This window comes from Shewanella japonica (assembly GCF_002075795.1).
Taxonomy (GTDB): domain Bacteria; phylum Pseudomonadota; class Gammaproteobacteria; order Enterobacterales; family Shewanellaceae; genus Shewanella; species Shewanella japonica.
In genome coordinates, this window is the sequence record NZ_CP020472.1 from 1775142 (window position 1) to 2005827 (window position 230686).

The 230686-nt window shown below is 40.4% G+C and carries 179 protein-coding genes, 15 tRNA genes, 1 other RNA gene and 3 pseudogenes (1 of these 198 running past the window's edge); 120 read left to right on the top strand and 78 right to left on the bottom strand.

The window, feature by feature from the left end; all coding sequences use genetic code 11:
- Positions 1-228: 228 nt before the first annotated feature.
- The 6 genes from SJ2017_RS07595 to SJ2017_RS07620 all read left to right on the top strand — a co-directional run bounded on the left by SJ2017_RS07595 (position 229) and on the right by SJ2017_RS07620 (position 5538).
- Positions 229-1107 (top strand): virulence protein, encoded by an 879-nt coding sequence (locus tag SJ2017_RS07595; protein WP_080915381.1) that lies wholly within the window; start codon positions 229-231, stop codon positions 1105-1107.
- 5 nt (positions 1108-1112) lie between these two features.
- A complete protein-coding gene (locus SJ2017_RS07600) occupies positions 1113-2027 on the top strand; it encodes an alpha/beta fold hydrolase (RefSeq protein WP_080915382.1) in 915 nt (304 codons plus the stop codon).
- On the top strand, positions 2024-3358 hold the full coding sequence (locus SJ2017_RS07605) for a DUF4056 domain-containing protein (RefSeq protein ID WP_080915383.1): 1335 nt from the start codon (positions 2024-2026) through the stop codon (positions 3356-3358). The genes SJ2017_RS07600 and SJ2017_RS07605 overlap by 4 nt, the downstream gene beginning before the upstream one ends.
- Positions 3345-4649: a BamA/TamA family outer membrane protein gene (locus SJ2017_RS07610; RefSeq protein ID WP_244899787.1), complete on the top strand. Its 1305-nt coding sequence runs from the start codon at positions 3345-3347 to the stop codon at positions 4647-4649. The genes SJ2017_RS07605 and SJ2017_RS07610 overlap by 14 nt, the downstream gene beginning before the upstream one ends.
- Positions 4650-4778: 129 nt before the next feature.
- Entirely contained in the window at positions 4779-5174 is a 396-nt protein-coding gene (locus SJ2017_RS07615; protein WP_080915384.1) for a GFA family protein, read from the top strand.
- Between the two features lie 82 nt (positions 5175-5256).
- Positions 5257-5538, top strand: a complete 282-nt coding sequence (locus tag SJ2017_RS07620; protein WP_080915385.1) for a putative quinol monooxygenase — start codon at positions 5257-5259, stop codon at positions 5536-5538.
- 3 nt (positions 5539-5541) lie between these two features.
- On the opposite strand, the gene SJ2017_RS07625 is transcribed toward SJ2017_RS07620, so the two are convergent.
- Together SJ2017_RS07625 and SJ2017_RS07630 are read right to left on the bottom strand one after the other, a co-directional pair.
- On the bottom strand, positions 5542-6102 hold the full coding sequence (locus tag SJ2017_RS07625; RefSeq protein ID WP_080915386.1) for a DUF1415 domain-containing protein: 561 nt from the start codon (positions 6100-6102) through the stop codon (positions 5542-5544).
- Positions 6103-6229: 127 nt separating this feature from the next.
- A complete protein-coding gene (locus SJ2017_RS07630) occupies positions 6230-6826 on the bottom strand; it encodes a LysE family translocator (protein ID WP_055023002.1) in 597 nt (198 codons plus the stop codon).
- Between the two features lie 292 nt (positions 6827-7118).
- On the opposite strand from SJ2017_RS07630, the gene SJ2017_RS07635 reads away from it, so the two are divergent.
- Entirely contained in the window at positions 7119-7697 is a 579-nt protein-coding gene (locus tag SJ2017_RS07635; protein ID WP_080915387.1) for a DUF4136 domain-containing protein, read from the top strand.
- Positions 7698-7796: 99 nt separating this feature from the next.
- On the opposite strand, the gene SJ2017_RS07640 is transcribed toward SJ2017_RS07635, so the two are convergent.
- Both SJ2017_RS07640 and SJ2017_RS07645 read right to left on the bottom strand, forming a co-directional pair.
- A complete protein-coding gene (locus SJ2017_RS07640; RefSeq protein WP_055023000.1) occupies positions 7797-8618 on the bottom strand; it encodes a DUF2797 domain-containing protein in 822 nt (273 codons plus the stop codon).
- 134 nt (positions 8619-8752) lie between these two features.
- Complete coding sequence (locus SJ2017_RS07645) at positions 8753-9259, bottom strand: glycine cleavage system transcriptional repressor (protein ID WP_080915388.1); 507 nt, start codon at positions 9257-9259, stop codon at positions 8753-8755.
- Positions 9260-9516: 257 nt separating this feature from the next.
- Between SJ2017_RS07645 and SJ2017_RS07650 the strand changes: the two genes are divergently transcribed.
- From SJ2017_RS07650 to SJ2017_RS07685, 8 genes are all read left to right on the top strand, one after another.
- Positions 9517-11772: an ABC transporter permease subunit gene (locus SJ2017_RS07650; RefSeq protein WP_080915389.1), complete on the top strand. Its 2256-nt coding sequence runs from the start codon at positions 9517-9519 to the stop codon at positions 11770-11772.
- Positions 11773-11830: 58 nt separating this feature from the next.
- Entirely contained in the window at positions 11831-13489 is a 1659-nt protein-coding gene (gene pstA, locus SJ2017_RS07655; RefSeq protein ID WP_080915390.1) for a phosphate ABC transporter permease PstA, read from the top strand.
- Between the two features lie 28 nt (positions 13490-13517).
- On the top strand, positions 13518-14336 hold the full coding sequence (pstB, locus tag SJ2017_RS07660) for a phosphate ABC transporter ATP-binding protein PstB (RefSeq protein ID WP_055022996.1): 819 nt from the start codon (positions 13518-13520) through the stop codon (positions 14334-14336).
- Between the two features lie 61 nt (positions 14337-14397).
- Positions 14398-15108: a phosphate signaling complex protein PhoU gene (gene phoU / locus SJ2017_RS07665; RefSeq protein WP_055022995.1), complete on the top strand. Its 711-nt coding sequence runs from the start codon at positions 14398-14400 to the stop codon at positions 15106-15108.
- 290 nt (positions 15109-15398) lie between these two features.
- Positions 15399-16541 carry a putative sulfate/molybdate transporter gene (locus tag SJ2017_RS07670; RefSeq protein ID WP_080915391.1) on the top strand — a complete coding sequence of 381 codons (1143 nt, stop codon included), beginning with the start codon at positions 15399-15401 and terminating at the stop codon, positions 16539-16541.
- Positions 16542-16716: 175 nt separating this feature from the next.
- Complete coding sequence (locus SJ2017_RS07675; RefSeq protein WP_080915392.1) at positions 16717-17388, top strand: DUF502 domain-containing protein; 672 nt, start codon at positions 16717-16719, stop codon at positions 17386-17388.
- Positions 17389-17875: 487 nt separating this feature from the next.
- Entirely contained in the window at positions 17876-19852 is a 1977-nt protein-coding gene (locus SJ2017_RS07680; protein WP_080915393.1) for a BCCT family transporter, read from the top strand.
- A gap of 154 nt (positions 19853-20006) precedes the next feature.
- Entirely contained in the window at positions 20007-20363 is a 357-nt protein-coding gene (locus SJ2017_RS07685; RefSeq protein WP_055022992.1) for a YajD family HNH nuclease, read from the top strand.
- A gap of 88 nt (positions 20364-20451) precedes the next feature.
- On the opposite strand, the gene SJ2017_RS07690 is transcribed toward SJ2017_RS07685, so the two are convergent.
- On the bottom strand, positions 20452-20676 hold the full coding sequence (locus SJ2017_RS07690; RefSeq protein ID WP_080915394.1) for a DUF1289 domain-containing protein: 225 nt from the start codon (positions 20674-20676) through the stop codon (positions 20452-20454).
- Positions 20677-20905: 229 nt separating this feature from the next.
- Here SJ2017_RS07690 and SJ2017_RS07695 point away from each other — a divergent pair, with 229 nt between their 5' ends.
- The 6 genes from SJ2017_RS07695 to oleD all read left to right on the top strand — a co-directional run bounded on the left by SJ2017_RS07695 (position 20906) and on the right by oleD (position 28577).
- Positions 20906-22093 (top strand): chemotaxis protein, encoded by a 1188-nt coding sequence (locus SJ2017_RS07695; RefSeq protein ID WP_080915395.1) that lies wholly within the window; start codon positions 20906-20908, stop codon positions 22091-22093.
- 12 nt (positions 22094-22105) lie between these two features.
- Positions 22106-23404 (top strand): methyltransferase, encoded by a 1299-nt coding sequence (locus SJ2017_RS07700; RefSeq protein ID WP_420876297.1) that lies wholly within the window; start codon positions 22106-22108, stop codon positions 23402-23404.
- A 251-nt stretch (positions 23405-23655) separates the two neighbouring features.
- Entirely contained in the window at positions 23656-24705 is a 1050-nt protein-coding gene (locus SJ2017_RS07705; RefSeq protein ID WP_055022990.1) for a 3-oxoacyl-ACP synthase III, read from the top strand.
- A 48-nt stretch (positions 24706-24753) separates the two neighbouring features.
- Positions 24754-25638: an alpha/beta fold hydrolase gene (locus SJ2017_RS07710; protein WP_055022989.1), complete on the top strand. Its 885-nt coding sequence runs from the start codon at positions 24754-24756 to the stop codon at positions 25636-25638.
- A gap of 152 nt (positions 25639-25790) precedes the next feature.
- On the top strand, positions 25791-27461 hold the full coding sequence (oleC, locus tag SJ2017_RS07715; protein WP_080915396.1) for an olefin beta-lactone synthetase: 1671 nt from the start codon (positions 25791-25793) through the stop codon (positions 27459-27461).
- Between the two features lie 48 nt (positions 27462-27509).
- On the top strand, positions 27510-28577 hold the full coding sequence (gene oleD, locus SJ2017_RS07720) for a 2-alkyl-3-oxoalkanoate reductase (RefSeq protein ID WP_080917434.1): 1068 nt from the start codon (positions 27510-27512) through the stop codon (positions 28575-28577).
- A 58-nt stretch (positions 28578-28635) separates the two neighbouring features.
- Here the strand turns inward: oleD and SJ2017_RS07725 are convergent, their stop codons facing one another.
- Complete coding sequence (locus SJ2017_RS07725) at positions 28636-29193, bottom strand: sugar O-acetyltransferase (RefSeq protein ID WP_080915397.1); 558 nt, start codon at positions 29191-29193, stop codon at positions 28636-28638.
- A gap of 182 nt (positions 29194-29375) precedes the next feature.
- On the opposite strand from SJ2017_RS07725, the gene SJ2017_RS07730 reads away from it, so the two are divergent.
- Positions 29376-29876: a hypothetical protein gene (locus SJ2017_RS07730; RefSeq protein ID WP_080915398.1), complete on the top strand. Its 501-nt coding sequence runs from the start codon at positions 29376-29378 to the stop codon at positions 29874-29876.
- 152 nt (positions 29877-30028) lie between these two features.
- A complete protein-coding gene (locus SJ2017_RS07735; protein ID WP_080915399.1) occupies positions 30029-31222 on the top strand; it encodes a trans-sulfuration enzyme family protein in 1194 nt (397 codons plus the stop codon).
- Positions 31223-31340: 118 nt separating this feature from the next.
- On the opposite strand, the gene SJ2017_RS07740 is transcribed toward SJ2017_RS07735, so the two are convergent.
- The 4 genes from SJ2017_RS07740 to SJ2017_RS07755 all read right to left on the bottom strand — a co-directional run bounded on the left by SJ2017_RS07740 (position 31341) and on the right by SJ2017_RS07755 (position 31803).
- A tRNA-Met gene (locus SJ2017_RS07740) sits at positions 31341-31417 on the bottom strand.
- 26 nt (positions 31418-31443) lie between these two features.
- Positions 31444-31520: transfer RNA gene (locus SJ2017_RS07745), tRNA-Met, on the bottom strand.
- A 29-nt stretch (positions 31521-31549) separates the two neighbouring features.
- Positions 31550-31626, bottom strand: a tRNA-Met gene (locus tag SJ2017_RS07750).
- A 100-nt stretch (positions 31627-31726) separates the two neighbouring features.
- A tRNA-Met gene (locus SJ2017_RS07755) sits at positions 31727-31803 on the bottom strand.
- Between the two features lie 355 nt (positions 31804-32158).
- Here SJ2017_RS07755 and rlmKL point away from each other — a divergent pair.
- From rlmKL to rmf, 5 genes are all read left to right on the top strand, one after another.
- Positions 32159-34306 (top strand): bifunctional 23S rRNA (guanine(2069)-N(7))-methyltransferase RlmK/23S rRNA (guanine(2445)-N(2))-methyltransferase RlmL, encoded by a 2148-nt coding sequence (rlmKL, locus tag SJ2017_RS07760; protein ID WP_080917435.1) that lies wholly within the window; start codon positions 32159-32161, stop codon positions 34304-34306.
- 21 nt (positions 34307-34327) lie between these two features.
- Positions 34328-34573 carry a glutaredoxin family protein gene (locus SJ2017_RS07765; RefSeq protein WP_055022984.1) on the top strand — a complete coding sequence of 82 codons (246 nt, stop codon included), beginning with the start codon at positions 34328-34330 and terminating at the stop codon, positions 34571-34573.
- Positions 34570-36495 (top strand): ABC transporter ATP-binding protein, encoded by a 1926-nt coding sequence (locus SJ2017_RS07770; protein WP_080915400.1) that lies wholly within the window; start codon positions 34570-34572, stop codon positions 36493-36495. Before SJ2017_RS07765 ends, SJ2017_RS07770 begins: the two co-directional genes overlap by 4 nt.
- A gap of 25 nt (positions 36496-36520) precedes the next feature.
- Positions 36521-38413: a DUF3466 family protein gene (locus SJ2017_RS07775; RefSeq protein ID WP_080915401.1), complete on the top strand. Its 1893-nt coding sequence runs from the start codon at positions 36521-36523 to the stop codon at positions 38411-38413.
- A 196-nt stretch (positions 38414-38609) separates the two neighbouring features.
- On the top strand, positions 38610-38786 hold the full coding sequence (rmf, locus tag SJ2017_RS07780; RefSeq protein ID WP_055022981.1) for a ribosome modulation factor: 177 nt from the start codon (positions 38610-38612) through the stop codon (positions 38784-38786).
- 160 nt (positions 38787-38946) lie between these two features.
- On the opposite strand, the gene fabA is transcribed toward rmf, so the two are convergent.
- Positions 38947-39462, bottom strand: a complete 516-nt coding sequence (gene fabA, locus SJ2017_RS07785; protein WP_055022980.1) for a bifunctional 3-hydroxydecanoyl-ACP dehydratase/trans-2-decenoyl-ACP isomerase — start codon at positions 39460-39462, stop codon at positions 38947-38949.
- Positions 39463-39534: 72 nt separating this feature from the next.
- On the bottom strand, positions 39535-41274 hold the full coding sequence (locus SJ2017_RS07790) for an AAA family ATPase (RefSeq protein ID WP_065109212.1): 1740 nt from the start codon (positions 41272-41274) through the stop codon (positions 39535-39537).
- Between the two features lie 255 nt (positions 41275-41529).
- Here SJ2017_RS07790 and SJ2017_RS07795 point away from each other — a divergent pair.
- The 5 genes from SJ2017_RS07795 to secF all read left to right on the top strand — a co-directional run bounded on the left by SJ2017_RS07795 (position 41530) and on the right by secF (position 46125).
- Positions 41530-41620 (top strand) — tRNA-Ser (locus tag SJ2017_RS07795).
- Between the two features lie 628 nt (positions 41621-42248).
- A complete protein-coding gene (locus SJ2017_RS07800; RefSeq protein ID WP_080915402.1) occupies positions 42249-42593 on the top strand; it encodes a cupin domain-containing protein in 345 nt (114 codons plus the stop codon).
- Positions 42594-42775: 182 nt separating this feature from the next.
- On the top strand, positions 42776-43264 hold the full coding sequence (locus SJ2017_RS07805; RefSeq protein ID WP_080915403.1) for a hypothetical protein: 489 nt from the start codon (positions 42776-42778) through the stop codon (positions 43262-43264).
- Between the two features lie 141 nt (positions 43265-43405).
- Complete coding sequence (secD, locus tag SJ2017_RS07810; RefSeq protein WP_156003434.1) at positions 43406-45196, top strand: protein translocase subunit SecD; 1791 nt, start codon at positions 43406-43408, stop codon at positions 45194-45196.
- The gene (gene secF, locus SJ2017_RS07815) at positions 45196-46125 is read left to right on the top strand and encodes a protein translocase subunit SecF (protein ID WP_080915404.1); all 930 of its coding nucleotides are present in this window, start codon (positions 45196-45198) and stop codon (positions 46123-46125) included. Before secD ends, secF begins: the two co-directional genes overlap by 1 nt.
- An 87-nt stretch (positions 46126-46212) precedes the next feature.
- Here the strand turns inward: secF and panP are convergent, their stop codons facing one another.
- The 10 genes from panP to SJ2017_RS07860 all read right to left on the bottom strand — a co-directional run bounded on the left by panP (position 46213) and on the right by SJ2017_RS07860 (position 60292).
- Positions 46213-47865, bottom strand: a complete 1653-nt coding sequence (gene panP, locus SJ2017_RS07820; RefSeq protein WP_080915405.1) for a pyridoxal-dependent aspartate 1-decarboxylase PanP — start codon at positions 47863-47865, stop codon at positions 46213-46215.
- Between the two features lie 130 nt (positions 47866-47995).
- Entirely contained in the window at positions 47996-49180 is a 1185-nt protein-coding gene (locus SJ2017_RS07825) for a glycerate kinase (RefSeq protein WP_080915406.1), read from the bottom strand.
- Positions 49181-49243: 63 nt separating this feature from the next.
- The gene (locus SJ2017_RS07830; RefSeq protein WP_080915407.1) at positions 49244-50602 is read right to left on the bottom strand and encodes a GntP family permease; all 1359 of its coding nucleotides are present in this window, start codon (positions 50600-50602) and stop codon (positions 49244-49246) included.
- Between the two features lie 201 nt (positions 50603-50803).
- Positions 50804-51235, bottom strand: coding sequence for a PucR family transcriptional regulator (locus SJ2017_RS21945; protein WP_420876298.1), 432 nt, complete (start codon positions 51233-51235; stop codon positions 50804-50806).
- On the bottom strand, positions 51226-51954 hold the full coding sequence (locus SJ2017_RS21950; RefSeq protein WP_420876299.1) for a sugar diacid recognition domain-containing protein: 729 nt from the start codon (positions 51952-51954) through the stop codon (positions 51226-51228). The genes SJ2017_RS21945 and SJ2017_RS21950 overlap by 10 nt, the downstream gene beginning before the upstream one ends.
- A 19-nt stretch (positions 51955-51973) precedes the next feature.
- Positions 51974-52552 (bottom strand): hypothetical protein, encoded by a 579-nt coding sequence (locus SJ2017_RS07840; RefSeq protein WP_080915408.1) that lies wholly within the window; start codon positions 52550-52552, stop codon positions 51974-51976.
- Between the two features lie 176 nt (positions 52553-52728).
- Positions 52729-54816 carry an MtrB/PioB family decaheme-associated outer membrane protein gene (locus tag SJ2017_RS07845; RefSeq protein WP_080915409.1) on the bottom strand — a complete coding sequence of 696 codons (2088 nt, stop codon included), beginning with the start codon at positions 54814-54816 and terminating at the stop codon, positions 52729-52731.
- 12 nt (positions 54817-54828) lie between these two features.
- Complete coding sequence (locus SJ2017_RS07850; protein WP_420876304.1) at positions 54829-55776, bottom strand: DmsE family decaheme c-type cytochrome; 948 nt, start codon at positions 55774-55776, stop codon at positions 54829-54831.
- A 124-nt stretch (positions 55777-55900) separates the two neighbouring features.
- On the bottom strand, positions 55901-57883 hold the full coding sequence (locus tag SJ2017_RS07855; protein ID WP_080915411.1) for an OmcA/MtrC family decaheme c-type cytochrome: 1983 nt from the start codon (positions 57881-57883) through the stop codon (positions 55901-55903).
- 276 nt (positions 57884-58159) lie between these two features.
- The gene (locus SJ2017_RS07860; protein ID WP_055023910.1) at positions 58160-60292 is read right to left on the bottom strand and encodes an OmcA/MtrC family decaheme c-type cytochrome; all 2133 of its coding nucleotides are present in this window, start codon (positions 60290-60292) and stop codon (positions 58160-58162) included.
- Between the two features lie 715 nt (positions 60293-61007).
- On the opposite strand from SJ2017_RS07860, the gene ffs reads away from it, so the two are divergent.
- Positions 61008-61104: signal recognition particle sRNA small type (gene ffs, locus SJ2017_RS07865), an RNA gene on the top strand.
- Positions 61105-61202: 98 nt separating this feature from the next.
- Here the strand turns inward: ffs and SJ2017_RS07870 are convergent.
- From SJ2017_RS07870 to dinG, 6 genes are read right to left on the bottom strand one after another with little or no spacing between them, the layout of a single operon-like run.
- On the bottom strand, positions 61203-61529 hold the full coding sequence (locus SJ2017_RS07870; RefSeq protein WP_065108397.1) for a late competence development ComFB family protein: 327 nt from the start codon (positions 61527-61529) through the stop codon (positions 61203-61205).
- Positions 61530-61568: 39 nt separating this feature from the next.
- On the bottom strand, positions 61569-62471 hold the full coding sequence (locus SJ2017_RS07875) for a histone deacetylase family protein (protein ID WP_080915413.1): 903 nt from the start codon (positions 62469-62471) through the stop codon (positions 61569-61571).
- Between the two features lie 36 nt (positions 62472-62507).
- Positions 62508-63239: a DUF2057 domain-containing protein gene (locus tag SJ2017_RS07880; protein WP_080915414.1), complete on the bottom strand. Its 732-nt coding sequence runs from the start codon at positions 63237-63239 to the stop codon at positions 62508-62510.
- Between the two features lie 9 nt (positions 63240-63248).
- Positions 63249-63914, bottom strand: a complete 666-nt coding sequence (locus SJ2017_RS07885) for a primosomal replication protein (RefSeq protein WP_372037887.1) — start codon at positions 63912-63914, stop codon at positions 63249-63251.
- Positions 63911-64684 (bottom strand): sulfite exporter TauE/SafE family protein, encoded by a 774-nt coding sequence (locus SJ2017_RS07890; protein WP_065108394.1) that lies wholly within the window; start codon positions 64682-64684, stop codon positions 63911-63913. The genes SJ2017_RS07885 and SJ2017_RS07890 overlap by 4 nt, the downstream gene beginning before the upstream one ends.
- An 8-nt stretch (positions 64685-64692) precedes the next feature.
- Complete coding sequence (gene dinG / locus SJ2017_RS07895; RefSeq protein WP_055023904.1) at positions 64693-66768, bottom strand: ATP-dependent DNA helicase DinG; 2076 nt, start codon at positions 66766-66768, stop codon at positions 64693-64695.
- Between the two features lie 237 nt (positions 66769-67005).
- Here dinG and SJ2017_RS07900 point away from each other — a divergent pair, with 237 nt between their 5' ends.
- The 16 genes from SJ2017_RS07900 to glnS all read left to right on the top strand — a co-directional run bounded on the left by SJ2017_RS07900 (position 67006) and on the right by glnS (position 87483).
- Positions 67006-69447 carry a DNA polymerase II gene (locus SJ2017_RS07900; protein WP_080915416.1) on the top strand — a complete coding sequence of 814 codons (2442 nt, stop codon included), beginning with the start codon at positions 67006-67008 and terminating at the stop codon, positions 69445-69447.
- 223 nt (positions 69448-69670) lie between these two features.
- Positions 69671-70858: a porin gene (locus tag SJ2017_RS07905; protein WP_080915417.1), complete on the top strand. Its 1188-nt coding sequence runs from the start codon at positions 69671-69673 to the stop codon at positions 70856-70858.
- 442 nt (positions 70859-71300) lie between these two features.
- Positions 71301-74150, top strand: a complete 2850-nt coding sequence (locus tag SJ2017_RS07910; protein WP_080915418.1) for a TonB-dependent receptor — start codon at positions 71301-71303, stop codon at positions 74148-74150.
- An 87-nt stretch (positions 74151-74237) separates the two neighbouring features.
- Entirely contained in the window at positions 74238-74483 is a 246-nt protein-coding gene (locus SJ2017_RS07915; protein WP_080915419.1) for a hypothetical protein, read from the top strand.
- 447 nt (positions 74484-74930) lie between these two features.
- A complete protein-coding gene (locus SJ2017_RS07920; protein WP_055023899.1) occupies positions 74931-75713 on the top strand; it encodes a DUF3450 domain-containing protein in 783 nt (260 codons plus the stop codon).
- Positions 75713-77068, top strand: a complete 1356-nt coding sequence (locus SJ2017_RS07925; protein WP_055023898.1) for a MotA/TolQ/ExbB proton channel family protein — start codon at positions 75713-75715, stop codon at positions 77066-77068. The genes SJ2017_RS07920 and SJ2017_RS07925 overlap by 1 nt, the downstream gene beginning before the upstream one ends.
- Positions 77068-77595 (top strand): MotA/TolQ/ExbB proton channel family protein, encoded by a 528-nt coding sequence (locus SJ2017_RS07930; RefSeq protein ID WP_080915420.1) that lies wholly within the window; start codon positions 77068-77070, stop codon positions 77593-77595. The genes SJ2017_RS07925 and SJ2017_RS07930 overlap by 1 nt, the downstream gene beginning before the upstream one ends.
- 14 nt (positions 77596-77609) lie before the next feature.
- A complete protein-coding gene (locus SJ2017_RS07935) occupies positions 77610-78014 on the top strand; it encodes an ExbD/TolR family protein (RefSeq protein WP_055023897.1) in 405 nt (134 codons plus the stop codon).
- 1 nt (position 78015) lies between these two features.
- On the top strand, positions 78016-78636 hold the full coding sequence (locus tag SJ2017_RS07940; protein WP_055023896.1) for an energy transducer TonB: 621 nt from the start codon (positions 78016-78018) through the stop codon (positions 78634-78636).
- On the top strand, positions 78636-79886 hold the full coding sequence (locus SJ2017_RS07945; RefSeq protein WP_055023895.1) for a tetratricopeptide repeat protein: 1251 nt from the start codon (positions 78636-78638) through the stop codon (positions 79884-79886). The genes SJ2017_RS07940 and SJ2017_RS07945 overlap by 1 nt, the downstream gene beginning before the upstream one ends.
- Positions 79887-80086: 200 nt before the next feature.
- On the top strand, positions 80087-81922 hold the full coding sequence (locus tag SJ2017_RS07950; protein WP_080915421.1) for a DUF885 domain-containing protein: 1836 nt from the start codon (positions 80087-80089) through the stop codon (positions 81920-81922).
- 92 nt (positions 81923-82014) lie between these two features.
- Positions 82015-82293, top strand: a complete 279-nt coding sequence (locus SJ2017_RS07955; RefSeq protein WP_080915422.1) for a peptidylprolyl isomerase — start codon at positions 82015-82017, stop codon at positions 82291-82293.
- Positions 82294-82376: 83 nt separating this feature from the next.
- Positions 82377-82913, top strand: coding sequence for a GNAT family N-acetyltransferase (locus tag SJ2017_RS07960; RefSeq protein WP_080915423.1), 537 nt, complete (start codon positions 82377-82379; stop codon positions 82911-82913).
- Positions 82914-83131: 218 nt separating this feature from the next.
- Positions 83132-83371 (top strand): FeoA family protein, encoded by a 240-nt coding sequence (locus tag SJ2017_RS07965; protein ID WP_055023891.1) that lies wholly within the window; start codon positions 83132-83134, stop codon positions 83369-83371.
- On the top strand, positions 83364-85658 hold the full coding sequence (gene feoB, locus SJ2017_RS07970) for a Fe(2+) transporter permease subunit FeoB (RefSeq protein ID WP_080915424.1): 2295 nt from the start codon (positions 83364-83366) through the stop codon (positions 85656-85658). Before SJ2017_RS07965 ends, feoB begins: the two co-directional genes overlap by 8 nt.
- A gap of 154 nt (positions 85659-85812) precedes the next feature.
- A complete protein-coding gene (gene glnS, locus SJ2017_RS07975; RefSeq protein ID WP_065108385.1) occupies positions 85813-87483 on the top strand; it encodes a glutamine--tRNA ligase in 1671 nt (556 codons plus the stop codon).
- A gap of 88 nt (positions 87484-87571) precedes the next feature.
- On the opposite strand, the gene SJ2017_RS07980 is transcribed toward glnS, so the two are convergent.
- Together SJ2017_RS07980 and SJ2017_RS07985 are read right to left on the bottom strand one after the other, a co-directional pair.
- Positions 87572-88585: a glucosaminidase domain-containing protein gene (locus SJ2017_RS07980; protein ID WP_080915425.1), complete on the bottom strand. Its 1014-nt coding sequence runs from the start codon at positions 88583-88585 to the stop codon at positions 87572-87574.
- Between the two features lie 160 nt (positions 88586-88745).
- Positions 88746-89342 (bottom strand): Yip1 family protein, encoded by a 597-nt coding sequence (locus tag SJ2017_RS07985; protein WP_055023887.1) that lies wholly within the window; start codon positions 89340-89342, stop codon positions 88746-88748.
- 336 nt (positions 89343-89678) lie between these two features.
- On the opposite strand from SJ2017_RS07985, the gene miaE reads away from it, so the two are divergent.
- Complete coding sequence (gene miaE / locus SJ2017_RS07990; RefSeq protein WP_080915426.1) at positions 89679-90446, top strand: tRNA isopentenyl-2-thiomethyl-A-37 hydroxylase MiaE; 768 nt, start codon at positions 89679-89681, stop codon at positions 90444-90446.
- Between the two features lie 50 nt (positions 90447-90496).
- On the opposite strand, the gene SJ2017_RS07995 is transcribed toward miaE, so the two are convergent.
- Together SJ2017_RS07995 and SJ2017_RS08000 are read right to left on the bottom strand one after the other, a co-directional pair.
- Entirely contained in the window at positions 90497-91219 is a 723-nt protein-coding gene (locus SJ2017_RS07995) for a UDP-2,3-diacylglucosamine diphosphatase (protein ID WP_080915427.1), read from the bottom strand.
- A 6-nt stretch (positions 91220-91225) separates the two neighbouring features.
- Positions 91226-91720: a peptidylprolyl isomerase gene (locus tag SJ2017_RS08000; protein WP_055023884.1), complete on the bottom strand. Its 495-nt coding sequence runs from the start codon at positions 91718-91720 to the stop codon at positions 91226-91228.
- Between the two features lie 142 nt (positions 91721-91862).
- Here SJ2017_RS08000 and cysS point away from each other — a divergent pair, with 142 nt between their 5' ends.
- Positions 91863-93245: a cysteine--tRNA ligase gene (gene cysS, locus SJ2017_RS08005; RefSeq protein WP_080915428.1), complete on the top strand. Its 1383-nt coding sequence runs from the start codon at positions 91863-91865 to the stop codon at positions 93243-93245.
- A gap of 120 nt (positions 93246-93365) precedes the next feature.
- Here the strand turns inward: cysS and folD are convergent, their stop codons facing one another.
- Positions 93366-94220, bottom strand: coding sequence for a bifunctional methylenetetrahydrofolate dehydrogenase/methenyltetrahydrofolate cyclohydrolase FolD (gene folD / locus SJ2017_RS08010; protein ID WP_080915429.1), 855 nt, complete (start codon positions 94218-94220; stop codon positions 93366-93368).
- 255 nt (positions 94221-94475) lie between these two features.
- Here folD and SJ2017_RS08015 point away from each other — a divergent pair.
- The 11 genes from SJ2017_RS08015 (at position 94476) to SJ2017_RS08065 (ending at position 105285) form a co-directional block, all read left to right on the top strand.
- Positions 94476-94552 (top strand) — tRNA-Pro (locus SJ2017_RS08015).
- Positions 94553-94663: 111 nt separating this feature from the next.
- Positions 94664-94740: transfer RNA gene (locus tag SJ2017_RS08020), tRNA-Arg, on the top strand.
- A 7-nt stretch (positions 94741-94747) separates the two neighbouring features.
- Positions 94748-94823: transfer RNA gene (locus tag SJ2017_RS08025), tRNA-His, on the top strand.
- Between the two features lie 284 nt (positions 94824-95107).
- On the top strand, positions 95108-96412 hold the full coding sequence (gene tig / locus SJ2017_RS08030) for a trigger factor (RefSeq protein WP_080915430.1): 1305 nt from the start codon (positions 95108-95110) through the stop codon (positions 96410-96412).
- A gap of 90 nt (positions 96413-96502) precedes the next feature.
- Complete coding sequence (gene clpP, locus SJ2017_RS08035) at positions 96503-97114, top strand: ATP-dependent Clp endopeptidase proteolytic subunit ClpP (RefSeq protein WP_055023880.1); 612 nt, start codon at positions 96503-96505, stop codon at positions 97112-97114.
- A 130-nt stretch (positions 97115-97244) separates the two neighbouring features.
- Positions 97245-98525 (top strand): ATP-dependent protease ATP-binding subunit ClpX, encoded by a 1281-nt coding sequence (gene clpX / locus SJ2017_RS08040; protein ID WP_055023879.1) that lies wholly within the window; start codon positions 97245-97247, stop codon positions 98523-98525.
- Positions 98526-98655: 130 nt separating this feature from the next.
- Entirely contained in the window at positions 98656-101007 is a 2352-nt protein-coding gene (gene lon, locus SJ2017_RS08045; RefSeq protein WP_080915431.1) for an endopeptidase La, read from the top strand.
- A gap of 266 nt (positions 101008-101273) precedes the next feature.
- Complete coding sequence (locus SJ2017_RS08050; protein WP_055023877.1) at positions 101274-101546, top strand: HU family DNA-binding protein; 273 nt, start codon at positions 101274-101276, stop codon at positions 101544-101546.
- 223 nt (positions 101547-101769) lie between these two features.
- Positions 101770-103641 (top strand): SurA N-terminal domain-containing protein, encoded by a 1872-nt coding sequence (locus tag SJ2017_RS08055; RefSeq protein WP_080915432.1) that lies wholly within the window; start codon positions 101770-101772, stop codon positions 103639-103641.
- A gap of 109 nt (positions 103642-103750) precedes the next feature.
- A complete protein-coding gene (locus SJ2017_RS08060; protein WP_167692900.1) occupies positions 103751-104344 on the top strand; it encodes an HAD-IB family hydrolase in 594 nt (197 codons plus the stop codon).
- 62 nt (positions 104345-104406) lie between these two features.
- Entirely contained in the window at positions 104407-105285 is an 879-nt protein-coding gene (locus tag SJ2017_RS08065) for an AraC family transcriptional regulator (RefSeq protein ID WP_080915434.1), read from the top strand.
- 13 nt (positions 105286-105298) lie between these two features.
- Here SJ2017_RS08065 and SJ2017_RS08070 read toward each other — a convergent pair whose 3' ends face one another.
- From SJ2017_RS08070 to SJ2017_RS08080, 3 genes are all read right to left on the bottom strand, one after another.
- Entirely contained in the window at positions 105299-106531 is a 1233-nt protein-coding gene (locus SJ2017_RS08070) for a DUF819 family protein (protein WP_080915435.1), read from the bottom strand.
- Between the two features lie 30 nt (positions 106532-106561).
- A complete protein-coding gene (locus SJ2017_RS08075; RefSeq protein ID WP_080915436.1) occupies positions 106562-107437 on the bottom strand; it encodes a LysR family transcriptional regulator in 876 nt (291 codons plus the stop codon).
- Between the two features lie 173 nt (positions 107438-107610).
- Positions 107611-108675 carry a porin gene (locus tag SJ2017_RS08080; RefSeq protein WP_080915437.1) on the bottom strand — a complete coding sequence of 355 codons (1065 nt, stop codon included), beginning with the start codon at positions 108673-108675 and terminating at the stop codon, positions 107611-107613.
- A 386-nt stretch (positions 108676-109061) separates the two neighbouring features.
- Here SJ2017_RS08080 and SJ2017_RS08085 point away from each other — a divergent pair, with 386 nt between their 5' ends.
- Both SJ2017_RS08085 and SJ2017_RS08090 read left to right on the top strand, forming a co-directional pair.
- Positions 109062-110837: a flavocytochrome c gene (locus SJ2017_RS08085; RefSeq protein WP_065108373.1), complete on the top strand. Its 1776-nt coding sequence runs from the start codon at positions 109062-109064 to the stop codon at positions 110835-110837.
- Positions 110838-111074: 237 nt separating this feature from the next.
- The gene (locus tag SJ2017_RS08090) at positions 111075-111821 is read left to right on the top strand and encodes a hypothetical protein (RefSeq protein ID WP_167692901.1); all 747 of its coding nucleotides are present in this window, start codon (positions 111075-111077) and stop codon (positions 111819-111821) included.
- An 87-nt stretch (positions 111822-111908) separates the two neighbouring features.
- On the opposite strand, the gene fabV is transcribed toward SJ2017_RS08090, so the two are convergent.
- The 7 genes from fabV to pspF form a co-directional block, all read right to left on the bottom strand.
- Positions 111909-113111: an enoyl-ACP reductase FabV gene (gene fabV / locus SJ2017_RS08095; RefSeq protein WP_065108371.1), complete on the bottom strand. Its 1203-nt coding sequence runs from the start codon at positions 113109-113111 to the stop codon at positions 111909-111911.
- 105 nt (positions 113112-113216) lie between these two features.
- Positions 113217-114002 carry a peptide ABC transporter ATP-binding protein gene (locus SJ2017_RS08100; protein WP_080915439.1) on the bottom strand — a complete coding sequence of 262 codons (786 nt, stop codon included), beginning with the start codon at positions 114000-114002 and terminating at the stop codon, positions 113217-113219.
- Positions 113983-114990 carry an oligopeptide/dipeptide ABC transporter ATP-binding protein gene (locus tag SJ2017_RS08105; RefSeq protein WP_055023866.1) on the bottom strand — a complete coding sequence of 336 codons (1008 nt, stop codon included), beginning with the start codon at positions 114988-114990 and terminating at the stop codon, positions 113983-113985. The genes SJ2017_RS08100 and SJ2017_RS08105 overlap by 20 nt, the downstream gene beginning before the upstream one ends.
- A 4-nt stretch (positions 114991-114994) precedes the next feature.
- Positions 114995-115885 (bottom strand): ABC transporter permease subunit, encoded by an 891-nt coding sequence (locus tag SJ2017_RS08110; RefSeq protein ID WP_055023865.1) that lies wholly within the window; start codon positions 115883-115885, stop codon positions 114995-114997.
- Positions 115875-116903: an ABC transporter permease gene (locus SJ2017_RS08115; protein WP_080915440.1), complete on the bottom strand. Its 1029-nt coding sequence runs from the start codon at positions 116901-116903 to the stop codon at positions 115875-115877. The genes SJ2017_RS08110 and SJ2017_RS08115 overlap by 11 nt, the downstream gene beginning before the upstream one ends.
- Positions 116903-118531 (bottom strand): ABC transporter substrate-binding protein, encoded by a 1629-nt coding sequence (locus tag SJ2017_RS08120; protein WP_080915441.1) that lies wholly within the window; start codon positions 118529-118531, stop codon positions 116903-116905. The genes SJ2017_RS08115 and SJ2017_RS08120 overlap by 1 nt, the downstream gene beginning before the upstream one ends.
- Positions 118532-118602: 71 nt before the next feature.
- Positions 118603-119703 (bottom strand): phage shock protein operon transcriptional activator, encoded by a 1101-nt coding sequence (gene pspF, locus SJ2017_RS08125; RefSeq protein ID WP_080915442.1) that lies wholly within the window; start codon positions 119701-119703, stop codon positions 118603-118605.
- 178 nt (positions 119704-119881) lie between these two features.
- Between pspF and pspA the strand changes: the two genes are divergently transcribed.
- From pspA to SJ2017_RS08155, 6 genes and pseudogenes are all read left to right on the top strand, one after another.
- A complete protein-coding gene (gene pspA, locus SJ2017_RS08130) occupies positions 119882-120577 on the top strand; it encodes a phage shock protein PspA (RefSeq protein ID WP_055023861.1) in 696 nt (231 codons plus the stop codon).
- Positions 120578-120597: 20 nt separating this feature from the next.
- A complete protein-coding gene (gene pspB / locus SJ2017_RS08135; protein ID WP_119968372.1) occupies positions 120598-120837 on the top strand; it encodes an envelope stress response membrane protein PspB in 240 nt (79 codons plus the stop codon).
- Positions 120824-121219, top strand: coding sequence for an envelope stress response membrane protein PspC (gene pspC / locus SJ2017_RS08140; protein WP_055023860.1), 396 nt, complete (start codon positions 120824-120826; stop codon positions 121217-121219). Before pspB ends, pspC begins: the two co-directional genes overlap by 14 nt.
- A 211-nt stretch (positions 121220-121430) precedes the next feature.
- Positions 121431-122873, top strand: coding sequence for a YcjX family GTP-binding protein (locus SJ2017_RS08145; RefSeq protein WP_080915443.1), 1443 nt, complete (start codon positions 121431-121433; stop codon positions 122871-122873).
- A pseudogene (locus SJ2017_RS08150) lies at positions 122873-123942 on the top strand (TIGR01620 family protein). Before SJ2017_RS08145 ends, SJ2017_RS08150 begins: the two are co-directional and overlap by 1 nt.
- A 157-nt stretch (positions 123943-124099) precedes the next feature.
- A complete protein-coding gene (locus SJ2017_RS08155; RefSeq protein ID WP_055023857.1) occupies positions 124100-124438 on the top strand; it encodes a ComEA family DNA-binding protein in 339 nt (112 codons plus the stop codon).
- Positions 124439-124540: 102 nt separating this feature from the next.
- Here the strand turns inward: SJ2017_RS08155 and SJ2017_RS08160 are convergent, their stop codons facing one another.
- Positions 124541-125278, bottom strand: a complete 738-nt coding sequence (locus SJ2017_RS08160) for a YciK family oxidoreductase (protein ID WP_080915444.1) — start codon at positions 125276-125278, stop codon at positions 124541-124543.
- A 259-nt stretch (positions 125279-125537) separates the two neighbouring features.
- Between SJ2017_RS08160 and SJ2017_RS08165 the strand changes: the two genes are divergently transcribed.
- The 3 genes from SJ2017_RS08165 (at position 125538) to SJ2017_RS08175 (ending at position 130198) form a co-directional block, all read left to right on the top strand.
- Complete coding sequence (locus tag SJ2017_RS08165; RefSeq protein WP_080915445.1) at positions 125538-128027, top strand: VolA/Pla-1 family phospholipase; 2490 nt, start codon at positions 125538-125540, stop codon at positions 128025-128027.
- A gap of 120 nt (positions 128028-128147) precedes the next feature.
- Positions 128148-129161, top strand: a complete 1014-nt coding sequence (gene sohB / locus SJ2017_RS08170) for a protease SohB (protein ID WP_080915446.1) — start codon at positions 128148-128150, stop codon at positions 129159-129161.
- Positions 129162-129172: 11 nt separating this feature from the next.
- Complete coding sequence (locus SJ2017_RS08175) at positions 129173-130198, top strand: AraC family transcriptional regulator (RefSeq protein ID WP_080915447.1); 1026 nt, start codon at positions 129173-129175, stop codon at positions 130196-130198.
- A 7-nt stretch (positions 130199-130205) separates the two neighbouring features.
- Here SJ2017_RS08175 and SJ2017_RS08180 read toward each other — a convergent pair whose 3' ends face one another.
- The 4 genes from SJ2017_RS08180 to SJ2017_RS08195 all read right to left on the bottom strand — a co-directional run bounded on the left by SJ2017_RS08180 (position 130206) and on the right by SJ2017_RS08195 (position 136302).
- Positions 130206-131375 (bottom strand): SO2930 family diheme c-type cytochrome, encoded by a 1170-nt coding sequence (locus SJ2017_RS08180; protein ID WP_244899788.1) that lies wholly within the window; start codon positions 131373-131375, stop codon positions 130206-130208.
- A gap of 181 nt (positions 131376-131556) precedes the next feature.
- Positions 131557-134202 carry a parallel beta-helix domain-containing protein gene (locus SJ2017_RS08185; RefSeq protein ID WP_080915449.1) on the bottom strand — a complete coding sequence of 882 codons (2646 nt, stop codon included), beginning with the start codon at positions 134200-134202 and terminating at the stop codon, positions 131557-131559.
- Between the two features lie 283 nt (positions 134203-134485).
- Positions 134486-135553, bottom strand: coding sequence for a DUF3083 family protein (locus SJ2017_RS08190; RefSeq protein WP_080915450.1), 1068 nt, complete (start codon positions 135551-135553; stop codon positions 134486-134488).
- A gap of 185 nt (positions 135554-135738) precedes the next feature.
- Complete coding sequence (locus SJ2017_RS08195) at positions 135739-136302, bottom strand: arylesterase (RefSeq protein ID WP_244899805.1); 564 nt, start codon at positions 136300-136302, stop codon at positions 135739-135741.
- Positions 136303-136369: 67 nt separating this feature from the next.
- Between SJ2017_RS08195 and SJ2017_RS08200 the strand changes: the two are divergent.
- The 3 genes and pseudogenes from SJ2017_RS08200 (at position 136370) to SJ2017_RS08210 (ending at position 140611) form a co-directional block, all read left to right on the top strand.
- Positions 136370-137128 (top strand): annotated as a pseudogene (locus SJ2017_RS08200) (ABC transporter ATP-binding protein).
- Entirely contained in the window at positions 137128-139611 is a 2484-nt protein-coding gene (locus SJ2017_RS08205; RefSeq protein ID WP_080915451.1) for an ABC transporter permease, read from the top strand. Before SJ2017_RS08200 ends, SJ2017_RS08205 begins: the two are co-directional and overlap by 1 nt.
- Before the next feature lie 121 nt (positions 139612-139732).
- Complete coding sequence (locus tag SJ2017_RS08210; protein ID WP_080917438.1) at positions 139733-140611, top strand: LysR family transcriptional regulator; 879 nt, start codon at positions 139733-139735, stop codon at positions 140609-140611.
- Between the two features lie 21 nt (positions 140612-140632).
- Here the strand turns inward: SJ2017_RS08210 and SJ2017_RS08215 are convergent.
- Positions 140633-141539: pseudogene (locus tag SJ2017_RS08215) on the bottom strand (TIGR01777 family oxidoreductase).
- Between the two features lie 422 nt (positions 141540-141961).
- Here SJ2017_RS08215 and SJ2017_RS08220 point away from each other — a divergent pair.
- The 9 genes from SJ2017_RS08220 to SJ2017_RS08260 all read left to right on the top strand — a co-directional run bounded on the left by SJ2017_RS08220 (position 141962) and on the right by SJ2017_RS08260 (position 151326).
- Positions 141962-143065, top strand: a complete 1104-nt coding sequence (locus SJ2017_RS08220) for an AI-2E family transporter (RefSeq protein ID WP_080915452.1) — start codon at positions 141962-141964, stop codon at positions 143063-143065.
- A 97-nt stretch (positions 143066-143162) separates the two neighbouring features.
- Positions 143163-144092 (top strand): class I SAM-dependent methyltransferase, encoded by a 930-nt coding sequence (locus SJ2017_RS08225; RefSeq protein WP_080915453.1) that lies wholly within the window; start codon positions 143163-143165, stop codon positions 144090-144092.
- 456 nt (positions 144093-144548) lie between these two features.
- On the top strand, positions 144549-144707 hold the full coding sequence (locus SJ2017_RS08230; protein WP_055023843.1) for a periplasmic nitrate reductase, NapE protein: 159 nt from the start codon (positions 144549-144551) through the stop codon (positions 144705-144707).
- A 40-nt stretch (positions 144708-144747) separates the two neighbouring features.
- On the top strand, positions 144748-145008 hold the full coding sequence (locus SJ2017_RS08235; RefSeq protein ID WP_055023842.1) for a chaperone NapD: 261 nt from the start codon (positions 144748-144750) through the stop codon (positions 145006-145008).
- Between the two features lie 2 nt (positions 145009-145010).
- Positions 145011-147500, top strand: coding sequence for a nitrate reductase catalytic subunit NapA (napA, locus tag SJ2017_RS08240; protein ID WP_055023932.1), 2490 nt, complete (start codon positions 145011-145013; stop codon positions 147498-147500).
- Between the two features lie 11 nt (positions 147501-147511).
- Entirely contained in the window at positions 147512-147988 is a 477-nt protein-coding gene (locus SJ2017_RS08245) for a nitrate reductase cytochrome c-type subunit (protein WP_055023841.1), read from the top strand.
- 8 nt (positions 147989-147996) lie between these two features.
- Entirely contained in the window at positions 147997-148596 is a 600-nt protein-coding gene (locus SJ2017_RS08250; protein ID WP_055023840.1) for a cytochrome c3 family protein, read from the top strand.
- A gap of 170 nt (positions 148597-148766) precedes the next feature.
- A complete protein-coding gene (locus SJ2017_RS08255) occupies positions 148767-150611 on the top strand; it encodes an ABC transporter substrate-binding protein (protein ID WP_156003193.1) in 1845 nt (614 codons plus the stop codon).
- On the top strand, positions 150601-151326 hold the full coding sequence (locus tag SJ2017_RS08260; protein ID WP_065108349.1) for a substrate-binding periplasmic protein: 726 nt from the start codon (positions 150601-150603) through the stop codon (positions 151324-151326). Before SJ2017_RS08255 ends, SJ2017_RS08260 begins: the two co-directional genes overlap by 11 nt.
- A 26-nt stretch (positions 151327-151352) precedes the next feature.
- Here SJ2017_RS08260 and SJ2017_RS08265 read toward each other — a convergent pair whose 3' ends face one another.
- On the bottom strand, positions 151353-151754 hold the full coding sequence (locus SJ2017_RS08265) for a hypothetical protein (RefSeq protein WP_080915454.1): 402 nt from the start codon (positions 151752-151754) through the stop codon (positions 151353-151355).
- A 444-nt stretch (positions 151755-152198) separates the two neighbouring features.
- On the opposite strand from SJ2017_RS08265, the gene SJ2017_RS08270 reads away from it, so the two are divergent.
- Positions 152199-152504 carry a hypothetical protein gene (locus SJ2017_RS08270; RefSeq protein WP_055023836.1) on the top strand — a complete coding sequence of 102 codons (306 nt, stop codon included), beginning with the start codon at positions 152199-152201 and terminating at the stop codon, positions 152502-152504.
- Positions 152505-152516: 12 nt separating this feature from the next.
- Here SJ2017_RS08270 and SJ2017_RS08275 read toward each other — a convergent pair whose 3' ends face one another.
- Together SJ2017_RS08275 and SJ2017_RS08280 are read right to left on the bottom strand one after the other, a co-directional pair.
- Positions 152517-153539 (bottom strand): D-alanine--D-alanine ligase, encoded by a 1023-nt coding sequence (locus tag SJ2017_RS08275; RefSeq protein WP_080915455.1) that lies wholly within the window; start codon positions 153537-153539, stop codon positions 152517-152519.
- A 223-nt stretch (positions 153540-153762) separates the two neighbouring features.
- The gene (locus SJ2017_RS08280; protein WP_080915456.1) at positions 153763-154848 is read right to left on the bottom strand and encodes an acyltransferase family protein; all 1086 of its coding nucleotides are present in this window, start codon (positions 154846-154848) and stop codon (positions 153763-153765) included.
- Between the two features lie 246 nt (positions 154849-155094).
- Between SJ2017_RS08280 and SJ2017_RS08285 the strand changes: the two genes are divergently transcribed.
- The 6 genes from SJ2017_RS08285 to SJ2017_RS08310 all read left to right on the top strand — a co-directional run bounded on the left by SJ2017_RS08285 (position 155095) and on the right by SJ2017_RS08310 (position 163283).
- A complete protein-coding gene (locus tag SJ2017_RS08285; protein ID WP_080915457.1) occupies positions 155095-155772 on the top strand; it encodes a GntR family transcriptional regulator in 678 nt (225 codons plus the stop codon).
- 64 nt (positions 155773-155836) lie between these two features.
- Positions 155837-156715 (top strand): methylisocitrate lyase, encoded by an 879-nt coding sequence (prpB, locus tag SJ2017_RS08290; RefSeq protein WP_080915458.1) that lies wholly within the window; start codon positions 155837-155839, stop codon positions 156713-156715.
- 161 nt (positions 156716-156876) lie between these two features.
- Positions 156877-158001 (top strand): bifunctional 2-methylcitrate synthase/citrate synthase, encoded by a 1125-nt coding sequence (gene prpC / locus SJ2017_RS08295; protein ID WP_065108344.1) that lies wholly within the window; start codon positions 156877-156879, stop codon positions 157999-158001.
- Between the two features lie 111 nt (positions 158002-158112).
- Positions 158113-160725 (top strand): Fe/S-dependent 2-methylisocitrate dehydratase AcnD, encoded by a 2613-nt coding sequence (gene acnD, locus SJ2017_RS08300; RefSeq protein WP_080915459.1) that lies wholly within the window; start codon positions 158113-158115, stop codon positions 160723-160725.
- A 112-nt stretch (positions 160726-160837) separates the two neighbouring features.
- A complete protein-coding gene (gene prpF, locus SJ2017_RS08305) occupies positions 160838-162055 on the top strand; it encodes a 2-methylaconitate cis-trans isomerase PrpF (protein WP_080915460.1) in 1218 nt (405 codons plus the stop codon).
- A gap of 337 nt (positions 162056-162392) precedes the next feature.
- Complete coding sequence (locus tag SJ2017_RS08310) at positions 162393-163283, top strand: DMT family transporter (protein ID WP_244899789.1); 891 nt, start codon at positions 162393-162395, stop codon at positions 163281-163283.
- Between the two features lie 105 nt (positions 163284-163388).
- On the opposite strand, the gene recD is transcribed toward SJ2017_RS08310, so the two are convergent.
- The 8 genes from recD to rmuC form a co-directional block, all read right to left on the bottom strand.
- Positions 163389-165482, bottom strand: coding sequence for an exodeoxyribonuclease V subunit alpha (recD, locus tag SJ2017_RS08315; RefSeq protein WP_080915461.1), 2094 nt, complete (start codon positions 165480-165482; stop codon positions 163389-163391).
- On the bottom strand, positions 165479-169312 hold the full coding sequence (gene recB, locus SJ2017_RS08320) for an exodeoxyribonuclease V subunit beta (RefSeq protein WP_080915462.1): 3834 nt from the start codon (positions 169310-169312) through the stop codon (positions 165479-165481). Before recB ends, recD begins: the two co-directional genes overlap by 4 nt.
- Positions 169312-172956 (bottom strand): exodeoxyribonuclease V subunit gamma, encoded by a 3645-nt coding sequence (gene recC, locus SJ2017_RS08325; RefSeq protein ID WP_080915463.1) that lies wholly within the window; start codon positions 172954-172956, stop codon positions 169312-169314. Before recC ends, recB begins: the two co-directional genes overlap by 1 nt.
- Positions 172957-173334: 378 nt before the next feature.
- Positions 173335-175386 (bottom strand): transglutaminase TgpA family protein, encoded by a 2052-nt coding sequence (locus SJ2017_RS08330; RefSeq protein ID WP_156003196.1) that lies wholly within the window; start codon positions 175384-175386, stop codon positions 173335-173337.
- Positions 175376-176449: a DUF58 domain-containing protein gene (locus SJ2017_RS08335; protein WP_080915464.1), complete on the bottom strand. Its 1074-nt coding sequence runs from the start codon at positions 176447-176449 to the stop codon at positions 175376-175378. The genes SJ2017_RS08330 and SJ2017_RS08335 overlap by 11 nt, the downstream gene beginning before the upstream one ends.
- A 5-nt stretch (positions 176450-176454) precedes the next feature.
- Positions 176455-177366 (bottom strand): AAA family ATPase, encoded by a 912-nt coding sequence (locus SJ2017_RS08340; protein ID WP_080915465.1) that lies wholly within the window; start codon positions 177364-177366, stop codon positions 176455-176457.
- A 129-nt stretch (positions 177367-177495) separates the two neighbouring features.
- On the bottom strand, positions 177496-179388 hold the full coding sequence (locus SJ2017_RS08345) for a transglycosylase SLT domain-containing protein (RefSeq protein ID WP_080915466.1): 1893 nt from the start codon (positions 179386-179388) through the stop codon (positions 177496-177498).
- Positions 179389-179699: 311 nt separating this feature from the next.
- Entirely contained in the window at positions 179700-181178 is a 1479-nt protein-coding gene (gene rmuC, locus SJ2017_RS08350) for a DNA recombination protein RmuC (RefSeq protein ID WP_080915467.1), read from the bottom strand.
- Positions 181179-181389: 211 nt separating this feature from the next.
- Between rmuC and msrP the strand changes: the two genes are divergently transcribed.
- Together msrP and msrQ are read left to right on the top strand one after the other, a co-directional pair.
- Entirely contained in the window at positions 181390-182424 is a 1035-nt protein-coding gene (gene msrP / locus SJ2017_RS08355) for a protein-methionine-sulfoxide reductase catalytic subunit MsrP (protein WP_080915468.1), read from the top strand.
- Positions 182421-183026 carry a protein-methionine-sulfoxide reductase heme-binding subunit MsrQ gene (gene msrQ, locus SJ2017_RS08360; protein ID WP_080915469.1) on the top strand — a complete coding sequence of 202 codons (606 nt, stop codon included), beginning with the start codon at positions 182421-182423 and terminating at the stop codon, positions 183024-183026. Before msrP ends, msrQ begins: the two co-directional genes overlap by 4 nt.
- A 208-nt stretch (positions 183027-183234) precedes the next feature.
- On the opposite strand, the gene SJ2017_RS08365 is transcribed toward msrQ, so the two are convergent.
- The 4 genes from SJ2017_RS08365 to SJ2017_RS08380 form a co-directional block, all read right to left on the bottom strand.
- Entirely contained in the window at positions 183235-183582 is a 348-nt protein-coding gene (locus SJ2017_RS08365) for a hypothetical protein (protein ID WP_055023818.1), read from the bottom strand.
- Between the two features lie 217 nt (positions 183583-183799).
- Positions 183800-183876, bottom strand: a tRNA-Pro gene (locus SJ2017_RS08370).
- Between the two features lie 157 nt (positions 183877-184033).
- On the bottom strand, positions 184034-185836 hold the full coding sequence (locus SJ2017_RS08375) for a DUF3413 domain-containing protein (protein ID WP_080915470.1): 1803 nt from the start codon (positions 185834-185836) through the stop codon (positions 184034-184036).
- An 89-nt stretch (positions 185837-185925) separates the two neighbouring features.
- Positions 185926-186144, bottom strand: a complete 219-nt coding sequence (locus tag SJ2017_RS08380; RefSeq protein ID WP_055023816.1) for a YejL family protein — start codon at positions 186142-186144, stop codon at positions 185926-185928.
- A gap of 276 nt (positions 186145-186420) precedes the next feature.
- Here SJ2017_RS08380 and yejK point away from each other — a divergent pair, with 276 nt between their 5' ends.
- Together yejK and corA are read left to right on the top strand one after the other, a co-directional pair.
- Positions 186421-187449 (top strand): nucleoid-associated protein YejK, encoded by a 1029-nt coding sequence (gene yejK / locus SJ2017_RS08385; protein ID WP_055023815.1) that lies wholly within the window; start codon positions 186421-186423, stop codon positions 187447-187449.
- Between the two features lie 201 nt (positions 187450-187650).
- On the top strand, positions 187651-188598 hold the full coding sequence (gene corA / locus SJ2017_RS08390) for a magnesium/cobalt transporter CorA (RefSeq protein ID WP_080915471.1): 948 nt from the start codon (positions 187651-187653) through the stop codon (positions 188596-188598).
- Positions 188599-188704: 106 nt separating this feature from the next.
- On the opposite strand, the gene SJ2017_RS08395 is transcribed toward corA, so the two are convergent.
- Positions 188705-189961 (bottom strand): cyclic di-GMP phosphodiesterase, encoded by a 1257-nt coding sequence (locus SJ2017_RS08395; protein WP_055023813.1) that lies wholly within the window; start codon positions 189959-189961, stop codon positions 188705-188707.
- A gap of 128 nt (positions 189962-190089) precedes the next feature.
- On the opposite strand from SJ2017_RS08395, the gene SJ2017_RS08400 reads away from it, so the two are divergent.
- A complete protein-coding gene (locus tag SJ2017_RS08400) occupies positions 190090-190791 on the top strand; it encodes a 2OG-Fe(II) oxygenase family protein (protein WP_080915472.1) in 702 nt (233 codons plus the stop codon).
- A gap of 9 nt (positions 190792-190800) precedes the next feature.
- Here the strand turns inward: SJ2017_RS08400 and SJ2017_RS08405 are convergent, their stop codons facing one another.
- The 4 genes from SJ2017_RS08405 to SJ2017_RS08420 form a co-directional block, all read right to left on the bottom strand.
- Positions 190801-192153: an ATP-binding protein gene (locus SJ2017_RS08405; RefSeq protein ID WP_065108328.1), complete on the bottom strand. Its 1353-nt coding sequence runs from the start codon at positions 192151-192153 to the stop codon at positions 190801-190803.
- Positions 192144-192818, bottom strand: coding sequence for a response regulator (locus SJ2017_RS08410; protein ID WP_055023810.1), 675 nt, complete (start codon positions 192816-192818; stop codon positions 192144-192146). The genes SJ2017_RS08405 and SJ2017_RS08410 overlap by 10 nt, the downstream gene beginning before the upstream one ends.
- Before the next feature lie 136 nt (positions 192819-192954).
- Positions 192955-193677: a LysE family translocator gene (locus SJ2017_RS08415; RefSeq protein ID WP_080915473.1), complete on the bottom strand. Its 723-nt coding sequence runs from the start codon at positions 193675-193677 to the stop codon at positions 192955-192957.
- A 271-nt stretch (positions 193678-193948) separates the two neighbouring features.
- On the bottom strand, positions 193949-195253 hold the full coding sequence (locus SJ2017_RS08420) for a dicarboxylate/amino acid:cation symporter (protein WP_282098390.1): 1305 nt from the start codon (positions 195251-195253) through the stop codon (positions 193949-193951).
- Positions 195254-195487: 234 nt separating this feature from the next.
- Here SJ2017_RS08420 and SJ2017_RS08425 point away from each other — a divergent pair, with 234 nt between their 5' ends.
- Complete coding sequence (locus SJ2017_RS08425; RefSeq protein WP_080915474.1) at positions 195488-199168, top strand: beta strand repeat-containing protein; 3681 nt, start codon at positions 195488-195490, stop codon at positions 199166-199168.
- Positions 199169-199238: 70 nt separating this feature from the next.
- Here the strand turns inward: SJ2017_RS08425 and astB are convergent, their stop codons facing one another.
- On the bottom strand, positions 199239-200573 hold the full coding sequence (gene astB / locus SJ2017_RS08430; protein WP_080915475.1) for an N-succinylarginine dihydrolase: 1335 nt from the start codon (positions 200571-200573) through the stop codon (positions 199239-199241).
- A 343-nt stretch (positions 200574-200916) separates the two neighbouring features.
- Between astB and topA the strand changes: the two genes are divergently transcribed.
- The gene (topA, locus tag SJ2017_RS08435) at positions 200917-203580 is read left to right on the top strand and encodes a type I DNA topoisomerase (RefSeq protein ID WP_055023806.1); all 2664 of its coding nucleotides are present in this window, start codon (positions 200917-200919) and stop codon (positions 203578-203580) included.
- Positions 203581-203960: 380 nt separating this feature from the next.
- On the opposite strand, the gene SJ2017_RS08440 is transcribed toward topA, so the two are convergent.
- Positions 203961-204746, bottom strand: coding sequence for a hypothetical protein (locus SJ2017_RS08440; protein ID WP_055023805.1), 786 nt, complete (start codon positions 204744-204746; stop codon positions 203961-203963).
- 302 nt (positions 204747-205048) lie between these two features.
- Between SJ2017_RS08440 and cysB the strand changes: the two genes are divergently transcribed.
- Positions 205049-206023: an HTH-type transcriptional regulator CysB gene (gene cysB, locus SJ2017_RS08445; protein ID WP_080915476.1), complete on the top strand. Its 975-nt coding sequence runs from the start codon at positions 205049-205051 to the stop codon at positions 206021-206023.
- 68 nt (positions 206024-206091) lie between these two features.
- Here cysB and purN read toward each other — a convergent pair whose 3' ends face one another.
- Positions 206092-206736 carry a phosphoribosylglycinamide formyltransferase gene (gene purN / locus SJ2017_RS08450; RefSeq protein WP_080915477.1) on the bottom strand — a complete coding sequence of 215 codons (645 nt, stop codon included), beginning with the start codon at positions 206734-206736 and terminating at the stop codon, positions 206092-206094.
- Positions 206737-207774 carry a phosphoribosylformylglycinamidine cyclo-ligase gene (gene purM, locus SJ2017_RS08455; RefSeq protein WP_080915478.1) on the bottom strand — a complete coding sequence of 346 codons (1038 nt, stop codon included), beginning with the start codon at positions 207772-207774 and terminating at the stop codon, positions 206737-206739.
- A gap of 240 nt (positions 207775-208014) precedes the next feature.
- On the opposite strand from purM, the gene upp reads away from it, so the two are divergent.
- Positions 208015-208641: a uracil phosphoribosyltransferase gene (gene upp / locus SJ2017_RS08460; RefSeq protein WP_055023801.1), complete on the top strand. Its 627-nt coding sequence runs from the start codon at positions 208015-208017 to the stop codon at positions 208639-208641.
- A 70-nt stretch (positions 208642-208711) separates the two neighbouring features.
- Here the strand turns inward: upp and SJ2017_RS08465 are convergent, their stop codons facing one another.
- Positions 208712-210031 (bottom strand): Na+/H+ antiporter family protein, encoded by a 1320-nt coding sequence (locus SJ2017_RS08465; RefSeq protein ID WP_080915479.1) that lies wholly within the window; start codon positions 210029-210031, stop codon positions 208712-208714.
- A gap of 409 nt (positions 210032-210440) precedes the next feature.
- Between SJ2017_RS08465 and SJ2017_RS08470 the strand changes: the two genes are divergently transcribed.
- The gene (locus SJ2017_RS08470; RefSeq protein ID WP_055023799.1) at positions 210441-211046 is read left to right on the top strand and encodes a peroxiredoxin; all 606 of its coding nucleotides are present in this window, start codon (positions 210441-210443) and stop codon (positions 211044-211046) included.
- 56 nt (positions 211047-211102) lie between these two features.
- On the opposite strand, the gene rnt is transcribed toward SJ2017_RS08470, so the two are convergent.
- Positions 211103-211780 (bottom strand): ribonuclease T, encoded by a 678-nt coding sequence (gene rnt, locus SJ2017_RS08475; RefSeq protein ID WP_080915480.1) that lies wholly within the window; start codon positions 211778-211780, stop codon positions 211103-211105.
- A 139-nt stretch (positions 211781-211919) separates the two neighbouring features.
- Here rnt and SJ2017_RS08480 point away from each other — a divergent pair, with 139 nt between their 5' ends.
- The 15 genes from SJ2017_RS08480 to SJ2017_RS08550 all read left to right on the top strand — a co-directional run bounded on the left by SJ2017_RS08480 (position 211920) and on the right by SJ2017_RS08550 (position 222183).
- On the top strand, positions 211920-212789 hold the full coding sequence (locus SJ2017_RS08480) for a flagellar protein MotY (RefSeq protein ID WP_055023797.1): 870 nt from the start codon (positions 211920-211922) through the stop codon (positions 212787-212789).
- 1401 nt (positions 212790-214190) lie between these two features.
- The gene (gene ybgC, locus SJ2017_RS08485) at positions 214191-214592 is read left to right on the top strand and encodes a tol-pal system-associated acyl-CoA thioesterase (RefSeq protein ID WP_119968336.1); all 402 of its coding nucleotides are present in this window, start codon (positions 214191-214193) and stop codon (positions 214590-214592) included.
- On the top strand, positions 214582-215271 hold the full coding sequence (gene tolQ / locus SJ2017_RS08490) for a protein TolQ (protein ID WP_055023795.1): 690 nt from the start codon (positions 214582-214584) through the stop codon (positions 215269-215271). Before ybgC ends, tolQ begins: the two co-directional genes overlap by 11 nt.
- Positions 215271-215696, top strand: a complete 426-nt coding sequence (gene tolR / locus SJ2017_RS08495; protein ID WP_080915481.1) for a protein TolR — start codon at positions 215271-215273, stop codon at positions 215694-215696. The genes tolQ and tolR overlap by 1 nt, the downstream gene beginning before the upstream one ends.
- A 4-nt stretch (positions 215697-215700) precedes the next feature.
- Entirely contained in the window at positions 215701-216636 is a 936-nt protein-coding gene (gene tolA / locus SJ2017_RS08500) for a cell envelope integrity protein TolA (RefSeq protein ID WP_055023793.1), read from the top strand.
- A gap of 9 nt (positions 216637-216645) precedes the next feature.
- The gene (gene tolB / locus SJ2017_RS08505; RefSeq protein WP_080915482.1) at positions 216646-217974 is read left to right on the top strand and encodes a Tol-Pal system beta propeller repeat protein TolB; all 1329 of its coding nucleotides are present in this window, start codon (positions 216646-216648) and stop codon (positions 217972-217974) included.
- Positions 217975-217994: 20 nt separating this feature from the next.
- Positions 217995-218546 carry a peptidoglycan-associated lipoprotein Pal gene (pal, locus tag SJ2017_RS08510; protein WP_055023791.1) on the top strand — a complete coding sequence of 184 codons (552 nt, stop codon included), beginning with the start codon at positions 217995-217997 and terminating at the stop codon, positions 218544-218546.
- 61 nt (positions 218547-218607) lie between these two features.
- A complete protein-coding gene (gene ybgF / locus SJ2017_RS08515) occupies positions 218608-219333 on the top strand; it encodes a tol-pal system protein YbgF (RefSeq protein ID WP_055023790.1) in 726 nt (241 codons plus the stop codon).
- A 217-nt stretch (positions 219334-219550) separates the two neighbouring features.
- A tRNA-Lys gene (locus SJ2017_RS08520) sits at positions 219551-219626 on the top strand.
- Between the two features lie 146 nt (positions 219627-219772).
- Positions 219773-219848: transfer RNA gene (locus tag SJ2017_RS08525), tRNA-Lys, on the top strand.
- A gap of 148 nt (positions 219849-219996) precedes the next feature.
- Positions 219997-220072 (top strand) — tRNA-Lys (locus SJ2017_RS08530).
- 145 nt (positions 220073-220217) lie between these two features.
- Positions 220218-220293 (top strand) — tRNA-Lys (locus SJ2017_RS08535).
- A gap of 134 nt (positions 220294-220427) precedes the next feature.
- A tRNA-Lys gene (locus tag SJ2017_RS08540) sits at positions 220428-220503 on the top strand.
- Positions 220504-220572: 69 nt separating this feature from the next.
- Positions 220573-220648: transfer RNA gene (locus tag SJ2017_RS08545), tRNA-Lys, on the top strand.
- Between the two features lie 383 nt (positions 220649-221031).
- On the top strand, positions 221032-222183 hold the full coding sequence (locus SJ2017_RS08550; protein WP_080915483.1) for a DcaP family trimeric outer membrane transporter: 1152 nt from the start codon (positions 221032-221034) through the stop codon (positions 222181-222183).
- Between the two features lie 100 nt (positions 222184-222283).
- Here the strand turns inward: SJ2017_RS08550 and SJ2017_RS08555 are convergent, their stop codons facing one another.
- The 3 genes from SJ2017_RS08555 to acs form a co-directional block, all read right to left on the bottom strand.
- Positions 222284-222544, bottom strand: a complete 261-nt coding sequence (locus SJ2017_RS08555) for a GrxA family glutaredoxin (RefSeq protein ID WP_055026330.1) — start codon at positions 222542-222544, stop codon at positions 222284-222286.
- A 67-nt stretch (positions 222545-222611) separates the two neighbouring features.
- Positions 222612-224369 (bottom strand): DNA repair helicase RadD, encoded by a 1758-nt coding sequence (gene radD, locus SJ2017_RS08560; protein ID WP_080915484.1) that lies wholly within the window; start codon positions 224367-224369, stop codon positions 222612-222614.
- A 245-nt stretch (positions 224370-224614) separates the two neighbouring features.
- Positions 224615-226567, bottom strand: coding sequence for an acetate--CoA ligase (acs, locus tag SJ2017_RS08565; protein WP_055026328.1), 1953 nt, complete (start codon positions 226565-226567; stop codon positions 224615-224617).
- 187 nt (positions 226568-226754) lie between these two features.
- On the opposite strand from acs, the gene SJ2017_RS08570 reads away from it, so the two are divergent.
- On the top strand, positions 226755-230180 hold the full coding sequence (locus SJ2017_RS08570) for a hybrid sensor histidine kinase/response regulator (protein WP_055026327.1): 3426 nt from the start codon (positions 226755-226757) through the stop codon (positions 230178-230180).
- A gap of 41 nt (positions 230181-230221) precedes the next feature.
- A protein-coding gene (locus tag SJ2017_RS08575) for a glutathione S-transferase family protein (protein WP_080915485.1) crosses the window boundary here: on the top strand, positions 230222-230686 show its 5' portion. It continues 138 nt past the right edge of the window; only the first 465 of its 603 coding nucleotides appear in the window; the start codon lies at positions 230222-230224; its stop codon lies off the right edge, out of view.

Sequence of the window (230686 nt, forward strand, 5' to 3'; positions counted from 1 at the left end):
TGTCAAGATATTGGATTTCTTAAACATCCATATTCCTTTTAGCTCAATTTTAATTTTAAATTAATATTTCATCTCTATCATCCTCGCTCCCAAATTTATCTGTCTATTTTATCATCAATGCTGAGATTAATTTTACCAGTACAGAAGCATTGAATGAGTCACTTATTTATTTATCTCAATGTTTTTAATGTTGATTAACATTGAAGCTGTTAAGGATTTTTCGCTCTAATGCTACGAACTTTTACTCTTGTTATTGCTCTTTCAACGCTTTTTATTAGTCATATCGTTTTTGCTGAAGATTCGATAGAAGTCACTCCAAAATACCAACGTGCTTTCCCTATTTGGGCCCAGGAAGCGATTGATTTAGGTTACGAACTCCCAAAACCTTATGGCTTTAGCATCAATTATATGACGATGGAACAGCCTTTAGTGGTTGATAGTGTTGCCTTTACAGGATTAGGGGACTTTATTGATGACAAGATTTCGATTAATGGCAGCGAAGCACTACAAGACTCTGAAACATTAACGTTTCGGGCAGACATGTGGGTGCTTCCATTTTTGAACTTGTATGGTGTTATTGGTCATACAAAAGGCAGTAGCGTTGCCAATGTTCAAGTGGATGTTGATTTGCCTTTTTTCCCTGAGTTAGATCCTTTTGATTTTGAATTAAATTTTAAAGGAACAACCTATGGCGTTGGCGGCACCATTGTTGGCGGTATTGATAACTGGTTTGCGTTATTGGATGTGAATTATACCAATACAGATCTGGATATTCTCGATGGTGAAATCAGCACGATAGTTGTGTCGCCACGAGTGGGGTATCGCACCAAAGTATATGGTAATGATCTGCAGGTATGGGTCGGTGGTATGTACCAAAACGTTGAACAGACATTCAGTGGCTATCTTAAAGATATTCTTCCTATCGGTGACTCGAGTATTGGTGATTTGATAGGTGATGGTAAATTTGAAGTTAACCAACATCTAGCTGATAAATGGAACACCTTGGTGGGGGCTCAATTACACCTTGGCGCTGGCTTTGACTTGTTGCTTGAGGGTGGTTTTGGTAATCGTACAAGCTTTATGGCCTCCATTGGATATCGGTTTTAATACTGATGCGATTATTGATTACCAGTATCGTTATTTGGCTCATTTCCGGTTGCTCGACCGTCTCTATGGTGGATAGTTATCAGCAAAAACAGCTAATTAATGCTGGTTTTGAGCGAAACCATCTAACGCTAGCGCAGGACGGGGAATTACATTATTGGCAAGGCGGCAATGAACAGGCTCCAGTAATCATTTTACTCCATGGTTTTGGTGGTACAGGCATGACAAGTTGGTATGAAACCATGCAAGATCTTGTCGTCGATTACCATATTATTGTTCCTGATTTATTGTGGTTTGGCGATTCATATAGCCATGCTCCAGCAACCATTGAAAGCGAAACTTCGGCGATTCAACAGCTCATAAGTGAACTTAGGCTTAAACAAGTAAACCTTGTTGGTATTTCGTTCGGTGGCTTTGTGACGTTTGACTTAATGATTAAAGCGCCAGAAGTAAAAAAAGCGATGATGCTTGCCAGTCCGGGGATTGTCTTTAGTGATGCTGATATGGATGCGATGAGTGAGCGATTAGGCCAAACAACCCCTGAAGCGGTGTTTGTGCCTCAAGATAAAGAAGGTGTAAGGCATCTTTTGGAACATACCTTTGTCGCACACCCTTGGTACCCAAGCTTTATCGATGAACAAATCTATCAAACATACTTTGCGAATTACCTCGAAGAAAAACGCTCGTTGATTACCACATTACCTGCGTATCGAAATCAATTGGAACCTGCTGAATTCAGGGATAACTTGCCTCCATCTTTATTGATATGGGGTGAAAACGATCAGGTGTTTCCATTAGAGAAAGGGCATGAGTTTTCAGTTTTTCTAGATGCGCCGCTTATCATTATTCCTGACGCTTCCCACGGGTTAACGAATGACTTTCCGGAGCTCATCAATCAAATGATCCGAGATTTTATAAAATGATGCAGTTTCTGAACAAAAACCTATTACTCCTTTCAATAATCACTATCGCTAGTGGCTGCTCAAGCAGTGAATGGCAAGTCAGTGCGACGCCATCTGATGTGGCAGTGGAAGCAGCGCTTGATAATGAGCCTGACAACGCATTACTTAAGGATATCAAATTACCAGAGCAAGCAGCTTTACCTTTACCGACAAGTGTTAGACCTTGTTGTGCATTTGGTAGTGGCCAGAAAGTTAAACTTGGACCGATTCCGGTGCCATTTTTTAGACATGCCAATACGATTGAGCTGGATGATATTGGTGCTCATGCGTTTGAAGCGGGAAGCTTTAGCCATCAAAAGTCGGCGCCGAATGCTGGCCGAAGTGGTGAGAATAACGGTTTGGTGTACACCCTAAAAGGTGGCTTTATTGACCTCGCTCATGTGCGTGATACTGCAGATAACGCTGTGGCTTTGTTTTACCGCATTCAGCCTTATTTAGGTGAGGCGCAAACTATTGAGCTGCCGTTTGAAATCGGTCCAAGAACCATTGAGTTAGCGGCGTTTGACGTCAGCGAGTTAACCGCTACTGAGCGTTGGGAGCTGGCGGCAAGTATAGCGGTTCGTTTGGCTTACTCTATGGCAGAAGCCCATGAAATAGCTCAATACCATGGTTATCGTAGCTTTAGTCCCTGGACCGAAGATGTGTCGGCGTATTCACCTGAAGATCTTTACTCGAATATGTTAGGGGCGAAAATCGCTCTTGCAGTGCTCACCAATAATTTAGCCATGACACGTCAGCAATATAATTTTCATATGACAGCGTGGATTTTTGCAACCATCGCTTGGTTAGACCCCGTTTCTGCCCAACAAACTGATGCCATGTTTGAAGCCATTGATGGTTATTGGTGGGATTCAAACGAACCGTTACCGAATAAATTCATGCTGCTTAAACGTCACTATGAATTAGGAGATGAACAATCACCTTACATCGTGCCTAAGGGCTTGGCATTTATCAGTAAATCATGGCCAGCGATCAGCGCTCTTTATGAGCAAACGGTTGAGCCGCATGAGTTACAGCTTGCCAATCTTGTTCACGGGATTGTCATTGATGATGTCGCAAAGCAATGGCTATTCGTAGACCCTAAATTTTCAGCCTCATTTGATCATGTGCCTGCATCGCTTTGGCAGCAAGGCTTTACACAAGAGCAGTTTCTTGAGTTATCTCGTTATAACCAAACTCGAGATCAAGCCATGTTAACTGAACATTTAGCTAAGTACCCTAAGTTGCCATTAGCGAAACAACTGAAACAAGCTGATAGCTCAAACCAAGGACACGTTAATGAAGCTAATTAATTCTGTGGCACGCACATTGGCTGTTACAGTGAGCTCAAAGCGCAATCATGCTTGCAGGCGTTCAGCGTTACTTTTGCCGATTTTACCTCTGTCAATTTCACTCATGCTGAGTTTTAGTGTGTCAGCAGCACAGTCTCAATCAGTGAATGGCGCGACTAAACAGATCACAGAACAAGAGCTGCATAAGGCTAACGGTGCTGATGAAGTGCCATTTCAAGACGACAATGAAGCGCTCGGCTGGGTAGAAAATTTTTTACAAAAGCTAGGGGCTGATGGCGAATTTGACCCGAGTAAACCTATTGATTTTAGCTTTTTACCAGGGCCATTTTACAATCCTGAAATGGATTTAGGTGTTGGCATTTCTGCTGTAGGCTTGTATCAAGTTGATCCTGACGATGAGGTAAGTCAATTATCTTCGTTGGTCATTAATGGTTTAGCCTCTATTAATGGCGCATTAGGTGTGTCCATTGAAAATAAAACCTTTCTGAATGAAGATAGGCAGCGCCTATATCTCAACGCCGAATTGTCAGATATTCCCGATGTGTTTTATGGCATTGGGTATGATGAAAATTATCAAGATGAGAATCGTACTGATTTTAGTGGCAGAGTGATTAGTGCAAATCCAATGTTCCTTCAGCGGGTGTCGTCAAATGTGTTTGTCGGAGCAGGCTTTGACTTCAGTTATGCCAAAGCCAGTAGTATTGATATCTTAGAATCTGAAGTTGATATCACGCCATTAGAAGCGTCATCACGTAGCGTAGGTATTAACTTATTGGCCAATTATGATAGCCGAGATAATGTACTCAATCCTGAACAGGGAAAAATTGCTCAGATAGATGTCGGTGTATATCGTAAAGACTTAGGTAGCAAAACAGACTTTGAAGTCGTTAATGCTCTCTACAGCACTTATTATCCTGTTGCAGATAGTGACGTTCTGGCATGGCAAATACGTGGTCGATTTACCCATGGTGATGTACCTTGGGATCAGCTATCTAAAGCTGGTGGCGGAGATTTACTACGAGGTTACACCTCAGGTCGTTATCGCGATAAGCAAATGCTCCTTGCTCAAGTAGAATATCGTCAAAACTTATCTGGTCGTCATGGCATGGTATATTGGGTAGGTGCTGGGGTTATTTCTGATAAATTTAATGAATTAGCGTCATCTGATGTGCTACCCAACACTGGCATTGGTTATCGTTTTGAAGTGAAACCGCGAGTTAACCTTAGATTAGACTTGGCCTTTGGTGATGGTGACAGTGGGTTTTATTTCAATGTAAATGAAGCTTTTTAGGTTTCAATTTTGTTTTTCAAACATGTATTTTCAATCTTCTATTTTAAAAATTGGCATCTGGTTTGAGTGATGTGCATGCTTTAACGTTACTCTGGATAAGTATATTTAAAAGCATGGAGGCTTGTATTAATGTTACAAAAAGTTGGTGCAACCCTTATTAAGCTGCGGCATATTGCTCGTTGCCATTGCGGCGAAGTGAACATTGAATTGTTTCTCCCTAATGGAATAGAAAATCCCAGACGTTGTGATTGTTCTATTTGTCGCCGTAAAGGTGCCATTGTGGCTTCTGTTCCTTTAGCAAATTTAACGATTATTGCAGGCGAGCAGCATTTAACTTGCTATCAATTTAATACTCATACCGCTAAACATTACTTTTGCTCTAAATGTGGCATCTATACACATCACCAACGGCGCTCAAATCCCAATGAATATGGCTATAACATTGGGTGTCTGGTTGGAGTGAACCCATATGAATTAGGCGATGTAGTGATAAATGATGGTGTAAATCATCCTGCTGACAAGTAGGATTACAATAAGCGCAAAAACAAAGCTAAGCATTAGTGCTATCGTTTAGTTTTAGCTATCACCTAACTTCAAGGAAGATGAATTGAGTAAAGTCAGATTAACAGGCTATATTTTAGTGGCTGATGAGGATTTATCCGCAGTAAAACAAGCCTTACCTTTGCACCGCAAGCTGACGCTAGCAGAGCCTGGCTGCGTTAGTTTTGAAGTGCTTCCTGATAACAAAAATCCAAATAAGTATAATGTCGATGAAGTGTTTACAGATCAAATGGCATTCGAAGTGCATCAAGCACGAGTGAAGCAGTCAGCTTGGGGGCGGCTTACTGTCAATGTAACTCGACATTACCAAATGAGTGATACCGAGTAATGTTTACTTAATCTTGTTTCCTACCTTGCATTGTTTTAATAATGCAGTAAAAAATTCAGTGCCTTTACGTTCAGCAAAAGCAATATTCCTTTCAGGGATAGACTCTGGCTCATCGTATTCAGCTAAAGCGGCTTCCATATTCGCTTCACGAATGATGTGAATCGTTGGATAAGGTGAGCGGTTGGTATAATTTGTGGGACTATCTTGTGGCTCGCCATCAAAACAATAGTCCGGGTGAAAACTGGCAAGTTGATAGACACCTTCATAGTCATTTTCGAGTAATTTATCATTGGCTAAATCGACAAGATCTAGATAGTGATAAAAGCCTTCAAAACCTCGGGGTAAAACGAATAGTGTGGTTTCGGTATCGGGATGGTTATCTAGGTATTCACATTCTGACAGAAAGTCTTTTAGCACCTGTTTGACTTTAGTGTTTTCGCTGCAAATGTATCGGATGCTGTTATTTTCAACTTCTCGACGTGCAAATGGGCAAATATTGTATTTCATGATCACTTTATTGACCCAGTTTGCTGTTTCAATATGGTATTCGCTTTGCTCTTGCATGTTCTTTCCTGTCATATGTTCAATTCGTCATAGCGGGCTTACGCTAAAACTAATGTTCGTCGCTAAAACTAACGTTCGGCGTTAAAGCTAACAGCCTTACTAACAGTGTTGTTTATTCAATGTAAGACTAATCAGGTAAAGCCATCTGTATGATAGATAACACTAATAGCAGGGCCATTGAAATATTGAATATTCTTTGCTGACGCTCGTTTTTAAGCAGTTTTTTAAGGCCAATACCAAAGCTTAACCAAATTGAGGCACAAGGTAATGCCACCATAAAAAATACCACTGCAATGGTTAATACTTGCGGAATTAAAGCGTGTGAAATGTCAGTAAAGGTAGCGATGGCGCCGACAGCCATAATCCAGCCTTTAGGATTAACCCATTGAAATGCAGCAGCTTGAAAGAAGTTAAATGGTTTAGCTGTTTGTTTACCTTCTAAGTTGCTTGAGCTATTAGCGATGCGCCAAGAAAGGTAAAGTAGGTAGATGATACCAGCAACTTTAATGACTTGATGCGTCATTGGGTAGGCTTGAAAGACGGCACTCAGTCCTAGGCCAATAGCGACCACCATACTCGGAAAGCCAATAATAATCCCTAGTAAATGTGGCATGCTGCGTTTTATACCGAAATTAACGCCAGACGTCATTAACATGATGTTATTGGGGCCGGGTGTAATTCCTGCAGAAAAAGCGAATAGTGCAATAGTAAAAACGAGTTCCATAAATCGGTAAAATATATCAATACGGCAGTGCTAATAGGTGATCATCTTAACGGGAATATACTGGCTAACCTAGTGTTAATTACATTTTTCGTGGATGGTGCTTTTACATTTGTACTGTAATTGTTTGTAGCTTGCTAATCTTGTGTGTGGCTTTTTGCTGGTAACATGACATAACTTGTTATTGAAATTGAGTCAGGTTAGGTTAGGGTTTAAGTGTTATATTGATAACGAAATTTCAATAGCTTGATACAATAAAGATAGGCTAACTTGCTGACTACAGGACTAAATGTGAATGAATAGCAAAAAATGGTGTTTATGGATAAGTCTTTTCGCTGTATTGATTTCAGGTTGTGCAACCAAAGAAGAGGTCAACAAGCCTGCTCCTAGTCGAATCACAATGGTGACTTCAGGAGATCTTGGCTTTATTTCTTCGCAAGCAAAGAGCTTTGCTTGGCACCCAACGATGTTTACTGTTCATAGTGCAAATAAACTTGATGATGCTGAATTAGTGAGACATATGCGTCAATCGATAACAAAAATCATGGAGCAAAAGGGCTACCATTTTGCTAAAGATAATGAGAATCCAAATGTGCTTATTGGTTTTGGTATGGCGCTAGAGTCGGAAATGAGTGACGCAGAAATCATGAAAAGAGCAGGTCTCGTTGCTGGCTTATCAACATCAGGTATTGATGATGATTTTGAAAAAGGATCTGTACTGGTGGCTTTGTTTAGTCCTAATCGTATTCAACCTATTTGGAAAGTGTTAGCACAAGGGTTTACAGAGACAGGAAAACCTATCGAAGATCGTGAGATCCGCTTTGATAAATTGACTGGTATGATGCTGAACTCTATCCCTAATCATACGATGTAACGATTTTCCTGAGCGAGAAACTATTATAAAAAAGCCGCAGAGCCTATGTTCTGCGGCTTTTTATTTAGCCTAAATTCAGTTTACCGTTCAATTGAAGTGTTATTCAGTGTCAACATTCACTTCGTATGATGAGAACTTACGGATATTGATAACGCCTGTGTCAAAAATGAGGTACTGACCTTTAATACCTTGCAAAACCCCCGTTACTTCAGGTGTTTTATCAAAGTTATGAGATTTTACTTTTTTAGGGAACTCGGTAATAGGGAAGCGAATACCTTGAATTTGGTCATTGAGTCGCTCAATCACAAAGTCAGGATTTTGCTCTTTTATCTCTAACAGTTTTGCTTCAATTTCTGGGATTAATTGATTGGCCATATCGACTAAATCAACATCATCTGCATTACCTTTTAACATGGCTTGCCAATTGGTTTTATCATTAATCAGTTTTGCTAATTCTACTTCAACAAGGCCTGAAAGTTGGCGAGTAGAAACTTTAAAGATAGGTAACCCTTGTGTGGCGCCTTGATCTATCCAGCGAGTCGGTATTTGCGTGTAACGCGTAATGCCAACTTTGATCCCGGATGTATTGGATAAATAGACAAAGTGAGGAACAAAGCAATGACTTTGTGCCCATTCAGGTTCACGGCAGGTACCTTGATCAAAGTGACACGTTTCAGGCTTCATGATGCATAAGTCACAGCTAGCAAGCTTTGACATACACACGTAACAATGTCCCTGAGAGTAGCTTTTTTTGGTTTTCTTACCACAACTTGAGCATAAAATTTTACCCGTATGGGTCAAGGTGAGTGTTTTACCGATTAAAGGGTTTAACTCTAAGAGTGCATCCCCTACGGGTAATTGATAGTGCACTTCATTTTGCTCATCAAGCTGAGTGCGCATTTTTGATAACGTTCCTAACATCTCTAAACTCATTTTTGTTATGATTTGTTAGTAGTCTAACAGATGGTAGTCAGTAAATTTAAACGGTTTTTTAGATTGAATAGAAGGGATATCTGTTGCGCTAATATATTCATTAACGCAACAAACAAAAGGAGCTAGGCGCTTTTACTGAGTTTATCTAACACCACATCGTCACCGAGTTCATATAGTGATTCTGTGAGTTGTTCTTCCTGACTTGGATCTGATAACCCTAAACCCATGGTGGCTCTAAACAATGCAATACCACTGTGGCCTGCAGTTTCTTGCTGACTACTAAATTGCTCGATGTTAATACCAAGTGCATTTATTTTATTTGAAATTTCAAGCACTAAGCCTTCACGGTCGTAGGCTACTAAATTAAAACTTAATCGTTTAATCGGCTCTGCTATGTGGCCTGTTTTACTGTAAGTACAGCTTAGCCCTTCGATACACTCCAAAGACTCAAGCAAGGTATCCCATTTTAATGCCGATACTTCTAACTGTAATATTGCGGCAAAAACGCCGTCAATATGGCGCATTTCGGAGTCGAGCCAGTTGCCGTTGTGACGACTGATAACATTTGCAATCTGTCCAACTAACCCTTTTCTATCAGGGGCTTGCAAGGTAACTAGATAACGTAACATAAAAGAAACTCCCAAATGTTTAACAAATAAATCGCCTGTAACACTACTGTCATATATACGTCATATAATTCAGCCAATTAAAATAGGCATCTAAAAAATGTCATCAATTAATCACTTAAACGTACTGATTTGAACTGACAATTGTTGAGTTGTAATCACAAACGCTTAAGGTAAATAAAACAGCTATTTATTTAGTATCACAGCGGATTAAACAATCATAGCGAAATTTCGCTGACGATTAATTATAGAGGTTCTGAATGGAAAGTCAGGTCAATCAACCTGGTTCTGAGACGAAGAGTCTGCTAGTAGGCAGAAAAGCGAATCGAAGAGCATTTACGGATAAGGCAGCTGAAGTGGGTGTAACTGTGGGTGGAACCATGGTTTTTGTCGCTTTGTTGTTGATTTTCTTTTACTTATTGTATGTTATCAAGCCGATTTTTGATGGCGCTGATGTTGAACCTGTATCAACAATCAGTTATCAAAATACCGAGACTGCCACTTTAATGGTGGGAAGTGATGAGCAAAATGAAATAGCTTATCGCGTACTGGTAAATGGCCAAGTTGATTTTTATTCAGTAGCCAGTAAACAGTTAATTGAGAGTTTTCAGCCTCCGCTTCCTGAAGGGGCGACAGTGGTTAGTAGCGCCAAAGCTAAACCAAATGAGCAACGTTTTGCGCTTGGATTAAGTACGGGTGAGGCGTTAATCGTTGGGGTTGATTTTGGCGTGACTTACCCTGATAACGTGCGCACAATTACACCACGTTTACGCTACCCATTAGGTGAAACACCGATTATGGTTGATGAAGGTCAGCCATTACATCACTTAGCCTTTGACTATATCGATAGTCGCATTGGTTTTGCATACCAAGATAATCAAGGTGCATGGAAGTTAAATCGTCTTGAAGGCGAAGAAAACATGATGACCGAAGAAATTGAATGGTATTCGGATCTGACCGTTGTTGAAGATGCGCCTAAAGATGCGTTAACGGCGTTAATGACACCTGACCATCGCCAGTTGATCCTGCCTACATCAAACAAAATCTTCATTTATGATATTCGCGACACTGATGAACCGTCATTGCTGCAAGTTATTGATGTTAAAGATGGCTCAAACAAAGTTTCTAATGTGAGCTTACTTGCGGGTGCGAGTTCGATTCTTGTTAATTACCAAGACGGTACTATTGACCAGTATTTTCAGGTTAGTAGCCGAAGTGGTCGTTTATACCAAAAAATTCGTGATTTTGAGATTGATTCACCTGTACAGACAATTGCTACTGAGTTTTATCGCAAAAGTTTTGCTGTAGTGAGTCCTGAAGGTGAACTATCACTGCTTTATACAACCAGTCAGCGTAATTTATTCACTGAAACGTTTAATATTGCGCAACCTGGAGCAATGGCATTTAGCCCACGTTCGAATGCATTAATTGTTGAAGCGAATAATAGCTTGAATGTATTTGCGGTAGACAATGACCATCCAGAAGTCTCTTGGAGTGCTTTGTGGCAAAAAGTTTGGTACGAAGGTTACCCAGAGCCACAGTATGTTTGGCAGTCAACTTCAGGCTCTGATGACTTTGAAGCAAAACTAAGCTTAATGCCGTTAGCATTCGGTACCATGAAAGCGGCATTTTACGCGATGCTTTTCGCTGTGCCATTAGCGATTGCTGGTGCAATTTATACCGCTTACTTCATGTCGCCTAAAGTCCGTAGTGTTGTTAAGCCAACCATTGAAATTATGGAAGCACTTCCTACGGTTATTTTAGGTTTCTTAGCGGGCCTTTGGTTAGCGCCGTTAATTGAAGACCATCTTCCAGGCATTTTAGTATTACTGACATTGTTACCAACCAGTATTTTACTAAGTGCATTTACTTGGAGCAGGTTACCAAACTCGTGGAAGCAACGATTACCTGAAACGTACCAAGAAATCATGCTAATCCCTGTGATCTTGTTTGTGGGTTGGTTCTCATTCGAAATCAGTCCAGTGATTGAGATTGCTTTCTTTGATGGTAATACTCGCCAATTTATTACCAATGATTTAGGGATTACCTTTGACCAACGTAATGCATTTGTTGTCGGTATTGCGATGGGCTTTGCTGTTATTCCAACGATTTTCTCAATTGCTGAAGATGCTATCTTCTCAGTGCCACGTCATTTATCAAATGGCTCATTAGCGCTGGGTGCAACGAACTGGCAGACACTGACTCGCGTGGTTCTATTGACAGCCAGTCCAGGTATCTTTTCCGCTGTGATGATGGGACTTGGTCGTGCAGTGGGAGAAACCATGATTGTACTGATGGCTACAGGTAACACCGCAATCCTTGAATGGAGTGTATTTGAAGGTATGCGGACATTAGCGGCTAACATTGCGGTAGAAATGCCTGAATCTGCCATTGGTAGTTCGCACTATCGTGTATTGTTCCTTGCGGCATTCGTCTTGTTTGTATTTACCTTTGTCTTTAACACCATTGCAGAAGTGGTACGTCAACGTCTACGTGAACGTTACAGCTCACTTTAAGGAATGAAGATGAAAATAATAATGAATATTTCGCCAATCGCTTTGAGAGGTTTGAGCAATGGGTAAGTGGGTTAAATCGGGTTCTCCATGGATTTGGATGACCGGTGGTGCAGTCAGTATCAGCTTGATTGCAGTATTAGGTTTGTTGTTATTAATTGCATGGCGTGGATTAAGTTACTTTTGGCCTGCCGATATTTATCAATGGCAACTTGAAGATAATAATGGTGTTAAATCAACCTTAATTGGTGAGATTTATGACCGTGAAGAAGTGCCTACTGAACGATTGATTTCAGCAGGTCATCAGTTTAACGAACATCCTGGTGAGTTTGTCACTCGCTATCTAGTGAAAACAGGTAACCGTGAATTCGTTGGTTTGGATTTTCGCTGGATTTTGGCTACAGACATTGTTAGTCGTGAAAAGCCTACTGATATCGCTATGTTGGAGCGTACCAAAAATGGTAACTTCTACGGCTACCCGGTTGCTGTGATTGAAAATGGTGAACGTTTACCATTATCAGGCGAGCAAATCGAAATCGCGTTAGAAGAACACATTGACCGTGCTGTGACCATCGGCGAGCAGGCGTTAAAGCTTCAAAAGTCTGAGATTGGTTCAGTTAACTATGCACTTGAGCGTTTACGTTTAAAAGAACGTGGTTATGAGTTAGACGGTAAATTAACCCCAGAGCGTAAAGCAGAATTAGATGCACAAGCAGAAAAGCTCAACCAAGATTACTTAGTCATGGAAAAAGACTTGTTCGCGTTACGTGACCAAGCGGCAAGAGATTCTGTGATAATTCGAGACATGCGCGGTGAAGAAGTCACGCTCAAGTTAGATTCAGTATTAGACGTTAGCTACGTCAATCGTATGAACAGTTTCGATAAAGTAGTACATTGGTTTGTCGGTTTAGGTCGCTTTGTTAGCCATGACCCACGTGAAGCAAATACTGAGGGTGGGGTATTTCCAGCTATCTTTGGTACGGTATTTATGGTGATGCTGATGGCCGTTATTGTAACGCCATTCGGGGTTATCGCTGCTATTTACCTACACGAATATGCTAAAAAGGGTCCAATTACTAAGATGATCCGTATCGCGGTAATTAACTTAGCGGGTGTTCCGTCAATTGTTTACGGTGTGTTTGGCTTAGGCTTCTTTGTATACATGCTTGGTGGTTCATTAGACCAATTGTTTTATCCAGAAGCGCTACCTTCACCCACTTTTGGTTCGCCAGGTGTGATTTGGTCAGCATTAACGTTAGCGATTCTAACGCTTCCAGTGGTCATTGTATCGACTGAAGAAGGCTTAAGCCGAATCCCAAGTGCAGTGCGTCAAGGCAGTTTAGCGCTAGGTGCGACTAAGTTTGAAACCTTATGGCGAATTGTTATTCCAATGGCGAGTCCTGCAATTATGACAGGCCTTATTTTGGCTGTTGCGCGCGCAGCAGGTGAAGTTGCACCATTGATGTTAGTGGGTGTTGTTAAACTCGCACCGACTTTACCTATTGATATGAACTTTCCGTTTATCCATTTAGAACGTAAGTTTATGCATTTAGGTTTCCATATTTACGACGTTGGCTTCCAAAGTCCTAACGTAGAAGCGGCAAGACCATTAGTTTATGCCACTTCATTCTTATTAGTATCTGTGATTGTGACACTTAACTTAACAGTTATCAGTGTACGTAATCACTTACGTGAAAAATTCCGTTCGCTAGAACACTAATTAGCGATATCCTGAGGAAAAAAGAAAAATGATTTCTATTGATCAAAGCGCTATTAAATCTGAAGTTGTCGATTTAGCTAACCTACCTGCACAGGATACTGCGTTAGAAATTCGTAATTTAGATTTACGTTATGGTGATAAACAAGCTCTATTTGATGTGAGCATGAAAATCCCGAAAAACCAAGTGACAGCATTTATTGGTCCTAGTGGTTGTGGTAAGTCGACGCTTTTACGTTGTATTAACCGTATGAATGACTTAGTTGAAACTTGTCATATTGACGGTGAAATTTTACTTCACGGTCAAAATATTTATGACAAGAAAGTTGATGTTGCTGCACTTCGTCGTAATGTCGGTATGGTGTTCCAGCGTCCTAACCCGTTTCCAAAGTCGATTTACGAGAACGTGGTTTACGGTTTACGTCTGCAAGGGGTGAGTAACCGTCGTGAGTTAGATGAAGCCGCCGAGCGTTCATTGCGCGGTGCAGCAATTTGGGATGAAGTAAAAGACCGTTTGCACGATAACGCCTTCGGATTATCTGGTGGTCAGCAACAACGTCTTGTTATTGCCCGTGCCATTGCCATTGAGCCAGAGGTATTGCTGCTTGATGAACCAACATCGGCATTGGATCCAATTTCAACGTTAACGATTGAAGAGTTAATCACGGATCTTAAATCAAAATATACTGTGGTTATCGTAACGCATAACATGCAACAGGCTGCACGTGTATCAGATCAAACTGCATTCATGTATATGGGTGAACTGATTGAATATGCTGACACAAATACTATCTTCACTACGCCACAAAAGCGTAAAACAGAAGATTACATTACCGGTCGTTACGGCTAAATTTATTGCATTAGAGCTGATGGCTTAGGTCAATATAGTAAAGAATAAGGTTGATACAGTAATGGAAAACAAAAGTTTAAATAAGCATATCTCGGGTCAATTCAACGCCGAACTTGAAGATATTCGTAACCGTGTTTTAGCCATGGGCGGCCTAGTTGAACGCCAACTAGAAGAATCTCTAGATGCACTTGCTTCTTTAGATGCTGAGCTTGCGCAAAAAGTCATTGATGGTGATCACCGTGTTAATGGCATGGAAGTGTCTATTGATGAAGAATGTACTCGTATCATCGCTAAACGCCAACCAGCAGCCAGTGATTTACGTTTGATTATCACAATCACTAAAACCATTACCGATCTTGAACGTATCGGAGATGCCTGTGTTCGTATTGCTAAAGCTGCGTTAGATAAGCGCTTGAACAATCAACAACCATTGCTAGTAAGCATTGAAAACATGGGGCGCCATGCTACTCGTACACTGCATTCAACCTTGGACGCTTTGGCCCGTATGGATGCAGATAATGCATTTGAGTTACACAAAGAAGATGCCAAATTAGATAAAGAGTATGAAGGGATTATTCGTCAATTGATGACCTATATGATGGAAGATCCTCGCTCTATCCCTGGTGTACTAGATGTTCTTTGGGCTGCTCGTGCTGTTGAGCGAGTGGGCGACCGCTGTAAAAACATCTGTGAATACATTATTTACTTCGTTAAAGGTAAAGATGTTCGCCATACTTCATACGAAGATATGGAAAAAGATCTTAACTTATAATAAGTAAGGCAAACTAACTTTGAGTGAGTTCTAGATAACTCATTAATTAATAAGCACCTTTCGAGGTGCTTTTTTATTGCGAAAATCTGAGTTCACTAACCTCGATGTCATCATATTAAGAATGACTAATTTGGACATATTGACCTTTTAAAGAATTTTTGTGTGGGTCAATATGTCTATTGTTTTTGGCTAAACGATTAACATCACAGCATTATTTTGAACTAGTTCACATTATTTTTGTTGGCATTCAAATTGCTATATTTCAGTATCCAATCCCTACGGCAAGATATATGAGATGTAAGACCAATCGTTTTAATAATTTCAACAAAATTTCAGGTGAGTTCAGTGGTGCTTTTGCGGACTTAGGCACTTTTCTTCCTTTAGTGCTTGGGCTTATTGCCCTCAATCAATTTTCCCCCCAAGGTATATTCTTAGGCTTTGGTTGTTTTGCTATTTTTACTGCTTTTTATTATCGAAGACCTATCCCTATCCAACCGATGAAAGTGATAAGCGCGCTAGTGATTGCTGAAGGGTTAACCCCTGGAATGTTGCAAGCATCTGCCATGTTGATGGGGGGGATCCTTCTGATATTGGCTTACAGCGGTATTATTCAGTGGATGGCAAAACAATTGTCGCCTGCCATCAGTATCGGCATTCAACTCGCCATTGGTATTCAGTTGATGTGGATGGGCGGTTTCATGATGAGTGAAACATGGGGCGTAGGCTTATTGGCATTTGGTATTTTGTTTTTAAGTCGGTTTATGCCAATGCAATATTTGGTTATGCCTTTGGTGATTTTTCTAGGCATTCTATGGCAATTATTTAGCCAATCTAGCCCGAACTTTGACTTTACTCAAACCACAGGTTGGCAATTCAGTTGGCCTGAGTCTAATGAGTGGAGTTCAGCTGCATTATTGTTAGTATTACCGCAATTAGCACTCACCTTAACTAACGCTGTCATTGCGATTTCGGCAATGGCTAAAGACAAATTCCCCGAAGACAGTGACAAGTTTACTCCACAAGCTTTTGCAAAAACTTCAGGTTGGTCAAACTTACTCATGGCGCCATTTGGCGGCGCAGCAATGTGCCATGGCGCTGGAGGACTTGCTGTTCAGCATCACTTTGGCGCTAGAACATGGTTAGCACCGGCAATCTTTGGTGGAACGTGTTTATTCATAGCCATTTTTTGGGGACAGGGCATTGCGACTGTTTTATCGTTAATTCCCCTAGCGGTGTTGGGAAGCTTGCTTGCTATTGCTGGAACGCAGCTCGCTTGGTCTAAGCGATTTATCGATGGTAAGCCCTTTTGTATTTTTGTCATTTTTTCAACGGCATTAGCATGTTTGGCAATTAATACAGCTGTAGGGCTGGCAGTGGGCGTTGTACTCGAGTTAGGCCGCAATCAATGGCTGCAACTGAGTGCGTCTAAATAGCAGTATTCGCTCGCTATAACTGTATGTTGATGCAGATTAAAGATGGCTTTGCAGATCTATTCGTGATTTAGCTCACAAAGCCAGCTTTGCTCATTTAGCTATGATGAATATACAGCATGGCTTATGAGCATTGTGTGCTACCATTTTCGTCCTGATTTCTATTTGCGTGGACGTAATGAAAAACACCCTTTCTAGAGGCCTAACTAATCTGTTACCTATGGTACTCAGCCTTTGGTTATTCTGGTCTTTATTTATCTCTTTAGATGGCTTAGGTCATTTCTTGCTTGATATTGTCGAACTGGACAACGCTTTTGTTGGCACAGGTTTCATCCTGGTTGCAGTATTGGTTTTTATCTCGGGGTTATTATTCTCGTTTAGTCCGTTTGCTTGGTTATATTCATGGCTTGAACAGCAATTAATGAAGTTTCCTTTGTTTAAGTCGGTATATGGCAGTATTCGTGATATTGCAGGGTTAATGAAAAGCGATGGTAAGCCAAAAAACCAAAAGACCGTGCTGATTAAACAGGCAAACGGTGGTTATGTTGTTGGTTTTATTATGAACCAAACCGCGCCTAAACCATTAACTGACGCGCTACCAGACGGGGATTGGGTACCGGTTTTATTTCAGCTGAGTTATCAAATGGCTGGTGTTACGAGTTTAGTTAAACGAGAAGATTTAATTGAAGTTGATTGGTCGTTTGAAGATGCTATGCGCTTTAATTTAACCGCTGGAATTTCGGCAAAATCAATCACAGCCACTAACGCTAAAAAGCCCATTAAAGACAGTGCCAAAGACACATTAGTAGACAGTGAGCCTGAGGCTAAAAATAGCGACAATAAGCATTAAGCTAATCTACATGCCAGTCTTAATACGCATTTAATTGTGAGCGGCCTTCAGCAAGGATAAAGCTAATAGCCGCTATTTTCGTCGATGTTTGCATATTAAGTCGCTCAGGGATAAATGGACTGCCCCTGAGTTTGCTGAAAACTCGTCATTAATCCTGTTGCTTAAAGCACGACATCCTCATCACCAAGCACTAACATCTTACAGTCAACTCAAAATGTTAGTCTCAGGGCTTGCTGTTACATTGACTTGCAGAGCAAATTTAATGTTATGGACCTGTGTTTATCTGTATCTTAATCCTGACAGTTGTTAACTGCGGGTAAGCTTTTGCTTAAAGCGTGTGCTGTAAGACAAAAACATCCATTAGATTGTGCTATTGTGAAGGTTAGTTTATAAGTTAATCAAAGCATTAAGTTCGACAAATAGATTTTTGAACGACTTAGCGCTTAGGTTAGCTTAGATATTTTTTCACTCCAAACTAGGAGTATAAATGTTACCTAAGGCTAGTATAAATCCGCCTGTATTTTTTTCGTCTGTCACCCTTATTACTATGATGGTTCTCCTGTGTGCTTTTTGGCCACAGCAATCCGCTGCTTTTTTCCAAACGGTTCAGTCTTGGCTGCAACTTAAAGTTGGTTGGTTTTACATCGTAGGCGTCGCAATTTTTATCATCTTTATCATGTTCGTTATGATGAGCCGTTTTGGTGATATCAAGTTAGGTCCAGATCACGCCGTCCCAGACTATAGTTACAAAAGCTGGATTGCCATGCTGTTTTCTGCAGGTATGGGAATTGGCTTGATGTTCTTTGGTGTGGCTGAGCCTGTGATGCATTTTCTTGCGCCACCTGATACCAGCCCTGAAACCATAGAAGCCGCAAAAGAAGCAATGAAAATTACCTTCTTTCATTGGGGTATTCACGCTTGGGCGATTTATGCCATTGTGGCGTTAAGTTTGGCGTATTTTTCTTATCGACATAAGTTACCACTACTACCTCGCTCTGCGCTTTATCCGTTAATTGGAGAGCGCATATATGGTCCAATCGGCCACGCAGTTGATACATTTGCAGTATTAGGCACTATGTTCGGTGTCGCGACCTCATTAGGCTTTGGTGTGTTGCAAGTCAACTCAGGCTTAAGCTATTTAATTGACGGATTGCCAAACAATATCACTGTCCAAGTGATCTTAATTATTGCCATCACTGGCGTGGCGACTTTATCGGTGTTCTCAGGCTTAGATAAAGGCGTTAAAAGGCTCAGCGAGTTAAACCTAGGGTTAGCTTTGTTACTCTTGGTTGCTGTGCTTTTACTTGGCCCGACAATTGCGTTATTGCAAGCCTTTGTGCAAAACACTGGCGGCTATTTAAGTGATATTGTGGGTAAAACATTTAACTTATATGCCTACGATCAAAAAGAAGATTGGATTGGTGGTTGGACGCTACTTTATTGGGGCTGGTGGATATCATGGTCCCCATTTGTCGGTACCTTTATTGCCAGAGTAAGCCGTGGACGAACCATTCGTGAGTTTTTGATTGGGGTGTTATTTGTTCCTTCAGGGATTACTTTCCTATGGATGACGGCATTTGGTAATACCGCAATCGATGCTGTAATGAATCATGGTGCAACCTATTTGTCGGATGCTGTTTCAAGTGACGTTTCAGTAGCGCTATTTAAGTTCTTTGAACACTTACCATTTTCGAACATCTTATCGATTATTGCCGTGTTCCTAGTGGTGACATTTTTCGTGACGTCGTCAGACTCAGGTTCGTTGGTGATTGATAACCTTACATCTGGTGGCGACAATAGTGCACCAGTATGGCAACGAATTTTTTGGGCTATTTTACAAGGGGTTGTTGCATCAGTACTGCTAATTGCGGGTGGGTTACAAGCATTACAAACTGCGGCAATAGCCAGTGCAATGCCGTTTTTAATTGTCATGCTATTAATGTGTGTCGGTTTGTTTAGAGCCTTACAAGATGATTATTTGAAGATAAACAGTGTCCAATCTCATAATACCAGTGTGCAATTTGCTAAAGCGAATATGAGTTGGAAAGATCGCATTGATGTACTTGTCTCTCAGCCGAGTCATCAAGATGCACAAGAGTTTTTAGATAACATCGCCAAGCCCGGTCTTGACCAAGTGAAGCAAATATTTTTGCAAAAAAATATCGCTGCTGTAATCACCCAAGATGAACAACGTGTCAGGTTGGTTATCGGTAATGAAGATAATGATACTCTGCCATTTGCTTATGGGCTGCGGTTACGTGCGTTTAATATGAATGGTGCGGATGTTGAGTTGTTTGATAGCGAACAAGACTATTATCGTGTTGAAGTGTTTTTAGAGCACGGTGGTCAGCAGTATGATGTTATGGGGTACACCCAAGAGCAAATCATTGCAGATATTGTTAATCAATATGAACGTTATCTACACTATTTACATCTGTCGAACTCTGAATTGGTAACAGAGTAGTCATATTGGCTTTAGCAGTAATGTAAGCTGTATTAAATGCGTTTGTGATAGAAACCATTGCCCCAACGGATAACTGAGATTATCCTTGGGGTAATTTTTTGACAACGATTTAGCGTTAGTCACTCATATTTAATTATCAAAAGTTGGAAACTCGATGTCAGGTACGCAAAGTAAATTAGATAAAGTACTCGCTGAAGCAAGAGAATATAAAGCGAGTCGTGAAAAAGGCTATCGTGAGCAAGCATTGAAATTATACCCTTGGGTATGTGGTCGATGCACTCGAGAGTTCACTCATAAAAATTTGTCTGAATTAACTGTGCACCATGTTGATCATAACCATGATAACAACCCATCAGATGGCTCTAATTGGGAATTATTATGCTTATATTGCCATGATAATGAGCATTCTCGATTTGAGGAGTTAATTCGTTATGGCAGTACGACTGAAGTGAAGCAAGAAGCGGCAACATACAACCCTTTTGCAGATTTAAAATCAATGATGAAAAAGTGATGTTGCGTTAATACGTTAAGCGTCATTCATCTGAATATTAAAAGGTTACCCGTGGGGTAACCTTTTTTATTGCAAGCAGCATGTTGAACTAATCTAATTTCCCTTCGGCAGCCAGCCATTTTTCACGACTGATAGTGTGAAAATTATTGCCTCCTTTCATCACCGCTTTTCGCTCAGGTAATTGCGCCCAAATTTGTTGTTGTCTTTCTTCACTTGCTTTGCCCCAGCCAACAATTTCATTGATATGCCTAAAACATCCCATACAAAAGTCGTCATCATTGAGACCGCATTTAGCGACACAAGGAGAGTGCATATAAACATCCTATACTGAATTAATAAACCTGAATTCTACTGAGTCAAATAGCATTTAGCCCTAGACAGAAAATGTAAAAATAACTAGTCTCGATAATATTTATTTTATATATATCATATAGTTAAATTAACCCTGTAGCTGTGTCACAAGTGTTTCATTTGTAAGGCAAGCTATGGATAACTGTTGGTGTTTGTTTGTTGTTTTGCTGCTTATTTGTGTGGAGAATACCATGAATGCATGGGAAAGTTCAGCCGTTAACCGTTTGGTTCAAGTGTTATTGTTGTTAGTGAGCGTCAACGTATTAACTGGCTGCTCTTTATTAGAGGTTAAGCTTGAAAGTGGCGTAGAGCCCTTGCCTAAAGAGCAAATTAATATGCGTATGTTCAGCCGTGAATATAGCTATAACTTTTATACAGAGGTTGAATCCAGCGCAGATTTAATTGCTAATGACACGGATGATGTGGCAATAAAATCTAATACTCTGATGTGGAAAATTTATTCAGAGCAAAGCCTACAACGCGCGATTTTTCAGGCATCCCCGATTGCAGCTATGATTGATACTTGGGTGTTTACTGAGCAAATGAACCACTATTTTACAACTGGTGCAGGACGCGAGGTTTTTGGGGAGCATCAGCATATTGCTATTGAAGCGAGTCAACGTCTATCGGCTCGATTTGCTAAAACGGCAAAGGGATTTAATGTGAGTAATTTTAAACAGCATCAGAAATTTGTTGAGCAATACGTAGCTAAAAACCCAATCAGTGATTTGACGTTTAGCCGAACCTCAGCTTTTAATGATTGGCTTGAGTTTAGTAATATATCTGAGTTTGAAGCGATAACCACATTCGGCTCTATGCCTGAAGTGATGAGTGACATGTCAGATCGTATGGCGATGACAACCCAACAAATGCCGAAAATTTTGGGCTGGAAAGCCGAACTATATGCGTTACATTCTGATGTTAATGCGGCAGATGTTGAAAAGGCACTGACAGATATCAGTCAAACTACCGTTAAATTTCAAGCATTAATGGAGCAAACCCCTGAGTTAATGACACAGCTTGCCGCTGATATGCGCACGGAACTAAGCCCGCTTATTGAACAGTTAAGTCAAGTGACTGATGATAAGTTAATGCAGTTATCTAAAGAGCGTGCTTCATTGGCGTTAATCATTACTCACGAGCGGGAAGCACTCGTTCAAATGATTGCAGATGAGCGAGCTGCGGCGGTTCAAGATTTAGACGCATTGAGCCATAAAACCGTCGAATTAGTGTTTCAACAGATCACAGAAACCATTAAGAGTGTCATTGTGTATTTCATTTTGTTTTTAATTACAGTATTTTTCGCACCACTCGGTTTAGGTGTTTGGTTGGGTAAACGAATGACGACCAATAAGAACAACTCGGTAGTTAACAATTAACAAGGTGAAATATTGTCTATTGCTAAAGTAAATACATCAGCAACTCATCGTCTAACTTTCAGTGAGCAGTTATCGATTCGAAGCGATTGTTTATTGTTACTTACCCCTTTGTGGCAAGTGCAGGCTTTTGAGTGTGCCGAGTTACCTTGGAAGACACAATTCCCAGAGCTGGCGAAAGCAGTTTGGCAAATTGATGACAGTGAAATTGATACAATAGACGCAGATCAAACTGCTTTAGTTGAGTGTTTATTACCAAGTTTACAGCTTGATTTAGCATCAAATAACTTGAGCATAGATGGCTTATTTGAACTACTCACCAGTAAGGTAAAAGCTCAGGTTGAAGTTAGCGTTAATCAAATGCAAAACAAGGTTGCTGAGCAGGGACTAACTGAAAGCGAGCTTAGTCATTTTAGCGCGCATATCAAAGGGCGCAAATGGCAACAAATTACTGCGTTTGCTCACTTTATTCCTGCGGATGATTTACCCATTCTTGAATGGTGTGCGGGGAAGGGGCATTTAGGGCGGTATTTAGCGAAGAAAAAAGCGACAAAGGTAACCAGCTTAGAATGGCAGCAAAGCTTATGTGAGCAAGGGCAAGCCTTTGCTGATAAATGGCATTTACCCCAAACGTTTACTTGCACTGATGTATTTGAAATAACGAATAGCCCTTTAATTAATAAACAGCATGCGGTTGCGCTGCATGCCTGTGGTGATTTGCATGTAAGGCTGATTGATTTAGCTGTACAGGCGTCGACTCGCGCTATTTCATTCTCGCCTTGTTGTTATCATTTAATCCAAGCAAGTCACTATCAGGCACTATCTGATGTAGCCAAAGACTCGGGGTTAACGTTTTCACGTCATGACTTGCAGTTGCCTTTACAGCAAAGTGTTATTGCTAATCCAAAGCAGCAACTATTACGTCATCAAGAAATAAGCTGGCGCTTGGGGTTTGATTCTTTACAAAGAGACATCACTGGTAGCGGCCGATATTTACCCATTCCCAGCGTAAAACGCAGTCAATTATCCGCAAGCTTTGATGAGTTTTGTCGATGGGCAGCCAATCAAAAAGGCGTTGCACTTAACGGGTCAATTGATTTTGATGACTACCTTATCAAAGGTGAGCACAGACAGGCATTAACGCGTCGCATTGATCTCGTCGCGCACCTATTTCGTCTAATAATAGAGCAGTGGTTATTATTAGATAGAGTGTGCTTTTTAGAACAATATGGTTATCAGGTTGAGATGTTTGAATTCTGTGCAAACAGTATTACACCCAGAAATTGTTTAATTCAGGCTAAAAAGCAGCCATAGCAGACTTCTTTGTTCGAATGGTAGCTTAACTTACTGTTTATTAATCTAAAATTTTTATATTTCAGTATTAATTCTGATTTTTTTGGCTGTTTTTTCTGTTTTCATGTCTCAATGAAGTAGATTTAAATGGCCCGTAAAGTGGTTTTGTATTGAATATTTGGATTTTTCTTGTTCAAATGGCGGGTTAATAACAAATACCAATAAATTCGGTTGCTGATAGCGACCTTAAAGTGAGCGATTGATACGGTTTCATGAAATATTCCCGCGTTTTTATTAATAGTATGGCTTATGAACTTGCACCCCAAGTGGTGTCAAGTCTAGACCTAGAATCTCGCCTTGCGCCGCTTTATCAAAAGTTTCGTATCCCGATGGGGCAATTAGCCGCATTAACCGGTATTAAAGAACGCCGCTGGTGGCCGAAAGGTTATCGTTTATCTGATGGGGCACTTTGTGCTGCCAGAAAAGCGGTCGATGAGACAGGCATTAGTGTTAGCGACTTAGGTGCAGTGGTTTATACCGGCGTATGTCGTGACCAACATGAGCCTGCTACGGCTTGTCGAGTTGCAGCAGAGCTTGGCGTATCAAAAGATACAGCGATTTATGATATTAGTAATGCCTGCTTAGGTGTGCTGTCAGGTATCTTAGATATTGCAAACCGTATTGAGTTAGGCCAAATCAAAGCGGGTATGGTGGTATCGTGTGAATCAGCACGTGACATTGTTGAGGTGACGATTGATAACATGTTGTCAGACCCAACTATGCAAAACTTTGCCCAATCACTTGCCACGCTAACAGGTGGTTCAGGTGCCATTGCCGTCATTTTAACCGATGGAAGCCTGCCGCTTAAAAACACTCGTCAACATCAATTGTTAGGTGCAAGTCATTTATCGGCACCAGAGCATCACGAGCTATGTCAGTGGGGGCTACAGGAGACGAGCCAGAAGCTGTATCGTGAGTTTATGCGAACTGACGCTGTCACATTACTTAAAGAAGGTGTCGACTTAGCTAAACACACTTGGGAGCATTTCTTAACCCAACGTGATTGGTTAGTCGAACAAGTTGATAAAGTGATTTGTCACCAAGTCGGTGCTTCAAATCGTAAGCAAGTATTAAATGCGCTTAATATCCCGCATGAAAAAGAATTCCCTACTTATGAAACCTTAGGCAATATGGGCACCGTTTCACTGCCTGTCACTGCTGCAATTGCCCATGATCAAGGTTTTTTAAAACTTGGCGATCAAGTGAGCTTCCTAGGAATAGGTAGCGGACTCAACTGTATGATGCTTGGCATCAAGTGGTAGTTCGCTAGCTGTGTATTTAGGATTAATAAAAAAAGATTAGGAAGCATCATGTTAGAGAATTTATTACCTTTTGATAGCCATTTCTTAGACCGTAATGGCAATAAATTGCATTATGTCAACGAAGGTCAAGGTGAGCCTGTTGTTATGGTTCACGGTAATCCAAGCTGGAGTTATTATTACCGTAATTTGGTGGGTGCATTAAGCCCAACTCATCAGTGTATAGTGCCTGATCATATCGGTTGTGGTTTGTCTGATAAACCTGACGATCCAGATTATGATTATACGCTTAAAAATCGTATTGATGATTTGGAAGCTTTACTTGATCATCTAGACGTAAAAGACAACATTACCTTGGTTGTTCATGATTGGGGCGGAATGATTGGTATGGGCTATGCTGCTCGTTACCCTGACAGAATTAAGCGTTTAGTATTTTTAAATACAGCGGCTTTCCATTTGCCAGAATCAAAGCCGTTTCCTTGGGCACTTTGGGTATGTCGTGAAACTATTCTCGGTACTTTTTTAGTTCGTGGCTTTAACGCATTTTCTTCAATTGCGTCATACGTAGGTGTTAAACGTAACCCAATGCCAAAAGAAGTAAGAGAAGCCTACGTTGCACCGTTTAATAACTGGAAAAATCGTATTTCGACTTTACGGTTTGTGCAAGATATTCCATTAAAACCAGAAGACAGAAACTATGATTTGGTTTCTAGTATTGCTGATAGCTTACCGCAGTTCTCGAATGTACCGACTTTGATTTGTTGGGGTTTACAGGACTTTGTATTCGACAAGCATTTTCTTGATAAATGGCGCCAACACATGCCTCATGCCCAAGTACGTGAGTTTGATGATTGTGGCCATTATATTTTAGAAGATGCCAGTGAAGATGTGATTGGCTTAATCCAACATTTTATGGCCGAGCAACCTCAATCTTAATCCATAAAATATTGAACGTTGTAGTATCTAAGGGCATTTTAACAATGCCCTTTTTTATTAAAATGAATACTCTATAGGTTTAAGAGATAACTAATACATTAATGAGATACTTCAGTGGTTACAGGTATCCCCAATAAGATGACATCAACATTATGACTTTACCTTCGGCCAATATTTGTCAGCACCTTCAGCATGCAGCTGTTCACTCTCCAACAGAACTTGCCGTTGCCGTGCAAACGGCATCATCGACACTGTCATATCAAGAAATTGATTTTAACCAGCTAAATGCGCAATCCGATGAAATGGCTTATCGCTTAAATGCCAATGGTATTAAAGCTGGAATGAAAGCGGTATTAATGGTGACGCCCAGTATTGATTTTTTTGTACTGACGTTTGCCTTATTCAAAGCAGGAATTATTCCCATTCTGGTTGACCCTGGAATGGGCGTAAAAAACCTAAAACAATGTTTTGAAGAGTCGAAACCTGATGCTTTTATCGGTATTACGAAGGCAAATATTGCAAGGCGCATTCTTGGATGGGGTAAAGGTTCGGTTAAGCAATGCCTCAATGTGGGAGGCAGTCGGATCGCATGCTTTTTGGCAGGGGCGAAGGCGATAGATGACTTACCCCAAAATACGGCCTCTGCACCTTATCCTATTGCTGCATTGGCAAAAGATGCCATGGCGGCGATATTGTTTACCAGTGGTAGCACTGGCACCCCAAAGGGGGTGGTTTATAGTCACGAGATGTTTGAGGCTCAAATTCAAGCATTGAAACATGATTATGGCATTAAGCCTGGTGAGCGAGACCTAGCGACATTTCCGTTATTTTCATTATTTGGTCCAGCTCTTGGAATGGCATCGATTGTGCCAGCTATGGATGCCAGTAAACCGATTACCGCCAATCCTGATTACTTGTTTGCGGCAATTGAAAAATATCAATGCTCAAATATGTTTGTTAACCCAGCTTTGCTGGAGCGATTAGGTGAAGCAGGTGAGAGTAAACAGCATAAATTACCTAGCGTTAAACGCGTAATTTCAGCTGGCGCCCCAGCAACAATAGCTTCGATAAAGCGCTTCAGTCATATGCTGAGTAGCGGTGTTGAAGTGCTAAACTCTTATGGTGCTACCGAGTCGTTACCCATTAGTATGATGCCGAGTTCGGCGTTATTTGAGACCACAGAGGCAACAGATAACGGCTTAGGAATTTGTGTGGGTCACCCGATTAAAGGTGTTGATATTGCGATTATTGATATCACCGAAAACCCGCTTAAACAGTGGGATGATAACTTGATGCTCGATAGCGGTAGCATTGGTGAAATTGTGGTAAAAGGTCCCATGGTGAGTCGCAGTTATTATCATCGTGAAAGTGCAACTGCAATCGCTAAAATCTCAGATGGTGAGCATATTCGTCATAGGATGGGCGATGTTGGCTATCTTGATGAAAAAGGGCAGTTATGGATGTGTGGTCGCAAGGCGCATCGTGTTGACCAAACTGGTACAGATAAAAAACGTTATTTTTCTATTCCCTGTGAAAGAGTATTTAATACCCATCCGCAGGTTAAACGTTCTGCACTTGTTCCTGTCAGCATAAACGGTGAAACTTTGCCTTTGTTGTGTATTGAACTAGATAAAGGCCTCGCCTGTTCGGATAGTAAAATGCTCTATAGTGACCTGCTAGCAATCGCTGAAAAGCATTCTCATACTGTGGGGATCAGTCGATTCCTTATCCATCCTGATTTTCCTGTTGATGTCCGCCATAATGCAAAAATATTTCGCGAAAAGCTGGCAGTTTGGGCACAAGCACAATGGAAGGAAGCGTAAGTGACTCAAATTGAAAATAAGCCCTTAACTCATTTGGAAGCGAACTCAATGACCTCAGTAAATAGCGCTCAGCTTCAATTAACTGATTTACTGCCTCAAGAACAAACGGCATTAGCAGCACTTAAACAAACGGCAAACAAGGCATTTGTTACCGGAGCGGGCGGCTTTCTAGGTAAGAGTATTTGTAAACGTCTGCGCGCCGCGCAAATTGAGGTCGTAGGATTTGCCCGTGGTGATTACCCTGAACTCACTGCAATGGGTGTTGAGATGTTTAAAGGTGATCTTGCTGATTATGATGGGGTGGTTAACGCTATGGAAGGCTGCGATCTCGTGTTTCACGTTGCTTCAAAAGCCGGTGTTTGGGGAACTAGAGATAGTTATTTTGAACCTAACGTTAATGGCACCGCCAATATCATTAGAGCGAGTAAAGCCCATCAAATAGACCGTATTGTGTATACCAGTACCCCAAGTGTGACTTTTGCTGGTGAAGATGAAGCAGGAATTGATGAATCAGCGCCATATGCGGCTAAATTTTTAAATTATTATGGCCACTCAAAAGCGCTAGCAGAAAAGATGATTCTTGATGCAAATAGCGAAGAGCTTAAAACCACAGCATTACGACCTCATTTAATCTGGGGGCCTGAGGATCCGCACTTGGTTCCAAGGGTGATTGAGCGTGCTAAAAAAGGCAAATTAAAACTAGTAGGCAAGCAAGATAAGTTAGTTGATACGATCTTTGTCGATAATGCTGCATTTGCACATATTCTTGCCGCTGTAGAGTTAAGTCATCAAGCAAACTGTGCTGGTAAAGCCTACTTCTTGAGTAATGATGAACCAATAACAATGGCTAACATGCTCAATAAAATTTTAGCTTGTGTTGATATCCCCCCCGTTGAAAAACGAGTACCTGCAGGGGTTGCCTATGCAGCAGGAGTGGTATTAGAAGGCATATATGGCCTTTTAAAGAAACAGCAAGAACCGATAATGACACGATTCGTAGCAAGGCAATTATCAACCAGTCATTACTTTGATATTAGAGCAGCAAAAAACGATTTTGGGTATCAAGCGCTAATCAGTATTGATGAAGGCATGATAAGACTAAAGCAGTCGCTTTAGTCTTATGTAAATAGTCTCTAAATAAAAGCGAGAAGTTTAGTCACTGAGTCACGCTGTACTAAGTGATTGGTTTAATAAAACGACAAGGGTTGCCGGCATACACACCATTGCCGGCGATATCTTTAGTCACAACACTGCCTGCACCAATCACAGTGTTATCGTGAATGGTAATGCCAGGCAATACAGAAACATTTCCGCCTAACCAAACATCATTTCCTATCGTAATCGGCTTTCCGAATTCAGTATTGCGGCGTGCAATAGGATCAATCGGGTGTGTGGCCGTTGATAACATAACGTTAGGGCCAAACATAACATTGCTTCCTATTTTGACTTCACAGACGTCTAAAATAACCAAATTATGATTGGCATAAAAATTATCACCGATCGTGATATTAGTGCCATAGTCACAGAAGAAGTTTGCTTCGATATGACAGTGTCCAGTGATATTAAGTAATGTTTTTAGCATGGCTTGGCGTTTATCATTATCCAATGGACTGAGCTGATTAAACTGATGACACACTAATTTTGCCTGATTTCTTGCAGCTAGAAGCACTTCATCCCACGCATCATATGCCAGGCCTGCTAGCATTTTTTGTTTCTCAGTCTGTTTTTTCATCACGATAACCTTAAGTGCGTGAATAATTTTTCTTTAGTATGACTTAAGTTTACAAACCAAACATAGACTTATGTCTGCTATACGCCGGGTGTAACTTGATTATCATAACGGTATTACTTTAACGCATTGTTTTAGGGGACTTATCGCACCTAAATTTCATGCAATAGGATGGATACTGGCAGATGAACATTAAATTCACTGAGTTATATCGTCAATTAGGACGTCTAACCAAGGCTAAAAACCTTAAGGTTTTGGGGCTGTTTTGCATCATGCTAACAAGTATACCTTTAGCAATAGGCCAAAATCAGCCTAAGCAAGAATCCCTTCATAATCCTTTGATTGGTAGCTGGGCGCTGTTTGATGGCAAGTACCTCAATGAGAATAAACAATGGGTTGATTATAAGACACTTAATTTATCTGCTATTAAGCTTGTGTCGGCAACGCACTTTAGCTTCACGACAATGAAAAAAGAGGGCGGGAAAAAGACATTTTGGGCAAGTGCTAGTGGTCATTACGAATTAATTAATAATCAATATACCGAGTTTCCGACGTTGAGCTCATTTGGGGTGAAGCCAGGAGAGTCCTATCGCTTTTTATTTATGTTAAAAGAAAATGAGTGGCATACGCAAAGATACGATGGTGAAGATCTCGTTGAAGAGGAGGTGTGGAAAAGGCTTGATTAAAGGGCTTGCGGATTTTCGTAATCTTGGCTTTACAAGTTTGAAGGTATCAAAAAGTCGTTTTAGCATTGGCTAATTTATCAGCACATGTATCTTGAGTTTGACTTACCCACACCAATCACAATTCTAATGAATGGGTAAGAAGGGAGAAAAAGATGCATAAACCATGGAATTTAGCCACATTAGCCATCCACGCAGGGCACGAGAAAGATGCGCTTGGGGCGTTGGTATCGCCACTATATCAAAGTGCGACATTCGTTTTTGATAATGCAGAGCAAGGAGGAGCCCGCTTTGCGGGTGATGAAGCTGGATACATTTATACTCGTTTAGGAAACCCGACAACCAATGAGTTAGAGCGTAAAATGGCTTTGTTAGAGGGGGCTGAACAAGCAGCTGCCTGTGCGTCTGGGATGGCTGCAGTATCGGCATCGCTTATGACTCATTTGGAATCAGGTGATCATCTCATTGCCTCAAACGCGATTTACGGCTGTACTTTCGCTCTATTAAGTAGTCAGTTAACCCGTTTTGGGGTTGAAACAACCTTCGTCGATTTTAGGGATCTTTTAGCCATAGAAGCGGCCATTCAACCGAATACCAAATTATTATTTTGTGAAACCCCAGTGAACCCTCACTTACAAGTGTTCGATTTGAGCGCCATCGTCGATATCGCCAAAACCAATAACCTGATTACGATTGTCGATAACACCTTTATGACGCCATTGTTACAGCAGCCTATTAACATGGGAGTCGACATGGTCATCCACAGTGCCACAAAATATTTAAATGGTCACGGTGATGTTATTGCCGGAATAGTGTGCGGTTCTGAGGCGCATATCCACAAATTGAAGTATGAGATTTTAAAAGATTTTGGTGGCGTACTTTCGCCACATGACGCGTGGCTAATTTTGCGTGGAATAAAAACCTTAGATGTGCGATTACAAAGACATTGTGATAATGCAGAGATATTAGCTGAATACCTTAATCAGCATCAAGCTATAGAAAAGGTGTTCTATCCAGGGCTTAAGTCTCATCAAGGTCATGGGTTTCTTGGCTCACAAATGAAACGTGCGGGCGGGGTGATTGCATTTGAAATAAAAGGAGACATCAAACAGGCAATCAAATTTGTCGATAGTTTGTCACTATTTACTATTGCTGTCAGTTTAGGAGATGCAGAGTCGTTAATTCAGCATCCAGCTTCTATGACTCATTCGCCATATACCCCAGAAGCCAGAGCTGCTGCTGGCATTACCGATAATCTATTGCGTATCTCTGTCGGATTGGAAAACGTAGAAGACTTGATAGAAGATATTTCACGAGCATTGAATATGTGCGCAATCGATAGCAAATAGTAGAGGTAGATAAATAAACTGGGTAGATATCAAAAACTAAATTCTTTAATTGTAATAACAAACTAAGAAATAAGCAGAACAAGGGAAAATAACTGAATAAGATAGGTATTGATAAAATTGGTTGCGGGAGCTGGATTTGAACCAACGACCTTCGGGTTATGAGCCCGACGAGCTACCAAACTGCTCCATCCCGCGTCCGATTTTTATCTTTTGTTATTAAGTGGTTGCGGGAGCTGGATTTGAACCAACGACCTTCGGGTTATGAGCCCGACGAGCTACCAAACTGCTCCATCCCGCGTCCGTACTTAATAATGATAGTGGTTATATTGGTTGCGGGAGCTGGATTTGAACCAACGACCTTCGGGTTATGAGCCCGACGAGCTACCAAACTGCTCCATCCCGCGTCCGAATATAAACTATCTTGCTTAAACAGTGCGATATAGCTTAGCTATAATACCTTGTTGCCATCATTATATTGGTTATCAATTGATACCATTACAAAATTGGTTGCGGGAGCTGGATTTGAACCAACGACCTTCGGGTTATGAGCCCGACGAGCTACCAAACTGCTCCATCCCGCGTCCGTTTAAGCGGGGCGAACTATAACGACCTAAGCTGTACTTGGCAAGTCATAATGACAATTTTATGATTGTTTGCTGGGTTAATGAGCATAAATCGATATTTTAGTCACATTCAGTCGTTTTAATCGCCAAATCCGCTATCTCTATTCTGAGTCGCTTGCCTATTGACCGAGCGATACTTGGGCTAAGGGAACGACTTATTAGTGAGAATGACCCATTTGGTGAGGCAATTTGAATTAAATTGTCTTAAAAAGATGAGTATTTATCCAATTCAACCACATTTTCTCACTTGAACTCTTGATTAGGTATATAATGCCGACTTAATTATATCTGTGAGATGATGACTGCCAATTCCATGTTAAATTTTTTTGCTGCAGCCCCTAAGGGTTTTGAATATAGCTTAGCCAATGAGCTTAAAGAGTTTGGTGCTACTGATGTTAAGGAAAGCGTTGCGGGCGTATATTTTTCTGCTCCACTTGAGCTTGCCTATAGAATTACATTGTGGACAAGACTAGCGAGTCGCATTGTCGTGGTTATCTATAAAGGGGCTTGTGAGTCAGCCGAGCAACTTTATAACGCAGCTTACTGTATTGATTGGCCTTCGCATTTTTCTAATAAGAGTACATTCAGTATCGACTTCCATGGTACGGGTGGCTTTATCAATAATACGCAATTCGGTGCATTAAAAATTAAAGATGCAGTCGTAGACCGTTTTCGTGATGATGGCGAGTGCCGTCCTGACGTTGAACGGTTAAATGCTGAATTTAGAATTGACGCCCACTTTAGAAATAATCAATTAACAGTATCGATTAACTTTTCTGGGCCTTCATTGCATCAACGTGGGTATCGTGCCACAACAGGTGAAGCACCACTAAAAGAAAATCTAGCAGCGAATATGTTGGCCCGTAGTGGCTGGCAAGCCAAGCCAACGGATTTGCTCGACCCATTTTGTGGTAGTGGAACAGTCGTCATTGAAGCGGCATTAATGGCGTCAGATATCGCCCCTGGTTTGCAACGTGCACGTTTTGGGTTTGAGCATTGGCAACGTCATGATGACGCAGTTTGGCAAGCTGTACTACAGGAAGCTAAAGCACGTGCTTCTTTGGGTAAGACTCGTTGCCAAGTGAAGTTTTTTGCATCTGATATCGATTCTCGCTTAGTGGCATTAGCTAAGAAAAATGCTGAAAATGCCGGTGTCGCTGATTTGATCGAGTTTTCCGTTTCAGATGCGCTGAATGTCACCCCACCAGTTACTGAAGGTTTTTTAATTTCTAATCCGCCTTACGGGGAACGATTAGGTAGCATCACTGAGTTATTACAACTTTATTACCAACTTGGTGATAAGTTCAAAAAAGACTTTGGCGGATGGAAAATCGCCATGCTATGTAGTGACATCGAATTATTGTCAGCCTTGAAGCTTAAAGCTGATAAACAAATGAAGATGTTTAATGGTGCATTAGAGTGTGGCTTTAACTTGTACACTTTACATGCTAAAAGCACCCGTCGTGAAGCGCCTGTATTGCCAGAAGGCGTCGATATTGCTGATATTTCGCCAGCATTTGCTAATCGTATTAAAAAGAATATGAAGCAACTGACTAAATGGGCGAAAAAAGAGGGTATCGATAGTTACCGTATTTATGATGCCGATTTACCTGAATATAACGTTGCTATTGATAAATATGTCGATCACGTTGTGATTCAGGAGTATTCAGCGCCAGCCAGTATTCCTGAGGCTGTTACCAAACGTCGTCTTACTGATGTATTGCTTTCGCTTCCTGCTGCGTTAGGTATTGACCCTGATTTAGTTACCCTTAAAACCCGTGAACGTCAAAAAGGCACTAATCAATACCAAAAACTTGATGAGCAAAAGCTTGAGATTATTACCCAAGAATATAATGCGCGCTTTAAGTTAAATCTGACTGGCTATTTAGACACAGGCCTATTTTTAGACCATCGTTTAACGCGTAAATTGGTCGGCGAGAAATCTGCTGGCAAGCGTGTATTGAATTTGTTTTCTTATACGGGATCGGCGTCAGTCCATGCTGCACTTGGCGGTGCTAAGTCGGTAACGACCGTCGATATGTCTAATACCTATCTTGCTTGGGCAAAAGAGAATTTTGAGCTTAATAATCTCAATGTTAGACAATACCAATTTGAACAAGCTAACTGCATTCAATGGATTAAAGACTGCGACCAGCAATTTGATTTGATTTTCATCGACCCACCAACTTTTTCCAACTCTAAAAGAATGGAAGACAGTTGGGATGTTCAGCGTGACCACGCCGCTTTATTGGTTGATTTAATTAAGTTACTTAGCCCAGATGGTGAGATCATCTTCTCTAATAACAAGCGTAAGTTTAAGATGGACATCGATTTATTAAGCCAGTACAAAATGGATATTAAAAATATCGATAGCCAAACCTTGCCAATGGATTATAAGCGCAACCCGCATATCCATAACACGTGGTTAATTACGCATGCAAAGTCTCCTTACGCTAAATAAATAGACGCAAAGAGGTATCGTTTGCAAAGCAAAACAACAGAAAGTCATTTGATTTTATATCACACAGATGGTTGTCATCTGTGTGAAATTGCTCAGGCCCTGGTTGAGCAATTAGGTATTCATTATCAACATATTGATATCTGCGATGATGAAAATCTCGCTGCACGCTATGGCGTGTCAATTCCAGTGGTATCTGTGGGTGATAAAGAGCTGTTTTGGCCATTTGATGAGTCACAGCTAACTGATTTTATTAGGAGCGTCGTTTGAGTTTAGTTCGTATTAATAATGGTTCTTTAGCGTATGGTTACACACCATTATTGAAAAACGCAGACTTTACCATTTTACCGGGTGAGCGTGTTTGTATTGTAGGCCGAAATGGTGCAGGTAAGTCGAGTTTAATGAAAGTATTGTCTGGTGACGTATTACTCGATGATGGTGAATTCAATATTGCCTCTGATGTCAATGTTAGCCGCTTACAGCAAGACCCGCCTAAAGCAGAAACGGGTACAGTATATAAGTATATTTCAGCTGGGCTTAAAGAGATTGGTGAACAATTAGATAGATACCACCAATTGTCACATGATGTGGCAACCGCCAATCCTGATGCGATGGAAAAAATGCTTAATCAAATGACTCGTTTACAAGAGTCACTTGATCATAACAATGGCTGGCACTTAGATTCTCGTATTAAACAGAATTGTGAACTGCTAGGGCTTGACCCTGATAAGCCACTTAATGAATTATCTGGTGGCTGGCAGCGTAAGGTTGCATTAGCTCGTGCATTAGTAAGCGAGCCAGATTTATTGCTCCTTGATGAACCAACTAACCACCTTGATATTGACACCATTGAATGGCTTGAGCAGTTTTTATTAAGTTTTAAAGGCGCCATTGTATTTGTGAGTCATGACCGTGGATTTATTCACCGCATGGCAACACGGATTGTCGACCTTGACCGAGGGGTTGTCACATCTTGGCCTGGTAACTACAAAATGTACCTTGAAGGTAAGCAAGAGTGGTTACGTGTTGAAGCTGAACAAAATGCTCATTTTGATAAGAAACTGGCTGAAGAAGAAGCGTGGATTAGACAGGGCGTTAAGGCTCGTCGTACCCGTAATGAAGGCCGAGTAAGAGCGCTAAAAGCCTTACGAGTTGAGCGAAGTGAACGCTTAAATCGTCAAGGTAACGCTAAGATGAATGTCAGTGACTCAGAGCGTTCAGGTAAGTTAGTCTTCGACATTAAAAATGTAAATTACAACCTACCTGAAAAAGACTTAGTTAAAAACTTCAGTTCAACCGTGATGCGCGGCGATAGAATTGCACTGATTGGTCCTAATGGCTGTGGTAAATCAACCTTGATTAAGTTATTGATTGAGCAGTTAACGCCACAATCTGGTGAAGTTAAAGTCGGCACTAAACTTGAGGTTGCTTACTTTGACCAGTATCGTGAAGCGCTAGATCCTGAAAAAACAGTGGAAGAAAATGTTGGCGACGGTAAAAGTACTGTCACCATTAATGGCCAAGACCGCCATATTTTGAGCTATTTACAAGACTTCTTGTTTTCACCTGCCAGAGCAAGGACGCCAGTAAAAGCCTTATCTGGTGGTGAGAAAAACCGGTTATTGTTAGCGCGCTTACTGTTACGACCTGCAAACTTAATTATTCTTGATGAACCAACCAATGACCTTGATGTTGAGACACTAGAATTGTTAGAGTCTTTGCTAACGGATTTTGAAGGTACCTTACTGATTGTAAGTCATGACCGTGAATTTATTGATAATACGGTCACCAGTAGTTGGTGGTTTGCCGGTAATGGTGCATGGCACGAATATGTTGGCGGCTATAATGATGCAGTTTCTCAAGGCGCTAAATTTTATTCTGAGGAACCTGAAGCAACATCTGTTGTCATACCATCAGCACCTGCAGAAACTAAGCAAGAAAAACCGAAGAGAGTGGCTGCTGCAGCACCGAAAAAATTATCGTTCAAGCTTCAACGGGAGTTAGATCAATTACCCGCCAAAATGGAGAAGCTTGAGCAAGAGGTAGAAGAGTTACAAAATACTGTGGCTTCGGCTGATTTTTATAGCCAACCACAAGATAAAGTCAACACAGTGTTACAAGCGTTGGCAACAAAAGAACAGGAATTGGACACTTGCTTTGAACGTTGGGAAGAACTCGAGTCATTGAAGTAAGCGCATAATAACAATAGGAATTAAAATGAAGTCGAAGTTTGATAAGGCATTATCAGTCGTTGCCTTGAGTGTGCTAGGCGCTATAGGAAGTGTTCAAGCAGCACCCGTATACGAAATCGTTAATATTGAAGATTTTGATCTCAAAGGAAATGTTGACGGAACCAGCCGTGGTTATGCATTAGCTGTTAATGCAAATAATGAATTAGTTGGCGTATCAAAAGGTAAAAAGAAATTATCTGTTGATGATGAAGACGAAGATGATGTTATTGACGTTGAAGATGGTATTGCGCCAGAAGAAGCGATTGTCTATTCGGTATTTTTACCGATTGTGGCGAATAACTTCACTTTCACTGCGGAAGAAAATGACCCTGAGTCTCCATGGAATCCAAACTTTTACAGCATTAATGGTACAACACCACCAACAGAAGTTGATGATGAAGGCGAGTTAGTGGTTAACTCTGTTGATACTTATTTTTATGGTATGAACGATTCAGAAGTGAAAGTGGGTTCATACACAGCGCCTGAAAAAACCATTGATTACGAAGGCACTGACGAAGACCAAGAGTTTTGGTATTACCGAGATTTTGAACTGCGTGGCGTGGCTGTGACTGCAGACGGTACTGAAATTGAACTTGTCCCTTCATACGAAACTTATGTTCGTGAAGAAGATGACTTTGTTGTTGAGCTAGGTGGTTGGTCAGCAGCAGCTGCCGTTAACAATAATAACCTAGTCGCAGGTTATGCAAGTACTGATATCATTGAGTACAGTGCAGGTCGTATCGATGATTGTATCGACGCAAGCCAAAACGAAGATGCTGAGTTTCCAGTTCCAGTAGAAATCTGTGTTCAGGCAGATCAATACCCATCAAACGGTACACGTAATATTTCTTACCAAACACGTGCACATGTATGGCAAATTGAAGCTGATAATACGATACCTGAGGATAACATCGTAGAACTTCCATTGGGGCTAACACCTGACGAAGATTCAACACTGAACTACATTGCTCAAGGTTTAGGTATCAATAATGATGGTGTTGTCGTCGGTCGCTCTCATACATACCGTAATGGTAAAGAAGATGACTTGTACCAGGATGCTGCCTACTGGCAAAAAGATAGCAATGGTGACTACCAATATAACTGGATTGATCCAGATATTTTCAGTGATACAGTTTATAGCTCGATTGCATACGATATTAACGATAACGGTATCGTGATTGGTAGCTTACAAAAATACATCAGTGGCTACTTACGTGAAAAGTTCTTCTATTACGATATAAATGATCCAGGTGCAGAAATTGTTATTCCTGATGACTTTCAAGACGGCATCTCAGATCTAACCAGCAAGCCTAAGTCGATTAATAATGCCGGACAAGTCGTCGGTAATATTGAAGTGACTTATGATAAAGATAAGCCACGTCCGAAAGCTGCCTTCTTGTTCAACATGAATGATAATGAATTTATCAATATCAATGACAATTTGACCTGTGAGTCAAAAGGTTATGAACAAGATGAAGACGGTAATTGGTCACGTCACCCAATTGAAGTGATTGATGGTGACGGCTCTATTCTTACCTATGGTTCTGAGTTTTATGTGGTAGAAGCAAACAGTATCAATGAAGAAGGTACGATTGTTGGTACTGCTTTTGTTCGTAAACCAGTTTACCAATATGATACTGATGGTAATTTGATTTTGGGTGAGAACGGTACACCATTATTTGAGATTGATGGTAATGGCGATCCTGTTACTTCATTCTTAACTCGTATGGTCGTACTTAAGCCAGCAGCAGGAAATCAAGAAGCCTGTACTGAGTCTGACTTAGTAGAAGACGAGCCATATGAGCGTAAAGGTGCTGCATCTTGGGCTTGGTTGTTAAGTTTACCTTTGCTTTGGTTACGTCGTCGAAAAGCAAACTAGCTTGAGCATTTTTTGAACAAAAAGTCGAGGTTTTTTCCTCGATTTTTTTTTCTGTTTTTTCTCAGTACGTTAATTAAAATCCCATAAATTTGTCATAAATCGACATTGATCTTGTCTAAAAAAGCGCCTATTCCTAATGATGAAGCTTTGGTATTTATCGACCCAAAAGCTTAATTAACAAAACGAGGATGTGTTAATGAAAAGACAAAAAAGAGATCGACTAGATAGAGCTTTTTCTAAAGGATTCCAAGCAGGCATTGCTGGACGCTCGAAAGAAATTTGTCCTTATGGAACTTTAGATTCTAAATCACAATGGCTAGGCGGGTGGCGTGAAGGTGTTGACGGCAGGTTAAGTGGATTGTTTAACAAATAGTAAGGAAACACATATTAAAAAAGCCCTCAAACGATGTTGAGGGCTTTAAAGTAGTATCAACCTATATCTTTATCATATTTGCTCTGAGTAAGCAGTAATGGCAGCTAAAGTGACTTTAAACTGATTAGATACTTTTATTCACGGACAATTAAAAGTTTGCTTAAAAAGTCGATGTATCTTTGAAAATACCGACTTTTAGATCAGTAGCAGAATAAATCTCGCGGCCATCAACTTCCATTGTTGCATCAGCAATTCCCATAACCAACTTACGATGTATTTTACGTTTTAAAGTTAACTTGTAAGTGACTTTTTTGGCATCTGGTAATACTTGACCAGTAAACTTAACTTCACCAACACCCAGTGCACGGCCTTTACCTTCAGCGCCTTCCCAGCCGAGATAAAAACCAACTAATTGCCACATGGCATCTAAACCTAAGCAACCAGGCATAACGGGATCACCATTGAAGTGGCAATCAAAAAACCATAACTCAGGTGTTATATCGAGTTCAGCGACGATTTCGCCTTTGCCAAATTCACCGCCATCTTCATTAATTTTGGTAATTCTGTCGATCATCAGCATATTATCAACAGGTAAGCGAGGTGAGTTAGGCGCAAAAAGGGTACCGTTACCGCAAGCGATTAGCTCTTCTTTTGTGAAACTATTAGCTTTTACCATTTAAAAATTACCACTTATTCGAGAATAGGTAGACAAGATAGCGAACACGTGTAAGCTAAACAACTCCGATCACTAGATTATCCGTAATTTAATTAAAATTCGTTGTAAAAATGACGGCTCAATCTCTTCTTCATCTTGTCCCGCCATTTTTTCTAAGCGTTGCTGAACTAAACCATAAAGAGATTTTTCAGGAAAATCATTGTCTTCATTTCTCTGGCCTGCTTCAATGTCCATTAACAAACTGATGGCCTGATCCATATGCTCAATGGCATGAATGTGGAATTTACCATTTGCAACCGCTTCAATAATTTCAGGAGACAGGTTCAGTTGTAACACGTTTGCTTTTGGAATAATGACGCTTTGTTCGCCGGTTAATCCACGTTGTAAACATAAGCGATAGAAACCTTCAATCTTTTCATTCACCCCACCAATTGCTTGGACATTACCAAATTGATCAAGTGCGCCAGTGACTGCAATCGATTGATTAATAGGTTGCTCCGCAATTGCTGACATTAGACAGCAATATTCTGCTAGTGAGGCGCTATCACCATCAATTTCTTGATAGGATTGTTCAAATACAATATTGGCATTCAAATGTAATGGCGCATCGCGGCCGAATATACGATACAAAGAGGCTGAAAGGATCATCATGCCTTTAGTATGAATGTTACCGCCTAATTCAGATTTTCTTTCAATATCGATAACTTCGCCGTCACCATAATGAACTGTTGTGGTAATTCTGGCTGGCTCACCGTAGCTTGCATCGTCGGTATCGACCACAGTTAATCCGTTTATTTGGCCTATCATCTCACCTGATGTTTGCAAATTAATGAAATTATCTGCAAAGTTTTGAGCGGCATAAAGCTCAGAGGTTTCATGACGACGTTTAGCTTGTTTTATGGCTTTGGTAACTGACGTGCCGCTGACCGTTTTTGATGTTGTATAACTCGCTGCTTGGAGCATTAATTGTGATAATAAAATGCTTGATAGGCTTAAGCGTTGTTGGTGTTCAGTGAGCTTTGCACTATGCCAAAATAACGTCATTAGGGCTGAAGTTTCTAATGTAACGTCGACTTGCTTTGCGAGGCTATGTAACCACTGTAAATATTGGGCTTCAGAGTATTGGGTTAGATCTAATTCTGAATTGAGTTCAGCCAGCAAAGGGAAGTACTTTAAAAATACCGGATCTTCAGAGCGCAAATGACTGAATAAGTTAGCATTACCCACTAAAATGATTTTACAATTAAGTGGAATAGGGGCAAGTTCACTGTTAATTTTGTAGCAATTATCTTGGAGAATTTGCATCACAAATTCCCAAAGCCCTTCGCGCTTCCATAATGACTCTACGTCGATGAATACATAATGGTGACTGGCTAATATCCCTGCCTTATATTGGCTAGACTTGTCTGTTTTAACCATTCTTCCGATTAGTTCAGCGCGGCGAATAGAGCCACTGAGGTAATGATATGACTTATTTTGGCTTGCAATAATACCAACTGATGCTGCAGGCAATGCTGTTTGCCATCGAAAACTAAAATCCAAATCCTCAGTGGGTGTTTTGCTGGCCACTAAATAGGAGTCAGATGGCGTATCAGCTTGCTCGACAATCGCTTTTATTAATAATTGACGATCGATACCCGCATAATCAGCCAAGAATAGATGTTGATTCTCAAGCTTAGTCATTAGCTGAAAAGCTTCGACAGCTCGCTCTTGACCTAATAGCAAATGGCTTAAGTAAACGGTACTCGGTAAAGACTGAGGTAAAGTGAATTGAGGTGCAAGTTGCGACGTCGGGATCAAAGTTGTGGTCATAGCTACAAGTATTAGAAATAATTAATTGCGATTTTAGCACACTATGTCGTCATATCATCGTCATATGGCTGAAATGATTCGTATAACAATCGCTACCGATTTTAAATAAGCCTATTTATTGGCGTGGTTAACTGCGTAATGTGGGTTTGTTTTGGTTAATTATTATCTAAAAAGACGATTTGATGACCATTTGAATAATTTTTCAAAATTTACGGTTTACAATGACCGCTGATACTTATATTATTCACGGCGTTCGGAGAGATGGCAGAGTGGTCGAATGCACCGGTCTTGAAAACCGGCATGGGTTTGTAGCCCATCTAGGGTTCAAATCCCTATCTCTCCGCCATATTTAAAGAAGCCCGCTATTTTATAGCGGGCTTTTTGTTTTTTTGATTTTGAAATATTGGCAATGGGTTTGTAGCGTAATCAATGTAGGGTTCAAATCCCTACCTCTTAGCCATATTTATCGAAAAAGCCCGCTAGCAATAGCGGGCTCTTTTGTGTCTGGATTCGAACTTTTAATGAAATGGTTTGTAGCGTGTCAATGTAGGGTTCAAACCGCTATCTCTGCGCCATATTTAGAAAAGCCCGTTACTGCAAAGTAACGGGCTTTTTGCTTTCTGTATTTTGAAATATTGGCAATGGGTTTGTAGTGCATCAATATAGGGTTCAAATCCCTATCTCTTAGCCATATTTAGAGAAGCCCGCTATTTTGTAGTGGGCTTTTTGCTTTCTGTATTTTGAAATATTGGCAATGGGTTTGTAGTGCATCAATATAGGGTTCAAATCCCTATCTCTTAGCCATATTTAGAGAAGCCCGCTATTTTGTAGTGGGCTTTTTGCTTTCAAAATTTGGAATTAACGGGCTTTGCGTTTTTTATAAATGGCCACATATGTGTTGGATTTTGTATCTTGATTGATTAGGGTAACTATTCAAACCGTTAAGGAACTATCTAACTTATCTAGGAGCAAGTTTGTCAGTTATAAGTCAGCAATCAGCAGAGCATTATATATGGGGAAATAATTGTGATGGTTGGCATCTGGTGAAATCAAAGCAATTAAGTGTTATCCAAGAGCGTGTGCCACCAGGTAGCTTTGAATCTCGGCACTTTCACCAGAAATCAGAGCAGTTTTTTTTCGTTTTATCGGGTATAGCAACGATAGAAGTGGAGGGTGAAGTATTGACTGTTAATCCGTTGCAAGGGGTTCATGTCGGTGCTGGCAAAGCCCACCAATTAAGTAATCAACATAATAGAGAGTTGGTATTCACGGTGACCTCTACGCCACCAAGTCATGGGGATAAGATAGAACAAGGTTAACTTTATAAAACTATTTGTAGAATGAGTCACTTGTTATTAATTATTATTAACTTTATGTAGTTGTCTGATTTTTATGGTTTATTTTTTCTTTGTCCTGAGGGGGAGTCTTATTACTCTAAAAATTGAGTGTTAACTTGTAAGTGATTGCCTATAATCGCTCTACATCATTAAGGAATAGTATCGTGATAACCCGTGGCTTAGCATTTATAGTGTTATTTTTATCGTTGAGTTTATTCTCCACGATGATTGCTGCCGAGGGAAACCCAGCTTTACACGTTTCTGGGCCTTCAATAAGTTATCAAGTTAGCCATATTAACCCCATTGTGAATGATGTCGCTTTACACACAGAGCTTGAAACCAGCTTTAATCAAACTCACATTGAGCCTGTAAAAGATTTGCCACTTATCAGTGACATTGAGCGCTTTGATTTTCTCAATGATTTTCGCCGAGTCGTGAGTCATGATAACCGCGCAGGTATCGGCGAAAAACCCAATTACTCCCTTCTCATCGCTTTTTTTGAACCGATGATTTTTAATCGCTATATTGCTCCAATCTCAACTCCCAAGTTTGTTAATCACTGGACCAGCCAGCTGAGCTCCGCAATATCCCGTGTTTCCGGTTGGAAAGATGGCAATAGTCTGTATAGCCATAACCATCAACGTCTAGCTTAATTTCTTTGGCTTGAAATCCGATATTTATCGGAATTTTACCGTGAGCTTTTGATTATTGAACCGCGAAGCTCCTTTAAGGAATGCCATGCGTTATCAATAAGCTCGAACAGTGCCTTGTGTTTTGTATTGTCAGAGAATTTTATTGTGAACAAAAAACAACACCAACCTCTAAATCGTAATGCGATTTGGAAATATATCGTGCTGAGCGTCAGCATCGTGATTTTATTTTTAAGCGCTTTACCTTCATGGTACGGCGAACAGGCTTCAGTACATATTAAGCATCCTAACCAAACTATTGATGTTCTTGCTGTGTCGAAATATCTCACTCAGGCCGATATAGCAACAACAGCTATCCATCAAACAAATGGACAAACGATTATTGTATTACAAGATGATAATCAACAAGCTAAAGCAAAAGATGTTATGGAGCAGCACCTCATTGAGGGTGAAGTTATTGCGCTAGCGATGGAACCTTCAGCGCCTGATTGGCTAACCAACTTAGGCTTTGCGCCAATCAAGTTAGGTTTGGATTTACGTGGTGGAGTGCAATTCTTACTTGATGTGGATATGGAGCCTGTTTATCACGCCCACCGGCAGGTGGTTATGGATGAGTTTCGCGCTAAAGTCAGAGGCTCAACTGGTCGCCATGTCGATGATAGCGTTTATTTAAGTTTTAGGTCGTCAGAAAGCTTACAAGAGGCGATTTCAGTTGCTCGTGAAGAGTTTCCGCAATGGCAAAGAGCAGTCAGTAATAATCAATTAATATTGAGTCAAACCGAAGAAGAAAGAGACGCGTTACGTGCATCTACAGTGCTACAAAATTTACAAATTATGCGCAGTCGAATTGAACATTTAGGGATTACTGAAGCATCGGTACAAAGACAGGGTCAATCAAGAATAAGGATTGAATTACCTGGCGTACAAGACCCAGCTGCAGCTAAGGACGTTATTGGCGCAACGGCATCATTATCATTTCATAGCTTAGTCAGTGAACGCTCACCCGGTGCATTAGTTATTAATGATGAAAATGGAAAGCCTGTTTACCTCAATAGAAACGCTATCTTCGGTGGTGAGCATATTATTGATGCGAGGGCTAGCATTGGTGAAATGGGACTGGCAGAAGTGAATTTAGTGCTCGATTCTGCAGGGGGGAGAAAAATGTCACATCATTCTCGGGCAAACATTGGCCAGCCTATGGCAACGGTTTATAACGAGTACACACAAGGTCGAGATGGTACTAGCATTAAAAACAGTGAGGTCATTAGTGTTGCAACGATTCAAGCTCAGTTAGGTAGTCGTTTTCAGATCACTGGTAGTGGAAATCTTGCTGAGGCGCAGCAACTTGCCTTGTTGTTAAGTGCAGGCTCGCTAACTGCACCAGTCACCATTGTTGAAGAGCGTACCATAGGACCTACTCTTGGAGCTGAAAATGTTAAGAACGGCTTTGCTGCTTTAGCATTAGGCTTGGGATTAACACTGACGTTTATCGCATTATGGTATCGCCGCTTAGGTTGGGTTGCTAATTCAGCATTGTGCATTAACTTAGTCATGTTAGTGGGGTTAATTGCTTTAATTCCTGGCGCAGTACTCACTATGCCAGGTATTGCAGGGTTAGTACTTACTGTTGGTATGGCCGTTGATACCAATGTGCTTATTTTTGAGCGTGTTAGAGACAAAATGAAACAAGGTTACAGTTTTGCTCAATCTATAAACACAGGCTTTGATAGCGCTTTCTCTTCCATTTGGGATGCTAATTTAACCACTATGATTGTTGCAATCGCACTCTATTCGATTGGTAATGGTCCTATTCAAGGTTTTGCACTTACATTGGGATTAGGTCTTCTAACCAGTATGTTCACTGGGATCTTTTTATCTAGAGTCATCATTAATCTTATTTGGGGACGCGATCAGCGTCGTATGGTTAAAATATAATGAAAAAATTAATTGAGAGATTGTCTTTAACGGCACCAACATCAATATTGACCCAATTACGATGCTTTATGACAGGGGTATCTTTAATATTATTAGTCGTTTCAATGACGATTATGGGCGTTAAAGGGTTTAACTGGGGGCTCGATTTTACTGGTGGAGTAGTGGCTGAAGTCGCGATTGACCAAACCGTGGCAAGTAGTGAGTTAAAAGCGCATTTAGATAAAGTGCTTAAACAAGATGTGCAAGTGACTCAAGGCGCGCAAGCAGGTCAGTGGACAATCCGTTATAACCATGATGAATTACCCGATCTCAGTATTACGCAACAGCTGTTACCAGTCAGTGATTCCGTGCAAGTATACAGCAACAGTGTTGTTGGCCCACAAGTTGGACAAGAAATGGTTGAACAGGGCGGCTTAGCGGTCATTGCATGCTTATTATTAATTATGGTGTATTTGAGTATGCGGTTTGATTGGCGATTGGCATCAGGTGCTTTAATGGCGTTGATTACGGATATTGTTATCGTATTGGGCATGTTCTCTCTATTTCAATTGGAGTTTAACTTAACGGTATTGGCGGCCTTATTGGCGGTGCTTGGTTACTCATTGAATGACTCAATCATTATTGCTGATAGAGTGAGGGAGTTGATGAGAATGCGCCCAGAATCTAAGACGGCTCCTATTATTGATGACGCTGTTAAAGCAACTTTTTCAAGAACTTTAGTCACATCGGGGACAACATTAGTCACTGTATCAAGCCTTTGGCTTTTGGCTGGCGACAGCTTGCAAGGCTTCTCTGTTGCATTATTCGTCGGGATCGTTTGTGGAACCTGTTCATCTGTGGCACTAGGAGTAACGTTACCACAATGGTTTGGTTTAAAAGCGAGTGATTATATTGTGCGGCCAATAGAGGTTGAAGAAGGCTACACTTAAGGTATTGCGGCGTTAATGTTTAGCGTTTAAAAAACCAGCCGTTTGGCTGGTTTTTTATGAAGACCAATGGAGTGTAACCTATCTTATTTAGGTAACTTTGCACAATTCTAGCAAGCGTGGCAGATACTGCTTATCAAGCTGTGCAATATCGCTTTGTTCCGCTAACACGTCTTTTAATATGGTTTCAGTGGTAAGCGGATTAGCTAAAACAACTCTAAATACTGTGGTGTCTTTACGCAGATATTTGGCTGGTTTTATCCGAGTACGTGACACGAATGATTTACCTTGTTCACGTTGATGCTTTTGAATGAATTGGGTTAAGCCATCGAGAAGTTCATTACATGTTGTGACAAACTTAACGTCACCCCGTTCCACGGCATCATCAATAGCTTGTTGTACTGAGTGCGGTACAAATCGATAGGTTAAAATGCACAATTCAGGGTGAGTAATAAGCTCAAAGTCTCTGTGTTCGACAATACAGTCAGCAAAGTAGCGGGCTTTTTCAAGGCTGTTATTGATTAAAATTTCATAGCCGTCACCGCCAATAATTTGCAAACAGGCATGGACTAACATAGCCATACCAGGTCTTGAGCCTTCAAGGGTTTGACTCCCTAAGTCCTTAGAGCCGACACGTAAAATATATTCAGCGTGATGAGCAATGGCATTGGCAAGTTCCGGATCTTTAAATAACACCATACCCGCGCCCATAGGAACGTACATTTGTTTATGGGCATCGATTGTGACAGAGTCAGCTTGTTCTATACCATCAAGCAAATAGCGATATTTGTTTGATAATAAACTTGCGCCACCCCATGCCGCGTCCACATGAAAGTGACAATCAAGTTCTCGTGCTAACTCAGCAAGCTCAGCTAAGGGATCAATATTACCTGTTTCAGTAGTACCCGCTACGCCAACAATTGCCATGACTTTTATATTGTCACTGGCTAGCTGTTTGGCTGTTTGACGCATTTTTGTAACATCAACTTTATTGTCAGCTGTGGTTGGAATACTGATGATATTATCACGACCGATTCCTAACAAATCAGCGGTTTTTCCAATGGAGTAATGGCCGCGTTCAGATACCAGTATGGCGATGTCCTCAAAACCATAATGTTTTAAGGCCTTGGGTAAACCTTCACGGTTTATGCCTTTAAAATGTCCATCTGCTTTCAATAATTGGTTGCGTGCAATCCACAGTGCAGTGATATTGGCAACGGTTCCACCAGAACAAAAGGCGCCTAAAGAGTAGTTTGCACTATGCATCCACTGTTCATAAAACGAATCATTTTGGCCATATATAAGGTGGTGCATCATGCCCAAGACTTGACGTTCAAGCGGGGTGAAAGCTTTTGAAGTTTCAATTTTGACCAAGTTTTGATTCAGGCCAACCATCATTTTAGACAGTGGCAGTACAAAATATGGTAATGCCGAAGTCATATGACCGATAAAGCTCGGGGCAGAGGTATGTACTGAGTGAGCGACCAAGTTTTGCATGATTTCATCAGTATAATCAGAAACAAAGCGTGGGGCATCAGGGATCTGAAATGTCCTGAAGTCTTGTTCAATCAGTGATAAAGGTTTCTCTAAAGCTGCAATGCTTTTACCCAAGAATCCCGCTAAATCTTCAGAGAGCTTTTGTTCAATGATACTTAACGTTGATTCTGCATCTTCTGGTACGGTAAAAATACGTAATAGACTATCTTCAGATGCTTGGGCTTTGCGGTCGTTCTTAGTGGTCATTTAATCGTGCCATCATTTTTATTTTTCAGCCATGAATCACTCTTTTTGAAGGTGATTTCATGGCGATTATGAGGGCTAACTTTACTGCATGGATTATTTGGCAGCAAGTTTTTGCTTCAAACGGTCGTTTTTATATTGAAAGTTTCAAGCTTGCGGCGATATTTTGCGCAGTGTTTACCAAGTTATTATGGGCATTGGCTAAAATATCATCCAGTGGGGATAACGAAGGAATGATTGGAAATATCGCTGTCATGCCCTGAGCCAGAATATCCTCAGCACCTTGACCTAAACACCCAGCAATACCAATCACGGGGATATCTTGTTTTATCGCCTGTTGCATCACGCCCATAGGTGTTTTACCACTGAGGGTTTGACTATCCATTCTGCCTTCACCTGTGATAACAAGATTTGCCTTATCCATTTTTTCAGCTAATTTGACGGCTTGTACGACAATATCAACCCCAGGCTGTAATTTAGCGTCAAGTAATGCCATTACCCCAAATCCCATTCCGCCAGCTGCCCCAGCACCAGGAAATAAGTCTATATCGTTAACTAAGGATAACTGGCTGGTGTTGTTAACGATGGATGCAAAATGTCTAAGGGCATTGTCGAGTTCTGTTACCATTTGAGGCGTCGCCCCTTTTTGCGGGCCAAATATTGCCGAGGCGCCGTTAGGGCCACATAACGGGTTGTCAACATCACACGCCACATCGATTTGGCAGTTGCTCAAAAGCGGGTGAACCTCATCAGTATTAATACTTGCCAATTGGGTTAAACCTGCTGCGCCGTAAGTTATAGCATTGCCTTGGCTGGTGAGTAAGGTAAAACCAAGCGCTTGAGCCATACCTGCACCACCGTCATTGGTCGCACTGCCACCTAGTCCCAATATTATGTGGCGTATGCCACGATCAAGCGCGTCTCGGATCAATTCACCTGTGCCGTAGCTGGTGGTAAGCATCGGATTTCTGCGATCGCGTTTAATATGATGCAACCCTGAAGCTTCTGCCATTTCGATGACTGCTGTCAGTTTTTGGGGAGCGAGATTATCGCTCCCCTCTACTGAATTCTCAGCCCCTAAGATACCGTAATGCGCAGATACCGGTTGACCATCTGGCCCTGTAACCTGAAGAGTCACTAATTGCCCGTTGGTTGCGTCAACCATTGCTTGTACTGTGCCTTCGCCGCCATCGGCCATTGGTACTTTACAATATTCTGCATCAGGGAAAATTCGTTTAAATCCTTCCTCTATTGCATTAGCAACACCTAATGCACTAAGGCTCTCTTTGAATGAGTCAGGGGCAATGACTATTTTCATAACAATTCTCTTAGGTTTTAGAAAGCCCCACTCAGCAAAGAGCTGAGCGGGACGAAAGGGTATTTATAGAAGAACGAGGCTGAGTAGGTACACTAGGGTCATCGCGGTAAGACCTTGTACCAGAGTTGCCATTGTTTGTGCTCGATAAGCTTGTTTTACACTCATGCGGCTAAATTGCGTAACAACCCAGAAAAAGCTGTCGTTAGCATGTGACACTGTCATTGCACCTGCACCAATCGCCATCACTGTGAGTACTCGTCCCATATCACTCGCTAAGCCAATATCGCCTAATAACGGAGCGACAAGCGCTGAAGTAGCAACCAAGGCAACAGTCGATGAGCCTTGTGCTGATTTAAGTGCTGCAGCGACGATGAATGGCATGAAAATACCGACACCAAGTGCCGATAAGCTACTGCCAAGGTATGTACCAATTTCAGTGGCTTTAAGAACGGCTCCGAAAGCACCGCCTGCACCAGTAATTAACAAAATAGGAGCGGCTACGATTAAGCCTTGGCTAATACGCTCGCTGAACTCTTTCACTTTATCAGTGCTTTTTAGTAGCGGAATGGCTAACAACAAACCAATCATAAGTGCATTAACGGGTTGGCCCAAGAACATTAAAATATCAAATAAGTTATCTTTACCTAATGGTGCCGACGGGAAGTTGGCTATTGAACCTAAGCAAATCAGCAGTATCGGCACAAAGATTGGTGCAAAGGCTTTAGCTGGGCTTGGCAGTTCGCCATAACTGCTTTTTAGCGCTTCATAATCTTCTAATTTGTCATTAAGCTCTTCTGCACCTTCGCCATCGGGTTGCTCGTTTGCGAAGCGGTTTGCCCATAATGTTCCGGCAAGTGCGGCAATAGCGGCAATAAACACCCCGACAGCAATTACAAGCCCTAGCTGGTTTTCTAGCCCGAGGTTACCGGCTGCAGCGATAGGACCTGGTGTAGGTGGCACAAAAGTATGGGTTGCGTATAAACCTGTAGCTAAAGCTACGCTCATTGATACACTCGATACCTTCATGCGGTTTGCCATAGATTGTTTTAATGAATTTAAAATGACAAAACCTGAATCACAAAATACTGGGATCGAGACAATATAACCAATAATGGACATGGTTAATGTTGGAAAGCGTTTTCCAAGCACTTTAATGACTACGTCAGCCATGGTGATGGCAGCGCCGCTTTTTTCAAGAATAGTACCGATAATAGTACCTAACACGATAACAAGGCCAATATAGCCTAATATGCCCCCAAAGCCTGTGGTGATAGTTTTAGCAATGTCTGCACTTGGCAAACCATAAGCAAAGGCTGCTAAAAAAGAAGCTAAAATTAGTGTTAGAAAAGGGTGTAATTTAAATTTAGATGTCGCAATAACAATAAATGCAATTACGCCAATTAATATCAAGATCATGCTCATTGATAACTACTCTATTTAGGGTATTAAGGTATGTTGTTTTTGTAGGCGTATTATTGAAAAAATGATATCTATTTGCTTTGTGCTATTTCACAGAATTATTATGTATACAGGGTATTTGTTTGTGCAGGTGCGCAGGTTGTGAGTTGTGATCGGTTATTTTGATGACTTTTGATTGTTTCAGCTGAAGAAAACTATCATGGTTTAGGCCTGAAACATGATTTGCCCAAGATATAGATTAAGCAAATGCTGAAATTCTTGTAAGTTTGTTCCAGTTATTTGCTGAATTTTATCCAGTCTATATCTCAATGTGTTGCGATGAATAAACAGCACTTCAGCACAACTTTTATGATCGCCAATATGTTGAATGTAAACCGCTAAGGTTTTTTGTAATACGCCATTTTTGTCTGCATGAACGAGTTTTAAATAAGGTGCTGCTAGGGCGTCACCACGCCAATGTTGTTTCAGTCCGGTAAAGATGACTTGCAGTGCGTAATCTTCATATAAGTATTTATTTTTCTCTGGGTTAAGACTTTTGCCAATGGCAAGGGTTTCTTTCGCGGTTCGATAGGATTTTGCTATTCCTTCTACACCACCGAAGAAATGCCCTAAAGCAATGTTGAGCTTTAGCTCCATGTTGGCGGGATACGTTGCAATAACTTATCGATACGATGGCTTTCGAGCGCTGGATCCCATTGGCGTCCATCTAAAAAGGCAGGCTTCAAAATGACTAATTGATTGAGTGAAGTCATTGCAATCAAGTTATTTCTGTCGGGATACTGCAGTAAATGCACCATTTGCTTTAGTGCTTGGTTATTATGAACCTGCTGCTGGTTTACAGATTCAATTTCGATAATGGCGACAACACGCTCTTCTTTTACGTCAATACTAAGCTGATGTCCCCAGTGAGTTAACTGATCAACGTCCTTTTCTTCGGCGCGAATGAGTTGCAAAATGAATTCTTCTTTTTGTCTATTTTGCCACTGTAGTTGATCTTGTAGATTGGCTTGTTCGACAATCATTTCTGCTGTCATTTTCAGTAGTTCGCCATACTGAGCTAACTCTGATGGGTTGCCGGTAATACCTATCACGCCGACAATTTGCCCTTGATAATGTAGGGGAAGATTTAGCCCTGATTTAACCCCATGTAAACTTGGGGCAATCTCTTGGTTAATTTCTACATTACGATTCTGGCTTATAGCCAATAATGCACCTTCATGGACAGCGCCAATTCGCTCATTTGTTCCCGATCCTAGAATAACCCCTTGAGCATTCATCACATTGATATTGTGGCCAATGATTTTCATGGTTCTGTTTACAATTTTATTGGCGATAGCACTGTCAATTACATACATGAGTTACTCACAAATTGGATTAGGCTGCGATTTGATTAACGAATTGAAATAACCAGTAAATCAATAAACCGTAACCGGTAATTAATGTCAATAATGTCGCAAATTTGGCAATAGGTGGTGTTTGCGATTGTTTCAAAGCAATGTGGCAAAGCGCGATTGAAAATAGACTAATCGGCGCCACAATAATACTTAAAGGCAAAATGATGATGGCACCGCTAAGCAGAATCAATGCAGAAAAGCGTGAAGGAGGGCGTTTGTTGGTTAATGGTAAAGGTATTAAAGCAGCACCAATCGATAGTAATACAACGCCAAAGTAGAGAATAAACTGCGCAAAACTCTGATATTGATTAATAAAACCTATCAATGCAATGAGAGGAATAATAACCGAGACGGTTACATGTTTATGGCTAAAGCTGGACTGGACATATTGGCCAGAAAAGTAGCAGCAGGTTTGCACAACGGCATTAATGGTCACAAAAGCCATAAGTGCGATAAATACCAATAAGCTGTTATTGGCCATGGTTGTTGTGGATGCAAACGCTGGTTCAGACAATAACAATAATGGCAAACTCGAAATGATTAGGGACTTTTTAAGCATGGTAATGTGTCTATATGTTCTCATTCCTCAGATTTTAATCAACAATGAGTAGAATAGCTTTTGTTAATTTAGCAATCGTGAGTTATTTATCGTTAAATGAGAATGTGAGCACAAAAGTAAATAGATAAAACAAAAAAGCCTGCTAAATAGCAGGCTTTTTTTAATCGTGTTATCGCTTACAACTTGTAGTTGACGCTTAACATAATCATGTGAGCAGTGTAATCGTGACTGTTGCTTCCAAAGGTCATGACATTCCAAATGTTATCAGGAGCGATATCATTTGCTGCATCATTATCTAGGTACTTTTCAATTTTATAATCAAGACGTAAAGCCATTTTCTCAGTAGCTTGGTATTGACCATATAAATTAACGTTATGCACTTTTGCAAAGTAATCACCGTAGTCTCCAGTCACACCTTGGCGTACTTGAGTATTACTGTCTGATTCTGAGTAAGTGTAATCTAGACCTAAACGTAGACGGCTATCCATTAAGTTGTTGTAGCTTAGGTTAGCACCAACAACGTCAACGGTGTCTTCTATGTCAGCTTGCCAAGTAGGGCCAGAGAACGTGCTACTGCCAGATTGTTGTGACTCAATAACCTGATGGTTATAGAATGCATTTAGCATAACGTCTTTGTTAAACATGTAGTTTACATTAACGTCGTAACTGGTGTCTTTTGACTCAGTTAACCCAATCTCGGTATCAATGTAGTCATCTAATGCGTAACGAACACCTAAATCAATTGTTAATGCATCGATTGGTGTATGGCTAACACGAGCTTCAACCATGCTACGATCACGATCTGCTAAATAATATTTACGTAGTAAGTCGTTATTTTCTGAAGAGGTCCACTCAGAAGCTTGGTAATCAGAACCATCTCGACTTCCGAAACTACCTTTTACCCACATGTCCCAGTTTTCAAAACTGTTTAAGCGGTAACGAGCCCAAATAGTGCTTTCTTCAGTGACTTCACGCTCTGAGTAACTGCGCTCATCACGTTTATAATCAACACCACCGTCTAACTTCATACCACGGTTAATGCGATAGTCAGCACCAATTTTTGCACGGTGAGTTGTTTGATCATAAGGGGTGTTATAAGCGACTTGGCCGTTAACATCATTAATGCTGATTTGAGTCCACTCTTCAATATTCGTGTTGTTTTCACGGTCAGAGTAGTCGTAACTACCCGATACTCGAACAGAACGGTTAACGCGGCTGACTGCTTTTAATGTCATGCCAGTTAAATCAACTTTAGCATCAACAGATTCAGTTGGCACACTATAGCCATAACCAGACGTTACCACGTCTTGATCTTGGCTCATTTGACCGAACATCAAGCGACCGCTAACAGCAGTACCATTTTCAGTGTATTGACCTAGCAGCGACACGATATGTGATTCGTTATCAGGATTAAGTGCCATATAGCCACGAGTCTGAGCACCAAAAGTCGGATTAAACGCATTATCGTAGCTTAATTCAGCATTATCATTTTTAAAGATAGAGCCATCGTAGTTTAAGCTTGTGAACCAGTTTTTACCGCTAAATTTGATACCAGCATTGATGGTATCAGTTGTGTAGTCAACAGGCTCTGCAATCATCATTGACTGATTGAAGAAGCTACCTGAAGCTGTCTTAGTGCCTGTTTTTTCTTCACGTTGATAATTAACGTAAGTGGTCAACATTGATTCAGTTTGATATTCAAAACCAAGGCCTGCACGTTCGCGTTTCAGTGAAAGCTCAAATGGGTTAAGGCTACTATATAGCTCTGACATACCGTCAGTTGAACCAGCAGTGACCCAGTTATCGGGTAATGTGAGGTCTGAACCGCCAATACCTTGATACGGAGACATAACAGTGTTTGAGCTGTAAGTCGCTAATGAGCGGTAATTTAGGTTGAAGTTGTACTGGCCTAATTTACCAACATTTACATCCAAACGGCCATTATCTAAGCCAAGATCTGTAGCTTCAACTTTCGCTCTATAACCCGATTCTCCGATGTAATTAACATCAGCATCTAATTTAGGCGCGATTTCATTGTCACTACCAAAAGCATTAGCTGAGTGAATATCATCTTCACTGTTATAACCAACGCCAACGCCAACACTTCCAGTAACACCCGTTTCTACAGCACAACCTTTACAGACCCATTTATCAAATTTAACTTTATCTGTATTGGCATTGCCGACACCGTAACCATCTGCTGCCATTGCAAATCCAGCATTGGCAACTAACGCTAAGGTGATAATATTCAGTTTAAATTTCATAGTCGTACATCCTTAACGCTGAAGTAATTTGCCAGAAGGGTGGTTTGAACCATGTACTTGGCTATGACAATTTAAGCAACTGCGGCCACCAGTAAAGGCATTATCACCAACATTAGAACCCATACCTGTGTTCCCTAAATATGCATTGCTAGCATGGCCATCGCTGGCATGACATTGCTGACATAGTTGTGGAGCACGAGTTTTTAGCATTCCTTCGTTTACGCTGCCATGTGGATTATGACAAGTGACACAATTTTCTGTCACTGGAGCATGTTCCCATAGTTTAGGGCCGCGTTTTTCAGCGTGACATGAGTAACAGGTTTCGTTCACACTTGGTTTAACCAAGTCTGAATCAGTCATGCTGCCATGTGGATTATGACAATCACTACATGTCATTTGATTCCATTTCATTGGATGACTAGAGCGTTTGTTCATGTCAGTTTTTTGCTTGGTATGACAACTAGTACACACTTCCATTTCTGTCTTTTTATCCAGAATAGGGTCGTTAGCAGTGTGAACACTGTGACAAGATGCACAAGCAACATCAGCATTGTCGTGATGGCTGGTATTCCAAGACATACGTTCGTCATCTAAATGACAACCCATACAAACACTGTTTTGTTTTTCAGGAGATAACGTTGAGTCTGGGCCAAATGCAATGACAGGTTCATTACCGCCACGGTTATGTTTACCCATTGGGCCGTGACATGCTTCACATTGAAGACCTGCCATTGGGCTTTTTGAAGAGTCAATTGCACCGTGAACGCCTTTAAATAGGTCCATCACTTTTTCAGAGCGTCTATGACACATTAAGCAAGAGTCAGCCCCTTTGGGTGAGTAACTCCCTTCTTCGAACTTTTTGTCTAATACAGCTTCGACTTCTTCAGGTGTCATTTTGGCATCCCATTTCGACGCATAGGCCGAATGAGACATCCCAAGAGATAGCAGTGCAATTGCCATAAAGGTTGGGATTAAAGAGTTTAATTTCATTTTAATTTTCATAGTAAGGCTTCCCAATCTATCCATGATGTAGATGTATTTATAGTTGTAAAAGGGAGAAGCGAGCTTCTCCCTGATATTACAATTACATGTTCACCGCAGTGTGATCGAAGATAGTTGGCTTATGACATCCCATACAGAACTCAAGTTGAGCTGAAGCATTGGCATCATCGTAAGAACCATTTACAACCGCGCCTTGGCCTTCTGCGTGAGCTTTAATTTCATCGAAGCCATGACAAGAAGCACAAGTGGCTGTGATTGGCGTTGTGTATTCGCCAGCTGAAGTGGCTAATGCGCCTTTCTGTTTGAATGCATCAAGATTGAAGTCATTATGACATTGCGCACAATCACTGATGATACCTTCCTCGCCATGAACACTATGAAGTTTCATTTCAAGTGCACCTTGATTACCACCTGAAGCGTATGTGCCATCAGGAGTATGACAAGTCACACAAGCATCAACACCTACAACTACTTCACCTTCGTCATTTTCGCGACCTAATTGTTCAGTCATGACAAAACCTGCATGGTAGCCTTTGTGAATTTCAAATGTTTCACCGTGACAGTTTTCACAGGTATTAAAGGCGACTGAATCAGTATGACGCATGCTTGGAGCTTCGCCTGAGAAAGTGCCAAATACTAAGTCTGCTTTCATACTTGTTGTAGCAATATCTTCACCACAATCAACCGCCTCAGTACCGTCGTTACACATTTCTAAACCAACGAAAGTAAATGCAGTGTCAGTATCTTGGATGCCAGCAGGTGAGTACTCATCAAACGGAAGGGCTGGTAGGGTGTATTGTAATGCACCTGCTTCTACAGAAACATTTTCACCTAATTCACCATTTTTAACCAAGTCGTAAGCGACTTTTGCTTGTCCGTTTCCTGGGCTTGCGTTGTACCCCATGATTGGGAAGTTTGGACCCACATTAGTGATAGTCTCAATACGTTGGATTTTGCTTACGAGAGTTGATGCATCAATTGCAGTACCCGCAGCATCAGTAATCGTGACAGACAGTGTGGCTGTTTTGTCTGAATTAACGATTAATGAAGATGTCATGCCGTACATATCAATGAAGGCTTTTTTCTGTACGAAATCGCCAGTGTGAATCTCTTCTGTCCAGCTAGCGTTATGACATGCGATACAGTTTGAGTTATCAGACTGTTGTGAATGACCTTCACCCGCTTTGAAGTCAATGTTCGTGTGACAACTTGTACAAGTTTCCATTGTTGGAATACGTGTCCAGTTACCCCATTCAGTTAACTCTTCTGATTCAATGTGACAGCTTTGACAGTTGTCTTGAACGATAGCGTGTGCAGTTTCGGCAGTATAATCATTACGGCCCCACACTTTGTTTGAGTTATGAACGTTATGAACTAAGTGAGCGAATGCCACTTCAGGTTTACCGCGGCCATCTGCCCATTCTTGGGTATGACAAGTAATACACGTTTCAACCGTAGTGGCTTTGTGGTAAATCTTCTCGCCTTCAGCGTGACATGCTGCACACGCTTCGTGAGATACGATATTTTTAGTGTATAGCGCTTCGTAACCTTCACCGTCGAAATCAGCAACAATTTCACTGACCGGTACTTCTGTAACACCATCTAATAACGTTGATGCTTCTGCAACAACATTAAAACGTTGAGTTAATTCTGAATTGAATGTATCTGTATCGAAGCTTTCGAAAGTGAAGTCGTAGCTACCGTTTTTGTTATCAACAAAAGTAGAGGTTGAGCCAAGCTTCTGCCAGTTCGCGCTGTTTCCTGCGCCGCTAGCGCCTGCAGGGATAAGCTGAGCTGCATTTTCAATTGAAAAGTCTTTTAATCCGACTACTGCTTCATCATCTTCATTAGTCGCATAAACTTTAACTGTAGGGATATTGTCGGCATAAGTTACTGACAGCACTTCTAAATTAAGCTGTTCAATTGCTTCTGCTGGTGTTCCACCAGGAAGACCAGGGTTGCCATCTTTACCATCATCACCGTCACTGCCACAGCCTGTTAAGGCTACGCTGACTGCACTTGCTACAAGCATTAGTGCGATTTTTGAATTTTTTTTGTTCATCATTTGTCCCTGCGTATTAAGACATTGCTTAAATTTGACTTGGCTTATTTAGTGCCTAGATACATAGTCTTTTGAGTCAATTCAGCTTTTTGGGTTTTAAATTCATCATTTACAAGGTTAATCCACAACAAGATAAAAATCTTTAAATCTAGACTGATACTGTGAAGCAGATCGGTCTATTTATAAAGAGGTATAATATTTGTCGTTCTAACTCGCTTTAAATCAGTAAAAAGCAAAAAGAGCCGCACATTGGCGACTCTTTATTTTGCTAATTAACCTTTACTGTCCACCCCAATTAGAGTGTGCTTCAAGGATTTGTCCATCGTTATGACAAGTTGAACATGTTTCAACCACATTCAATGCATCATAGTCAGCTTCTGGAACTCCTAATGAATCAATCGTACCGACAACACCGCCATTAGTTTCAATGTGTTGGATAGTTGATTCGCTTAAACCATATGGAGGTACGTGACAACTAACACAAGCTGCAGTTTGTGGAGATACAACGAGCAATCCATTGTCATCTTTACCAAATGCAACTGGTGTAGATTCAGCAGTGATGTTTTGGATAGAGAATCCATCTTCACCATGACATGCCTGACATTCAGTTTTCTTGAAGAATAACGAACCACTTGAGTCATAAACGTAATGCTTCGAGTGAACTTTAAATGCTAGGTTAGAAGATTCACCACCTGATGTTGCACGGGTACCATTATGACAAGAAGCACAGCCATCGATGTCATTGGTATAACGGTGAGTGATTTCAGTTGTGTGACATTGCTGACAATCTGCCATTTCTGCATGTTGCATACGTGGTGATTCTTCAACAACTGTACCATCTAAGTTGAAGTAGTAAGTGTCAGAGGTTACGTAAGGAGCACTCTGATCACCAGCATCTAAATCTTCTTCGTTACAGTACTCGATGACGCCTCTGTGAGAACAAACATGAAGTTGACTGCTTAGGACGATAGTTGAACCTGCATCAATCAATGTTGCGATATCAAAGCTATCAGCACTGACTGTAGAGGTAATAGAACCATCCGCTTCTTCAACAAAGGTGTCGTAACCTACTTTTTGGTAGTTCACTAAGAAGTCATCAGTTAATACACCATTAATGACGATAGCACTGTTGAATCCACCATATTGGTATGGGCGAGGATCAATTTGGTTAATCGCAACTAATTCTTCACCATTTTTCACTGTGAAGTTTACTTTAATTTCTGATTCATCATCGGCAACAGTCATTGAGTTGAATTCAACTTTGAGTGTTGTTGCTAAGAAATTACTGTTTAATGCGTAATGGGCTTCATTTGCTCCACGAGCGCGTTCGCCGTCTTTATGACAAGTTAAACAGTTATTGCCTTGTTGATGTGAAGCAGGAACACCGGCAGCTTCAGCAGCAGGGCTTGGGCTATGACAGCTCCAACATGCAGTGGTATCAACATCAGCTTTCCAGCTATCAGTTAAGTTAAACTCTTCATTTGGATTATGACAAGTTAAACAGTTTGATGTCATTTGTGGGTAAACACCCGCGTCAGAGAAGTTAGCTTCAGTATGGATACTGTGAACCATACCTTTGATTGAACCATCGTATTCATACGCTTCGCCAATTGCATTACCTTCGCTATCGGTATCCTGTTTGCTATAGCTGTTGTAATCAGTGTGACAGAAAGAACATGCTTCTTCTGTGTTATGTTTACTGCCATGCATTGATAATTCACCTGCTTGATCAGCACGGTGACAGGTTTGACAATCTGAATTTGCAAGAATTTGTAGTGGTTTTTCAACTTCTACATCAGTTGCTGGTACCCAATAGAAGAAACTATTGTTAACTAACGTTTGTGATTCGTTGTTGGTTGTTTTGATAGACATGTAAACGCCGTTGGTTGCGTCTGCCATGTAGTCGTATTTATCTAAAGTGTCGATTGCTTTATCAATTGTAATTGAATAGCTACCATCTTTATTATCAACGAAGCAATCTTCACATTCACTTTTACTACCATCAAAGTAGCTAGAGCCTGTGAAGTAACCATCGCCTTTGTCTTTATTGAAGTAACTTAGCCAAATTTGTCTATCGACACTTGGATTAACAATTTCGTCTTCACCTGGCTCATTTGCAGAACCAACTCGTCCGAAAGATATCGTAGCGATATCAGCAAGTGTTAGACCTGTAAGAGCAACACCGTTTGCATCAGCTAATTTAAAATCAACAGTTAGAAATTGATTTTCATCAACGCTTGCTGTGGTAATTGTGCTCGTTAACGCTGAAACAGAACCAACTGGTTTGCCTACAACACCGTCTTCACCATCACTACCGTCGGTACCGTCACTGCCACAGCCGGATAAAGCGAAGGCTATTAAGCCAGCACTAAATACCGCTTTAGCAGTAGTATTGAAATTGAATTTTTTCATCATTGTTCCCTGCAAGAGATTTTTTATTCGTACTTGATTCTTCATCATAAAATCAAGTGTATGGATATTATCCAAGCTTTTAATAAGCCTCTTTATTTTATTCACTTAGTTCTATAATCACTGTGATTAAGATCTTAGTATGCCTAAAGAGGTATTTTGAAATCTGCAATTTGCAAGTTGGCATATTGAAAATGTTATGCCGGCGGGAGTGTTATTGCTCATCCGTTGCAATATTGTAGTTTTTCAGTGTTTTATTAAGCTGTTAGGAATATTCAATTTCAGTAAGCATAACGAATAAATCCATTATTCAATGTACCATCACATACATTACTTACGTCTAAAATTGCCATTACTAATAATAGGTCTTTTAGTTAAAAAATGTATGCATAATCAGGTGATTTTTGGCTGATTTTAATGGTCAACTACAAGCTTTTTAAGGAAATTGTGATGTAGATCTCATATTTATTGCGCGATTAATAATGAGTGGCCAAATCAATAGACTTTTGAAATGAATTTAGTATTGAAATTTAAAGTTATTGCATAAACATGCATTTACCTTAGTTGTGATAAATTATGTGCAAATTGGGCAATGATTGTGCAAACAGTCATGTTCATATCGAATGAGCCATAATTTCGCTTGATCATGGCAGGGGCTTAGGGGATAATCCTGCCGTTCACATTAAAAGAAGCGTTTAATGTGAAATCTATGGTGACCTTAGGGTCCCCTCGCAATGATAACTTGTGAACTCGGCCAGGCCCGGAAGGGAGCAACCGCAGCAGGTGACTCATGTGCCGAGGTGTGGCTCTAGGGGAACCTCCAAATCCTCTTTTTGTTATCTTCTTTATTACGTTTTATCTTTTACTAGCCAGTTTGTAATCGGTTTTTAATATTTGTATCTATTAACACCAATTATGTGTTCTCTAAGCTTGGTAATGCTGCAACTTTAGCTTTTGCTTCAGCCTCTTCTTCGGCTAAACGTCTTTTTAAGTTCGATTTTAAAAATTCTCTAGACTTCTCTAATGCGGCCTGTATTTCTTTTTTCATATTTTGAAGTTCATTATAATCTTCAAAAAAATACGTATCGACTAGATGTCTGATATAGCGAACAGGCAACTGATTTAACGTCACGCAGCATAAGTCGGCAAGGTATTCTTCTGGCAGTTCCTCCATTAACCCTTCATCTCTTAATATTTCCATTAATAAGACTTCATAATAATTGCGAATATCAACCTGCATAATTTACTCCGATGGCGCTACTTTTATATCAGTTTGCAACTAGATTGAGTTGGCTGCAATAAAAAGTTGGCTATGGCGTTGGGTTAATTCAGTTTCATCGCGGCTATAACCACCACCGATAACTGCCGCGATTGGGATTTGAGCCTTTTTTGCTGTAGATAAAATTATTGTATCTCTGGCTAAAATTCCAGCGGTTGAAATGTTGAGATAGCCTAGATCATCGTCAATGTGGATATCTACGCCTGCATCATAAAGGATTAAATCTGGTTGATGGATATTAATAAGGTAGGGAACAACTTCTGTTATTGTCTCGATAAATCGATCATCATTGGTATATTTGTGAAATTCAACATCGTGATCTGATTTTGCTTTTCGCGCTGGGAAGTTTTTAAGGCAATGAAATGAGCAAGTAACAATATTAGTATTATTACTGGCTAATGTGGCAGTGCCGTCTCCTTGGTGTACATCACAGTCAATGATTAACACTTTACTGGCTTTACCTGAATTGATCATAGTCGATGCGGCTAATATCAAATCGTTAAAAATACAGAAGCCACTACCGAAATCTTGGTGGGCATGATGGTAACCACCACTTAAGTGTAAAGCGACGCCATTTTCGATTGCCAATTTAGCGCAAAGTACAGTGCCATTAACTGCATGTAAGGTTCTGTCTACTAATGATTCACTCCAAGGGAAACCAATCCGCCTCATTTGTTTTTTATCGAGTGTGTTAGCTAAAAAGCCATCTACATAATCGGGATCATGAACTTGTTTTAGTTGGTCTATGCAAATTTTAGTAGGAGAGTGAAAGTCTTTTGTATTGGCTATGCCGCTTGAAATTAAATATTGCTGTAATAATTGATATTTCGTGGTTGGAAAGCGGTGCGCACTCGGTAACACCAGCTTAGAGTAGCTGGTGTGATAAACAAGTGGTATGCCCAAATGTAAAACCGAAAGCGCAGAGGGGATGAAGAAAAGTTATAGCTGTTTAATCGCCCAGCTCATAAATTCTTTACGAGTTTCTTCATCAGCTTGAAGCCACCAATATTGAAGCATTTGCTCAGGATGTGTCCCTGTTTGGCTATTGGCGTTAACTTTTGCACTGCTTGTTTTAGTCGTGTTAACTTCATTTGCACTAGCGGCTACAGCAGGTGCCGTTGCTGCAACAGTCGCACTGGGTGCAACTTTAGCGACAGGTAAAGATTTTGTATTACTATCTGTTGCTGAAGCAGACAAGGTATCAATATCTTCGCCTTGACTACCGTTGAACAAATTGGAAATAAAACTACTCTCTTTATATTCTGTTTGAGTTACTGTATATGATACTGCGCCGTTATCTTTTCGAGAAATTACGACTTGAGGGTCTTTGGCAAAGGCTTTAGGCTTTTTGACATAGTCGCCGTCGATAGGCTTTAACTGATACTCGTAATCGCCATCAACCTTGATATCGATAATAAATGGTGAAGATTTAATAAAACTCTGGCTATCACTGAAATCATCATCAACCATATCATGATAACGAATTGCAATTTTGTGCTGGCCGTTATCTAACTCAAGGTTAGTTTTATGCGAGAACATATTGGTATCAATTTCTTTGCCGTCTAAAGCAAGATATTCAAAAGACATAGGAATGGAGAGATTTGCTGCAATAACAGAAGTTGAAGTGACAAAAGCCAGTAATGTCGCACTCAGCGGCAGTGTAAATTTCATTGTTGCTCCTTAACGATTTGTATTTCGATTCGGTCGTTCAAACATTTGAATCCTATCTTCAATATAGCTAATTGCTTGACGGCACTTTCCTAATCTGCGGTGCAGAGAAAGGATTTCATTTTGTATCGTGATTTTGTCAGCACTGTGACAGTTTGCAAGCTTAGTTTCCATTTCTGCAATTTTTTGTTCAAAAGTTGTAGCCCAATTCAAATGTTTATTAAGCTCTTGGTAAATCTGGTGGCTATTTTTCATCACATTGTTAGCTATCCATGCAAACCCACTGTCGGCATGTTGCTGCTGTTGTTTCTTCGCATATCTAGCACGGTTGTTGGCACGTTTTTGTTCAGCTGTTTTTACATTAATATTGGTCGTCACTAAAGCTCGACGTAATGCAGTAAAGCGGTCTTGTATTCTTTGGCAACTTAACTCGATAATTTTGATGTCTAATTTTAGAGAAAGTTGCTTTTCTAATTGAACAATATCTTTTTTAAGTTGTTGGATACAGGGTGTGAGCTGAGCACCTTGCTGAATAAATAATTGCGAATTAAATCTTTCAATGTCTTGCAGCATTTTCTTCTGTTGTGAAGGCAATTGCTGGTCATGATTTAACGCATCTCGTTCAAGTGTATTGAGCTGCTGCTTTAATTGATGAATTAGTTGATTTGTATTTCTCATAACCATGCGGTCCAAGCAAGATTAGCTGCAATTGCTAGTACGACGATAATAAAGAGTGGTTTGACAAAGGGAATTCCGAATCGTATTGCTGATTTCGCGCCAATGAATGAGCCCGCCATCATACACACCCCCATCCATAGACCCAGTATCCAGTCAACTTCACCTAAAAGGGCAAAAATAATGAGTGCAGTGACATTACTGACAAACGTCATGACCCTAGCAAGGGCACAACTGTTTAATAAAGGTAGCTTGTGCAGCCTGATACTACTTACTGTCCAAAAGGCACCAATGCCAGGACCAGCAAAACCATCGTAGCAACCTAGTAAAGTCCCTTGAGCTGCTTGTTTCGTTTTACACGGCGATTGGGTGGGCGCTACAGAAATATTATCTCCCATTGCTTTTGGACTGAGTAAGGTATAAAACGCGATGCTGATGATAACCAATGGAAGAATTTTTTCGAGCCAAGCGGCGTCGATTAAATAAACTAAAATGCTGCCTAATACAGCACCTATAAAAGTGGTAATAAAGGCGGTTCGCCAAAATCTAAGTTTGATGAGTTGCTGCTTATAATAAGTATATCCAGCGGTCAATGAGCCGAAACATGCTGCCAGCTTATTTGTGCCTAAGGCTAAATGAGGCGGAATGCCCATAGTCAGTAGTGCGGGAATTGATAGCAATCCACCACCTCCTACTACGGCATCAATAAAACCAGCGACTAATCCAATAACAGCCAAAAACGCCCAATGGCTAGGATCTAACAGAAATTCCAAATAAATACCTATTCTATAACTTTACGAAATGGCGGAAGGGCATCAAGTAATGATTTACCATAACGCTTAGTAATAAGACGCCTATCTAAAATGGTGACGCGACCATAATCATCTTCTTTACGGAGTAATCTACCACAACTTTGGATCAATTTGCGTGATGCATCTGGAATGGTGAGCTGTAAAAATGGATTACCACCTTTACTCTTAATGTATTCTGCATGCGCTTGTTCAACTGGTGAAGTTGGCACTGCAAAGGGTAATTTGGTAATAATCAGATTGGTAAGGTAATCACCGGGTAAATCTAACCCTTCTGAAAAACTTCCTGTACCGAAAATAATACTGGGCTTACCTTGGTCACAGCGGAGCTTGTGTTGCTCTAAAATTTGTTGCCTTGGCATGGTTCCTTGCACAAACAGCTGGTCTTTGGCAATTTTACCATTGACCTTATCTGTCACTTTTTCCATTTGCCAATATGAGGCAAACAGTACTAATGTCGCCATTTCATCTTCTACAAGTGCGATAACTTGTTCTGCTAGTTCATCTGTAAAAGCATCTTCAGTGGGCTCATTTTCCATTTGTGGAATAAACAGTGTCGCATTATTTTGATAATCAAAGGGCGATAATAAGGCTAGAAAACGACTACCATCATTTAGGGACAACCCGACTTGGTGAGCGAAATGATTGAAATTATTTAAGGCTCTTAATGTTGCGCTACACAATATAACGCCTGCAGCTTTTTGCCAGAGCATATGCTCTAGCATAAAACCGACCTCAATTGGAGATGCACAAAATAGGTAATCTTGTTGTTTACCGGTAATGAGCTCTGCCCAGCGAGCCATTGGCGCCCCTTTTTTGGAATCCTCTTTTGCGAGCATTTTCCAGAGTTTTGCGAGATTTTCTAACCTTTGCAGTATAAAGCCGGCCTCTGATAAAGCAGCTTCTGATTGATGCTTTGGTAGTTCACCATCTTTGATTGCTTCATTCAGTACACTTTGGATCTTGGTAAATTGTTTTACTGCAAGATTTGATGTAGTTGCTAAGTTTTCTGCTTGTATTAGTAAAGATTCTGGAAGCTTGCCATTTTCGAATCGTAAACGCGTTTCTGGGTTGGCAAAAAGTTTAGGCTGTGTGTCGCAAAAATGGGCAACTTGATTAAGCTGAGTCACTAAATCGCCAATGTGATCGAGCATTGCTTGCACAGGGGCAATAATATGTGTGGTTTTAAGTTGATTTTGAAGTTTGGAGCAGGTCTTTGACGCCTTTTCAAGCCAATCACTCGCCCCCCTCAATGTTGCTTGAGCACTTGAAAAATCTCTTGCTACCGTCGGCAAGTGATGAGCCTCATCTATGACATAAAACATGTCTTCAGGTTCTGGCAAAATCACGCCACCGCCTAACTCTAGATCGGCAAACAGCAAACTGTGATTAACAATAAGTACATCCCAGGTCTCGACATCTTCACGAGCTTTATGAAAAGGGCAGTGATGATGGCTCGACATTTGCCGATGACAACTGTGCTTATCACAGCAAATTTGCTGCCATAAAAAGTCAGGAATAGGCTTTTTTAATGTATCAATCTCGCCGTTCCACTTATTGTCGTTAAAATCTTGATGTAGGGCTTTGAGGAGATCTATTTGACTTTGATCTGGTTTAGTTTGCCACATTGCCATCTGAGATGTGTCTTCAGGACCTATCATGGCAGCGAGTTTAGCTAAACATACGTAACGCTGGCGGCCTTTAACTAAACCGAATTTAAAATCAACGCCAGATTGTTGCAAAAAGAAAGGTAAATCCTTGTGCAATAACTGCTCCTGCAAGGCTACTGTTGCTGTCGCGATACAGACCTTTTTCTTACTTGCCAAAGCTAATGGAATCGTTCCGAGAATATAAGAAAGGGATTTACCAATACCGGTTCCTGCTTCACAAACCATAATGCGTCGTTGTTTATCATAGTCACCAGCTAGGGTTTTTGATATTTCTGCCACCATAAAGTTTTGCTCTCTGCGAGAACGAAAATTTGGCATCGCAGTCGCAATATCTTTATAGATAGTGCGGATCTGGGTTTTGATATGATCCGTTAGCATGTAGGGTCCATTAGCAATCTTTACTTACTAATTCTGTATTAGCTGTTATATGCTGTACATAATAACAGTGATTTTAGTTGTTCGAAATATATAATCTAGCTAAAAGCTAAGCGAAGACTTTTAGCGACAGGATTCAAATCGGATAATGAAGGGCTCGATCTTAGATGTTATGAATATCTATGGCTATGACCTTATTCAGTTAATCACACTCAATATGTAAAGTAATCTTGTTAATCCATGGACACTCAATTGCAAAAAAACACCCTAAAAGGGCTCGTACTCACCCGACACGCCATTTATCGACATGGCCGATTACTATTGCAGTATTTTATAAAAACAGCTGACGGTCCTGCAATCATTGAGGTGGAGCAGTTTGATGTTATTTGCTTTTGTAAGCAGATAGATTCTGAGTTCATTTTAAGTCATTTTAGTACTGGTATAAGAATTGAGCCGGTAAGCCTAAAAAATTTTAATTACGAAGATGTGTCTTGTGTTTATGTAAAATCAACAACGATGTTAAAACAGGTGCTGCGCATTGCTAATGACGCTGGTATTGAAATTTATGAAGCAGATATTCGACCTGAACAACGTTTTTTAATAGAAAGATTTATAGCATTACAAGCTGAATTTGCCATTAATGCTCCTTTATCACAGCCGCCGTATAACACTGATAATCATCCAAGTACTCACACTTACTTAGCAAGCAAAGCCAGAAGAACAGAAGTTAATGTGCCTGTCTCAATGGTGTCTTTAGATTTTGAATGCAGCCCAACTGGTGAACTGTATTCTGTTGGTTTATATGGTTCACATTCAGCGCTAAATGAGGAAACCGACCTTTATCAGAAAGTCATCATGGTAGGAGAGTCTGAATCAATAGATAACAAAAAGTTTGATAGCGACAAATTAAGCGATGATGACATTCACTGGGTGAGCGATGAAGTCTCATTAATTAAAGCTCTGATAACTTGGTTCAAAGAGTATGACCCTGATGTCATTATTGGTTGGGCGGTGGTGACCTTTGATTTGGCGCTACTGTATAAGCGTTGTCAAATACATCAAATAGCATTATTAATCGGTCGCGATGAACAAGCGCTGACTTGGAAGGTGGAAGATAAGTATCGTCCTGAGACACTATCGCTGCCTGGACGGGTTGTACTTGATGGTATTGATTGGATAAAAGCGGCTTTTTATCAATTCGAGCGTTATTCGCTAGAGCATGTTTCTCAGCACTTATTAAACGAAGGCAAAGCCATTGATCATGTTGAAAATCGTGGGCAAGAAATATGTCACCTTTTTGAGCACAACAAACAAGCATTAGCTTTTTATAACTTAACTGATTGTAGGTTAGTGTGGGATATCTTTAAAAAGACCCAATTACTGGCTTTTGCATTAGAAAGAGCAAAATTAACGGGTCTTGAGTTTGGGCGAGTAGGTGCCTCGGTCGCTGCATTTAATAACTTGTACTTACCGCATCTTCATAGAAGTGGATTTGTTGCACCAGCGAGAGCGGCCAGTAATGGTTTAGAATCTCCAGGTGGCTATGTCATGGACTCCATTCCAGGCTTTTATAAAGATGTATTAGTCCTCGATTTTAAAAGTCTGTACCCTTCAATAATACGTACCTTCTTAATTGACCCTAAAAGTCTTGTTGAAGCAAAATTCAACCCTTTAGAAGATGATGTTGACGGCTTTTTGGAAGCTAAGTTTAATCGTCATAATGCAATTTTACCTGGTCTTATTGCTAGTCTTTCTCTGCAAAGAGAAAAAGCTAAACAAGATAATGATAAACCTCTTTCTCAAGCAATTAAAATTATCATGAACTCTTTATATGGCGTTTTAGGCTCAAAAGGGTGCGTTTTTCATGACGCTAAACTGGCAAGTTCTATCACAATGCGTGGCCATCAAATTATGAAACAAACGAAAGTTTGGATTGAAGAGTTGGGTTATACGGTTATTTATGGTGATACAGACTCAACATTTGTGTGGTTGGGTGAAAAGCATCAAATAAAAGATATCAACAAACTAGGAGAGCAACTAGCACATGATATGACAGTTAAGTGGCAACAGCGTTGTCTGGATGAATACGCTTTAACTAGTCATTTGGAGTTAGAATTCGAAAGTCATTTTAGTCAGTTTGTTATGCCGACTTTAAGAGGGTCAGAAGCTGGCAGTAAAAAGCGTTACGTCGGCGCATCAAAGGATGCCGAAGGGCAACTCTCTCTTACATTCAAAGGAATGGAGCAAGTAAGAAGCGATTGGAGCCCGTTAGCGAGAAGGATCCAATACCATTTGTATTTTTTATTGTTTTCTAATGGTGACGTTAAATCTTATCTAAACGAGCAACTTGAGCAATTGGCTTTGGGTCAATTCGATAATGAGTTGATATTTAGAAAACGATTGAAACGTCATGTAGAAGAATATACCGCTAAATCCTCACCACACGTTAAAGCTGCCATTAGGCTTTGCCAGATCACAGGTGATAAGAATAAAGGTAGAAGAGGAGCGTTAATTGAGTACCGAATGACATTGAATGGTGCTCAGCCTATTACTGCTGTAAATGAGTCAATAGATTATGACTATTACATCGAAAAACAGATAAAGCCGATAGCGGAGCCCGTTTTAGCCTTATTAGGGGAAGGGTTTGATAGTCTTAGTAGTCATCAGATAATGTTAATTTAGTGTTATTTGATATTGCGTTTGTGGTTATTCGTTACTATTTTTGAATAGTTTGGTAGTTGATTGTACTGTTTGATGTGTGTATTTAGTATATTCATACGGAAATTGCGCTCATTTCTTTGTTTCGTGATATTTCAGCATGCTAGCCTTTGTTGAAAGGATAATACAAACAAAATGGACTGTTACCAGCAACAATGATGAATTTAAAATGGGAAGGTTTAGCTCGATGAAAAAGACTTTAATCGCTTCGACACTAGCAGCAGTGATGTTCGTACCAACAGCTTCAGCAATTGAAATCTATAAAGATGACAAGAACTCAGTAGAAATTGGTGGCTTCATTGATGCACGTGTTTATCACGGTCAAGACACTACAGAAGTAGTCAATGGTGCATCACGCATTAACTTTGGTTTTGATCGCCAAATGGGCGATGGTTGGAATGCGTTTGCTAAACTAGAGTGGGGCGTAAATCCATTTGGTGACAGTGAAATTATTTATAACAATGACCAACTTTCTTATGAGAATGGTGACTTCTTATCGAACCGTTTAGGCTATGTAGGTGTAAACCATGATACATACGGTACGCTGACGATTGGTAAGCAATGGGGTGCTTGGTACGACGTCGTTTATAACACTAACTACGGTTTTGTTTGGGATGGTGATGCTTCTGGTACTTACACATATAACAAAGGTGATGGTTCTGTAAACGGTACAGGTCGTGGTGATAAAACGGTTCAATACCGTAATGCATTTGGTGACTTCAGCTTTGCAGTTCAAGCTCAGTTAAAACAAGATGAGTTTGATGTATTAGAAGATGGAAGTATTGGTGACGAGCCAGTGGCTCCGTTGATCAGTGCTCAGCAAACTGTTGCGACAATTGAATATAACAACACTTATGGCTTAGCCCTTACTTACCAAGCTACCGATAATTTTGTTGTGACTGCCGGTGTAAACGTTGGTGAGTTCAAAGGTGAAACTGTCGAAAACGAAAAAATCGAAGAAACTGACATCATTTATGGCTTTGGTTTGACATATGGCGGTGGCTGGGATGCTGAAGGCTTATATGCTGCTGCAAACTACAGTAAACAAGAATTCCACGATACTGACAATTTAGGTCGCTTAATTTCTGAAGCATATGGTGTTGAGACGTTAGTATCATACCGCTTTGATAACAACATCCGTGCATTTCTTTCATACAACATCTTAGATGCTGGTGACGAATATAAAGCAGAATACAACGGTGATACTTTCAAACGTCAATTCACGGTTGCTGGTTTGCATTACATCTGGGATGCCAACACTGTAATTTATATTGAAGGTCGTATTGATAGTAGTGACTTCAGTGGTAGTGAAGAAGCTGCTATGAAATTATCAGATGATGATGGTATCGGTTTCGGTATCAGATATACGCTTTAGTAGTTTAATCACTGATAAAAAGCACCCGAAAGGGTGCTTTTTTTTGTTTAGAATAAAAAAGATGAAGTTAAATGTTAAAACTTTGTACCAATAAGTATGTATTTCACCATTTACAATGAAATGAGGCTGTTTAAATATCGTTCATTTGAAAACAAAATGTTAATAAGCTTGGTTCTGATTGGTAATAAATAAAACTATTATCTATCAATATCTTATGGTTTAGTGGTAGTTATATCATCTGATACTGTCCACTAAAATGGACAGATTAACTACCATTATCAAGTAAACTCTGGTTATGTTAATGAAACATATGTTGAATTAATGTTTCATTTGTGATTTTATTGCTCTTGAAATGTAGTAGCGGTGTAATTCGCACACATTCACCAGCTTGGTTTTACCGAGTTTGGAAAATAAGAAAGATATAAGTCCAGGGAGATTGACAATGCATAAGAATTTATTAGCTAAATCAGTGCGTCTAGCAATGATTAGCGGTGCGGCTGCGGCGGCATTCACCACTCCAGTAGCATTTGCTGCTGAAGAAGGTGAAAAAGTTGAACGCATCGAAGTTACCGGTTCACGAATCAAACGTGTTGACATGGAAGGTGCTAACCCTGTCCAAGTTATTACGCGTGAAGATCTTGTTGAATCAGGTATTTCTAACATCGGTGATATCTTACAAGAAATTCCTGCAGTTGCTGGTGCAGCAACTAACACTGCTATTAACAACGGTGGTTCTGGTGCAGTACGTGTTTCTTTACGTGGTTTAGGTAGCGCAAGAACATTGGTACTTGTTAACGGCCGTCGTATGGTTAACTCAGGTACTGGTGCTAACGCATCTGCTGACTTAAGTACTATTCCAGTTGCAATCATTAAACGTGTTGAAGTGTTAAAAGATGGTGCTTCAGCTGTTTATGGTTCTGATGCAATTGCTGGTGTTGTAAACATCATCACTCGTAATGATTTTGAAGGTTTCGAAGCTAACGTTTCTTATGACGGTTCTACTGAGAACTGGGATGGCGAAACTAAAACTGTAGATTTCACAGTTGGTGTAAGTAGTGACAAAGCAAATGCGGTAGTAAGTGCATATTACACAGAGCAAACAGAGCAAATGTCTGGTGACCGTGATTGGTCAGCTTTTGAATATGACTTAAACCCAGCCACTGGCGAGTTAGATAAAGGCGGTTCTTCTGCGCCACCATGGGGTCGTTATAACGGCGTAAATAATGGCATTGATGACGCAACTTGTAATTCATTTACTCATGGTGCAGCTAATGGCCCAGGTCAATCTGACCCTTCTGATTTCACAAACCCTACAGGATATGATTGCTGGGATTGGGATAAAGATACTTATAACTATGCACCTGCAAACTATCACTTAACGCCTCAAGAGCGTTACGGTATGTATGCATCTGCTGAATATCGCTTTAATGATTCTGTGCGTTTCTTCTCAGAAGTTTCATTTAACCGTCGTACACCTAAAACTAAACTTGCTCCATTACCATTAGCACCTCTTGCATTCTTCGGTTGGACAGATGCAACTTATTCTGCTGACAACTATTGGAACCAACAGTTAGGTCCTAAGAATGACAATGGCGAGACAGTTGATATTGCAGATTGGCGTCGTCGTATGGTTGAAACTGGTGGACGTGATTCAACATTCGAAGTTGATACTGTACGTGGTGTATTTGGTATCGCTGGTGAGTTTGCTGACACTTGGGGTTATGAAGTGTCTTACGTTTACGGTCAAAACTCATCTAGCACAGCCGGTGCGGGTGGTGTTAACTTTGAAAAAGTTAGCTTAGCTGTAGGTCCATCATTTATGGATGCAAATGGCGATATTGTTTGTGGTACTGCCGATGCTCCTATCGCTGATTGTGTTTCTTTAAATACATTTGGTGTTCCAGGTACAGATACTCAAGTATCTCAAGAAATGCTTGATTATATTACGTTCGAAGCACATGACTTAGGTTCTAATGAACAAACAGTGTTAAGTGCTAGTGTATTTGGTGATGCATTCGAGCTTCCTGCTGGTCCAGTAGGTATGGTATTTGGTGCTGAGCACCGTGAAGAAGAAGGCGCAGATTTACCAGATGCATTAATTGCACTTGGTATTACTAGTGGTTCAAGCCGCCAAAAAACTCAAGGTAGCTACGAAGTTGATGAGCTTTATGCAGAAATGAACTTCCCATTACTATCTGGTGTAGTTGGTGCTGAAAGCTTAGAAATTGATGGTGCTATCCGTTATTCTGATTACAGTACATTTGGTGACACAACTAACTATAAACTTGGTCTTCGTTGGCTTCCAATTGATGGATTAATGTTCCGTGGTACTGTTTCTACAGCATTCCGTGCACCATCTACGAGTGAATTGTTCGCTGGTAACTCTGATAACAGTCCTTTAGTTTCAGATAAGTGTGCTACAAACCCGACTTCTTTCTGTATCGCTGATGGCGTTCCAGCTGGCGGTTTTGAGCCTATTGGTGACCAACTATCTTCAACTCTAGGTGGTAATGAAGATTTAACACCTGAAGAGGCAGATACTGTAACTATCGGTGCTGTTTGGAGCCCAAGTTTTGTTGATAATTTATCATTTACGCTTGATTACTGGGATATCGATTTAGATAACGCAATTTCTACAATTGGTGAACAGTTAATTCTAGATAAATGTGCTGAAGAAGGTACTTATTGTGACTTAATTACTCGTTATGGACCTGAATTCCCAGGTTTATATGGTAACTCAAGTGATATTGATAATCGTAACATTAACGTGGGTGGAGTACATTCATCAGGTTATGATTTCAATGCTCAATACAGTATTGAAACTGGTATCGGTGATCTAAGCTTCGTTCTAGATACTACATACTATGACACATACGAAATCACTCAAGCTGATGGTTCAACGATTGAAAACGCTGGTTGGTTCCGTCGTACAAGTGGTGATGGTAACTTCCCTGAGTGGAAAACTAACTTCAACATTAACTTAGCACAAGATAACTGGTCAGCTAACTGGAAGATCCGTTACATTGGTGAAGCATTAGAGCCATTTGATGCTAACAATGATGGTTCTACAGATCTTGATGATTTAAGTGATTCTCGTACAGTTGATAGTCAAACGGTACATGATGCACGCTTTACTTATTACTTTGATAACGTAAGTACTACTATTGGAGTCAGCAACGTATTTGACCAAGACCCACCATATGCGGCGACTGGTTTCAATGACAATACTGACCCACGTACATATGCTACAACTGGTAGACACTTGTACTTAGGTGTTGGCGTTAAGTTCTAAAATTAGTTTTTAAATAAATTTAGTAAGTAAATCTGATAGACATGGTTTGAAAAAACCATGTCTTTTTTCAATTTAATGGAGTAAATCATGGATAAATTTACAGCTTTAATCTTGTTGATTTTATTATCTGGCTGCGCAGCACAGACTACTGATGATACCGTCAGTTACAATGATGAAGACTTAGTATGTGAATATGTAGCGAAAACAGGGAGTAATTTGAAAAGAAAAACTTGTATGACGCGCGAGTTATCAGACGAACTTAGAAAAGAGAGTGAACAAGATTTACGAGAAGCATGGAGAAAAGGGCAAACACAAGCTCATACTAATATATGATCAATCATTTTTTTGACAAAAATCCTAATACGAACTCGTATTGGGATTTTTTGTTTTTATATTTATATTAGTTTTATTCTATTTTAGATGAACTTAGTTATTTACCTTATAAATTAAATGACTTAATAATTGATAAAATTCAAGCTAGTCACCAAGATTCCAACTCTATTTCAGTCTCACTTTGCTTAAAAATACAACGTTCGACTAATCAAGAGCGTTTAACACGTCTTTCCAGTAGTTTTTGATGTTCTCAAATGTTGACACAGGTCAACATTTTGTGAAATGATGCGAGCGGGTCTATGCCTTAGCAGGTATAGAATAGGGAAGAAAAAACTAACAATCACAAGAGAAAGATAGACTTAGCAGTATCAGTCAGGATTAACAATATAATCCTAGTTGTTACTCATTAGTTAAGCTTTCTAAATCACTATAAATTGGTTGGGAACTATGTCCAAGGTAAGCAATAGAACAAAAATCGCTACTGCACTTGTTGGCGCGCTTGCATTAGCTAGCAGCAACTTCGTGATTGCAGATCCTCTAAGCGATGTACAAAAAGCTGATAGCAAAATTCATGCTGATGCAGCTGCATCTCAAAACAAAGTAGATAAATATTTTGATCAAGCACAAGACATGCTTTTCGAGTATGGCTCAGTAGCTGACGAACGTGAATCACTAAAATCTTACAACGATTACGTTGCAGGCTTAGTTGCAGACCAAGAAGCAACAATGAAACTGATCCAAGACGATATCGACGGTGTTGATGCTCTTAGACAAGGTGTTGTTCCTTTAATGTTTAAAATGGTTGAAGCATTAGAGCAATTTATTGCTTTAGACTTGCCATTCAATCAAGACGCACGTGAAGCTCGTGTTCAACGCTTAAAAGATACTCTTAACAGCGCTGAAGTAACACTAGCTGAAAAATATCGTCTAATTCTTGACGCATATAACATTGAACGTGAATACGGTTCAAAGTTAATTGCTGAAACAGGTCAATTAGAGCTAGATGGCAAAGAAGTCTTAGTAGATTTCTTAAACTTTGGCCGTGTTAGCTTATATGCGCAAAGCCAAGACCAAAAGTCGGCTTGGATGTATAACGAAGAATCTAAAAGCTGGGATAAGTTAGAAGATAGCTATCTTCGTAACTTAAGCAAAGCAATTAAACAGGCTCGTGGACAAGGTGCTCCTGATCTATTCGCCTTACCAATCCCTGCTGCGGAGGCTGCGCAATAATGAAAAAGTTTATTACTACAGCAATCGTTGCTGCAACTTTGTCTCTAACTTCGGGAATGGTTAGTGCTGCTGATGCACCAAAGACGATTGACCAATTATTAAAACAAGTACAAACAGATCGTGCTAACGCGAATAAGACTAACAAAAAGCGTGAAGCTGAATTTTTAAATGAGCGTGGCGATAAAGCCGCTCTTTTAAAGCGTGAAAAAGCGGCTTTAGCTGCTGAAGTTCAACGTGGTAAAGATTTAGCTCAAGCTTTCACTGACAACGAACGTAAAATCGCTCAGTTAGAAGAAGATCGTAAAATTGCTTCTGGTGACTTAGGTGAAATGTTCGGTGTAGTTAAAGGTGAAGCTGGTGATTTCGCAGGTAAGTTAGTTGCTTCTAACATTACTGCTCAGTTCCCAGGTCGTGACGCATTTATTGCTGAATTAGGTGCTCGTAAAGAACTTCCAAAAATTGACGAGTTAGAGCAATTCTGGGAAGCACAACTTTTTGAAATGGTTGAATCTGGCAAAGTTGTTAATTTCGACGCTGAAGTAACAGGTTTGGACGGTAACGTTCATACAACTACAGTTACTCGTGTTGGTGCATACAACTTACTTGCTGATGGCCAATATGTTGTTTACAACGCTGATTTAGGCTTGATTCAAGAACTATCTCAACAACCTGGTAGTGCACAAGTTTCTAGTGTTAAATCATTCACTAGCGCAACTTCTGGTTACGAAAAATTATTCGTTGACCCGGCTCGTGGTGTTCTACTAAGCGTGTTCACACAAAAAGCGACTATTGAAGAGCGTATTGAAGCTGGTGGACCAATTGGTTACATCATTATCGGTATTCTTGTTCTTGGTGCGTTGATTTCTATCGAACGTCTAGTAACGCTTTACATCGTAGGTTCACAAGTTAAAGCACAACGTAAGAACATTGATAATCCTGGTAACAACGCGTTAGGTCGTGTACTTAAAGTTTACCAAGAAAACAAAGATGTTGATGTTGAAACACTTGAACTTAAGCTTGACGAAGCTATTCTGAAAGAAACACCAGCTTTAGAAGCTCGTATTTCAATCATTAAAGTACTGGCAGCTATCGCTCCAATGATGGGTCTACTAGGTACAGTAACGGGTATGATCGCAACCTTCCAAACAATTCAATTGTTCGGTACAGGTGACCCACGCTTAATGGCTGGTGGTATTTCTATGGCATTGATGACAACCGTTCAAGGTCTAGTTGCTGCACTTCCATTGATGCTTATGCATGCAATCGTTGTAGCTCGTAGTAAAACAGTTGTTCAAGTTCTTGAAGAGCAAAGTGCTGGTATTATCGCAGTACATGCTGAGAAGAGGGCTGACTAATGATGCTAATCCTGATGGATGTTTGGGACTCTGTCAGGGGCTTCATGGCCACCGGAGGAGATATCCTCTGGTTGGTTGCAGGTGTTTTATTCTTAATGTGGGTATTGATGCTCGAGCGCTTTTGGTACGTCAATTGGGTAGCACCAAAAGAGCATAAAGGCATTATCGACTTATGGAATAATCGAGAGGATTCTACCTCTTGGTATGCGCACCGTATCCGTGAAGCTTGGATGTCCCAAGCAAAACAAGATATGAATGCTCGTATGCTGATGATCAAAACCTTAGTAGCAATCTGTCCTATGATAGGTCTACTAGGAACCGTAACCGGTATGATAGCAGTGTTCGATGTGATGGCAGTTCATGGTACGAGTAACGCTCGTATGATGGCGGCTGGTATTTCAATGGCAACCATGCCAACGATGGCAGGAATGGTTGCAGCATTATCTGGTGTATTTTTTAGCACTCGATTAGATGCAAAAATGAAAATCAGTCTTGAAAAGCTTAAAGATAGCTTGCCGCACCACTAGAGAGAGTATTTAAAATGGCACGTAAAAAGCATTTAAATGTAGAAGAAGAAGCACAAGTAGATATGACTCCGATGCTCGACATCGTATTCATTATGCTTATCTTCTTTATTGTGACGACTTCGTTCATTAAGCCATCAGGCCTTGATTACAAGAAACCTGAAGCTTCTACGGCGACACAACAAAAATCTGCGAACATCTTTATTGGTGTTAGTAAGACTGGCGTTATCAAAATGGAAAACCGTCAGGTTGACATTGAGCGTGTAACAGCAAACGTTGAGCGTATGTTAGCTGAAGCACCTGAAGCGGCGGTATTAATCGAAGCAGACCAAGAAGCCGAACATGGCCTTGTTGTTAAAGTAATGGACAACGTTAAGAAAGCGGGTATCGATAAAATTTCGATTTCAGCGGGGAAAGACTAATATGCTGAGAGCAATAGTATCACTCATTTTAGGTGCTGCTGTTACTTTCGCCTTGTTTATCTTCATGGCCTTCTTGGTCGGTGGCGGCGCTAAGCGCGCCGACACCAAAACTGATTCTCCTATTATTGAGATCAGTATGGAGAAGCAGGATACGAAAGTTCAGGATAAGCCAAGGGTCAAACCTAAGCCGCCAGCGCCACCTGAGCAACCGCCTAAGCCGGAAACTACTCCGCCAGATACGTCATCAGATATTGATACGAATATGGCATTTAACATGAGTGGTGTAGTGGCTGGTGGTGCGAGCACAGGCTTTAAACTCGGTAATATGATGACGCGTGACGGCGACGCAACACCAATTGTACGTATTGATCCTCAGTACCCAATTGCTGCTGCTCGTGATGGTAAAGAAGGTTATGTACAACTTTCGTTTACTATTAACGAACTAGGCGGAATCGAAGACGTTAAAGTTATAAAAGCAGAACCTAAGCGTATTTTCGACAGAGAAGCAGTTAGAGCTCTGAAGAAATGGAAATACAAGCCTAAAATCATTGATGGTAAGGCGATGAAGGTTCCTGGCATGACAGTTCAACTTGACTTCACTTTAGATAAAGGAGGTAGATAATGCGTAAAGTAAATACAATAGCTAGTGCATTAATGCTGACTTTATGTAGTACTTCTTTATTGGCTGTTTCAACCGCGCAAGCTGCTGAAAAATGTCCAATCGAAGAGCGTCAATCAAGAGCTGTTGGTGCAAGTGCTGGTAAAAAAGTTCAAAGAGCATTTGAAAGATATACAGAAGGTCAACTTGACGAAGCCATTGAGATCTTACTCGAAGTCAATACAAAAAATGATTTCGACAAAGCTTATATTGGTCGCATGATTGGCTCTTTCTATGCTGAAAAAGGTCAAATGAGTACCGCTATTAAGTACTTAAAGACTGCTGTAGATGCTGATATTCTTGGTGGTACAGATCACGCTGCAACATTACGTTTGTATGCTGATTTATTACTTCAAGAAAAACAGTTTAAGGAAGCAATTCCTTACTACTACAAGTGGATGGATTTCACTTGTAAAGTTGACCCAATAGTATACCGCCGTGTTGGTATTGCTTACAGTGAACTTAAGCAGTGGGATAAAGTACTTGAAGTGGCTGACAAAGGTCTTTCCTTGATGGAAAAACCTGATAAAGGCCTTTATCAAATGAAATTGACTTCATACTTCAACCAAAAGAAGTATAAAGAGGCTGTAAAAGTACTAGAGATTATGGTGCCTTTATTCCAAGACGATAAACGTCTATGGGTTCAGCTTGCTCAGTTCTATTTGATGACTGAAGATTATACTAAATCTTTAGCAACTTATGATTTAGCTTATAAAAATGGTTTTCTTGAGACTGATGGTAACATCACTCGTTTAGCTCAACTTATGTCGCAAAATGGTGCGCCTTATAATGCTGCTAAAATTTATGAAAAGCATATGAAGTCTGGTTTGATTAAAGAGTCTGAAAAGTCTATTAAAATCTTAGCTGGTTTCTATCATAACGCTAAAGAGTTCAAGCAAGCAGCTAAACTATATGGTCAAGCTGCTGAGTTAACAGGAGATGCTGAGTTGTACCTTAAACAAGGTAAAATCTTAGCTATCGCTGAACAGCCTAAAGCTGCAATTCCAGTGTTTGAAAAAGCACTTGCAGCTGGTTTAGATGAGCCAGGTGATGCTGAACTTGAGCTAACGTTAGCTCACTTAAGCCTAAAGCAATACAAATCTGCTTATAAACGTGCAAATCGAGCTGCTAAACACAGCAAGACAAAACGTAGCGCAAATAGCTATATTTCTTATATCAAAGAAAAAGCACGTATCAACAACATTACTTTGTAAGTTTGTTGATATCGAAAAGCCCCTTATGGGGCTTTTTTTTTACTTTTCATTTATGGTTTATGTCTTAGGTAACTTGTTATTCTAAGTTACAATTTATCGTTAGAGATATTCACTAAATTTAGATAAATTACACATAATAACTACAAAGTATCGGATCATTTTTTGGTAATACGTTTATTACCATCCATAGGGAAATTATTATGCAAAAAACGCTACTCGCCGTATCAGTTTCATCACTTATGTTGTTGCAAGCTTGCAGTGAACCCGAAGCAACCTCAGCTCCTGCTAATACTGTGACAACAGAAACTGCAGCCAAAGCGGTTAAAGAGCAATCAGCTGAAGATATTTACAAAGCAATGGCTGACAATTATTTTAATGATGTACTTGCTTTAGAGCCTATCTACGCAACCTATGTTGGTGTTAATGATTACAATGACCAATTTGGTGGCGCGTTAACAGAAGAATATTTAAAACAGCGTCATGAGCTGAATTCAAAATACTTAAAACAAGCCAAAGCAATAGATGCTGATAAGTTACCTAAAAATCTGCAACTCAGCTTCGATATGTTTATTTATGATAGGCATATGGATCTTGTTGCTGAAAGTTATCCGGAACATTTCATGCCGATGAATCAGTTCTATAGCACTGTGATTAGCATGGTGCAATTGGGTAGTGGTGAAAGTGCGCAACCTTTTAAAACGGTAGAAGATTATCAAAACTGGTTAGGTCGCTTATCTGGCTTCATCAATTGGGTTAAGTTAGCTCAAGTAAGAATGGATGAAGGTATTAAGAGCAAAGTTGTACTGCCTAAAGTGCTTGTAGAAAGAATAATTCCACAACTTGATGCTCAGTTAGTTGAAACTGCCAGCGATAGTTTATTTTACACGCCAATTTCGTCTTTACCTGAAGACTTCAGTGACCAAGATAAAGCTGCGTTAACCAAGGAATATACTGCCCTTATCCAAGATGAGCTTCTACCTTCACTGACCCAATTAAGAGATTATTTTAAAGACACCTATTTACCGCATGCTCGCGCATCTGACGGTTGGTGGGGATTACCGAATGGCAAGGAATGGTATCAGACATTAGCTAATCGTCACACAACAACGACCATGCCTGTTGACGAAATCCATCAAATTGGTCTTTCTGAGGTAAGTCGAATTTTATCTGAAATGGATAAAGTGCGAGAGCAAGTTGGTTTTGAAGGCGATTTAACAGCATTTTTTGCATCGCTATCAAGCGAACCTGAATATTTCTTTGAAGATAGACAAGGTTTAATTGATGGGTACATGGCATTAAAAGACAGTATTAATAAAGAGCTGCCTAAGTACTTTAATGTCATGCCAAAAGCTGACTACATTGTTAAACCTGTTGAAAGCTTTAGAGAAAAATCAGCAGCAGGTGCTTCATATCAGTCGCCTGCGGTTGATGGTTCTCGTCCGGGTGTGTTTTATATCAATACTTATAATTTGAAGGCTCAACCTAAATGGGGTATGACGACTTTATCACTGCATGAAGCAGCTCCCGGACATCATTTCCAAATTGCGATTAAGCAAGAGTTAACTGGAATCCCTGAATTTCAACGTTTTCAAGGCTATACGGCATTTGAAGAAGGTTGGGCGTTATACGCTGAGTACTTAGGTATAGAAATGGGGTTATTCAAAGACCCGTATCAATATTTTGGTAAATTATCTGATGAAATGCTAAGAGCGATGCGTCTTGTTGTTGATACAGGCTTACATTCAAAAGGTTGGAGTCGTGAGCAAGCTATCCAGTATATGAAAGATAACTCTCCAATGGCAGAATCAGATATTGTTGCTGAAGTTGAGCGCTATATGGCGATTCCCGGACAAGCACTTTCGTATAAGATTGGTCAGCTTACTATATTAAAATTACGAGCCGATGCAGAGTCAGAATTAGGTGACAAGTTTGATCTTAAAGGTTTTCATGATCAAATCTTAACCACTGGTTCATTGCCTATGGCTGTGATGGAGAAAAAGATTGCACGTTGGGTCGAATCTGAATTGGCAAAATAACGAATAACTGTTAGCTTGTTAGTTGAATATATATAGGGAGTTTTACTCCCTATATTTTTAGCAATTTTATCTACAATTAGTAGGAGTACATCATGGTACAGGCAACTGCACGACACCTTTTAGTTAGCTCAGAAGAGCAATGTGAGCAATTGAAACAAGAAATTCTAGCGGGTGCCGATTTCGCTGAAATTGCAAAAGCAAATTCTTCATGCCCATCTGGATCACAAGGTGGAGAGTTAGGTTCATTTGGGCCAGGAATGATGGTTCGTGAATTTGACGAGGTTGTTTTTAGTGCGCCATTAAACGAAGTTCAAGGACCAGTGAAAACACAATTTGGGTATCACCTTCTTGAAGTAACAAGCCGCGGTTAATTTAACTCTTAATCGTCGAAGGCAGCTTTGGCTGCCTTTTTTATTTTTTGTTACTCAATAAATTTAATCAATGGAATTGATAAATGATTGCATTATATACAGATAGGTTAGTCATTAGAACAATTCAGCAAAACGACTGGTCAAATGTGCTAGCAATTAATTCTGATCAAACTGTGTTAACACATATTCGGCCTGTTACCTCTACTGCGGATATTGAGTCGACTTTTAAGCAACGGTTGAAACCATGGTCATACGATTCAGGTGAGTGGTTAACCTTAATCATTGAAACAATACAAGATAAGACGTTTGTAGGCTTAACCGGTTTTTATAAAGAGTCCGACGCGATGAATCGTGCTGAAGTAGGCTACTTAATAAGTCCAAACCAACAAGGTTTAGGTTACGGCACTGAAAGTTTAAAAGCGGTTATCGATTGGGGAATACACGAATTCAATATTCAAAAGTTTATCGGTTATTGTGCTGTCGATAACATTGGATCGGCTCAGGTAATGCGCAAGTGTGGATTTATCCAAGAAGGGTTATTAAGACAGAACCATCAGATTGGTGACAGGCAAATAGATGAATACCTGTTTGGATTGCTTCAATCTGATATTAGGATTTAAACAATCAAGTTTAAATGAAATAAATTGCGAATTTTAAGCCATACATAAATAAGCCATAAAATCACTTCTTAAACTCGGGCTTTTATCACATAATTACCAATACAATTGAAAACTATTCTCGTTTCCACTTATAAAACATGATCTAGGTAAAGGTATTGCGTAAATGTCTAATATAAAATTAATTAATTATAAAATTTTGCACGCAAGGTGGATGTCTAATGAAGCTCAGTGAACTCAATCCTGGGGATACGGCTAAGATCGCTGAAATCGGTCAACTTTCTTTACCTCAAACAGTAAAGCGGAAGTTGTTATCTATGGGGATTACACCTCATACAGCGTTCACAATGTTACGCCGAGCACCAATGGGGAGTGGTGTAGAGTTAGAGTTACGCGGTAGCCGTTTATGTATGCGTCGCGATTTAGCAGATATCATTGAGGTGGTAGTAGCACATGACTAAAGAATTTCATTGCGTCACTGTAGGTAATCCAAATGCAGGTAAATCAACTTTATTTAATGCATTAACAGGAGCGAATCAGCAAGTTGGTAACTGGTCAGGTGTTACAGTTGAGAAGAAAACAGGCTATTTCACGTTAGATAATACCAATGTTCATCTTACTGACTTACCAGGTATTTATGACTTGCTGCCAGCTGGCAACAGCTGTGATTGCTCCCTTGATGAGCAAATTGCCCAACAATATTTAGCAGATCAAAGAGTTGATGGGATTATTAACCTTGTTGATGCAACTAACATTGAACGCCATTTGTATTTAACTGTGCAACTAAGAGAACTTGGTGTTCCTATGGTTGTGGTGTTAAACAAAATCGATGCAGCTAAAAAGCTTGGTATTGAAGCGGATATCGAACGAATGAGCCAAGAGTTAGGTTGCCCTGTTGTTGCCGTTTGCTCTAGAGACGAATCAGATATAAAGCAAGTTCAAGATCAAGTGCTGAGTTTATTGAAAGGTGAGGTCACTGAATCTCCGCTGGTACTAGATTACGATGAGTCCATTGAGTCCGGTGTTAAAACGTTACAACAACATGCTGAAAACTTGAGCCGTGGTCGTGCACTAGCCATGCTAGGTAATGGCAATGGCTGTGGACAATGTGATAGTACCAGCCTTAAAGATGTAGTAAACAACTGTACTCAAATCGCTGAGCAGTCAGGTACCGACATTGAGGTACTTGTTGCCACGACAAGGTTTGATTTTGTTCAAAAAGTATTTGATGCATCAGTGAGCGTCGGTGAGCATGAAAGTGCAAGCGACAAACTAGATAAAATCATTCTTCACCCAGTGCTTGGTGTGCCAGTCTTTTTGCTGGTGATGTACTTAATGTTCATGTTTAGTATCAACGTTGGTAGCGCCTTTATTGATTTCTTTGATATTACTGCTGGTGCAGTATTTGTCGACCAATTTGGCGCCTTATTAGAATCTATTGGCTCACCTTTGTGGTTAGTAACTATTTTGGCTGGCGGTATTGGTCAAGGTATACAAACTGTGGCCACCTTTATTCCAGTTATTGCCGCATTGTTCCTCGCATTGTCAGTACTTGAAGCATCTGGTTATATGTCTAGAGCTGCTTTTGTCGTTGATGGTTTAATGCGTCGTATTGGACTGCCTGGAAAAGCGTTTGTTCCAATGATTGTAGGGTTTGGTTGCTCCGTTCCTGCCATTATGGCAACACGTACACTAGGCAGCGAGCGAGAAAGAATTGTCACAGGCATGATGGCACCATTTATGTCTTGTGGTGCTCGTTTGCCTGTATACGCCTTATTTGCTGCAGCATTTTTCCCAGAGTCGGGTCAAAATCTTGTATTTTTACTTTACATCATTGGTATTTTAGCCGCAGTTGGTACCGGCTTATTACTGCGTAGTACAGTGTTGCCAGGTACCAGTAGTGCTGTGGTGATGGAATTACCAAGTTATGAAATGCCAAAGGCGAAAGCGGTTTTTTCACGTACGACCAAACGTACAAAAAGCTTTATCCTAGGCGCAGGTAAGACGATTGTTATTGTTGTCACACTACTGAACTTTGTGAATGCCATTGGTACCGATGGTAGTTTCGGTCATGAAGACAGTAAAGAATCGGTATTGAGTGTACTGAGCCAAAAAGTCACGCCGTTTTTCTCTCCTATGGGAGTAGAGCAAGATAACTGGCCGGCAACAGTAGGTATTATTACAGGTATCTTTGCTAAAGAAGCCGTTGTTGGAACGCTTAACAGTTTATATTCAGATCCAACAGAAGGTGATGAAGAGCTTGCAAGTCTATCTGAAAGCTTCTCAGAAGCATGGGATACCATTCCTGAAAACTTATTCGGCATTGCACCAGAAGATCCATTGTCGATTGATGTAGGTAATGTAGAAAATATCGATGAAGCTGCAGAAGGGCAGGGGGTTGATCGTTCAACCTTCAGTGCACTACAAGCGGGTTTTAGCACTAAGGTTGCTGCTTTTGCTTACTTGTTATTTGTTTTGCTTTACACACCATGTGTTGCAGCAATGGGAGCATTAGTCAATGAGTTCGGTTCTAAATGGGCGCGTTTTGCAGCGCTATGGACCTTTGGTTTAGCATATGGCAGTGCCACTGTTGTATATCAAGGTGCAAATATAGCCAAGCACCCTGTTCAATCAATTGGCTGGATTTCATTCTTCAGTATTGCATTGGTTGGGTTTTATTTCTGGCTTAAAAAGCAGGGTAAGAAAAATCAACAGATTATTCCTGATGTGCGAGTCATTACCGAATAAGCATAAATAATGTTCAAATCAAAACCAGCATTTTAGTAAATGCTGGTTTTTTGTTTTCTGATGATTATTTTTATCAAACAGGCATTGTAACTCACGTAAAACTGTAGGATCATCGAAGGTCTGAAAATTTAAACCGTGCACTAAGAGGAACTCTATGAGTCAAGTGGACAACGAAGTACGTCCAAGTAACTTCATTCGTAATATCATTGATGAAGACTTAAAAAGCGGAAAGCACGATAGCGTGCATACACGTTTCCCGCCGGAGCCAAATGGTTTTTTACATATTGGTCACGCAAAGTCTATTTGTTTAAATTTTGGTATTGCAAAAGATTATCAGGGTCAATGTAATTTGCGCTTTGATGATACGAACCCAGAAAAAGAAGATATCGACTACGTTCACTCAATTCAGGATGACGTACGCTGGTTAGGGTTCGATTGGGCGGGTGAAATTCGTTATTCATCTAACTATTTTGATCAACTTCATCAATATGCGTTGGAGTTAATTAATAAAGGGCTTGCCTATGTGTGTTTTTTGAATGCAGAAGAAACACGTGAGTACCGTGGTACGTTGAAAGAGCCGGGTAAAAATAGTCCTTACCGTGATACCAGTGTTGAAGAAAACTTAGCGCTGTTTGAAAAAATGCGCTTAGGTGAATTCAAAGAAGGTGAGTGCGCTTTACGTGCTAAAATCGATATGGCTTCACCATTTATGTGTATGCGTGATCCCGTTATCTATCGGATCCGTTTTGCACATCATCATCAAACTGCTGACAAATGGTGCATTTATCCAATGTACGATTTTACGCATTGTATCTCAGATGCTATCGAAAATATCACTCACTCTTTATGTACATTAGAGTTTCAAGATAACCGACGTCTATATGATTGGGTATTAGATCATTTAGATGATTTCAATCAACCAAACCGCACGCGTCAATATGAATTTTCAAGACTAAACCTTGAATATACCTTGATGTCGAAGCGTAAATTAAATGACTTGGTTGAAAGAAACTTAGTGAATGGTTGGGATGACCCTAGAATGCCAACGATTGCTGGACTTCGTCGTCGTGGCTATACTCCTGCATCTATTCGTGAGTTTTGTCAGCGTATTGGCGTAACAAAACAAGAAAACTTGATTGAAGGTGGGGTGCTTGATGCCTGTATTCGTGAAGAGTTAAATGAGCATGCACCACGAGCAATGGCTGTATTAAAGCCAATTAAAGTGATAATTGAAAATTATCCTTCGGATTCACCAGAAACAATCAATGCCCCTATGCACCCGAATAAGCCTGAGATGGGTACTCGTGAATTGGCATTTGGTAAAGAATTGTTTATTGATGCTGAAGATTTCCGTGAGTCTGCAAATAAGCATTTCAAGCGTTTAGTGTTAGGTAAGGAAGTTCGTTTACGTAACGCTTATGTGATTAAAGCTGAACGTTTCGATCAAGATGAAGACGGTAATGTGACTACTGTTTACTGTACTTACGACAATGAGACATTAGGTAAAAATCCTAGCGATGGTCGTAAAGTAAAAGGCGTGATTCATTGGGTTGAAGCTTCAACGGCTAAGCAAGCAGAGTTCCGTCTTTACAATAGATTATTTACTGAAGCAACGCCTGCAGCATTTGATACTGTAGATGAGGTGATTAACCCTGAATCTTTAGTTGTCGTAAATGGTGTTGTTGAAGCAGGTCTTGTCAATGCTGAAGTTGAGAAGGCTTATCAATTTGAGCGAGAAGGTTACTTCTGTGCAGATAACAAAGATTCAACAGCTGAGCATTTAGTTTTCAATTTAACAGTGCCTTTACGTGACTCTTTTGCATAAATTATAAAATGACATGTTGTCATATTTAAAAGCCAAGGTGTTGACCTTGGCTTTTTTGTTTTTACTCGTTAATTAAATCCAAAGGGTATTATTGATTGGATGAAATCAAGTGTAATGGTCTGTCATTGCTCAAGTAGGCTTCATCAACTTGATCTAATTTATTATAACGAATCATCTGCTGTATGCCGTCAATGTAAGCTTGCCCGCGTTCTGAATATTTATCTAGCGTAGAAGCCAATTGTATTCCCGTAATAGGTTGGTCATCGGCTCTTAAATCTCGTCTAAGCTCTCTAAGCTTAATATAGGCTGCGTTAGTGTTAATATTTAGCATATATCCTTCTACAGAAGCTTGCGGTGTATCAAACCTTGCTAGACCATAGTTTCCTAACTCTTTTCGTTGCTGCTTAGGGATCATTCCGTTACCACTAAAATCCCACTGTCCGAAAAAGGCATTACCTTCAACGGTAAACCGGGATGTTGCCCAACCACTTTCTTCTGCAGCTTGAGCTAATACAAGCGATGGCGGCATGATATCGACGCGCTTTAATAATTGCTGTCTTTGTTCTTCTGTTAGTGCACTGTCTTGGTCAGTGATTACTTTATATTTAACTGCGATATCGATGAGTGATTTATCATCAAGTGAAGCTTGTTCGACAGTTTGTCGTTCGTTAAGAATGTTCTCATTACTGATTAAAATCAGTGGCGCCATTAATCTGAAAAATACCATCTTTTTCATCTGCACTGGAATTTCATTGGACGTTTGCTGCCACTTCTCACTGACTCGCTCAAAGGTTAGGCGAGGGACTTCTCGTACACCCGCTTTCCAGCTTTCGGTATTGTAATTAAGTGAGTCAAAGAGGCTAATCAGTTCATCTAATGAATTTAAGCTAATGTCTTTGGCTGATTGATGTGATTTTGATTGCACCGATTTTGATTGAACCGATGTCGTTTCAGCAACAGGTTTTGAATTTGAAGCCGTTGGCTTAATTTCAGACTGAACCTTTCCTTCATCGGTTGAGGATTTTACCCAATAATTAATGGCGAAAAGTCCAAACAACAACAGTGCGACAAACAGAATTTTTTGGTAAGTATTTTTAGTCATGTGTTCCCTTAACGATACGGCTTATTGTGCCGCTATAGATAAAAATTGATCGTCTATTACATGGCAATTAAGAGCGACGCATTCTCAAGCGAATAAACTAATGTTTTATCCACACAATAAAAAAGGCGCCAATGCGCCTTTAATTATAGTCGATTTGTGACTATTGCATCATTGGGCCGAAACCCATGCTCCAAAGAATAACACTACTACCCATTAGACCAACTAATAATACCAAGCCCGCAGTCACTACTGAGCTTGCGTAAATAAAGCCTTTTTCTTCCGGGATATTCATTATGATCGGGACTCCGGCATATAGCAGATAAACAGAGTAAGCTAAGCCTGCTAAGCCAACGAGCATAATAAACCATAGCACTGGATAAAGTACTGAAATACCTACCATAAATAAAGGTGTCGCAGTGTAGGCGGCCAGCTCCAACGCTTGAGTAAAGGTTGGCGTGGCATCGAATGTTTTTGCCATCCAATAAGATAGGTAGGCAAGTGCAAGCACGCCACCTATTAAGCCAAAATACATACCGACAGACATGAACATTGCGCTTTGCGGTGTTAAAAATAAAGGTTCACCATTAGCTGGATGCCAGCCAATGTAGGCAGTAGCAATATAGCTACATACAGAAGGAATTAAAGCGATAAGTAAAATATGACTTAGACTGCTTTTTACAGCTTCGTGATTGCGTTCAATTGTCTTCCACTCTTCCTTTGGATGAGTGTATAGCCCCATTAAGTGATTTAATATCATTGTTATTATCCTTGTTTAGCATTCATACATAGCTCGCCAAACTTCAGACGAACTGATCATAGCCCCATATATCAATCGCCTTAATCAGTCCCACACATACCAGCTTAAATGACTCTGCTTTTTGAGTGATTTAAGCCAATAATAACTTCATCCCTATAGAAGTTTATCCATTAAAGGCAATCGAAATACAACTTTAGCAACTATTGTTACGAAGATGTATAGACTATTTATTGAACATAAGCATCCATTCGTCAAGCTCTAATACGCTTTTATCTGTAGAAATCTTGTTATTACAGGTAAAATAGCTGCAAATCCAGTCGACTACTTAAATCATTCATGCAGCAATTACTTGAGCCAATTACGGCGTTTTTAAAATGTGAGACACCACAGTCATGGGTAGATGAAGCCAAAAAGCCTGAAAACTTGTCTTTGCTTTTAAGAGACCACTTACTATGTGAATTAAAAGCCGCTCAAAGTGCTATGTTTTTAATTCGCAAATACGCCGTAGATAAAGACAGCGCAACCCAGCTTAGTGCGTGGGTCAAGCCTTATGAAGAATTTGCTTATAAAAAGCAAGGGTCCTTAGAGACACTTAAAGGTAAAAGTAATATTTCAAAGCAAGTTACGGTCAGATCTGATTGTGATTATGGCCAAGATTTAGTGGATAAAATGGTGCTGCTGATTAAGGAGGAATTACATCACTTCTATCAAGTGTTAGAACTCATGGATGCGAAAAATATTCCTTATGAATTATTAGAAGCGGGGCGATATGCGAAAGGAATGATGAAGCATGTGAAAACTTTTGAACCTGACGCGCTCGTTGATAAATTAATCATAGGGGCATTTATTGAAGCGCGTTCTTGCGAACGTTTCGCTAAAATCGCCCCCTATTTAGATGCAGATTTGGAAAGGTTTTATATTTCTTTGTTACGTTCAGAAGCCCGTCATTATCAGGACTATTTATCTTTAGCGCAAACTATAAGTAAAACTGATATCAATGAACGAGTAGCATATTTTGCAAATGTTGAAGCAGAGCTTATTCAATCGAATGATGAAGACTTCAAGTTTCATAGTGGTGTACCACATAATCTAGTCTCGAATTAACGCATTAATCTTAAATATCTTGAATTGAGCCGAATTAAGGCCTGCATTGACTATCTCTGAGTTGTAAAAGGCAGTTGTTGTAACATCGCACTGTCTTTTTTTATGATAAGAATACTGCCTTGTTCGTACCAGTCGCCGACGACGATACGCTGTTTATGATTGCCGAGTTCATGAATTGCAGGTCTGTGAGTATGGCCGTGGATCATCCGAGTTGTATTGGTTCTAGTCAATAATTCACTAACCGCTGATGGTTCAACATCCATAATCTCATAGGTTTTTTGTTGGTTACTGTTTTGACTTTTTTGTCTTATATTTGCAGCAATTTTTTGTCTAGTCGATTTAGGAAGGTGACGATAAATCCACTTTACGATAGTAGAATTACGAAAGCGTCGAAAACGTTGATAAGCTTTGTCTAATGTACATAGACTATCGCCGTGAAGAACCACGGTTTGAATACCATATAAATTAAGTATGTTAATTTCTGGCAATAAAATCATCCCAGAGCGACTGGCAAATTCATTACCTATCATAAAGTCACGATTGCCATGGATGAAGTAAACAGGCAGTTTGGTTGAGACTGATTTAATATGTGTTGCTATTTCATCGGTATACGGCTCAGCAATATCATCACTGGTCCATACTTCAAATAAATCACCGATAATATATAAAGCTTCAACCTCAGAAAGGTCTGAGTTGAGATATTCAATGAAGGCTTTGGAAATATCAGGACGATCTGCACTTAAATGCAAATCGCCCATAAATACAGTATGCACTCGCGTTTATTCAGCCACGCTTACACTGTTGATTACCACAGCTTCTAATGGCACGTCTTGATGCATGCCACGGTTACCAGTGCTGACACCTTTAATTTTTTCAACGATGTCTAAACCTTCAACAACTTCAGCAAACACACAGTAACCCCAGCCTTGGCCTGTTTCTGCTTTGAAATCTAAGAAAGTGTTGTCACTGACGTTGATAAAGAATTGCGCTGTAGCAGAATGAGGATCTGAAGTACGAGCCATAGCAAGAGTACCAATCTTGTTTGATAAACCATTATTCGCTTCGTTCTTAATCGCTGCTTTAGGAGTTTTCTGAACCATGTCTTCGGTAAATCCACCGCCTTGAACCATGAAACCATCAATTACACGGTGAAAAATCGTCCCATCATAAAAACCATCTTTAACGTACTGCATGAAGTTTTCAGAAGTTAAAGGCGCTTTTTCTGTATTTAGTGCAACTTTAATGTCGCCCATATTGGTGTGTAAAGTGATCATATTAAAATACCTTGATAAAAATTGTTGCGGGATTCTAACTTATCTAACGTGAGGCTTAAAGTGCAGTATTCAAAACAGTATTGCTCATGATAGACTTTATCCCAATTATATTGGTATCAAAACGAGTAAAAGAGAACCATCGATGTTGAAAATTTACAATAGTATGAGTCGTGATAAGCAAGAATTTAAGCCGATTAACCCTGGAAAAATTGACATGTATGTATGTGGTATCACCATCTACGATTTATGTCATATTGGCCATGGTCGTACTTTTGTTTCTTTCGATATGATCGTTCGTTATTTACGTTACCGCGGCTACGAAGTGAATTACCTGCGTAATATCACCGATGTTGATGACAAGATTATTAAGCGTGCCGCTGAAAACAATGAAAGTTGTGATTCGTTAACTGAGCGATTAATTGGTGAAATGCATAATGATTTTGATGCATTGAACATGATGCGACCTGATTTTGAGCCAAGAGCAACGTTACATATCGAAGAAATCATCGAGATGGTTCAAAAGCTGATTGCTAAAGATCATGCTTACATATCTGAAAGTGGCGATGTGCTATTTAGCGTTTCTTCATTTCCTGAGTATGGACGTTTATCTGGTCAAAATCTTGAGCAATTACAAGCTGGCGCACGAGTAGAAGTTGAAGATACAAAGCGTGATCCTATGGATTTCGTATTGTGGAAAATGTCAAAGCCTGGTGAGCCAACTTGGGAGTCGCCATGGGGACCAGGTCGTCCTGGATGGCATATCGAATGTTCTGCGATGAACAGTAAGCATTTAGGCGAGCATTTTGACATCCATGGCGGTGGCAGTGACTTGCAGTTCCCACACCATGAAAATGAGATTGCTCAGTCTTGCTGTGCCCACGGTTCACAATACGTGAATTACTGGATGCATACTGGCATGGTCATGGTTGATAAAGAAAAAATGTCCAAGTCATTAGGTAATTTTTTCACTATTCGTGATGTATTAGCCCATTATGATCCTGAAACAGTACGTTATTTCTTATTGTCAGGTCATTACCGCAGTCAATTGAACTATTCAGAAGACAATTTAAAACAAGCTAAATCGGCTCTTGAACGTATTTATACTTCACTTAAAGGGCTTGACCTTACGGTTGAGGCTGCACCAGCTACAGAATTTATTAATAAATTTATAGTCGCAATGGACGATGACTTTAATACACCAGAAGCTTACTCTGTAATTTTTGATATGGTGCGTGAAATTAACCGCTTGAAATTGGTGGATATGGCTCAGGCAAGTGCATTGGGTGTGAGTCTTAAGTCACTGACAGATGTATTGGGTATTATCAACCGTGATGTTGATGCATTCTTCCAAGGAGACGGTAGCGATGATGAAGTGGCAGAGATAGAAGCGCTGATAGTTGAGCGTAATCGTGCCCGTGCAGAGAAAGACTGGCCAGCTGCTGACGCAGCTCGCGATAGACTAAATGCATTAAACGTCGTACTTGAAGACGGTGAAGAAGGCACAACTTGGCGAAAGAAGTCGTAGTTAAGTCCTTGTGATAAAAAAGCCTGCTATTTTTAGCAGGCTTTTTTGTTTATAGGCTTATTATCAGTAGGCTTTGAGTCAAAACAAAACAAAGCAAGCATAATTATTAAGCATTTACAGTTAATCGTGGTACTGCTCGGCAGCATATAGCGTATTTTCTAGTAAACTTGCGATTGTCATTGGGCCAACACCACCAGGTACCGGTGTAATGAACGCGGCTTTTTCTGCTGCAATATCAAACTCAACGTCACCAACTAAACGACCATCTTCAAGTCGGTTAATCCCAACATCAATAACTATTGCACCAGGCTTAATCCACTCTCCTGGAATAAAGCCTGGCTTTCCTACAGCGACAACTAGTAAATCAGCTTGACGTACTTTTTGTTCTAAATTTTTTGTAAAACGATGACAAGTTGTTGTAGTGCAACCCGCTAGGAGTAATTCAAGTGTCATAGGACGGCCAACAATGTTTGAAGCGCCAACAATGGTTGCATCCAAGCCATAGGTATCTACGCCCGTAGATTTTATTAAGGTAATGATGCCTTTTGGCGTACATGAACGTAATACAGGAATACGTTGTGCTAAGCGGCCAACATTATAAGGGTGAAACCCATCAACATCTTTATCAGGTCTGATACGCTCAATCACTTTTGAATCTTCAATATGAGCGGGTAAGGGAAGTTGTACCAAAATTCCATCAATCTTAGGATCTTCATTACATTGATCGATTAAGGCTAATAGTTCAGCTTCAGTTGTACTGGTTTCAAGGTCATATGAGTAAGATTCGAAGCCAACTTCTTCACAAGCGCGGCGTTTACTACCTACATAAACTTGAGACGCTGCATCAGCGCCGACTAGGATAACCGCGAGGCCCGGAATACGCTTGCCAGCAGTTTTGCGTTCCAGCACTTTTTCTTTTAACGTGCTACGAATAGATTGTGCGATCGCTTTGCCATCAATATTTTGGGCAGTCATGGGGGTATAGTTTCCTTTATATGGCGCGATGATATATGAATTTTAACGAGGCGTATTCTATCAGTCAGCCATAGTTCTGTCATGATTATTGACTTAGTGATTTATTGAAAACAGAATTTTTTGTGTGTAAAAACAGCAGCTGAACAAGTTTGTAAAAAAAATCGTTGACGATAGTAAAGTGACTCGTTAATATGCGCTCCGTTCTCGCAGTTAAGGCATTAAGTTAATGCATAAACCTTGATTCGCAAGACTTCTCGGTGATTAGCGCAGCCCGGTAGCGCATCTGCTTTGGGAGCAGAGGGTCAGAGGTTCGAATCCTCTATCACCGACCAAATTTCTATTTGTAAAGTTAACGCTTTATGAATAAGCTGGGAAAGTTAAACTGAAAACCAAATCAGTTTACTAATTATCTAGCAGGTATACAGAATAAGTATGTAAGCCAAGCGCCACTAGCTCAGCTGGATAGAGCAACGCCCTTCTAAGGCGTGGGTCTCAGGTTCGAATCCTGAGTGGCGTACCAAATTATGGTGATTGTAGCTCAGTTGGTAGAGCCCCGGATTGTGATTCCGGTTGTCGTGGGTTCGAGCCCCATCAGTCACCCCAAATTCTGCATTAAAATTGCACGATTGTAGAGAAAGCGACCTTAGGTCGCTTTTTTTATGTCTAAAATCCCCATATAACCGCATTTTCAGGCTCGACTCTATTGTAATCGGTCGCTATAATGTCGCGTCTTGATAAATATCTAATACGAATTACTACAGGTAATAGCGCTGAAAAGCTGCTGTATCATGCTTTTATTAGTAAACATTAATAATCAAGAAACGAATATTTAATAGTTGAGCTTTCGACTATTACAAAGGACGTCAGACATATTTCGAGGTAAAACAATGCAAGTTTCTGTTGAAACAACTCAAGGCCTAGAACGTCGCCTAACAATTTCTGTTCCTGCTGAACAAATTGAGAAATTAGTTAAAGACAATTTAATACGTGAAGCGAAGCGTGCAAAGATTTCTGGTTTCCGTCCAGGTAAAGTACCAGTTTCTGTCATCAAGCAACGCTACGGCGCTGCAATTCGTCAAGATGTCACTGGTGAAGTTATGCAACGCAACTTTATCGAAGCTATCATGGCTGAAAAGTTAAACCCAGCAGGCGCGCCAGTTTTTGCTCCAGGTAAAACTGAAGGCGAAAACTTTGAGTTCGTTGCAACGTTTGAAATCTACCCAGAAGTAACATTAACGGGTCTAGACGCAATTGAAGTTGAACAACCACAAGCTGAAGTTAATGACGCTGACGTTGACACTATGATTGAAACACTTCGCAAGCAACACGCTACATTTGCTGTAGTTGAAACTGCTGCAGAAGAAGGCAATAAAGTTAAAATGAACTTTGTTGGTTCTGTTGATGGTGAAGAGTTTGAAGGCGGAAAAGCTGACGACTTCGAATTAGAACTTGGTAGCAACCGTATGATCCCTGGTTTCGAAACTGGTGTTATCGGTCATAAAGCAGGTGATGAATTCGAAATCGAAGTGACTTTCCCTGAAGACTACCATGCTGAAAACTTAAAAGGTAAAGCGGCTAAGTTCGTTATTACACTTACTGAAGTTCAGTCTGCAGAATTACCAGAAGTTAACGATGAATTCGCTTCTTTATTCGGTATCGCTGAAGGTGGTTTAGACGCACTTAAAGCTGAAATCCGTAAAAACATGACTCGTGAACTTGAGCAAGCGCTAAAAGCAAATGTGAAAGAGCAAGTTATCGAAGGCTTATTATCAGCTAACGAAATCACTATCCCTAAAGCACTAGTAGACGGTGAAGTTAACGTTCTTCGTCAACAAGCTATGCAACGCTTTGGTGGCCAAACTGAGAACATGCCTGAGCTTCCTGCTGATTTATTCACAGAGCAAGCTGAGCGTCGCGTTAAAATTGGTTTACTTCTTGGCGAAGTTATCAAAACTAACGAGCTTCAAGCTGAAGACGAACGTGTTCAAGGTCTTATTGCTTCAATGGCTTCAGCTTATGAAGATCCAAGTGAAGTGGTTGAATACTACAATGGCAACAAAGAGCTTATGCAAAACATGCGCAACGTAGCGCTTGAAGAGCAAGCTGTTGAAGTTTTACTAAAATCTGCAAAAGTGACGACTAAAGACGTCGAATTTGAAGAATTTATGAACAAGGCAACAGGTAAAGCGTAACCATCGCTTGACTTGATTGGCGGTTCGCCATTTATAATGGCTCGTATGAGGTTCCTCATACGAGCCATTTTTATTTTAGGGAAATATAAAATGCATAAAGCGCCAGAATCTGTACTCAATGCTCTTGTACCTATGGTTGTTGAACAAACTGCTAAAGGTGAGCGTTCATATGATATTTACTCTCGTTTATTAAAAGAGCGAGTAATTTTCTTGGTTGGTCAGGTTGAAGAACACATGGCTAACCTGATCGTGGCGCAGTTACTGTTCCTAGAATCAGAAAGCCCAGATAAAGATATTTCAATCTACATTAACTCGCCAGGTGGTTCTGTGACTGCTGGTATGGCAATTTACGATACAATGCAGTTCATTAAACCGAACGTAAGCACAGTATGTATTGGTCAAGCTTGCAGCATGGGCGCGTTCTTATTAGCGGGTGGCGCAAAAGGTAAGCGTCATTGTTTGCCGAATTCTCGAGTCATGATTCACCAGCCTTTGGGTGGTTTCCAAGGCCAAGCGTCTGACATTGCAATTCATGCTCAAGAAATCTTAGGCATTAAGAATAAATTAAATGAAATGTTAGCTGAACACACTGGGCAACCATTAGATGTTATCGAGCGTGATACAGACCGTGATAACTTCATGAGTGCACAAGAAGCTGCTGATTATGGTTTAGTTGATTCAGTTTTTGAAAAGCGTAGCTGATTTTTAGGCCTGAGTACGCTATTCTGTGATGAATAGCGTATAAAAAATATTTAACTGTTTCTGTGTAGTACAAATAATGCACAGAGAGTATATCTAAAGACAGTGAACAGGCTGCAACAGAGGTAGGGTAATGGGCGATAACAAAAGTACCGGTGACAGTGGCAAACTACTGTACTGCTCTTTTTGCGGAAAAAGCCAACATGAAGTAAGAAAGCTAATCGCTGGACCTTCGGTATATGTTTGTGATGAATGTGTTGAGTTATGTAATGACATCATTCGTGAAGAAATTAAAGAGATCTCGCCAAAGCGTGATCAAGACAAGTTGCCAACACCACACGAATTGCGTGAGCACTTAGATGATTACGTTATTGGTCAGAACCAAGCTAAAAAGGTACTGTCAGTTGCTGTTTATAACCATTATAAACGTTTACGCAATGGCACGCCGATTGAAGGTGTTGAACTAGGTAAAAGTAATATCTTGCTTATCGGACCAACGGGTAGTGGTAAAACATTGCTAGCTGAGACGTTAGCTCGTTCATTAGATGTGCCATTTACTATGGCTGATGCAACGACACTAACTGAAGCGGGTTACGTAGGTGAAGATGTTGAAAACATCATTCAGAAGCTACTGCAAAAGTGTGATTATGACGTTGAGAAAGCGGAGCGCGGTATCGTCTATATCGATGAAATCGATAAAATCAGCCGCAAATCTGACAACCCATCAATCACCCGTGATGTTTCTGGTGAAGGTGTTCAGCAAGCTTTGCTTAAGCTAATTGAAGGAACTGTTGCTTCTGTGCCTCCACAAGGTGGACGTAAACATCCACAGCAGGAATTCTTGCAAGTAGATACGTCTAAAATCCTATTTATTTGTGGTGGTGCATTTGCTGGGCTTGAAAAGGTTATTGAACAACGTGGGCTAACTGGAACAGGTATTGGCTTTGGCGCTGAAGTTAAGGGTGAGGCTGATAAAGTCACTATTTCTCAGACGTTAGGCAAAGTTGAGCCTGAGGACTTGATTAAGTTTGGCTTAATCCCTGAGTTTATTGGCCGTTTACCTGTTGTTGCTACGCTAACTGAATTAGATGAAGCAGCGCTAGTACAGATTCTTTCTCAACCTAAAAATGCACTAACAAAACAATATGGTGCATTGTTTGAGATGGAAGAGGTTGAACTTGAGTTCCGTGAAGATGCTTTAAAAGCCATTGCTCATAAAGCGATGACGCGTAAAACCGGTGCTCGTGGCCTTCGTTCAATCATTGAAGATATCTTACTTGATACTATGTATGATATTCCTTCAGTTGAGGGCGTAATTAAAGCTGTTGTCGATGAATCTGTCGTCAAAGGCGAGTCTGCCCCCATCTTGATTTACGAAAATGCTGACAACCAAGTTGCTGGTGGCGAGCAATAATTCGTCGCTTTTGCTAATAGTTGAAAAATAAGGAGTCCATTGGGCTCCTTTTTTCGTATTGCCCATTGAAACTCTTAGAAACATCCCAATATACTGATTATATAATCCATTCATCAAACGGAATCGAACTATGACCCAAGAGCGTGAAGCGCATATCGAACTCCCCGTGCTGCCACTTCGAGATGTAGTGGTTTATCCCCATATGGTAATTCCGCTATTCGTCGGACGAGAGAAATCTATTCGATGCCTTGAATCAGCGATGGAACAAGATAAGCAAATATTACTGGTCGCCCAGCGGGAAGCTGATTTAGACGAGCCAGCAAAAGACGATATTTTTGAAATTGGTACCGTTGCATCTATTTTACAGTTATTAAAATTACCTGACGGCACGGTTAAAGTGCTAGTTGAAGGTGGTCAGCGTGCTAAAGTCACTGAGTACACACAAGAAGATGAATTCTTTGTCGCAAACGTGACAATGTTAGCGTCTGAAGAGTTAGCTGATAAAGAAGAAGAAGTGCTGGTTCGAAGTGCTATTAGCCAATTTGAAGGCTACATCAAGCTAAATAAAAAAATTCCACCAGAAGTACTGACATCTTTAACTGGTATTGAAGAAGCTGCCCGTCTTGCTGATACTATGGCAGCTCACATGCCGCTAAAGCTTGAAGACAAACAGTCAGTGCTTGAAATGATCAATGTTGGCGAACGTCTTGAATATTTAATGGCAATGATGGAAGGCGAGATCGACTTACTTCAAGTTGAGAAACGCATTCGTGGCCGTGTTAAAAAGCAGATGGAAAAAAGCCAACGTGAGTATTACTTGAATGAGCAAATGAAAGCCATTCAAAAAGAACTTGGCGATCTTGATGAAGGTCAAGATGAGTTTGAAGTTTTAGGCCGCAAGATTGAAGAAGCCAAAATGCCGGCTGAAGCAAAAGAAAAAGCGGAAGCTGAGCTTAATAAGTTAAAAATGATGTCGCCAATGTCAGCAGAAGCGACAGTGGTAAGAAGTTACGTAGACTGGATGACGTCTGTACCTTGGAGCCAGCGTTCAAAAATCAAACGTGACTTGTCAAAAGCTGAAGCCATTTTAGATACCGATCATCACGGGTTAGAGAAAGTAAAAGAACGCATTCTTGAATACCTTGCCGTGCAAAGTCGAGTTAAACAATTAAAAGGACCAATCCTTTGCTTAGTAGGGCCTCCAGGTGTTGGTAAAACGTCATTAGGCCAATCAATTGCTAAAGCAACAGGACGTAAATATGTTCGCGTTGCCTTAGGTGGCGTACGCGATGAAGCTGAAATTCGTGGTCATCGTCGAACTTACATTGGTTCTATGCCAGGTAAAGTGATCCAAAAAATGGCCAAAGTGGGTGTTAAAAACCCATTATTCTTATTAGATGAAATCGATAAGATGAGTTCAGATATGCGCGGTGATCCATCATCAGCGCTACTTGAAGTACTAGATCCTGAGCAAAACGCAGCGTTTAATGACCATTACTTAGAAGTTGATTACGACTTATCTGACGTGATGTTTGTGGCGACATCGAATTCAATGGATATTCCAGGGCCGTTATTAGACCGTATGGAAGTGATTCGTTTATCGGGTTATACCGAAGATGAAAAATTGAATATCGCTAAAAAGCATTTATTGACTAAGCAAATCGAGCGAAACGGGTTAAAACCAAAAGAAATTAATATCGATGATAGCGCCATTATTGGCATGATCCGTTACTACACTAGAGAAGCTGGTGTCCGTTCACTAGAGCGCGAGCTATCAAAAGTGTGCCGTAAAGTAGTTAAGATGATTCTTTTAGATAAATCAGTTAAAACCGTCGAAGTGAATCAAGAGAACTTGAAATCATTCCTCGGTGTGCAGCGCTTTGATTACGGTAAAGCTGAGTCTAATAATCAAATTGGTCAAGTGACTGGTTTAGCTTGGACGCAAGTTGGTGGCGATTTACTGACTATTGAAGCGACGTCTGTGTCAGGTAAAGGCAAACTTGCTTATACTGGCTCACTTGGTGATGTCATGCAGGAGTCTATTCAGGCTGCGATGACAGTTGTTCGTGCTCGCGCTGAACAATTAGGCATTAACAGTGATTTTTACGAAAAACGTGATATTCACGTGCATGTTCCTGAAGGGGCAACGCCTAAAGATGGACCATCTGCGGGTGCTGCAATGTGTACTGCGTTGGTATCAAGCTTAACGGGTAATCCGGTTAAGAGTGATGTGGCCATGACAGGTGAAATTACCCTAAGAGGGGAGGTTCTACCTATCGGCGGTTTGAAGGAAAAGTTACTTGCGGCACATCGTGGCGGCATAAAAGTTGTACTTATTCCTAAAGAAAATGAGCGTGATTTGGAAGGCATTCCAGCCAATGTCATTGCCGATCTTAAGATTCACCCAGTTAGATGGGTCGATGAAGTACTTGAATTGGCCTTAGAAAAGCCAGTAAAAGGCTTTGAAGTGGTTAAAAAGTAGCTAATTAGCAAAAAAAGTTGCTTTGAACCTAAAAAAAATGAAAAAAGGGGCTTAACAATCTGTAAAGCTGTGGTAGCCTAGATAAGTGGAGAGTCAGTTAGCACCAAACCCTTGGCGCAACTGACTTTGAGCTGTATCCAAGTACATTTTTTTTGGTTTTCCAACTAAGTTTGGTGTGGTATCAAACTTATAACAAAAAAGCCTCCGCAGACCGCTCTAAAGACGGATTTGGTTGCGGCGCGAAAATAAACATTCAAGGGGATGACATGAACAAATCTGAACTAATCGAGAAAATCGCTTCTGGTGCTGACATTTCTAAAGCTGGCGCAGGCCGTGCATTAGATTCTTTCATTGGTGCTGTTACTGAAGCACTTAAAGAAGGCGATAAAATTTCTCTAGTTGGTTTTGGTACTTTTGAAGTACGTCAGCGTGCTGAGCGTACTGGCCGTAACCCACAAACTGGTGCAGAAATTAAGATTGCTGCGGCTAACATCCCAGCTTTCAAAGCGGGTAAAGCTCTAAAAGACGCTGTTAACTAAGAATAGTTAATATCGTTGCCTTTTGTAAGGCATAGTTAAAAAGCACTGTTTTGGCAGTGCTTTTTACGAAAAGATTATTAAGAATAACAATGTTAATTTTAATAATCGGAGGAATTGGGTCATACCCGAGGTAGCGTCTGATAACTCCATATAAATTACAAGAAGGCGCATCCCCAAGTGGTGCGCCTTTTTATTTTTTTAATCGCAACAAGCGAGAATTCAGATGTTAGAAAAAATTCGTGAAGGCTCACAAGGCGTTGTCGCTAAAAGTATTTTAGTGTTAGTGATCCTTTCGTTCGCATTTGCTGGTGTAAGTAGTTACCTAGGCACATCAACTGATGTAGCTGCTGCCGTTGTTAATGGCGACGACATTACCGCAAATGAACTAGAACAAGCTTATCAAAATGAACGTGGCCGTTTAGAGCAACAGCTTGGCGAAATGTTTGATGCATTATCTGCTGATGATACGTACATGAACGGTATCAAGCAGAACGTATTAGACCGCCTGATCGCTGATAAGTTAATGACTCAAGCTGCTGAAGATTTAGGTCTTCGTGTTTCTGATGAACAAATTAAACAAGCGATTGTTAACGAACCAGCATTCCAAACCGATGGTGTGTTTGATAACGAGCGCTATTTAGCAGTATTACGTCAGCTTGGTTATCAAACTAATAGCTTCCGTGACATGATGCGTACCGATATGACTCGTCGTCAGTTATTGACTTCGTTAGTGGGCAGTGAATTCGTGTTGGATGGTGAAGCTAAGCAACTTGCTGAAATTCAAGGTCAAACTCGTGATATTCGTTATTTAGTCGTTGATTCTTCTCCTTACTTAGTTACGGCAAGTGTGACGGATGAAGAGATCAAAACTTACTATGATAGCAACTTGATGCAGTTTATGGATCAAGAAAAAGTGAGCTTAGAATATGTTGAGTTAAACGCAGCTGAACTTGCTAAAGGGATGGATACGTCTGTCGATGAAGCACGTACATACTACGAAGAAAACAAACAACAATATCAAACAGCTGAAAAACGTTTAGCGGCGCATATTCTATTTGCTTCTGGCGATGATAGTGCTGATGAAGCAAAGGCTGAAGCAAGCTTAGCTAAATTACAAGCTGGTGAAGACTTTGCAGAAGTTGCAAAAACTGATTCAGATGATCAGTTTAGTGCGGAGCAAGGGGGTCAACTTGATTGGTTCGAGCAAGGTGTGATGGACCCAGCATTCGATGAAGCACTGTTTGCACTAACTCAAGGTGAATACTCACAGATTGTTAAAAGTGAATTCGGTTACCACATCGTTAAGCTACTTGATATTCAATCAGGTGCAGCAGCACCGTTTGAAGAAGTTCAAGATAAAATTGTTGCTGATTTACAAAACAAGAAAGCAGTTGATGAGTTCTATAGCTTACAAAGCATTCTTGCTGATACTAGCTACGAAGTGCCAGATACGTTAGATGAAACAGCTAAAGCATTAGGTACGACTGTTCAGTCGACTGGGTTGTTTTCTCGTGACAATGCTCCGGCTAACCTAAGTAGCCCTGATTTAGTTCGCACTGCATTTTCTGACGAAGTGATTACCAGTGGCATGAACAGTGAAGTGATTGAACTTGCTCCTAATCATGTGGTTGTTATCCGTTTATTGAAGCATCAAGATGCGGGCACTTTACCATTAGCGGATGTTAAGTCTGGTATTGAAGCGCGCTTGGTTCAAGATAAAGCGAACCTTCAGGCGAGTGAAAAAGCCAATGAGTATCTTGCTAAACTTAAAGCTGGCGAAGAAATCACTGATGTGACTATTGCGACTAAAGCGCAATTAGCCAGATTCAATCAAGATATCGATCAAGCTATTACGACGAAGGCTTTCCAAATGCCTGCTCCTGAAGCAAGCAGTGTATCATTTGATACAGCAGCTTTAGCGAATGGCTTTGCGGTAATTGCACTTGATAAAGTGAATGCTGCACAAGGGATTGATAGCAACGTTATTGATTCAATTAAGCAACGTTTAGCTCCGCAATACAGTGAAGCGGATTACCGCTCTGTCGTTGCTGCGCTTAAATCAAAAGCAAAAATTGAGTACCCAGTTGCTGAATAAAACCGGGTATTACCATTAAAAAGCCAAGGTTATCCTTGGCTTTTTTTTGGTTTTTATTCAATTATTTTTAGTATGTATTTTATTTTACAGCTAGATGAGAAGGATGCTCATGAACATTGCGCTATTCGATTTTGATGGCACGATCACCGAAAACGATACCTATACGCCTTTTATCCATTTAAGTGCACCCAAATGGCGTCGTATAGTATGCACAGTATTGTTGTTCCCAGTAATCTTAATGTATAAAAGTAAACTATTAGGTGGCTCGAGAACACGCTCTATCGTCAGTTTTTTTGCTTTCTGTGGGCGTAATAAGAAAGAAATTTATCAACAAGGTGCAGACTACGCACACACACTCGATAAACACGTCATGTCGCAAGCTTATGAGCGTCTGCAGTGGCATAAAGCGCAGGGAGATACCATCGTTATTGTTTCAGCTTCTCTTGATGCTTATTTACGCCCCTGGTGCGAAAAACATCAATATCATCTTATTTGTGCGACACTAAATACCAAAGGTAAACGTTTAACTGGCATGTATAAAGGTGGTGACTGCTCAGGCTCTGAAAAGGCTCGGCGTGTTAAATCTAAATTTAATCTGGATGTTTTTGATACAGTTTATGCCTATGGAGATACGATTGAAGACAAGCAGATGCTAGCGCTAGCAGATTTCGGTTTTTTAAATTGGCAACAGATTCAACAGTAAAATACGTCACTCGAGTTAAATCATTAAGATGCACAATAATCAGAAGGAATCAGTTTTAGTCAATGGAAACAATTAATCAAAGATTTGAAAAGGTGTTAGCACACATTGATGAAAACCTGTCAAAGCCGCTAGCTTTATCTGTACTGTCTGATATTGCTAAGGTGCCTGAATATCATTTTAATTTTATTTTTTTGAGTTTATTTCACACGTCATCATCTGAATATATTGCTTTACTGAGACAGCTTGAAGCTGGGCAACAATTAGGCTTTGATAAATCAATTCCAATTAAAGAGGTCGCTGTGTCTGTGGGCTATCAAAGTGAAACGGCCTTTATTACAGACTTTACACAAGCCATTGGTCAATCACCGCAAGCTTTTCAACGTCAACCTGATTGGGGGCAATTTTTTCAAAAGCAGCAACCGCTAAAAACTTTATCAGAAGGGCATCATGATTTAACTGCTGATGATGTGAATATCGACAACTGTAAACTTGATAAGATTGATCTCGCAATGATTAGCCATCAGGCTGAAGCACAGTATTTACCGCAAACTATTCAGGCGATGAGAGCATTTCGTCAAGCCAATCAACTGTCTCCTACAAGCAGTAGAACATACAATTTTGTATATCAAAGCAAACCGAAATCTACAGAGCAATTGCATATTGATATTGCAGTGAGTATCAACACACTAGAGAAGCAACGTATAGAGCCTGCTATCAATGACTCTGAGTATTTTTATTACTCTTGTATACCTGAAGGAAAGTATGCTTCTTTTATGCATCTAGGGTCTGATAAAGAGCTAGAACGTAAATTAAAGTATCTTTATGGAGCATGGTTGAGTTCAACAAATCAACGATTAAAAAATGTGCCATTGATATTTGAACAGCTTAATATCACAGAGCCTTCAAAACAGGCCACACGAGTTTATTTAGGTCTTGATTAACTGCTAGATGAATTTAATGTGCCGTGATTCTCATCATTTCGGCACAAATCCACGCCATGTATGTTGCCCAAGCATAGCCAAATACTGAAAACATGATGGCAACGGGTGCTAACGAACGATGAAATGCCATTGCAACCACAGGTGAGGAGGCTGCTCCACCGATACAGCATTGGCTTGCCATCGCCATATAAGCAACCGGTGCTTTCATCAATAACCCCGCAATAATGACCACCAGTGCATGGATGGTTAACCATATGAACCCGATAGCAAAATAGATTGGGAAGTCATCAATCATGGTTAAATCCATTTGCAGTCCCATATTGGCTATCAGAAAGTAAAGCATCACAGTGGATACTTTAGAGGCGCCCAGATCTTCAAGATGACGGATTCGAGTATTAGATAATATGACGCTCACTGTGGTGACTAAAATAACAACCCAAAAAAAGCTAGAGGTAAAACTGTATTTTTCAGTTGCAGGATAATGTTCAGCGAAAAATGGGGCGAGTATATCTGCCCCAAAATGTGCGAGTCCAGTTACACCAAAAGCAATACAAAAAATTTGCATATAGCTATGTAAACTTGGGAGTTGCAGTTTAATCTTTGAAGCGTTTTCAGTGACATTGACTAGTTGATTAAATTGACTGGCATCAGCGCCTATCATTTTATCAATGGCTTTAGCGTGATTGGCACAAATTAATAAAAATGACATCCATATTGCTGAGTAAACCACATTGACAGAAATCATAATGGCGAATAGATTATCATCGACTTCGTACACTTCTTTCATCGCCAGTTGATTAGCTGTTCCGCCTACCCAGTTTCCAGCAAGTGTTGCCATACCACGCCAAGCCGCATCTGCACCAACCCAATTAATACTCTCTGGGGCGATATAAGAAAACAACAATAAGGTTAATGGACCGCCAATAATGACGCCAAAGCTGCCTAATAAAAACAAGATAACAATCTTAGGCCCAAGCAATAAAATTGCTTTAATGTCGACACTGATTATCAACAAGGCTAAACAAGCTGGCATAAGATAATTAGATGAAATGGAGTTGAGTTGACTGTGGCTAGCATCAACAATATTGAGGGTATTAAGTAGTGAAGGGAGGACATAACACATCACCATCACAGGGATAAATCGATATACTTGACGCCATACAGGATGTGACGAAGTACTGGTAAAAAATACCAAGCCAATAATGGTTGCCAATAAGCCAAAAATAACGGGGTCTTGAGTGATCATTATCGTGCTGGCAACCTTTAAAAGTGAGGCTTATTGGTTACAGAATCTAATAAACTCTTCCAATAAAGCAGTTAGGGGTTCTTCGTTGCGGTATGTTGACCAATACTTACGTTGAAAATCCCAATTCGCTAATTGTAATTCAACAATTTCACCACGCTTTATTTCTTCTTTAACAGCCAGATATGGCAAGACGCTGACGCCAATACCTGTACCTATCGCGCGTTTTATCGCTCCCATCGTATTCATTGATAATTCGTGCTGAATGTTGATTCTAGCGCTTTTTAGTAGTTGTGTATTACGTAATCTCGATACTGACATGGTTTCATCCAGAATCCATAATTGTTCTGATAGCAACTCTGCCGTGATATTTTCATTAATAATAGGATTATCACAACTTGTTACTAGGCAAATTTTATCTTTAATCCATTGCTCATACTGAAGGTTATTAAGGCCAGGTTTGGCATCTACAAATCCTAAATCTAGCTCTTTTTCTGAGACCATTTTTTCAATCGTTAAACTGTTATTAATAACCAGTTTTATATCAACCAAAGGATGTAGCTTTTTAAACTGCGGAATTTTACGAGATAAAATATAGTTACCGGCGGTTTTACTACTGCCGACTTTAATTGTGCCACCGACTGCATTACGTTCTGCAAACATTTGCTCTAACTGCGTCCCTTTAGACAGCATCTCATTGGCATAGGGCAAAATGACCTCACCATTATCATTAATAGTCAGTCCGTTACTGCTACGCTCAAATAATCGAGTCCCAAGAGAGCTTTCAAGCTCTTTTAACGCCATGCTCACCGCAGGGACAGACATATGTAGTATTTGTGCTGCTTTCGAGATCTGTCCATTACTATGAATAGCTTTAAAAATGGTTAATTGTTTGAGGGTGATTTTCATCAATTATGCGCCGTCTTTAAATGATATAAGTGATTATAACTGAGTATTTAAAAACCATCCTAAAATCAGACATTAGCATGTCTTTTTTGTAACCTCGCTCAAGTTTTCGTAAAAACTTTTAACTTAAAACGCAGCGCTAGAAAAGAGAGAGGTTCTAGCGCTGCTAAACGTCATTAAAAGTCGTATCTAATACCGACTGTGAAAATATTGTCGTCTTCTAAATCAATAACGGGACCTGTATTTTCAACCCGATATTCACCTTCATATTTAGCGTAATGAGCAAATACTATTGTCGACTTCGCGAAGCGGTAGTCAGCACCAATCACAAACGAACTAATATCGACATCAGTAGCACGGTTATATTCACTTGAAGAAGCCGCACTATTTTTAAAGTACTTACCGAAACCAGCTTCATCTTTGCCAATTTCAGCTTTTAGATTAACGCCATTTAGATTATAAATGGCACTAAGGAAGTAAGAGTTACCTTCTTTATAACTGTAAGCTTGGCTTTGAGTATTTTGGAATAATCCACCTAATTTCACGTTGCCAAATTTAACCTGCGCCACGCCTCGATAAGCGTCTACACCGCCAATAGTGTTATATGCTGCTGCGAGGTAATAAGCCTGCTTTTTGAGTTTCTTGTCACCTGCGATAAGACTTATTGCATACTGTTGCTCGTTATAGTCAGTCCGAGCACCGTTTTCATCATATTCAGCATAATTGTCATCCATTAAATAAGTTGCATTAAAAGTAATTAAATCGGCGACTTTAGGAGAGTAATAAGTTATTCCATCAGCTTTACGAACTTGGCCTGCAATCATACGGTTATAAGCTGCGTTGGTTAGTGCAAACGCTTCTGCAGTACCTTTGGAGGTTTTCATGACAGTATCGTTTCGACCAACTAACACTGTACCTAGATTTGTTTTTAAACCTAAATAGGTATTTCTTGGTTTGAATAAGTCATCGTTACCTTCATTTGTTGCTGCGTTTACTTGTAACTCGACGCGATAAAGTACCTCAATATCGTTAGCAATTGTTTCACTTCCATGAACGCCTAATCTAGAAAAATTATTTTCAAGCACAGTGCCAGATTTTCCATTCTGCGTTGTTGCACCGTTATCCGATTCTGTCAGCGCCATTTCTAAACGGCCATAAAATTGTGGAGAATCAGCCAATGCTGCTGATGAGCTTGCAGATAACATTGTTAATAGTGCGAGTGATAATGTCGATTTTTTCATGTTCAATCCCATGTTCTATAAATAAATTTTATATAAGTCTTATTTTTTAAACGTTATGAATTAGTTAATTAGTGAATTAAATTTTTATTATGTGACTCTTGTTAAGTGCCTAATCTGTTTTTCTCTTTGTATAAATAATCAAAAAGATTTTCGGACTTTGGCTTGCTAAATTTGCTGATTAATATCGTAGAGATTTCAAATTTTATTTATTTGAACGTGGGTCACAGCTGTTTATTTTTTGTTGCGGTTTAAGGAGAACTGAACAGGTTTTCATAAAAACTTAACCAAATATTAAATTTGATGAAGATCGAAGTTTTGCTACCTCTTAGTGAGTAATCTTGCTGCAACAAAAAGCGAGATATAAAAAACTCATAAAGGAACGACACATGAAACTTAAATACTTAGCTTCGGCAGTAGCAGTGATGATGCTTACGTCTGGTAGTGCAATTGCAAAAAATGATTTAGCCTCTTTTCATACTGAAATGGGTGATTGTCAAACTTGTCACGTCACTGGAAAAATGAAAGACATTAAGAAATCAATGACGGATAGCCAGACTCATGAAAATGCACAATGTCAGGACTGCCATGGTAGCTATGCTGATTTAGTCAATGACAAGTTAGAGTTTGATCCTCATGCATCTCATCTTGGCGACATTAACTGTACGTCTTGTCACACAGGGCACGCTAAACCTGAACTAACTTGTAATAACTGCCATAACTTTGAAATGGAAATGCCATTTGCCGATGCTAAAGAGAAGAAAAAGTGGGATGGCGATTGGAACCAAGACAAAATCCAAAAAGCCATTGATAAAGGCCCAGTAGAAACGGTTGATGTGATTGTTGTTGGCGGCGGTTCTGCTGGATTTAACGCTGCAATTTCAGCCAAAATGGCAGGCGCGAATGTCGTATTGTTTGAAAAAGCACCTTATACAGGGGGGAACTCAATGTTAGCCGCTGGTGGTATCAATGCTGTCGGTACTCCTCAACAAAAAGCGAAAGGCATCGAAGATTCTGTTGATTGGTATGCAGAAGATGCAATGAAAGGTGGTCGCTATAAAAACGACCCTAAACTGGTACAAATCTTAGCTGAAGAGTCTGCTGGTGCCGTTGCTTGGCTTGAGTCTTTAGGTGCAAATATGGATGACTTAAAACGTTCTGGAGGCGCACGTGTTGAACGTACTCATCGTCCTTCAGGTGGTGCATCTGTTGGCCCACATATTATTGATACTTTACGCGTTGCAGCAAAAGAGCGTGATATTCCTGTACGTGTAAACTCTCGTATAGAAAAAATTGTGTTAAATGACGATAAATCAGTCGCTGGTGTTGTGGTGCATGGCCGTCATTCTGGTTATAACATGGTCGCTGCGGATTCTGTTGTGTTAGCAACGGGTGGTTACGGTATGAACAAACAAATGGTGGCTTATTATCGTCCAACCATGAAAGATATGACCAGCTCAAACAACGTGACCGCAACGGGTGACGGTGTATTACTGGCTAAAGAAATTGGCGCATCGATGACTGACATTGACTGGGTTCAGGCGCATCCTACCATTGGTAAAGATAGCCGTATTCTTATCTCAGAAACCGTGCGTGGTGTTGGCGCTATTATGGTGAATACAGATGGACAACGCTTTATCAGTGAATTAACAACTCGCGACCGTGCATCTGATGCGATTTTGAAGCAAAAAGATCAGTATGCTTGGTTGGTATTTGACGAGCAGTTAGTTGAGAAAAAGAAAATGGTGCGTGGTTACGAGCATTTAGGAATGCTAAGTAAAGCAAATACCATTGAAGAACTTGCGAAAATAACAGGTATGAAGGATTTACCTAAAACAGCAGCTGATTACAACAAGTATCAAGCAAGTGGTAAAGACGAGGCTTTTGGTCGTGAAGATATGCCAATTAACTTAACTAAAGCACCATTTTACGCTGTTAAAGTTGCACCTGGTATCCATCACACTATGGGTGGAGTTGCGGTCGATACCGATGCAAATGTGCTTAACTTGCAAAGCTGGAAAATGGATGGTTTATTTGCTGCTGGTGAGGTGACAGGTGGTTTACACGGCCATAACCGTTTAGGCGGAAACGCTATTGCTGAAACTGTGGTATTTGGACGTAAAGCTGGCGAAAATGCAGCTAAACACGCACTTGAAAAGAAATAGCAATTAACTAGATTCATCATCCCTAAATCCCCACAAGGCCAAGTCTCATCAGCTTGGCCTTTTTATTTAAGAGCGTAAACTTGAGTGTCAGCGGCTAATGATTTCTATTATTGTTTCAGAAAGTGTTTTGTGATTTGTTTGTTTTTAAGTTAACTGCGTTATACAAGTAGGTGTAAATGAGTATAATAATTTTAAGGTAATTGACTACCTTGATAAGATTACAATCGATAAAATGGAATGAAGTACGATATGGATATTAACTATTTAGCAATGCTATTGATGGCTTTGCAACCTTTCATTATTTATTACACTGTCTACAAACCAAGCGAAAAATCAAAGTCTGATAATGAGTTTCATCAATCCTTTATTACCATTCCTCCCAGTTTTTCATTCTTTTATTTTGAGCAATTTGGTTATGCGTTTGCCATATTAACTGTTGTGGCGCTGTTAGGTATCGCACTAAGTCAAATCATACGTAAAACGGCAGGTAACGCTGTAGAAGTAAAAAGTCTGCTTGTTTTTGGTACAGCTTGGTTTTGTAACTTTGGTATCGGCTACACAATAATAAGTTTTTTTTCTGGTGCTTCAGATACTTCAAACTCTTCGGAAGTCGCAACGCCTTTATTGTCTCTAGATAGCGTATTTAGCGCACTAGGTGTTTCGCTATGCATGTTTATCGGGGTCATCATTTGGACCTTGAGTCGAGCGTTAGAAGTGTATAAAACCAATGAAACTGAATTTTCAGATCTGTTGATCATGCCTTTTGCGGCATTAGGTGGGTTTAGCCCTGTATTCGGTGACTATTTTATTATCAGTTTACTACTCAACTTTTGTTTTATATTTGCTGTGTCTAAAGTGTCGATAGAAGCTCATAACGATCCTTCAATGGGGGGCGTTGGTTTTTTCTATATGTATTTATTTATGATGGGAGCGGGTGGGTGTGTGCTCGTAAAACTAGGGATGTTTATTAGCCAGTTATTTTAAAAAAAATCAGCCTCATTTGAGGCTGATTTTTTAATTGTCAGCATTAGGTTAAACCCTGCTGTTATTTAACATTCTCTCGACGTTAAATTATAAGCTGATGACATCAAACGTTACGTTAGGGTTTACGTCTGCATCATAATCAATACCGTCTATACCGAAGCCGAACAGTTTCAAGAACTCTTCTTTATATTCGTTATAATCTGTTAATTCAGCTAAATTTTCAGTGGTTACATCAGCCCACAAGTCGCGGCAATGTTTTTGAATCTCTTCGCGTAATTCCCAATCATCAAGACGTAAGCGATTACTGTCATCTGTTGCTGCAGCTTGCCCGTCTTCACGGAATAAGCGTTCGCTAAACATGCGATAAATTTGATCCATACAGCCTTCATGCACACCTTCTTCACGCATCTTTTTAAAGACCATGGCAATATAAAGCGGCATGACAGGAATTGCAGAACTTGCTTGAGTCACTACACTTTTAAGTACAGCAACATTAGCAGAACCGCCAGTCGCAGATAACTTTGTATTCAGTGCATGTGCAGCTCTATCTAAATCCATTTTGGCTTTACCCAATGCACCGTGCCAGTATATAGGCCATGTGATTTCAGTACCGATATAGCTGTAAGCAACTGTTTTACAATTATCGGTTAATACACCAGCTTCGCTAAGTGCATTCATCCATAATTCCCAGTCTTCTCCACCCATTACCGTAACGGTGTCGGCAATTTCTTGCTCAGTAGCTGGCTCTACAGATGTTTCAATAATGGTGTTTTTATTGGTGTCTACAGCCGTTGCTGTATAAGTTTCACCAATTGGTTTAAGGCTTGAACGGATGACTTCGCCAGTATCAGGTAGTTTACGAACTGGTGATGCCAGTGAATAAACGACCATATCAATTTGGCCTAAGTCTTGTTTGATAAGCTCAATGACTTTTTGCTTAGCTTCGTGACTGAACGCATCACAGTTAATGCTTTTTGAATACAGGCCTTCAGCTTTAGCAAATTTATCGAAATAAGCTGAATTATACCAACCAGCTGTACCTGGTTTCGTTTCGGTGCTTGGTTTTTCAAAGAATACACCGATGGTGGCTGCGTCACTACCAAAAGCTGAGGCAATACGTGATGATAAGCCATAACCACTTGAAGAACCGACAACTAATACTTTTTTAGGGCCGTTGGCAATTTTACCTTTGGCTTTGGTTAGTTCAATTTGTTCTTTGACGTTTGCTTCACATCCTAGTGGGTGAGTTGTGGTGCAAATAAAGCCGCGTGTTTTTGGTTTAATAATCATAATTTTTCTTTTTCCTTTAACATTGGCCTTAGGATAAATAGTTAGCCATCGAAATGGCACTTATTTTTAGTAAAAAAGCCAAAATAACTCAGTGGTTGGAGCAGTTTATCGCTTTGCGGTTAACTGAGCTTGCTCAGCAATGAGTCTTCGAGTGTATTCTTCTTGCGGGTTTTCAAATAATTCTGCAGTGGTATTTTTTTCAATCAATACCCCTTTATTGAGCACCATCACCTTGTCGCTAAAGTGTCGGACGACATTGAGGTTGTGGGTCACGAAAATATAAGATAACCCCATATCTTTTTGTAGCTTTAACAGCAGGTTTAAAATTTGCGAACGCACCGATAAATCGAGTGAGGTTAATGCTTCATCAGCAATAATAATTTTAGGATTAAGCATTAATGCCCTAGCAACTGCGACCCGCTGTTTTTGTCCTTCCGATACCATATGAGGGTAAAAACTGGCGTGCTCTGGCAATAAACCGACTTTTCGTAACGTATCGACGACCTGAGCGATTCGTTCTGCTCTTGGCATTGCCGTATTAAATCTAAGTGGTTCTTCAAGTAGCTCACCAATGGTCAACCTCGGGTTGAGTGATGTATTAGGGTCTTGAAAAATCATTCGAATCAATCTACAACGCTGCTTTAAGTTTTTAGCTTCTAGCGCTTCGCCTTCAAACTCTATGGTTCCGCCAGAACGTGATTCTGCTCCAACTAACATACGAGCCAAGGTGCTTTTACCTGAGCTAACCTCACCAACAATGGCGAGTGTTTGGCCTCGTTCTAATTCAAATGAGACAGGGGACAGCGCATGGTTGTACTGAGCTTTAAAGCGCTTGTAGCCCGTAAAATAGCGCTTACTTAGTTCGGTTACTTTAAGTAATGGCGTTGTCATCTTCTATCTCATTCTTGTATGGAAAGTGGCAGGCATAATAGCGGTCTTTTTCGTGAGTAAGACTCGGCTGTATTACACATTGGCGCTCAGCATCTGGACATCTAGGTCCGAGCCGACAACCGGCAGGTAAGTGCTGCAATGAAGGGGATGAACCTGGCATAGAAGGTAAATATGATTTGTGTTTTAACTTGCCAGTATGTTCAGGCAAGTTTTTGAATAAAGCCTTTGTATATGGATGATAAGGGGAGGTAACTAACTCAGCTACCGGCCCCGTTTCCATAATTTGACCACTATACAAAATACTGATGCGATCGCACCATTTAACTAGCGTTTCTAATTCATGGCTAACCAGTAGAATTGAAACGTTTTGCAATTGGTTAAGCTGGGACAATAAACGGAAGATTTGCGCTTGAGTACTAAGCTCCATTGAGTTTGTAGGTTCGTCGGCAATTAACAAACGTGGATGATTTGCGACAGCCATTGCAATCATGACTTTTTGGCATTCACCTTCCGATAGCTCCCAAGGGTAGCTTTTCATAATGCGTTTAGGGTGTTTTATACCCACTTTATGCAGCCACTTTTGCGCCGTTAATCGCGTGTCTTTAGCACGTCGCCAAAAGGGCACCGCTTTATTGGGGGTTAACGACTCGATTAATTGACTGCCAATGGTTTTCACCGGATCTAAACTACCTGATGGGTCTTGAAATATCATCGTCATATCAGAGCCCATTAGGTTGCGGCGCTGTTTTGTCGACATTTCCATGAGGTTTTGCCCATCCCACATCATACGATCTGCAATGATGTTCCAGTTCGGACCAAGTACTCCGAGTACGGCTTTTGCTAACAAGCTTCGGCCAGAGCCAGACTCTCCAACTAAACCATGAATTTCACCAGGGTTAATGGTTAAACTGACCTTTTCAAGGACTTTGACTTTGCCCTGTGGCGTATCAAGCTCAATGGTGAGATTTCTGATATCGAGTAATGGCATAAGCTTAGTTTCTTATCGGCGCTAGTGCCGAGCGTAGTCCGTCACCCACTAAGTTGATGGATAAAACGGTAAACAAAATGGCAAGGCCTGGAATGGTGATTGTCCAAGGTGCAATGAGCAAACTGCTTAACCCTTGAAATATCATTGAGCCCCATTCAGAGCTTGGGGCTTGTGCACCAAGGTTTAAAAAGCCTAAGGCAGCAATATCAAGAATCGCCACCGAGATCGCAATGGTGGTTTGTATGATTACCACTTCCCATACATTGGGCATAATGACATACCAGAAAATTTGCAGTGAACTTGCACCATCCAATCTTGCAGCAGTGACGTACTCTTTTTGCAGTTCTTCATGAACCGCTTGGTGAATAGCTCTTACAAACTGTGGTGTTAATGCGATGCCAACAGCCCAAAAAACATTGCTTAACCCTGGGCCTGTAACTGCCACCACCAAGATAGCAAGTAGGAGTGATGGGATGGACAGTAGTGCATCAAATAGATGGCCAAGGATACTGGATTTTAATCCACGCATCATGCCTGACAAAGAGCCAATAATAAAACCCACGACTAATGCGCAGACGACAACGATAAGCGACATACCAAAAGTCAGTCGAACGCCATGTAAAATTCGGCTGAATAAGTCTCTGCCTAAGTCGTCAGTGCCGAGAAAATGGGAAACATGGCCTGTTGGATCCCAAGACGGGGGTAGTAATATCGCATTTGGGTTTTGCATCTCAGGTTGAAAAGGAGCCAGCAAAGGGCCAAGGACGACGAGTATCAATAAGAAAATAACAGCCCACAAACCTGCAACAGCAAAGGGGTTACTAGCGAATGAACGCCATAACTCCCTTAAGGGGGAAGTGATCTGTTCCTCTTTATAGAGGTGATTAATTGGCATACATTTCTTTCCTATTAATTGGGTTAATAGAGGTATGCACAAGTTCGATCATAATACTTAAAAAGATAATCAATAACGAAACAGATAAAATCCCAGCTTGTATCACTGTGTAATCACGCTGGTAAATACCATTGATAAGCCAAGAACCTACACCAGGCCATGAGAATATAACTTCAACAACGATACCATAGCTGGCAAATGAACCGAGCATTAACCCAAAGGCTTTCAGAACAGGAATAAGCGCATTGGGAAGGGCGTGCTTAATTAAAATACGGTAAGTATTTAACCCACGAGCCTCAGCTGCGCGGATATACGTTTGAGTCATAACAGTCATCATTGCTTGGCGAGTAATGCGAATGACGACAGTAAAAGGTAGGACTGCTAACGTCACTGCAGGTAATATGATATGTAAAAGTGCATCTTTAAAAGCAGACATACGATAGCTTTCTTCTGACAATAAAATATCAATCAACATGATCCGAGTAACGGGTTCTATTTCATATAATAAATTTATCTGCCCAGAAATGGGTAACCACTCAAGCTGCACCCCAAACCATAGAGATAATGTCAATCCTAACCAGAACACAGGAATTGAATAGCCTGTTAGTGTTACGGCTAAAATACTACGTTGAATCGACTTACTTTTACTTAAAGATGCCAATACCCCTAAAGGGACGCCAAAGCAGATAGCAATGACTCCAGCAAACATAGACAGCTCAAACGAGGCGGGCAAAACGGCACTCAATTCGTCTGCGACACTTTGTTGAGAGTTGATAGATATACCGAAATTGCCACTTAAGCGCTGACTTAGGTAAGCAATAAATTGACTCAGTTGGTTACCATCGAGATTATAATCTTCAGTGGCCTGAATTTGTTGCTCGGCAGTCGGGGTTTGAATACCTGTTAATGCATAACTTTTGTCTACAGGGAACATACCTGTGGCAAAAAATAGCACTGCCATCATGACTAATGAAGTGGCAAAAAATAGATTAATTCGTCGGAGTAGGTAGCGCCACATTAGCGAGTTTTCTCCTCATTAATTAATTGCACATTGGAGAAAGACATTCCGCCGTATGGGTTGACATTTTTAACCGCAACGTCGGTATTCTTAAGCAGTAGCTTCTGTGCATGAGCAAGATTTACCATAGGAACATTCTTGGTGATTAACGTCTCAGCTTGTCTATAAAGCCGCTTACGCTCTGACATTACACGTGTTTCTTTTGCTTTGGCTAATATATTATCTAGTTCTGCAGAACACCAGCGAGAACGGTTATTGTTCGATTCTAATGCGCTGCAACTTAATAGAGGAGTAAAAAAGTTATCTGGATCAGTATTATCGGCATTCCAGCCAATCAGTACGGAATCATAATCACTGGAAATTAACTTCTGAGTAAATACACTCCAGTCATAGCTGACAATATTGACTTTAACACCGATATTGGCAAGGTCTGCTTGAATCAACTCGGCTGTTTTTAGTGCATTAGGATTGTAAATCCGCACCACTGGCATCGCCCAAATATCAAATGTTAAGTCCGTTACTCCTGCTTCATCCAATAAATATTTGGCTTTTTCTGGGTCAAAATCATTAGCATCTTCAATTTCTGAATAAGCCCAGGATGCTGGTGGTAAAATACCTGTCGCGGCAACAGCTGTGTCATGGTACACCACATTAAGGATATTCTGTTTATCTACAGCATGGGCTAAAGCCTGGCGAACTCTGACATCATCTAAAGGAGGCTTTTGGGTGTTAAATGCCCAAAATGCAACATTAAACCCCGGTTTTGTACTGACCTCTAGGTGCTTATGTTTGCTTATGACTTTAAGTTCATTGGCTTTAGGCAGGGCTGAGACTTGGCAGTCTTGAGTAATAATTTTGGCTAATCTTGCTTCGCTTTTAGGAGTAATATCAAATACAAGTAAATCTATTTCTGCATTTTTTCCCCAGTAATACTGATTGCGTTTAAAGCGAATGTAATCGTTTTTGACGTATTCAGCTAAATAAAACGGCCCAGTGCCAATGGCAAAATAATCTAGATTTTCAGGGGTGCCAGCCTCGAGTTGTTGCTCAGCATATTCAGCAGATAAAATTACGGCAAAGTCCGTGGCAAGATTAGATAAAAAAGAGGCATCTTTATAGGCAAGGTGAAAGATGACTTCATGGTCATTCACTTTTTCAATGTCAGTCACTAAGGTGGAAAAGTCGATACTTTGGAAAAAAGGATAACCGGTACGACTGACGAGATGGTAGGGATGTTCAATATTGATGATTCGCTCAAAAGAGAAAATGACATCATCCGCATTCATGTTGCGAGACGGGTTAAACAGTTCATTATATTGAAACTGTACGTTTTCACGTAAAGTGAAGTGATAACGTAAACCATCTTCGGATACGCGCCAGTCAGTGGCAAGAGATGGGATGTAATCAGAAGAGTCATTGTTGTATTCAATTAGGCGGTTATATAGCTGATGTGAACTTGCATCAATCGTCGTGCCTGATGTAATTAGTTGCGGGTTAAATGTTTCTGGATTTCCTTCTGAGCAATAAACTATCCCTGACGGAACATTAAGCTCACCACAAGCTGTGACTAAAAAAGATAGTACACAGAGAAATGCTAATGGATTCCAGCGTTCTGTATTTACACGCATTTTTTCATCATTTTATTTAGACTATAAGTGTCTATTTTAGCAGTGTTAATAACTTGGGAGCAAATATCATATTAAGCCTTCTCCAACAGATTATATTTTTTTAATATCCCACGTAGTTGATGATAGCTTAAGCCTAGTAACTCAGCAGTTTTCTTTTGATTAAATTGGCTTTCAGAAAGAGCACTTTTTAATAATTCAACTTCGTAGTTTTCTGTGTGTTCCTTAAAGTTAATCGGGAAGGTTACTTTATTGTTTGCAGCATTATTGTTTGAAGTACTAGGCTCCACATTAGTATCTTGTTCAGATGATGTTGGTGCATCATCAATCATATTTGGCTTAGCGACAGGTTCTAGCTGACGTTCTCGTGTTCTAACACGTTTTGTCGGGCGGTAAGGGGAAGCAAATGGATCTAAAATAATGTGGTCAATTTCATCCCCTTCTGAGCCACGACGATAAACGCTTCGCTCGACCACGTTTTTAAGCTCGCGAATATTACCTGGCCATCGGTGACTCATTAGTTGTTCAATAGCCACAGGACTAAAACCACCAAAAAAGTCTAAATCTAGTTGTCTTGCCATACTGACAGCAAAATATTCCGCTAACGGCATAATATCTTCTGTACGACAGCGAAGCGGAGGTAAGGTAATGACGTCAAACGCCAGTCTATCGAGTAAATCTGCGCGAAACTCACCATTTTCCGCCAAGGTTGGTAAATCTTCATTTGCAGCACAAATTAAACGAACATTGGTTTGTACCGTTTTACTGCCACCAACACGTTCAAATTCACCATACTCAATTACACGTAATAGTTTTTCTTGAATAAGACCAGAGGTATTAGCAAGCTCATCTAAAAATAACGTACCATCATCCGCACGTTCAAATCGGCCTTCATGTTTACCCTTAGCCCCAGTAAAAGCACCAGATTCATGGCCAAACAACTCACTTTCTAATAAAGATTCACTTAAAGAAGAACAGTTTAGTTTAATGAACTCTTGATCCCAGCGCGCAGATAGGTAATGTAATCGCTCGGCAATTAACTCTTTACCTGTACCACGTTCACCGATGATTAATACGGGTTTAGAAAGTGGGGCAACTTTAGACACGTGTTCTAAAACTTCTAACAAAGCATTAGATTGTCCGATAAGATTGTCTTGCTCAAATTGTCTAGTCACTGTAATTTTTAGTCTAATACGCTAACAAGTGGTGAAAATCATAATAGTTGGCTAACGCACTAAAATAAAGAAAAAGTTAATTTTTTGGTTATATCATTGAAATATAATGTTTTTGTGAAGTTGGCACAGGTTGTGAATAATAAACTTCGACACTAACAAAATATTTGAGGGAAACATTATGGGAATCTTCTCACGCTTTGCAGATATCATTAATTCAAACATCAGCGCTTTATTAGATAAAGCAGAAGATCCAGAAAAAATGGTACGACTGATTATTCAGGAAATGGAAGACACGCTGGTAGAGGTTCGTTCAACGTCTGCAAAAGTATTAGCAGAAAAGAAAGAATTACTCCGCCGTATTAGCCGAGTACAAGAACAAGTTATCGACTGGCAAGCAAAAGCAGAACTTGCTTTATCTAAAGATAGAGAAGACCTTGCGAAAGCGGCACTGGTTGAGAAACAAAAAACAGTGACCATGCTAGAAACACTTGAAATGGAGCTTCAAGTAGTTGAAGAGCATATTGCCCGTCTTAAGCAAGAAGTTGAACAACTTCAAGAGAAGCTTAATGATGCAAGAGCACGTCAAAAAACGATTATTATGCGCAAGCAAACTGCCTCTTCACGCCTAGAAGTGAAAAAGCAGCTTGATTCGAGCAAAATTGACGATGCGATGGCGAAGTTTGAAAACTACGAGCGCCGTGTAGAAGGCTTAGAGTCACAAGTAGAAGCTTATGACCTAGGTAAAAAAGGTAATCTGGCTGATGAATTCGCAGCATTAGAAGCTGAAGACTCTGTTAATGAAGAGCTTGAAGCGTTAAAAGCGAAAGTTAAAGCAAAGTCAGCGCCTAAATCAAAAACTAAATCAGACAAGTAAACTTTTTTCAGAGGTGAGTTATGGATATGGATCTTCTTATTGCCCCAATTATCATTTTTTTAGTAATTGTGGCACCTATCTGGTTGGTTCTTCATTATCGCAGTAAGCGACAAGTGAGCCAGGGGCTCACTGAGGCGGAGTTTACTCAACTAAATGATTTAATTGCTCAAGCAGATAAAATGGGCCAGCGAATCGAAACATTGGAAGCTATTTTAGATACAGAAGCACCAGAATGGAGGGGAAAAGATGAGCAAAGCTAACGGTCGTACTTTATACCGTATTCCCAAAACTGGTAAGGTTTCAGGTGTATGTGCAGGGATTGCCGATTACTTTAACTTTGAAACCTGGTTAGTGCGTGTGTTGGCCATCTCAATATTCTTATTGGGTGGCGGAGGTCCGGTAATCGTCATATACATAGCACTATGGATGATTTTGGACATTAAACCAGAAGATACAACACATGCGAAAAACCACAAGGATATTGGAGTGAAAAAGAAGGTTTGGCAGGCTGGAGAACCCGCTAAACGAGCTTTACATGAAGTGAATAGTCAGTTTTATGCTTTAGAAATAAGACTGCAACGACTAGAACGCCATGTGACTTCTGATAATTTTGATTTGAAAAGAGAAATCAATAACTTGTAGTTTGCTGTATCAATGTTGTTTTAGTTTAATCTAGTCGTGAGGCGTGTTTTAAAATATTGGTAATTAAGTTCATCATTATTGGCCTCGACTAATCATTCCAATGGGCGGTTTACCGCCCTTGAGTTTTTCTGCTTTTACCTTAATGTTATATTAATTCTTAACCACTTCTTGCAGCTGATGAATGCTATTTCATTGAATTTTGAGAGACAATATGAGCTTTATTGATCGTTCTATCAGTAAAATTTCTAAAAAGACCCAGCAAATTGTTCACCGAAGCACAGATAGGCATGTTCGTCTCGCTGTTACGGGATTATCTGGTGCAGGTAAAACAGCGTTTATTACTGGCTTAGTCAATCAAATGTTGCATGCGGGCAGTAATGTTAAAAATAACCCATTACCTTTATGGCAAGTGTCTCGAGAAAATAGGTTGATTGGTATTAAGCGAGCAATGCAGCCTGATCTTGCGATTGCTAGTTTTGATTATCAAGGAGCGATAAATGCGCTCACGCAATCACCAGCCCAGTGGCCTGCATCAACCAGAAATATCTCCGAGCTTAGGTTAGCGATTAAATATCGCCCAAGAAAAGGGTTACTTGCTAAGTTAACCGAAACCGCCACCTTATACGTGGATATTGTTGATTATCCTGGAGAGTGGCTGCTCGATTTACCTATGCTTAAGCAATCGTATTCGCAATGGGTAGAATCACAAATTCAAGTAAAGAGTCGTTTGCAACATTCTGAACATTTTGTAGATTTTGAAGTTGCGCTCAATGCTCTAGCGCTCACCGAGACAGCTGATGAGCATAAATTAAAGCAAATTTCTGATTTATATCAAAAACTATTACTTGATTTGGTTCATCAACATGGTTTTTATCTTGCGCAGCCTGGCCGTATGTTACTGCCAGGTGAGTTTGCTGACACTCCGCTGCTGGCATTTTTCCCATTGATTAATTTAAGCTCGGATCAATTAGCGACACTTGAATCTGCTCCGGAAAACAGCTATTTCCAAGTGTTAAAAAACCGATATCAAGAATATGTATCCGTTGTTGTAAAGCCATTTTATCGTGATTATTTTGCCAGCTTCGATCGTCAATTAGTGTTGGTGGATTGTTTTAATGGCTTAAACAGTGGTAAAGCTCAATTTAAAGATATGGGCAATGCGCTAAATAGTATTGTTGAAAGCTTTCATTTTGGTCAATCAAGCCTGCTGAAGCGGTTGTTTTCCCCTAAAATTGATAAGTTATTATTTGCTGCGAGTAAAGTGGATAGAGTGACACGTGATCAACAAGGTCATGTGCTTAACTTATTGGGTGACTTATTAAAACACAGCCAACATTTTGCCAATTATGAGGGCCGCGAAGTCGAAACTATGGCGATTAGTGCAATTAAAGCCACACAACATGGCATGGTCACAACAGCAAGTGGCGAGCAAGAAGTGGTTAGGGGATTGGATCAAGGCAATAAGCTGCTAACAATATTCCCAGGTGAAGTGCCGCAAACCCTACCAGATGATAATTTTTGGCACCAGCAAGGGTTTAACTTTGTGTCATTTAATCCACCTAAAATTACTCAGTCATCAATCTCAGACCCGCGTTTTGAGCATATTCGTTTAGATCACTTGCTGCAGTTTTTACTTGGGGACAAATTACAATAATGAACCAGTCAAACGAGACGCAATCGAACACACCATTAAAAAAACAGCAGGTTTTTAGTACTGATTCTGTTGAAGGGCAAACTGATGTTAAGCCAAGTCAATCCTTTGAAGAAGTTGAGTTTATTTGTGAAAGTGCACTGACGGAATTGGCAGAAGATATTGATATCCTTGAGGCTAAGTCATCACCCAAGCGCTGGTCGTTACTTGCAAAGCTTTCTTTAGTCGGCATGTTAGCTATGGTGATTGTTCAAACAATTTTAGGCTTGAATAATGCGCTTACACAAAGCCCATGGCTATTTGGGTTTTATATGTCTGTTACGGGCGTTATTTGCGCGTGGGCTCTGAGCATTACGCTGTCGGAATGGCGAAAACTGACAGCACTGCGAGGGGTTGCAGATGCTCAAGAAGTCGGTGAACGCCTAGGTCAAAGTATGCAAAGAGGTGAAGCTAAGGGGTTCATCGACCCCTTGATTCAGCAATACCCTGACTCTAAAGGTAAGCAACAATACCTTGCGATAAATTCTCAGGAACATAATGACGCTGAAATGGTCATGCTGTTTGATGACTTAGTGGTGATTGAGCGTGATGAGCAAGCAAAACAAGTTGTGAGCCGCTTTGCTGCTGAATCTGCACTGTTGCTAGCTGCAAGCCCACTTGCCGTTTTGGATATGGCAATTATATTGTGGCGTAATCAACGAATGATTAATGCAATCGCAGATATTTACGGTATCGAACTTGGCTACTGGAGCAGAATAAAACTTATCAGAAGTATCATCGTCAATATTGTGTATGCGGGTACAACAGAAGTCGTAACGGATTTAGGTACACAGCTACTATCCGTTGAAATGACCGGAAAACTCTCAGCAAGACTTGCACAAGGTTTAGGGGGGGCTTGCTAACCGCTAGATTAGGCTATCAGGCGATGAATCTATGTCGTCCTCTTAAATTTAAAGAGTCTAACCGACCTAAGCTTGGGCAGATACATCAGCAGCTTCTGGGTGAATTGAAGCGTTTTTCGACTTCGGTTCTCAGCTCTTCGAAAGACAAAGTCGAATCAGAGCCACGTTAACGGTACAAAAATAGGATTAAGTTGGGTGAAATTTGACCTGTTGTGATTTTTGACTACAGTTTTATGACAGTTATTTAGTTGTTACTTAAGTAGCTGCAGTGTCGATCAAGGAATTAAGGAAGCAGATCGACTTAATATAGGACTAAAGGAGTTCAACATGAAACACTCATTTTTAGTGGGCGTTGTATGCGCCTGCGCACTTTCTGTGATGTACCAATCCCCCTTACATGCAAAGCAAGTGGATAGCACTGCTAAACAGGTTGCCGCTCAACATGACACTGTTAAGCAGACTAGCTCAAAAATGGCTAAGGTTAATATTAATAAAGCCAGCGCGGCTGAATTACAGCAGTTGAAAGGGATTGGCGAATCTAAGGCAAAGGCCATTGTCGATTACCGTGCTAAAAATGGTAAGTTCAGTAATCTTAATCAATTGACTCAAGTAGCGGGTATTGGTGACAAGCTGGTGGAACAAAATGCGAAACAAATCAGTTTTTAACTCGCTTTAAAAAAGCACAAAAGTAAAAGGGAGCGTTTGCTCCCTTTTTTAACGCTAATTTATAACCAATTTAATTTGTTTGTTGTCGCTGAAAGGACTGACTTATTGAGCGTTAAGCTGCTGACCATTAACATTCTTTGCATCATCGCCCATTAAATATAAATATACTGGCATGATGTCTTGAGCTGTTTTTAAGGTTAATGGATCTTCCCCAGGATAAGCTTTTGCTCTCATTTCTGTGCGAGTTGCACCTGGGTTAATACTATTAACACGAACATTGGTGCCTTCACACTCATGTGCTAAAACTTCCATCATGCCTTCAGTAGCAAATTTTGAAAAAGCATATGGCCCCCAATAAGCTCGCCCTTTACGGCCAACACTACTAGAAGTAAACACCAATGAAGCAGAAGGGGCAGAGCGCATAATTGGCAGTAATGCTTTAGTCATAATTACTTGAGATATAACGTTAATTTTCATCACATCTTCAAGAGACGCTAAGTCAATGTGCTCAAACGGACCTAAAGCGCCCAGTAAGCTGGCATTATGTAGTACGCCATCAAGGTGACCAAATTGTTCAGCGATGGTATCAGCCATATCTTTATAGTTTTGCTCTGCGGCTCCTTTTAAGTCTAAAGGGACGATGGCAGGTTTTGGATAACCAGCTTGTTCTATTTCATCATAAACGGCTTCTAATTTTTTGACTGTTTTACCTAGTAATATGACAGTAGCACCATGTTTTGCAAAATTAATTGCTGCAACACGACCTATCCCAGCACCAGCGCCAGTAACAAGAATTGTTTTATTTTTTAGTAAATCTTTTTTAGCTTGATATTCCAACATGGTTCAATTTTTCCTTCGGCCGCAAAAGCACGTCAAATCTAGATTCGAACAAAAGATAAACGTTCGTTTTAAACAAATGACTGATAAATGTTAACGTGTAGCACTTTCGCATGTAACAAATATGTAGCTAACTCAATAATTTTACGTTAACTTGAGATGAGTTAAGGACAAAAATATGTCCTTATGGTCATGTGTTTACGCTATTGTGACCAATTTTTGGGGAAATTAAAATTATTACAACAAGATTTGGGGAAAAAAGATGAAAAGACTCATATTGGGTGTTGCTATTGCATCTGCTCTTGGGCTCAGCGGCTGTAGTGAAGATAGTACAAATGAAGCAAAAGATTCTGTCGAGCCACTCATTCCATTCTCGCAAATGGTATTTGATCCTGCAGCAGGTGAAGTGCCATTACCAAATGACCTTTTATTTAACGGTACAACAGATGGTACGTTAGCGATTCCTGGTGAAGACGGTATTGACTATGTTGACCCAACTCTTGCCTTAGGTGCATTAGATGGTTGGTCTACAACATCTCCAATTTCAATCACAGTTGATCTTGCGACTGATAATTCAGGTGAGATGTTAACAATCGATGCCGCTTCTGTTTTCCAAGCTGGCGCTGTGCGCCTATTTGAAGCAACTGTTGGTGGTGCATTATCAACTGATCCAGAGTGTTCAGATGCGTTAACACTTTCAGCATGTAAGATTGGCGCAGAACTTCAGTTTGGCGTTGACTTCATCGCGCAAGCTTCAGGTAACACAATTGCCATTGTGCCGCTTAAAGCCTTAAAACCTAATCAATCATATATTTATGCAACGACGGATCTTATTCAAGATTCTGCAGGTCGTTCTATTGAGCCATCGAGTACTTATACATTACTTAAACTCGATATTGACACTAAGCCGTTAGAAACTGATGAGCAACTTTTACTTCAAGGTTTAGTGAATAGCTACGAGAAAGGGTTAGCTGCTGAACACGGTGTAGATGCTGAAACTGTTTCTTATTCAGGTTTATTCACTACGCAGTCTGTTGCAGATGTTTACGAGACAACTAAATTGTTAATGGCTTCAAGCGATCCATACAAGCCTGCATTTGTTCAGCCTCCAATGCCAATGGATAACGGAATCGGTGGTGTGGTTACTGTGGCGCAAGCGGCAGGTTTAACGGTTGAAGATGGCCTTGCTTATGTCGTTTCTGACATAGCAGAAATTTATACTGCAGTAGTTCGTATGCCTATTTACGGTGATTGTTCTTCTGCTAGTTGTACAATTCCGATTGTTGATGGTGCACCGACAGCGCCAAATGGTCGTTGGCATGCTTATGGTGATAGTCCTGTTTCAGTATTATTAGCACTTGATTCTGGCTCAATGAGTGTTGCTAACTTTAGTTCTCAAGCTGTCGCTCAAGGCGTTGACCCAGCTGCTGCGCTGCAAAATCCTGCGCTTATGGCAGGTAAAATTTGGAAGTTAGACGACGGTACTGATGCCGATCCAACTAAACATTTAACCAAGTTTAACCCTATCCCAGCGATAATGGGCTATGAAGACGTTACAGTTCAGATCACCTTACCAAATGCGGCTAAATTGGCGGCATTTAGTGCACAAGCTGGATTACCTTTTGCTGCACCGACGAATGGTTGGCCAACGGTTATGGCTTTACATGGTCTTGGTGGAACTAAGCAAATGGCATTAGCGTACGCTGGTACTTATGCTGCAGCTGGTGTTGCGACGATTGCGATTGATATGCCACTTCATGGCGATCGCTCATACGATGCAACAGGTAATGGCGTTTATGACATCTCGGCAACGAGCGAGTTGTTTGGTCCTCAGTATGCCAACGGTAACCCATTAGTTTTTGTCAATGTGGCGAGTACGCTTACTGTGCGTGATAACTTCCGTCAAGCAACCCTTGATCATTTAAGTTTACGTCTACTGTTAACAGGTATGTATACAGAAATTGCTCAAGCGGGTGGTCAGCAAGTATTTGATATCAGTAAAATCAGTGCTCAAGGCTTAAGCTTAGGTGGCATTGTAGGTACGACGTTATCAACGTACGCTTCAACTGGTTTAGTTGACCCTACAACGGGTGCTGAATTACCTAATGCTTATGGTATTAATGCGGCATCATTAGTGGCACCAGCAGGTGGTCTAGCAGGTTCATTTGCTGGTTCAGCTACTTTTGGACCAGTATTATTTGATACTGTGACAGGTACTGAAGCATTCATGGAGTTAGTTGAAGAAGCTAATGAAGCGGGCTACGAGCCTGGTACACCTGAGTATGAAGCACTAGTTCAAGCCGTTTACTCTGCCTTCATTCCAACATTCGCTTTCGCAGTACAAACGGCGGTTGACTCAGCAGACCCATTAAACCATGCAGCAGCACTTGCTGATACACAATTACCTGTGCACCTTATTGAAGTCGCAGGAGATGGTGCGGGTAACTTACCTGATCAAGTATTACCTAATATGGTTGAAGGTTTCCCATTATCAGGTACTGAGCCGTTAATCTCTGGTTTAGGTCTAGGTTGTGTCAGTTCAACTAATGCAGGTTCTGGTGTTGTTCGTTTCGCTAAAGGTCATCACAGCTCGCTAGTGAGCCCTGATGAAATTGATGGCGTTACTGATGGCATGGCTGCACTAGCAACAGTTGAAATGCAATCTCAAGTTGCTGCTTTTGCCAAGACTGCAGGCTTAGGGGCTGCGACGATTCTTGTTGATAATCCTGATGTGCTTGTACCTTGTAGCTAATTAATGATATTTTATCGTTAATTGATTAAAAACCCAGCACTAGCTGGGTTTTTTATTGTCAACATGGTTTAAGTTCCTGCTAAGATAGCGCTAATAACGTTTTTCTTTATGGAGTGTATTTTGGAGTTTTTATCTGAGTACGGCATGTTTCTCGCTAAAGCCGTCACTATCGTTGTCGCCATCCTTGCAGTTGTCATTGTTGTTTTAGCTAGCAGCATGAAACAAAAAGCAGACAAAGGTGAGCTTAAGTTAACGAACATGACTGATGAGCTTAAACAGCTAGAAAAAGAGTTAAAGGAAGAACTGCTCTCTAAAAAACAATACAAGGCTTACGAAAAGCAATTAAAAGCTGACGAAAAAGCGGCTGAAAAAGATGAAACAACGCCGTCAAAGGTGTTTGTCATCGACTTTAAAGGCAGCATTGATGCTGGGGAAGTTGCTTCTTTACGTGAGGAAATCACTGCGATTTTAACCATAGCAGAAAAAGATGACCAAGTATTAGTGAATGTCGAAAGTGGCGGTGGCATGGTCCATGGCTATGGGTTGGCATCAAGTCAGCTAGATAGATTAAAACAAGCCAATATTCCACTGACAATTTGTATTGATAAAGTGGCTGCCAGTGGTGGTTACATGATGGCATGTGTCGCAGATAAAGTTTATGCCGCTCCTTTTGCTATCGTTGGTTCTATTGGCGTTGTTGCGCAATTACCCAACTTTAGTCGTTTACTTAAAAAACATGATATCGACTATGAGCAGCATACAGCAGGTGACTTCAAACGCACATTAACTGTGTTTGGTGAGAATACAGATGAGGGTCGCGAGAAGTTTCAAGAAGAGCTTGAAGAAACCCATGTTTTATTCAAAGAGTTTGTGAGCAAATATCGCCCCGAAATGGATATTGCTAAGGTCGCAACTGGTGAGCATTGGTATGGTCAGCAAGCTATTGAGCTAGGGTTAATTGATGCTATTTCTACCAGTGATGACGTTATTTTGAGTTTAGTTAAAGAGCATCAAGTTATTAAAATTAAATATCAAATGAAGAAAAAGCTTGCTGATAAAATCGCACATGGAGCGTCATTATCGGTTGATGGTGTTATTAATCGTTTGATGGAACGCGAAAGCACAATTAAATAACAAGGGTATAAATGCAACAAGAGTCAGGATATAAAGCCAATATGATGGTGGGTGACCAATGTTATCCCGCTTTTGAATTGAGAAATTTACTGAACTTTATTGAAACTCACCTCGGTGAGAGTGTTGCTAATGAAATATACCAGCAACTGGGCTTAGGGCCATCGGAACTCAGCGCTATGCAGTTTGTTTATGTATGGCAAGTTGAGTTTGCGATGGAGCAATTACGCACTTTAAGCCCAGATCATGAAATCGGCGCTAGACTAGGGGCAAGTTACCAAGTTTCAACGCTCGATGTATTACTTCCTTTCTTTGACCAGTTCACTACCTTGGGTGAATGCTTAACGTTTGTCATTAAAAACCCTGATCTTGCTGGCAGTTTCTCCGATACACTTATACGAGTAGAAGACTCAACACTTTGGGTACGCTGGCTTAACACGGGGAAAGTCTCTGCAGATAAATTTTCTTTTCAGTTTCAACATAGCGTATGTGCGTTACTGGGTGCTGCAAGGCAACTCGTTAAAGCGTCAGTAAATATTGACGAAATTCATTTTGCCTCTTCGCCACATGCCACAGTTTTTTTAAGCCAAATTACTGGGGCCCAAATGACGTTTGATTGTGATTTTTTTGAATGGGGGATCAATCTTGATGTGTTGAAAACGCCGCTTGATTATCAATTTGACCAACTTTCTCAAATAGCGGTACCTGATGGTATTTCTTTCATTGACGAGGTGTTAACTCATATACGAACTTGTATGCCGACCCCTCCCAAATTAGAACCCTTTGCGTCAACCATGCATATGAGTGATCGAAGCCTAAGGCGAAAGCTATCCGCTGCTGGCACGACATATCAAAAGTTAGTCGATCAAGTGAGATGCCAAGCAGCAATTAACCTTATTTTAGCTGATGAACTGCCTATTGAAGAAATTGCTGAAACCCTTGGTTATGGCGATGTTAGTCATTTTAGGCAGAGTTTTAAGCATTGGTTAGGTTATCCTCCTGGACATTTTTTAAGGCTTAACCAGTTACACATGGAGTAATCCCGTTTTACTCACAAAGACCAATGGTCGGTGACATACTGTCTATCCAACGTTTGATTAACTCTGTTCCCTCGGTATGAATGATTTCTCGCCCTATTGGTGGCATCCTATCTTTTGGCGCATTTAAGCGCTGGCGATAATGAACAATTGAGCGCTCTCCATTTCCGGGAACAATATCGTAAGCCAAACCATTTGGCCCACCATCCCAGCCTGGAGGTTGCTTACATACACCGTATTCGAATGAGGTATGGTCGACGTTATAATTCAGTCTTAAACCAGAAATACTGGCAAAGCCGCCCTCGTGATGACAATGAGCACAATTGATATCTAAATAACCTTTGGCACGATTTGTTAAAGAGGCGGAACTATCATGCAAAGGGTATGACTTATCGACTGTGGCGAGTGCCGGCATACTGCTGAGTAACTCTTTTTCAACCCATAAGATTAATTGATTTTGTATACCCGTTTGTGTTGCTATTTCTCGGTTGAGTAAGTGAGCTTTAAGACCGATAGGACGAATAATACTGGTGTCCAAATGTGTTGTTTGATGACAAATTTTACACTCAACTTTACTGGGGATAGCGTAGTCAAAGCTAATGGACTCGCCTTGATTATTAAGCGTATGTGCCACTTTAGCACCTGCAATTATTAATTCGGCTTTGTCATCTGCCTGCCATTGGTAAGCAAGGGCAGTCCAGCCTGTTTCTCGATGGATTAATAGTCTTGTTTCGATTAACTTTTCGTTATCTTCGCCTGTTGCTTGTGTATCAAAAGGCAAAGCGAATGTTTTAACTAACACGCTGCCTATTGGCAAATCAAAAACCTGCTCTGGCATGTAAGTTAATTGCTGGTTGTCAGGTAAGAATAGGAAACGGTATTTACTGGCATAATTGGAGAATAATTCCGTTGATAATTGATATGCTATTCCAGGTTCTGTCGGTGATTGAGTGGGGATACTGGGGTCGGTAAACAAGCCGTAATCACTTAATTGAGGGCAGTCTTTAGCCATTAACGCCGCCCAATTGACCTCAGTACTGGTTTGCAAACACACATCATCAGAATCATCTGGTTGAGCGGGAGTCGTTGGTGTTGAATCTGGGAGTGATGGGGTTGTTGAGCTGATATCTGTGTCACTTGAGTTTGAGCCGCCACATGCAATTAATGTGAAAGCGGTCATTATGATTAACAGCTTTATGAATAATTTTTTCTGAATGAATAAAGGACAATGCGGCATCGAGAGTATCCTAGTGTTAGCGGTGGCTTGAATTGGATGTTGCTGGTTTAATGCAGTGGGTTAATAAATTGCGGATGAAAAGAAGAGGATGAAACTCGCTCATCCTCTATAGATTACTGCTAGTCTAAGAACAAGACGCAGCAGGTAGTCGCTTGATCCATTCGCTAATAAGTGCCACACCTTCATCATGGGACAAGCTACGACCAATTTCTGGCATTCTATCACCTGGGTCATTGGTCTCCATACGGAAGTGCAAGATACTCTCTTCAGGCTTACCTGGCACAACATCATAGCCTAAACTGCCACCGCCATAGGCAACAGGAGACTTACACGTGCCGTGCGAGAAACCTGCGTCATCGTCATAACTTCTCCAATACTCTAATTTAAGACCTGTATTAGATGCATTACCTTCGGGGCGATGACAATGCGCACAGTTAATGTCTAAGTAACCTTTAGCTGCTGCCATGAGTTCAGTATCTGACATTGATGCAATATTTAATTCATCGCCATCTTGATATTCTGGAACTTTATCTACATCGGCTAAGTTAGGTACCCCTTGCAATATTCCTGCTGCTTGCCATTTAGATAGTTGGTTCATGACGCCATCACTGTAGGCATAATCACGATTTAAGTGACGAGCTTTTGGACCAATAGGCATGAATACCGCATTACTGTCGGCATCTGGTTTGAATTGGTGGCATTGCTTACATTGATTCATGCTTGGTACTACATAATCAAAGTTTAACATTTCTCCATTATGCGTGACTTGCTTACCTTGGATAGCACCAGCTTTTGCCAACATGGCATCAGATTTATCGGCTTTCCATGCATAAGGTAGGGCGCTCCAACCTGTTTCGCGATGGATAAGCAAACGGGTTTCGATCACATCTTCATTCGCAAAGCCGCGGTTATTGGTGTTTTGCGGTAAGGCAAACGTTTTACTGATGACTGTCCCTACAGGGAAGTCTAAAGACTCATTCTCTGTGTAATCGGCTTTGGTGCCATCAGGTAAATATACAAAGCGATATTTAGTGGCATGGTCAGTAAATAAAGGCGTGTTAAGATCGTACGGTAAACCGTTCGAGTTTGGCGACGCTGTTGGGTTGGTCATATCAGCAAATAAGTTGTAGTCCGATAACTTAGGGCAGTTAGCTTTTAGTAAAGCATCCCAGCTGACGTTATCACCAGATGCAGTACATAGGCTCAGATCCCCATCGCCTTCAAGACCACCTTCACCTTCGCCAATAGAGCCGCCTCCACCGATAAGATTTCCGCCATCACAGCCTTCAGTATCATCATCCACACCACAACCAAATATTTCATCGCCGAAAGTCACAGTGTGAACCGGTAGGCTGACTTGGGCACAATTCATTAAGTCAGTTTGTGTTTTTTCATATAAGACGTCAGCGATGTTCATGTCTGTATTACTATTGGCAAATAACCGTCCTAAACTTACATCACCATTTTTTTGGGCACAGACATTATCGCTTCCATCAGGGTTGAATGGCGTTTCTTGTAGCCCTAGGTATGCAGCGGTGCCATTATTTGACAACATTTCACCCAAACCATCATATAAAATACCCGGTAATGCGCCATGGGTTAGTACATAAGCTTTGATAATGTCTTCAATTAAATAACCTTTTGGTTTTTGGCCATAATCTGTGATGACATTGTCATGGATTGAAATATTTCGAGGAGTAGGGCGCCAACCATCATCAATGGCTTGGCCCGGTTGACCGTAATTTCCGACAAAGGTACTGATATCGGGCTCGGCAATGAAAAAGCTTGAAATGGTGAGACCAACAGTGTCGTGGTTAGTGATTTCGTTATTGAAAATTTCGACATCATCGGTGGACAACACAATCACCCCTGTGCCGGGTGGTACGATATGAACACCAGCTGGATTAGAGGATGCATTAGCAAAGTTTAAGGTATTGTTATCGTATACTTTGTTGTTAAAAATACGAACACTTGACCCATAGCGGTGGTTATTAATTGGTAGGTCAAATACTAAAATACCGCCTGTGTTGCCCATAGCTTCATTGTCATAAACATCAGCATATTTTGAGTTTTCAATTTCAATACCGGCAACGTTTTCTTTTGCTATGTTTCGACGGACAACGATGTACTGTGATTGCCCGACATAAATACCGGCATCGGCACTACCTCGTACATAAGTGTCTTCGATTAAAATGTTTTCACACTCTACAGGGTAAAGGCCATAAGCACCATTTCCCTCATCTAACTCACCTTCCCATACGGTTGCAAGGCGACGTAAAATAATGCCGTTGGTATTTTTGAGTTTAATACCGTTATTTTTTGCTTCATTTACTGATAAGTCTTGAATAATGATGTTGATGGCATTTTGAACGAATATGCCATCACCCGAATTGGCTTCTGAAAAATCTAAAACGGTTTCGTCTTGCCCATAGCCCATGATGGTAATGTTTTTAGCAAAACTGCCATCGCCGTCGACATCACCATCAAACAATAATGTTGATTCTATTTTAAAATTACCTTTTGGAAGGACAATGACATCGTTACTCTGGGCATTAATTAAGGCTTCTTGAATACTGATGGTGAGATTATCACCTGCTTCAACCATTATTGCCCCTTCTGGGAAAGTGGGGCCAGTTTCTGCTGGTGGCTGAACTACGGGTGGGGTTTCGGTAACGGTTGGTTCATCATCTGAACCGCAACCACTTAGGTTTAGCGTAACGGCTGTTGCTACAAGGGTAGGTACCAGCCAAGGCATTTTCTTGTTGAACATAGCATCTCCTGCTTTTTATTATGTCTTCCTACTCCTATCTGTTCCGCCGATGGAGTGGATACGATTAGATTCGTATGACTCCAACATGCCTTGTTTGTTATTTGTTAATCAATGTGAGATCTGGCCACATTTTTATAACATATGTTTTTTGGTTCTATGAATGACTTGTTGTGAAAATGGATTATTCAACAAAAACGACAGCCAATGCTGTCGTTTTAAATAATCTACTAATTAGCTTACTTTTAAGTTAGATAGAAGCAATCAGCAATTAAGGTTGCCGATATTACGCTTTATAACTTAAATGCTGATGGAAGCGAACAATCACATCAATGTGTTCTTTATCCATATCAAATTGATTGGTGAACTGACGAATCGCATCTTGAACTTGATTCATAAAGCGGCCATAGCCTTCATCTTTTTGGTCTTCTTTAGCTGCGACAATAACAAAGCGGATAGCTTCAGCAAGCTTAGTGTCATCCCAATGGCAAATAGGGTCTGGTGCTGCATTACTTGGGTCAAAGCCAACCATTTGGAATTCTGCAGTGCTGTTTAGCTGCTCGTATTTACTGTTTCTGACGAGAGGCACTTTACCATTAGCGACCATGGCAACACGGTTTAATTTATTTTCGCTGGTTGCTTTGATGAAGTGGTCAGCAACACGTTGATATTTTTCACCAAAGCTAGTCGCATTTTCTGCTGCTAATTGCTTTTTGATTCGACGTCCCATTGGTAAGCTGACCGTGACGTAGTTAAGCGCACTAACCGACTCAGGTAGGTTACACTCACGGCGTTTATAGCGACTATCTACAGCACGTAGTTTGTAAGCATAGGATTCTTTTAAGCCTTTTGCTTTGGCAAAAAAGTCATAAGAGATGTGCTGGTGGTCTCGTATTTTTGTTGGTACACCTTGAACTGGTAATAGTGGCTTGATCTCAGCTAAAAACTGCTGAACTTTAGCGTGAAACTCAGCTGAATGACTTCGTAATTCGGTACCTGTTGCAAGAAAAACCACTTTTAGCTTTTTAGCTCGGTAACCAGGCAAAGTATGAAGACGATTTGCTTCATGATGTGCAGGGTTGTAGAAAAAGCGTAATTGCTCTTCTGTTGTTAAGCAATAAGCCTCACTGTGAAAACGCACCATAGGGAGTTTATCGCTTGCAACCACATGAACATTAAACAGTTCATATTTATCAGCGACTTGAAAAACCAATTTACTAAACTCTTGATAGCAATTAGTTAAATCACTATATGACGCTAATAATTCATCAGTTAGGGTAAAGCCAACAGTAATATATTGATTTTTACGGGTGGCGGTCGGTAAATACACTTTCTTTTGACGACTGACGGACATAATGTTTCCTTTTAGCCATAGGGTGTTACCAATTTAGATGACAAGCAAAGTAAGTGCTTTGCATCATTGGTATTTATAACGTTTCAAACAAATCCATTTAACATCCAGTTTAATCATTAAAGCTTAAAATAAAATTACTTTTTTAGACTTTTTAAGTGATTTTGAATGAAATATTTTAACCTTTGTTACTTTTTCAGTGCATTAATGATCCAGGGTTGCATCCATTGCGTAATTCGAGGTTGAGCTTCAACATTTGGATGAATGCCATCACGTTGCATTAAGTTAGGGTTTGGTGCTATTTCTAACATGAAAAAAGGCACTAATTCGATATCGAATTCATCAGCTAATTGGTGATAGACATCATTGAACATGCTGGTATATCTTGGACCGTAATTAGGTGGCACCATAATCTCTGTTAATAAAACCTTTGCCCCGTTATCTTGAGACAACTCAATGATTTTTGTAAGATTTGATTTCAGCTTATTTGGAGGGAAACCTCGAAGGCCATCATTGCCTCCAAGCTCTACGACAACAAGGTCAAATGCGCTTGAGTCCAGTAAGCTTGGGAGTCTACGCAAACCGCCTGCGGTGGTTTCTCCGCTAACTGAGCCGTTAATAATGTCATGTTCAGGGTATTGATTACGTAACAATTGTACCCAACCTTGCTCTTCCGACATGCCATAACCTGCGCTTAGACTATCACCTAAGATTAAAATCGTGGCAGCATAGCTAGAAGTTGAAATAAACATTGTTGAAACAACAACCATTAACGCCGCAGAACGCAGGCGTTTAGCCGATAAAAATAAGAAGGATCGTATGTCGACTACTTTTGCAAATAATTCCAGTGCCATTAACGTTACTAACCTCAAAAAAACAGTGGTGACCCAAGAGGGAGAGCTTACTATCCTCAATGGCATTAATATGGATGTCAAGCAAGGTGACAGTATTGCGATTCTCGGCCCATCAGGTTCAGGGAAATCAACCTTATTAGGTTTGCTTGCAGCGCTTGATACACCTACATCTGGAGAAATACTCCTTGATGGACAGGCGTTGTCGGGATTAAACGAAGAATAAAAAGCGGCACTTAGAAAACAAAAAGTCAGCTTTATTTTCCAGTCTTTTATGTTAGTCGACACGCTTACAGCGTTAGAAAATGTCATGCTACCAGCAGAACTTGCTGGCGTGGCTCAAGCTCGTGAAAAAGCCGAGCAGATGCTCGAGCGGGTCGGGCTTTCTCATCGTTTGACACATTTACCAAAACAATTATCTGGCGGTGAGCAGCAACGTGTAGCGATCGCTCGTGCGTTTATTTGTGAGCCCAAAGTATTATTTGCAGATGAGCCGACAGGAAACCTGGATAGTGCTAATGGCGACAAAATCGCAGACATGTTATTTGCCTTAAACCAAGAAAGTGATACCACGCTGGTATTAGTGACTCATGATTTGGAGTTAGCCAAACGTTGTAAGCGACAATTAGTGATGGAAAGTGGTCATTTATCAGAACCAAATGCTGAGTCAGGTACCTCTGGGAGCCATGTTAATCATGCTGACGAGATTTCTGAGGAGGTTAGCTAATGGAATTACAATTAGCTTGGCGCTTATTTAAACGAGAATTGATGCAAGGGCAACTAGTACTCATTGTATTGGCTATAACCTTGGCCGTGTTATCGGTGAGCGGTTTAGCAAGAGTCAGTGAGCGTTTACAAGTCGCTATTAATGGTGAAGCGGCTAATTTTATTGCTGCAGATCGTATTATTGATTCTCCTGTGCCTCTGTCTGAGCAAGTGCTCAACATGGCTGAATCTCTGAATATTCAACATGTGACAAACATGAAATTCAACTCGATGGTGTATTCGGGTGATAATTTTCAACTGGTGACAATTAAAGCGGTGGGTGACGGGTATCCATTGCGTGGCGAAATAGAATTATCATCAGGCGTTACCCAAGGACTGCCAAAGACTGGTGAAGCATGGTATGAAAATAGATTAGGTGGCTTATTGGGCTATCCGACCACACTGGAGCTGGGTAATACTGAACTTAATTTATCTGCCGAAATCAGCCGATTACCCGATGCTGGCTTTAATCCCTTTGCCTCTTCACCAGTGCTGTTAATGCGTTTAGATGATGTTGAAGCTACTGGTATTATTCAACCTGGTAGCCGTGTCAGTTATGTATACCAATTTGCTGGTGAGGCCGCGGCGTTAACCCAATTTGAAACCCAAGCTAAACCACTACTGAATAACAGTCAGCGCTGGACTGATGTGCAATCTGGGGATTCACCTATTGCATCAGCCATTAAACGTGCTGAGCGATTTTTATTATTAGCGAGTTTATTAGGTATTGCGCTTGCCTGTGCAGCTATTGGTATTGCTGCACAGCGTTATTGCCAACGTCATTATGACGTTGTTGCGATGCTAAAAACGTTTGGCGCATCTGCAAAGCAAATTCGAATGCTGTTTGGTGCTCATCTATTGCTGGTTACTGTAGTGGGGATCGTATTAGGGTTAATTGGCGGCGTAATGTTAGATTTAGCCATCAATCAATTCTTGCCTGCTGAAATTGCTGCTTACTCTCCCCCCTATTCAAGACCCTTGTTACTTGGTGTGAGTACCGGATTGATCAGCGCATTTATGTTCTCTGCCTACCCATTAATGCGACTATTAGCCATTCCACCTTTACGGGTGCTTCAGCGTCAATTAGAAGGGTTACAGTTTGGCATGTGGCTCCACTTGCTATTGAGCCTTGGTGCGATGGCCTTACTGGGATACTTATATTCAAAAAGCATTGCGTTAACTATGACCGTAGTGCTGGCGGTATTACTTTTAGGTGTGTTACTCAGTGTGCTTGGGTTTGTGATGATCCGTTTAGGCCATAGTGTTGGTATGAAAACCACCAACCCATTTCAGTTAGCACTTGCAGGTCTTAGACGTCGAGCAAGACAAAATGCGGTTCAGTTAGTCGGTTTTAGTAGTGCGCTTGTTTTGTTATTAACAATTTTGGCTCTCAGACAAGATTTGTTAAATGAATGGCAAAAGCAGTTGCCTGAAAATGCACCTAATTACTTTTTGGTCAATATTGCTCCTGAAGACACTAAACCATTGGATGATTTTTTAACAACGCACAATATTAATGCAACTGATATCTATCCTGTGATCCGTGGCCGTTTAACCCATATCAACGATGAGGAACTGATTTCTCGTCAAGAAGAGAAAGACGGAGTTGAAGGACGTGTTGGGATTTCACGTGAACTGAACCTGACGTATCGTGAAACACTTCCGCCTAATAATGAAATCATTGAAGGGACGTTTAACCAAGCTGATGATGAGGTGTCAGTTGAGGCCGAAGTTGCTGAACGCTTAGGTTTATCCCTTGGTGACACTATGACTTATACGATTGATAATCAAGAGTTTAGTGTTAAGGTTGCCAGTTTTAGGCAAGTGCAATGGGAAACCTTACAGCCAAATTTCTTTATGATTTTCAGGCCTAAAGCATTAGAGCCGTTTTCTTATACTTCTATGGCAAGTTTCCATCTTAATGATGAAGATTTGCAAGCGAATGGCAGTGATTTAACGGCGAATGGGGTTGTGCTGCAATTAATCCAGCAATTCCCTACGATATCAGTGATTGATGTCGGGGCTATGGTGGGGCAGTTACGTCAAATCATTGAGCAAGTGTCGCTATCCTTATCTTTAGTGCTTGCGTTAGTATTATTGGCAAGTGCCTTGGTGTTAATCGCGCAAACTGAAGCGGGAATGGCCACTAGACAGCGTGAATTGGCGGTGTTAAGAACATTTGGTGCATCTGGATGGTTACTGCGCTCTGCAACCGGTTTGGAGTTTGCCTTATTGGGCGCAATAGCGGGTATATTGGCGGTGATTGTTGCTGAATTCACCCTTTATATGCTTAAAACACAAGTCTTTGAATTAGTTGTATACATGCACTGGCCTTGGTGGGCAATTGCACCTTTATCCGGTGCGGCTGTGGTTGCCACTTTAGGTATGTGGCGTTGTAGGCAGCTATTGAATCGCTCGTGCAGTGATTTACTAAAAGCGGGCTGATGTCCCTTTTATTGTATGCACGTTAATTTTAAGGAGAGCTGATGCTCTCCTTTTTTATTGATTATGGTATCTTAATAGCTTAAGGCAATAGATAATGCCGGTAATGTTTAATGGAATCATCATGATAAATCAAAAATGGTTAACAACGTTTTTAAAGTTAGCCGAAACAGGTCACTTTACACAAACTGCTGAAAAATTGTTTATGACTCAACCTGGTGTTAGTCAGCATATTCAGAAGTTAGAAAATCAACTTAATACGCAGTTGATCCAGCGTTTTGGTAAACGTTTCGAACTCACCGATGCCGGAATGCAGTTGCAGAAATATGGTGAACAGCTATTAAAGCAACAAGAGCAATTATTAAGTGATATACAGCTTGATTCAGCATTTATCGGGGAGTGCAGGTTTGCTTGTTCAGGGTCACTAGCCATGTGGCTTTATCCAGACTTTATTGATTACCAGTTATTACATCCTCAACTACATGTTTCAATTGAAGCTGCGCCGAATAAACGCATTGTTGATCAAGTGCTTAATAACGACATAGAAATTGGCATCGTTACTCAATTTGTGTCAAATCCAGAGCTTGAAGTCACGCCAGTTGGGTTTGAGAAGTTGCTCATGGTGTTACCTAAGTCTGTTGATGCCGATGACTTATCTTTTGAGACGTTATTATCATTAGGCTTGGTTTCACATCCAGATGCTAAGCATTACTTACAGCAAGTGATGAGCTGTAATTTTGATGATTATTCAGCAGATGATATACCGTTAACCAGTTACGTTAATCAGTTAAATCAAATATTGATGCCTATAACAAAAGGGCTAGGATTTACTGTATTACCTGAATTTGCAGTAAACAGTGTTTATGAGCAAGGTAATATTACCGTGGCTAATTTGCCAAAGGTCGTAAAAGAGCCTTTATTTATGATCCGCAAAAAACACCGGCCACAACCCAAAAGGTATGACTGGTTTATTAATAGAATTAAAACCTTGGTAAAAAGTTAAAGCGTAACTGTTTTACAAGGATTATGTTTTAAGGATGGAATCTAAAGCAGGGTTAATATCAGGGTACTGATAATGAAAACCACTTTCTAATGTCCTTTTGGGTATCACAAATTGGCCTTCAACAATTAAGTCTGCCATTTCACCCATGGCTAATCTTAAAGCCAAAACCGGTGTTGGGATTATTGCGGGTCTGCCTAAGCTCTGACCGATAGAGCGTGCAAATTGTTTATGGCTTATAGGATTTGGTGCAGTGGCATTAAACACCCCTTTGGCTGATTTCGTCGACATTAAATGCCATATCAGTGCGGTTAAGTCATCGATATGGATCCAGCTTACACCATGTACTCCTTTACCAATTGGCCCCCCCAGCCCAAGTTTAAATGGCGGTAGCATTTTGGCTAAGGCCCCCCCCGTTTTTGCCCAAGACGATACCTATTCTAAGTACACAAACTCGAGTTGATTCAGATTGTGCTTGTAAGGCTAAATGTTCCCATTCATTGCACACTTGGTGACTAAACTCGTCGTGAGCTTTGCTATGCTCATCAACAGCCGTTGAATCTTGCCTGCCATAATAGCCAATTGCTGATGCACTAATGAAACATTCTGGTGGCGTATCACTTTGTTTAATGAGATGACTTAGTTTAGCGGTAATATTCCAGCGACTATTACAAATTTTTTGTTTTTGCTGGTGGCTCCAACGCTTACCGACAATGGGCTCACCGGCAAGATTAATAACACAATCAAATTCATTTAGATGTTGAAGGCTGTCTAGGTTATTAAGGTATTGGTGGTTGTTGCCTAATATGTTTTTAGCATTTTGACTGTTTCGGGTAATAATGGTGAACTGATGGGATTCAGAACTTTGGCTCAATAGTTTTACTAATTGTTGCCCAACAAACCCTGTTGCTCCAGTCATTAATATGTTCATATACTCACCATTACTTGTCGTGTAGATTTACATTGATAGTTAACTAATCTGTTATTCAGGCTATAGTTAATTTAGCGCAAAAAAAGCAGACCTCATAGATATTTACGACTTTATCAAGCTCCTAGATCAAACATATTTTCATTGAATATTTAGCTTTGGTACAGCTTGAGTTTGATAATCTATTTTTATCCATTGGATTAATTAGCTTTCATTTATTCATATCCTGATAAAGCATAATGAGTATAATGCTAAGTAATTATAATTAAGCCAGTTTACTGGTTAAACCTTATTCAATTAAGCTGTGTTATTGATTTTGAACGAGATGGAACTAAGCATTATTTTCATGTTTAGTCGTTTTTGTAGCGCAGCAAACTGATGATCCAACTTCACCATCAATACTGACAATAGAAAGGATTTACATTATGAGTGGCGGTAACTCTTCATCAATGGCATTGCGCGGCTTTGCTGTTATGGCTTGCCTCGTGGTCATTTTAGCAGGCATAAAAACAGCTAGTCCTATTGTGGTTCCGTTTGTACTGTCGGCATTTTTAGCGGTAATTTGTAATCCAGCTATCAACTTTATGACGCAATATAAAGTGCCTAAATGGCTTTCGGTCATTTTATTAATGATATTTATTGTATTAATGGGGTTGTGGTTAGCCAGCTTAGTCGGCAGTTCGATAAATGAATTCTCAAATCAAATGCCAATGTACCGTCAACAACTTATTGAGCAGTTTTCATGGGTACTTGAAAAACTTAATGCGTTAAATATCAATATTTCAAAAGATAAAGTGCTGGAGTATTTTGATCCAGGTATGGCATTAAGCATGACCACGAATATGCTGTCAGGGCTTGGTAATGTTATGGCTAACTTATTCTTAATTATTTTGACTGTTATCTTTATGTTGTTTGAAGCTCAATCATTACCGAAGAAGTTTCATTTAGCAGTTGATGATCCTGATATGCGCTTAAAACAGATTGATAAGTTCCTGCATTCAGTTAATCAGTATATGGTCATCAAAACCTTAGTCAGTATTGGCACCGGTATTATTGTCGGTATTGGTTTAAGCATTATCGGCGTTGATTACGCGTTATTGTGGGCAGTGCTGGCTTTTCTATTAAATTACATTCCAAATATCGGCTCAATCATTGCTGCTATTCCTGCAGTGTTACTCGCCTTTATCCAAATCGGCCCAGGTGCTGCTGGGATGACAGCTTTATTATATTTGGGCACGAATACCGTTATGGGTAATGTGGTTGAACCTCGCTTTATGGGGCGTGGTTTAGGCTTATCAACTTTAGTGGTTTTCTTGTCATTGATATTCTGGGGGTGGCTATTAGGCTCAGTCGGTATGTTGCTGTCCGTTCCACTGACCATGATTGTAAAAATCGCACTTGAGTCGAGTGAAAGTGGCAAATGGTTTGCTATTTTATTATCCGATGTTGATTCAGACGAAGATAATCAGCCGCAAATTGATATTGACTCATCAGATAAGCTTACATCCGAGCCAATTGATAAAGCATAAAGGCTTACTTTTGAGGTAGAGACCGGACTTTAAAGGCAATGCGTATGCGAATTATACGTGTTGCATCTAAATACAGTAAAAGAAATTAATAGTGATAATGAAGATAAATTCAGTAGAAGACTTTCCGCTTACTCAAGCGTTAGCACAAGCGCAACTCAGTGATGAGTTATGCCGTATTTTTCACGGCAGAGGTGGCCGTTTTGAAGGTCTAGAGCACTTATGCTTAGATTGGTTTAATCCTGTTTTATTGTTAACTAGCTTTAAAGAGTTAAATGAAACTAACCGTAATGAGCTAATTGAATACATTACTCTGGTATGGCAGAAATACCATAGTGATCTTGCGTTTAATTTAGTATTTCAATATCGCAACGCTGGCCAAACGATAACGGAAGTTGTCGCAGGTAAAGTGCCAGAAAAACATGTTGTCACTGAAAATGGTGCTCAATTTTTAGTACATTTATTAAGAGGCCAAAATCACGGAATCTTCCTTGATATGGCTAACGGACGACGCTGGGTAAAGACACAAAGTAAAGATAAAAAAGTATTGAATTTATTTGCATATACTTGTGCTTTTTCTGTTGTGGCTTTACAGGGGGGAGCGACTGACGTTGTTAATATGGACATGAGTAAAGGTGCTTTAAGTATTGGTAAACAGAATCATTTATTGAATGGTTTTGATTCGGGGGCACGTTACTTGGGTCATGACATTTTTAGATCGTGGGGAAAACTGACTAAATTAGGCCCTTATGATTTAATTATTGCAGATCCGCCAAGTAATCAAAAAGGCAGTTTTGTAGCAACTAAAGATTATGTAAGGCTTTTACGCCGTTTACCTGAACTGCTAGCCAAAAACGGCGAAGTATTGCTTTGTTTGAATGCGCCTGAATTAGGATGCGATTTTTTAATGGAGCAAGTAACTGAAACGGCGCCTTCATTACAATTTATCGAGCGTCTAGATAACCCGACTATTTTTGCTGATATTGATGAGCAAAAATCCCTTAAAGTTTTACGCTATAAATTAGTGTAAACGGACTTTGATTAATGACAATTGAATATTCATTCAGTTGTCATTGACTCTTTTGTATTCATTTATGCTGATTAAAGCACCTTCAAATCTTTTTTACGTGATGTAAATATCATTATCTGCATGCCTTTCACCTGTCATTTTAATTACATCGAAATGCTATTAACAAGTTGATAACTTTATGTGTAGCAGCTATATATACTAAAGTGCTAAACAATGTGTAAAACGTAAACTGGCATTTAACAACGCTAACATCATCTTTCCGTTTAATTATTTTGGTCAATATAAACCTATGCAGGTCAATGTTTGGTGAATTTTATGATCTAGATCAACTTAAATTCGTTTTACCAATTTGTGAGTATATAGTTTAGTCATTGATTAAAGATAAAATTCTTCCGAATCATGATCAGTAACAACTAGGTTACATATCTTTCATTTGAAACCTCTGCTGGAGGCTCCATGAGTACAGATCCACAAAGCGAAAAAAGCTTAGAGTTGAAAATCTTTATTTTCCTAACGGTTTTTTTAGCGCCTATTTTATCGGCACTTTTAGTCAGTGCACTTGGCTTTACCATTTGGTTTAGTCAAATCCTTTCAGGCCCGCCAGGTGCCGGTTAGTCTTTAATTAATAACAAAAAATAATAGAGAATGAGTGCTAATGAGCAAAAAAGAAATCCATGTAACCAGTTTGATTGTGCAAGTTCAACCAGAGCAAATGGCTGAAGTTCGCCAAAAAATTATGGCGATGGAAAATGCTGAATTGTCAGTAAACAATGAGATGAAAATTGTCGTGGTAATTGAAGGGCCGACTCAGCGTTCTTTAATGGATGATATCTCGACCATTAACGCAATCCCTGGTGTGTTAAGTGCCACTATGGTTTATCACCAAAGCGAAGAGCTAGAAGAGGGTGAAGAATGAGTATGAACAGACGTGAGTTTATGAAAGCCAATGCCGCGATTGCCGCTGCTGGCGTTGCTGGAATGGCTTTACCTGCGACAGCAAGTAATTTAATAACGAGTTCTGAGCAAACAAAGTTAGAGTGGAATAAAGCGCCATGTCGTTTTTGTGGTACGGGCTGTTCAGTCATTGTTGCTACTAGAGACGGTAAGGTGGTTGCTACTCATGGTGATGCTAAAAGTGAAGTTAACCGTGGCTTAAACTGTATTAAAGGTTATTTCTTATCGAAAATTATGTATGGCCGCGATCGTCTGCAGACTCCAATGCTGCGTATGACAAATGGTCAATATGATAAGAATGGCGAGTTCACACCAGTAAGCTGGGATACCGCTTTCGATACCATGGCTGAAAAATGGAAAAAGACCATTAAAGCTAAAGGGCCAACCGCTGTGGGCATGTTCGGTTCCGGTCAGTGGACAGTTTGGGAAGGTTACGCAGCAGTTAAGCTTATGAAAGCTGGCTTTGGCTCAAACAATATTGACCCGAATGCGCGTCACTGTATGGCATCAGCTGTAGGTGGTTTCATGCGTACCTTTGGTATTGATGAACCAATGGGGTGTTACGATGATATGGAAGCGGCTGATGCATTCGTATTATGGGGCTCAAACATGGCTGAGATGCATCCTATTCTCTGGACTCGTGTGACAGATAGACGTCTAAGCGCTCCCCATGTGAAAGTTGCTGTTCTATCTACCTTTGAGCATAGATCATTTGATTTAGCTGATTTGCCTATTGTGTTTACTCCGCAAACCGATTTGGCCATTCTTAACTTTGTTGCTAATTACATTATTCAAAACGGCAAAGTGAACCAAGACTTTATCAATAAACACGTTAATTTCCGTAAAGGTGAAACGGATATTGGTTATGGTCTACGTGCATCTCATCCACTGCAAAAGAAAGCTAAAAACGTCGATACTGCAGGTGATTCAACTCCAATTGATTTTGCAGAGTTTGCTAAGTTTGTTGCAGATTATGATGTTGAAAGTGTCAGTAAGCTATCCGGTGTGCCCGAGCACAAGTTGATTGAGCTTGCCGAGTTGTATGCCGATCCTAAAAAGAAGGTTACATCATTCTGGACCATGGGCTTTAACCAACATACTCGTGGTGTGTGGTGTAATAACTTAATCTACAATATTCACTTACTGGTCGGAAAAATTTCAACCCCAGGTAACAGTCCTTTCTCGTTGACTGGTCAACCTTCTGCGTGTGGTACAGCACGTGAAGTAGGTACTTTCTCACATCGTTTACCTGCTGACATGGTGGTCACAAATCCTAAGCATCGTAAACTTGCTGAAGACATTTGGAATATTCCGAGCGGGATTATTCCGCCTAAACCTGGTTATCACGCAGTTGAGCAAAATCGTCGTCTTAAAGATGGTGATTTAAATTGCTACTGGGTGCAAGTGAACAACAACATGCAGGCCGCAGCCAACATGAACGAGGAAGGGCTACCAGGTTATCGTAATCCTGAAAACTTCATCGTTGTATCGGATGCTTATCCAACTGTGACAACCCAAGCTGCTGATTTGATATTGCCTTCAGCGATGTGGGTTGAAAAAGAAGGTGCTTACGGTAACGCTGAACGACGTACTCAGTTTTGGCATCAAATGGTACAAGCACCAGGTGAGTCCATGTCTGACTTATGGCAGTTAATGGAGTTCTCAAAACGCTTTACGACTGATGAAGTATGGTCAAAAGACGTGCTTGCTGCTAACCCTCAATATAAGGGTAAAACATTGTTCGAAGTCTTGTTCCAAAATGGCAATGTTGAGAAGTTCCCATTAAGCGATACCGATCCTAAATACATGAACAATGAAGCAAAACATTTTGGTTTTTATGTTCAAAAAGGCTTGTTTGAAGAATACGCTGAATTTGGTCGTGGTCATGGACATGATTTAGCTGACTTTGATCGTTATCACGAAGAGCATGGTTTACGTTGGCCTGTTGTTGACGGCAAAGAAACCAAATGGCGTTATCGTGAAGGTGCGGATCCCTATGTTAAGGCAGGTAAAGGGTTCGAGTTTTATGGTAAGCCTGATGGCAAAGCCATTATCTTTGCATTACCTTATGAGCCCGCACCAGAGATGCCAGATGAAGAGTTTGATATTTGGCTATCGACCGGTCGTGTTCTAGAGCATTGGCATTCAGGCTCTATGACTCAGCGTGTCCCTGAACTTTACAAAGCATTCCCTGATGCAGTGTGTTTTATGCACCCTGATGATGCTAAGAAGCGTGGGTTACGTCGAGGTGATGAAGTTAAAGTGATTTCTCGCCGCGGTGAGATTAAGACTCGTGTTGAAACCAGAGGTCGTAATAAGCCACCAATGGGCTTAGTGTTTGTTCCTTGGTTTGATGCTAGCCAGCTCATTAATAAAGTAACGCTTGATGCGACAGATCCATTGTCAAAGCAAACAGACTTTAAGAAATGTGCGGTTAAGATTGTCAAAGCTTAAGGAGAATGACCATGAAAACACGTAACGTTTTATCAGTAATTGTCTTGTTGGGTCTTTCTTTTAGCTCATTAGCTGAAACTGCACCAATACCAGAAGATAAAGTTGCTACTTTGCGCCTTGCCCCAATTGATGTTGAGCCAACGCCTCCTGCTATGCAGAAGGTGATTAACTCTGATGTTAAGCAGGTGCGTAATTACCCAATGCAACCTCCGATCATTCCACATCGTATTGACGGTTACCAGATTGATTTGAAGGTCAACAAATGTATGCAATGTCATGCTAGAAATAGCACAGGACATTCCCAAGCACCTATGGTGAGTGTGACGCATTACATGGATAGAGAAAATAACTTCTTGGCATCTTTATCGCCTCGTCGTTACTACTGTACCCAGTGTCATGTATCGCAATTAGATGCCAAGTTATTGGTAGAAAATGATTTCATTGATGTAAAACATTTAATGAAAAACGCTGCTAAGAACGAGCACTAGGAGCAAGTATGATTGCAAAACTACTAGAAAATCTTAAAGTGATTTGGAAGGTTATTCGCCGTCCAAGTGTACACTATAGTCTTGGTTTTCTGACTCTTGGTGGCTTCGTTGCTGGTGTTATTTTCTGGGGTGGTTTTAATACGGCGTTATCGGTATCAAATACTGAAGCTTTCTGTATTAGCTGCCATGAAATGGAGAATAACGTCTATGAAGAGTTGAAAACAACCATTCATTTCACTAACCGTAGTGGTGTACGTGCGACTTGCCCTGACTGTCACGTCCCTCATAACTGGACGGATAAAATTGCCCGTAAAATGCAGGCTTCTAAGGAAGTTTGGGGTAAAGTTTTTGGTACGATAAACACTCGGGAAAAATTTGAAGCTAAGCGCAGAGAGCTAGCTGAGCATGAATGGGACCGTTTAAAAGCTAACGATTCACTAGAGTGTCGTAACTGTCATAACTTTGATTATATGGACTTTACTCGTCAGTCTAAGCGTGCGTCAGCAATGCATTCAACGTCATTAGCCAGTGGTGAAAAAACCTGTATTGATTGTCATAAAGGGATTGCTCACCAATTGCCTGACATGGCTGGAGTTGAAGGGTTTTAATGATTATTTGATTTGAATAAATCATTAAATTCACTAATAAAGGTCAGCATATGCTGGCCTTTTTATTTGGTTAACGTATATTAAATATATTAATGATTCAGTTGTAATTGCAGTCGTAGTTGTCGTTAATCACACCTTCTATTTTTGACATCAATAACTGAAGAGGAAGCATGCAAAGAAACATTTCTCTATCCTCCTTTAAATGGTTAATTAGCCTGTTTGGTTTATTAGCTCTGATGTCAATTACCCCTTTGTATGCTGAGCCTCAAGTAAACCTATTAGCGTTAATTGAGGGGACAGAAGAAAAACCTGTTACCCCTGTTCAACTTCAGACTGACTTATCTGAGCTAACAAGCAATACTGCCAGTAGTCATGTTGCAAATGATACGCTGAACTTTAAATCTCTCACTTGGCTCGAATCTGAGTTTCAACCATCAACATTATCAATCGAACAGCAAAAACGAGAATTATTGTGGTTTAGAGATACTGCTGCGCCGTTTAAGGGCAAGACAATACGTGTCATCTCAGAACGTATTAAAACTCATCAATATGAATCTAACGTATTAGCAAAAGCGTTTTATGACATTACGGGTATTCATGTCATCCATGAGTTAACTAATGAAGATGATGTGATTAAGAAGCTATCTGCTCAGCTAATGACTGGTCAGCGTCTGTATGATGCCTATATTAGTGACAGTGATTTAATTGGTAGTCATTTCCGACAGCAAAATATTAAGTCTGTTACTGAATTAATGAACGATCACGCTGCGAAGTATACTCTGCCGACTCTTGCACTGAATGATTTCATTGGGCTGGCATTTACCACAGGCCCTGATGGTAAAATTTATCAATTACCAGATCAGCAGTTTGCCAACTTATATTGGTACCGCAGTGACTGGTTTGCAGATCCAACTTATCAAGCATTATTCGAATCCAAATACGGTTATAAATTGGGTGTTCCACAAAATTGGCAGGCCTATGAAGATATTGCTAATTTTTTTACCCATGATATTCATTCTATTGATGGAGTGAAGGTTTATGGCCACATGGATTACGGTAAATCAGATCCATCTCTAGGTTGGCGTATGTCGGATGCGTGGCTTTCTATGGCAGGGGTGGGTGATAAAGGCCTGCCTAATGGATTACCTGTGGATGAGTGGGGGATCAGAGTTGAAGATTGCCATCCAGTTGGTGCAAGTATTGAACGAGGTGGCGCCCTAAATAGCCCAGCAGCTATTTATGCGGTCGAAAAATACAAAGATTGGTTAATAGAGTATGCACCACCTGAAGCGCAGCAATTGACGTTTTCAGAATCTGGAGATTGGGCGGCAAAAGGCAATATTGCTCAACAAATATTTTGGTACACCGCATTTGTATCTGATTTCACCCAAGCTGGTTTACCTGTGATGAATCAAGATGGCACGCCCAAATGGCGAGTTGCACCATCACCGGTAGGGCAGTATTGGCAACAAGGTATGAAGTCTGGTTATCAAGATACCGGAGCTTGGACATTTTTAAATCATACACCAAAAGAGCAACAACTCGCGGCGTGGTTATATGCGCAATTTGTTGTATCTAAAACGGTATCATTAAGAAAAACAATTGTTGGGTCAACACCAATCCGTCAATCAGATATTGATTCTGATTATATGACTGATAAGGCAAAGTATTTAGGCGGGCTCGTTGAGTTTTATCGCAGTCAAGCACGCAATGTGTGGACTCCAACGGGAACCAATGTACCTGATTATCCTGGGATGGCAGGTTACTGGTGGCAAGCCGTAAGCCACATTTTGACGGGCGAAGTCAGCGTTGCCCAAGGCATGAATAACTTAGCTGAAAAAATTGATGAGCATCTTATTAAGCTCCAATCAAGCAAGATGACATGTGGTCCTAAAGTGAACCCTAAAGTTTCACCTTCTTTCTGGCTAAATCAAACAGGCTCCCCGAAACCAGTCAAGGAAACGTCAGTAAAAGGTAAAACCTTACCGTTTGAGGAGGCAATCAATGTTTGGTAGAAAAACATGGGTTTTACTTTCATTATTGTTCTGTTTTCCTAAATGGGTCGAGGCAGAAGAGATTACCATTTATACCTATCAACACTTACCTTATGCAGAGCAAACCGATACTACTCATAAAGGTATGATTATAGAAATCATTGATGAATTATTCTCTCGGGCAGATATTGACTATAAGATTATTTTTAATCCTTTGAAAAGAGGATTGACCATGACGTCACGCAGCCAAGGTGTTTGTGTGTTACCCATTGATAGAACCCAGCAAAGAGAGAGTGAGTTTCGCTGGGTAGGACCAATATTAATTTCACGTTACGGTTTGTTTAGTGCCAAGGATAAATCCTTACCATTAATTACCTTACAAGATGCAAAATCCTATTCAATTGGCACCTTTTTAGGAAGTGGGATTGGAGAATACTTAACGTCTTTTGAATATCAAGTACAGCTGACCAACGATGATAATCTCAATATTAAAAAGCTACAAAGAGATAGGATTCAACTTTGGGCATCTGAAATCATTAGTGCCAAAACCATTATGGATCAATCTAAAGTGCAATTGGGTGAGCCTGAATTGATTTTTTATACTGCACTGAGAGCTATGGCGTGTAATCGAGAGTTAGAAGAGTCAAAGCATGATGCATTAGTTGAGGCACTGAATTCAATGTATCAAGATGGTTTTATGGTGAGGATTAATGAAGCCTACGGTGCTTCCTTGTAGGTAGGCTAATACAATATTTTAAAGTTTTAGCGATTATATGTATATGTAGATTTTCCAAAGTTTGCCATTAATTGCTGATGAAGGTTAACTTTTCTAACAGGTACTAGTAATAGCTCATGGTTTTGTTCAACAACTTCCATAGGTTGTATGGATAACTTTAATTTATCTGAATTACTTTCTGGTGAAAAAGAAATCTTATTACCTATGTTTGACCAAGTTCCTTGTGAATAACTTGTAACTCCAGCCACTCCTTCTATAGTAGATTCGTAGCGACCATTATCATGTAAAATCAGGTTAGTTTGGTTGCCGAAACCATCATCGTTGAAGTATTGTCCAGCGACATTAGAAGTTGCGATATCACTGAAATGGTTATTAGAGCTGCATCCTGCTAGAGCCAACAACATAATCACACAGAGTTGTTTGAGCATTTGTTTATTCCTATTAATGTAATCTTATGTTTAATAATATGCTTTGAATGTGAAAATTTTACTACTAAAGTAGCAACCTCAATAATCTTATTACAGTACGTTTAAATCAAGTTATTTAGTCATTAATTTGACAATAATGTGATAATTGACGCAGGAGTAAGGCCAACAATTACAAAATTTGAAATTGCTAAAGGTCTATTATTAATAACTAACTATGGGATATTGGATGAATTGGTTGAACATTTCGTCATTAACCCATTAAGCGTAGTGTCACTGAACTTGTAATAATTGAGCACTAAAGTATTACTCTCATGTCCTTTTAGTCTATAAAATGTCTGCTTTCAAAACAACATTTCCATAACAAACTATACTTTGACTATTCAGCTAGCTCTCAACGGATGAGATATCCGCTGAAATATATTTGGGCTTTGTTTGGAGGTGACTATGTCGATGGTAAGTTCTAAAGACTTTGCTAATTGGCTTAAATTACAATTTGAGCAGTTGGAAACAGGGGTGAGTTTAACCCGTGAAGATATTAATCAATTAACTGGGAGACAAAATTTTTCTTTGGTGTTTGTTCACGATATACATTATGAGTTAATGCAGCATGGCATCGCCTTTGTGACTGATACCTATAGAGAACATTTTTACATGGTGAAAGTTCAAGAGAACCCATGGCGCGATGAATTGGAAAATGCTGGCCAACAGCAAACATTCTCCAATATTATTTCGATTAATATGTCCCGGTAACAGTTAATCAAATTAACGAATGGTATTAAGAGATGTTAACTGCGTTTCAATATTATCAACGAGATAGTCGGTAAAATTTTCACCATGATTTTGCATCATTTTTGGAAACATTGAGATGGGTGTAGAACCAGGGAAGGTATTAATTTCATTTAATAAAATTTCACCGTCATCAGTTAAGAAGAAGTCAATTCTCGACAAATGACGTAACTTCATACCTGTAAATGCTTTTAAGGCGTATTCTCTGATCTTATCGATATTTTGTTGTGATAAATTTCCTGCAACTACATCAGTTCGAGCTTTGCTTGAAGCATTGTATTTTTCATCGAAAGTATAAAAAGTATTGTCGGCGCAAATAATTTCGCCTGGTAACGTGGCGATGACTTTACCTAGATATTCATATACTGCGACTTCTAACTCGCGCGCTATGATGGTTTTTTCAACCACAACTGAAGGTGCAAAACTAAATGCATCTTTTAACACTTGTGCTATTTGCTCTTGGCTATCGACTTTGTAGCACCCAACAGATGAGCCTTGGGAAGCTGCTTTTACAAACACTGAGCCCCATTTAGATAGTGCTGCTTGGGTTTGCTCAATAGCTGATTGATTATAGTCATTCAAAAAAATGTAAGGCGTGTTCGGGATGCCCAGTGCACTAAACCACATTTTGGCGGTGATTTTATTAAAACAATTACTCGATGCTTCTGACTCACAACCAAAGTAAGGTAATTGAATTAAGTTAAAATAAGATTGAATATCGCCAGTTTCACCAGGGAAACCATGAATACAAGGAATGACGTAATCCACTGTCCATGGCGTTTTGACATCATTATCAAATCGTACTTCACGCCGATTAGTTAATTCACAACTATTACCTTCACTATCAAAATAATGACCGTTGCTATCTAACTCAACTCTTAGCAGATTGATTTTATTAGATTGCAATAATGACGATTCAAAAAAGTTAGCCGATAGCACAGATACATCATGTTCAGCGCTGCCACCACCGCAAATAAGGAGAACGTTAAAAGTCGTCATAATGCCTCGTGAAGAAAAAGTCGTTACCAGTTTAATAGGTTCATGATAATGAACTGGCAAGGTTCAACGCAAGAAAGGTTTGCGGTAACTGCTTATCTATTCATCAATAAGCATTATTAATTTTTAATCAAACTAATACGTTAAGCAAATTTACATAAAAAAAGCCTTATTACTGTGAATAAGGCTTTATGTTTTTAAGTGATTAGTGTTGGTTTATATAGCATTACCATCCAATTAAATAACGACTTTTTTTGCTGAGCACCTTTTTAAGGGCAACAGCAATAAAATAAGAAATGAAGATAACTCCCATGGTCACAATCAATGTTGTGAGAATGTTTCCTTGTCCATTAAAACCAAATAAGTCGGGACTTTCGTAAATCATCCACCAAGGTGTTGTGAGCCAAGGGTGAATAAAGTAAATCGCAAAACTAACTTCGGCGAGTTTTTGCAGTGGCTTAATACTGATATGTTCAAATTTATTTAAAATCGCCAAAATGACCAAAGTAAGTAGTATTTTTTGCGGCAACATTAAGTCCGGCACAGTGAACTCAAACGCAGCTTTATTTAATACCCCAGCGCCAAACCAGTAGGCTTGACCGACAGCAAGCAAGATGGCTATTACCAACATCACTAACCAGTATTTATCGATAAATGGAAATAGCTTATCTCGGTGTGCCGATCCCCAAACACCAAACAGATATACAGGTAAAAAGTAAAACAACGACTGAATTGCATTAAGGTTGGATTCGGGTCGATGAATAATCATCGCAATAATAAAGAGGGGAATCGCGACGATTAACAAATGCTGACGTTTAATCAAATGCATCACCCAAGGTGAAAGCGCAAATAGCATCATTCCCATAGGGATATACCAATAAGCAGTTAACGTTCTGCCTGTTATAACGTACCAACTTGCAGCTACGGCAGGTTTGTCTATATCGGCATATAAAACATGCAAAGCAGGATCTGTTCCTGCAGTTATGTGCCAAATAATCCAAGGTAAAGATAAAAGTAGATAAGGAACAAATACAAACTTGGTCTTGCTCTTCATGTATTTTTTATAGTCCCAGCGATGGTAAAACACGTGATGAAACAAAAAGCCTGAGATAAAGACAAAAAAGACTGTGCCATTCATCATTAAGTTGAACCATGCTTTATCCGCTAAAGTCTCTAATTGCCAACCAGCGGGGCGGTAACAATGTGCCATCACAATAAAAATAATCGCAATCCCGCGAAAATGATTAATGCTGTTTAAAAAGCCTTTTTTCTCCGCAGGGTTAACCTTAGGTGTTGCAGCATTAGTTTCCATATTAAGCCTTGATATTATTGTAATTAACTATCGCCCTCGATTGTATTCCTATTGTGCTTATATTGTTAATAAATGACAACATGCTTTCCCATTCTGTTTGAAGTGACTTTTTCTAACAACAAAATGTACTGATTAATTGACGTTAACGTTAGACCTTTGTCGACAATATATGGGTTTTATATTGAGTTTATAATCAAATGAGACTATATTGTCGACAATTGGTCGTAATTTGACAGTAGAGTAACGATGACATTTTTCAACGAACACCCCATTACCGCAGCGGACAAAACTTTTTTTGAATTAAGAAAGGATATTGTTGAAGGTGAAATTGCTGCAGGCTCAAAGCTGAGTGAAACAGAATTGTCGACAAACTATCAAGTAAGCCGAGCTGTCATTCGTGAAGCGATTAATCGCTTAGAGTCATGTCATTTGGTTGAACGAAAAGCCAATGTAGGGGCTCGAGTTGTTGCGTTGTCGCCAGAAGGATTACTTGAACTGTATCAAGTTCGTGAATCGCTTGAAGGAATGGCTGCAAGACTTGCCGCAAAAAACATGACTGACGCAGAAATTGCCGACTTGAATGGTTTACTAAATCATCATTTCGACGAAGTTCAATCAGGCGAGTCTTATTACCAAGAAGCGGGAGACGTGGATTTCCACTATCGCATCATTCTAGGTAGCAAAAACAAGCATCTTATTTCAGTACTGATTGATGGTATGTACCACCTTATTCGTATGTATCGAGTGCAATTAGGCATGGCTGGGCCACGGGTGACAACAGCATTTGATGAGCATAAACATATCGTTAAAGCCATTGGCAACCGTGATGAAGAATTAGCTGAAATGCTGATGCGCCGACACATTATGTATTCAAAAGCCAATATCGAAAATAAGCTCGATAACGACAAGCAAAACAATCGCTAGAAAGTATCAATATTTGTGGGCTAATACAGCTCAAGTACAAACAATAACAATAGAGAGGGAAATCATGAGTGCTGGTAAAAAGTTCCGTCAAGCTTTAGTTGACAATAAACCATTACAAATCGTCGGTACCATTAATGCTTATGCTGCCATGATGGCAAAACAAATTGGTCATCAGGCTATTTACCTATCTGGTGGCGGGGTTGCTAATGCATCATACGGTTTACCGGATTTAGGCATGACATCATTAAATGATGTGATAGTTGACGTACAACGAATCACCTCTGCGTGTGATTTACCTTTAATGGTCGACATCGATACGGGATGGGGTGGTGCATTTAATATTGCGAAAACTATCCGTGATATGGAGAAAGCTGGCGCTGCAGCCGTGCATATGGAAGACCAAGTGGCTCAAAAGCGCTGTGGTCATCGTCCAAATAAAGAGATTGTATCAACTGAAGAAATGGTCGACCGAATCAAGGCGGCAGTCGATGCTAGAACCGACCCAGATTTTTTCATCATGGCACGCACAGACTCGTTTGCCCAAGAGGGATTAGAGGCGGCGATTGAACGCGCAAAGGCTTATGTAGCAGCAGGCGCGGACGGTATTTTTGCTGAAGCGGTTAAGACCGAAGCGCATTATCGTGCTTTTTCTGAAGCACTAGATGTGCCTATTTTGGCCAATATTACTGAATTTGGCCAAACAGAACTGTGGAATAAAGAGCAATTAGGCGAATGGGGCGCAGACATGGTGCTTTATCCATTAAGTGCATTCAGAGCGATGAATAAAGCAGCTGAAACAGTTTATAGCGTTATTTTGACTGATGGCGATCAGAAAGCGGTTGTCGACACGATGCAGACTCGTATGGATTTATACGATTACTTGGGTTATCACGATTACGAGCAAAAGTTAGATAGCTTATTTGCTGAAGGTAAAAACAAGTAATTTTACCCGTTTATCTTGACCTGTCAGAACGCAAGGTTTGCTTGAAAAGTATACAGATCTTGTTTTGGAACAAAGTAAGTTTCTGGTAAATAGATAAATTAGACAAAGCGGCTTAGCCCCTACAGATAACAATTAAAAACATAAAAGAATAGGACATCATTATGGTAGACAAGAAATTAAGTGGCGCAGGACTTCGTGGCCAAAGCGCAGGTGAAACAGCATTATGCACCGTAGGTAAATCTGGTTCAGGGTTGACTTATTGCGGTTACGATGTTGCTGATTTATCTGAAAATGCCACTTTTGAGGAAGTCGCATATTTACTTTTTAACGGTGAATTACCTACGGTAGATCAATTAGCAAGTTACAAAGCGGCGTTAATGGAACAGCGTGATTTACCACAGGCGTTAAAAGAAGTATTGCAGCGTATTCCAGCCGATGCACACCCAATGGATGTTATGCGTACAGGCTGTTCATTCCTTGGTAATCTTGAACCGGAAGCTGACTTTAGCCAGCAAAACACTGCTGCAAATCGCTTGTTAGCAGCCTTTCCTGCAATCATGTGCTATTGGTACAAATTCAGCCATGAAGGCGTTGAGATTGACTGTGTCACTGATGAAGATTCAATTGGCGGTCACTTCTTAAAGTTATTACGTGGCGAGACACCTTCGGAGCAGCACCGTAAAGTGATGGACGTGTCGTTAATTCTTTATGCAGAGCATGAGTTTAATGCATCAACTTTCACAGCACGTGTTTGTGCGTCAACATTATCAGATATGTTCTCGTGTATCACAGGTGCAATTGGTACTTTACGTGGTCCACTGCATGGTGGAGCAAATGAAGCTGCAATGGATATGATCCAAAAGTTCACTTCGCCAGAAGATGCTAAAACACAAATGGCTGGCATGCTTGAACGTAAAGAAAAAATAATGGGCTTTGGCCATGCGATTTACCGCACGTCGGATCCACGTAATGTCATCATTAAAGCGTGGTCAGAAAAGTTAGCCCATGAATTTGGTGATACTAGCTTATATGATATTTCTGTTGCCTGTGAAGAGTTCATGTGGGACACCAAAAAGCTTTTTTGTAATGCAGATTTCTTCCACGCTTCAGCTTATCACTTCATGGGGATCCCAACGAAGTTATTCACGCCAATCTTTGTTTGTTCACGCCTAACAGGCTGGGCTGCACATGTGATGGAGCAACGTTCAAATAACCGTATTATTCGCCCAAGTGCTGATTATACTGGTTCAGAACCTCGCACTGTAACACCGATTGCACAAAGATAATGGTGGAAGGTTAACGTGTTGTCCTTTGTCAGCACTTTTGATTTATGCGACACGTTAACCTTTTTACTTTGTTCCAGCTAACGCCATAGTGCGTGGATCATGGAAGCTAACATGAATACCTTATACAGAAAAAACCTTGCAGGCACCCAACTAGATTATTTTGATACTCAAGCTGCGGTAGATGCTATTTCCCCTGGTGCTTTTGCAAAACTACCTTACTCATCACGCGTTTATGCTGAAAATTTAGTAAGACGCTGCTCTCCTGAAACCTTAACAGATTCACTTAAACAAATTATTGAACGCAAGCGCGATTTAGATTTTCCTTGGTATCCTGCGCGTGTAGTTTGTCATGATATTTTAGGTCAAACTGCATTAGTGGATTTAGCAGGACTACGCGATGCAATTGCTGAAAAGGGTGGAGACCCATCCAAATTAAACCCTGTTGTGCCAACGCAGCTTATTGTGGATCACTCTTTGGCTGTCGAGCATGCAGGTTTTGAAAAAGATGCTTTTGAGAAAAATCGTGCTATTGAAGATCGACGTAATGACGATCGATTCCACTTTATTAACTGGACCAAAACGGCCTTTGAAAATATTGATGTTATTCAGCCAGGTAACGGCATTATGCATCAAATTAACCTTGAAAAAATGTCACCAGTTGTGCAATCCCGTGAAGGCGTTGCTTTTCCGGATACACTTGTTGGGACTGATAGTCATACACCGCATGTTGATGCATTAGGTGTTATTGCTATTGGTGTCGGTGGCTTAGAAGCTGAAAGCGTGATGCTGGGGCGTCCATCTTATATGCGTCTACCTGATATTGTGGGTGTCGAGCTTATTGGCGAGCGCCAACCCGGTATTACCGCAACTGACATTGTGCTGGCAATTACTGAGTTTTTACGTGAACAAAAAGTGGTCTCTACTTACCTTGAGTTTTATGGTGAAGGCGCTGAAAATCTCACACTAGGTGATCGCGCGACTATTTCAAACATGACGCCTGAGTTTGGCGCGACAGCCGCGATGTTCTATATCGACGATAAAACGCTCGACTATCTTAGATTAACTGGTCGTGACGCAGAGCAAGTTGAACTGGTTGAAACATATGCAAAAGCCAATGGCTTATGGGCTGATTCACTTAAACATGCTGAATATGAACGGGTTCTGAAATTTGATATTTCGACAGTCGGGCGTAATATCGCTGGGCCTTCAAACCCTCACCGCCGAGTCTCAACGACAGATCTTGCTGCAAAAGGTATCAGTGGCGAAGTCGAAAATGAAGCGGGTTTAATGCCTGATGGCGCTTGTATTATTGCAGCTATTACCAGCTGTACTAATACGTCTAACCCTCGTAATGTGATTGCAGCAGGCTTACTTGCTCGCAACGCCAATGCGAAAGGGCTAACGCGTAAACCTTGGGTGAAAACATCATTAGCTCCAGGCTCGAAAGCGGTGCAACTCTACCTTGAAGATGCCAATTTGTTGCCAGAACTTGAAGCGCTTGGTTTTGGTATTGTGGGTTTTGCTTGTACAACTTGTAACGGCATGAGTGGCGCACTTGACCCTGTTATCCAGCAAGAAGTGATTGACCGAGACCTATACGCAACAGCCGTATTATCTGGTAACCGCAACTTTGATGGCCGTATTCATCCCTATGCAAAACAAGCGTTTTTGGCATCGCCGCCGCTCGTTGTTGCTTATGCTATTGCTGGGACAATCCGGTTTGATATTGAGAAAGATGTGCTAGGAAAAGACAGCGCAGGTAATGATATTCGCCTGAAAGATTTATGGCCTTCAGATGCTGAAATTGATGAGGTTATTGCTAAAAGTGTTAAACCTGAACAGTTCCGTCAAGTCTATGAGCCAATGTTTGATGTCAAAGTTGAATATGGCACAGGCTCAGCAAAAATTGATCCGCAATATGATTGGCGCCCACAAAGTACTTATATTCGTCGTCCTCCCTATTGGGAAGGGGCATTAGCAGGTGAGCGCACCATGAAAGGAATGCGGCCATTAGCAGTACTTGGGGATAACATCACAACTGACCATTTATCACCTTCAAATGCCATTATGCTCGACAGTGCTGCAGGTGCATACCTTGCTAAAATGGGCCTACCTGAAGTTGACTTTAACTCTTATGCAACGCATCGAGGGGATCACCTTACTGCACAGCGTGCCACCTTTGCTAACCCTAAATTATTTAACGAAATGGTGACGACAATAGGCAAAGATGGCAAGCCTGTGGTTAAGCAGGGCTCACTGGCTCGTATTGAACCTGAAGGACAAGAGACTCGCATGTGGGAAGCAATTGAAACCTATATGGATCGTAAACAGCCGTTGATTATTATTGCTGGCGCTGATTACGGCCAAGGGTCTAGTCGTGACTGGGCGGCAAAAGGTGTGCGCCTTGCTGGAGTTGAAGTTATTGTTGCTGAAGGGTTTGAGCGTATTCATCGCACTAACTTAGTGGGCATGGGTGTATTACCACTTGAATTCACCCAAGGTGACAATCGTCATACTTATCACATTGATGGCACTGAAACCTATGATGTTGTTGGTGAGCGAACTCCTGGCGCTGCGCTTGAACTCATCATCACACGTGCCAATGGTGAGCAAGTGACTGTTGCTGTGAAGTGTCGTTTAGATACGGCTGAAGAAGTGTCTATTTACGAGGCGGGCGGGATATTACAACGCTTTGCTAAGGACTTCTTAGAGGCAACTCATTAACGCTAACATGTCACTACCTCTTAGTGTTGACATATAGCTTAAACATTAGCTGATTAAAGCATTAACTGATTAACGTTTGCTTTATTTCAGCTAATTCATCTTAGGATAAAAGATGTCTACTATTGCACAAATTAAAATTCCGGCAACTTACATGCGCGGGGGGACCAGTAAAGGTGTTTTCTTTAACCTTACTGATTTACCCCAAGAGGCTCAAGTTGCAGGTCAAGCCCGCGATAACTTATTACTGCGAGTCATCGGCAGTCCAGATCCTTACGGCAAGCAAACTGATGGTATGGGCGGCGCAACATCCAGTACCAGTAAAACGGTTATCTTGTCTAAGAGTGAGCAAGCTGATCATGATGTTGATTACTTATTTGGCCAAGTTGCCATTGATAAACCCTTTGTTGATTGGAGCGGTAACTGCGGAAACTTAACCGCAGCCGTTGGATCATTCGCCATTTCTAATGGTTTGGTTGATAAGAGTCGTATACCTCAAAACGGTATTGCCGTGGTGAGAATATGGCAGGCTAATATCAGTAAAACCATCATCGCCCATGTACCTATGGTTAACGGTGAAGTACAAGAGACTGGCGACTTTGAGCTTGACGGTGTGACGTTTCCGGCTGCTGAAGTCTTGGTGGACTTTCTTGCCCCAGCTGATGCAGATGCAGCAATGTTTCCAACTGGGAATGTCGTTGATGAATTAGTTTTGCCACAATCAATTGCTGAGTTTAGTGCTAAAGAAATCTCATCTGCTAATTCATCCATTAAGGCAACGATGATCAATGCTGGTATTCCTACCATTTTTGTTAATGCTGCTGATATCGGTTATGTCGGCAATGAGCTACAAGATGAGATAAACAATGATGAAGGGGCGCTCGCTTTTTTCGAAATGCTTCGTGCCCATGGCGCAGTAAAAATGGGCTTGATTGACCATATAGATGAGGCTCAAGCAAGACAACATACGCCTAAAATAGCCTTTGTATCTCCACCTAGCGATTACACGTCGTCTAGCGGAAAAGCAATCAGTGCAGCGGATATTGATCTGCAGGTAAGGGCATTATCTATGGGGAAATTGCACCATGCGATGATGGGCACCGCTGCTGTTGCAATCGGTACCGCGGCGGCAGTGGAAGGTACATTGGTTAATTTAGCTGCTGGCGGGAAACCGCGAACGTCAGTGGTCTTTGGTCATCCTTCAGGTACGTTAAAAGTTGGTGCACAAGCCAGTGAAGATAATGGGAACTGGCAAGTTGATAAAGCCAGTATGAGCCGAAGTGCACGGGTGTTAATGGAAGGTTGGGTACGCATACCAGGTGATAGTTTTTAGCGCCACGCTTTTTGGCTTTATGGTGGACTTCATACTCAATAAAAGGCTTATAACGGTATCTGTTGTAAGCCTTTTTAATACCTATTTTAAGCATGGCACATTACATCGTGATGGAGAAAGCGCTTTAATCTATTAAAGTCATCTAAATAATATTTATTAGTGCTTTTACTATAGGTGAAATATAGCTAAAACTAATGCGGATAATCTTATCTATATATTCTAATTTATATGATAAGTATCTATACAAAATAACTTACGATTGAAGGTGTTTGCTATTTCTCAGTCAACTTTACGCTCATCGACGTCTAAAGCTGCCGATTCTCTTTTAAAGACTTGTTTGTTAACTGTGCTAGCAATCATTGCCTTTGCGGCTAACTCTGTTTTAAGTCGATTGGCCTTAGCTGAAGAGGCGATAGATGCAGCAAGCTTTACCGCAGTAAGACTGATTACTGGGGCTTTAGTGCTGTTAATCATTGTTAGTGTTAAATCACTCCGTCATAGGCAATCAATTAATCTGTTAAAGGTCGTTAAACCAGTTTCGGGCAGTTGGTTTGCCAGTATTATGTTATTCATTTATGCAGTGACCTTTTCGTATGCGTACATCACTGTGGATACTGGCACTGGCGCCCTAATACTTTTTGGTTCAGTGCAATTAACGATGATAGCCATATCGCTTTTATTCGGTACACGTTTATATCTTGCCGAGTGGGTTGGTATTTTGATGGCGTTTTCAGGGTTAATTTATCTTGTGTTACCTGACGTCAGCTCACCGTCATTTAATGGCTTTATTTTGATGACTCTGTCAGGTGTTGCATGGGGAGTTTACACCCTTAAAGGGCGACATTCTCAAGCGCCAATTATGGATACAGCTTATAACTTTGCTCGCACATTACCTTTGGTTTTAGTGCTAATCATCGTGGCCTTTGATAGCTTACATTTTACTTATCAGGGGATAATATTGGCTGCCATAGCTGGTGGGTTAACTTCAGCGGTAGGTTACAGTATTTGGTATATTGCGCTAAAGGGGTTAAGTGCTACCCAAGCTGCAGTGATCCAATTATCTGTGCCGATAATTGCTGCAATAGGCGGGGTGATATTTGTGGCAGAGCCGATAACTTATCGTCTAATGATTTCATCTTTAGTGGTGTTAGGTGGCATTTTGACAGTGGTAATAGGTCGATACTATTCAATAAATGCAGCAACTAAAACCACAAACGAGACAAGGTAACCACAATCTAATTAATAAGCAGCCTCTGATGCGATATAGGCTGCTAAATGGGTTTAAATGAAGCTGCTCTTAGATATTAACTATTTCGATATGAACGACTCAGTATTAATGAGTGCCCCATAACCTTATTGCTAAACCTGATGCCCTTGAAGTGACTTGTTGACATGCTTTTTCAAAAACATAAGGCGAGCCTAAACAAATAAAGTGTTCTTTAGCACGAGTGATTGCGGTGTAAACAAGTTCTTTTGTGAGCAATTGCCATTGAGCGTTGCTGGGCTTTTGCGGTAATACAAAAGCTACTTGTTCAAACTCACTGCCTTGGCTTTTATGTACGGTCATCGCAAAGCAGGTGTCGTGGTTAGGTAAGCGAGCAGGCTGTACTTTTAATAAGCTACCGTCGGCTTTAACAAAATAAGCCATTAAGCGTTCTGGTTTTTGCTCGTCTTGTAAAATAAGCCCGATATCACCGTTAAATAAGCCTAAGTTGTAATCATTACTTTGAATGATGATTGGGCGACCTAAGTAAAACTCTTGGCTTGGCTTGATCCATTGATTTTCTTTAAGCACATTGGTCATCGCAAGGTTCATCCCATCTACGCCAAACTCGCCTGAACGCATCGCGCATAAAATGCGGTATTGGTTAAAACTGTCGATAATGGCTGTTGGGCTATATAAGTTTTCCAGCGCCGCTGAGCTAGATTCAAGTTGCGTATAGGCATATTGGTTATCAAGGATCATTTGCAAGTACTGACCATAAGCTGCAACAGATACCTGTAGAAGTTGCAGACTTTGAGTGTTTGCTTGGGTTTTACTTGTGCTTGCTGCAGGAGAATGTCCTTGAGTTGTAGCTTGAGCCTGATGTTCAATCCAAGTGAGCTCTTGGTGACCATGCTGCCATTCTCGGCGAATACCCGCAATATCGACATAATTAACAGCACTCGCTAATAAACCAATACCAGCATCGCCTTTAAACCTGTGGCTGTGCATTAACATACAAAGGTTGTCACCAATCATAGGTTGGGGGTGAACGAATTGGCTGGTGGGTTGATGGGTCAGTTTTTCAAGCAACTGAGCTTGCTCGGCAGAGTAACGCATTTGCCAAGGCTGAGTTGTAGTGTTTGCATTTACTTGATGCTGTTGAAGGCCAGAACAGATATCAGCAAGGACTGCGCCAGCTTCAACAGAGGCTAATTGATCTTGATCGCCCAATAAAATTAGCCGTGCATTGAGTGGTAATGCACTGAGCAATTTATGCATCATGGGTAAGTCCACCATGGACGCTTCATCTACGACTAATAAATCTAATCGCAATGGATTGGCTTTATTATGGCGAAAGGTGTGAGAATTCGGAATCACGCCTAATAAACGGTGCAAAGTCGCTGCTTCTTCAGGGATACGTGTTAGCGCATCTTTAAGTTCCTGTTTACCAGTCTGTTCTACCTGACTTGCTAGCCTTGCTTTTGATGCTTTAATTGATTCACTTAATCTTGCGGCAGCTTTCCCTGTTGGCGCCACTAACTTGATGGTCAATGATGACTGAGTTAATAGCAATAATAATAGTTTGGTGACTGTGGTGGTTTTACCGGTTCCAGGCCCGCCAGTAATTACCGCTAAAGATTTAGTTAATGCGGTTGCTGTAGCCACTTTTTGCCAATTGATGAGAGGTTCATTCGTGTTGTTCTGTTTACTATTTACTTGCTCATCAAACAAATCATTAAGGTAGGCTGGCAGTAACTCAGTATTGGCCACTAAGTTGATAGCTGCCATTTGATTAAGCCGTTGAGCAACTTGAGCCTCGAAATGATAGTATTTGTTTAGATACAGGCGTCCATATTCAATGATTAATGGCAAATTATCTTCGGGCTCACCAACACAACTTAGTTGTTTGATTTCATCCTCTAACTGCCCATGATTAATTTTTATCTGGCATAAAGCCAATTGTTCACATAACGGGTTTTCGAGGTTGATATCACTGATCACTAAACAACTGTGTTGGCTAGACAGTTGCTGGCTTAATAAGGCGCATATAAACAGTAAAAACGCGTCATCTTGCTGTCTATGACTGGCATCAATATGGCTACGCTGCATTTTTACCATTTCTAACGCAAAATGTCGGTCAAGAGGCGTTATAAGACCCTGTTGTTGCCAGTGTTTCAGTAATTGTTGAATGGGGGCTTGTAATTGGAGTATTGAATTCATTTTAGCGACTCCAAATAGGCGTCATCACCTTGTTGAAATAACCTGTCTAATGCGTCTATAAGCGCTTGAGGAGGCTTATCAAAAAAGACGCCAGATTGAGGCTCATGTGGTGTCATTCCACGTAAAAATAGATAGAAGCAACCGCCAATATGTGTATTGTAATCATACTGCGGAAGCCTTAATGCTAAGTAACGGTGCAGCGCTAAGGTGTACAAAATATATTGCAGATTATAACGATGACTGCTGATGGCTTTTGCCATTGCATGAGTATCGTAATCACTAAAATTTTCACCTAAATGATTCGATTTGTAATCGGCAATATAAAAACGTCCTTGGTACTCGAAGGTTAAATCAATAAAGCCTTTGAGCATGCCTTGTAATTCATCAAACTCAAAGCCAGCATCGTAGCCAAATTGAGATAATATTGTATTTAACCCTTGGGCTTTAAGACGAGTAATTGGTAGATAAAACTCCATTTCAACCAATGTTTGTTTTGGCGTTAGCTCACTTAAGCTAATGATATTTCCATCTGAGTTCAGCAGTTGTTGATCATTGTCGATAAAGCCGGTGAGTAATGGAGTATGTAGTATTTGCTGATACCATTCGGTTAAGGTATTCGTCCATGTCTCTTTATCAAAACCGTATTGCTCCATGGCTTTTTCTAGCGCAGGAGCAAGTTCAATATCGGCTTGGGTGAAGTCAAATAATTCCATTACTAAATGCATAAAGCTACCCGCATTGGCGCCGCGCTCAAAGGTGAAGCGATTAATGGCATTAACTTCTGCTTCACTATCAAATGGGTTGATGTCATTACTGGGTTCAGATGCAACTTGTAGCTCTTGGCTGAAATCTTCATCGTCAGCGCCAGGTGACACTTTTTCATGAGCTAAGTGTTTTACTAAACCAGAATAACTTCCGACACGCCAAGGCGTATCGTAACCTCGATTGAGTGTATTGGCAGCTAAGGCTTCTAAAGACGTTTGGCTGTCAACAAATACGGACTCATCGATTTGATTAATTTCAGTGATACTGATTGCACAGCGGTATAGTTCATCATCCGATTCCAGATGCAGTAATTTTTGTGCTTGCTGTTCTAGCTGTTCAAAATCGCAATCTTTGCTGGTGATGCCAAGTAAATAACCGATTGCAGTCTCAAATAATTGACTACTAATGCCTGCTTTTAACATACGGCTGTGATTGGCTATATAGAGATAGCATACATACACAGGGCGGGTTAGGGCGACGTATAACAAGCGTAAATCTTCAGCGAGGTTTTCTTGTTTGTATTGCTCCCAACCATCTTTGGTGCCTTCTACATCCCAAATGAGTTGATCATCTTGGTGATACAGCATTGGTGTCGGCTTTCTGCGATTGTCACGGGCTAAACTGATAAAAGGCACAAAACAAACAGGGTACTCAAGGCCTTTACTCTTATGAATCGTGACAATTTGAACAAGATTCTGCTCACTTTCTAATCTTAACTGTTGCTCATCACTGCCTTGAGCTTCAATTAATTGTTGCTCAAACCAATTAATCAATGCGCTACTGCCATCAAGTTCAGTGGCTTTTTGCTGCAATAACTCAGAGAGATGACGAAAATCGGTTAAGCGTCGCTCACCACTCTCATGAAGTTGACTGGTATCATTCTCTGACTCAATTTTGTTGTCAATTTTTGAATGACTATGACTATGACTATGACTATGACTTTGAGACAAAAAGCGTCGAATAAGCTGAGTTTCATTAGCCAATGATAACAGTGCAGGCATGATCCCATGCCTAGACCATAATTGGTGCCATTGTGCGAAGGTGTCTAATAAGGTTTGTCGCTGCTCTTCATCTTGATTGAACTGATGAATTTGCAAGGCGTTATAACCCATGAGTTCAGTCGCCATTGCGGCTCGCAAACAGCGTTCATCTTTTGGTGTGGCAAGGGCTCGCAGAATGATGGCGAGTTCAAAAGCTTCTTGGGTTTTAAAAACACTATCACGACTTAAAAAAACTGCGCCGATATTACGCTGACTTAATGCCTGCTTCATTACGGCCGCTTCATTTCTGTCTCTCACTAATACAGCAATATCTTTAGCCACGAGTGCTTTACCATTATGGTGGCATTGTCCTGCTTGAGATTCAGTGAGCAGTCGTTTAATTTCACTGGCTGCATCACCAGCGAGTTGTTTTCTAGCGGTGGTTTTGTTTAATCCGCTTTCATTTTCAGATAACAATTTTATTCGAAGAGCTGAGCGGTCATTATTCGCTTCAGTAAGTATTTTTGTATCGGCGCTTTTTGGCGTGTTAACGACATCATAAGGAATCGCATCGCTGATAAAAGGATCATCGTGCTGGCTAAATAATTGATTCACCCCATTAACCAAAGCGGTTGATGAGCGATAATTCGTTTCAAGGTTGTAATGCGATTGAGTTTGTTTTCTTGCACTAATATAGGTATGAATATCGGCACCACGAAAAGCATAAATGGCCTGCTTAGGATCGCCAATCATGAGTAAACTCAGTTTTTCTAGTTGAGTCTGTTGCTGATAAATTGCTGAAAATATCGCAAATTGAAGCGGGTCAGTATCTTGGAATTCATCAATTAATGCCACAGGAAAGCGTGTTGAAATCGCTTTTGCTAATTGCTGTGCAGTTTGTGTATTTGATGCCATTGCCATGTCGTCAAATTCTGCGTCATTTTCTGAGTTAGCTTCTGAGTTCGCTTCTGAGTTAGTTTCGTTAGTGGCTACAGAATGAAGCGCCCCAGCTAAAGTCATCAGTAAGTCATCTGGTGTCATTAAGTTGCGCTGCGCTTTTTGCATAGCAAAACGTAACTTAATACCCTCTTTGGCTTTAACTAAAAAAGCCGGTTTAATTTGGTTAATTAAGTCGAATAAGCGCTCGATATGATCCAATAATGGTGCTTCAGATGGTGTGGGTATTTCGCCGCCTTTATTGAGTTTAAGTCCTGATAATGCCAGCATTTCAAGTTCTTTAATTGGCGGCAAACTCGCGTGCTCAGCACTAGCCCAATGAGTTAGTTTATCAAACATGGCTGCAAGCTTGGGGTAATCATCGGCTTTTTTACCAAACCTTGCGCCGTTTAAAGGCAAGCTATGTAGTAATTCAAGTTCTGCTTCACTATCTGCTTTCCAGCGCATTTTAAAACGAGATAAGCTTTGACTTAGCTCTGCGGTGAGCTTGTTAAAGTCTTTAGTAACAAGAGAAGTATTGGCTTGGGTTGCACCTAATAATTGCCGTAATTGCTTCGCTAGTTCATCAGGGTTACCAAACTCATTTGCAATGACTTGGGCTAATACTGGCGGTAGTGGGTAACAGGCTTCACGCCAGAAATCTCGAACGGCATGATGTAAAAATTCACTGTCATCCAGAGTAAATTCAGACTCAAACAGTAAAGATGACTCGAATGCCATATCCGATAGAATGCGCTGACAGAAACCATGAATGGTAAAAATGGCTGCTTCATCTAATGATTTTAAGGCTAAATCTAATCGCCTTAATGCCATTGAATGTTCGTCGACAGGCATTTGTTGATAAAGGGCATTGACGAAGGCATCGTCGGTTTCAAGACCAAGAAAGCATTTAAACGCCACTTGAATACGCTTACGAATACGGTCACGAAGTTCTTCTGTTGCCGCATTGGTAAAAGTCACCACCAAAATTTGTTCACAAGTTAATGGCGCTTTGTCTCTATCACCTAATAACAAGCGTAAGTACAAACCCGATATTGTATAGGTTTTACCTGTACCAGCACTGGCTTCGATTAAGCTACTGCCTGCAAAAGGTAAAGTGAGCGGGTCAAGCTTAGTGACGTTGGTCATTAGTGGCTACCCTCTGTGTTAACACTGGTGATCTCGCTAATGTATTCATCTAACTCTGCTAATGTTCCTTTGTGATACACACTCAGCATAGGACTCAATAATTGCATCGCTGTGTGGCCAAACTCAACTTCGGTAAAGTCATCTGGAAATTGAAATAATCGTTTGTTATGGGGATCGTTACCTTCGCCAAATTCTTTTTGCTCATCTATCCATTGGCTTTGAGCTGCTAATAACTTGTCAGCATGCTCGCCTTCGGCTTCAACGTAGGCAAGGGCTGTGCGAGGCATAAAGCATAATGGTTTGTTTTGACCATTAAGGTAACCTTGCACAAATTGCTGTAGCAGTGTGTGGGCTTGAGCCTGCTTTATGGCAGTAAAGGCATGAAAATGACCGATATCTAATAGGTAACTGTTTTTTTCAATGCCAGAAGCATTGATACAAAGATGACGTAAGTACACTCGTAAAAAGTCACGACCATGGGCTGTGCCAGGTCGATAATTAATTTGACCTTTAGGATAAATATTATCGATACGACCGACGACATTGACTTGAATGTTTTGCTGCTGATTCAACGGCATGTGGTTAAAGCACAAATCAACATCAACTTCTCGCGTGTTTTCTTGCTCCGCGGTTAAAAATTGAATTCGACCAATTAATGGAGCGATATCTCGCTGATATTGGTTAAGCAACAAGTCATCAAAAGGACGCATCGGAAGCTCGCCGCTGGCTTTTAATTGGGCGATAAATTCCATATCTGCGTGCTCTAACTGGTTGCTAATCGCACTGTCTAGCAGGGACGATTGCAGTTTATATCGCTCGAGTGAATCTAAGTTAAACGGCTCATCATTATCATCAGCTTGAATACGAAGATTGAAATCTACTTTTAAGCTGCGATTTAAAAAAAATTGTGCTGGGCTGCGATAAAACCGAAGCAAGGCTGAAAGCTCAAGTGTGTGTCGGCCAATATCTGCATTAGGTACGTCCGCTGTTGCTTGGGCGGACATTGCTTCTTCAAGTTGCCAATCAATATCGATGGTTTGTTTAGCTGTAATAAAAGGGCGTTGACTTTCTGCGCTGGGATCATGTTGTGGCGGACACCATTGATGATTATAACTTTGCATTAATGATGGCGAGCTATTTGTTGAGTGCTGTTCGCTTGGGGAAAATAACTTTGCGTCGAAAGGCTGTAATGGTTGCTGAATAATTAGATGCTCAATAATGGCGAGGTTTGCGTCATCGTTATTGATATCTCTGCGCTGTTTATTATTCGTGAGTAAACGATAATCCGCAAAATAACAAAGCTGATAATATTCAATTAACTCAGATACTAACATTGACGGAATACGCTCAGCATTATCACGCTCAGAGTGGCCAATGTAACTAATATAAAGTTGTTGTCGAGCTGATAATAAGGCTTCTAAAAATAGGTATCTGTCATCTAAACGACGAGAGCGGTCACCTTTCATTGCGCCGTTATGCGCCATTAAGTCAAAGCCAACAGGGTGTTGAACTCGTGGGTAAACCCCATCATTCATACCAAGTAAACAAACGACTTTAAATGGAATGGAGCGCATTGGCATAAGGGTGCAGAAGTTAACGCTGCCCGCTAGATAACGCTGACCCACACGGGATTCGTTAAGACGATGATTAAACCATTGTTTTAATACTTCAATATCGAGCGAACCTTGATGGCCTGCAGCTTCTAACTCATCCTTTAAAGCGGTGAGCGCTTCGCGAATGGTTTGTACTTGTTCACGTTCGTCATCATCAGCTTCAAAGAATACTTCCAGCAGTTGATAGAGTTGCTCAATACGCTCAAGCGTAGGGCAAGGGGTTGCAAGTTGAAGTTGGTATTCGTCAATGGCTTCTAAAAAGTTGAGTAAAAACCCTAACGTTTGTGCTGACTGTCCTTCAACCCCTTTAACCAGCAAAGTGTCATGATAAATAGAGGACTCATCATTAAACGCGTAGCCTTGAATTAACCGTGTAATACCAAAAGCCCAAGAGTTTTGATTAAAACCTGGTACACCCTGTTGAACGCGGGTGTGTTCATCACGCCCCCAGCGAACGTTAGCATCATCTAACCAGCGCCTAATAAGCTGTAATCCGTCATCATCGAGTTGAAATTTACGTAAAATGGCTGGCACTTCAAGAATGCTAACAATCTCAGTTAAGCCAAAGCGGCTTTGATTAATATTGAGTAAGTTTAAAAAACTATTGATTAATGGAGATTCTTGCGCAGCACCTCGGTCAGCAATGGCATAAGGAATATAGCGATTGCCATGTTGTTGCTGACTGTTTCCTGTGCCAAAAACAGCGTCGATGTAGGGGGCGTAAGCGGCCACATCTGGCATCATTATCACAATGTCTTTTGGTAATAAGTCGGCATCATTTGATAATAAATGTAAAAGGTGGTCGTGCAGCGTTTCGACTTCTCGCAATGGACTATGACAGCTGCGCAATGTGATGGAATCGTCGCTTGAATGTAATGTTCTTCGAGCTTCGGTGTTTTGATAAAAATGCGCATCTGGCCCTAATGGCTCACCTAAGGTTTCCATTTGCAAAATATCATATTGCAAACCATGTAGTAGGCTTAACTCATCGGTGGATTGGCTGGGTTCAACATAACAATCATAACTAAAATCAGTATGCTCTGCAGGTAGCGCGAGCATTAAATCCAATAGCTCACGGCCCATTTTTCCGTTGTTCGCTAAGATAGGGTTACCGACTTCAAGTTTTTCTTCCCATTGCTCGCCTAGCTGCTTTTTATTGGCATACTGAAGCGCCATGCGAGCACGGGCTTTCGGGTCAACAATATCCCCCCAGTAATGCTGGCAAGGACTGAGTGAGAACATAATAACTTCAATACGTTCTGCAAGGTGATATAGCACTTCTAACGTTTGCGGAGGCATAGATGAAATACCAAATACAAATAAACGTTCAGGTAGAGATTCGATTACCGTATTTGGGTTTTGCAGTGCTGTAATTAAATCCTGATGCAAGTTAGCTCTGTGATACAAACTGGCATTAACTTGATGTTGGTTGTATTCAATTAATGCTCGCCATAGTTTAGGTTGCCATAACTGATTATCTTCAAGAGACAAAGGATGCTCATTTTGCTCCCAGCCAAGTATCCAGTGTGGACGGTATACTAAATATTGATCGAATATATCGGCTATTCGACCACATAATTGGTATAGCTTCATCGCATCAAAATGTTGTTGATGTTGAGCATATAAAGGTGAGAGTTCGTTGCTAGTCGTAGTGGGTTCGACTAATGTACTCGCTTGCTGCTCAAGGTAAGCTTTTAATGGCGCAAAATCTTCATCCGTTAATAACTTGGGTAACAAGTCCATTAACTTCCACGTCATTGCAGCTTTAGTAAACGCATTGTCTTTTGGAACATCAGGTAAGAGTTCGTGGCATAATTGCCAAGTAAAACTTGAAGGCAATGGGAATGAAAGCGCTGCAGCAATGCCATTGTATTTAGCGACTTCAAGCCTTAACCAAGTCGACATACCTGGGCTTTGTACCAAGATATGTTCACTGGCCAGTAAATGCGTTGAATCAAGTGGAATTGCCAACATTTTAGAAAGTTGTTCCGATAACACTTCCATCTGATTTGATTGAATTAATCTAAGCATAACTGACTCGAAAGCTGATGATAAAAACCATTCTAAGTGGTTGTAATGTCGTTTTAAAGACTTTTATGTAGGACTCATTTTACTGGGTCATAAATACGCCTAATCGCGTTAAAACCACGGTTGTCTTTATGCTTACTGACGAGAGTCTGACAAGTTAGTGCAATGAACATCGCTTTGCCTCCTGAAATCTTTAGCGTCGCTTTATGAGGTTTTGTTTTCGGATGTCTGATTGTGATGACAAAAGTTCGAGGAAATATTGAGATGGATAATCTTGCTCACGCTTGAATTAACCCTAGATTCGCTTGTTTTGAGCCAATCTATAATTAGATAATCTAAATATTGGTTAATGCTAATTAAATTCGAAAGGCGCTTTAATCGCTATAAACCTTGCTTAACTTTTCTAAAATAACGTTTAAATAATGTTTGATGTTGCTGGGCTTGCTTATCATTTAATACTTGATATTGCAGTGCGATAAAGTGTTCGGTCATTTTATTAAAATCAGCGGCTAATTGTGGCTGCTCTTGATGAATAGCTTGATGAATAAAGTTTGCAAAGGCTTGTGGAGGCATTGTTTCTCTTGGGTAGCCCTTGTCAGCAAATTTTAAGCAAATATGGCTATAGCGTTTAATTAATGGATCTTGTTTTGGCTTTAATGCAAATACGCCTGCATAATACGCAATAACCAGTGCGATGATGCTAAAGCTCACAATCATTAAGATAATGATTTTACTGGTATTGACCTCACCTAATAGTTCACTTAGCACTTGCTGCTGACGTTCCTCATCGAAACCTAAAACCCAAACACTCCAGTAAAAGTCTAAGCTGGCTAACTGTAGACGAATGTCATTTAACCAAGGAATTTCTTTTACTCGTAAGCTGGTAAAAAGACTATCTTGAAGGTAACTGTCTTGACCTGTAAACATGGCATCGAACCCATCCAAGATCCGCTCAGGTGCAATCATCGCAGTCGGGTCTAACCTTATCCAACCTCGGCCTTCAATCCATACTTCAGTCCAAGCATGTGCCATATATTGATAAATACTGTAATAACCGGCTTTAGGGTTGTATTCACCACCTTGGTAACCTGCCACCATACGTGCTGGTATTCCGCTGGAGCGTGCCATAAACACTAACGCTGATGCGTAGTGAGAGCAAAATCCTGCTTTGTTTTTAAATAAAAAGTCATCCACTTGATTGTTGCCCAACGGCGGTGGACTCAAGGTATAAAAATAAGACTGTTGATTAAAATACTGCATCATAGCGTTAATGCGAGGCAGTGGCTCCGGGTAATCTTTTACGAACTGCTGAGCTAAAGCTTGAGTCTGAGGGTTGGTTTCTTTCGGCAGTGATAGATTTATCCGTTTAGTCAGTGGTGTTAGCACAGGCTCAAGCATACTCATAGGGTAAGAAGTCACGCGGTAACTGAAACGTTGGTCAATATTCCTGACGGAATATAAGCGAAAGTCATCCATTTCAACAACGTGATCCGTTTCTGAAAATGCCTGATCTAAGCCAAATAACCATTTCTGATAAGTCGGCTCAGTGATCACTTGATAATTAAGCGAATTGGATTGCTCAACTTGAGCTGGCATCGCTCTTTGGTTGCGCTCGCGATAAGCTCGCTGCTGCGCATTTTTACGCAAGTTTGCTTGTTTCCACGTTTTACCATCGTAATTCTCCATTACAAGGGCACGCCAATATAACGCCTCATTAGGGATAAGTTGGATCTTGCTGGCGTTGGATGATTCGTTGTCAAAACCCACTCTAAATGCCAAATCAGGTGAGCGCGTCAGTTTACTGATATCGCCCAATGACACTTCATCAGATAAGCCTGTTGTCGCATTTTTCATGCTGGGCGCTAACCAAAGAGGGCCAAGGCGAGGAAATACAATAAAAAGCAAGATAGCCAAAGGAAGGCTTTGGAGTAACACTTTAGCGCCAAAGCTGAAGTTTATCTTACGAGTCGCATGTTGATAAACACTGATAAGTACACAGGTATTGATTAGCGAAACAAAGAGTAAGTGCACCGTATCAAGCATGCTTTGACGCTCTAATAAGGCGAAGGCAATGAGAAAATACCCGACTAAAACAACCACTTTTACATCACGTATTTGGCGCATCTCGATGTATTTTAAGGCGTAACCAAGTATCAATAAATTAACGAGTGCATTGAGCATACCGATTTCTTTTGACACTAAACCTAATGTTATCGCTGCGCCAACAGCCAGACTGGTGACCAGCAATTTAGGCGGGGCCGCGACTTTGCCAAAATAAATGCCGATGCGCCAAACAAAGCATATACAGCAAATACCAATGCTCCACAGTGTGGCGTCTTGGTATAGTGGTGATAATACCAAGGCATTAGTTAGCAACAGCCAAAATAAGGTGTTACGGCTAATATTCTCATTAAAATCATCGCTAATTTTCATCGAGTTCACCTTGTGTTGAACGGGTAATATCTCGATAACCATAACTTGCTATCAATTGTTGGCATTGTTTTCGGTGTGACTCGCCGCTGTCTTGTTCGATGATTTGATTATCTAATACTAAACCAAATATTTGATGGGCTTGTGATAACGCGTTGACCTGCCACGCTAATTTACTGAGCTTATGTTCAAGGTCATCACCTTGTGTGTCAGCTAGGCTTAACCATACGGGTTTACCTTCTGGCTGAGCGAACTCTTTACTGAGCATGCCACGCCCTTGCGCCCATTGTTTCCATGCCACTTGCTTTAACGATTCACCTTCAACATAAGTTTTCAACCCTTTGTAATCATCAACTCCTGGTTGTAATTTACCGTGTTCAAACTCGGTATTATTGTCATCATCTAAACTGGTAAGTGAAACGGTTGTTTGCAATGGCTCAGCGAAAATGAGCTGCTCGATGTTTAAATCAACATAGGACCAAGCGCGAAATAAACCCAATGGGAAGTTAGAAGAAACTTGAATACGACCTGGATTGAATGGTCCTCTGTTTTGAGGCGAATATCCGACCGTTGCGTTGAAGGATTCACCGACATCACCAATACGAATATGGCGCTGCTGAGCAAAGTTTAAACAAATCTGCTGGTGGTTTGTGTTGCTTAAATCCTTTTTTTGTTTACTCGAAAGAACAACCGGAAATGCCAAGCTGGTATTAGCGATACTCTCTGGCGGCATAGAGGCTGTTAATGTTAAACCTGCCAGGTTTTTATAACTGTAAATGATACACGTATGCAGCACACTTGCGAGTAATAAGCTTAAGCCAATGACTAGGTTGTTTTGATAATTGGTGCCGAATAAATAAAGCACGACGATTAACATAAACCATGCGATACCAAAGGCACTCGGTAGGATAAAAATGCTTTTATGGCTTAACGTCACTTGTTGGTTGGGTGGGATTCGACGTGTTAACCAACGCGCCCAGCGCTGCTTTATCACTTTAGGAATAAAGCGAGAATACCACTTGGGCGGAGTTTGATAATGAGCAGAATTACCGATGTTCTTGTTCATTGTCACTAACTAATTGGATTAACGTTAGCCAATATTTGATCTGAGATAGCTTGGCCTTGTATAGGGTTATTATTACGAATTCGATGCTCGGCTACACAATGAAATACCGCTTGAATGTCTTCCGGTACCACGTAGTTTCTTTGATGCATAAATGCCCACGCTTTGGCTGCATCAAGTAAAGCGATGCTGGCACGGGGTGATAGGCCATTTCCGTCAGCTTGTTCTCGAGAATATTGTGCCAAATGAATTAAATATTTAAGTACAGCATCCGATGCACTGACTTTTTGCACGAGTGATTGAAGAGTAATGAGTTCATCCGGCGTAAAACATTGCGGTATAGTGGTAGCGGTGTTTTTGGCCGTATCACTTTTTAACATTTCAAGTTCAGCTTGTTCATTGGGGTAGCCAATTGAAATGCGCATCATGAAGCGATCTAATTGCGACTCTGGTAACGGGAATGTCCCTGATTGCTCAATGGGATTTTGCGTTGCGATAACAAAAAAGGGTTGGGGAAGGGCATGGGTTGCGCCATCTAAAGTAATTTGCCTTTCAGCCATTGCCTCAAGTAAAGCACTTTGTGTTTTAGGGCTTGCTCGGTTGATTTCATCAGCTAATAGCATCTGATTAAAGATCGGCCCAGGATGAAAGTGAAATTCTTGTGTTTGTTGCTGATAGATAGAAACACCAAGGATATCAGCAGGTAACATATCACTGGTAAATTGAATCCGTTGATAGCTCATACCAAGTGAGGTCGCAAGCGCTTGAGACAAACTGGTTTTTCCCATGCCTGGTAAATCTTCAATCAGTAAGTGACCTTTTGCAAGTATACAGGCGACGGCCAATTTTATTTGCTGAGGTTTTCCTAATAATACCGTTTCTAATTGCGATAATAATTGTTGTAGTTTTGACGCAGGCACGCATTACTCCATTAGTTAATTGGCAGTAACATTATACTGCCAGTAACAAATACATCGAATTGATTACGTTACCTTGTCGTTAAATATAAGGAAAGGATTTAACAAGTTTTAAGACTGAAAAAGTGTAATTTAGTATGCAAATGCCATTTCTTGTTCACTGAACATACTGGCGTTAATGTTTTTATTATGCTGATAAATCATTCGGTAACTTAAAACAGCCTGAACATACTCTCGAGTTTCTTTAAATGGAATCGTCTCAATAAAGCTCATAACATCCAGCGTCCCGTTGGATTCTTTAAGCCACCGAGTCACTCGATGTGGTCCAGCATTGTATGCGGCAGTGGCTAGTACTCGATTTTGGTCAAACTGTTTTAGTAATTGGCTGTAATAGGCACTCCCTAACTGCACATTATAATCAACTTGATAAAGCTGAATTTTGTTCTTAAAACTGAGCTTGTTTTTACGAGCGGTTTCTTTTGCAGTTGCAGGCATGAGTTGCATTAATCCTCTTGCACCTACACCGGATGTCGCATAAGGGTAAAATGCACTTTCACGCCTGGCTATGGCGCGTATCTCATCAATATCGACTTGGTACTGTTTACTGGCTTTTTCAAATGAGTCTTGTGCTGCATTAGGGAACCTAAGTTGCAAGCTGTTCCATTGTTTCGCTTGAATACTGGCCTCGACACTGTAATCAAACCAACCTTGCTGTAAGGCATATAAACCATATTCAGCTCGCATGGCATTGTCATGTCGTCGTAACATGCTTACCCATTCACCTCGAGCATCTCGGGTTTTATCAATTGCAATGAGTTCAACTATTCTGGCCATTGCTGGGTCATCATTGATTTTAGCGGCAAGCTTAGGATTGGACTGTAACTTATCATCGTTCATCGCAAGCGGTGAGTTGATTGATTGCGCCGCATGGAAACCATAAAAATTACGAGCTTTGCTGAGTTGTTCTATTGTGGTGTTTTTTTGGGGGGCGTTGTTTGTTTCAGTAGATGCCATTCTGGCAGACCAATATTGCCAACGGCTGTCATCAATCACATCATCACTGAGTAAGGCAAGGTAACGTTTTATGCTGTCATTATCTTGTTCACTGATAGCCCAACGTAAACGTATTTGGAATAGGTCATCTGAATCTAATATGGGCAAACTGGCATCAATGTGTTCAAGTAAATCAGCCTCTTTACGGATTAGTGCTCTTCTGACGATGTATCGGTTAAGTTGCTGACCCTTGATGGCAGTAAAGCGATTAGTTTTATCATATTTGTTATACAGTTTTACGGCTTGCTTGAGATCTTTTCGAGCAAGCTTTCTAAGGCCTACATTGACAATATCACCAACGATAGGTGAGCTTGATGAAAACTTTTTTGTATAGCGTAAGCTATTGGGGTCTCGATAAACCGAAATCAGTAAGTCGGCTTCTTTCTTATTCTTGGTTATTTTTCTGGCAAGGTATTGAGTTAAACCATATTGATTTTCGTTAAAGCTCAATAGCATTCTTGACCAAATTAATGCCTGAGTCCGTTTTCCTGCTTTAGTCCATTCGTTAAAGAGGACATCACATTCTTTTGGTCGTGAACGGCCATAAAGCCACATGCGCTCAGCACCATCGAAGGCGGATTTTTTATTGCCTTGAGAAAGTTGCGCTCGATAGTAATAGCATTGCAATGCAATATCGTTAGGCGTGTTTGGAGAAATGGCTAAAAAATTCTGCCATTGTTTTCGTTTCCCTGCATTTTTTAGATAACGGTAGCGTAGGGTGTTATAGAGGGGCGTTTTCTTATATTTCTCAATAGCGATATGGGCATCTTCACCGTTTAGCGACAGTATGTCACTTCCAGTTTCATGGTAGTCAAGGTAGACATTTAATGGATATTCACCAAGTTTTTTTCGCAGCGCCTGGTAGGTTTTCATTTGTTTTTTATCGAGTGCTTTACGGGCATCAAGATAAAGTTGTTGCTCAGTGGTATAAGTTGTTTTTGCAGCCGAAACCGGCAAGCTAAGCCCTGCCATTAACAGACAAATAAATACACTAACTAAAAAAACACACTGTTACGCATAATAATGAGAACCTCCGTCCCAGTACGACATTGTTGCGAAACCAATTGTTACGAACCTATTTTAATTAAACTTTTATTACTCAACGACTTCATCTACTCATCGGATATTAGAGCATGTTTGTACATGGCATTTATATCATGCTTAAAGGTTATATTAGCAACGATGATGAGCCTTTAAATACTAGCTCATCATGATAAACCTGCATGATAATATTCACTTTTGAACTGCTGTTATAAAGTGCTGCTCATTTACTCAATTACTCGCTACTCTTTTGACTCATCTAACGCTTTATTAATTAATTGCGGGTCAAGATTTTTACTGGTTTCAACACCTAATTTTTGCATTACGTGAGCTTGTCTAATTAGGTTACCTTTACCTTGTGACAACTTACTCATGGCTTGCTGATAAGTTTTATCTGCAGTGTCTAATGCGCGGCCAAGTTTATCCATGTCTTCTACATAGCCGCATAATTTGTCATATATTTTTGCGGCTTGCGAAGCGATAGCTTGGGCATTTTGATTCTGATATTCATAACGCCAAATATTGTTAATCGTTCGAAGTGCGACGAGTAAATTAGTTGGACTGACCAGCATAATATTATGATCGAGTGCAAAGCTGACTAAACTCGGATCTGACTCTAACGCCAGTAAAAACGCAGGCTCAATTGGAATAAACATCAACACATAGTCGAGACTTTTTAAGCCATGCAGCTTGTGGTAATCCTTTTGACTTAAACCTTTAATATGTTGGCGAACTGATAGCGCAAGCTCTTTAATTGCCTGTTGCTGTACTAATTCATCCTCGCTATTAAAGAAACGTTCATAGGCTATTAATGACATTTTTGCATCAATAACGACATCTTTTTGTTCAGGCAGGTGGACGATAACATCTGGTTTAAATCGCTTTCCGCCATCATCTTTTAAGTCTTGCTGAGTGTCGTATTCGTGTCCTTCACGTAAGCCACTTTCTTGCAGAACACGCTCTAGTATGACTTCACCCCAATTGCCTTGCTGCTTATTATCGCCTTTTAAAGCCTTAGTTAAATTAATCGCGTCTTGGCTCATTTTAAGATTAAGATCTTTGAGGTGATCGAGTTGGTGCTTTAACGCACTTCGCTCAGTTTGCTCTTGAGTATATGACTCTCGGATTTGCTGCCTAAATCCTTCTAACTGTTGTTTTAGCGGCCCTAAAACCCCATCAATTTGTGTCACATTCTGTTGTTTGAAGTTTTCACTTCTTTCTTCAAATATGCGGTTAGCAAGGTTTTCAAATTGTAACTTTAATCGTTCTTCTGCACTTTCTAGTAAAGCTATTTTGTCATTGAGCGCCGCTTTTTCAGTGTTAGCTTGTGATTGGATGCTTTGTTGCATCGCATTTGATTTAGACAGAGCCAGTTGAGTCTCCATAAACTTACGTTGGCCGTCGCTAAGCTGCTGCTCTAGAAGTGGTAACCTTTCAGCTTGCGCTTCAAGTTTTGAAAGCTGAGCAATTAAAAGTTCTGCTTTTTCTCTAGCACTATGCAGCGCTAGTTCTTTGTCGTCGATTTGTTGTTGAAGTAATTGCTGTTTTATCGCCATATCTGATTCAAACTGCGCCATTTCAGCTTGGAGTTTGTCTCGATGTTGCTCCCATCGTTGGCGGGTCAAACGTTGGTTAAGTAGCGCACCAATTAATAACCCTAAAAAGGCGACAGCACAGAGGGCGATGATTTCAGCAATGGATAAAGAGGTAGGAAGCGTCATGAATACGGCCAGCTTAAAAATGAATGCTTAAGATTCTCATGGCAGTGCACATGGCGCAAGCCAACATCGAGTGATTTCATACTTAAGCGCTTAATTAATAAACTCAATAGCTTAAAAACTGTAAACTATTTGAAATTAATTGCCGTATAAACATGTCTATTAGTTTAACAGTAGAATGACTTTGTAGAATAGGTTTGCTTTAGGAGGCGTTATGGTCGCAAAAAAAGGGTTTACAAAAGGCATTGCCAACACGCCAAGTTGGGCATTAAAAGAAAACCAAGTAACACCAGAGCGGGTATTTGCTGATAGACGCAACATTGTAAAAGCACTTGGTTTAGGCGCGTTAGGAGCAAGTCTACCTGGGCAGGTTCAAGCTGGGTTATTTGACTTATTCGGCAGCGAAGATAAACCTGCTTTTGCTGTTCAAGGGCTTGATTACAGCAAGCCAAACCAATTTCAAATCAGCGATATACTGACGCCAGAAGATAAAATTACTCGCCATAATAACTTTTACGAATTCGGTACCAGTAAACAGGACCCATTTGAAAATGCACAAGGTTTTCAGGTCAATCCTTGGGAGCTGCGAATTGAAGGTTTAGTGGATACACCATTAACACTTGACTTAAATGACCTGACGACCAAGTTTGATTTAGAAGAGCGCATTTACCGTCTTCGTTGTGTAGAAGCTTGGTCAATGGTGGTGCCTTGGGTTGGTTTTTCGTTAGCTGAACTATTAACCATGGCTGGAGTCTCAAATAAGGCAACGCATGTTGCATTTGAAACTTTATTCGACCCAGATCAAATGCCCGGTCAGAAAAATCGCCTAATGGGAGGTGGGATCCACTACCCATATGTAGAAGGTTTAACCATTGCAGAAGCAATGAACGAGTTACCATTCCTTGCTGTTGGTTTATATGGAAAAACTTTACCGCCACAAAATGGTGCTCCAGTTCGTTTAGTTCTACCTTGGAAATACGGGTTTAAAAGCATTAAGTCTGTGGTGAAAATTCGAGTAACAGATAAGCAGCCTCCTACCAGTTGGAACCAACTAGCACCCCATGAATATGGCTTTTATGCCAACGTGAATCCACAGGTTGATCACCCTAGATGGTCACAAGCGACAGAGCGCAGCATTGGTGAAGGCGGTTTATTCTCTGCAAAACGTATTCCGACGCAAATGTTTAATGGCTACGCAGAACAGGTGGCTGACTTATATAAAGATTTAGATTTAAGGAAGTTCTATTGAAGCGGTTAACACCTAAAGGTCTAATTTGGATAAAAGGCTTACTGCATGTGAGCTTTTTATCTCCAATAGTGTATTTAGTTTTATTAGTTATGACTGACAATGCTGGTGGCGATCCAGTGCAATACATCATCCATTTTACTGGGATGGGTGCAATTAATTCGTTAATCATTACCTTAGTGGTTTCACCATTAGCTAAATTTTTAAAGCAAGGGATGTTACTGCAAACTCGGCGATTAATTGGCTTGTATGTTTTTGTATATGCGAGCTTACATATTGCTGCTTTTATTAGCCTTGATTTACTTTTTGCATGGGGTTATTTGTTACAAGAAGTGGTTAAAAGGCCGTATATTTTAGTTGGCGCAGTGGCGTTGATTATTGTAGCGCTTCTAGCTTTGACCTCGTTTCAAGCAATAAAACGTAAAATGGGAAAAGATTGGCAGCAATTACACAATTGGGTTTATGTTGTCGCGATTTTAGCGCCAATACACTTCTATTGGTCTGTAAAATCAGAAATCATCGAGCCGAGTATTTATTTCGTTCTCTTTGCGGCTTTATTGTGGCTAAGAAGAAGTCAGATTAAAAAATGGCTGTTAAAACGTTAGTTATGTCACCGGTTTAAGAGTTGATTTATTAACTAATGTGGCCAATTGATTTTTAATGATACAACACCGGCATTGCCGGTGTTGTTTTATATAGCAAACCCTATTTGCTATTGGCGCTATAGGCGCGGTTTAGTTTAACCCTTTTGTGCCAACCTGATTGTTTAAATTATCATAGTCAGATTAAGCTTGAATTTGACTTGTTCAGACTTTAGCGAAATAAACAGTTCTTGGCTCTGGGTGGGTTAACCAGCCCATTGAAACAGTAACTTGCAAAAAGGCTAAAGGCGATAACTGAACCCATGATAATGGCGAGTGTATGCCAAGGTTCATGCATTGTTATCCGCATATCAATATACTGGTAAGTTGATACGCCCCAAACCATCACAGTCGCTACGATTAAGCCTAATTGAATGACTCGGGTAATAATATTGTTCTTAAGCAATAATAACCAAGGTAGCATGACGCAAGTGATTGCAAGTGGCATTTGTCCAAATCGAAGAAAATGCGCTGCAAGTAATACATACGCTAATGAAATGAATATAATTCGCCACCACATGGTTCTGCTCTCCTAACTATTTTGATTTTTGCTGACGCAATATATCGCAATCAATTTAGGTTGTTCTGTCGAAGTGGTCACATAATATCGCAGCTTAGGTGATACAGTTCAAAAAACAGCAATCTTCTTAGTGAGAGCTAACGAGAAAAACAGTGTGTAGGTCGTAAATATTTTATTAATATGAAGACTTACTATGAATGGTATTAAGTGTAAGAATTGGTCGGGATAACAGGATTTGAACCTGTGATCTCTTGTCCCCCAGACAAGCGCCTTACCGGACTAGGCCATATCCCGATGACTTTACTTCTGATGCGTAAATAAACTAACAACTCGTCATTTTAGGCGCAACTTATTTTTAAATAAAAAAGGTTAATTGACTGATATATAGTCAATTAACCTTTTGTTAAGTCAGCTCTTAATCACTCAATTTATAGCGTATTTTTATCACGAGTTATTGATTATATAGCCGTCGGCCTTCACGCATGACTTGAATTAACTCAGGTGCGCTCAACTTGCGCTTGAGTCGTTTGTCATAATTAATATCATATATTTGATATTTACCGTGTCGATCTAAAACGGTGATTTCAGCATCTTGATAGATGGCAAATGTACGACTATCTCCAATATAGACCCAGCTTTGCTCACTTGGCTGCAATAAGCTGTAGCCAGAACTGTAATCCGTAGATGGATTATTACAATGTAAGATTTGGCTCATAATAGTCGGCACTATGCCGTAATGACTGGTGCGGTATGTGACTGTGTCTGCAGCTGCTTTTGGCCAATGCATAACAAAAGGCACTTTTACGTTGCCAGGGGATAAATTCTGGTTAACCTCAGATGGATTACTACTAAACACTTGGCCATGGGTACCTGTAATCATCACGACTGTATCTTTATCAACGCTATCAATTAGTTGATTGAGTTGCTGGTCGATAAAATACAATGACTGTCGGTATTGGTTATAAAGTACTTTTTCTGCAGGTTTCAACATTATGTGAGGCTTAACGGTTTCGATACCTAAAAAACCAATAGGCGTGTCATAATGTTTTGGAGCCGTGAGGTTCACAATTGAAAACCAATGTGACTGCTGCGATGCTTGCCAATTGATGAACTGGGCCACATTTTTACTATCTGTTTTAGCACTGCCTTCATCGCTATGGTTGATAAACGGTGTTAGCTCATCAAAAATAGCGCGCCCGATAAACGGATTAGCATTATCTTGCGGTAAGAAAATAGCTTGCTGATAACCTGCTTTGGCAAGGGTTTGTGTCATAACAGGTGCAGTATGATAAAACTCTTTTCTGTCACCATAGTTGCCCTGAAGGCCATACAGTATTGAAAAAATTCCCGTCTTAAACTGATTCCCACCACTAAAATGGTCAATGAATTGTTTGTTATCAGTCTGATATTGCGTCAGAAACGGCATGGTTTGTTCATTCACCATATCTGCACGTAAACCATCGACAGAGACTATCAATACATTAGATTGCTGCTCTTGGATTAATGGCGTTTTACATTGTAATGGCTTAACAGGGTAACTCAGTTTACGTGACTTAGTTTGGTAGCGATTATCTTCTATATTGGTACCTTCAATACCATGGCTTTCCATGAATGACCGTGCAGTAGCTGGGTATGATAAAGGGTAAGTATCATCAAAACGGGTAATTTGTGTTACGTCAGATGCATCAGCCCAAATATGAACTAAATGGCTACTGATAAAGCAAATACCGACAAAAGCAATCGCTTTATTACCAAGCTGTTTCTTCTCCAGCTTTTCGATGCGTTTCCATATGAAGTTAGCTGCTGTTAGCTCGATTAATATAATCGAGATGGGAGTCACTATATAGGAGGTACTTTTTAATAATGCATTCAGATCTGTCCAAGCTAAATCAAATGCGAAGGGGCTTAGATGAATACCATAATCGTCATAGACAATTGTGTCATACAATAAGATACATAAGCCTAGGCTCGCGACGAGGGCGGCGTAGCCTCGTAAAATTTTAGAATAAGGTAATAGTAACGTGACAGGAAAAAGAAAGACTACATAAACAATGAAAGCTAAAAAACTGAAGTGACCAATGGTGCTAACGGCAAGATAGCCCCAACCAATAAAGGTTTCAGGGTAACCCACACTACTGAGGTAACGGGCACCGACTATCATAGCTAAAAAGCCATTAAAGAAGGCAAACCAGTGACCCCAATTAACGAGGCGCGATACTTTATCGCGAGTCATTTGTTTTTTGCGCTCAACCATGCGGAGTTGTTTTCCTAATCCTATCTTTATCAAAGATATGCTTCAAAGCTAACATATCCTTGATAAATTAAAATACCTTTTAATATGGCTTAGTCAGCCTTTACTGATTGTGCCAATGCTTTTGCAAATTGTTCAGCAACCTGTTGACGAGATTCGCTAGGTACTTTGTTCTCTAGTAAATGTGAAACACAATTACCTAATACCATCAGACTTAAATCAGTCGGTGCTTGATGCTTGTTGAGTACTGCTAATAACTCAGTAATTAACGCTTCAACTTGGGTGTTGGTATATTTAGATTGGATAGCCATAATCAGAAAAGTTCAAAAAGTAATGAATTAGCCGCCTATTATATCGGATTTCATATTATCTTGCTGTAGTTTATTGTGGTGAAAATAGCGTCGAAATTTAGCAATTTAATGGCCTTGTTAAGTACAAATTGAAATAAATATAGCGGTTGAGTTAACTAAAATTGGCACTTGAAGCTATTGGCATTTTTCGTAATATTTTTTGAGACTTTTTTAACGTGTCTGTTATGATATTCAGCGCTATTTCGCTTCCATATATTACAGATTCAGTTAGGGCTTATGAGCATCAATATCGAACAAGCAATTATCCACGAAATTTCCCAAGACAGTCAGGGTCAACTCAGTTGTCGTTTAAGACCACAACCTCTACTAAATAGCAGTGCTGTAGAAGCGATGCTAGAAGAGTTGCATCAAACCTATACGGGTAAAGCTGGTAAAGGCTTTGGCTTTTTTGGCACACACGGTGAAGATGGTGAAGCCAACCCTGCTTTTTCTGACGCATTAAATGAATATCGAAGCGGCGAACTAGGATTTGTTGAGTTTAGTAGTGCTGCAAGTAAGTTACTTCAGGAAGAACTTGCGAAATATGACTTTAGTCAAGGCGGTTTTTTGTTGATGTCTTGCTATACCAGCATGACAAGTGATTATTTATTCGTGGCATTGTTAAACGCAAAATCGTCAATGACGGTGTTAGATGATATGGAACTATCGCAAAACAACCATCTTGATTTAACGAATGTTCAGTTGGCAGCTCGAATTGATTTAACAGAATGGCAAGCAGATAAAGATTCACGTAAATATATTTCGTTTGTACGTGGTCGTGCGGGCCGTAAAGTGGCAGACTTTTTCTTGGATTTCATGGGCTGTGTTGAAGGCGTGAATACTAAGGCGCAGAATAAAACATTAATGCACGCAGTTGAAGACTTTGTCGCCAGTAGTGAATTGACTAAAGATGAGCGTCAACAATGTCGTGATAAAGTGTTTGATTACTGCAGTGAGCGTGCCGATGAAGGCGCTGATATCGAAGTAAAAGATTTGGCTGATGAATTGGCCGATTCTGGTATGGATTCGTTTTACGATTTTGCTTGTGGCGGCGCTTACGAGTTAGATGAGGAGTTTCCTGCCGATAAAGCCAGTTTACGCACCTTAAAGAAGTTTTCGGGTACTGGTGGTGGCGTTACATTGAGCTTTGATGGCGGCCATTTAGGTGAGAGAGTTATCTACGATCCTATTTCTGACACCATTCTTATTAAGGGTGTTCCTGCTAACTTGAAAGATCAGTTAGATCGCCGCCTTAAAGGTGAATAAAGAAACAATATTCAATTAAAGCGCCCATATGGGCGTTTTTTTTTGCATTTATTATATGCATTTAACGATTTCGGTACATATAAGAGCTAATTTAGGCATAAATACATTTAAAGATTTAAATTTGAATTTATTTAAGTACACTAGCCGACAAATTTAAACCTAATATTGATAGTTATGAAAATATAACTATGTGGGGGATACATGATTACTGCCTATGTTTATAAAAATCGCAAGTTAACTGTTCACGAACTGAATGTTCAAGACAGTATACCCGAACAAACATTATGGTTAGACATGTTCAAACCCAATGATGATGAAAGGGAATGGTTGAGTCGGTTTTCGGTCGAGGAAGTTCCCGACGAAGAAGACATCAACGAAATTGAAGCCTCGGCTCGTTTTTTCCAAAGTAAAGATGGATTGCATATTAATTCGTTATTCCCGCAACGTGTTGGCTCGGATGTGCGAGCGATTAACGTATCGTTTAACTTGAGAAAGGATTTCTTACTGACTATTCGTGAAGATGATGTCGGTTTGATCCGTTTATTACGCAACTATTTACGTCTTGGCCGTTTGGATGCCACCACGCCTCAAGGATTAATGCTAGAGCTATTCCATCTAAAAGTGGATTACCTGTCTGATTTAATTGAAGACGTTTACTCTGTTCTTGATGATGTAAGCGAAAAAGTGTTTGATGATGAAGAGTTAGATGAAGTATTCAAAATGATCACGCTGCAAGAAGACTCAAACGGTAAAATCCGTCTAAGTTTGCTTGATACTCAGCGCTCATTACGATATATCCAACGTTACTACCGCGATCATTTATCTGAAGAAAATATCAAGGATATTCGTGAGATGTTGTCGGATATTGAGTCGTTAATGCCTCATAGCCAATTCATCTTTGATAAGTTGAATTTTTTGCTTGATGCAGCCATGGGCTTCAGTGGCATTCAGCAAACCAAGATTATTAAAATGTTCTCGGTTGCCGCCGTGGTGTTTTTACCACCAACGGTAATTGCAAGTAGTTACGGAATGAACTTTGTTAATATGCCAGAGTTAGATTGGCGTTTTGGTTACCCAATGGCGATAGGATTGATGTTAGCTAGTGCCGGTGGTACATATTTATTCTTCAAGCGAAAAGGCTGGTTATAAAACCTATTTAAGTCCTTTGTTAATATTAAAAGCCATTAGTAACGTTAAGTTATTAATGGCTTTTTTGTATCTGTTAAATAGATTTTTATGCTTGTTTTAATAAGGATTACCCTTGGCCAATACCATAGCTTATGCGCTCTCTTGGGCTTAAATATTTTAGAATATTTTCGGGTAATGCTGATATCGGCAAACATCGTGCAATACTGATTTCTTCGCGTTCTAAGTCAATGATTGGTGCTTGTTCTTTTGGAACGAGTGCGTCGTATAGCATGATTTGAGGGTATAAAATCTTATTTATATTTACAGACATCACCATGCCAAATTGACCGCTTGAAAGCTCTACAACACTACCAGGTGGGTAAATACCAATGGTTTTGATTAAGGTGCCGACATATTCTTGATTGAGCTTATCTTTATAGTTTTTATAAATATAACCTAAAGAAGCATAAGGCGTTTTCGCTTTTGTAGTCTTAGTGCCGTTACACAAATCATCATACTCATTGACTACCGTGATAAGTTGGGAGTATTTATCTAACTCATCTCCTTTAAGTCCTTTGGGGTAGCCAGAACCGTCCAGAAATTCATGATGATTGGCTATCATGGGTTTAGCTTCTTCAGGAAAAGTATCGGCAATTTTAAGGAAGTTGAGACTCATTAAAGGGTGCTGCTTTATAAGGTTTTGTTCCGGTTTATTTAAAGGAGCTTGTTTATTCAGTACATTGCTAGGAATTTTAAGTTTGCCAATATCATGAAATAGGGCACCTAAGCCAATCTGCTCAATCTCTTCTCGTGACCAATTCAAGCTTTTTGCTAACATCATGCAAAGCACTGAGACATTCAGTGAATGGTGATATATTAAATCGCCAGGTTTGACATCACCCATAAGATGTAACACTAAATCATCAGAATTAAGCAGCATAGTGGTCATCGAGCTCACCATGTCTTTAGCATCGTTGACAGCGTTTAATGGTCGACTACCGAGTTTTGAGATACTAGAGCGCATAATTGATAATGAACGGTCAAACTGTTGCTCAGTCTTTTTAAGTCCTCTTCTAAGCTTCTTTTGCGTTTCAATTTGATCATGTTTGTACTGATCCATTTCAAGCTTGAGCTTATCGAGAGAAGCAGTATCTGTAAGTACTTCTTTTGCATCTTTAGCGGGTTTATCACGTAACTCAGTGTCGCTTTTAGTGGGCACGAATAAAACGGTTTCGATACCTAAACTTTTAATTAAATCGATTTGAGACTGACTTTTAACCTTGAAACGACTAAATAGAAATGGGTGATCCTTCCAAGATACAGGCAAGCAAATAAAATTGCCGACTTGGATTTCATCGATTGAAACTTTTACTGTGTTTTTCATAGGTTAAAACAGGTACCTAAATTTATTTTTGTTATTATGTAGCTAACCATCTGTACTCATCCCTTTTGCTAATCGACAGTTTCCATGGCAGCATATTACCAAACAGATATAAAAAGTGCTTATTTAATATGGATTTTATTGAAGTCATACCAAATGCGTTAGATGAAGATTTATGCGATCGATTGATTGCCGCTTTTGAACAGCACCCAGGAGTCATTGAAGGTAAAACTGGTCAAGGTGTTGATAAGGCTAAAAAACATAGTTTTGATTTAACCTTAGACATTCATGCTGATTTAGCGCCGCTAAGAAATGAAATTTTACAATTAACGCTTAAGCATGCGGCTTCATACTTTACTCAATATTCGATGGCGTTAATGGGAGCGGTGTCAGTAGCTGTCGCTGATGAGCATGGTCAAGCAGTGACTTTACAACCCAACAATTTCGATGCTTTAGGTGCGCCTCGAGCAGAAGCGCTAACCAAGTATTTGTATCGAAGTGGCAATGTAAATTTGCAAAAATATCCTATGGGGCTAGGGGGCTACCCTCATTGGCATTCTGAGCATTTTCCGCAATCTGGTTCACATGAAGCATTACATCGAGTACTACTTTATATGTTTTATTTAAACGATGTGGAAGAGGGGGGAGAGACGGAGTTTTTTTACCAACAGAAAAGCATTAAACCTAAAAAAGGGACCATGGTTATTGCCCCTGCGGGTTTCACTCACACCCATAAAGGTAATAAGCCAATCAGTGGTGATAAATATATCGCCACGTCTTGGATTATGTTTAACCGGGCAGAGCAGCTCTATGCACCATTAAATAGTAAATAGTGTTCATTGTTATTGAGGGGGGATTTTGATAGTAAATTTAGCCCCTTCAAGCTCACTTTCGGTGATTGATAATAGACCATGGTAACTACTGACAATTTCGTTACACACTGCTAAACCTATGCCTTGACCCGGTGATTGGGTATCGGCGCGCACTCCTCGTTGAATGATGCGTGCTTTTAATGATTCATCAACGCCAGGTCCATCATCTTCAACACAAAGGATAGAATGTCCCTCACTATCAATTGTCGCAGTTACAATAACTTCGCTAATACAAAGCCTGAATGCATTTTCCATTAGGTTGCCACACAGTTCCATTAAATCTCCTTTATTAATAGGAAAGTTAATATCAGAATCGATGTGACTGCTAAATTTGACGTTTTTTTCTTGATAAATCTTGAACAACATTTGCGACAACTGCTCAACCATAGGTTGAACCGGTGTTTGTTCTTGAACGAGCCCTTGACGACCGACTAAAGCGCGTTTTAATTGATATTTTACCAACTGATCCATCTGTCCCACTTGCTGCATGATTTTTTCACTGGCATCTGATTTTGACAACGTCGCGTCATCAGTTATTGCATGAACAGCGGCAAGGCGCGTTTTTAAACTATGGGCTAAGTCATTCATAGCATTCTGGTAACGCTCTTGTTGCGCACTCGATTGCGATAATAGTTGGTTTAATGCTTGAGTTACCCCTTCTAATTCTTGTGGGTAACCATCTGACAGTGATTTTTTGTTGCCGTCACCAATTGCTTGTAATTCACTTTTGAGCCTCGTTAGTGGGCGCATTCCCCAATAGGCCGCACTAATCAGTAATATAAACGCAAGCAACATGACGACACCAAGACGTAAATAAGTCAACTTTTTAAATCGTTTAAAGTCGTTCTCTACGGTGTCAGCTTCTTTTAATACCACCATATTGTATTGGGTTTGATTGAGTTCAACGGGCAGTAGATAGGCAAAGTAGGAACGATTATCTGACATGTTTAGAAAGTAAGGGGGATTGGAGTCGACTATAGATTCAAATCGTTCACATATATTGGTTAACCCAGCATCGGTAGCGAGTGATGAGGTCCATACGTCTGCAAAGTCTTGACTACAGCTGGCCATCATATAGCGTTTTTGCTTATTGTTTTCCATTAACCAATTATTATTGGCAGGAATAAGGTCGTGTTCACGCAGTTCAGCTGCAATTTGCGGCATTTCAGCGATAAGCTGAGCCGTTTCTTTATTATAACTGTTTTGCGCATGAAGAATGGTTACTGACCATGCAAGGCCAAAGCCTACCAGTGCGATGATAGTTAACGAGGTAATAAACATCCTCGTGAGTAGGCGTTTTTTGGGCTTAAACCTTAGCTGCATGGTAGATTAAATTTATATCCTTGACCGCGGATGGTAGCGATTGGGTTATCCATACCGCCTTTATTAAGTTTTTTTCGAATACGGCTGACCATGACTTCAATGGTATTCGGGTCGCCTTCTTTATCACCGTAAACGACATCAAGTAAACGTTGCTTGGCTACAACTTCATGGCAGTGACGCATGAGGTATTCAAGAATTAAATATTCAAATGCAGTAACTTCCATAACCTCAGCATTTAGCGTGACTTGTTTTGCTGCTAAATCTAATTGTAGTGGCCCACTACTAATGGTCGGTTTTACAAACCCAGCGCTCCGTCTTACCAAGGCGTCAAGTCGAGCAACTAACTCTTCTTTTTGGAATGGTTTGACTAAGTAATCATCTGCACCTGCATTTAATCCTTCAACCTTATCTTGCCAGTTAACTCGGGCAGTTAGAATAAGGATAGGCGCTTTTACATCGGCATTACGGATATCTGATATGAGTGTCATACCGTCTTTATCAGGTAGGCCTAAATCAACAATAGCGATATCAATAGGGTAATTGGTTGCTTGATAAAACCCTTCTTTCGCAGTCAGTGCCACTTGTACTTGATTACCTAATTCAGATAATTGCACATTTAAGTGGTGGGATAAAATTGGGTCATCTTCTATTACCAAAATTCTCATAACAAATACTCTTTGGTGAAATCGTAATATTTCTTTGCATTAAATGATCGCTTAAGAAAAGTACAAGGCGATAAGCATAGTGGCATCTTAGCCCGACGATACTTAACCTTAACTGACTGTAATCTGTAATTGTTTATCAGACAATAAGTTGATTGATTAAATTCGTTAAAATAGTGATTGAGACACCCATAAATATAATGCCTGTTATAGCATCAATGAGCAGGCTGCCTTTAGCCATTTTATGTTGTATCTGTGGTTTCGTAAGAATGATAGCAAGAAAACTAAACCAACAAAGGGAAAGCGTGAATAATAGACTTGCTGAAGCTACTTTTGTAGCTAGTGTAACCTGTGGTGTAACTAAAACAGTAAAGATTGTGATGAAAAAGATCAAAGCCTTAGGGTTAAGTAAATTTGTATAAAGCCCAATTTTGAATCCTTTAGCTGATGAAAATGTTAAATGTTCTAAATCGTTATTATTAGGTTGATTGGGGGCTTTGTCTTGGGTTTCATGCTCAAAAGATGATGGTTCACTGAAATTTTTTTCTTCGTTTTTAGTGTTTTTTTTGAATGATGATAATGCAGAAGATAAAGCACCAAATCCCATCCATGCAAGGTAACAGGCTCCAATAATTTGCACTGCAAAATAGGCAAACTCAGATTGACGTATCATTAAGCTGATACCTAATAGTGAAAGTAGACTATGTATTAGTATGGCGAGGCTAATACCAAAGGCACACATTAATGCAATCCGCCGCGGTTGCTGTGTCGCTGTTTTGACTATGATAGCAAAGTCTGGTCCAGGGCTGATAAGAGCTAGGCTGTGTACAACAGCGAGAGTCGATAGAAGAGCAAAATCCATTTAAATTCCATTTGAGTATTTGTTAAACCAGGTTTTACATGAACGCATTTTTATCTGAAAACAGTTTATATGGTCATAGATTAACGATAAAAAAGGCAAGGTGTCTATTATATGAGCCTTAAACGAGTCATATACGAGCCAAATATGAGTTATTTGGTATTGATTGTTTTGTTTCTATTTTAAATAATAAAAAGGGCACCTTTAAGGCACCCTTTTCGTATGCAAAATCAAGCTTACTTTGTATGAAGTCAAAGCAAAAGTAAATTACTCATTAAGCGTTTTTAACTTGATCTTCAAAACTAGAGCCAACTTTACCTGCTTGAGAATCATTGAAAGTTTCTTCGCTGAACTCGCCTTCAGATTTCGCTATGACTACAGTCGCTACGGAATCACCTGTTACGTTTACCGCAGTTCTTATCATGTCGAGTAAACGGTCAACACCAATAATTAACGCGATGCCTTCAACTGGTAAGCCAACTTGGTTCAGTACCATCGCAAGCATAATTAAACCAACACCAGGAACACCAGCAGTACCAATAGACGCTAAGGTTGCCGTTACAACCACAGTGACATAATCCATTAAGCTTAATTCGATACCAAATACCTGTGCAATAAACACCGTCGCGACACCTTGCATAATCGCGGTGCCATCCATGTTGATGGTAGCACCCAAAGGCAAGGTAAATGAAGCGACTTTATTATCAGCGCCTAAACGGTGTTCACAGGTTTCAATGGTAACAGGTAGCGTAGCATTGGAACTTGCAGTACTGAATGCAAATAATTGCACGTCACGCATCTTGCGTAAAAACATAAACGGATTAAGACCAGTAAATGTTTTTAATAAGGTCGGGTAAACGACTAATGCTTGAACCAGCAGTACAAATATTACTAAGAAGAAATATTGAACAACACTGCCTAAGGTTTCTAATCCTAAGGTCAGACTTAATTTCGCCATGAGGGCAAATACACCATAAGGCGCAAGCTGCATGATTAAAGTTACCACGCGCATAATCACTTCGTTTAAGTCATTAAATAACGCTGATACTCGAGCGCCACGTTCGCCAATATGTGAAATTGCGAAACCAAAGATAACGGCAAAAATAATGATTTGCAGCATGTTACCTTGGCTCATGGCTTCAATTGGGTTAGTTGGCACAATGTTGATGACAACTTCAGACAGGCTAGGTGCATCTTTTGCGCTAAATTCCATTGCTGAGGATGCAAGGGACGCATTACCTGGATGGATAATAATAGCTAACGTTATAGCGACTGTCAGCGCAATAGCGGTAGTGAACATATAAAAAGCGATAGTTTTACCACCTAAACGACCCAGTTTGGAGGGGTCGCTCAATGAACTGGTTCCGCATACTAGTGATACAAACACTAATGGGACAACTAACATTTTTAAACTGGAGATAAATATCGTACCAACGACATGTAAAATGCCTTCGGTAATATAATCCTTAACGAATAAGCTTTCAGGAAATAAATTTCTCAAAATTAATCCGAGAAGAATACCCGCACCCATACCGATAAGTATTTTGCTTGTTAAACCAAGCTTACTATTTTTATTCAAAACCACTTCCTTCAATCTTTATCATCAATTTTTTGATGATTATTATTTTTTATCTTTTAAAGCGTAGCAGGAAAATAAATCATATGAAACGGCATAAAAGTTAAAGTTTTTAAGGAAAAATGCCGAAGAAAACATTAGAGTAACAAGAAAGTTACGATATTTTTATGTAATATCGACCAGTAAGTAACTATTATAAATCATAAGTACGATTTTAATGTAACAGGGAGACTGACAATGAGGTCAGCACAAAGACTATTTTTAGCGCTTTTAAGTTCGATTTTTCTTTTTGCTTGTAGTGGTGGGGGAAGTATTTCAGATGATGGAGGCGGGGGAACAGATCCTGTTGAAGTCATCAGTGTAGAATTAACATCATCTGTGGCAGATGGAGCTGAAGTTGATGCAACAACTGGTGCAGTTTTAACTGCAACCGTGACAAGTTCAACTCAAGGCGCAGTCTCTGGGACATTGGTCAGCTTTGTATTAAACAATACAGAATTAGGGACATTTAGTAACGAAACCGCGACAGCTGTAACTAACTCTGATGGTGTTGCCACTATTTCCATTTTTTCAGCAAATATTGCAGGCTCGGGTAGTGTCGTTGCTTCTACAGCAGATGGGGGCTCTAATGCGTTAGCGATAACGATGAAAGGGGATGGGACTATGACAGGTTCCAATACGCTTACAGTAGCTTTAGTAGACACTTCTGGAAATTCTATTAGTGAGATTAGTGATGATGTACCAGGTGAGGTACATGCTACTTATTTAGATGTTGCAGGCAATGCTATTTCTGGAGAGTTAGCTACTTTTTCTACTAAATTAGGCCTAGGAATAATCAATCCAACAACTGGAACTGCCATAACAGATTCTAATGGTGTAGCTAAGATCTCTTTAACAGCCGGTACTATTGCTGGTGCAGATGAAATTACAGTTGTTATTGGTGAGACAACTGAAACAATTGGTTTTACCACGCTTGGTGATGTTTCAGTCGTTAATCCAATTGATGAATATGAAATAACTTTGACTGTTGAGGATTCAGCAAATAACGAATTAAGAGATATTAGCCAAGATTCTCCAGGAACCGTTTTAGCGACTTTAACCAAACTTGGTGCAGCAGCAGCATTTGAGCCTGTTAGTTTTTCTATAACAGGCGAAGGTATAATCAATCCAACGTCGGGTAACGCATTAACTGATGCTAATGGTATAGCAACTGTAACACTACTAACCGGTGATATTAAAGGTGCAGGCACTTTAACAGCAACTTTTGTATTGGATAATGATTCAGTTTCTGATGACTTTAGCTATAGCGTAGCTGGTGATGCAGAAGGTGGTGATGGTGAAGTAAACGATTTGGTGGTTACACTCGTTGATACATCAGGTAATCAAACAAGCTACATCAGTCAAGCCTCTCCAGGTAGAGCTCAAGTCTTTTTGAGTGATGACAGTGGTAACCCTCTGCAGAACAAAGTGATTACTTTTACAAGTACTCTTGGTAACTTTTTACCTAATTCTGGAACGGCGCTTACGGATGCTTCAGGTAAAGCTGAAATATTAATAACAGCCGGTACTGTTGAAGGTGCTGCGACTATAACCGCTTCTTTTGGTTCAACTCAAGCAACAATAGGCTTTGAAACTGCTGGTGATGATATTGATCCTGTCGCAGCAGATCCAAGCATTACATTTGATATCTATGATTGTAATGATGCATCATCTTTTGACAAAGCTCTGAAAAACTTCGAAGTTTGTACAGTAACTGATAATATTACAAATCAGCGACCAGGCATTTTAGGAGCCATTGTAACGCTTGAAGGTTCTAACCAGCCTTTAAAACAAGTTCTGGTTAGTGCAGGTACAACACTAGGTGCCATCAGCCCCGCTTCTGCTACCGCTATTACAGACTCAGACGGTAAAGCAATACTTGACTTATATTCTGACGGGGCAGTAGGTGCTGGTGAAGTCTCTCTTAGTGTAAAGCAAGTTACTTCTACTAAAGCATTTGAAATTGGACGTGTTGATATTGACCTGCAAGTTTCTACTTATATTGGTACAGGTACAATTCCTGCTGGTGGGTCAACAGTAATCGAAGTAACTGTTCTTGACCCTGATGGAGCGATTGAAACAACTCAACCATTTAATTTAGAGTTTTCTTCTCAATGTATGTCCGCAGGAAATGCTGTAATAGACTCTCCTGTAGTAACAAATGCAGGTAAAGGTTTTGCGACATACAAAAGTATAAATTGTCAAGGTACAGATACTATAACTGTATCTGCAATAACTGGTGCTTCAACTGTTACTGCTACCATAGATGTCTTGATTGAGGCTATCTCTGTTGGTGCAATTCAATTTATTGAGGCTTCTCCTACGAAATTAGCAATAAAAGGCTCAGGTGGGCTTTCTGATGCGGGTGAACGCTCAGAAACATCTCAGGTTTCTTTCAAATTGTTAAATGAGATAGGACAAGCTGCTGCAGCAAAAAGAGTATGTTTTGAATTAAGCACAGAAGTCGGAGGGATGACTTTATCACCAGCTCCTATTGCAGATGACTTTGTAAATTGTCCAAATATGCCAAAAGTCGGTGATGCAGAATACCCAGCAGACCTTACGCAAGCAAATAAGTATGCCGTTGCATATACAGATGCGAATGGCGATGTAACTGTTACGGTTCGTTCGGGTAATGTACCTACGCCGGTAAAAGTGTTTGCTGTTTGGCAAGACGAAAATGATCCTTCTAGTTTACCTGTTTCAAATATTTCAGACAGCTTAACAGTCACAACAGGTCTTGCTGATTATAATAGCTTTTCTTTATCTGCTTCAGTATTGAATGTTGAAGGTTGGAACCGCGACGGAGAAACAAGCACAGTCACTATTCGTTCTGCTGATCATTTTAATAATCCTGTTCCGGCAGGTACCGTGGTTCACTTCGTCACTGAAGGTGGGAATATCGGTCAAGGTGATTTAGATGGTAGTTGTACTACCGTTTCTAATACTGGTACCTGTTCAGTTATATGGACTAGTTCAAATCCAAGACCTTTTGATGGTACAACTGTGACCTGCCCTAATGGCGGTTTCAATGGCTCCGTTTTACCTCCTTGTACAGGTGCAACAATGGCGGGTTACACCGATGGAACAAACTCGGTGATTGCTGAGCCACGTCCTGGTCGCTCAACAATAACTGCCTATGCAATTGGTGAGGAAAGCTTTGTTGATTTAAATGGCAATGGTTTATTTGATACGGGGGAGCAATGGATAGATCTATCTGAAGCTTTCTTTGATCATAATGAGGATGGTAATTACCGTGACACTATAGTTAGCCCACTTCCTGACGGTGCTGTAAATGAAGAATATGTTGACTACAACAGTAATGGAACCTTTGATACCGCAGATGGTTTTTACACAGGTTTGCTATGTGCAACAGGCTCTGAAGCAAGTTGTACTCAAACTGGTATCAATAATACTCAAGCCCAACTAAATGTGTTTAGGAATATCCCAATTGTGATGTCTGGCTCGGTTCCTTTCGGAAGGTTAGTTGATATTGATGATGCTGGAGCTATTACACCTGTAACAGCTATTGATTTAAGATCTGTATTTGTTCCTGTTGACCCATCTGATCCAAATGGTCCTCAAGAAGATGTTGGTTTATCCTCTAAAACAATTTATCTTTTTGTTTCAGATATTAATAACAACACATTGGCAAACGGAACGACAATTACTGCTCAGTCAGGAAATGGTGACCTAGCTGAAGCTACAACGGAGTATACAATAGGTAACAATACTTCTAACAAACCTCTGCTCTATGCATTTACTGTTAGTAGAGAAAGTAGCGCCAACCAAAAAACGGAAGGTTTGCTTTCTATAACTGTCCAAACTTTGTTTGGTGACGCGGTGACATATACGGTCAATGTCTTAGATAATGGATAACTATTTTATCTAACTGCAAAAATGCCGCTCATTGAGCGGCATTTTTTTATGTCATTATTCAAACTATGTATTATCTTTGGAACTGATAAACACTGCCAAGTTTTAATATCTGTGTTAATTCATCTAATGCGGTACGAGATTCAATAATAAGCTGTGGGTCAGCTAAGTCTTTAACTTCTAGACGGTCACGATAATGTTTCTCAACCCAGTTATTTAACTTATTAAATAATGCATCGTTCATTAATGTGTTTTGATTTACAGCAGAAATTTCTAACTCACTCATTGCAACACGTAATCGAAGACAAGCTGGGCCGCCGCCATTTTGCATACTTTGCTTCACATCATAATACTGTACTTGTTTAATTGGCGTACCTAAGGTAACTAATTCATTTAGGTAAGCAAATACTGCTGGGTTTTCTTGGCAATTGGTTGGGGCAATAATTGCCATTTCGCCATTTGGTAAGGTAATAATTTGCGTGTTAAATAAATAACTTTTTACGGCATCATTTATAGATACTTGTTCAGTTGAAACTTTTACGAAATGAACATCAGTATTCATTTTTTTACGTATTTCATCAAACTTAACATCAGTATTTAAAAATGCTTGTTCATGGTAAAAAAGAACATTTTGGTTGCCTACTGAAATCACATCATTATGAAAAACACCTTGGTCAATAACGTGAGGGTTTTGCTGCATGAAGACACAACTTTCTTCATCTAGTTGATGCAGGCGAGCTACAGCTTGTGATGCTTCAAGTGTTTGTCTTGCTGGGAATTTAACCGGTTTTACCGCATTAGGGTTGGTTGACTCTTGGCCATATACAAATAACTCAACCCCTGAATGACCGTAATCATTACACAGACGAGTATGGTTTGCAGCTCCTTCGTCACCGAAGCTTGCGTGCTCAGGTAAATGTTGATGATGCTTAAAAAAACGTTCATCTTTAAAAGTTGCTTTTAGAATATTACCTGTTGTAACAGGTTCAATGCTGCGATGAAGCTTATCAACGAGATTTGCTGGAGTGAAATGCACTTTACCGTCTCGGGTATCGGCACTAGGTGAAACAGTTGCGGCGTTTGCTGTCCACATAGAAGATGCACTGCAACATGCGTTGAGTAATGCAGATGCTTGCTTAGCTGCTTGATTTAGCACTTCTGCATCAGAGCCAGAGAATCCCATGCGTCGAAGCGAATAGATATCAGGACGTTCTTGAGGTGCTAAAACACCTTGCACCATACCTAAATCAGCTAACGATTTAGCTTTTAATAAGCCTTGTTTTGCCGCTGCCTTAGGATCTGATGCTTGCGCTGCGTTACTATAAGAGGCTACATTACCAAAAGATAAACCTGCATAGTTGTGCGTTGGTCCGACTAGTCCGTCAAAGTTCGCTTCGTAGTGCTTCATTTATTATCCTTAAAATATTTATTATTGTAATTATCGCGTGATTTGCTGATCGCTACAGCAAGAATATTGCCAGTATACTGATGAAATAGGGGTTAACAAGCAGTGACAATTGTCTCAAAAAATGAAAAAGTGACTAAACATGCACAAGTTTTACTTGCTAGACCCTAAATAATGAAATATTACTTTTTATTAACGCAATATTATTTTTTCTCCTTTTTTATAATTGATTAAAAAATGGCTCGCTGGACACATATTAGAGTTATTTACTTGAAACATTCGTCTCAACACTCTATATATGGAACCAATTTATATCTATCAGAGACTTTTTGGCGCAAATAAAACTATGGGTAAATCGCTAGTTATTGTCGAATCGCCGGCCAAAGCCAAGACTATTAATAAATACCTTGGTAAAGAATTTATCGTTAAATCGAGTGTAGGTCACATCCGTGATTTGCCTACATCATCATCGCCTGACAGCAAAGTGGCAACTAAAACGCCAGCTGAAGTCAGGAAAATGTCGCCTGAAGAAAAAGCCAAATATAAGCAGCAACGTGATAAACGTGCGCTAGTGGCTCGTATGGGGATTAACCCTGAAAAAGGCTGGGACGCCAAATATCAAATTTTGCCTGGCAAAGAAAAAGTCGTTAAAGAATTAAAAGCCCTTGCAGAAAAAGCTGACCATATCTATCTCGCAACCGATTTGGATAGAGAGGGAGAGGCGATTGCATGGCACTTACAAGAAATCATTGGTGGCGATGAGTCTCGTTACCAACGTGTTGTTTTTAACGAGATTACTAAATCAGCGATTCAAGATGCATTCAGTGAACCTTCTGCTCTTGACACCAATATGGTTAATGCCCAACAAGCACGTCGTTTCCTCGATCGTGTTGTAGGCTTTATGGTCTCCCCGCTACTTTGGAAAAAAGTGGCTCGTGGTTTGTCAGCTGGTCGGGTTCAATCGGTAGCTGTTCGATTAGTCGTTGAACGTGAAGGCGAGATTAAAGCATTTGTTCCTGAAGAGTTTTGGGATGTACATGCGGATTTAGCGACATCTCAAGCTCAGAAGCTTAAAATGCAAGTGGCTAAATTCCAGTCGGCCGCTTTTAGTCCAATCAATGAAGCGCAAGCGCAAGTTGCTTTGGATGCGCTAAAAGGTGCTAAGTTTGTTGTTACTGGTCGTGATGACAAAGCCACGTCAAGCAAACCATCTGCGCCGTATATAACGTCGACATTACAGCAAGCCGCGAGTACTCGTCTTGGTTTTGGTGTTAAAAAGACCATGATGATGGCACAGCGATTATATGAAGCTGGTCATATTACTTATATGCGTACCGACTCAACGAACTTGAGTAAAGAGGCGGTTGATGGTGTACGAGATATGATTGCCAATGATTACGGCAACAAGTATTTACCTGAACAACCTATTCGTTATGGTAGTAAAGAAGGCGCTCAAGAGGCGCATGAGGCTATCAGACCGTCTAATGTGATAGTTCAGTCTGCATCCTTAACAGATATGGAAAGAGACGCTCAGCGTCTTTATGAGCTTATTTGGCGCCAATTTGTAGCATGTCAGATGACTCCAGCTAAATATGATGCAACTCGTTTAACGGTCACTGCGGGTGATTACGAGTTAAAAGCCAGTGGTCGTACATTGAGATTTGATGGTTGGACAAAAGTGCAACCGCCAATGGGTAAAAAGAACGAAGAAGATAATACGTTACCAGTAGTTGCTAAAGGGGATGTATTAGATCTTAAGGACTTATTACCTAAACAACACTTCACAAAGCCGCCTGCACGCTTTAGTGAAGCATCATTAGTAAAAGAACTTGAAAAACGTGGCATTGGTCGCCCATCGACTTATGCGACGATTATTTCTACCATTCAAGATCGTGGTTACGTTAAAGTTGAAAACCGTCGCTTCTTTGCTGAAAAAATGGGTGAAATTGTTAGCGACCGTTTAGTCGAAAGCTTCAGTGACATCATGAACTTTGATTTTACCGCCAGCATGGAGCAAACGCTCGATGATGTTGCCCAAGGTAAGTTAGAGTGGAAAAAAGTGCTTGATGGGTTTTATGCTGAATTAACTAAACAGCTTAAACAAGCTGAACTCGATCCTGAAGAAGGCGGTATGCGCCTTAATGAGATGGTACTTGCTGAAGATATTAAGTGTCCAACTTGTGGTCGCCCTATGGGAATTCGCACTGGTACAACAGGTGTATTCCTAGGTTGTTCAGGCTATGCTTTACCGCCAAAAGAGCGCTGTAAAACCACCATGAATTTAACACCTGGTGAAGAAGCCGTTAGCGATAATGAAGATGCTGAAACGGATGCATTACGCGCTAAACATCGCTGTGGTAAATGTGGCACAGCGATGGACAGCTATTTAATTGACGAAGGCCGTAAATTGCATGTTTGTGGTAATAACCCAACGTGTGACGGTTATGAAATCGAAGCGGGACAGTTCAAAATTAAAGGCTATGAAGGGCCGATCATTGAGTGCGATAAGTGCGGCAATGATATGGAACTTAAAAACGGCCGATTTGGTAAGTATTTTGGTTGTACAAATACCGAGTGTAAGAATACCCGTAAACTGCTGAAAAGTGGTGAAGCGGCGCCACCAAAAGAAGACCCTATCTTCTTACCTGATTTAAAATGTACTAAATCAGATGCGCACTTTGTTTTACGTGATGGTGCTGCTGGTATTTTCCTTGCGGCAAGTACTTTCCCTAAATCTCGGGAAACACGTGCGCCATTAGTTGAAGAGTTGGTTCGCTATCGTGAACAACTTTGGCCTAAATATCAGTTTTTGGCTGATGCGCCAGTCACTGATGATGACGGTAATAAAGCTGCCGTTAAGTTTAGCCGCAAAACGAAAGAGCAATACGTTGCTACTGAAGTGGATGGCAAAGCGACTGGGTGGACATCTAAGTTTATCGGTGGCAAGTGGGTGAGTGAATCTACCAAGAAAAAGCCAGCTAAAAAAGCAGTCAAGAAAAAAGCTTCATAGCTAAGCTAAGGCGTTAATCGCTAAGCTTGTTTCAATCGCTTTTATATAAATGGAACCTTCGGGTTCCATTTTTTATGTGAGCAGCAATCACAGCTTATGGTTAAATATAAAATGAATACCTTAGAACAAGGAGATTTGTTCCCGCTTAGGAGCATATTAAAGCCTTGAAAGTCAGTTATTCCATCGTGTTTAAGTCAACTAGGTTAGTTTTAAATGAGGGGGGGAGGTAGACTTGGTAATAGGGTATGTTGTAAGTCACTTTATATTAAACTAGTGGTTTGCATTAATAACACGCAGATATAAAAAAGCCCCTGGCGAGGCTTTGAATAGGGGTGGCGGATTTATTATCTCACCAACTGCTTTGTTATCTCACCAACTACTTACCATTTTTTCTTTGGCTGGAATAACATATCAATATCATCTTCGTCATTCTTAGGTGTATTAACCGTTTCTGGAGTGACTTGTTTTTGCTGCGAATTTATTTCTTCTAATAGCTCTTTTGCTTCATCCACTTTACGACTAATGAATGGGTCGTTTGGTGTTTTGGCTTTAATCGCTTGAAGGGTTGCCAGCGCTTTAGAAACCATTTGTTTTGAAGAGCCAAATTGCTTTAGCGAATTAGAAGCTCTTGCTCTTGATAGCATTGATTCGACATTAATGCGAAGCTGATAGCTGTCTATTCGGTTCTCTGCATCAGTAAATACCTGAGGTTCAAGTTTACCTTTGTTATTTTCAGCTCTCACAATCGCTTTTAATTTTTTCAGCATCTGCACCAATTCTAAAATTTGTTTGTCATTATCAGGCAGACGGAAATTTTCAATTGCCAGCGCTTGAGAAGGGCTAGCACTTAATGTGGTTATTTGAGCTTGAATATCAGATAGACGACGCTGATAGTCAAGTTGTTGCGGCTGATTTTCCAGATGTGTTAGCGAGACTTCTAAGGCTTCATTAATACGTTTATAGAGAACAAGGATTACACTGCTAGGAAAAGAAGCGAGCCCAGTATTTGATAATACGGTTTCTGTTTCATCAATAATGGCACGTTGGCGTTTAAGCTCCATTCTTCGTTCAGCTTCAGCGCGTTCTTTTTGTTGCTGAATGACGCTAATCCCGATAATGAGGATAAATAGTGCGCCTAGAAGGATCAATACCAAAGTAAAGGTCATATGGTTTCCGTTCAATTGTGTGAAAGCAGAGTGGCTGGTTACCACTTTTATTTAATTAATTGATTATATCTTAGCGCATGTCATCGCTTGTGTCGTACAAAAAGTCATTCAATCTGTTGATAATTGCGAGATGTGTCGACTCTGTGAGCAAGGGTAACATTACAGGCTGAGAACATGCAAAATTCTCAATCTCGTTATTACTATTTGCATTAATAAACCAGATGGACTATAACATTTAGCTATAACAGTGTGTTGGTTTGTATCAATGTTGTTTAGTCTCAGATCAGAGTGAAGGTCGTATTATGAAGTTACAGCAATTAAGATATATCGCAGAAGTGGTGAAGCATAATTTAAATGTATCAGCGACAGCTGAAGACCTTTATACCTCGCAACCTGGGATAAGCAAACAAGTTCGTATGTTAGAAGATGAACTTGGTATTCAGATATTCGGACGTAGTGGTAAACATTTAACCCACGTCACACCTGCTGGGCAGCTAGTGATTGATATATCAAATGATATCCTAGGAAAAGTCGAGAGTATCAAAAAGGTTTCTGAAGAGTACACACAACCGAATCAAGGTGAGCTCAACATTGCGACAACTGATACTCAAGCCCGTTACGCGTTGCCGCAAGTGATTAAACCTTTCATTAAGCGCTACCCAAAAGTTAATCTCCACATGCATCAAGGCACGCCATCTCAGATCAGTGAGCAGGCAGCAAGAGGTGATGCGGATTTCGCCATTGCGACCGAAGCAATGCATTTATACTCAGATTTAGTTATGTTGCCTTGCTATCATTGGAATCGTTCGATTGTAGTAACGCGTGATCATCCTTTGGCTAATCGTAAAACACTTTCAATAGAAGATTTAGCAGAGTTTCCTTTAGTCACTTATGTGTTTGGTTTCGATAAAGCCTCTGAGATTGAAAAGTCGTTTAAACGAGCTGAACTAGAGCCAAGAGTCGTATTCAGTGCCACCAGTGCTGATGTATTAAAAACCTATGTGAGGCTTGGCTTAGGCGTAGGGGTGATTGCTTCTATGGCGATTGATCCCGTGATAGATAAAGATTTAGTTGCTATTGATGCGAGACACCTATTTGCCCATAGTACGACTAAAATAGGTTTTAGACGTGGGAGTTTTTTACGAAGCTACATGTATGACTTTATGTATAACTTCGCGCCTCATTTAACCCGAGATGTTGTTGAAAAAGCTGTAGCATTGAGAGATCAGCAATTAATTGATGAGATGTTCGCAGGAATGGAGTTGCCAGTGAGGTAATGATATTTGCCATAAAAAAATCTCGCAATAGCGAGATTTTTTTATGGCATCTTGATGCAAATACAGGGTTAATCAGGCGCGTATCCATGAAGGCCAATTTTCTCACCATCAAGGAAAGCGCAGTTATCATGCATTATTAACCGCTTTAAGCTAAACCATTTAACGACTAACGGATAAATGGCATGTTCTTGTTCATGTACTCGACTAGATAATGTTTCAACAGTATCTTCATCATATACAGGTACCTTAGCTTGTAATATCACAGGGCCAGCATCAAGTTCTGGTATCACAAAGTGAACACTCGCGCCGTGCTCAGTATCTTTCGCATCAATCGCTCTTTGATGCGTATGTAAACCAGCATATTTAGGCAATAATGAAGGATGGGTATTAATCATTTTACCTAAATACTGGCTAACAAACTCATCTGATAAGATCCGCATGAAACCAGCAAGTACAATTAAGTCAGGCTGATAACGCTCAATAACAGTTTGTAAGCGCAAGTCATATTGCTGACGCGATTCATCTTTACGGGCTATAACGCAACTAGTATCAATTTCACTATGGTGAGCTCGAACTAAACCGTAAGCATCGGCTTTATTACTAATAACACCGACGACTTCAGCATTGACGTTATCATCACAACCATCAATGATGGCTTGTAAGTTACTTCCATTGCCTGAAATAAGAACAAGAACGCGACAGCATTCAGACATTTAATTAATCTCCACTTGCTCTTCGTCACCTTGACGATTAGCAATTTCACCGATTAACCAAGCATTTTCACCTTCAGCTTTAAGTAACGCTAAAGCTGATTCAACTTTTTCTGCAGGAAGAGCGATAATCATACCCACACCACAGTTAAAGGTACGGTACATTTCAAATTGTTCAATGTTGCCGTTTTCCATTAACCAGTCAAAAACGACAGGCCATTGCCATGAGTCACCTTTAACGACGGCTTTGCAGTCATCTGGCAATACGCGTGGGATATTTTCCCAGAAACCACCACCAGTAATGTGTGCCATTGCATGAACTTCAGTTTGCTCAAGCAATTTCAGTAATGGCTTAACATAGATTTTAGTTGGTTCTAATAAGTGCTCGATAAGTGGCTTACCGGCTAGATCTTGCTGCGGATCGGCTTTGCTCACTTCTAATACTTTACGTATTAACGAGTAGCCATTTGAATGAGGCCCTGTTGAACCTAGTGCAATAAGTGCATCGCCAGATTGTACTTTTGTACCATCGATGATTGCTTCTTTTTCAGCAACACCAACACAAAAACCTGCTAAGTCGTAGTCTTCGCCTTCGTACATGCCTGGCATTTCAGCCGTTTCACCACCAATTAACGCACAACCAGATTGATGACAACCTTCAGCAATACCATTGACAACAGAAGTCGCTGTTTCAACGTCGAGCTTACCTGTAGCGTAGTAATCGAGGAAGAATAAAGGCTCTGCACCAGATACGATTAAATCATTGACACACATAGCAACTAAATCAACACCAACAGTGTCATGCTTTTTATAATCAATAGCTAAACGTAATTTAGTACCAACACCATCAGTGCCGGAAACCAGTACAGGGTGCTTGTATTTAGTCGGTAGTTCGCATAATGCGCCAAAACCGCCTAAATTGCCCATGACTTCAGGACGATGAGTGCGTTTAACCGCAGTTTTAATGTTGTCTACTAATGCATTACCAGCATCGGTATCAACGCCAGCGTCTTTGTAACTAAGTGGTGTAGGAGTGCTCACGGAGGATCCTCTAGGGTACATCGTTTTATGGGATTTTATGCGGCGGTATTCTATCAGCTTGTGAATGCCGTCGAAAGTCATCATTTGGATTTATACGTTTATGAAAACAGTTTTCTGTAATGGTTTTAGTTGGTTAGCGTGAGATTGTTTGCAATTATGAAACTTTATGTTTTATATCGAGGATAAATAAACTAAGATTTGAACAATTTGCAAAAAATATCTCATCACTAGGAGTGCAAAATGAAAGTCGTTGAAGTAAAACATCCGTTAATTCGTCACAAAGTGGGTTTAATGCGCGAAGCTGACATTAGTACTAAACGTTTTCGTGAACTGGCAACGGAAGTGGGTAGTTTATTAACTTACGAAGCTACTGCGGATTTTGAAACTGAAACAGTTACGATTAATGGTTGGAATGGCCCTGTTGAGATAGAACAAATTAAAGGTAAAAAGGTCACGGTTGTGCCAATTCTAAGAGCTGGACTTGGCATGATGGACGGCGTGCTAGAGCATATGCCCAGTGCCAAAATCTCTGTGGTAGGGATTTACCGCGATGAAGAGACGTTAGAGCCGGTTCCTTACTTTGATAAACTTGTTAGTAATGTAGATGAGCGTGTTGCGATTGTTGTTGACCCGATGCTTGCAACAGGCGGCTCGATGATTGCGACTATCGATTTACTTAAGAAACGTGGTTGTGTTTCGATTAAAGCACTTGTATTGGTTGCTGCGCCAGAAGGGATTAAAGCATTAGAAGCTGCGCATCCAGATATTGAGTTATTTACTGCATCTATTGATGATTGTTTGAATGAACAAGGTTACATTTTACCTGGTTTAGGTGATGCTGGAGATAAGATTTTCGGTACTAAATAATCAAAGAGTCATTTGATGTGTTGTAAAAAGGGAGCCATTGGCTCCCTTTTTTGTATTTATATTTTATCTACTACAATACCATTGCAGCAATCCAGCCAAAGGCGATCAAGGGAATGTTGTAGTGAATAAACGTCGGAATAACACTGTCACGGATATGATCGTGCTGACCATCAGCATTCAGACCAGCGGTAGGGCCTAATGTAGAGTCTGAAGCTGGTGAGCCCGCATCGCCCAATGCGGCAGCTGTGCCTACAAGTGCAATAGTTGCAGCTACAGAAAATCCAAATGTTAATGCTAGTGGCACATAAATCGTGGCGATGATAGGGATGGTTGAGAATGAAGAACCAATACCCATAGTAATTAACAAGCCTACTATTAACATCAATAATGCAGCTAATGCTTTATTATCTCCAATAATGTCACCAAGCGAAGCAACAAGAGTGCTCACTTCACCCGTTGATTTTACGACTGCAGCAAAGCCTGCAGCTGCAATCATAATAAAACCAATGTTGGCCATCATTAGCACACCTTGATTAAACATGTCTTGTCTAACGTCAGGTTTGATAATTCCAGAGAAACGGAAAATGATAAAACCTGTTAAGGCACCGAAAATCATTGAGTCAGTTTGGAGTTGCACCACCAGTGTTGCAACTATCGCTACTAACGATATTAAAATGGTTTTCTTATTAATACTGATGTCTTCTTGCTCAACAGTAATATCTTTTGCTTCGTATATTCTTGGTTTTCGATAAGTGATGAATACCGCAGTCAATAAACCAGCAATCATTCCGAGTGCCGGTAGTAGCATAGCTGCAGGGATCTGTTCTTTTACGGCTTCTAGGCCATTATTGTTTAAATTGGCTAATAGTATGTCATTTAAAAATATGCCACCAAAACCAATTGGTAGAATCATATAAGTCGTCACTAAACCAAATGTGATAATACAAGCGACAAGGCGTCTATCAATTTGCAGTTTACTAAGCACATGAAGTAGCGGCGGGATAAGGATCGGGATAAAGGCAATATGAATCGGCAAAATATTTTGCGAGCTAATCGCCATTAATAAAATTGAGGCAAGTAACAACCAACGAACGACCAAAGTATTGGTGCTGCTAGGCTCTTTACCTACTTTTTTAATAATATTATGCGAAATAAGGGTCGTTAAACCAGAATGCGATAACGCGGCAGCAAAAGCCCCTAGCAAAGCATAACTCAAGGCGATTTGCGCTCCGCCTCCCAAGCCATCATTAAAGGCTCCTATTGTTTGGTGAATATCAAGTCCACCAACTAAACCCGCTACCAAGGCGCTAACCGTTAGTGCAATAACAACATTCACACGCATGAGACTTAATGCAAGCATTAAGGTGACAGCAATTACGACTGCATTCATATTTAAGTTTTCTTATTTAATTTTTATTTAGATAGACATAGTGCAATCATTCTTGTCTGTATAAAACCTCATGTCCAGTTTATCTCGGTTGAGTTTACGAAAACTGAATGCTTGTAAGTAGGGTTTATCATTGATGTAACAAGGCGTGTAAGGATGTTGAAATTTTTTTTAGGAATAAAAAAGGATTGATATGGAGTATTTTTCATCAAGTAAACCATATTTCATCTTAAAAGGCTTATGTCTTTATTCAATTAGCGGTAAGGTATAGCGCAATTATCCTACATTCGTCGTGTTAATCGTTAACACGTATGTGAGCTATCTCGCATATTGTATTTGTTTGGGTATAATGCTTATCAGTTTTAAACAGGTATTGTGTTAATTTTTTTCAATCCATAGATGGAGATTTAAAATGAGCGTATTAGTAGGCCGTCCGGCCCCAGATTTTACTGCCGCAGCGGTTCTTGGTACTGGTGAAATCGTTGATAGTTTCAATCTATCTACCGCGATTAAAGGTAAGCCAGCAGTTGTTTTCTTTTACCCGCTAGACTTCACTTTTGTTTGTCCTTCAGAGCTGATTGCTTTTGATCACCGCATTGAAGAGTTCACTAAACGTGGTGTTGAAGTTATCGGTGTTTCAATCGATTCTCAATTCTCTCATCACGCTTGGAGAAAAACTGCCGTTGAAAAAGGCGGTATCGGTGAAGTTAACTACACATTAGTAGCTGACGTAAAGCATGAAATCTGTAAAGCATATGACGTTGAGCATCCAGAAGCTGGTGTTGCTTTCCGTGCATCATTCCTAATTGACAAAGAAGGTCAAGTTCGTCACCAAGTGGTTAACGACTTACCACTAGGTCGTAATGTTGATGAAATGCTACGTATGATTGACGCATTACAATTCCACGAAGAGCACGGTGAAGTATGTCCTGCTGGTTGGGAAAAAGGCGACAAAGGCATGACTGCAACAACTGAAGGTGTTGCTTCTTACCTAAAAGATAACTCTGACAAGCTTTAATATTGGTTTGTTAGATATAAAAAAGCTGCCTCGGCAGCTTTTTTTATTTATATGAATCAGCTTTCTGATGTTTCTTTAATTGATTCATCTTCGTGCTCTTCGCTTACCATTGGCCAGCCGCCTAAAGTCTTCCATTTATTGACGATGTAGCAAAATAATTCAGCAGTACGCTCTGTATCGTACAAGGCTGAATGAGCCTCTTTATTGTCAAATTCAATTCCTGCCATTTTACAGGCCTTTGCCAACACTGTATGACCAATTGCAAGTCCAGCAAGCGTGGCGGTATCGAAAGTCGCAAACGGGTGGAAAGGTGAGCGTTTTAAATCGTTTCGTTCTATGGCTTTATTAACAAAGCCAATATCAAATGCAGCATTATGGGCCACAATAATACAGCGATGACAATCAGCGGCTTTCTGCGCTTTTTTGACATGCTTAAATATTTCTAGAAAAGCTTGCTTCTCTTCAACGGCCCCACGTAATGGATTTGTTGGATCAATGCCATTAAAAGCAAGTGCTTCGGGTTCTAGGTTAGCGCCTTCAAATGGTTCAATATGAAAGTGAAGTGTTTTATCTAGTTCGATAAAACCATCATCATTCATTTTAAGGGTGGTAACCGCTATTTCTAGCAACGCATCAGTGGCGGCATTAAATCCAGCTGTTTCAACATCAATAACAACAGGGAAGTAGCCTCTAAAACGGTGTTTGAATTTATTTGCGTCGCAGATATCGCTCATTAAAAACCTCTTTCTTTAATATGGTGGCTATTATGCTAAAAGAGAGAGCCAGTGTCATGTGTGAATGAGTAAATTCTACGCTAAAGAAACATAAAACGATGCCGATAGAGTATTGTGACTAGCAAACAGGGTGTTTTTTATGTGGCGTAAGGCAATTCTAGTATCAAGCTTTTGTTTAGTAAGTTCTGCACAAGCAGACTTACAGCATTATGTTGCATCATTAGATAACTCTATGTGGCGCATTAGTGAAAACAGCCCAATTGAATGCCGTTTAGAACATGATATCCCTGATTATGGCAAAGCCATTTTTACTAGCAAAGCAGGTAAAGATTTAAACCTTAATTTTACCTTAGATATGTGGAACAAGCCCGATCAAGTGACTAATGCTGAGTTAATTAGTAAAGCACCTCAGTGGCGTCCTGGCGTAAATGAAAAAGCGATCACTAAACTTAAATATCAAAAACAATTTAATGGCGAAGTCCCAAAGAAAGCGGCTTGGTCAATGTTGTCAGAATTAAGTAAAGGCATGCAACCGACTTTTTACTACGCAGATTGGTATAATCAATCTGACAAAGTCGCTGTAGGCTTATCTTCGGCAAATTTTGGTGGTGAGTACCGTCAGTTTCGTTCTTGTTTAGCGACGCTGTTACCTTACGGTTTTGATGATATAGCGTTTACCGTGCTCAATTATGAAGAGGGTGGAACTAATTTAACCCGTTTTTCAAAACAGCAGCTGAAACGTGTTCAAGAGTATTTATCCTATGATTCTGATGTAGAGTTAGTGTTTGTTGATGCTTATACTGACAGTTATGGTGGTCGTTCTGTGAATCAAAGGGTGTCACAGCGTCGTGCAGACACAGTTGCAGATCTTCTTGTTGCAAGTGGCATTGAAGAAAGTCGTATTCATAAGACAGGTCATGGTGAACGTCGTCATGTTGCATCTAACGATCTTGTTGAAGAAAGAGCACGTAACCGCCGCGTAGTGATCAAAATTTCCAAGAGCATTTAAATTTCAATTTCTGCCTATCACTACTTAGCAGCCCCAATCTCTTACAAGGCTTAACTCAGCGTTAAGCCATTTTAGTTTTCTAAGCCATTGATTGAACATCATGATGGCAGCACCACAAAGTAAGTTGCATTTTAATGAACTGAGACTATTAGAATAAAGTCGATGATAAATTTAAGGTAAAAAAAAGCCCACTTAAAATAAGTGGGCCAAACAATTTGTATTCACAAATTCAAGGAAGGAAGTCAAGCATAAGAACCAGGGATAAGTTGAGGTATTGGGGTACATCAACTAGGAGTTCTTGGTTTTCAATAACTAAATAAGCTATGTCCTGAAAACAAGATGAATTTTAGAGAGTTTACTCTAAGGTGACAAACTAGAAAAATTACAGCTTCAGATTAGTATTTCTAATCCATTACAATGTCGTTAAATTTTTACTAATCACAATAATTAAACCAGAATACCTAAAATGGCCGTTTATATTCATTCGTTATGCATATTTAATTGTTTTTGTGCTTATTTCAATTGATGTATAAATGTTAAATTTACAATTCTACTAACAATACAAAATAAATTAATAATAAGAAATACTGCTGAATTCCCTTGTTAATGGGGTTTTTAGTGCTTTAGTAAGGGATGGGGAAATCGTATCTTGAGTGACTAGCTAGAATTGATGTCTTCGTTAATCTTTTTAAAATTTTTTACTATACAGAGAACAAAGTTGAGGTCGCTCTGTATAATTAACCCGCTTTTTGTGCGGATATTAGTCACCTGTATGACTTTGTATCCTTTATCACTATATCCACAAACAACAGCATAAGTAACTTTTAGCACTATATATTCTTATCCAAATGCTCTTTTGGGAAAGTCATCGCAGAAATAACCGATTGAATGACCGATGTGTGTATAGAATTTTTAGTACTCCTTTAACTAATTACCCATCAAATTATTTACGCATCACTATCGATAAACTCTCATTACTCATTACTCATTACTCATTACTCAAGACTTTTTCTAAAAATGAAAATTAATCATTCTTGCTGTCTACTGTGACTTAACGATTTTATATGAGTGACTTATAAATTAGACTAATAAACACACTGGAAAACGTTTATGTTTGTTCTCTAGTTTACTTTGTTAAACATCCCCTTTATGTAATGAACCTCCTTCAATGGTTAACTCGAATGAGGGACGCTTAAAAGTTAAATGTTTGTAAATGAATCAATAGCTAACATTAAACATTCTTCATTTATTAGGCATATCGCTGCAAAAGCCCTAAGTTTAATGGCAAATTAATCATCGCTCTTTAAAATAAACCTTTTATAGCCGTGTCCTTTTATTCACAAGCGTGGTGGTACTCGGTATAGTAAGCCATCTTTTATTACGCAAAATTCACAATCGCTAATTATGTTTACATGGCCAATTTCAATTTATTATGAAGACACGGATGCCGGTGGCGTTGTGTATCATTCAAATTATTTAAATTTCTTTGAACGAGCAAGAACTGAATGGCTTAAATCGATGGGAGTAGTACAAAGCACACTTTTAGCTGATGATATTGCTTTTGTGGTTAAGCATGCTGAGTTAGATTTTCGAATTGCAGCTAGGTTTGAACAGAACTTATTTGTTGAATCAAAGGTCATAGAATTAAAAAAAGCCTCTTTGGTATTTAAGCAGCGTTTGCTTGACGATAACGGTGACTGTTATTGTGAAGGAACCATTATTGTTGCTTGTATCGCGCTATCTCGTATGCGCCCAAGAGCTATCCCATTAAATATTGTGCAGGAGTTTAATCGTGCAAGCTGAAATTTCTTTTATAGGTCTTTTTTTAGAGGCAAGTGTCCTCGTCAAACTGGTAATGCTGACCTTACTTTGTCTATCAATAGCATCATGGGCTGTTATTATTCAGCGCAGGAAGTTATTAAACTCAGCTCGTGCTAAATCAATTAAGTTTGAAGACACATTTTGGTCAGGTGTGGATTTAAATAAACTCTACAAAGAATTATCTGCGCGAAGTGAAGGGGTTTCGGGACTGGAAGCGTTATTCGTTGCAGGATTTAAAGAGTATTCTCGTTTAAGTCAGGCAAATAGTAAGTCACCGGAAGCCGTCATGGATGGCACATCTAGAGCGATGCGTGTGAGTTTATCTCGTGAAGTTGAAAGACTAGAAACCCATCTACCTTTATTAGCTACCATTGGCTCAACTAGCCCATATATTGGTTTATTTGGAACGGTATGGGGCATTATGAATTCGTTTATTGCATTAGGTGCAGTTGAAAACGCTACCTTAGCTATGGTCGCACCAGGTATTGCTGAAGCATTAATTGCAACTGCAATGGGTTTATTTGCAGCGATCCCTGCCGTAATTGGTTATAACCGCTTTTCGACACAAGTTGAAAAACTAGAAATGGCGCATGTAAACTTTATGGAAGAGTTCTCTAACATATTGCAACGCCAAGCCTACAGTGAGAAGGAAGCGGTGTAATGTATCAACGTAAGCGCCGTCGTCCGGTCGCCGAAATCAATGTTGTTCCTTATATTGACGTCATGCTGGTGTTGCTGATCATCTTTATGGTCACAGCGCCTATCGTGTCGCAAGGCGTAAAAGTAGAATTGCCACAAGGCGAAGCTGAACCTTTACCTGCAGAAAGTAAACCACCAATCGTTGCTTCTATCGATGAATTTGGTGAGTATTTCTTAAATGTGGGGAGTGGTTCAAGTGATGATCCGCTGTCTTTGGATGAGATCTCTATCCAAGTTGGTGCGATGATCCAGCTAGAGCCAGAAAGGCCAGTCGTTGTTAAGGCTGATAGAAGAATTCCTTATGAAAATGTGATTCAGTTAACGGTCAGTCTACAGGGCGCAGGTGTACCTGCTGTTGGCCTAATGACTGATTCACCTAAGGAGTAATTCAGTGGCTGTAAAATCAGAATTAACCTTACCTATTACTATTTCAGCTGGCATTCATATTGGTGTTATTGTTGCGTTAGCTCTTGGTATCAGCTTTGAAGACAAGCCAAAGCACCTGCCTCAAGCGCAATCATCTGAGCCAGTTGTGCAAGCTGTTGTCGTTGATCAACAACGTATTAATGAGCATGCTGAAAAACTCAAAAAACAGCGAATTGAAACGCAACGTAAAGAGCGTGAGCGTCAAGAAGAGTTAGATAGGCAAGCCCGCAAAGCGAAGGAAGAAGTTAGAAAAGAGCAGGAGCGAATAAAGCAGCTTGAGAACCAACGCAGAATAAAAGAACAAGAGACATTAAAAGCGAATAATGCAGCTAAGGCCGCAAAACTTAAAGAAGCTGAAGAAAAAGCGAAAGCTGAAAAAGCTGCGGAATTAAGAAAGCAAAAAGAAGCTGAGCGTAAAGCTGCGGAGAAAAAAGCCGCTGAAAAACGTAAAGCTGAAGAAGCTGCGGCAGCGAAAAAGCGTGAAGAAGAACGTAAACGTAAAGAAGAAGCTGAACGGAAACGCAAAGCTGAAGAAGCTGAACGTGCTCGTCAAGAACGTGAAATGGCTGAAGCAATGGCAGCTGAGCAAGTCGCTTTATCGGCAACACGTTCAAAGCAAATTACGTCAGAAGTCAATAAATATACAGCAATGATTAAATCAACGATTCAACGCAATTTGGTGGTTGATGAGTCAATGCGTGGTAAAAGTTGCCAAGTACTTATTCGACTCGCAAAAGATGGGTTTGTGACGGCAAGTCAAACGTTAAGCGGCGATCAAGTCGTTTGCCGTGCTGCGAAAGCTGCAATTAATAAAGCGGGGCGTTTACCCGTTTCTTCTGAAGAAGATGTTTACAATAAAATGAAAGAAATTAATTTAACCGTATCACCGGAATTTAATTAAAGGAGTCACATGAAGATTTTGGCAAAATGGTTAACAGTTTTTGTATTTTTAACCAGTACCACGGCAAATGCAGCGCTAGATATTGTTATTACTGAAGGTGTTGATGCCGCAAGGCCCATTGCGGTTATGCCTTTTGTATGGCAAGGAACAGGGCCAGCGCCAACACAAATTAGTGATGTTGTTACAAGTGATTTAGCTCGTAGTGGTACATTTAGTCCATTGGATGCTCGCAGTCTACCGCAAGCGAATATCAGTACTGTTAACGAATTCATTGCAACAGGTTGGGAGCAAACGGCTTCAGATGCACTCTTAGTCGGTTCGATTAAACCTTATGGTACTAATCAGTACTTAGTGAGTTTTGACTTACTCGACTTAGTCAAAGCGCAGTTGCAGTCTGACAAAGGTCCAGTACCTGCAAGTGACTTATTATTGGAAAGCCGTGAAACGGTAATAAGTGAGTCGCAATTTAGACAGTATGGTCATCGCATCAGTGACATCGTGTATGAAAAGCTAACTGGAATACGTGGTGCCTTCTTAAGTCGTATTGCTTATGTGGTTGTGAAACAGGGGGAGAAATCACCGTATCACTTGATGATCGCTGATTATGACGGATATAACGAGCAAATGTTATTGCGTTCGCCTGAACCGTTAATGTCACCGACTTGGTCTCCTGACGGACGTCGTCTCGCTTATGTGAGTTTTGAGAATCGTAAAGCAGAAATATTTGTTCAAGATATCTATACTCAAGAACGTATTAAGGTGAGCTCCCATAAAGGTATTAATGGTGCACCAAGCTTTTCGCCTGATGGTAAAAAGTTAGCTGTTACATTATCAAAAGATGGACAACCTGAAATTTACGTGATTGATATAGCGACAAAGGCACTTAAACGTGTGACAAATCACTACGCTATTGATACAGAAGCATCTTGGATGCCTGATGGAGAGTCATTGATTTTTACTTCAGAACGTGGCGGCAGACCTCAAATTTATCAAGTTAAATTGAGTACTGGAAAAATCTCACGTGTGACGTTTGAAGGTGAGTGGAACCTAGGCGGTACTATCACTCCTGATGGACGTAGTATGATTTTTGTAAATCGTACTAATGGTAAATTTAATATTGCGAGAATGGATCTTCAAACTCGCTTTATGCAAGTGCTTACTTCAACTCAACTTGATGAGTCACCAAGTATTGCACCTAATGGAACCATGGTTATCTATGGTACAACCTATCGCGGTAAGCAAGTATTAGCAGCGGTATCTATGGATGGACGTTTTAAAGCAAGACTACCAGCAGGCCAAGGTGAAGTGAAATCGCCAGCCTGGTCTCCATTTCTATAAATTTTAATTAAGGATTACCCATGAATCTGAATAAGTTGTTTAAAGCTATGTTAGTTGTTGTACCTGTAATGGCATTAGGTGCATGTAGCACAACTTCAGAATCTGAAACTGACGCAAGTGGTTCAACTAGTGGTTCTACTACTACAACCACTGGCGGTGAATATGGTTCTGGTGGTGTTGAAACTGGTGGCGCAGCGCCAATCTTAACTCCAGAAGAGCAGCAACGTATTGAGCAAGAAGAATTACGTGCTCAAAATATTATTTATTTTGATTTTGACCGTAGTGAAGTACAAAGTGAAAATGCTGCAATTATTCAAGCTCACGGAAACTATTTAGTTGAGCACCCAAATGTACGTGTATTAATTGAAGGTCATGCTGATGAGCGTGGCACTCCTGAATACAATATTGCGTTAGGTGAACGTCGTGCTAAAGCTATTGCTAAATACTTACAAGGTATGGGTGTTCAAGCTAGCCAAATGAGTGTTGTTAGTTATGGTGAAGAAAAGCCATTAGATTTTTCACGCAGTGAAAGTGGTTTTGCAAAAAACCGCCGCGGTGTTTTAGTTTATTAATCGCGAAGAGTAAAAGCGATAACGGAAGGCCGGCTATGCCGGCCAGTTTAGGAGTTTATTGATGAAACATGCTGTTTTAGTTGCTGCGATGTTTGTAGCTGCAGGTGCTAACGCTGCCCCTGCACCTGTTCAAGATATTGCAGGCGGGTCAAATGATGATCGACTATCTCGTTTAGAACGTATTATTAAAGCAAAACAACAATCTGAATTTGAAGCGCAACAACGTTTAGATGCATTACAACGTGAAGTTCTTGAGTTACGTGGTATTACTGAACAGCAAGATTATCAAATTAGTCAAATGTTGCAGCGCCAACGCCAGCTTTATGAAGAAATTGCTAATTTATCAGCGAGTGCGGCGTCGACCACTGTCTCTGTCGCTGATACAGCTACATCTGCAGGCACTCAGTCTACTCTAGGGGAAACTGCAAGCTATGAGCAAGCCGTGAACCTTGTATTGAAAGAGCGTAAGTACGATGAAGCCATTCCGGCCTTTAGTGACTTCATTAAACAATACCCAGATTCCACATATGCTGCCAATGCCAACTATTGGTTAGGCCAGTTGTTATTCAATAAAGGTACTTTTGCTGAAGCTAAAGTTGCATTTAATACCGTGGTCAATAAATATCCTAACTCTAATAAACGTGGTGATAGTTTAGTTAAGTTAGGCATGATCGCTGAAAAAGAAGGTGACAGTGCGACAGCGAAGACATTCTATAACCGAGTGTTAAAAGAATACGCTAATAGTGCCTCTGCAAGACTTGCTCAACAACAATTGTCGGCTTTGTAAGCCTAATTTAACTAAAAAACAGCCTCTTAGTTTATTTTTAGTGCAAACGGCAAAAAAACCATAAATTGCACTTGCATGCGAAGATGAAAAAGGTATTATAGGCGCCCTCAGAACGGAGCGACGTTCTGAGGTCATTAAACAGGTTAGATTAACTTAGTTAGATGACAGATTGATTGAACTCTATTTATAGTCTTCACTTAATCTAAGAAGCAGAAATGGGTCGTTAGCTCAGTTGGTAGAGCAGTTGGCTTTTAACCAATTGGTCGAAGGTTCGAATCCTTCACGACCCACCACTTTTCTAAAAGTGTTGCCAGTTAGGCATAAATTTAGACGTAATGAATCGTTACGTAAATAGATAGGTTGTTAGCTCAGTTGTTTAGTTTAATTAGGCAGTTGGCTTTCTCTCCGATTAAAACATAGGTTTTAATGAAATACAGATGGGTCGTTAGCTCAGTTGGTAGAGCAGTTGGCTTTTAACCAATTGGTCGAAGGTTCGAATCCTTCACGACCCACCACTTTTCTAAAGGTGTTGCCAGTTAGGCATAAATTTAGACGTAATGAATCGTTACGTAAAACTAGATGGGTCGTTAGCTCAGTTGTTTAGTTTAATTAGGCAGTTGGCTTTCTTTCCAATTAAAACATAGGTTTTAATGAAATACAGATGGGTCGTTAGCTCAGTTGGTAGAGCAGTTGGCTTTTAACCAATTGGTCGAAGGTTCGAATCCTTCACGACCCACCACTTTTCTGAAAGTGTTGCCAGTTAGGCATAGATTTAGAAGCAAAACCTAGATGGGTCGTTAGCTCAGTTGTTTGTCCTCTTGTTAACAAGATTAGGCAGTTGGCTTTCTCTCCAATTAAAACATAGGTTTTAATGAAATACAGATGGGTCGTTAGCTCAGTTGGTAGAGCAGTTGGCTTTTAACCAATTGGTCGAAGGTTCGAATCCTTCACGACCCACCACTTTTCTGAAAGTGTTGCCAGTTAGGCATAGATTTAGAAGCAAAACCTAGATGGGTCGTTAGCTCAGTTGTTTAGTTTAATTAGGTAGTTGGCTTTCTCTCCAATTAAAACATAGGTTTTAATGAAATACAGATGGGTCGTTAGCTCAGTTGGTAGAGCAGTTGGCTTTTAACCAATTGGTCGAAGGTTCGAATCCTTCACGACCCACCACTTTTCTGAAAGTGAGATTGCCAGTTAGGCTTTAATTCAGACGTAATGAATCGTTACGTAAAACTAGATGGGTCGTTAGCTCAGTTGGTAGAGCAGTTGGCTTTTAACCAATTGGTCGAAGGTTCGAATCCTTCACGACCCACCACTTTTCTGAAAGTGAGATTGCCTGTTCGGCTTTAATTCAGTTCTTCTATTGTCCTACCGTTTTTAATCTATTCATATTCAAGCTTTTTTAATTTATTCAGCCTTACTATAAACTCAACTCTTGTATGTTGATGTTGTACTTTTTGTCAACTTTATCGCCTCATGAATAAGTATTCTTTTGTTCACAAGAATACTGCTTAGCTATTAATTTTACTGGGCAGTCTTAACGTATTCAAATTGCTAATGTTATATACCATTTAATTGCAAACCTGCTAATCATTTTAGCTTTCTCTCATCTACTTTTGTCTAATAGACCTATTGCTAATGTTGCTTATTTGTTAAGTGGGTCATATTGCTTTAGATGATAAGAACAGGGAGAGCATGATGAAACAAGCAAAATATGGTTTATTAATCGGTTGTTCAATGCTGGCATTAAGTAATGTTAGTTATGCAGATACTGATATGCAGTTTGGGGGCTACGTAAAAGCTGATGTGATGTTCAGTGACTATGGTAATGGCGCACCCGATTCAGGAAGTTTATCTCGTCAATTTTATGTGCCTGGTACTATTTATGGCGAAGAGGGTAATGGTAAACAAGTTGTCGATTTTCAGGCGCGAGAGACTCGTTTTAATTTTAAAACGGTTTCAGATTTTGATGGTCATAAGTTAACAGGTTTTATTGAATTAGATTTCATGACTCATACTGACGGTAATGAACGTGTATCTAACAGTTATTCACCACGTATCCGACAAGCTTTTATTAGTTATGATAACTGGACAGTCGGTCAAACATGGACAACGTTCCAAAATCCTGGCGCATTGCCTGAAAACTTAGATTTTGTTGGTGCTGCCGAAGGTACACCTTTTGTTAGACAAGCGATGATTCGCTATACCAATGGTGGATTTCAAATAGCAGTCGAAAACCCTGAAACGACTGTAAATAAATATGCTACGGCAACACGACTCACCAGTGGTAGTGGCATTGTGCCAGATGTCGTTGCTCGTTATAACTTTAAGACAGAAGGCGGGACTGCTATTTCTGTGGCTGGTATTTTACGTCAATTGAATGTTGAAGAAAATGTTGATGGGCAGGCGGTAGATTCAACTGAAATGGGTTACGGTGCGAGTATTGCCGGTATTATCCCGGTCGGAAACGATGACTTTAAATTCTCAGCAACCTACGGTGAAGGCCTAGGGCGTTATATGGCGTTGAATTATGCCAATGCTGGTAATCTTGATGCTAACGGTGAAATACAAGCGATAAGCTCTTACGGTGGCTATGCCGCTTACCGCCATTGGTGGAATGACAAGTGGCGTACGAGTGTCACTGTGTCAGCATTTAAAGCTGATAACGATACTATGCTATCGAGTAGCTTAGTAAATGCTGAGTCTTACTCAAGTTATATTAACTTATTGTATTCACCAACCAAGCCTTTGACCTTTGGTGTTGAATATATGTACGCGAAAAACGAACGTGAAAATGGAAGTGATGGTGACCTAAGCCGTATTTTGTTCTCTGCTAAATACGTGCTTTAAAAGCTAATAATTTTCTAAGGTAGCATTACGACATCAAAAAAGGGTTAATTCATTGAATTAACCCTTTTTTCATTTGTGCATAATTGATTTTTTAATCTAATTAGCCCAATAAGTTGTTTGAACGTACGTACTGTTCAAATTCAGTGTAACCACCAACATGCACTTCATCGACAAAGATTTGTGGCACTGTTTCAACAGGCTTGCCAACCGTTTTCTCTAAATCAGCTTTTGAAATGCCTTCAGCGTGAATGTCGACATACTTGAACTTAAATCCGTCACGCTGTTCAGTTAATTTTTCTGATAGTTCAACAGCACGAACACAATAAGGGCAGCCTGGACGGCCAAAAATTACAACAAACATAGTGACTCCTTTTTTTGATTTGACGATTTATACCATAAGTTTTATCGAATTGATAATTTCATTCAATTCAAACAAAACTGTTTTCATTAATGGTTTTAAATCGTCCTTTATAATCAAAAAACTTTTCCACTAATTCCCACTTATGCTTTTGTTTTTTTAGTAACAGCAAATCAGGCGTTTTAAAATGTTTCTGGTGTTCAAGAACTTGTTGGGGTGATGAGAATTGTGGATGTTTCATCCCAGGCGTGCGCGAGTGTGGAGCAATAAAAATTGCATATAAGGCGCGCCGCTGAGCAGGTGTTTCCATTCTAAAGCTTTCTTTAAATTCATTAGCGTCAATATCGAAATATTTCACTATCAGCTTTTTATCATCTTCGATGAGATGCATCTCTTGGCATTTGAATAAATGATGATGTTGAGAGGATAAAACTTGTTTTAATCGTTTATCTGGATCAATGAGAGTTGACTGGCATGTTTGGCAAATGCGCGCTGCAATATCATTTTCAGCGCCACAATCAGGGCAGGATTTAGAGCGAAACCTGAAATAACATTGCTGTTGTGTATCCTGTTTAGTATCGACTAATCCTTGGCAGCGTCGTCCGAAGTGTTCAACAATATCACCGTCAGAATCGACAATACCCCAAAAAGTATTAGCAAACTGGCAAACGGGGCAGTGTACTTGTACTGGGACAGATTTACTGTTGGGTTTGACTTGGCCAACTTCAGGAAAATAAAGATCATATCCATTAGCTGCATAATCAATGACTAGGCAATCCTCTTTGTCTTTTGCTAAGCGTAAGCCTCTGCCAATCATTTGCTGAAATAAGCTCACAGAGGCCGTAGGCCTTAAGATAGCAATTAAATCTACATGGGGAGCATCAAAGCCTGTAGTAAGTACCGCTACGTTGACAATGTATTTAAGACTTTGCTGCTTAAACCGAGAAATAATATCATCACGCACTGTATGAGGGGTGTCAGCGGTAATTAAAGCTGCACTATCATCGAGTAACTTCATTATTTCTTTTGCATGACGCACTGTTGCCGCAAATATGAGCACGCCTTTACGGTGTTCTGCTAGTTGCACAACCTGTTTAATAATTGCTGTGGTAGCTCGGCCTTGATGATCTAATAAATCATCGACTTCTTTTTGTGGATATTCGCCCGTCTCTGAAGGGGTTACCTGGCTAAAATCATATTGTGCGCTTAAGCCATCGAATATCTTAGGTGCTGTTAAATACCCGTGTTTAATAAGTGGCCGCATGGGCAATTCAAAAATACATTGTTCAAAAATAGGTTTTTCTGTGTTGCCGACTTTACCGTGATAATGATGGCGAAATATCCAGCCTAGTCCTAATCTGTATGGTGTTGCCGTTAACCCGAGTAATTTTAGTTGCTGATTATTTTTTTTCAGATGATTCAATAACTGCCAATACTGACTATTTTCATCGTTACTAACACGGTGACATTCATCAATAATAACCAAAGAGAAAGTTTGGTTAAATTTTTCAGGTGCCCTAGCAGCTGATTGAACGCTAGCCACAACCGTTTTACCTACCGCTTTCTTTTGGTTTAATCCAGCTGAATAGATACTGGCATCTTGAGTCAGTAATCCCACTTTTTCTGCATTTTGAGCGACTAGCTCTTTAACGTGAGTCAATATCAAAACATTGCCTCTAGCTATTCTTGCAAGTTCTGCTATCACGATACTTTTACCAGCACCTGTTGGTAATACTAATACAGCGGAGTCATTACTTTGCTTAAAGTGTTTTATAGCGGCATCAACAGAATCTTGTTGGTAATCACGAAGGGATATTACGGATGTCATAGGTTTTTATCGTTATTAAATAATGTTCAAAGTAATAATCAAATTCATCGCATTCACGGAGCATACATTGCTAGTGATATTGCTAGTGATATTGCTAGTGATATAAATGGTTACTCTAGCATGAAATAAAGCCCTTAATTTAGGCTGTATAAAAAATTGATATAAAAAGCCCCCTCAATTGAGGGGGCAACGAGAATCTGGTTAGGATTTCTCAAGGTGGGTAGGACAGTTAATTGATTAGGATATTATTCCGCTTTGTTTAAGCGTGATTCTATCAAGGTATCGATTACCGCAGGATCTGCAAGTGTTGAAGAATCACCTAAGTTTGTTACCTCGTTTGCTGCAATCTTACGCAAGAAACGGCGCATGATCTTGCCAGAGCGAGTCTTAGGTAAACCACCAGCCCATTGAATCAAATCTGGGGTCGCTAACGCGCCGATTTCTTTACGAACCCATTGTCGTAAGTTTTGACGAAGTTCTTCCGTTTCTTCAATACCTTTAGTTAAGGTCACATAAGCGTAGATACCTTGACCTTTGATGTCATGGGGGTAACCAACTACTGCGGCCTCAGCAACTAGCTCATGTGAAACAAGGGCACTTTCAACTTCGGCGGTACCTAAACGATGACCGGATACGTTAATAACGTCATCCACACGACCCGTGATCCAGTAATAACCGTCTTCGTCACGACGGGCACCATCACCAGTAAAGTACATGCCTCGGAAAGTTTTAAAATACGTTAATGCAAAACGGTCATGATCGCCATAAACCGTGCGCATTTGGCCTGGCCAAGAATCGAGAATGACCAAATTACCTTCAACTGCACCATCTAAAATATTACCCATGTTATCAACTAGGGCTGGCTGCACACCAAAGAATGGGCGAGTCGCAGAGCCTGGTTTAGCATCGGTTGCTCCAGGAAGTGGGCTAATTAAGATACCGCCAGTTTCTGTCTGCCACCATGTATCAACAATTGGGCAAGACTCATGGCCAATGACTTCGTGATACCAGCGCCAAGCTTCAGGGTTGATAGGTTCACCTACTGAGCCCATTACACGAAGCGAACTGCCATCAAAGCCGTCAAATTGCTCTTTGCCTTCAGCCATCAGTGCACGGATTAATGTCGGTGCGGTATAAAGAATATTCACTTTATGACGATCAATCATTTCACCTAAACGTGATGGACCTGGAGAATTAGGTACACCTTCATGAATAAGAATCGTTGCACCATTAGCCAGTGGGCCATAGACCATATAGGAATGGCCAGTAATCCAACCGACATCGGCAGTACACCAATAAACCTCGCCTTCTTTGTAATCAAATACATATTCGTGTGTCATTGATGCATAAACCATGTAACCACCGGTTGTGTGCAGCACACCTTTAGGGTTACCAGTTGAGCCTGACGTATAAAGCAGGAAAAGCGGGTCTTCAGCGCCCATTTCTTCGGCTTGGCAATGCTCTGAAGCTGTTGCCATTACATCGCTCCACCAAATATCACGACCTTCAACCCAATCGATATCTCCGCCTGTGCGGTTGAGTACGATAACTTTTTCGACGCAATCAACATCTGGATTATTCAGTGCGTCATCAATACTACGTTTAAGAGGAATTTTACGACCACCACGAATACCTTCGTCGGCAGTAATCAATACTTTTGATTTGCCATCAATAACACGAGATGCAATGGAGTCTGGAGAGAAACCTCCAAATACCACTGAGTGAATAGCACCAATGCGAGCACAAGCTAACATGGCTACAGCAGCTTCAGGCACCATTGGCATATAAATCGTGACGACATCGCCTTTACAAACGCCTTGGCTGCGAAGTGCATTGGCAAATTTACACACATCAGTATGTAACTCACGGTAAGTAATTTTACGCTGCTCATTTGCATCATCGCCTTCCCAGATAATGGCAACTCTATCGCCATTTTTTTCAAGGTGGCGATCTAAACAGTTTGCAGAGGCGTTTAATGTGCCATCATAAAACCAATTGATAGACAGGTTATGATCATCAAAAGAGGTCTTTTTGATTTTGGTGTAAGGCTTAATCCAATCGATACGCTTACCATGTTCTCTCCAAAACCCTTCTGGATTTACCACTGATTCTTGGTACATTTTTTTATATTTATCGTTATCTACCAGTGCATTGTTGGCGAAATCTGCTGGTACTTTATAGAGAGACTGCGAGCTCATAGGGCTTCCCTTTGTCAAAATTAGCGTTACGAGAGTATTGTCTGCAAGGTGAGGTTAACACTATTAGACCTTGGTCTAGTTTTAAAATATCCTTAATATTTAACCTGTTGCGCATGTTAGCATGACGTATTCGTGAAACGGTTTTATTGCACAAATATTAAGCATAAAAATAATTAAAGAGAATGCTATGAATTTGACCTTAGTCGTTGCTGTAATTGCAATTTGCTATGTTTCCTTGCTGTTTATCTTAGCGTGGGGAGCTGAACGCTGGTTTAGTAAAATCACCAAAAAGGTGCAAGTGTGGATATACGGCTTAAGTCTAGCGGTTTACTGTTCGTCGTGGAGCTTTTTAGGCACGGTGGGGCAGTCTGCTAATGATTTGTGGTCTTTTTTACCGATTTATTTAGGGCCTATTTTGGTTTTTACTTTAGGCTTTGGCATGCTTCGTAAGATAGTAGCCATATCAAAAGCGCAAAATATCACCTCTGTTGCAGATTTTATTGCCGCTCGCTATGGAAAATCTCAAACCCTTGCTGCAATTGTGACACTTATTGCTTTATTTGGGATCATGCCTTATATCGCTTTGCAGTTAAAAGCGATGGTCTTTAGCTTGAATTTATTTCAGCCTGAAAACATGCCATTAAATGATGTCAGCGTCCCCATGGTCATGACATTTATTTTAGCAATCTTTGCTATCTTATTTGGTACACGAAAGCTTGATGCAACAGAGCATAACCCTGGAATGATGGTCGCTATTGCATTCGAGTCATTAGTGAAGCTAGCTGCTTTTTTAATTGTTGGCTTTGTGATTACTTTTGGCTTTTTTGATGGGTTTGGTGATATTTGGCAGCAGGCGGCAGAAAAAGACATTATTAAACATGGCTCATTAAATATTACTTCTTTTTTGCCTGAGATGTTTGTGGGTGTAGCCGCATTTTTATGTATGCCAAGGCAATTCCATGTCATGGTGGTGGAATGTGCTGAAGAGTCTGTACTTAAAAAAGCACGTTGGATATTCCCATTATACCTCGCCATGTTTGGCTTGTTTGTGGCGCCATTAGCCTTAGCTGGCACATTATTACTCGGCGACAGTGTGGCCGCCGACACTTACGTGATTAATCTTCCTTTAGCACTAGATCAACCGGTACTAGCGGTGATTGCGTTGTTAGGCACATTATCTGCGGCAACGGGTATGGTAATTGTTGCTGTGGTGACGATAAGTATTATGATCAGTAATGAGTGGATTGTTCCTTTCATGCTACGCACGAATAAAGTGAGTGGAACTAATTTTAACCAATTTGCTCGTTTTTTACTTAATGCTCGCCGTCTTGCCATCGTTATTATTCTTTCATTAGGCTACTTAAGTTACTTATTGTTCGGTAATAGTGAGTCATTATCTCATTTAGGACAATTGTCATTCGGTGCTTTCGCTCAGCTTGCACCAGCTTTGCTCGGTGGATTGTATTGGAAGTATGGTAATCGCTCTGGGGTATTCTTAGGCTTAGCAGTTGGGTTTTCTTTATGGTGTTATATCCTATTTGAAGGCAGTGTAGGTTTAGGGCAAGAAACAGGCTTATTAGCCTCAATTAGCCCAGAGGTTGACGATACGCTTATTGCCCTATTAGCTAATATTATTTGTTATATATTAGGCTCATTATGGTTTAGAGCGGGTGTCGCTGAGCGTATTCAAGCTAGCCATTTTATCAATCCGGGCTCACTTCAATCTGATTCAAACAAAAAAGATGCTAACAGAAAACACACTGCCATTTCCCAGCAAGACTTGTTAATTCTCGCCAGTCGATTTGTCAGCCCAACTAGAGCATATGAAAGCTTTAGTAAGTTCTCCCCAGATGCTGTGCGTAGTGATTCATGGCATAAAATGGCTGACCAATCTTTAGTGTCACATACAGAGCATATGCTTGCTGGGGTATTAGGTGCCTCTAGTGCCTCTTTGGTAATGGATTCAGTATTACAAGGTCGTGACTTAGCCCTTGATGAAGTATTCAGCTTGGTAGATGAAGCATCATCTAAGATTATTTTAAGCCAAGATATGCTTAGAGGCGCAATTGAGCACGCTTATGAAGGCATGAGTGTGGTCGATAAAGATTTGAATTTAGTTGCTTGGAACTTTAAATATGCTGAGCTGTACGATTACCCTGAAGGATTTTTACAACAGGGCATGCCAATTAGCGAGGTGATCCGTTTTAATGCTGCCAGAGGCTACTGTGGTGAGGGCGACATAGAGTTGCAAGTCGATATACGTGTGCAACATATGCGTAATGGTACAGAGCACACATCTGAGCGGCAGCGAAAAGATGGGAAAGTGATCAAAATTCAGGGTAATCCAATGCCTGATGGCGGTTTTGTGATGACCTTTACTGACATTACCCAATATCGCAAGCAAGAGAAAGCCTTATTAGAAGCGAATGAAACATTAGAATCTCGAGTACAAGAGCGTACTTATGAGCTCGCGATGCTCAATAGTGAACTCCTTGAAGCAAAAGCCCAAGAAGAAATGGCGAATGCCTCTAAAAGTCGTTTTTTAGCCGCTGTTGGGCATGATTTAATGCAGCCTTTAAATGCGGCTCGTTTGTTTACAGCATCGCTTGCACAATATCCGAATTTGGATTTGGAAGGAAAAACCACGCTTTCTCATATTAATAATTCACTTCGCACTGCTGGCGAATTATTAACTGACTTGTTGGATATTTCTAAATTAGATTCAGATATGGTAGAGGTGAATCGTCGAGATTTTTCTCTTGGAGAATTACTAAATGGCTTAGCCGTTGAATTTGAAGCCATGTCTGCTGACAATCAAATCAAATTTAATATGATGCCGTGTAATGCAACGATTAATTCTGATTTATCCCTATTAAGACGGGTGTTACAAAACTTTTTAACCAATGCCTATCGCTATGCAAAAGGCGGAAGAGTATTACTGGGTTGTCGTCATCGTGGTGATTTTATTGAAATTCAAGTTCTTGATACTGGTTGCGGTATTGATGAACATGAAACGCAAGAAATCTTTAAAGAGTTTAAACGTCTAAATCATCCAAGTAGTCGCAACGTTAGTGGACTAGGGCTCGGCTTAGCTATTGCTGACCGAATCAGTAAAGTGCTGGACCATCAAATCTTAGTGACATCAAAGTTAGGACAAGGATCGGTATTTTCTATAATGGTGCCGTTGGGCAAAACGGTGACAGAGAAAGTCGTGAAACCGGTACCGACGCCAACCCAGCCTCTAGCAGGGGTGAAAGTGCTATGTATTGATAATGAAGAAGCCATTTTAGCGGGACTTGAAAGTTTACTGACTCGTTGGAAATGTGATGTTGTTTGTGCTACGGATTTGGCTGATGCACGCATTAAATTAGGCCTCAAAGGGGTAGCTCCAGATATCGTTTTAGCTGATTATCATTTAGATAATGATCAAAACGGTGTGGATGCAATGGATGGAATTCGCTCTCGATACGGTGAGCATTTACCGGGCATTTTAATCACTGCTAATACCAACAAAGATCTCATTGATGATGTACAAAAGCGTGGCTATCACTACATGGCTAAAATGGTGAAACCTGCTGCATTAAGAGCGTTGATTTCAAGCCTAGTAAAATAGATGATGAAATAGTGAGAGATTTAACCAAAGCAAGGATGAAGATGATAACTGTATATGGTGACGTAAAGTCGGGAAATTGTTACAAGGTAAAGTTAACGTTAAGGTTACTAAATCAAGCTTATCGTTGGCGAGATATCGATATAATGGCTGGTGAAACTAAAACGGCAACATTTTTGAAAAAATCACCTCAAGGGAAGCTGCCTATTATTGAGCTTGATGATGGAAGGGTGCTGGCAGAGTCAAATGCCATTATAGGGTATTTAGCTGAAGGGTCTGGGCTAATACCGACTGATGAGTTTGATAAAGCATTAATGTATCAATGGCTTTTCTTTGAGCAATACACCCACGAACCTTGTATAGCCGTTGCTCGCTTTATTCGCCTTTATCAGAACATGCCGATTGAGCGCCAAGCTGAATATGATCTTTTACACGTTAAGGGTAGACAAGTGTTGAGATTACTAGATGAGCAGTTAGCCAACAAAGCCTTTATCTTAGGGGAACAATTC

Coding starts and splice junctions, on each gene's coding strand:
- SJ2017_RS07595 (WP_080915381.1), top strand. CDS start 229: ATGCTACGAACTTTTACTCTTGTTATTGCTCTTTCAACGCTTTTTATT.
- SJ2017_RS07600 (WP_080915382.1), top strand. CDS start 1,113: ATGCGATTATTGATTACCAGTATCGTTATTTGGCTCATTTCCGGTTGC.
- SJ2017_RS07605 (WP_080915383.1), top strand. CDS start 2,024: ATGATGCAGTTTCTGAACAAAAACCTATTACTCCTTTCAATAATCACT.
- SJ2017_RS07610 (WP_244899787.1), top strand. CDS start 3,345: ATGAAGCTAATTAATTCTGTGGCACGCACATTGGCTGTTACAGTGAGC.
- SJ2017_RS07615 (WP_080915384.1), top strand. CDS start 4,779: ATGTTACAAAAAGTTGGTGCAACCCTTATTAAGCTGCGGCATATTGCT.
- SJ2017_RS07625 (WP_080915386.1), bottom strand. CDS start 6,102: ATGCAAGAGCAAAGCGAATACCATATTGAAACAGCAAACTGGGTCAAT.
- SJ2017_RS07630 (WP_055023002.1), bottom strand. CDS start 6,826: ATGGAACTCGTTTTTACTATTGCACTATTCGCTTTTTCTGCAGGAATT.
- SJ2017_RS07635 (WP_080915387.1), top strand. CDS start 7,119: ATGAATAGCAAAAAATGGTGTTTATGGATAAGTCTTTTCGCTGTATTG.
- SJ2017_RS07640 (WP_055023000.1), bottom strand. CDS start 8,618: ATGTTAGGAACGTTATCAAAAATGCGCACTCAGCTTGATGAGCAAAAT.
- SJ2017_RS07645 (WP_080915388.1), bottom strand. CDS start 9,259: ATGTTACGTTATCTAGTTACCTTGCAAGCCCCTGATAGAAAAGGGTTA.
- SJ2017_RS07650 (WP_080915389.1), top strand. CDS start 9,517: ATGGAAAGTCAGGTCAATCAACCTGGTTCTGAGACGAAGAGTCTGCTA.
- pstA (WP_080915390.1), top strand. CDS start 11,831: ATGGGTAAGTGGGTTAAATCGGGTTCTCCATGGATTTGGATGACCGGT.
- pstB (WP_055022996.1), top strand. CDS start 13,518: ATGATTTCTATTGATCAAAGCGCTATTAAATCTGAAGTTGTCGATTTA.
- phoU (WP_055022995.1), top strand. CDS start 14,398: ATGGAAAACAAAAGTTTAAATAAGCATATCTCGGGTCAATTCAACGCC.
- SJ2017_RS07670 (WP_080915391.1), top strand. CDS start 15,399: ATGAGATGTAAGACCAATCGTTTTAATAATTTCAACAAAATTTCAGGT.
- SJ2017_RS07675 (WP_080915392.1), top strand. CDS start 16,717: ATGAAAAACACCCTTTCTAGAGGCCTAACTAATCTGTTACCTATGGTA.
- SJ2017_RS07680 (WP_080915393.1), top strand. CDS start 17,876: ATGTTACCTAAGGCTAGTATAAATCCGCCTGTATTTTTTTCGTCTGTC.
- SJ2017_RS07685 (WP_055022992.1), top strand. CDS start 20,007: ATGTCAGGTACGCAAAGTAAATTAGATAAAGTACTCGCTGAAGCAAGA.
- SJ2017_RS07690 (WP_080915394.1), bottom strand. CDS start 20,676: ATGCACTCTCCTTGTGTCGCTAAATGCGGTCTCAATGATGACGACTTT.
- SJ2017_RS07695 (WP_080915395.1), top strand. CDS start 20,906: ATGAATGCATGGGAAAGTTCAGCCGTTAACCGTTTGGTTCAAGTGTTA.
- SJ2017_RS07705 (WP_055022990.1), top strand. CDS start 23,656: ATGAAATATTCCCGCGTTTTTATTAATAGTATGGCTTATGAACTTGCA.
- SJ2017_RS07710 (WP_055022989.1), top strand. CDS start 24,754: ATGTTAGAGAATTTATTACCTTTTGATAGCCATTTCTTAGACCGTAAT.
- oleC (WP_080915396.1), top strand. CDS start 25,791: ATGACTTTACCTTCGGCCAATATTTGTCAGCACCTTCAGCATGCAGCT.
- oleD (WP_080917434.1), top strand. CDS start 27,510: ATGACCTCAGTAAATAGCGCTCAGCTTCAATTAACTGATTTACTGCCT.
- SJ2017_RS07725 (WP_080915397.1), bottom strand. CDS start 29,193: ATGAAAAAACAGACTGAGAAACAAAAAATGCTAGCAGGCCTGGCATAT.
- SJ2017_RS07730 (WP_080915398.1), top strand. CDS start 29,376: ATGAACATTAAATTCACTGAGTTATATCGTCAATTAGGACGTCTAACC.
- SJ2017_RS07735 (WP_080915399.1), top strand. CDS start 30,029: ATGCATAAACCATGGAATTTAGCCACATTAGCCATCCACGCAGGGCAC.
- rlmKL (WP_080917435.1), top strand. CDS start 32,159: ATGTTAAATTTTTTTGCTGCAGCCCCTAAGGGTTTTGAATATAGCTTA.
- SJ2017_RS07775 (WP_080915401.1), top strand. CDS start 36,521: ATGAAGTCGAAGTTTGATAAGGCATTATCAGTCGTTGCCTTGAGTGTG.
- rmf (WP_055022981.1), top strand. CDS start 38,610: ATGAAAAGACAAAAAAGAGATCGACTAGATAGAGCTTTTTCTAAAGGA.
- fabA (WP_055022980.1), bottom strand. CDS start 39,462: ATGGTAAAAGCTAATAGTTTCACAAAAGAAGAGCTAATCGCTTGCGGT.
- SJ2017_RS07790 (WP_065109212.1), bottom strand. CDS start 41,274: ATGACCACAACTTTGATCCCGACGTCGCAACTTGCACCTCAATTCACT.
- secF (WP_080915404.1), top strand. CDS start 45,196: ATGAAAAAATTAATTGAGAGATTGTCTTTAACGGCACCAACATCAATA.
- panP (WP_080915405.1), bottom strand. CDS start 47,865: ATGACCACTAAGAACGACCGCAAAGCCCAAGCATCTGAAGATAGTCTA.
- SJ2017_RS07825 (WP_080915406.1), bottom strand. CDS start 49,180: ATGAAAATAGTCATTGCCCCTGACTCATTCAAAGAGAGCCTTAGTGCA.
- SJ2017_RS07830 (WP_080915407.1), bottom strand. CDS start 50,602: ATGAGCATGATCTTGATATTAATTGGCGTAATTGCATTTATTGTTATT.
- SJ2017_RS21945 (WP_420876298.1), bottom strand. CDS start 51,235: ATGGAGCTAAAGCTCAACATTGCTTTAGGGCATTTCTTCGGTGGTGTA.
- SJ2017_RS21950 (WP_420876299.1), bottom strand. CDS start 51,954: ATGTATGTAATTGACAGTGCTATCGCCAATAAAATTGTAAACAGAACC.
- SJ2017_RS07840 (WP_080915408.1), bottom strand. CDS start 52,552: ATGCTTAAAAAGTCCCTAATCATTTCGAGTTTGCCATTATTGTTATTG.
- SJ2017_RS07845 (WP_080915409.1), bottom strand. CDS start 54,816: ATGAAATTTAAACTGAATATTATCACCTTAGCGTTAGTTGCCAATGCT.
- SJ2017_RS07850 (WP_420876304.1), bottom strand. CDS start 55,776: ATGGCAATTGCACTGCTATCTCTTGGGATGTCTCATTCGGCCTATGCG.
- SJ2017_RS07855 (WP_080915411.1), bottom strand. CDS start 57,883: ATGATGAACAAAAAAAATTCAAAAATCGCACTAATGCTTGTAGCAAGT.
- SJ2017_RS07860 (WP_055023910.1), bottom strand. CDS start 60,292: ATGAAAAAATTCAATTTCAATACTACTGCTAAAGCGGTATTTAGTGCT.
- SJ2017_RS07870 (WP_065108397.1), bottom strand. CDS start 61,529: ATGCAGGTTGATATTCGCAATTATTATGAAGTCTTATTAATGGAAATA.
- SJ2017_RS07880 (WP_080915414.1), bottom strand. CDS start 63,239: ATGAAATTTACACTGCCGCTGAGTGCGACATTACTGGCTTTTGTCACT.
- SJ2017_RS07885 (WP_372037887.1), bottom strand. CDS start 63,914: ATGAGAAATACAAATCAACTAATTCATCAATTAAAGCAGCAGCTCAAT.
- dinG (WP_055023904.1), bottom strand. CDS start 66,768: ATGCTAACGGATCATATCAAAACCCAGATCCGCACTATCTATAAAGAT.
- SJ2017_RS07900 (WP_080915416.1), top strand. CDS start 67,006: ATGGACACTCAATTGCAAAAAAACACCCTAAAAGGGCTCGTACTCACC.
- SJ2017_RS07905 (WP_080915417.1), top strand. CDS start 69,671: ATGAAAAAGACTTTAATCGCTTCGACACTAGCAGCAGTGATGTTCGTA.
- SJ2017_RS07910 (WP_080915418.1), top strand. CDS start 71,301: ATGCATAAGAATTTATTAGCTAAATCAGTGCGTCTAGCAATGATTAGC.
- SJ2017_RS07915 (WP_080915419.1), top strand. CDS start 74,238: ATGGATAAATTTACAGCTTTAATCTTGTTGATTTTATTATCTGGCTGC.
- SJ2017_RS07920 (WP_055023899.1), top strand. CDS start 74,931: ATGTCCAAGGTAAGCAATAGAACAAAAATCGCTACTGCACTTGTTGGC.
- SJ2017_RS07925 (WP_055023898.1), top strand. CDS start 75,713: ATGAAAAAGTTTATTACTACAGCAATCGTTGCTGCAACTTTGTCTCTA.
- SJ2017_RS07930 (WP_080915420.1), top strand. CDS start 77,068: ATGATGCTAATCCTGATGGATGTTTGGGACTCTGTCAGGGGCTTCATG.
- SJ2017_RS07935 (WP_055023897.1), top strand. CDS start 77,610: ATGGCACGTAAAAAGCATTTAAATGTAGAAGAAGAAGCACAAGTAGAT.
- SJ2017_RS07940 (WP_055023896.1), top strand. CDS start 78,016: ATGCTGAGAGCAATAGTATCACTCATTTTAGGTGCTGCTGTTACTTTC.
- SJ2017_RS07945 (WP_055023895.1), top strand. CDS start 78,636: ATGCGTAAAGTAAATACAATAGCTAGTGCATTAATGCTGACTTTATGT.
- SJ2017_RS07950 (WP_080915421.1), top strand. CDS start 80,087: ATGCAAAAAACGCTACTCGCCGTATCAGTTTCATCACTTATGTTGTTG.
- SJ2017_RS07955 (WP_080915422.1), top strand. CDS start 82,015: ATGGTACAGGCAACTGCACGACACCTTTTAGTTAGCTCAGAAGAGCAA.
- SJ2017_RS07960 (WP_080915423.1), top strand. CDS start 82,377: ATGATTGCATTATATACAGATAGGTTAGTCATTAGAACAATTCAGCAA.
- SJ2017_RS07965 (WP_055023891.1), top strand. CDS start 83,132: ATGAAGCTCAGTGAACTCAATCCTGGGGATACGGCTAAGATCGCTGAA.
- feoB (WP_080915424.1), top strand. CDS start 83,364: ATGACTAAAGAATTTCATTGCGTCACTGTAGGTAATCCAAATGCAGGT.
- glnS (WP_065108385.1), top strand. CDS start 85,813: ATGAGTCAAGTGGACAACGAAGTACGTCCAAGTAACTTCATTCGTAAT.
- SJ2017_RS07980 (WP_080915425.1), bottom strand. CDS start 88,585: ATGACTAAAAATACTTACCAAAAAATTCTGTTTGTCGCACTGTTGTTG.
- SJ2017_RS07985 (WP_055023887.1), bottom strand. CDS start 89,342: ATGATATTAAATCACTTAATGGGGCTATACACTCATCCAAAGGAAGAG.
- miaE (WP_080915426.1), top strand. CDS start 89,679: ATGCAGCAATTACTTGAGCCAATTACGGCGTTTTTAAAATGTGAGACA.
- SJ2017_RS08000 (WP_055023884.1), bottom strand. CDS start 91,720: ATGATCACTTTACACACCAATATGGGCGACATTAAAGTTGCACTAAAT.
- cysS (WP_080915428.1), top strand. CDS start 91,863: ATGTTGAAAATTTACAATAGTATGAGTCGTGATAAGCAAGAATTTAAG.
- folD (WP_080915429.1), bottom strand. CDS start 94,220: ATGACTGCCCAAAATATTGATGGCAAAGCGATCGCACAATCTATTCGT.
- tig (WP_080915430.1), top strand. CDS start 95,108: ATGCAAGTTTCTGTTGAAACAACTCAAGGCCTAGAACGTCGCCTAACA.
- clpP (WP_055023880.1), top strand. CDS start 96,503: ATGCATAAAGCGCCAGAATCTGTACTCAATGCTCTTGTACCTATGGTT.
- clpX (WP_055023879.1), top strand. CDS start 97,245: ATGGGCGATAACAAAAGTACCGGTGACAGTGGCAAACTACTGTACTGC.
- lon (WP_080915431.1), top strand. CDS start 98,656: ATGACCCAAGAGCGTGAAGCGCATATCGAACTCCCCGTGCTGCCACTT.
- SJ2017_RS08050 (WP_055023877.1), top strand. CDS start 101,274: ATGAACAAATCTGAACTAATCGAGAAAATCGCTTCTGGTGCTGACATT.
- SJ2017_RS08055 (WP_080915432.1), top strand. CDS start 101,770: ATGTTAGAAAAAATTCGTGAAGGCTCACAAGGCGTTGTCGCTAAAAGT.
- SJ2017_RS08060 (WP_167692900.1), top strand. CDS start 103,751: ATGAACATTGCGCTATTCGATTTTGATGGCACGATCACCGAAAACGAT.
- SJ2017_RS08065 (WP_080915434.1), top strand. CDS start 104,407: ATGGAAACAATTAATCAAAGATTTGAAAAGGTGTTAGCACACATTGAT.
- SJ2017_RS08070 (WP_080915435.1), bottom strand. CDS start 106,531: ATGATCACTCAAGACCCCGTTATTTTTGGCTTATTGGCAACCATTATT.
- SJ2017_RS08075 (WP_080915436.1), bottom strand. CDS start 107,437: ATGAAAATCACCCTCAAACAATTAACCATTTTTAAAGCTATTCATAGT.
- SJ2017_RS08080 (WP_080915437.1), bottom strand. CDS start 108,675: ATGAAAAAATCGACATTATCACTCGCACTATTAACAATGTTATCTGCA.
- SJ2017_RS08085 (WP_065108373.1), top strand. CDS start 109,062: ATGAAACTTAAATACTTAGCTTCGGCAGTAGCAGTGATGATGCTTACG.
- SJ2017_RS08090 (WP_167692901.1), top strand. CDS start 111,075: ATGAAGTACGATATGGATATTAACTATTTAGCAATGCTATTGATGGCT.
- fabV (WP_065108371.1), bottom strand. CDS start 113,111: ATGATTATTAAACCAAAAACACGCGGCTTTATTTGCACCACAACTCAC.
- SJ2017_RS08100 (WP_080915439.1), bottom strand. CDS start 114,002: ATGACAACGCCATTACTTAAAGTAACCGAACTAAGTAAGCGCTATTTT.
- SJ2017_RS08105 (WP_055023866.1), bottom strand. CDS start 114,990: ATGCCATTACTCGATATCAGAAATCTCACCATTGAGCTTGATACGCCA.
- SJ2017_RS08110 (WP_055023865.1), bottom strand. CDS start 115,885: ATGCCAATTAATCACCTCTATAAAGAGGAACAGATCACTTCCCCCTTA.
- SJ2017_RS08115 (WP_080915440.1), bottom strand. CDS start 116,903: ATGTGGCGCTACCTACTCCGACGAATTAATCTATTTTTTGCCACTTCA.
- SJ2017_RS08120 (WP_080915441.1), bottom strand. CDS start 118,531: ATGCGTGTAAATACAGAACGCTGGAATCCATTAGCATTTCTCTGTGTA.
- pspA (WP_055023861.1), top strand. CDS start 119,882: ATGGGAATCTTCTCACGCTTTGCAGATATCATTAATTCAAACATCAGC.
- pspB (WP_119968372.1), top strand. CDS start 120,598: ATGGATATGGATCTTCTTATTGCCCCAATTATCATTTTTTTAGTAATT.
- pspC (WP_055023860.1), top strand. CDS start 120,824: ATGAGCAAAGCTAACGGTCGTACTTTATACCGTATTCCCAAAACTGGT.
- SJ2017_RS08145 (WP_080915443.1), top strand. CDS start 121,431: ATGAGCTTTATTGATCGTTCTATCAGTAAAATTTCTAAAAAGACCCAG.
- SJ2017_RS08155 (WP_055023857.1), top strand. CDS start 124,100: ATGAAACACTCATTTTTAGTGGGCGTTGTATGCGCCTGCGCACTTTCT.
- SJ2017_RS08160 (WP_080915444.1), bottom strand. CDS start 125,278: ATGTTGGAATATCAAGCTAAAAAAGATTTACTAAAAAATAAAACAATT.
- SJ2017_RS08165 (WP_080915445.1), top strand. CDS start 125,538: ATGAAAAGACTCATATTGGGTGTTGCTATTGCATCTGCTCTTGGGCTC.
- SJ2017_RS08175 (WP_080915447.1), top strand. CDS start 129,173: ATGCAACAAGAGTCAGGATATAAAGCCAATATGATGGTGGGTGACCAA.
- SJ2017_RS08180 (WP_244899788.1), bottom strand. CDS start 131,375: ATGACCGCTTTCACATTAATTGCATGTGGCGGCTCAAACTCAAGTGAC.
- SJ2017_RS08185 (WP_080915449.1), bottom strand. CDS start 134,202: ATGTTCAACAAGAAAATGCCTTGGCTGGTACCTACCCTTGTAGCAACA.
- SJ2017_RS08190 (WP_080915450.1), bottom strand. CDS start 135,553: ATGTCCGTCAGTCGTCAAAAGAAAGTGTATTTACCGACCGCCACCCGT.
- SJ2017_RS08195 (WP_244899805.1), bottom strand. CDS start 136,302: ATGTTTATTTCAACTTCTAGCTATGCTGCCACGATTTTAATCTTAGGT.
- SJ2017_RS08205 (WP_080915451.1), top strand. CDS start 137,128: ATGGAATTACAATTAGCTTGGCGCTTATTTAAACGAGAATTGATGCAA.
- SJ2017_RS08210 (WP_080917438.1), top strand. CDS start 139,733: ATGATAAATCAAAAATGGTTAACAACGTTTTTAAAGTTAGCCGAAACA.
- SJ2017_RS08220 (WP_080915452.1), top strand. CDS start 141,962: ATGAGTGGCGGTAACTCTTCATCAATGGCATTGCGCGGCTTTGCTGTT.
- SJ2017_RS08225 (WP_080915453.1), top strand. CDS start 143,163: ATGAAGATAAATTCAGTAGAAGACTTTCCGCTTACTCAAGCGTTAGCA.
- SJ2017_RS08230 (WP_055023843.1), top strand. CDS start 144,549: ATGAGTACAGATCCACAAAGCGAAAAAAGCTTAGAGTTGAAAATCTTT.
- SJ2017_RS08235 (WP_055023842.1), top strand. CDS start 144,748: ATGAGCAAAAAAGAAATCCATGTAACCAGTTTGATTGTGCAAGTTCAA.
- napA (WP_055023932.1), top strand. CDS start 145,011: ATGAACAGACGTGAGTTTATGAAAGCCAATGCCGCGATTGCCGCTGCT.
- SJ2017_RS08245 (WP_055023841.1), top strand. CDS start 147,512: ATGAAAACACGTAACGTTTTATCAGTAATTGTCTTGTTGGGTCTTTCT.
- SJ2017_RS08250 (WP_055023840.1), top strand. CDS start 147,997: ATGATTGCAAAACTACTAGAAAATCTTAAAGTGATTTGGAAGGTTATT.
- SJ2017_RS08255 (WP_156003193.1), top strand. CDS start 148,767: ATGCAAAGAAACATTTCTCTATCCTCCTTTAAATGGTTAATTAGCCTG.
- SJ2017_RS08260 (WP_065108349.1), top strand. CDS start 150,601: ATGTTTGGTAGAAAAACATGGGTTTTACTTTCATTATTGTTCTGTTTT.
- SJ2017_RS08265 (WP_080915454.1), bottom strand. CDS start 151,754: ATGCTCAAACAACTCTGTGTGATTATGTTGTTGGCTCTAGCAGGATGC.
- SJ2017_RS08270 (WP_055023836.1), top strand. CDS start 152,199: ATGTCGATGGTAAGTTCTAAAGACTTTGCTAATTGGCTTAAATTACAA.
- SJ2017_RS08275 (WP_080915455.1), bottom strand. CDS start 153,539: ATGACGACTTTTAACGTTCTCCTTATTTGCGGTGGTGGCAGCGCTGAA.
- SJ2017_RS08280 (WP_080915456.1), bottom strand. CDS start 154,848: ATGGAAACTAATGCTGCAACACCTAAGGTTAACCCTGCGGAGAAAAAA.
- SJ2017_RS08285 (WP_080915457.1), top strand. CDS start 155,095: ATGACATTTTTCAACGAACACCCCATTACCGCAGCGGACAAAACTTTT.
- prpB (WP_080915458.1), top strand. CDS start 155,837: ATGAGTGCTGGTAAAAAGTTCCGTCAAGCTTTAGTTGACAATAAACCA.
- prpC (WP_065108344.1), top strand. CDS start 156,877: ATGGTAGACAAGAAATTAAGTGGCGCAGGACTTCGTGGCCAAAGCGCA.
- acnD (WP_080915459.1), top strand. CDS start 158,113: ATGAATACCTTATACAGAAAAAACCTTGCAGGCACCCAACTAGATTAT.
- prpF (WP_080915460.1), top strand. CDS start 160,838: ATGTCTACTATTGCACAAATTAAAATTCCGGCAACTTACATGCGCGGG.
- recD (WP_080915461.1), bottom strand. CDS start 165,482: ATGAATTCAATACTCCAATTACAAGCCCCCATTCAACAATTACTGAAA.
- recB (WP_080915462.1), bottom strand. CDS start 169,312: ATGACCAACGTCACTAAGCTTGACCCGCTCACTTTACCTTTTGCAGGC.
- recC (WP_080915463.1), bottom strand. CDS start 172,956: ATGCTTAGATTAATTCAATCAAATCAGATGGAAGTGTTATCGGAACAA.
- SJ2017_RS08330 (WP_156003196.1), bottom strand. CDS start 175,386: ATGAAAATTAGCGATGATTTTAATGAGAATATTAGCCGTAACACCTTA.
- SJ2017_RS08335 (WP_080915464.1), bottom strand. CDS start 176,449: ATGAACAAGAACATCGGTAATTCTGCTCATTATCAAACTCCGCCCAAG.
- SJ2017_RS08345 (WP_080915466.1), bottom strand. CDS start 179,388: ATGGCAGGGCTTAGCTTGCCGGTTTCGGCTGCAAAAACAACTTATACC.
- rmuC (WP_080915467.1), bottom strand. CDS start 181,178: ATGACGCTTCCTACCTCTTTATCCATTGCTGAAATCATCGCCCTCTGT.
- msrP (WP_080915468.1), top strand. CDS start 181,390: ATGGTCGCAAAAAAAGGGTTTACAAAAGGCATTGCCAACACGCCAAGT.
- SJ2017_RS08365 (WP_055023818.1), bottom strand. CDS start 183,582: ATGTGGTGGCGAATTATATTCATTTCATTAGCGTATGTATTACTTGCA.
- SJ2017_RS08375 (WP_080915470.1), bottom strand. CDS start 185,836: ATGGTTGAGCGCAAAAAACAAATGACTCGCGATAAAGTATCGCGCCTC.
- SJ2017_RS08380 (WP_055023816.1), bottom strand. CDS start 186,144: ATGGCTATCCAATCTAAATATACCAACACCCAAGTTGAAGCGTTAATT.
- yejK (WP_055023815.1), top strand. CDS start 186,421: ATGAGCATCAATATCGAACAAGCAATTATCCACGAAATTTCCCAAGAC.
- corA (WP_080915471.1), top strand. CDS start 187,651: ATGATTACTGCCTATGTTTATAAAAATCGCAAGTTAACTGTTCACGAA.
- SJ2017_RS08395 (WP_055023813.1), bottom strand. CDS start 189,961: ATGAAAAACACAGTAAAAGTTTCAATCGATGAAATCCAAGTCGGCAAT.
- SJ2017_RS08400 (WP_080915472.1), top strand. CDS start 190,090: ATGGATTTTATTGAAGTCATACCAAATGCGTTAGATGAAGATTTATGC.
- SJ2017_RS08405 (WP_065108328.1), bottom strand. CDS start 192,153: ATGCAGCTAAGGTTTAAGCCCAAAAAACGCCTACTCACGAGGATGTTT.
- SJ2017_RS08410 (WP_055023810.1), bottom strand. CDS start 192,818: ATGAGAATTTTGGTAATAGAAGATGACCCAATTTTATCCCACCACTTA.
- SJ2017_RS08415 (WP_080915473.1), bottom strand. CDS start 193,677: ATGGATTTTGCTCTTCTATCGACTCTCGCTGTTGTACACAGCCTAGCT.
- SJ2017_RS08425 (WP_080915474.1), top strand. CDS start 195,488: ATGAGGTCAGCACAAAGACTATTTTTAGCGCTTTTAAGTTCGATTTTT.
- astB (WP_080915475.1), bottom strand. CDS start 200,573: ATGAAGCACTACGAAGCGAACTTTGACGGACTAGTCGGACCAACGCAC.
- topA (WP_055023806.1), top strand. CDS start 200,917: ATGGGTAAATCGCTAGTTATTGTCGAATCGCCGGCCAAAGCCAAGACT.
- SJ2017_RS08440 (WP_055023805.1), bottom strand. CDS start 204,746: ATGACCTTTACTTTGGTATTGATCCTTCTAGGCGCACTATTTATCCTC.
- cysB (WP_080915476.1), top strand. CDS start 205,049: ATGAAGTTACAGCAATTAAGATATATCGCAGAAGTGGTGAAGCATAAT.
- purN (WP_080915477.1), bottom strand. CDS start 206,736: ATGTCTGAATGCTGTCGCGTTCTTGTTCTTATTTCAGGCAATGGAAGT.
- upp (WP_055023801.1), top strand. CDS start 208,015: ATGAAAGTCGTTGAAGTAAAACATCCGTTAATTCGTCACAAAGTGGGT.
- SJ2017_RS08465 (WP_080915479.1), bottom strand. CDS start 210,031: ATGAATGCAGTCGTAATTGCTGTCACCTTAATGCTTGCATTAAGTCTC.
- SJ2017_RS08470 (WP_055023799.1), top strand. CDS start 210,441: ATGAGCGTATTAGTAGGCCGTCCGGCCCCAGATTTTACTGCCGCAGCG.
- rnt (WP_080915480.1), bottom strand. CDS start 211,780: ATGAGCGATATCTGCGACGCAAATAAATTCAAACACCGTTTTAGAGGC.
- SJ2017_RS08480 (WP_055023797.1), top strand. CDS start 211,920: ATGTGGCGTAAGGCAATTCTAGTATCAAGCTTTTGTTTAGTAAGTTCT.
- tolR (WP_080915481.1), top strand. CDS start 215,271: ATGTATCAACGTAAGCGCCGTCGTCCGGTCGCCGAAATCAATGTTGTT.
- tolB (WP_080915482.1), top strand. CDS start 216,646: ATGAAGATTTTGGCAAAATGGTTAACAGTTTTTGTATTTTTAACCAGT.
- pal (WP_055023791.1), top strand. CDS start 217,995: ATGAATCTGAATAAGTTGTTTAAAGCTATGTTAGTTGTTGTACCTGTA.
- ybgF (WP_055023790.1), top strand. CDS start 218,608: ATGAAACATGCTGTTTTAGTTGCTGCGATGTTTGTAGCTGCAGGTGCT.
- SJ2017_RS08550 (WP_080915483.1), top strand. CDS start 221,032: ATGAAACAAGCAAAATATGGTTTATTAATCGGTTGTTCAATGCTGGCA.
- SJ2017_RS08555 (WP_055026330.1), bottom strand. CDS start 222,544: ATGTTTGTTGTAATTTTTGGCCGTCCAGGCTGCCCTTATTGTGTTCGT.
- radD (WP_080915484.1), bottom strand. CDS start 224,369: ATGACATCCGTAATATCCCTTCGTGATTACCAACAAGATTCTGTTGAT.
- acs (WP_055026328.1), bottom strand. CDS start 226,567: ATGAGCTCGCAGTCTCTCTATAAAGTACCAGCAGATTTCGCCAACAAT.
- SJ2017_RS08570 (WP_055026327.1), top strand. CDS start 226,755: ATGAATTTGACCTTAGTCGTTGCTGTAATTGCAATTTGCTATGTTTCC.